Annotated in this window: 188 protein-coding genes, 3 tRNA genes, 3 pseudogenes and 2 riboswitches (2 of these 196 only partly in view); of the genes and pseudogenes, 85 read left to right on the forward strand and 109 right to left on the reverse strand. The window is 58.0% G+C overall.

Features of this window, described 5'->3' with window-relative positions:
* The 3 genes from H7698_RS15815 to H7698_RS15825 form a co-directional block, all read right to left on the reverse strand.
* Window positions 1-265 carry the beginning of an amidohydrolase gene (locus H7698_RS15815; RefSeq protein WP_194692229.1) on the reverse strand. Its footprint begins 1,583 nt before the window's first position, so only the first 265 of its 1,848 coding nucleotides appear in the window; the start codon lies at window positions 263-265; its stop codon lies off the left edge, out of view.
* 293 nt (window positions 266-558) lie between these two features.
* Complete coding sequence (locus H7698_RS15820) at window positions 559-873, reverse strand: SCP2 sterol-binding domain-containing protein (protein ID WP_162439319.1); 315 nt, start codon at window positions 871-873, stop codon at window positions 559-561.
* Window positions 874-937: 64 nt separating this feature from the next.
* Window positions 938-1,648, reverse strand: coding sequence for a histidine phosphatase family protein (locus H7698_RS15825; RefSeq protein ID WP_194692030.1), 711 nt, complete (start codon window positions 1,646-1,648; stop codon window positions 938-940).
* Window positions 1,649-1,851: 203 nt separating this feature from the next.
* Here H7698_RS15825 and sohB point away from each other — a divergent pair, with 203 nt between their 5' ends.
* Both sohB and H7698_RS15835 read left to right on the forward strand, forming a co-directional pair.
* Window positions 1,852-2,874 carry a protease SohB gene (sohB, locus tag H7698_RS15830; RefSeq protein ID WP_162439321.1) on the forward strand — a complete coding sequence of 341 codons (1,023 nt, stop codon included), beginning with the start codon at window positions 1,852-1,854 and terminating at the stop codon, window positions 2,872-2,874.
* Window positions 2,875-3,109: 235 nt separating this feature from the next.
* Entirely contained in the window at window positions 3,110-6,973 is a 3,864-nt protein-coding gene (locus H7698_RS15835; RefSeq protein ID WP_194692031.1) for a dermonecrotic toxin domain-containing protein, read from the forward strand.
* 43 nt (window positions 6,974-7,016) lie between these two features.
* On the opposite strand, the gene H7698_RS15840 is transcribed toward H7698_RS15835, so the two are convergent.
* Both H7698_RS15840 and H7698_RS15845 read right to left on the reverse strand, forming a co-directional pair.
* Complete coding sequence (locus tag H7698_RS15840) at window positions 7,017-7,511, reverse strand: DUF934 domain-containing protein (protein ID WP_162439323.1); 495 nt, start codon at window positions 7,509-7,511, stop codon at window positions 7,017-7,019.
* Window positions 7,495-9,153, reverse strand: a complete 1,659-nt coding sequence (locus tag H7698_RS15845) for a nitrite/sulfite reductase (protein WP_162439324.1) — start codon at window positions 9,151-9,153, stop codon at window positions 7,495-7,497. Before H7698_RS15845 ends, H7698_RS15840 begins: the two co-directional genes overlap by 17 nt.
* Before the next feature lie 522 nt (window positions 9,154-9,675).
* Between H7698_RS15845 and H7698_RS15850 the strand changes: the two genes are divergently transcribed.
* On the forward strand, window positions 9,676-10,749 hold the full coding sequence (locus H7698_RS15850) for an ABC transporter substrate-binding protein (RefSeq protein ID WP_194692032.1): 1,074 nt from the start codon (window positions 9,676-9,678) through the stop codon (window positions 10,747-10,749).
* A 7-nt stretch (window positions 10,750-10,756) separates the two neighbouring features.
* On the opposite strand, the gene H7698_RS15855 is transcribed toward H7698_RS15850, so the two are convergent.
* Window positions 10,757-10,975 carry a DUF2970 domain-containing protein gene (locus H7698_RS15855; RefSeq protein WP_162439339.1) on the reverse strand — a complete coding sequence of 73 codons (219 nt, stop codon included), beginning with the start codon at window positions 10,973-10,975 and terminating at the stop codon, window positions 10,757-10,759.
* A gap of 149 nt (window positions 10,976-11,124) precedes the next feature.
* Here H7698_RS15855 and H7698_RS15860 point away from each other — a divergent pair, with 149 nt between their 5' ends.
* Window positions 11,125-18,354 carry an NEL-type E3 ubiquitin ligase domain-containing protein gene (locus tag H7698_RS15860; RefSeq protein WP_194692033.1) on the forward strand — a complete coding sequence of 2,410 codons (7,230 nt, stop codon included), beginning with the start codon at window positions 11,125-11,127 and terminating at the stop codon, window positions 18,352-18,354.
* A 127-nt stretch (window positions 18,355-18,481) separates the two neighbouring features.
* On the opposite strand, the gene metH is transcribed toward H7698_RS15860, so the two are convergent.
* Window positions 18,482-22,192, reverse strand: a complete 3,711-nt coding sequence (gene metH / locus H7698_RS15865) for a methionine synthase (protein ID WP_194692034.1) — start codon at window positions 22,190-22,192, stop codon at window positions 18,482-18,484.
* A gap of 154 nt (window positions 22,193-22,346) precedes the next feature.
* On the opposite strand from metH, the gene H7698_RS15870 reads away from it, so the two are divergent.
* The 3 genes from H7698_RS15870 (at window position 22,347) to nfuA (ending at window position 26,447) form a co-directional block, all read left to right on the forward strand.
* Window positions 22,347-24,656 (forward strand): fatty acid cis/trans isomerase, encoded by a 2,310-nt coding sequence (locus H7698_RS15870; protein WP_194692035.1) that lies wholly within the window; start codon window positions 22,347-22,349, stop codon window positions 24,654-24,656.
* 114 nt (window positions 24,657-24,770) lie between these two features.
* On the forward strand, window positions 24,771-25,805 hold the full coding sequence (locus tag H7698_RS15875) for an acyltransferase family protein (protein WP_194692036.1): 1,035 nt from the start codon (window positions 24,771-24,773) through the stop codon (window positions 25,803-25,805).
* A 57-nt stretch (window positions 25,806-25,862) separates the two neighbouring features.
* Entirely contained in the window at window positions 25,863-26,447 is a 585-nt protein-coding gene (gene nfuA / locus H7698_RS15880) for a Fe-S biogenesis protein NfuA (protein ID WP_194692037.1), read from the forward strand.
* A 587-nt stretch (window positions 26,448-27,034) separates the two neighbouring features.
* Here the strand turns inward: nfuA and cobM are convergent.
* From cobM to H7698_RS15900, 4 genes are all read right to left on the reverse strand, one after another.
* Window positions 27,035-27,781, reverse strand: coding sequence for a precorrin-4 C(11)-methyltransferase (cobM, locus tag H7698_RS15885; protein WP_194692038.1), 747 nt, complete (start codon window positions 27,779-27,781; stop codon window positions 27,035-27,037).
* Between the two features lie 81 nt (window positions 27,782-27,862).
* A complete protein-coding gene (locus H7698_RS15890) occupies window positions 27,863-28,276 on the reverse strand; it encodes a cobalamin biosynthesis protein (protein WP_194692039.1) in 414 nt (137 codons plus the stop codon).
* Window positions 28,273-28,980, reverse strand: a complete 708-nt coding sequence (locus H7698_RS15895) for a CbtA family protein (RefSeq protein ID WP_194692040.1) — start codon at window positions 28,978-28,980, stop codon at window positions 28,273-28,275. The genes H7698_RS15890 and H7698_RS15895 overlap by 4 nt, the downstream gene beginning before the upstream one ends.
* Window positions 28,981-28,991: 11 nt before the next feature.
* On the reverse strand, window positions 28,992-29,183 hold the full coding sequence (locus tag H7698_RS15900) for a CbtB domain-containing protein (protein ID WP_162439333.1): 192 nt from the start codon (window positions 29,181-29,183) through the stop codon (window positions 28,992-28,994).
* Window positions 29,184-29,302: 119 nt separating this feature from the next.
* Window positions 29,303-29,529, reverse strand: a riboswitch (cobalamin riboswitch).
* A gap of 238 nt (window positions 29,530-29,767) precedes the next feature.
* Window positions 29,768-29,982: riboswitch (cobalamin riboswitch) on the forward strand.
* A 100-nt stretch (window positions 29,983-30,082) separates the two neighbouring features.
* On the opposite strand from H7698_RS15900, the gene cobW reads away from it, so the two are divergent.
* From cobW to H7698_RS15920, 4 genes are all read left to right on the forward strand, one after another.
* On the forward strand, window positions 30,083-31,144 hold the full coding sequence (cobW, locus tag H7698_RS15905) for a cobalamin biosynthesis protein CobW (RefSeq protein WP_194692041.1): 1,062 nt from the start codon (window positions 30,083-30,085) through the stop codon (window positions 31,142-31,144).
* Between the two features lie 3 nt (window positions 31,145-31,147).
* Window positions 31,148-35,062: a cobaltochelatase subunit CobN gene (gene cobN, locus H7698_RS15910; protein ID WP_194692042.1), complete on the forward strand. Its 3,915-nt coding sequence runs from the start codon at window positions 31,148-31,150 to the stop codon at window positions 35,060-35,062.
* A gap of 163 nt (window positions 35,063-35,225) precedes the next feature.
* Entirely contained in the window at window positions 35,226-36,224 is a 999-nt protein-coding gene (locus tag H7698_RS15915) for an ATP-binding protein (protein WP_194692043.1), read from the forward strand.
* Between the two features lie 20 nt (window positions 36,225-36,244).
* The gene (locus H7698_RS15920) at window positions 36,245-36,883 is read left to right on the forward strand and encodes a vWA domain-containing protein (RefSeq protein ID WP_194692044.1); all 639 of its coding nucleotides are present in this window, start codon (window positions 36,245-36,247) and stop codon (window positions 36,881-36,883) included.
* Window positions 36,884-36,948: 65 nt separating this feature from the next.
* On the opposite strand, the gene poxB is transcribed toward H7698_RS15920, so the two are convergent.
* A complete protein-coding gene (poxB, locus tag H7698_RS15925) occupies window positions 36,949-38,673 on the reverse strand; it encodes a ubiquinone-dependent pyruvate dehydrogenase (RefSeq protein ID WP_162436574.1) in 1,725 nt (574 codons plus the stop codon).
* Window positions 38,674-38,750: 77 nt separating this feature from the next.
* A complete protein-coding gene (locus H7698_RS15930) occupies window positions 38,751-40,289 on the reverse strand; it encodes an MFS transporter (RefSeq protein WP_194692045.1) in 1,539 nt (512 codons plus the stop codon).
* A gap of 165 nt (window positions 40,290-40,454) precedes the next feature.
* Between H7698_RS15930 and H7698_RS15935 the strand changes: the two genes are divergently transcribed.
* The 10 genes from H7698_RS15935 to H7698_RS15980 all read left to right on the forward strand — a co-directional run bounded on the left by H7698_RS15935 (window position 40,455) and on the right by H7698_RS15980 (window position 50,392).
* Entirely contained in the window at window positions 40,455-41,321 is an 867-nt protein-coding gene (locus tag H7698_RS15935; RefSeq protein ID WP_194692046.1) for a LysR family transcriptional regulator, read from the forward strand.
* A 380-nt stretch (window positions 41,322-41,701) separates the two neighbouring features.
* The gene (locus tag H7698_RS15940; protein WP_194692047.1) at window positions 41,702-43,261 is read left to right on the forward strand and encodes a TerC family protein; all 1,560 of its coding nucleotides are present in this window, start codon (window positions 41,702-41,704) and stop codon (window positions 43,259-43,261) included.
* A gap of 389 nt (window positions 43,262-43,650) precedes the next feature.
* Complete coding sequence (locus H7698_RS15945) at window positions 43,651-44,499, forward strand: transporter substrate-binding domain-containing protein (protein WP_194692048.1); 849 nt, start codon at window positions 43,651-43,653, stop codon at window positions 44,497-44,499.
* A 51-nt stretch (window positions 44,500-44,550) separates the two neighbouring features.
* A complete protein-coding gene (locus tag H7698_RS15950) occupies window positions 44,551-45,213 on the forward strand; it encodes an amino acid ABC transporter permease (RefSeq protein ID WP_162436569.1) in 663 nt (220 codons plus the stop codon).
* 8 nt (window positions 45,214-45,221) lie between these two features.
* On the forward strand, window positions 45,222-45,884 hold the full coding sequence (locus H7698_RS15955) for an amino acid ABC transporter permease (RefSeq protein WP_194692049.1): 663 nt from the start codon (window positions 45,222-45,224) through the stop codon (window positions 45,882-45,884).
* Window positions 45,881-46,687, forward strand: a complete 807-nt coding sequence (locus H7698_RS15960; protein WP_162436567.1) for an amino acid ABC transporter ATP-binding protein — start codon at window positions 45,881-45,883, stop codon at window positions 46,685-46,687. Before H7698_RS15955 ends, H7698_RS15960 begins: the two co-directional genes overlap by 4 nt.
* A 43-nt stretch (window positions 46,688-46,730) precedes the next feature.
* Window positions 46,731-47,120: a RidA family protein gene (locus tag H7698_RS15965; protein WP_194692050.1), complete on the forward strand. Its 390-nt coding sequence runs from the start codon at window positions 46,731-46,733 to the stop codon at window positions 47,118-47,120.
* A 178-nt stretch (window positions 47,121-47,298) separates the two neighbouring features.
* Window positions 47,299-48,063 (forward strand): IclR family transcriptional regulator, encoded by a 765-nt coding sequence (locus H7698_RS15970; protein WP_194692051.1) that lies wholly within the window; start codon window positions 47,299-47,301, stop codon window positions 48,061-48,063.
* A 40-nt stretch (window positions 48,064-48,103) separates the two neighbouring features.
* Entirely contained in the window at window positions 48,104-49,321 is a 1,218-nt protein-coding gene (locus H7698_RS15975) for an amino acid deaminase (RefSeq protein WP_194692052.1), read from the forward strand.
* Between the two features lie 153 nt (window positions 49,322-49,474).
* Window positions 49,475-50,392, forward strand: a complete 918-nt coding sequence (locus tag H7698_RS15980; protein ID WP_194692053.1) for a sugar kinase — start codon at window positions 49,475-49,477, stop codon at window positions 50,390-50,392.
* 70 nt (window positions 50,393-50,462) lie between these two features.
* Here H7698_RS15980 and H7698_RS15985 read toward each other — a convergent pair whose 3' ends face one another.
* Both H7698_RS15985 and H7698_RS15990 read right to left on the reverse strand, forming a co-directional pair.
* On the reverse strand, window positions 50,463-50,738 hold the full coding sequence (locus H7698_RS15985; RefSeq protein WP_007898282.1) for a peptidylprolyl isomerase: 276 nt from the start codon (window positions 50,736-50,738) through the stop codon (window positions 50,463-50,465).
* A 53-nt stretch (window positions 50,739-50,791) separates the two neighbouring features.
* Window positions 50,792-53,329, reverse strand: coding sequence for a PAS domain-containing hybrid sensor histidine kinase/response regulator (locus H7698_RS15990; RefSeq protein WP_194692054.1), 2,538 nt, complete (start codon window positions 53,327-53,329; stop codon window positions 50,792-50,794).
* A 116-nt stretch (window positions 53,330-53,445) separates the two neighbouring features.
* Between H7698_RS15990 and H7698_RS15995 the strand changes: the two genes are divergently transcribed.
* Complete coding sequence (locus H7698_RS15995; protein WP_194692055.1) at window positions 53,446-54,555, forward strand: PilT/PilU family type 4a pilus ATPase; 1,110 nt, start codon at window positions 53,446-53,448, stop codon at window positions 54,553-54,555.
* A gap of 125 nt (window positions 54,556-54,680) precedes the next feature.
* Here the strand turns inward: H7698_RS15995 and H7698_RS16000 are convergent, their stop codons facing one another.
* The 12 genes from H7698_RS16000 to H7698_RS31655 all read right to left on the reverse strand — a co-directional run bounded on the left by H7698_RS16000 (window position 54,681) and on the right by H7698_RS31655 (window position 69,546).
* Window positions 54,681-56,636: an acetoacetate--CoA ligase gene (locus tag H7698_RS16000; RefSeq protein ID WP_194692056.1), complete on the reverse strand. Its 1,956-nt coding sequence runs from the start codon at window positions 56,634-56,636 to the stop codon at window positions 54,681-54,683.
* A 148-nt stretch (window positions 56,637-56,784) separates the two neighbouring features.
* On the reverse strand, window positions 56,785-57,558 hold the full coding sequence (hbdH, locus tag H7698_RS16005; RefSeq protein ID WP_194692057.1) for a 3-hydroxybutyrate dehydrogenase: 774 nt from the start codon (window positions 57,556-57,558) through the stop codon (window positions 56,785-56,787).
* A 7-nt stretch (window positions 57,559-57,565) separates the two neighbouring features.
* The gene (locus H7698_RS16010; RefSeq protein ID WP_162436558.1) at window positions 57,566-58,957 is read right to left on the reverse strand and encodes a GntP family permease; all 1,392 of its coding nucleotides are present in this window, start codon (window positions 58,955-58,957) and stop codon (window positions 57,566-57,568) included.
* 283 nt (window positions 58,958-59,240) lie between these two features.
* Window positions 59,241-60,656: a sigma-54 interaction domain-containing protein gene (locus tag H7698_RS16015; protein ID WP_194692058.1), complete on the reverse strand. Its 1,416-nt coding sequence runs from the start codon at window positions 60,654-60,656 to the stop codon at window positions 59,241-59,243.
* 145 nt (window positions 60,657-60,801) lie between these two features.
* Window positions 60,802-62,379: an ABC transporter ATP-binding protein gene (locus H7698_RS16020; protein WP_162436556.1), complete on the reverse strand. Its 1,578-nt coding sequence runs from the start codon at window positions 62,377-62,379 to the stop codon at window positions 60,802-60,804.
* Between the two features lie 42 nt (window positions 62,380-62,421).
* Complete coding sequence (locus H7698_RS16025; protein WP_194692059.1) at window positions 62,422-63,444, reverse strand: ABC transporter permease; 1,023 nt, start codon at window positions 63,442-63,444, stop codon at window positions 62,422-62,424.
* Window positions 63,444-64,505, reverse strand: a complete 1,062-nt coding sequence (locus H7698_RS16030; RefSeq protein WP_162436554.1) for a microcin C ABC transporter permease YejB — start codon at window positions 64,503-64,505, stop codon at window positions 63,444-63,446. Before H7698_RS16030 ends, H7698_RS16025 begins: the two co-directional genes overlap by 1 nt.
* A complete protein-coding gene (locus tag H7698_RS16035) occupies window positions 64,505-66,373 on the reverse strand; it encodes an extracellular solute-binding protein (RefSeq protein WP_194692060.1) in 1,869 nt (622 codons plus the stop codon). Before H7698_RS16035 ends, H7698_RS16030 begins: the two co-directional genes overlap by 1 nt.
* 137 nt (window positions 66,374-66,510) lie before the next feature.
* A complete protein-coding gene (locus H7698_RS16040) occupies window positions 66,511-66,792 on the reverse strand; it encodes a peptidylprolyl isomerase (RefSeq protein ID WP_162436552.1) in 282 nt (93 codons plus the stop codon).
* An 84-nt stretch (window positions 66,793-66,876) separates the two neighbouring features.
* Window positions 66,877-67,758 (reverse strand): lipase family alpha/beta hydrolase, encoded by an 882-nt coding sequence (locus H7698_RS16045; RefSeq protein WP_194692061.1) that lies wholly within the window; start codon window positions 67,756-67,758, stop codon window positions 66,877-66,879.
* 242 nt (window positions 67,759-68,000) lie between these two features.
* Window positions 68,001-69,080: a 3-deoxy-7-phosphoheptulonate synthase gene (locus tag H7698_RS16050; protein WP_194692062.1), complete on the reverse strand. Its 1,080-nt coding sequence runs from the start codon at window positions 69,078-69,080 to the stop codon at window positions 68,001-68,003.
* 337 nt (window positions 69,081-69,417) lie between these two features.
* Complete coding sequence (locus tag H7698_RS31655; RefSeq protein WP_268932904.1) at window positions 69,418-69,546, reverse strand: hypothetical protein; 129 nt, start codon at window positions 69,544-69,546, stop codon at window positions 69,418-69,420.
* Window positions 69,547-69,861: 315 nt separating this feature from the next.
* On the opposite strand from H7698_RS31655, the gene gacA reads away from it, so the two are divergent.
* From gacA to H7698_RS16130, 16 genes are all read left to right on the forward strand, one after another.
* Window positions 69,862-70,503, forward strand: coding sequence for a response regulator transcription factor GacA (gene gacA, locus H7698_RS16055; RefSeq protein ID WP_082069126.1), 642 nt, complete (start codon window positions 69,862-69,864; stop codon window positions 70,501-70,503).
* 1 nt (window position 70,504) lies between these two features.
* Window positions 70,505-72,328 (forward strand): excinuclease ABC subunit UvrC, encoded by a 1,824-nt coding sequence (uvrC, locus tag H7698_RS16060; protein WP_162436586.1) that lies wholly within the window; start codon window positions 70,505-70,507, stop codon window positions 72,326-72,328.
* A 32-nt stretch (window positions 72,329-72,360) separates the two neighbouring features.
* Window positions 72,361-72,921: a CDP-diacylglycerol--glycerol-3-phosphate 3-phosphatidyltransferase gene (pgsA, locus tag H7698_RS16065; RefSeq protein ID WP_162436549.1), complete on the forward strand. Its 561-nt coding sequence runs from the start codon at window positions 72,361-72,363 to the stop codon at window positions 72,919-72,921.
* A 63-nt stretch (window positions 72,922-72,984) separates the two neighbouring features.
* Window positions 72,985-73,060: transfer RNA gene (locus tag H7698_RS16070), tRNA-Gly, on the forward strand.
* A 185-nt stretch (window positions 73,061-73,245) separates the two neighbouring features.
* Window positions 73,246-74,277 carry a phosphate ABC transporter substrate-binding protein PstS gene (gene pstS / locus H7698_RS16075; RefSeq protein ID WP_194692063.1) on the forward strand — a complete coding sequence of 344 codons (1,032 nt, stop codon included), beginning with the start codon at window positions 73,246-73,248 and terminating at the stop codon, window positions 74,275-74,277.
* Window positions 74,278-74,350: 73 nt separating this feature from the next.
* Window positions 74,351-75,316, forward strand: coding sequence for a phosphate ABC transporter permease subunit PstC (gene pstC / locus H7698_RS16080; protein WP_162436547.1), 966 nt, complete (start codon window positions 74,351-74,353; stop codon window positions 75,314-75,316).
* Window positions 75,316-76,209, forward strand: coding sequence for a phosphate ABC transporter permease PstA (gene pstA / locus H7698_RS16085; RefSeq protein ID WP_162436546.1), 894 nt, complete (start codon window positions 75,316-75,318; stop codon window positions 76,207-76,209). The genes pstC and pstA overlap by 1 nt, the downstream gene beginning before the upstream one ends.
* A gap of 76 nt (window positions 76,210-76,285) precedes the next feature.
* Window positions 76,286-77,047 carry a phosphate ABC transporter ATP-binding protein PstB gene (pstB, locus tag H7698_RS16090; RefSeq protein WP_218171024.1) on the forward strand — a complete coding sequence of 254 codons (762 nt, stop codon included), beginning with the start codon at window positions 76,286-76,288 and terminating at the stop codon, window positions 77,045-77,047.
* A 52-nt stretch (window positions 77,048-77,099) separates the two neighbouring features.
* Complete coding sequence (locus H7698_RS16095) at window positions 77,100-77,798, forward strand: hypothetical protein (RefSeq protein WP_194692064.1); 699 nt, start codon at window positions 77,100-77,102, stop codon at window positions 77,796-77,798.
* Entirely contained in the window at window positions 77,798-78,415 is a 618-nt protein-coding gene (locus H7698_RS16100; protein WP_235992880.1) for a hypothetical protein, read from the forward strand. Before H7698_RS16095 ends, H7698_RS16100 begins: the two co-directional genes overlap by 1 nt.
* A gap of 248 nt (window positions 78,416-78,663) precedes the next feature.
* Window positions 78,664-79,833 (forward strand): DUF1624 domain-containing protein, encoded by a 1,170-nt coding sequence (locus H7698_RS16105; protein ID WP_194692065.1) that lies wholly within the window; start codon window positions 78,664-78,666, stop codon window positions 79,831-79,833.
* Between the two features lie 352 nt (window positions 79,834-80,185).
* Complete coding sequence (gene nirB / locus H7698_RS16110) at window positions 80,186-82,747, forward strand: nitrite reductase large subunit NirB (protein WP_194692066.1); 2,562 nt, start codon at window positions 80,186-80,188, stop codon at window positions 82,745-82,747.
* Complete coding sequence (gene nirD, locus H7698_RS16115) at window positions 82,747-83,142, forward strand: nitrite reductase small subunit NirD (protein ID WP_194692067.1); 396 nt, start codon at window positions 82,747-82,749, stop codon at window positions 83,140-83,142. Before nirB ends, nirD begins: the two co-directional genes overlap by 1 nt.
* A 211-nt stretch (window positions 83,143-83,353) precedes the next feature.
* Window positions 83,354-83,427, forward strand: a tRNA-Cys gene (locus H7698_RS16120).
* A gap of 195 nt (window positions 83,428-83,622) precedes the next feature.
* Window positions 83,623-83,709, forward strand: a tRNA-Leu gene (locus H7698_RS16125).
* Between the two features lie 197 nt (window positions 83,710-83,906).
* Window positions 83,907-84,215, forward strand: a complete 309-nt coding sequence (locus H7698_RS16130; protein WP_194692068.1) for a hypothetical protein — start codon at window positions 83,907-83,909, stop codon at window positions 84,213-84,215.
* A 169-nt stretch (window positions 84,216-84,384) separates the two neighbouring features.
* Here H7698_RS16130 and H7698_RS16135 read toward each other — a convergent pair whose 3' ends face one another.
* From H7698_RS16135 to H7698_RS16185, 11 genes are all read right to left on the reverse strand, one after another.
* Window positions 84,385-84,573, reverse strand: a complete 189-nt coding sequence (locus H7698_RS16135; RefSeq protein WP_162436508.1) for a hypothetical protein — start codon at window positions 84,571-84,573, stop codon at window positions 84,385-84,387.
* Between the two features lie 240 nt (window positions 84,574-84,813).
* Window positions 84,814-85,242, reverse strand: coding sequence for a hypothetical protein (locus H7698_RS16140; protein ID WP_162436507.1), 429 nt, complete (start codon window positions 85,240-85,242; stop codon window positions 84,814-84,816).
* Window positions 85,243-85,307: 65 nt separating this feature from the next.
* Entirely contained in the window at window positions 85,308-85,592 is a 285-nt protein-coding gene (locus H7698_RS16145; RefSeq protein WP_162436506.1) for a hypothetical protein, read from the reverse strand.
* 304 nt (window positions 85,593-85,896) lie between these two features.
* The gene (locus tag H7698_RS16150; RefSeq protein WP_140671772.1) at window positions 85,897-86,127 is read right to left on the reverse strand and encodes a hypothetical protein; all 231 of its coding nucleotides are present in this window, start codon (window positions 86,125-86,127) and stop codon (window positions 85,897-85,899) included.
* Between the two features lie 111 nt (window positions 86,128-86,238).
* Window positions 86,239-86,460 carry a hypothetical protein gene (locus tag H7698_RS16155; RefSeq protein WP_162436580.1) on the reverse strand — a complete coding sequence of 74 codons (222 nt, stop codon included), beginning with the start codon at window positions 86,458-86,460 and terminating at the stop codon, window positions 86,239-86,241.
* A 71-nt stretch (window positions 86,461-86,531) separates the two neighbouring features.
* The gene (locus H7698_RS16160) at window positions 86,532-88,181 is read right to left on the reverse strand and encodes an ABC-F family ATP-binding cassette domain-containing protein (protein WP_194692069.1); all 1,650 of its coding nucleotides are present in this window, start codon (window positions 88,179-88,181) and stop codon (window positions 86,532-86,534) included.
* Between the two features lie 255 nt (window positions 88,182-88,436).
* Complete coding sequence (locus tag H7698_RS16165; RefSeq protein ID WP_194692070.1) at window positions 88,437-89,483, reverse strand: DNA topoisomerase IB; 1,047 nt, start codon at window positions 89,481-89,483, stop codon at window positions 88,437-88,439.
* Between the two features lie 74 nt (window positions 89,484-89,557).
* A complete protein-coding gene (gene modC / locus H7698_RS16170; protein WP_194692071.1) occupies window positions 89,558-90,637 on the reverse strand; it encodes a molybdenum ABC transporter ATP-binding protein in 1,080 nt (359 codons plus the stop codon).
* 3 nt (window positions 90,638-90,640) lie between these two features.
* Window positions 90,641-91,321 carry a molybdate ABC transporter permease subunit gene (gene modB / locus H7698_RS16175; protein WP_194692072.1) on the reverse strand — a complete coding sequence of 227 codons (681 nt, stop codon included), beginning with the start codon at window positions 91,319-91,321 and terminating at the stop codon, window positions 90,641-90,643.
* The gene (gene modA, locus H7698_RS16180) at window positions 91,322-92,089 is read right to left on the reverse strand and encodes a molybdate ABC transporter substrate-binding protein (RefSeq protein ID WP_235992881.1); all 768 of its coding nucleotides are present in this window, start codon (window positions 92,087-92,089) and stop codon (window positions 91,322-91,324) included. It abuts the gene before it with no gap.
* A 298-nt stretch (window positions 92,090-92,387) separates the two neighbouring features.
* The gene (locus tag H7698_RS16185) at window positions 92,388-93,449 is read right to left on the reverse strand and encodes an NAD(P)H-dependent flavin oxidoreductase (protein ID WP_194692073.1); all 1,062 of its coding nucleotides are present in this window, start codon (window positions 93,447-93,449) and stop codon (window positions 92,388-92,390) included.
* Between the two features lie 192 nt (window positions 93,450-93,641).
* Between H7698_RS16185 and acuI the strand changes: the two genes are divergently transcribed.
* Entirely contained in the window at window positions 93,642-94,625 is a 984-nt protein-coding gene (gene acuI, locus H7698_RS16190; protein ID WP_194692074.1) for an acrylyl-CoA reductase (NADPH), read from the forward strand.
* Window positions 94,626-94,732: 107 nt separating this feature from the next.
* On the opposite strand, the gene ada is transcribed toward acuI, so the two are convergent.
* From ada to H7698_RS16215, 5 genes are all read right to left on the reverse strand, one after another.
* Window positions 94,733-95,797, reverse strand: a complete 1,065-nt coding sequence (ada, locus tag H7698_RS16195; RefSeq protein ID WP_194692075.1) for a bifunctional DNA-binding transcriptional regulator/O6-methylguanine-DNA methyltransferase Ada — start codon at window positions 95,795-95,797, stop codon at window positions 94,733-94,735.
* Window positions 95,798-95,883: 86 nt separating this feature from the next.
* A complete protein-coding gene (gene alkB, locus H7698_RS16200) occupies window positions 95,884-96,549 on the reverse strand; it encodes a DNA oxidative demethylase AlkB (RefSeq protein ID WP_194692076.1) in 666 nt (221 codons plus the stop codon).
* A gap of 3 nt (window positions 96,550-96,552) precedes the next feature.
* Window positions 96,553-97,260 (reverse strand): 2OG-Fe(II) oxygenase, encoded by a 708-nt coding sequence (locus H7698_RS16205; protein ID WP_194692077.1) that lies wholly within the window; start codon window positions 97,258-97,260, stop codon window positions 96,553-96,555.
* A 108-nt stretch (window positions 97,261-97,368) separates the two neighbouring features.
* Window positions 97,369-97,545, reverse strand: coding sequence for a hypothetical protein (locus tag H7698_RS16210; protein WP_178114276.1), 177 nt, complete (start codon window positions 97,543-97,545; stop codon window positions 97,369-97,371).
* 28 nt (window positions 97,546-97,573) lie between these two features.
* Window positions 97,574-97,876 (reverse strand): DUF1883 domain-containing protein, encoded by a 303-nt coding sequence (locus H7698_RS16215; protein WP_162436496.1) that lies wholly within the window; start codon window positions 97,874-97,876, stop codon window positions 97,574-97,576.
* A 211-nt stretch (window positions 97,877-98,087) separates the two neighbouring features.
* Between H7698_RS16215 and H7698_RS16220 the strand changes: the two genes are divergently transcribed.
* Window positions 98,088-98,444 (forward strand): hypothetical protein, encoded by a 357-nt coding sequence (locus tag H7698_RS16220; RefSeq protein ID WP_162436578.1) that lies wholly within the window; start codon window positions 98,088-98,090, stop codon window positions 98,442-98,444.
* A 73-nt stretch (window positions 98,445-98,517) separates the two neighbouring features.
* The gene (locus tag H7698_RS16225) at window positions 98,518-98,748 is read left to right on the forward strand and encodes a hypothetical protein (RefSeq protein WP_162436495.1); all 231 of its coding nucleotides are present in this window, start codon (window positions 98,518-98,520) and stop codon (window positions 98,746-98,748) included.
* Between the two features lie 10 nt (window positions 98,749-98,758).
* Here the strand turns inward: H7698_RS16225 and H7698_RS16230 are convergent, their stop codons facing one another.
* Both H7698_RS16230 and H7698_RS16235 read right to left on the reverse strand, forming a co-directional pair.
* Window positions 98,759-99,040, reverse strand: coding sequence for a hypothetical protein (locus H7698_RS16230; protein ID WP_162436494.1), 282 nt, complete (start codon window positions 99,038-99,040; stop codon window positions 98,759-98,761).
* A gap of 140 nt (window positions 99,041-99,180) precedes the next feature.
* A complete protein-coding gene (locus H7698_RS16235; protein WP_194692078.1) occupies window positions 99,181-99,369 on the reverse strand; it encodes a hypothetical protein in 189 nt (62 codons plus the stop codon).
* A gap of 290 nt (window positions 99,370-99,659) precedes the next feature.
* On the opposite strand from H7698_RS16235, the gene galU reads away from it, so the two are divergent.
* Together galU and gorA are read left to right on the forward strand one after the other, a co-directional pair.
* Entirely contained in the window at window positions 99,660-100,499 is an 840-nt protein-coding gene (gene galU, locus H7698_RS16240) for a UTP--glucose-1-phosphate uridylyltransferase GalU (RefSeq protein WP_010460715.1), read from the forward strand.
* A gap of 342 nt (window positions 100,500-100,841) precedes the next feature.
* Window positions 100,842-102,200, forward strand: coding sequence for a glutathione-disulfide reductase (gene gorA, locus H7698_RS16245; protein WP_162436492.1), 1,359 nt, complete (start codon window positions 100,842-100,844; stop codon window positions 102,198-102,200).
* On the opposite strand, the gene H7698_RS16250 is transcribed toward gorA, so the two are convergent.
* On the reverse strand, window positions 102,197-103,207 hold the full coding sequence (locus H7698_RS16250; protein WP_194692079.1) for a DNA-binding protein: 1,011 nt from the start codon (window positions 103,205-103,207) through the stop codon (window positions 102,197-102,199). The two genes, gorA and H7698_RS16250, sit on opposite strands and share 4 nt — an antisense overlap.
* 181 nt (window positions 103,208-103,388) lie before the next feature.
* On the opposite strand from H7698_RS16250, the gene H7698_RS16255 reads away from it, so the two are divergent.
* The 3 genes from H7698_RS16255 to ahpF all read left to right on the forward strand — a co-directional run bounded on the left by H7698_RS16255 (window position 103,389) and on the right by ahpF (window position 107,060).
* Window positions 103,389-104,360, forward strand: a complete 972-nt coding sequence (locus tag H7698_RS16255; RefSeq protein ID WP_208525729.1) for a site-specific integrase — start codon at window positions 103,389-103,391, stop codon at window positions 104,358-104,360.
* A gap of 451 nt (window positions 104,361-104,811) precedes the next feature.
* Window positions 104,812-105,375: an alkyl hydroperoxide reductase subunit C gene (gene ahpC, locus H7698_RS16260; protein WP_010460707.1), complete on the forward strand. Its 564-nt coding sequence runs from the start codon at window positions 104,812-104,814 to the stop codon at window positions 105,373-105,375.
* A gap of 122 nt (window positions 105,376-105,497) precedes the next feature.
* The gene (ahpF, locus tag H7698_RS16265; protein ID WP_194692080.1) at window positions 105,498-107,060 is read left to right on the forward strand and encodes an alkyl hydroperoxide reductase subunit F; all 1,563 of its coding nucleotides are present in this window, start codon (window positions 105,498-105,500) and stop codon (window positions 107,058-107,060) included.
* A gap of 77 nt (window positions 107,061-107,137) precedes the next feature.
* On the opposite strand, the gene gloA is transcribed toward ahpF, so the two are convergent.
* Window positions 107,138-107,659, reverse strand: coding sequence for a lactoylglutathione lyase (gloA, locus tag H7698_RS16270; protein WP_162436488.1), 522 nt, complete (start codon window positions 107,657-107,659; stop codon window positions 107,138-107,140).
* 145 nt (window positions 107,660-107,804) lie between these two features.
* Here gloA and H7698_RS16275 point away from each other — a divergent pair, with 145 nt between their 5' ends.
* Entirely contained in the window at window positions 107,805-108,329 is a 525-nt protein-coding gene (locus H7698_RS16275; protein ID WP_194692081.1) for a DUF4946 domain-containing protein, read from the forward strand.
* Window positions 108,330-108,493: 164 nt separating this feature from the next.
* Here the strand turns inward: H7698_RS16275 and H7698_RS16280 are convergent, their stop codons facing one another.
* Together H7698_RS16280 and H7698_RS16285 are read right to left on the reverse strand one after the other, a co-directional pair.
* On the reverse strand, window positions 108,494-108,859 hold the full coding sequence (locus H7698_RS16280) for a histone-like nucleoid-structuring protein, MvaT/MvaU family (protein WP_162436486.1): 366 nt from the start codon (window positions 108,857-108,859) through the stop codon (window positions 108,494-108,496).
* Between the two features lie 231 nt (window positions 108,860-109,090).
* A complete protein-coding gene (locus H7698_RS16285; protein ID WP_194692082.1) occupies window positions 109,091-110,626 on the reverse strand; it encodes an EAL domain-containing protein in 1,536 nt (511 codons plus the stop codon).
* A gap of 441 nt (window positions 110,627-111,067) precedes the next feature.
* On the opposite strand from H7698_RS16285, the gene hppD reads away from it, so the two are divergent.
* Window positions 111,068-112,144, forward strand: a complete 1,077-nt coding sequence (hppD, locus tag H7698_RS16290; protein ID WP_194692083.1) for a 4-hydroxyphenylpyruvate dioxygenase — start codon at window positions 111,068-111,070, stop codon at window positions 112,142-112,144.
* A 125-nt stretch (window positions 112,145-112,269) separates the two neighbouring features.
* Here the strand turns inward: hppD and rarD are convergent, their stop codons facing one another.
* Both rarD and H7698_RS16300 read right to left on the reverse strand, forming a co-directional pair.
* A complete protein-coding gene (gene rarD, locus H7698_RS16295) occupies window positions 112,270-113,151 on the reverse strand; it encodes an EamA family transporter RarD (RefSeq protein ID WP_162436484.1) in 882 nt (293 codons plus the stop codon).
* Between the two features lie 338 nt (window positions 113,152-113,489).
* The gene (locus H7698_RS16300; protein ID WP_194692084.1) at window positions 113,490-114,503 is read right to left on the reverse strand and encodes an aldo/keto reductase; all 1,014 of its coding nucleotides are present in this window, start codon (window positions 114,501-114,503) and stop codon (window positions 113,490-113,492) included.
* Window positions 114,504-114,695: 192 nt separating this feature from the next.
* On the opposite strand from H7698_RS16300, the gene H7698_RS16305 reads away from it, so the two are divergent.
* The 4 genes from H7698_RS16305 to H7698_RS16320 all read left to right on the forward strand — a co-directional run bounded on the left by H7698_RS16305 (window position 114,696) and on the right by H7698_RS16320 (window position 122,217).
* Entirely contained in the window at window positions 114,696-115,883 is a 1,188-nt protein-coding gene (locus tag H7698_RS16305) for a pyridoxal phosphate-dependent aminotransferase (RefSeq protein WP_194692085.1), read from the forward strand.
* Between the two features lie 256 nt (window positions 115,884-116,139).
* On the forward strand, window positions 116,140-118,152 hold the full coding sequence (locus H7698_RS16310) for a hypothetical protein (protein ID WP_194692086.1): 2,013 nt from the start codon (window positions 116,140-116,142) through the stop codon (window positions 118,150-118,152).
* Between the two features lie 226 nt (window positions 118,153-118,378).
* Window positions 118,379-120,595: an autotransporter outer membrane beta-barrel domain-containing protein gene (locus H7698_RS16315; RefSeq protein WP_194692087.1), complete on the forward strand. Its 2,217-nt coding sequence runs from the start codon at window positions 118,379-118,381 to the stop codon at window positions 120,593-120,595.
* A 125-nt stretch (window positions 120,596-120,720) separates the two neighbouring features.
* Entirely contained in the window at window positions 120,721-122,217 is a 1,497-nt protein-coding gene (locus tag H7698_RS16320) for a hypothetical protein (RefSeq protein ID WP_194692088.1), read from the forward strand.
* A 48-nt stretch (window positions 122,218-122,265) separates the two neighbouring features.
* On the opposite strand, the gene H7698_RS16325 is transcribed toward H7698_RS16320, so the two are convergent.
* The 7 genes from H7698_RS16325 to H7698_RS16355 all read right to left on the reverse strand — a co-directional run bounded on the left by H7698_RS16325 (window position 122,266) and on the right by H7698_RS16355 (window position 134,299).
* Window positions 122,266-123,363: a fimbrial protein gene (locus tag H7698_RS16325; protein ID WP_194692089.1), complete on the reverse strand. Its 1,098-nt coding sequence runs from the start codon at window positions 123,361-123,363 to the stop codon at window positions 122,266-122,268.
* 73 nt (window positions 123,364-123,436) lie between these two features.
* Window positions 123,437-125,950 (reverse strand): fimbria/pilus outer membrane usher protein, encoded by a 2,514-nt coding sequence (locus H7698_RS16330; protein ID WP_194692090.1) that lies wholly within the window; start codon window positions 125,948-125,950, stop codon window positions 123,437-123,439.
* A 37-nt stretch (window positions 125,951-125,987) separates the two neighbouring features.
* The gene (locus tag H7698_RS16335; protein WP_194692091.1) at window positions 125,988-126,743 is read right to left on the reverse strand and encodes a fimbrial biogenesis chaperone; all 756 of its coding nucleotides are present in this window, start codon (window positions 126,741-126,743) and stop codon (window positions 125,988-125,990) included.
* A gap of 93 nt (window positions 126,744-126,836) precedes the next feature.
* On the reverse strand, window positions 126,837-127,376 hold the full coding sequence (locus tag H7698_RS16340; RefSeq protein ID WP_194692092.1) for a fimbrial protein: 540 nt from the start codon (window positions 127,374-127,376) through the stop codon (window positions 126,837-126,839).
* Window positions 127,377-127,732: 356 nt separating this feature from the next.
* Window positions 127,733-132,814 (reverse strand): RHS repeat domain-containing protein, encoded by a 5,082-nt coding sequence (locus H7698_RS16345; RefSeq protein WP_194692093.1) that lies wholly within the window; start codon window positions 132,812-132,814, stop codon window positions 127,733-127,735.
* A gap of 42 nt (window positions 132,815-132,856) precedes the next feature.
* Window positions 132,857-133,402 (reverse strand): hypothetical protein, encoded by a 546-nt coding sequence (locus tag H7698_RS16350; RefSeq protein WP_194692094.1) that lies wholly within the window; start codon window positions 133,400-133,402, stop codon window positions 132,857-132,859.
* A gap of 420 nt (window positions 133,403-133,822) precedes the next feature.
* Entirely contained in the window at window positions 133,823-134,299 is a 477-nt protein-coding gene (locus H7698_RS16355; protein ID WP_194692095.1) for a hypothetical protein, read from the reverse strand.
* 385 nt (window positions 134,300-134,684) lie between these two features.
* Between H7698_RS16355 and H7698_RS16360 the strand changes: the two genes are divergently transcribed.
* The 6 genes from H7698_RS16360 to H7698_RS16385 all read left to right on the forward strand — a co-directional run bounded on the left by H7698_RS16360 (window position 134,685) and on the right by H7698_RS16385 (window position 147,112).
* The gene (locus H7698_RS16360; RefSeq protein ID WP_194692096.1) at window positions 134,685-136,475 is read left to right on the forward strand and encodes a hypothetical protein; all 1,791 of its coding nucleotides are present in this window, start codon (window positions 134,685-134,687) and stop codon (window positions 136,473-136,475) included.
* Window positions 136,476-136,586: 111 nt separating this feature from the next.
* A complete protein-coding gene (locus H7698_RS16365) occupies window positions 136,587-136,799 on the forward strand; it encodes a hypothetical protein (RefSeq protein ID WP_194692097.1) in 213 nt (70 codons plus the stop codon).
* 156 nt (window positions 136,800-136,955) lie between these two features.
* The gene (locus tag H7698_RS16370) at window positions 136,956-139,334 is read left to right on the forward strand and encodes a hypothetical protein (protein WP_194692098.1); all 2,379 of its coding nucleotides are present in this window, start codon (window positions 136,956-136,958) and stop codon (window positions 139,332-139,334) included.
* Between the two features lie 23 nt (window positions 139,335-139,357).
* Complete coding sequence (locus tag H7698_RS16375; RefSeq protein WP_194692099.1) at window positions 139,358-142,258, forward strand: hypothetical protein; 2,901 nt, start codon at window positions 139,358-139,360, stop codon at window positions 142,256-142,258.
* 172 nt (window positions 142,259-142,430) lie between these two features.
* On the forward strand, window positions 142,431-146,315 hold the full coding sequence (locus tag H7698_RS16380) for an RHS repeat domain-containing protein (RefSeq protein WP_194692100.1): 3,885 nt from the start codon (window positions 142,431-142,433) through the stop codon (window positions 146,313-146,315).
* The gene (locus H7698_RS16385; protein ID WP_194692101.1) at window positions 146,315-147,112 is read left to right on the forward strand and encodes an RHS repeat-associated core domain-containing protein; all 798 of its coding nucleotides are present in this window, start codon (window positions 146,315-146,317) and stop codon (window positions 147,110-147,112) included. The genes H7698_RS16380 and H7698_RS16385 overlap by 1 nt, the downstream gene beginning before the upstream one ends.
* 57 nt (window positions 147,113-147,169) lie before the next feature.
* Here H7698_RS16385 and H7698_RS16390 read toward each other — a convergent pair whose 3' ends face one another.
* From H7698_RS16390 to H7698_RS16430, 9 genes are all read right to left on the reverse strand, one after another.
* Complete coding sequence (locus H7698_RS16390) at window positions 147,170-147,886, reverse strand: response regulator transcription factor (RefSeq protein ID WP_194692102.1); 717 nt, start codon at window positions 147,884-147,886, stop codon at window positions 147,170-147,172.
* Between the two features lie 51 nt (window positions 147,887-147,937).
* Window positions 147,938-148,222, reverse strand: a complete 285-nt coding sequence (locus tag H7698_RS16395) for a helix-turn-helix transcriptional regulator (RefSeq protein WP_194692103.1) — start codon at window positions 148,220-148,222, stop codon at window positions 147,938-147,940.
* A 1,451-nt stretch (window positions 148,223-149,673) separates the two neighbouring features.
* Window positions 149,674-150,651, reverse strand: coding sequence for a 2-hydroxyacid dehydrogenase (locus H7698_RS16400; protein ID WP_194692104.1), 978 nt, complete (start codon window positions 150,649-150,651; stop codon window positions 149,674-149,676).
* Between the two features lie 20 nt (window positions 150,652-150,671).
* Window positions 150,672-151,970, reverse strand: coding sequence for an MFS transporter (locus tag H7698_RS16405; protein ID WP_194692105.1), 1,299 nt, complete (start codon window positions 151,968-151,970; stop codon window positions 150,672-150,674).
* 104 nt (window positions 151,971-152,074) lie between these two features.
* On the reverse strand, window positions 152,075-153,061 hold the full coding sequence (locus tag H7698_RS16410) for a sugar kinase (RefSeq protein ID WP_194692106.1): 987 nt from the start codon (window positions 153,059-153,061) through the stop codon (window positions 152,075-152,077).
* Entirely contained in the window at window positions 153,054-153,836 is a 783-nt protein-coding gene (locus H7698_RS16415) for a sugar phosphate isomerase/epimerase family protein (RefSeq protein WP_194692107.1), read from the reverse strand. Before H7698_RS16415 ends, H7698_RS16410 begins: the two co-directional genes overlap by 8 nt.
* Before the next feature lie 169 nt (window positions 153,837-154,005).
* The gene (locus H7698_RS16420) at window positions 154,006-155,031 is read right to left on the reverse strand and encodes a LacI family DNA-binding transcriptional regulator (RefSeq protein WP_194692108.1); all 1,026 of its coding nucleotides are present in this window, start codon (window positions 155,029-155,031) and stop codon (window positions 154,006-154,008) included.
* A 121-nt stretch (window positions 155,032-155,152) separates the two neighbouring features.
* Window positions 155,153-155,761 (reverse strand): LysE family translocator, encoded by a 609-nt coding sequence (locus tag H7698_RS16425; protein ID WP_194692109.1) that lies wholly within the window; start codon window positions 155,759-155,761, stop codon window positions 155,153-155,155.
* Between the two features lie 52 nt (window positions 155,762-155,813).
* Window positions 155,814-156,653 (reverse strand): AraC family transcriptional regulator, encoded by an 840-nt coding sequence (locus H7698_RS16430; RefSeq protein ID WP_194692110.1) that lies wholly within the window; start codon window positions 156,651-156,653, stop codon window positions 155,814-155,816.
* Between the two features lie 217 nt (window positions 156,654-156,870).
* On the opposite strand from H7698_RS16430, the gene H7698_RS16435 reads away from it, so the two are divergent.
* Window positions 156,871-158,793, forward strand: a complete 1,923-nt coding sequence (locus tag H7698_RS16435; protein WP_194692111.1) for a fibronectin type III domain-containing protein — start codon at window positions 156,871-156,873, stop codon at window positions 158,791-158,793.
* A 21-nt stretch (window positions 158,794-158,814) separates the two neighbouring features.
* Here H7698_RS16435 and H7698_RS16440 read toward each other — a convergent pair whose 3' ends face one another.
* The 3 genes from H7698_RS16440 to H7698_RS16450 form a co-directional block, all read right to left on the reverse strand.
* A complete protein-coding gene (locus H7698_RS16440; RefSeq protein WP_194692112.1) occupies window positions 158,815-159,456 on the reverse strand; it encodes a DUF1345 domain-containing protein in 642 nt (213 codons plus the stop codon).
* 127 nt (window positions 159,457-159,583) lie between these two features.
* Window positions 159,584-162,682, reverse strand: coding sequence for an efflux RND transporter permease subunit (locus H7698_RS16445; protein WP_194692113.1), 3,099 nt, complete (start codon window positions 162,680-162,682; stop codon window positions 159,584-159,586).
* A 15-nt stretch (window positions 162,683-162,697) separates the two neighbouring features.
* Window positions 162,698-163,855: an efflux RND transporter periplasmic adaptor subunit gene (locus tag H7698_RS16450; protein ID WP_194692114.1), complete on the reverse strand. Its 1,158-nt coding sequence runs from the start codon at window positions 163,853-163,855 to the stop codon at window positions 162,698-162,700.
* A gap of 294 nt (window positions 163,856-164,149) precedes the next feature.
* Here H7698_RS16450 and H7698_RS16455 point away from each other — a divergent pair, with 294 nt between their 5' ends.
* Together H7698_RS16455 and H7698_RS16460 are read left to right on the forward strand one after the other, a co-directional pair.
* A complete protein-coding gene (locus tag H7698_RS16455; RefSeq protein WP_162436455.1) occupies window positions 164,150-164,851 on the forward strand; it encodes a response regulator transcription factor in 702 nt (233 codons plus the stop codon).
* Between the two features lie 4 nt (window positions 164,852-164,855).
* On the forward strand, window positions 164,856-166,157 hold the full coding sequence (locus tag H7698_RS16460; protein ID WP_194692115.1) for an ATP-binding protein: 1,302 nt from the start codon (window positions 164,856-164,858) through the stop codon (window positions 166,155-166,157).
* Between the two features lie 108 nt (window positions 166,158-166,265).
* On the opposite strand, the gene H7698_RS16465 is transcribed toward H7698_RS16460, so the two are convergent.
* Window positions 166,266-166,796 (reverse strand): tetratricopeptide repeat protein, encoded by a 531-nt coding sequence (locus H7698_RS16465; protein WP_194692116.1) that lies wholly within the window; start codon window positions 166,794-166,796, stop codon window positions 166,266-166,268.
* Between the two features lie 139 nt (window positions 166,797-166,935).
* Between H7698_RS16465 and H7698_RS16470 the strand changes: the two genes are divergently transcribed.
* Complete coding sequence (locus H7698_RS16470; protein ID WP_194692117.1) at window positions 166,936-167,709, forward strand: class I SAM-dependent methyltransferase; 774 nt, start codon at window positions 166,936-166,938, stop codon at window positions 167,707-167,709.
* 60 nt (window positions 167,710-167,769) lie between these two features.
* Here H7698_RS16470 and H7698_RS16475 read toward each other — a convergent pair whose 3' ends face one another.
* The 4 genes from H7698_RS16475 to H7698_RS16490 form a co-directional block, all read right to left on the reverse strand.
* Window positions 167,770-168,723, reverse strand: a complete 954-nt coding sequence (locus tag H7698_RS16475) for a D-2-hydroxyacid dehydrogenase family protein (protein ID WP_194692118.1) — start codon at window positions 168,721-168,723, stop codon at window positions 167,770-167,772.
* Window positions 168,724-168,736: 13 nt separating this feature from the next.
* Window positions 168,737-169,762: an alpha/beta fold hydrolase gene (locus tag H7698_RS16480; RefSeq protein WP_194692119.1), complete on the reverse strand. Its 1,026-nt coding sequence runs from the start codon at window positions 169,760-169,762 to the stop codon at window positions 168,737-168,739.
* A gap of 85 nt (window positions 169,763-169,847) precedes the next feature.
* Window positions 169,848-170,282: a YqaA family protein gene (locus tag H7698_RS16485; RefSeq protein ID WP_194692120.1), complete on the reverse strand. Its 435-nt coding sequence runs from the start codon at window positions 170,280-170,282 to the stop codon at window positions 169,848-169,850.
* Window positions 170,282-170,728 carry a DUF411 domain-containing protein gene (locus H7698_RS16490; protein ID WP_194692121.1) on the reverse strand — a complete coding sequence of 149 codons (447 nt, stop codon included), beginning with the start codon at window positions 170,726-170,728 and terminating at the stop codon, window positions 170,282-170,284. Before H7698_RS16490 ends, H7698_RS16485 begins: the two co-directional genes overlap by 1 nt.
* Between H7698_RS16490 and H7698_RS16495 the strand changes: the two genes are divergently transcribed.
* Window positions 170,727-170,933 carry a hypothetical protein gene (locus H7698_RS16495; RefSeq protein WP_194692122.1) on the forward strand — a complete coding sequence of 69 codons (207 nt, stop codon included), beginning with the start codon at window positions 170,727-170,729 and terminating at the stop codon, window positions 170,931-170,933. The two genes, H7698_RS16490 and H7698_RS16495, sit on opposite strands and share 2 nt — an antisense overlap.
* A 4-nt stretch (window positions 170,934-170,937) precedes the next feature.
* Here the strand turns inward: H7698_RS16495 and H7698_RS31660 are convergent, their stop codons facing one another.
* Window positions 170,938-171,072 (reverse strand): hypothetical protein, encoded by a 135-nt coding sequence (locus H7698_RS31660; RefSeq protein ID WP_268932905.1) that lies wholly within the window; start codon window positions 171,070-171,072, stop codon window positions 170,938-170,940.
* Window positions 171,073-171,231: 159 nt separating this feature from the next.
* Between H7698_RS31660 and H7698_RS16500 the strand changes: the two genes are divergently transcribed.
* Entirely contained in the window at window positions 171,232-171,420 is a 189-nt protein-coding gene (locus tag H7698_RS16500) for a hypothetical protein (protein ID WP_194692123.1), read from the forward strand.
* 21 nt (window positions 171,421-171,441) lie between these two features.
* Here the strand turns inward: H7698_RS16500 and H7698_RS16505 are convergent, their stop codons facing one another.
* Entirely contained in the window at window positions 171,442-171,813 is a 372-nt protein-coding gene (locus H7698_RS16505; protein WP_194692124.1) for a fe2+ zn2+ uptake regulation protein, read from the reverse strand.
* A gap of 244 nt (window positions 171,814-172,057) precedes the next feature.
* On the opposite strand from H7698_RS16505, the gene pvdQ reads away from it, so the two are divergent.
* Window positions 172,058-174,400, forward strand: coding sequence for a bifunctional acylase PvdQ (gene pvdQ / locus H7698_RS16510; RefSeq protein ID WP_194692125.1), 2,343 nt, complete (start codon window positions 172,058-172,060; stop codon window positions 174,398-174,400).
* A gap of 72 nt (window positions 174,401-174,472) precedes the next feature.
* Here pvdQ and H7698_RS16515 read toward each other — a convergent pair whose 3' ends face one another.
* Window positions 174,473-175,477: a FecR family protein gene (locus H7698_RS16515; protein WP_194692126.1), complete on the reverse strand. Its 1,005-nt coding sequence runs from the start codon at window positions 175,475-175,477 to the stop codon at window positions 174,473-174,475.
* Window positions 175,478-175,574: 97 nt separating this feature from the next.
* On the reverse strand, window positions 175,575-180,398 hold the full coding sequence (locus tag H7698_RS16520; RefSeq protein WP_194692233.1) for a dermonecrotic toxin domain-containing protein: 4,824 nt from the start codon (window positions 180,396-180,398) through the stop codon (window positions 175,575-175,577).
* Between the two features lie 197 nt (window positions 180,399-180,595).
* Here H7698_RS16520 and H7698_RS16525 point away from each other — a divergent pair, with 197 nt between their 5' ends.
* The gene (locus H7698_RS16525; protein WP_162438147.1) at window positions 180,596-181,636 is read left to right on the forward strand and encodes an Ldh family oxidoreductase; all 1,041 of its coding nucleotides are present in this window, start codon (window positions 180,596-180,598) and stop codon (window positions 181,634-181,636) included.
* A 200-nt stretch (window positions 181,637-181,836) separates the two neighbouring features.
* On the opposite strand, the gene H7698_RS16530 is transcribed toward H7698_RS16525, so the two are convergent.
* Complete coding sequence (locus H7698_RS16530) at window positions 181,837-182,154, reverse strand: DUF883 family protein (RefSeq protein WP_162438148.1); 318 nt, start codon at window positions 182,152-182,154, stop codon at window positions 181,837-181,839.
* Window positions 182,155-182,318: 164 nt separating this feature from the next.
* Between H7698_RS16530 and H7698_RS16535 the strand changes: the two genes are divergently transcribed.
* Window positions 182,319-182,570: a hypothetical protein gene (locus tag H7698_RS16535; RefSeq protein WP_162438149.1), complete on the forward strand. Its 252-nt coding sequence runs from the start codon at window positions 182,319-182,321 to the stop codon at window positions 182,568-182,570.
* 61 nt (window positions 182,571-182,631) lie between these two features.
* Here the strand turns inward: H7698_RS16535 and H7698_RS16540 are convergent, their stop codons facing one another.
* Window positions 182,632-183,549 carry a LysR family transcriptional regulator gene (locus H7698_RS16540; RefSeq protein ID WP_194692127.1) on the reverse strand — a complete coding sequence of 306 codons (918 nt, stop codon included), beginning with the start codon at window positions 183,547-183,549 and terminating at the stop codon, window positions 182,632-182,634.
* 85 nt (window positions 183,550-183,634) lie between these two features.
* Here H7698_RS16540 and H7698_RS16545 point away from each other — a divergent pair, with 85 nt between their 5' ends.
* Window positions 183,635-184,558, forward strand: a complete 924-nt coding sequence (locus H7698_RS16545) for a carbon-nitrogen hydrolase family protein (RefSeq protein WP_194692128.1) — start codon at window positions 183,635-183,637, stop codon at window positions 184,556-184,558.
* Window positions 184,559-184,613: 55 nt separating this feature from the next.
* Here the strand turns inward: H7698_RS16545 and H7698_RS16550 are convergent, their stop codons facing one another.
* From H7698_RS16550 to H7698_RS16565, 4 genes and pseudogenes are all read right to left on the reverse strand, one after another.
* Entirely contained in the window at window positions 184,614-185,159 is a 546-nt protein-coding gene (locus H7698_RS16550) for a GNAT family N-acetyltransferase (RefSeq protein WP_194692129.1), read from the reverse strand.
* 25 nt (window positions 185,160-185,184) lie between these two features.
* A complete protein-coding gene (locus tag H7698_RS16555; protein ID WP_162438153.1) occupies window positions 185,185-185,658 on the reverse strand; it encodes an LEA type 2 family protein in 474 nt (157 codons plus the stop codon).
* 58 nt (window positions 185,659-185,716) lie between these two features.
* Window positions 185,717-187,190 (reverse strand): annotated as a pseudogene (locus H7698_RS16560) (nucleobase:cation symporter-2 family protein).
* 201 nt (window positions 187,191-187,391) lie between these two features.
* Window positions 187,392-188,282 (reverse strand): LysR family transcriptional regulator, encoded by an 891-nt coding sequence (locus H7698_RS16565; protein WP_194692131.1) that lies wholly within the window; start codon window positions 188,280-188,282, stop codon window positions 187,392-187,394.
* Window positions 188,283-188,383: 101 nt separating this feature from the next.
* Between H7698_RS16565 and H7698_RS16570 the strand changes: the two genes are divergently transcribed.
* Both H7698_RS16570 and speB read left to right on the forward strand, forming a co-directional pair.
* Window positions 188,384-189,475, forward strand: a complete 1,092-nt coding sequence (locus H7698_RS16570) for a polyamine ABC transporter substrate-binding protein (protein WP_194692132.1) — start codon at window positions 188,384-188,386, stop codon at window positions 189,473-189,475.
* Window positions 189,476-189,496: 21 nt separating this feature from the next.
* A complete protein-coding gene (speB, locus tag H7698_RS16575) occupies window positions 189,497-190,456 on the forward strand; it encodes an agmatinase (RefSeq protein ID WP_194692133.1) in 960 nt (319 codons plus the stop codon).
* A 95-nt stretch (window positions 190,457-190,551) separates the two neighbouring features.
* Here the strand turns inward: speB and H7698_RS16580 are convergent, their stop codons facing one another.
* Window positions 190,552-191,601, reverse strand: coding sequence for an aldo/keto reductase (locus H7698_RS16580; RefSeq protein ID WP_194692134.1), 1,050 nt, complete (start codon window positions 191,599-191,601; stop codon window positions 190,552-190,554).
* 146 nt (window positions 191,602-191,747) lie between these two features.
* Between H7698_RS16580 and zapE the strand changes: the two genes are divergently transcribed.
* The 3 genes from zapE (at window position 191,748) to H7698_RS16595 (ending at window position 194,053) form a co-directional block, all read left to right on the forward strand.
* Window positions 191,748-192,866, forward strand: a complete 1,119-nt coding sequence (zapE, locus tag H7698_RS16585) for a cell division protein ZapE (RefSeq protein WP_194692135.1) — start codon at window positions 191,748-191,750, stop codon at window positions 192,864-192,866.
* A gap of 18 nt (window positions 192,867-192,884) precedes the next feature.
* On the forward strand, window positions 192,885-193,466 hold the full coding sequence (locus tag H7698_RS16590) for a DinB family protein (protein WP_194692136.1): 582 nt from the start codon (window positions 192,885-192,887) through the stop codon (window positions 193,464-193,466).
* Between the two features lie 95 nt (window positions 193,467-193,561).
* Window positions 193,562-194,053, forward strand: a complete 492-nt coding sequence (locus tag H7698_RS16595) for a GNAT family N-acetyltransferase (RefSeq protein ID WP_194692137.1) — start codon at window positions 193,562-193,564, stop codon at window positions 194,051-194,053.
* Window positions 194,054-194,114: 61 nt separating this feature from the next.
* Here H7698_RS16595 and H7698_RS16600 read toward each other — a convergent pair whose 3' ends face one another.
* The 4 genes from H7698_RS16600 to H7698_RS16615 form a co-directional block, all read right to left on the reverse strand.
* Window positions 194,115-194,312 (reverse strand): hypothetical protein, encoded by a 198-nt coding sequence (locus tag H7698_RS16600; protein ID WP_194692138.1) that lies wholly within the window; start codon window positions 194,310-194,312, stop codon window positions 194,115-194,117.
* A 99-nt stretch (window positions 194,313-194,411) separates the two neighbouring features.
* Window positions 194,412-196,655: a TonB-dependent siderophore receptor gene (locus tag H7698_RS16605; RefSeq protein WP_194692139.1), complete on the reverse strand. Its 2,244-nt coding sequence runs from the start codon at window positions 196,653-196,655 to the stop codon at window positions 194,412-194,414.
* Window positions 196,656-196,879: 224 nt separating this feature from the next.
* Window positions 196,880-198,613, reverse strand: a complete 1,734-nt coding sequence (locus tag H7698_RS16610) for a phosphoethanolamine transferase CptA (protein WP_194692140.1) — start codon at window positions 198,611-198,613, stop codon at window positions 196,880-196,882.
* Between the two features lie 219 nt (window positions 198,614-198,832).
* Window positions 198,833-199,024 (reverse strand): DUF6026 family protein, encoded by a 192-nt coding sequence (locus H7698_RS16615; protein ID WP_194692141.1) that lies wholly within the window; start codon window positions 199,022-199,024, stop codon window positions 198,833-198,835.
* 273 nt (window positions 199,025-199,297) lie between these two features.
* Between H7698_RS16615 and gnd the strand changes: the two genes are divergently transcribed.
* Genes gnd through H7698_RS16630 form a run of 3 tightly spaced genes read left to right on the forward strand, consistent with a single transcriptional unit; the run spans window position 199,298 to window position 202,616 of the window.
* Window positions 199,298-200,278 carry a phosphogluconate dehydrogenase (NAD(+)-dependent, decarboxylating) gene (gnd, locus tag H7698_RS16620; protein ID WP_194692142.1) on the forward strand — a complete coding sequence of 327 codons (981 nt, stop codon included), beginning with the start codon at window positions 199,298-199,300 and terminating at the stop codon, window positions 200,276-200,278.
* Window positions 200,275-201,798, forward strand: a complete 1,524-nt coding sequence (gene zwf, locus H7698_RS16625; protein WP_194692143.1) for a glucose-6-phosphate dehydrogenase — start codon at window positions 200,275-200,277, stop codon at window positions 201,796-201,798. The genes gnd and zwf overlap by 4 nt, the downstream gene beginning before the upstream one ends.
* Entirely contained in the window at window positions 201,795-202,616 is an 822-nt protein-coding gene (locus tag H7698_RS16630; protein ID WP_162438168.1) for an HAD family hydrolase, read from the forward strand. Before zwf ends, H7698_RS16630 begins: the two co-directional genes overlap by 4 nt.
* Before the next feature lie 42 nt (window positions 202,617-202,658).
* Here the strand turns inward: H7698_RS16630 and nhaB are convergent, their stop codons facing one another.
* The 3 genes from nhaB to H7698_RS16645 form a co-directional block, all read right to left on the reverse strand.
* A complete protein-coding gene (nhaB, locus tag H7698_RS16635; RefSeq protein ID WP_162438169.1) occupies window positions 202,659-204,161 on the reverse strand; it encodes a sodium/proton antiporter NhaB in 1,503 nt (500 codons plus the stop codon).
* A 78-nt stretch (window positions 204,162-204,239) separates the two neighbouring features.
* Window positions 204,240-205,529, reverse strand: coding sequence for a hypothetical protein (locus tag H7698_RS16640; RefSeq protein ID WP_194692144.1), 1,290 nt, complete (start codon window positions 205,527-205,529; stop codon window positions 204,240-204,242).
* 287 nt (window positions 205,530-205,816) lie between these two features.
* Window positions 205,817-206,083, reverse strand: coding sequence for a hypothetical protein (locus tag H7698_RS16645; RefSeq protein WP_162438171.1), 267 nt, complete (start codon window positions 206,081-206,083; stop codon window positions 205,817-205,819).
* A gap of 342 nt (window positions 206,084-206,425) precedes the next feature.
* On the opposite strand from H7698_RS16645, the gene H7698_RS16650 reads away from it, so the two are divergent.
* The gene (locus tag H7698_RS16650; protein ID WP_194692145.1) at window positions 206,426-207,751 is read left to right on the forward strand and encodes a sigma-54 dependent transcriptional regulator; all 1,326 of its coding nucleotides are present in this window, start codon (window positions 206,426-206,428) and stop codon (window positions 207,749-207,751) included.
* A 502-nt stretch (window positions 207,752-208,253) separates the two neighbouring features.
* Here H7698_RS16650 and H7698_RS16655 read toward each other — a convergent pair.
* The 10 genes and pseudogenes from H7698_RS16655 to H7698_RS31910 all read right to left on the reverse strand — a co-directional run.
* Window positions 208,254-209,537 carry a transporter gene (locus H7698_RS16655; protein WP_162438173.1) on the reverse strand — a complete coding sequence of 428 codons (1,284 nt, stop codon included), beginning with the start codon at window positions 209,535-209,537 and terminating at the stop codon, window positions 208,254-208,256.
* A 46-nt stretch (window positions 209,538-209,583) separates the two neighbouring features.
* A complete protein-coding gene (locus H7698_RS16660) occupies window positions 209,584-210,369 on the reverse strand; it encodes a hypothetical protein (RefSeq protein ID WP_162438174.1) in 786 nt (261 codons plus the stop codon).
* Between the two features lie 33 nt (window positions 210,370-210,402).
* A complete protein-coding gene (locus H7698_RS16665) occupies window positions 210,403-211,083 on the reverse strand; it encodes a C39 family peptidase (RefSeq protein ID WP_194692146.1) in 681 nt (226 codons plus the stop codon).
* A gap of 62 nt (window positions 211,084-211,145) precedes the next feature.
* Complete coding sequence (locus H7698_RS16670) at window positions 211,146-212,510, reverse strand: heme utilization protein (protein WP_194692147.1); 1,365 nt, start codon at window positions 212,508-212,510, stop codon at window positions 211,146-211,148.
* Between the two features lie 55 nt (window positions 212,511-212,565).
* The gene (locus tag H7698_RS16675; RefSeq protein WP_194692148.1) at window positions 212,566-213,138 is read right to left on the reverse strand and encodes an adhesin; all 573 of its coding nucleotides are present in this window, start codon (window positions 213,136-213,138) and stop codon (window positions 212,566-212,568) included.
* Window position 213,139: 1 nt separating this feature from the next.
* Window positions 213,140-213,577: a hypothetical protein gene (locus tag H7698_RS16680; protein WP_194692149.1), complete on the reverse strand. Its 438-nt coding sequence runs from the start codon at window positions 213,575-213,577 to the stop codon at window positions 213,140-213,142.
* Between the two features lie 331 nt (window positions 213,578-213,908).
* The gene (locus H7698_RS16685) at window positions 213,909-214,433 is read right to left on the reverse strand and encodes an AAA family ATPase (protein WP_194692150.1); all 525 of its coding nucleotides are present in this window, start codon (window positions 214,431-214,433) and stop codon (window positions 213,909-213,911) included.
* Entirely contained in the window at window positions 214,430-214,993 is a 564-nt protein-coding gene (pnuC, locus tag H7698_RS16690) for a nicotinamide riboside transporter PnuC (RefSeq protein WP_162438180.1), read from the reverse strand. Before pnuC ends, H7698_RS16685 begins: the two co-directional genes overlap by 4 nt.
* 341 nt (window positions 214,994-215,334) lie before the next feature.
* A complete protein-coding gene (locus tag H7698_RS31905; RefSeq protein ID WP_442966300.1) occupies window positions 215,335-216,069 on the reverse strand; it encodes a methyl-accepting chemotaxis protein in 735 nt (244 codons plus the stop codon).
* A 171-nt stretch (window positions 216,070-216,240) separates the two neighbouring features.
* Window positions 216,241-216,969: pseudogene (locus H7698_RS31910) on the reverse strand (cache domain-containing protein); the annotation flags it as partial.
* 289 nt (window positions 216,970-217,258) lie between these two features.
* On the opposite strand from H7698_RS31910, the gene H7698_RS16700 reads away from it, so the two are divergent.
* On the forward strand, window positions 217,259-218,089 hold the full coding sequence (locus tag H7698_RS16700; protein WP_162438182.1) for an undecaprenyl-diphosphate phosphatase: 831 nt from the start codon (window positions 217,259-217,261) through the stop codon (window positions 218,087-218,089).
* Complete coding sequence (locus H7698_RS16705; protein WP_194692152.1) at window positions 218,086-218,514, forward strand: DUF1294 domain-containing protein; 429 nt, start codon at window positions 218,086-218,088, stop codon at window positions 218,512-218,514. Before H7698_RS16700 ends, H7698_RS16705 begins: the two co-directional genes overlap by 4 nt.
* Before the next feature lie 15 nt (window positions 218,515-218,529).
* Here the strand turns inward: H7698_RS16705 and H7698_RS16710 are convergent, their stop codons facing one another.
* Both H7698_RS16710 and H7698_RS16715 read right to left on the reverse strand, forming a co-directional pair.
* A complete protein-coding gene (locus H7698_RS16710) occupies window positions 218,530-218,889 on the reverse strand; it encodes an MmcQ/YjbR family DNA-binding protein (protein WP_194692153.1) in 360 nt (119 codons plus the stop codon).
* A complete protein-coding gene (locus H7698_RS16715) occupies window positions 218,886-219,794 on the reverse strand; it encodes a LysR substrate-binding domain-containing protein (protein WP_194692154.1) in 909 nt (302 codons plus the stop codon). The genes H7698_RS16710 and H7698_RS16715 overlap by 4 nt, the downstream gene beginning before the upstream one ends.
* Window positions 219,795-219,923: 129 nt before the next feature.
* Here H7698_RS16715 and H7698_RS16720 point away from each other — a divergent pair, with 129 nt between their 5' ends.
* Window positions 219,924-220,535, forward strand: coding sequence for an FMN-dependent NADH-azoreductase (locus tag H7698_RS16720; RefSeq protein ID WP_194692155.1), 612 nt, complete (start codon window positions 219,924-219,926; stop codon window positions 220,533-220,535).
* Window positions 220,536-220,712: 177 nt separating this feature from the next.
* Window positions 220,713-221,750, forward strand: a complete 1,038-nt coding sequence (locus tag H7698_RS16725; protein WP_194692156.1) for an alpha/beta hydrolase family protein — start codon at window positions 220,713-220,715, stop codon at window positions 221,748-221,750.
* Between the two features lie 25 nt (window positions 221,751-221,775).
* On the opposite strand, the gene H7698_RS16730 is transcribed toward H7698_RS16725, so the two are convergent.
* The 3 genes from H7698_RS16730 to H7698_RS16740 all read right to left on the reverse strand — a co-directional run bounded on the left by H7698_RS16730 (window position 221,776) and on the right by H7698_RS16740 (window position 225,453).
* Window positions 221,776-222,210, reverse strand: a complete 435-nt coding sequence (locus H7698_RS16730; protein WP_235992882.1) for a tail fiber domain-containing protein — start codon at window positions 222,208-222,210, stop codon at window positions 221,776-221,778.
* 159 nt (window positions 222,211-222,369) lie between these two features.
* Window positions 222,370-223,566: an MFS transporter gene (locus H7698_RS16735; protein WP_194692157.1), complete on the reverse strand. Its 1,197-nt coding sequence runs from the start codon at window positions 223,564-223,566 to the stop codon at window positions 222,370-222,372.
* Window positions 223,567-223,863: 297 nt separating this feature from the next.
* On the reverse strand, window positions 223,864-225,453 hold the full coding sequence (locus H7698_RS16740; RefSeq protein WP_010460520.1) for an ABC-F family ATPase: 1,590 nt from the start codon (window positions 225,451-225,453) through the stop codon (window positions 223,864-223,866).
* 410 nt (window positions 225,454-225,863) lie between these two features.
* Between H7698_RS16740 and lpxO the strand changes: the two genes are divergently transcribed.
* Window positions 225,864-226,763 (forward strand): lipid A hydroxylase LpxO, encoded by a 900-nt coding sequence (lpxO, locus tag H7698_RS16745; RefSeq protein WP_194692158.1) that lies wholly within the window; start codon window positions 225,864-225,866, stop codon window positions 226,761-226,763.
* Between the two features lie 192 nt (window positions 226,764-226,955).
* Here lpxO and ku read toward each other — a convergent pair whose 3' ends face one another.
* Entirely contained in the window at window positions 226,956-227,828 is an 873-nt protein-coding gene (gene ku, locus H7698_RS16750) for a non-homologous end joining protein Ku (protein WP_162438190.1), read from the reverse strand.
* Between the two features lie 205 nt (window positions 227,829-228,033).
* On the opposite strand from ku, the gene H7698_RS16755 reads away from it, so the two are divergent.
* The 3 genes and pseudogenes from H7698_RS16755 to ilvA form a co-directional block, all read left to right on the forward strand.
* The gene (locus H7698_RS16755) at window positions 228,034-228,387 is read left to right on the forward strand and encodes a hypothetical protein (protein WP_194692159.1); all 354 of its coding nucleotides are present in this window, start codon (window positions 228,034-228,036) and stop codon (window positions 228,385-228,387) included.
* Window positions 228,388-228,437: 50 nt separating this feature from the next.
* Window positions 228,438-229,589, forward strand: coding sequence for a PQQ-dependent sugar dehydrogenase (locus tag H7698_RS16760; RefSeq protein WP_194692160.1), 1,152 nt, complete (start codon window positions 228,438-228,440; stop codon window positions 229,587-229,589).
* Window positions 229,590-230,006: 417 nt separating this feature from the next.
* Window positions 230,007-230,686: pseudogene (gene ilvA / locus H7698_RS16765) on the forward strand (threonine ammonia-lyase, biosynthetic); its annotated part runs 316 nt beyond the window's last position; the annotation flags it as partial.

Below are 230,686 nucleotides of genomic sequence, written 5' to 3' on the forward strand. Positions count from 1 at the left end.
CGCCTTCCCAGCGCAGTTCAAGGTTGTAATTGAGCCCTCCTCGGATCAAGTGCAGGTGCGAGTCGTTGAGACCGGGAATCACCGTGCGACCGTGGAGGTCGACGATTTGTGTACCGGGGCCTTGCAGGGCCATGGCCTGGGCGTCGCTGCCGACCACCACGAAACGTCCGTCCTTGATCGCGACGGCGCTGGCCTGGGGTTTCTTGCGATCGACGGTGTGCAAGCGTCCGTTGTACAGAATGAGGTCGGCCGGGGCATCAGGCATGGTTTTACTCCCTGCGAATAGCGGGCTGATCCAGGCACCGACGGCACCCGCCGACAGGCCTTGCAGTACACGTCGGCGGTTGTAGCCATCGTGATCATCAGGTGGGCTCATGGCAGTGCTCCGCGTAAAACGATCGGGGGCAAGCGGCCGATGTCTGACGCGAGCGGCCAGAAGGAATATAGACGGCAAATCCACAGACAGCGTTTTAACGGGACGAAAAACGACGAATCCCGCCTCGAAGGGCGGGATTCGTTTGCAGCCAGACGTGCCCCCGAAGGTCGGGAGCGGCGTGCTTAGGCCGGGAACAGCTCGGACAGTTTCATGGCCAGCATCATGTCGCCTTCGGCGCGCAGTTTGCCGCCCATGAAGGCTTGCATGCCGTCGGTCGAACCGTCGACGATACCTTGCAGCGTCTCGCCGTCCATCACCAATGTCACCTGGGCGTCAGGGTTTTCGCCTTCTTTCAGTTCGCAGGTGCTGTCTTTGACGATCAGCGAGAAGTTCTTGGTGTCGTCAATGCGGAAACCGAATACCAGGTCCAGGCCGGCTGCAGCGGCTGGGTTGAACTTGGCTTTCATTGCTTGTACGGCGTCAGCTACGGAGGTCATGGTTCGATCCTTTCTTGGGTAATTAGAGCTGGGTGATTACAGCCAGGGTCACAATAGTCCGGACTCAACGAAACGTGATGAGGTCCGGGGCCTTCAACAGTTGCAGGTGTGCATGGTTGTTGAAGGAAGCCAGGGCCACCTCGCGACCACGAAACTTCAAGTGGTTGAGCGAGGTGTTGACGATTTGCCAGTTCAATTCAAAGGCCTGGCGGGCAGGCATTTGCGTAATGAGGTGGAGCAGGGCGGTGATGGTGCCGCCGGAGGTAAACACGGCGATTTTCTGGGTGTTGTCAGCCTGTTCAAGGATGCGCTGCAAACCCGCTTGCACGCGCTCGACGAACCCCAGCCAGCTTTCGAGTCCTGGCGTGTCGTAGGTGCCGGCCAGCCAGCGCTCGATGATCAAAGCGAAGATGCGCTGGAACTCGGCGCGGTTTTGCGCGGCGTTGCGCAGGACATGCAGGGCTTCAGGTTCATCCTCCAACATGGCCGGCAGCAGGGCGCGGATCACCGCATCGGCGTCGAATTCGTTGAATGCGGCATCGGTTTCCAGGGTCGGGACGGGCAAGCCCACGGCAGCGAACTGCTCAAGCGCACTGCTGGCCGTGTGTTGCTGGCGACGCAAGTCGCCCGAGAGGCAGCGATCAAAGCTGATACCGAGCTCCGCCAGGTGTTGGCCGAGGATTTCTGCCTGGCGAATACCGGTCGGCGACAGGACGTCATAGTCGTCTGCACCAAAGGAGGCCTGGCCATGTCGAATCAGATAGATGCTGCCCACGTCCACGTCATCCCGCTACGTTGAAGGTTTGGCGAGGTTATGAGGATGGCGATGAGCTGTCAATGAAAAAACATACGCTTGTTTGAAATGCCCGTTGCAGGCCTGTTGCCAGAGGTTTCGCGGCTGGTCGACAAGCCGGCGCATGGGTATGCTGGACATATCCCGCGCCTGTTTAAGCCGCGCCTAGTATTGAAGGAGTCCCTGTGGAGTTTTTTGCCGAGTACGCCAGTTTTCTGGCCAAGACCGTGACACTGGTGGTCGCCATTCTGGTGGTCATGGCCAGCTTCGCGGCGTTGCGCAGCAAAGGCCGACGCAAATCGGCCGGCCAATTGCAGGTCAGCAAGCTCAATGATTTCTACAAGGGCCTGCGCGACCGCCTGGAGCAGACGTTGCTCGACAAGGACCAGCTCAAGGCCCTGCGCAAATCCCAGGCCAAGACCGAGAAGAAGCAAAAGAAGAAGCCTGAAGTCAAACCCCGGGTGTTTGTGCTCGATTTCGACGGCGACATCAAGGCATCAGCCACTGAAAGCCTGCGCCACGAGATTACCGCGTTGCTGACATTGGCCACGCCCAAGGACGAAGTCGTGCTGCGCCTGGAAAGCGGCGGCGGCATGGTGCACAGCTACGGTCTGGCCTCCTCGCAACTGGCGCGCATCCGTGACGCGGGCGTGCCGCTGACGGTGTGCATCGACAAGGTCGCAGCCAGCGGCGGCTACATGATGGCGTGCATCGGCGAGAAGATTATCAGCGCACCCTTTGCGATCCTGGGTTCCATCGGTGTGGTTGCGCAGCTGCCCAACGTCAATCGCCTGTTGAGAAAGCACGACATCGACTTCGAAGTGCTGACCGCCGGTGAATACAAGCGCACCTTGACCGTGTTCGGCGAGAACACCGATAAGGGTCGCGAGAAGTTCCAGGAAGACCTGGACGTTACCCATCAGTTGTTCAAGAACTTCGTGTCCCGCTACCGTCCTCAGTTGGCCATCGACGAAGTGGCCACGGGCGAAATCTGGCTGGGTATCGCGGCGCTGGACATGCAACTGGTGGACGAACTCAAGACCAGCGATGAATACCTCGCCGAGCGGGCCAAAAAATCCGAGCTGTATCACCTGCACTACGCCGAACGTAAAACGCTGCAAGAGCGCATTGGCATGGCGGCCAGCGGTTCAGTTGACCGTGTCTTGCTGACCTGGTGGAGCCGGTTGACTCAACAACGTTTCTGGTAAATCACACGCTGCAAGGGCCTTGATACCGTGTACGGGTACAAGGCCCTTTGAGTGGTTGCCTGTCTATCCATTGTCTGGAACAACGAAACCGGGGCACACCCGGTTTTTTCGTGTCTGGTAGCCGGTTTCTGTATTCACTGAGGATTTTTCCGAGCGAGTTTTCCGCTCTTTCCTGCTTTTGCACAGTACTCGCTGAAGTAGTGTGAACGCTCTATGAATTGCAATGGAATGCACTATGAGCAAGCTCCCGCATGATGATGTCGCCGGACCCCATCCTTCCCCAACCTGGCAAATGCGCAACGATCTGAAAGGCATCGTTGACCTTGCGTTGCCACAAACCCCTGACCAGTTCGGTGAGCAGCAGATCAAGGAAAAATGGGGGCAGGGCATCGACCCACAGACCACCTTGCTGGTAACACTCGATTACGATTACAACGGGCATCCTGCTCAGGGCGCAATTCATCAGGGGCAGGTCGCAAACTCACAATCGCTTCTTCAGGTACTGCTGCTCAATTACCAGACTGTCGGTGACGGACGCTTCGGCGAAACAGCGTTCGGCCTCTACACTCCTCCGGAGGTTGGCCCGCAGGTTCGGATCGTGGAAAAGGTCGATGAGTTCGCCTACCACGGTAGCGGTAACCACCAAACCTATGAGGGCATCTATCGGCAAACCGTTCCGCAGACCTACGGACCCGAAACGCAGTTGGCCCTGAGGCCGGCTGATTTCAAGAAGTGGGTCTGGGAACTGGAGTTGCAGGACCTGTACAGCGCATACGTTGATCAAGCGTGGCCATCAGACGAGGTGCTGCTGGCGCCTGCGCCTTACGCTTTGAGGACCTCGATCAAGGCCGCTTTTGTGATGAGTGCCTGGCTGCAGCGCGGTGAACGACGGTTGACCAAAAAGGGGCTGGAAATGGCCCTGCAGGCCGCCGGGTTATCGCCTGATCAACTTTGGGAAACATTAACGGTCGATCAGCTGCAGGCACCCACTTTGGCCCGCGGTGCAGTCACGGCGCGTCGCTTGAAGCTCTATCGATATACCGCGCGCGATATCTGGGTCTTGCGCAGCCAGTCCAGCGCCCGGCTCTTGATGTACATCCCCGGCAATTCATCGCCATTGCATGACTTCACCGACGCCGCGCATCTGCGCCAATGGGTGGTGGCGCAGGGCCGCGCTGGCGAAACGAAACAGGCACTGGCGGCGCACTTTACCGATGAAGATCGCATCGACGGTAGCTTCCACGCCGGCGTTCTTACGGCGCTGGAGGGTATGGCGATGTACCCGAAAGAACACCGGCTCAGCAAAGAAGCCGGCTTCTTCAACAATGATGGCTACTGGGACCCTGCCGATTACATCGGCTTTGATGACGCCGACGCAGACACCGATCCGTTTGCGCAGCTGGTGTTGTCCATGAAGCAGGCAGCGTTGGCCAGCATCAAGACCATTCGTGACGATGCCCAGGTCAATAGCGATAATTTGAGCGCTGTGGTCGAGCCGATCGTGCAATGGATCAACCGGTTTGGTCCCCTGGCCTTGTTCGTTCCGGGGGGCGAAGGCCTGCTTGCGTTGGCGGGGCTGATCGATGCTGGCTATGGTCTGGATCAGGCCATCAACGGCGAAACGGCAAGCGAGCGTTCCGAAGGTGTGACGCGCACCGTGTTCGGCTTGCTCAATGCACTGCCGATCGCCGGGGGCGCGGCCTTGGCCAAGGGTGATGGAATTGATATTGAAGTGTTGGCGAAAACCGATCACCGCGCCGGCGAACCTTCTGTCGCCCCGAGTGCGCCGCATATCCCCGCGGGTCCGACTTCCACGATACCGACTCGCCTGGTACTGCTGCGGGGCGTCGGCCCGTCGGTCGCCACCTTCAGTGATGAAATGCTGGCACAGATCGGCAAGGTCAGCGCCGTTGATGATGACATGCTGCGCCTGATGCAAACCGGACGCCCGCCAACTCCGTTGCTGGCGGATACGATCAGCCGTTTTCGGATCGATCAGGACCTGGGGCTGGCAGGACGCCCGGAGCTGTTCAACAGCCGTTATCAAGCACTTCAACAGTCGGAGCATGAATGGGTCCGGTTGTTTCAACGTGAGTACCCGGACCTGCCCAAAAGCGCGATCGAACAAATGCTTGATCGCTATGGTGTGGATGTTCTGGAACCACCCAAGGCTGACGAAGCACTGCTCGTATTCAAGCGACTGGACAGCAAAGCTCGTCAGTATCAGCAGCACGTTCGGCTCAATCGAGCGTACGAGGGCCTGTACCTTCGTTCGATGCTCAACCCTGAGTCGGATACGCTGGCCTTGCACTCGCTCAAAAATCTCCCCGGCTGGCCGGATAATCTTCGGGTCGACGTCCTGGACCAGTCCGCTGTCGGGCGAGTGCTCGATCGTACAGGCCCACTCGATGCTCCGGATGTCCGGCGCCTGATCAAGACAGGAAACCACTACCAGGACAACGCCCTGCAAACGGACTTTTACGGCGCCATTCTCGGGGTGTTGTCTGACAGTGAGCGCGCAGCGATGCGCCTCACATCGCTGGATCAGGCCAGTGAGCTAAGGCTCAAGATAGGTGATCACGCCCTGTCCCGGTCGCAATTCATGCTCGGCAAGGCAAGGATGGACAGTCAACTTCCCTTTGAGGCCCAGGGGCTCAGAGGCGGTGGTTTTCCCGATACGCCTCAGGCCGAGGCTATGACGCATGAAATGATGCGACTGCAGCTCAAGGACATTTACCCTGAATTTTCCACTGCAGAGGTCGATGAAGTGCTGCATCGGGTGGGTACACGCGCCCAGGCGCATATCGATGGATTGCAGCAGCAGTTTCAGCAATTGAACAGCGATTTGACCGGCTGGATCGATGAATCAGCCGACGATGTCGAAGACATGGACCTGGACTTTCTGGAAGTCGGAGATGCAGAGGCGCAGGGAATGACCCCCATGGAGGTTGAGGCGCATAACCTGGCGTTGCTCCAGGACACAGTGCGCTACGAACGAGAAACCAGGGCCGAACTGGCGGATGAATTGATAGCCATCTGGCAAAAGCGCGCGGCGCAAGAACAGGCGCATTATTCAGGCAGCCATTTGACGGGCTTCAAGATCGATCTGGAGTTCGAGGATTTCCATCGTTTACCGGCGCTGAACATTCGACTTGACGATGTGACCGAGCTGTCGATGCGGGGTTTTCACGTGTTCGAGCGCGAGACCTTGAGTGATTTTCTGGAGGCTTTTCCAAACTTGCGCACGTTGAGTCTTGAAAGTGTGGACCTTCGTCTTTTCGGTGAAGGCGGAAATCTTGTCAGCACCTTTCCACCCACACTGTTTAAGTTGCGACAGCTAACGTCGTTGAATCTCAGGTCCACTCATCTGGCATTCACCGAAACAATGGCCTCTCGGCTGAGCGAGCTGAAGCTGTTGCAACGACTGGACTTGAGTGACAACCCGCTGGGGGTTCCGCCCTTGATAGTGGGCATGGAAGACTTGCGCTGGTTGAACCTGAGGAATACCCAGATCACCTCATGCCCGATAGGGATCATGGACCCACCGCATATGGACCTGCTGGACCTGCGACACAATCAGATCGCCAGGGTGCCACCGGCCATCCTGAACCAGGCCATCACACCGGAGCGTGTGTTGTTGCAGGGCAATCCATTGACCGAGGAAGACACCTTGTTGCGCCTGGTGGAGCATCGCCAACAAACCGGCATCAACCTCTGGCTGGGCGAACCGGGGCCCAACTATGGGGACGTCGAGGAGTGGTTGCAGGTCGCCGACGAAGAACAACGCCACGCCAGGCTTTCGATCTGGTTACGGTTGGAAGACAAGCGGTTTGGCTCACGCTTTTTGAGAACCATCAGCGGCCTGAGTTTGACGGCGGACTTTCGGGTGGATTACCTGACGCTCCAGGCACGAGTCTGGCGTTTGCTGGGTGAAGCCGATGCGTCGCAAGCGTTGTGGACTCAGCTGGCTCAGGATGTGGAGGTGAGTGAAGCGGATGCCGATAATCCGTTTGCGATTTTCATCGCGCTGGAAAATCGGGCGAGGCTTTACCGGGACTGGGTGTCCATGGGACGCCCGTTTCCGTTAAACGCGGAATAGGAGAGGGGGCCTTGAACCCCGGGCGGGGTTCAAGGTTTGACGATCAGCGGCGACGGAACAGTGGCAGCGGTTCGTCAGTGGCGGCCTGATAGGTCACCGAGAAGTCCTGGAGGCTTTCCAGTGCTTCGTAAGGGTCTTTATCGGCGCGCAATGCAAAGGCGTCAAAACCGCAGCGACGCAGATAGAACAACTGGTCGCGCAGCACATCGCCAATCGCCCGCAACTCACCTTTGAAACCGTAACGGTCACGCAGGAGGCGCGCATTGGAGTAGTTGCGACCATCGGTGAAGGCAGGGAAGTTCAGGGCGATGACCTGAAAGTTGTCCACGTCTTCACCGATTTCTTCGGCTTCTTCATCGGCATCCAGCCAAACGCCCAGGCCGCCGTCGCGAGCCTTGAGCATCCGGGCGTGTTCGCGCCACAGCGTCAGCGGGACGATCAGGTCGTCGCAGTTGCTGATCTCGTCGATATTGAAATCCTTGGGCAGCAAGTGCCAGGTTTCGTCGACGACTTCGTTGTTCTTAATTATTCGCTGCATAGACGCGTTCCTTGAAGAGGTCGATGCCGATACGTTGATAGGTGTCGATGAAGCGCTCGTCTTCGGTACGTTGTTCCACGTACACGTTGATCAGCTTCTCGATCACATCGGGCATGGCGTCCTGGGCGAAGGACGGGCCGAGGATCTTGCCCAGGCTCGCATCGCGACTGGCGCTGCCACCCAGGGAGACCTGGTAGAACTCTTCGCCTTTCTTGTCCACCCCGAGAATGCCGATGTGGCCCACATGGTGGTGACCACAGGCGTTCATGCAGCCCGAGATGTTCAGGTCCAGTTCGCCGATGTCGAACAGGTAGTCCAGATTGTCGAAACGACGCTGGATCGACTCGGCAATCGGGATCGACTTGGCGTTGGCCAGGGAGCAGAAATCACCGCCCGGGCAGCAGATGATGTCAGTCAGCAAGCCGATGTTTGGTGTGGCGAAACCTTGCTCGCGCAATTCGCCCCACATCGCGAACAGTTGGCTCTGTTCAACGTCGGCCAGAATGATGTTCTGCTCGTGGGACGTACGCAGTTGACCGAAGCTGTAACGATCGGCCAGGTCGGCCACGGCGTCGAGCTGCTTGTCGGTGATATCGCCCGGGGCAACACCGGTCGGCTTCAGGGACAGGGTCACGGCGACATAACCCGGCTTCTTATGGGCCAGGGTGTTGCGCGTGCGCCAGCGAGCGAAGCCAGGGTGCTGCTGGTCGAGTTCGGCCAGTTCGGCGGACAGGTTGTCCAGCGACTTGTAGTCCGGGTCGACGAAGTGTTTGGCGACACGGTGCACTTCGGCGTCGGTCAGCGTGGTCTGGCCACCGCGAAGGTGTTCCATTTCCGCGTCGACTTTTTGCGCGAACACTTCCGGCGTGAGCGCCTTGACCAGAATCTTGATCCGGGCTTTGTACTTGTTGTCGCGACGGCCATAGCGGTTGTACACACGCAGGATGGCGTCGAGATAGCTCAACAGGTCTTGCCACGGCAGGAATTCGTTGATGAACGCGCCCACCACTGGCGTACGGCCCAGGCCACCACCGACCAGAACGCGGAAACCCAGTTCGCCTGCGGCGTTGTGCACCGGCTCAAGGCCGATGTCATGGACTTCGATGGCGGCGCGGTCCGAGGTCGACCCGTTGATGGCGATCTTGAACTTGCGCGGCAGGTAGGCGAATTCCGGGTGGAACGTCGTCCACTGGCGGACGATCTCGCACCAGGGGCGCGGATCGATCAATTCGTCGGCAGCGACACCGGCGAACTGGTCGGTGGTGACGTTGCGCAGGCAGTTGCCGCTGGTCTGGATAGCGTGCATCTGCACCGTGGCCAGTTCAGCCAGGATGTCCGGAATATCTTCCAGTGCTGGCCAGTTGAACTGCACGTTCTGCCGGGTACTGATATGGGCATAGCCCTTGTCGAAGTCACGGGCAATCTTGGCCATCATCCGCGTCTGGCGCGAAGTCAGCTGGCCGTAAGGCACCGCGACCCGCAACATCGGCGCGAAACGCTGGATGTAAAGGCCATTTTGCAGGCGCAGGGGGCGGAATTCTTCTTCGCTCAGCTCGCCTGCCAGATAGCGTCGGGTCTGATCTCGGAACTGCTTGACGCGGTCCTCGATGATCCGCTGATCGTACTCGTCGTATACGTACATATAAGTCCTGTTCTCAGGCTTGGGCCGGTCGGTTCCAGCGGCTTTTAGTGACTTGCTGAAGTCCGATACTGCCTCGGCAATTCTGCGCGCACGGCCGCGCACTCCCAACGGAGCCGGGGCAAGATACCAGTTTGCAGTTATGCGCAAAAGTGATGTTTGAGTATATGTAAAGAACCAAAACGACTAACGAGGATCGTTGTTGATAAACCCGCGTTTGTGGTGTGGGCAATCATCGTCTTAACTGTGATCGAGTCTTCGTGCAATCACCGATAAAACCGACAAGAGGCGATGCAATGAGCAACCCTACAAAAGCTTCGAAACCCGATAGCACAGTGGATGCCTGGGCCATTTTGTTCCTGATTATCCTGGTCGTGGGCACTGCGATTTTCTGGGTCAGTCATCAATAAACGACCTCGTCCGGGCCTTGTTCCGACGATTGTTGGACAAAAACCGTAGTGAGCGCCGTTTTACGGGAGTCCGCCGGCTATAATGCCCGGCGGATTTTCGGGGCCCGGACGATCAATGCTCAAATTTTTCTACACCTTCCTGCTGCTGACCCTTGCAGTCTACGGTCAGGTTGCGCGAGCCGAGTCGGTGCTGTTCCTGAACCCGGGGGCCACTGATGAAACGTTCTGGGTCACCTATACGCAGTTCATGCAGGCGGCCGCCGATGATTTGGGCATCGATCTGCAAACCCTCTATGCCGAACGCATGCCCGAGCGGACGCTGGCGCAAGCCCGCCAAGTACTGCAAGGCCCCGATCGTCCGGACTATCTGGTCTTCGTCAACGAACAATATGTCGCCCCGCAAATCATGCGCATGGCCCAAGGCAGCGGCGTGAAGCTGTTCATGGTCAATGCGTCGTTGACGCCTGATCAGTTGAACCTGGTGGGCCAGCGGCCTGATTTGTTGGGTAGCCTGGTCCCTAACGATGAGGAGGGCGGCTACCTGATGCTCAAAGAGCTGATTCGCCAGCATCCACCCGTGGCGCCTGGCCAGGTGATTGAATTGCTGGCGTTCTCTGGCCTGAAGATCACACCGTCGGCACAACTGCGCGAACGAGGCATGCAGCGTGCCCTGGCCGAACACCCTGAGGTGCGGTTGCGCCAGCTGGTTTACAGCGGTTGGAACCGGGAACGGGCGCATGAACAGGCCAAGCTGCTGTTTCAGCGCTATCCGAAGGTGTCGCTGGTATGGTCGGCCAATGATGAAATGGCGTTTGGCGCCATGCAGGCGTTTTTGGAGGCGGGGGGCGTGCCAGGCAAGGACGCGCTGTTCAGCGCGGTAAACACCTCGCCCGAGGCGTTGCAGGCAAAGATCGACGGGCGGCTGAGCGCGTTGCTGGGGGGGCATTTCACTTTGGGTGGCTGGGCGCTGGTGGAGTTGCATGACCTTGATCAGGGGGTCGACCTGAGCCAGTACGGTGGCCGTGATCGAAAGATCTCGCTGTTACAGGTGATTGACAAGACGCAGGCGCGGCAATTGCTGGCCATGAAGACATCGACAGATTACGGCGTCGATTTCCGCCGCCTGTCCGCGAAAGGTAAGCCGACTTCCTACCGCTATCCATTCACCTTGCAAACGTTGATGCGTTAACGCCGCGTCATACGCCTGCCAGATGCAGAATCAGTTTGACGATGGCAAACAGCGTCAACGCGAACACCGCTGTGAACAAAATTCCCAGAATGACAAAGTGGCTCGGTTTGCCATGGGTGAAGTCGCGGGCGCGATTCTTTCCGCTTTGCACCCCGAACGCCGCGGCCATGACGCTGTGGAGCATCTGCCAGAAGCTGGGCGGTTTATTGTCGACCGGATCGTCCATAAATCCCTCGTTACGAAAGTCACGTTTACAGAGCATAGACAATTCGCCAACGAGTGCCGTCATTGCGCACTTCGCGGACACTATTTATGTACCGCAGTCGGGGTCGCCTTAAGTGATGTGCTGTTGCTCCCTATTAACAGGAGTGACTCATGTCTTCGCAATCGCACGACCCCGCCAAAAACCAAATGCCTTCGGCCACTGACAGTATCCATGGCGATTTTCTTGAAAAGTCCATTCCTCAGTGGCTTGTCGACGCAGCACCGCAAAGAAGGAAGGCGATCAAGGACGCTGGAACGGTTTTGCCGGATTGGTACCTGAATGCCACCCCCGAACAACGACAGGACCTTAATCAGAGCTTCAACGCCAGTGCCACCGCCCAGGCCCGGCTGGATAAAACGATGTCGACCTTCAAAGACATCGACACCTTTGCCGAACCGCTGCTGCTCAAGGCACTGAAGGACCAATACGCGGTGGAAGTGGATGTCAACACGACTCTCATGTGTCTGAGGCGGTCTTTGGAGGTTGGTGTTCTTGCAGTGGAACTTTCGTCGTTCGAATTTTTGAAGCTGACGATGTTGCAAGCCGCGTTGCATAACTTCGAAGCCTGGGAGTGCAAGCCTGGGGCATACCATCAAACATCCGGATTCATGGTGAGTACCGCCACCCCCGGCACGTACGCGCCAGTGGCCGTGAAACTGACCATCAGCCAGTTCACGACCCTGTGTCGACGTCTTGATATCGGGGCGAAATACCAGGCCTATCTGAAGTCATTTTTTCATCCTGCGGACACAAGAGTCGAAGCGACACTTCGACAGGATTTCATCGCCAGCCAAAAAGCAGCCATGCGAGCCGCTGCAGAACAGGCGTTGTTAACCAAGGACATTGAACCCGGGGATTACGCGATGATCCTGTCGGTCATCAGTGGAGAGAACCATCCCTGGATGGGCGACAAGCAAGTCTGGTTTCACGACATGGGTTTGATGAAGCACCGAATGACCGGTTGCGTGGGATTCGTGATCTGTGAAAAGTATCGTTATAACGACGAGGTAATTCTCTATATCCCCAACGATCCGGCGCACCCGCTAAAGCGGTACAGCGGATCGCGAATGAAGCAGGAGTTCAAGCGTCTGTTCCTGGACCGGGACGGCATGGAGCCGGGTGCTACGGGCCCGACCAGCTACCAGCGCTTCTACAGTCAATTCGTACCCTACGATCAGCGGCCCTATTACTTCAGCCAGTTTACTCAAAAGTCAGCCGACTCCCCGAGCGACTTCTTCAGATCGCCCTGGATAACAATCGTCGAATTCATCAGTCCCGCTTCATCCCTGACTTACATCAGGGAGTTGCCGCCAGAGCGTCCCGGCAAAATGGAGCCGGTGCCTGATCCGTACATCGCACCCTCGACCGTCACCCGTAAAGGACGAGGTATCTGGGCTGAGAACGTGGATCTCTGGACGTATCTTTACGAACAGCACCGCGACAAGGTCATCGCCGATGCCCGCAGCCATGCGGTTTCTTCTGATGAAGTTGACGTTAAGGCACGGGAGGCAAAACTGGCCCATCTCCTTCAGGTCGGCTTGCTGGGAGTGAACATGGTGTCGATGTTCGTTCCGGTGCTGGGCGAAGTGATGATGGTGGTGATGGCCGGGCAGTTGTTGTACGAGTCCCTGGAAGGGGCGATTGAATGGAGCGAAGGCGATAAAAGAGCGGCCAAGGCGCATCTGGTCGATGTGGCAGAGAACCTGGCGTTGATCGGGGTGATGGCGGGTGTCGGGGTGGGGGTCGGCAAGCTGACAGCGGTCAAGCCAGAGCCTGTGATTGAAAACCTGCATCCTGTCACGCTGCCCAATGGGCAAATACGTCTGTGGAAGCCGGACTTGAGCGCTTATGAAAGCCGCGTTTCTCTGGACGCGAGTACCGGGCCGAACGCCTTGGGCCACCACGTCGTGGGCGGTAAAACCTACATTCGTCCAGGCGGCAAGGTTTACGAAACGTTCTTTGACAGGTCGATCCAGAAATGGCGCATCCGGCATCCGACCGACACCAATGCCTATCAACCCATTCTCGAAGGCAACGGTCGCGGTGCCTGGCGCCACACGCTTGAGCGCCCGATGCAGTGGGATCGTCTGGATTTGTTGCGACGCATGGGGCATGAAACCGAGGCGTTCTCTGATGAAGCACTGCTGCAGGTCGCCGATGTCAGTGGCGTCACCGACAACGCCCTGAGAAAAATGCACATGGATCATGCCGCGCCTCCGCCCGAGCTGACCGATGCCATGCGCCTGTTTAACGCTGATTCGGGGGCGCTGCAGGTGCTTGAGCAACTGCGCGGGACGAGGTCGATCGACAACCGTTACTTACAGGCATTGCCGTTGGTGACCCGGATGCCGAGATGGCCGGAGGCTCGGGTGCTGGAAGTCTTTGAAGGGCCCGGCCTGTCGGGTAAGTCGATCAAATTCGGCACCGAGCGTGCGTGGCGTGGTGATGGGGGCAAACCGGTGATCAAGGTGAGCCAGGCGGATGTCTTGAAAGGTGAATTGCCCACTCGCATTCTGGCAGCGCTGAATGAATCTGAAATCACCCGCCTGCTGGGTGCAGAGGGTGCACGTGTGCGCGCATCAAGAGCCGAAGAGCTGGGCAAGCAATTTGCCGATTACGCTCAATCCCGTCAGTCAGCGATTTTTGACGCGCTTTACAAGGGCAACGAACCGGTCGATGCCCGGATCAAACAGTTGCAGCGCGAGTGCCCTGGTCTCAGTGAGGCCGCCGCGCAGGAAGTTCTGGCCCATGGCAGTGCCGATGACCTCACTCGTTTTGAAGTGACGAAACGGCCCCCTTTGAAACTGCTCGAAGAAGCTCGATGGTATGCGCGCCAAGGACGGCAGACTCGTGCATACGCAGGTTTGCGCAGTGAGAACATTGCCTCGGCGGACAGTCGACGGCTGGCATTGAATGCCCTGGAAAACCTGCCGGGTTGGCCGGATACATTGCGGTTGGAGGTTCGCGAGGGAAGTGATACGGGGACGTTGCTTGATAGCATCGGCGACGAGAACGCACCCGTCAAAAAGTACCTGGTCAAAAATGGCCCTCGCTACCAGGCCTTCAATGAGCGAGGAGAAACGCTCAACAGCGTTCCCAGGGAAGGCGACAACTTTTACGCCTCCATCATGCACGCCTTGCCCGATGACGCTCGTTCCGCCCTTGACTTGCCCCACGTCAGTCAGGCGAGCGAGTTGCAAAGGACAATCATCGCGTATGCGGACGCTCATCGCAGTCAGGCAGGACGCATGCTCGAGCCACAAGCCGGACGGTTCAAGCCCCCGGTGCGGGTCAACGACCAACTGTTGGGCTATTACGCCAGTGGGCGCGGCAGAGGGCTGGACCCATCCCTGACTTCAAGGGTAGAGGTGCTGTATCCCGCGCAAGCACAGGCCGATGCCTTTATCCGACAGCAGGTGGGTAAGACCAACAAGCAAATCTACAGTGTTCTGGAAACACGTACGCGTGATTGGCAGGCACTGAGCTGGACACTTGATCAATGGACAGGAACTCCCGGGAGTTCCAGTTTTCACCACAGAACTCAAATCGCCCAGGCGCTCAAGACCAGTTGGCGAAACGCACCACTATCAGCCGAGGTGCCCGAAGCGGGCCGCTTAACGCTTTTTTGTGATGAGCCGTTACCAGGGATCGATGCGGATTTTTCCCATGTACATGATTTGACCGTAGCGGGGCGCGGCCTCACAGACGCCAATGCCGATGCCTTTCTGACGCGCTTCCCTAATGTCCGAAAACTCTCGATAGGCGGCGAGGGCCGCTCTTTTGCCAGGCTCGCATCCAGAAGCCAACCGCTCACGTCACTGCCGAGAACCGTCACCGAGATGCAGCAGCTGACGAATTTGACGTTGTCTTCAGGCGCGCACACCTTTGCAGCTGATTTCCCCACGCGCCTGACCGCGTTGACGAATCTGAGAACGTTGTACCTCGACTACACCGGTTTCAATTCGAATGCGCTTAGCGGGCTCGATTTGACAGCGTTGAGCAAATTGAAGTCATTGCGAATCGACGCCTCTTTCGCCGCGATGGAGTGGCCGGAGTACGTGCAGAACCTGAAGCAGCTTGAACGGCTGGACCTCGCAAAGACCTCGATCAATCACGTTCCCGATTGGCTTTATAGCGGGCACGAAAAGCTTTGGTTCGGGTTGTCGCTGGATTGGTCGAGGTTTTCCCATGAGGCCTTTAAACCGGCCTTTGAATACGTACAAAACTATTCGGGACCGCTGGGGCATTTGAGTGATGTGCATCAGATGGTGAGTGAGTACGCACGCGGCGAGCTGACCTTCCTGACGGGCCTTCCAAATTTCACGGATCGTCCATTACAGCCAGAAATCATGGGCCTCTGGAATACACCTCGAACCCGCCTGGCGGCTATTGAAGCCCTGAGCGCGGAACATGCGGGCGTTTTCCGAACCTTCTATCAAGAACCGGTCTCGGGCCTGGGATTGCGTAAGGCGCAGCGGACTATCGAGTCGGTATCGGGTCATAACGCCGGCGTGTTTCATGCGCTTGAGAAAAGCTGGCGCGGTGCAGTGCGCCAACGCTATGGCTTGCCCGCGGATGTATCAGTGTTTGAATTACCGGACATGGGGTTGCAGATGTCTGAAATGCTCCGCGACGGGAAAATCGTTCAGCTTCCACGGTTGCCAGCGGGCAGTTTTTCCCATGTTCAAACCCTGCGTCTGGGATGGCTGGACGCGCCTGTCGAGCAGGTCCGCGGCTTTATCAGTGCGTTCAGCGGCACGCGTACCCTTGAAATTACCAGCAATGGTTTCACGGAACTGCCGATTGCACCCGGGGCCTTGCCTGAGTTAACCCGGCTCGATCTGCACAACAACCATATTGCCGTTACGACAGCCGTCCAGAATCAATTCAATGGATTGTTGAACCTTGAGTACTTGAACCTTGGCAATAATCCGTTGGGCAACCTGGATGTCAGCGCGCTGACTCGGCTAAAGGCACTCAATCTGAGGGGGACGACGTTACAGGCGTGGCCAACCGGCGCCGAAAAATTGCCGAAGTTATCGTGGCTCGACTTGCGTGACAACGAGCTGTCGTCGCTCTCGCAGGAGGCGTTGTCCGACGAAGACGCGCTGATGAAAACCCAGTTGACCGGTAACGAATTCAGCACTACAGGCGCGGCCGCCCTGGAAGCGGCGCGGCGGCGTATTGAAACCGCCAAGGGCCTGCCCGAGGGAACGCTGGAGCGATTTGCCCAGGAAGCAGTACCTGCGCAATTCCCGCCGACGGAGACGGGCTGGTCTATTGCCAGCCACCTGTTGTCACTGCCCGAACGAACGCCTGTCACCCCTGGTGCTGGCGGGTTTGCCGAACGCTTGCAGCGTTTGAACCCGGTCATGACCGGGGAGCAAGCCCTTAAAAGGATCCAGCAACTGCGCAACGATGGAATGAACGATGTCCACATTGATGCGCAGATCAACACCTGGCACCAGACCTGTGAATCACTGACCCGTCAACTCAATGGCTGGTTGTATTCCCGGGAAGTGCCGATGCGCCGAGCGATCGTATCTTCGCAAGCCCGCTCGCTCGCCGCATTGCGCCTTCGCGATGTGTGGCGGGAGCGACTGCTGGATGGCTCCGGTGGAGCAGGAAAAGAGTTGAGCTTTAATGGCCTGGTCACAGGTGATTTGCCTGAACTTGTGGCGCAACTGCCCCAAGTGACCCGCCTGGATTTGTCGGGCGTGAGAATGTCCGCGCAGGGGTCCAATGGCTTTCTAAACGCATTCCCTCAACTGAAGAGCCTGTCGATCAACGGCAATGAGTTATCGGCATTACCCGATGCCATCCAACACATGGACCAGCTTGAACGATTGGAGCTGTCGGGCAATCAGTTCTCCAGTCTTGGACCCTTGTATCAACGTCAGGGCAACGAGCGCCTGCGGTGGATTGATCTGAGGCAAAACATCCTGGCCACTTTCGATTGCCGCCCCTTCTCTCATCTGGAAACACTGGAGCTTGGCTACAACTCACTCACACAATGGCCGCAGGGGGCGCTGGAAGCTCGGCATCTGCGCGCATTGGACCTGACAGGCAACTCGATCACTGACGTCCCAGAAGCACTGTTGAGCGGCAATCATGACGAATTGGTAGCCGGCACGGACATGGGTGACAACCTTGATCTTTCACTTCCAACCCTTGAGCGCATCAGGGGCTACAGCGATGCAAACGGGGGCGGGAGCGTGATGGGGATATCACGAGAGGAGTTGAACAGGAGAATTGAAGACCCGCTAAGCGATGATGGGAGCGGTTCCGAGGATATATCGGATGATAGCGATGATTATGACGATGATTCTGACGGTGACGATCGTCCTGACGCGGATGCCACCGTTCGGCCCGTCGAACCCCTTTATCGTCCTGGGCTCGATACGGCAGCACCGGCATTAGAGCCCTGGCTTGCCAATACAAGCACTGAACTGGCAGCGCTAAGGCGTGATATCTGGAGGCGCCTGGCCCAGGAAGACAATCATGAACGCTTCTTCCAGTTGATTACGCTGTTACGAGATACCGATGAATTCAGATTCGTACGCGCTGACCTGACACGACGGCTGTGGGATGTCATGGATGCCGCCGCCGAAAACACCGAACTGCGGGAATTGCTGTTCCATAACGCCGAGACCCACGGCACCTGTATCGACGGGCGAATTCTAACGTTCAGCGAGCTGGAAGTTCGTGTGTATGTGTACCGCGCCTTGCGTGACATTCCCCCAGGACGCCCCCTGCAGCGAGGCCGGGCCCTGTTGCAGCTGTCACGGCAGCTGTTCAGGCTGGAGAGAGTCGAAACGATAGCGGAGGCAGCCGCACAACGCCGCGATAGAGCCGAGGTGCGCCTGCGTTATCGCATTGGTTTGGCGGGGGGCTGGGAAGACGGGTTGGAGCTGCCGGGGCAGCCCGCGCACATGGCGTTCGACAGACCCATCAGAGGCCAACTGTTGGCGGATACCCGGGCATCGATCCTTGCCGCCGAGCGTTCCGATGCGTTACTGCACAGTATGGTCGCCAGGGATTACTGGACGGAGTACCTGCAGGAGCGCTATCCCGACGAGATCTCTGCCATCGAGGAAGCACTCGGCGAAGAGCGCCTGCAACAACTGAGTGAATTGGAGGACCGTAGAGCGAATGGGGCGATCGCCGATCAGGAGTACGAGAAGGACGTGGTTGAACTGGGCAAGCAAACCCAGACCAGACGCACGCAGAAACTGATCGAATTGTCCCGAAGGGCAATACAGGCGCTTCAGGCTCTGGCCGGTGAGACGGAAGTGCCGGGAACCCTTTCACCCCAGCCAGGACCGTCACGACGTAACTGATCTCGATTGTGCCACCCTGAGTCAGTAGAACCTGTAGCAAGATTCGCCCGCGAAGGCGTCCTCAGATACGCCAGAAACTTCGCGGGCCACGGGTAGGGGCAGACCCCTTCCCGTAATCGATACAGCCTCAGTTGTCGTAACCCAGGTTCGGCGCCAGCCACCGCTCGGTCACACTCAACTCCTGACCCTTGCGCGACGTGTAGCTCTGCACCTGATCCTTGTCGATCTTGCCCACGGCGAAGTACTGCGCCTGCGGGTGAGCGAAGTACCAGCCACTGACCGCTGCCGCCGGGAACATCGCGTAATGCTCGGTGAGGAACACACCGCTGCGCCCGGCCTGCATTTCGCTAGCTTCGGGATCGAGCAGGGTAAACAGCGTGCCTTTCTCGGTGTGATCGGGGCAGGCCGGGTAGCCCGGAGCAGGGCGAATGCCGGTGTATTGCTCTTTGATCAATGCCTCGTTGTCGAGCGTTTCGTCCTTGGCGTAACCCCAATAGTCCTTACGCACCTGCTGGTGCAGCCACTCGGCGCAGGCCTCGGCCAAGCGGTCGGCCAGGGCCTTGACCATGATCGAGTTGTAATCGTCGCCGGCGTCCTGATACGCCTTCGCGACTTCCTCGGCGCCGATGCCGGCGGTGGTGATGAAACCGCCGACGTAGTCGGTGATTTCGCTGTCCTTCGGCGCCACAAAATCGGCCAGGGAAAAGTTCGGCTTGCCGTCGGTCTTGATGATCTGCTGACGCAGGTGATGCAGCTTGGCGATGGGCTTGCCGTCATCACCATAGACTTCAATGTCGTCGTCACGCACCTGATTGGCCGGCCAGAAACCGAACACCGCGCGGGCACTGATGAGCTTCTCGTCGATCAGTTTGGCAAGCATTTCCCGGGCATCGGCGTACAGCGACGTAGCGGCTTCACCGACCACTTCATCGGTGAGGATGCGCGGGAACTTGCCGGCCAGGTCCCAGGAGATGAAAAACGGCGTCCAGTCGATGTATTCGGCGAGGACTTTCAGGTCGATGTTGTCCAGCACCTTGGCGCCGGTGAACGTTGGCTTGACCGGGGTGTAGGTGCTCCAGTCGAACTGCGGTTTCTTGGCGATGGCGGCCGGGTAGCTCAAGCGTTCGGTGCGCGCGCTGCGGTTGGCCGTACGCTCGCGAACCTCGACGTATTCCAGGCGGGTTTTCTCGACAAATGCCGGTTTCAATTCCTTGGACAGCAACTGCGTCGCCACGCCCACCGCGCGGGAAGCGTCGGTCACGTAGATCACCGCATCGTTGCTGTACTTGGGTTCGATCTTCACCGCCGTGTGCGCCTTGGAAGTGGTCGCGCCTCCGATCATCAGCGGCAGGTGGAAATCCTGGCGCTGCATCTCGCGGGCCACGTGGACCATTTCATCCAGCGAAGGCGTGATCAGGCCGGACAGGCCGATGATGTCGCACTTCTGCTCCTTGGCCACTTGCAGGATTTTCTCCGCTGGCACCATCACGCCGAGGTCGACGATGTCGTAGCCGTTGCAACCCAACACCACGCCGACGATGTTCTTGCCGATGTCGTGCACGTCACCCTTGACCGTGGCCATCAGGATCTTGCCCTTGGCTTCGGGTTTGTCGCCTTTTTCCAGTTCGATGAACGGGATCAAGTGGGCTACGGCCTGCTTCATCACCCGGGCGGATTTCACCACTTGCGGGAGGAACATTTTGCCGGCGCCGAACAGGTCGCCAACGATGTTCATGCCGGACATCAACGGGCCTTCGATCACTTCGATCGGGCGGGCAAACGACTGGCGCGACTCTTCGGTGTCTTCAACGATGTGCGTGGTGATGCCTTTGACCAGGGCATGCTCCAGACGCTTGTTGACCGGCCAGCCACGCCATTCTTCGGTCTCGGCTTCCTTGACGCTGCCGTCGCCCTTGTACTTGTCGGCGATGGCGAGGAGGGCGTCGGTGCCTTCCGGGGTGCGGTTCAGTACCACGTCTTCCACGGCGTCACGCAGCTCGGCCGGGATCTGGTCGTAGATCTCCAGCTGGCCGGCGTTGACGATGCCCATGGTCAGGCCGTTGCGGATTGCGTACAGCAGGAACACCGAGTGAATCGCTTCGCGCACCGGATTGTTGCCCCGGAACGAGAACGACACGTTGGACACGCCGCCGGACGTCAGCGCATACGGCAGCTCGTCGCGGATGTAGGCGCAGGCATTGATGAAGTCCACGGCATAGTTGTTGTGTTCTTCGATGCCGGTGGCGACGGCGAAAATGTTCGGGTCGAAGATGATGTCTTCCGGCGGGAAACCCACTTCGTTGACCAGAATGTCGTAGGAGCGTTTGCAGATTTCTTTTTTGCGCGCTTCAGTGTCGGCCTGGCCGGCTTCGTCGAACGCCATCACCACCACGGCGGCGCCGTAGCGCTTGCACAGTTTGGCGTGGTGAATGAACTGCTCGACGCCTTCTTTCATGCTGATCGAGTTGACGATGCCCTTGCCCTGAATGCACTTCAGGCCGGCTTCGATCACTTCCCATTTCGAGGAGTCGATCATGATCGGCACGCGGGAGATGTCCGGTTCACCGGCAATCAGATTGAGGAAGGTCACCATGGCCTTCTTCGAATCGAGCATCCCTTCGTCCATGTTGATGTCGATGATCTGCGCACCGGCTTCAACCTGTTGCAGGGCAACTTCCAGGGCTTCGGTGTAGTTGTCTTCGCGGATCAGGCGGGCAAATTTGGCGGAACCGGTGATGTTGGTCCGCTCGCCGACGTTCACGAACAGCGAACTGCGATCGATGGTGAAAGGTTCCAGGCCCGAGAGGCGGCAGGCCTTGGGAATGTCCGGAATCTCGCGCGGCGCGTAACCGGCAACCGCCTTGGCGATGGCTTCAATGTGGCCCGGCGTGGTGCCGCAGCAACCGCCGACGATGTTCAGGAAGCCGCTTTGCGCGAACTCCTCGATGACTTTGGCGGTTTGCGACGGTAATTCGTCGTACTCACCGAATTCGTTCGGCAGACCGGCGTTCGGGTGCGCCGATACGTGAGTGCCGGCCTTGTTCGACAGTTCTTCCAGGTACGGACGCAGCTCGCTGGCACCCAGGGCGCAGTTCAGGCCGACCGAGATCGGCTTGGCGTGGGCCACGGAGTTCCAGAACGCTTCGGTGGTCTGGCCGGACAGGGTGCGGCCAGAGGCGTCGGTGATGGTGCCGGAAATCATGATTGGCAGTTCGAAGCCCAGTTCTTCGAACACTCCCTGTACGGCGAAGATCGCCGCTTTGGCGTTGAGGGTGTCGAAAATGGTTTCGATCAGAATCAGGTCGGAGCCGCCTTCGATCAGGCCTTTGGCGGCCTCGGTGTAGTTTTCCACCAGCTCATCGAAGGTCACGTTGCGATAGCCGGGGTTGTTCACGTCAGGCGACAGCGAGCAGGTGCGGCTGGTAGGCCCGATCACACCAGCTACAAAGCGCGGCTTGTCCGGGGTTTCCAGGGTCTTGGCGTCGGCGACCTTGCGGGCCAGGCGCGCACCTTCTACGTTTAACTCGTACGCCAGGCCTTGCATGCCGTAGTCGGCCAGGGAAACCTGGGTGGCGTTGAAAGTGTTGGTTTCAAGAATGTCGGCGCCGGCATCCAGGTAAGCCTTTTCAATAGAGCCGATCACGTCCGGACGGGTCAGCACCAGCAGGTCGTTGTTGCCTTTGACGTCGCTCGGCCAGTCGGCGAATCGTTTGCCACGGTAATCCTGCTCCTCGAGCTTGTAGCTCTGGATCATCGTGCCCATGCCGCCGTCGAGAATCAGGATGCGCTCTTTGAGGGCGTGCTTGAGAGCTTGAAGGCGAACACTACGATCGGACATGTGGACTACTCGGAAAGACCATTACGAAGGGCCGGGATCATAGCAAACCTGTGCGCTTTTAGAGCATGCCGTGGATTTGCATGAATATCGCTCATGTTGGTGGTGGGCGCAGCCCGGTAGAATCGCGACGTTTTTCATGATCGGGACCAGGGACATGTCGTATCGCGTCGCCATCAGCATGATTGTGCTGTGTTTAAGCTGGGGCGCCGGGGCGCAAGGTCCAGTCATTGCTCCTGCATCATCCCCGGCCATTTCCTACAGTCGGGACATACAACCGATCTTCACTGAAAAGTGTGTGGCCTGCCACGCCTGCAATGACGCCGCTTGTCAGCTCAACCTGGGCAGCGGCGAGGGCGCAGCACGGGGCGCGTCAAAGGCCCCGGTATACGATGGCGAACGCAGAAGCGCAGCCGCGCCGACCCGACTGTTTTATGACGCCTTTGGTCAACACGCCTGGCAGCAGAAGGGTTTCTATCCGGTACTCGACGGCAAGGCCAGCCAGGCGTCGTTGATGGCGAGGATGCTGGAGCTGGGCCACAACACCCCATTGCAGCCCAATGCCAGGTTGCCGCAAGACATCGTGCTCGGCATGAACCGACAAAACATGTGTGCCATGCCGTCCGAATTCGCTGGTTACGCCAGCGTTCATCCGAAAGAGGGGATGCCGCTGGCTGTCACGGGCCTGACTGACCAGCAATACCAGACCCTGCAACGCTGGCTGGCCTCCGGCGCGCCAATCGATGAGCAAGGCCTGGTGCCGTCGGCGCAGGAAGCGTTACAGGTGGTGCAATGGGAGAACCTGCTCAATGCGCCCGGTGCGCGGGAAAGCCTGGTGGGGCGGTGGTTGTTCGAGCACTGGTTTCTGGCGCACGTTTACTTCAAGGACGGTGAACCGGGGCATTTCTTCCAGTGGGTGCGCTCGCGTACGCCTACCGGACAGCCCATTGACCTGATCCAGACACGCCGTCCCAATGACGATCCAGGGACTCAGGTGTATTACCGCCTGTGGCCTGTGCAGGGCGTCATTGTGCAAAAAACCCACATCACCTACCCGTTGAGTGCGGCGAAGATGGCGCGGGTCAAAAGCCTTTTCTACAGCGGTGACTGGCAGGTCACCGCATTGCCGGGTTACGGGCCGAAACGTCGAGCCAATCCGTTCTCCACTTTCGAAGCGATTCCGGCGCAGGCGCGCTATCAGTTCATGCTCGATAACGCTGAATACTTTGTGCGCACGTTCATTCGTGGGCCGGTTTGTCGTGGCCAGATCGCCACCGACGTGATTCGCGATAACTTTTGGGCATTGTTCCAGGCCCCCGAACACGACCTCTACATCACTGACCCGAATTATCGCGGCCAGGCCACGCCTTTACTGGCAATGCCGGGGCAGAACGATGACGTCGGCAGCGTGTTGACCCTGTGGCATGACTACCGCAACAAGCGTAACGAGTACGAGGCGTTGCGCCGTGACAGCTACGCCGATGCGCCGGCGCCGAGTTGGTCGACCTTGTGGGCCGGAAACGACAATGCATTGCTGAGTATCTTCCGGCATTTCGACAGCGCTTCGGTGAACAAGGGCCTGATCGGCGAAGTGCCTCAGACGATGTGGCTGTTCGACTTCCCGTTGCTGGAGCGCACCTATTATCAGCTGGCGGTTAACTTTGACGTATTCGGCAATGTCAGCCATCAGGCGCAGACGCGGCTGTATTTCGACTTGATTCGTAACGGTGCGGAGCAGAACTTCCTGCGCTTGATGCCGGCCGATTCCCGGGAGGGTTACCTGGATGACTGGTATCAGAACGGCGGCAAAATCAAGATGTGGCTGGATTACGAGTCCATCGACAATGACAAAGACACCGCGCTGAAGCTTGACGCAAAAGACCCCAAGCGCGATTTTTCCATGCAGTTGCTGGCCCGGTACGGCGACCTCAATGCCAGCCCCGATCCGATCAATCGCTGCGACGGTGCGTATTGCTCGCGCCCGAACATCGATCCTGATTTACAGAATGCCGAACAGGCCTTGAGTAACCTGACGTCCCGTCCGGCGGCGGGGTTGAGGGTGATCGATCAATTGCCGGAGGCGACGATGCTGCGTATCGAAACCGCGAGTGGCAAACGTGCGGTTTACAGCCTGCTGCGCAACCGGGCGCACAGCAATGTGGCGTTTCTGCTGGGGGAATCGCTGCGCTATCAGCCGGGGCTCGATACGCTGACTATCTACCCGGGCGTGCTCAGCAGCTATCCGAATTTCATGTTCAACATTCCCGCCGATCAGGTGCCGGCGTTCGTTGCCGCCATGGAAAACGCCAAGGACGCCAATCGCTTCGAGAAAATCGTCGAGCGTTGGGGGATTCGTCGCAGCCATCCGCAGTTCTGGTTCTACTTCCACGATATGAGCCGCTACGTACATGAAACCGACCCGTTGGAGGAGGGCGTGCTGGATATGAATCGATACGAGAATCTTTGATCGACCTTTGAGCGGTGGCGGGTGTCCGATCTATCAAGCACCGCTGATCCCTGCAGGAGCAAGCTTTGCTCCTGCAACAGGGAGGTAGTGGATTTTTAGATCGGAGGGCCATCAATGTTGATTTCAGTGCAGGCATTGCGTGCACTCGCGGCCTGGGCGGTGGTCGGCCACCATTTCATGCAGATTTTCTTCGACTTCCAGGCCCGCGGCCCGGTGGGGCAGTTTTTCATCGACAAGGGCGCCGTGGGCGTGGATGTGTTTTTCGTTATCAGTGGTCTGGTGATTTTTCTGTCCACCGAGGGCAAATCGCTACCGCCAGGTCGATTCCTGCTGTATCGGCTGTTTCGCATTGTTCCGGCGTACTGGCTATACACGGTGCTCATGGCACTGGTGGTGGTGTTCGCGCAGCCTGTGTTGCCGGATCAGACGGTCGACTGGTCGCACTTCCTGCTGTCGCTGTTGTTCATTCCTATCGAAAACCCCGGCGGCTACGGGATTTATCCGACGCTGAATGTCGGCTGGACGCTGAACTTCGAAATGCTCTTTTACGTGGTGTTTGCCTGGGCGTTGTTGTTTCGCTTGCAAGTCAGGTTGGTGATCGTTGCGGCGCTGCTGTTTGCGGTGTGCCAGGCGTGGACGGGGTATGGCTGGATCAGTGAGTTCTATCGTTCAGACATCGTCTATGAGTTTTTGCTGGGGATCGCCATCGGCATGATCTACCGTCGTGGCTGGATCAAACCCGGCTTGTGGTTGCCGCTGTTAAGTATTGGGGGCGCATTGCTGGCGATCTATCACCTGGCACCGCAACCCCGATTGTTGACCTGGGGCCTGCCCAGCGCGGTGCTGGTGATGGCGAGCATGTCGCTGGAACGGTACTTCGAACACAATCGGGTGCTGAAACTGTTGGGCGATTGTTCCTACTCGGTGTACCTGATGCACGTGCTGGTGCTGTCCGCCGGTGGTTTCGTCGCGCAACGTTATGGCGTGAATCCTTATGTGATGTTTGCCGTGTGCGTGCTGGCCATCGGCGTGGGTTCATGGGCCAGTTACGAATGGGTGGAAAAACGCAGCTATCGGTGGCTTAAAGCCCGAGTTGATGACTCGACAGCCACAGAGACGGCCCCGACGCTTTCCCGACAAAAATACTAGGACTTTGTGCGGCGCGTTGATTGGCGTAAACTGCGCCCAAGCCTGCGAGGAGTTTCCATGACCGCTATTACCATCACCGACGCCGCACACGATTACCTGGCCGATCTGCTGTCCAAGCAGAACACCCCGGGTATCGGCATCCGCGTCTTTATCACCCAGCCTGGCACCCAGTACGCCGAAACCTGCATTGCTTACTGCAAGCCGGGCGAAGAAAAGCCTGAAGACACCGCTCTGGGGCTGAAAAGCTTCACGGCCTACATCGATTCGTTCAGCGAAGCCTTCCTGGATGATGCGGTTGTCGACTACGCCACCGACCGTATGGGCGGCCAGCTGACCATCAAGGCGCCAAACGCCAAAGTACTAATGGTTAACGCCGACAGCCCGATCAACGAGCGGATCAACTATTACCTGCAGACCGAGATCAACCCGGGGCTTGCCAGCCACGGCGGTCAGGTCAGCCTGATAGACGTGGTTGACGACGGTATCGCCGTTCTCAAGTTCGGCGGCGGCTGCCAGGGCTGTGGCCAGGCGGATGTCACCCTGCGTGAAGGCATCGAGCGCACCTTGCTCGAGCGCGTTCCCGAGCTCAAGGGTGTGCGGGACGTTACCGACCACACGCAGAAAGAAAACGCCTACTACTAAGGCGTTCGCTGCGAAATGAAAAAACGGCACCCGTGAGTGCCGTTTTTTTATGGGTGTGGTGAGGGGATTTATCCCCGTTCGGCGGCGATGCCGTCGCTAAACCTGCCGGAGATGTACTTCTGAAGAAACGATAGGGGCCGCTTCGCAGCCCAACGGGGATAAATCCCCTCGCCACAATGTTTCAGGGTCTGCCACTAGTTTGTGCCTGGCTCAGGGTCTGCCACTAGTTTGTGCCTGGCTCAGGGTCTGCCACTAGTTTGTGCCTGGCTCAGGGTCTGCTACTAGTTTGTGCCTGGTTCAGGGTCTGCCACTAGTTTGTGCCTGGCTCGGGGTCTGCTACTAGTTTGTGCCTGGTTCAGGGTCTGCCACTAGTTTGTGCCTGGCTCAGGGTCTGCTACTAGTTTGTGCCTGGTTCAGGGTCTGCCACTAGTTTGTGCCTGGCTCAGGGTTAGCCACTAGTTTGTGCCTGGCTCAGGGTCTGCCACTAGTTTGTGCCTGGATCAGGGTTAGCCACTAGCTTGTGCCTGGTTCAGGGTTAGCCACTACTTTGTGCCTGGCTCAGGGTTAGCCACTGAGTTGTGCCCGGTTCAGGGCCTGTAGAGATGCGCATGCCCCGCACGGTATAGCGATGACTCGCTGAACTGATCACTCCCCAGCACCCGACCCACCAGAATCAATGCCGTACGCCTGAACCCCTTCGTCTCAACCTTCCCGGCAATGTCCTCAATCGTCCCCACCACCCAATCCTGATCCGGCCATGTCGCGCGATGGATCACCGCGATCGGGCAGTCGGCGCCGTAATGGGGAAGCAATTCGGCGAGGATTTTTTCAAGGTGATTGACCCCCAAATGGATCGCCATGGTCGCCTTGTGCTGCGCCAGGCTGGCGAGTTCTTCGCCAGCGGGCATCACGGTCTTGTCGGCATAACGGGTCAGAATCACGCTTTGGGAGATATCCGGCAGCGTCAGTTCGGCTCCCAACAGCGCTGCGCAAGCCGCCGTTGCGGTCACGCCGGGAATGATTTCAAACGGGATGTCGAGCTCACGCAAGTAGCGGATCTGTTCGCCAATCGCGCCGTACAGGCTCGGATCACCGGAATGCACCCGCGCCACATCCTTGCCTTCGCTGTGGGCGGTTTTGATCAATTCAATGATCTGTTCCAGATGCAGTTCGGCGCTGTTCACCACCGTTTCGGCGTGATGCCCCTCCAAGACTGCAGCGGGCACCAGAGATCCTGCATAGATGATTACCGGGCAGCTGCGAATCAGCCGCTGGCCTTTGACGGTGATCAGTTCCGGGTCGCCGGGGCCTGCGCCAATGAAGAAGACGGTCATCGTCGTATCCTGTGAAAAAAGGGGCGAGGCACACCTTCAGATGAAGATTGCTCATGATCGGGGTGGGGATTATCGAAGATTTTAAGCGGCACACGCCAATGCGAGGGTCGCCTGAGCGTATTTTTGTCGCGAAATCAGCAGCTTTGCCGGTGCGTCAGCCAGCTGTTCGGCGAGGGCCAGGGCGGCGCTTTCGGCGATGCCATAGCAACCCGTGCGCTCAAAGGCGATGTCTGAATGATGGCTGAGCTGCCCGTGATAACCCGCCAACTGCTCACTGCTGAAGTACACGATCGGTAGCTCCAGCTGTTTGGCGAGTGCGATCAGGCCCGGTTCATCACGTTTCAGGTCGATGCTGGCAAGTGCCTTGATCTGGTGAAATTCAATCTGATGAGCCTGCAGAGCCTGATCGAGCAGCGCCCGCAACGTGCTGACAGGGCAGCCGCGTTGGCAGCCCAGGCCGACCACGAGTGTCTGCGCTGTGCTGGCATGGGTCATGCGCGGTATTGGCCTTCACCTTTGCGGCGGAACAACCAGGCGCTGATCAGGCCCAGGGCCAGCCAGAACGCGACGTTGGTCAACTGCGAAGCGATTTTGAATTGAGCTTCCAGCGCTTCCGGGGCGAGCATCGAGTGCACTTCCGGTTGCGGTGCGCCGATCACGTGGGGAACGGCCAGGATCGCCACGCCCAGGACTTTCATCAGCCAGTGACGGCTGAACACGATCAATGCGATACCGACGGCGGTAGAGGCGGCGGCGCCGATCCACCAGATCTGGCGTTGCGCCAGGTCGGCAGCGGCAGTGCCGGGCAATTCAGGCGGCAGGCCCAGGGTTGGCGCGAGCACGAACGTGGCGTAACCGGCCAGGCCCCACAGCAAGCCTTGCGCGGTGCTATTGGGCGCACGCAGAGTGTAGAGGCCAGCGAGCATCAAGGCGAAACCAACCGCTACAACCAGGTTGCCACCGGTGGTGGACAGCACGCGCTGCCAGCCGTCTTGCGGCTCCCAGGCTTCGGCATCGTGGGCATGAGCGGCCATGGCGGTGCCGGTATGCTCATGGATTTCTACCGCGGCAGGCTCTGATTTTTCGTAGGTCTCGGCCTGCATAATCAGCGGAGCTACCCAGAAGCTCTGCAGCAGGGTCAGCAGCAGGGCGGCCAGCAGCCCGGTGAAACCTGCGGTTTGCGCAATACGCTTGATCATGTCGGCAGGTCTCAATGGCACGGGAATGCGGAGCTGTGACGGGTATCGTGGGCGGCGTTGTGCACCGCTTCGATGTGGGAGAACCCGGCAAAGTACACAAGGCATGCGCCCAGGATCGACGCACACAAGGCGGCGGTCAGGCGTTGAGTCAGGGTCGTTGTGCTGCTGGCGGTGTTGCTGCCGGTGGTGCTGATGGTCGACATGGCGCTTCCCTCTGGTCTGTCAGCGGGTGAATAGAGCGCATGGAAGATCCCTGCGAATCGGGCACGCAGAGATGCAACAGCGCCCGCCCACCGCGGGTTTGTTATTCAGTGAAGGTGAAAATCACTGTGTGTTGCGGGCCGGTCTCCGGGCTCACGAGGGGCTGGGGCTTCGCCTCAACCTGCAAGAATCACCTTCCCATGCCGAACTGCTGGCACAGTGGATTCGATTCTTCACTCGCTTACCGTTGCGGGGGCAGCACCGGACTGACATGGCCTTGAGTAAAGCACATGATTCACCGGTTTCCCGTTTCACCCTGTGAAGGGCACCCGTAACAAGGCGTGTAGGAGAGCATGGGCGGGGGTTTGGCGTCAATTGGCAAGGGTTCTCAACTCGGTATCGAATGAGAGGGGTTTACCTGTGGCGAGGGGATTTATCCCCGTTGGGTCGCGAAGCGGCCCCCAGCATTCTTTCAGGTATTCAACGCAGGCAGGTTTGGCGACGGCTTCGCCGCCGAACGGGGATAAATCCCCTCGCCACAGGGGCCGTGTTGCCTCACGAACATTGACCGGCCCCAAGACCATGCGTAGCCTTGCGCTTTCGAGGTTCTTCGGTATTTACCGAAGCTAAGAAGGGAACGCGGTTCAAGCCGCGGCTGCCCCCGCAACTGTGAACGGTGATGTTCGCTGCCACGCCACTGCAAACCGTGTCCAACGGGTTCGCGGGAAGGCGCAGCGAATGCCAGGCGAAACCGCCAGGCACGCCGTCAGCCAGGAGACCTGCCTCGAAACAGATTCTCACTACAACCGGGCGGGGTGATCCGGTGGCGAACTCTTCCGCGCGCGCACCTGTCGCAGCGATTGTCGTCCCGCATGCCCGCCACCTTGCCAAAGGGCATCCGATGAAAACACTGGCCAAACTCCCCGTCACCATCGTTACCGGCTTCCTCGGCTCGGGCAAGACCACCTTGCTGCGGCACATGCTCGACAACGCTCAGGGCCGGCGCATCGCCGTCATCGTCAACGAGTTTGGCGAGCTGGGCATCGACGGTGAAATTCTCAAGCAGTGCGCCATCGGCTGCACCGAAGAAGAAGCCAACGGCCGCGTCTATGAGCTGGCCAACGGTTGCCTGTGCTGCACCGTCCAGGAAGAATTTTTCCCGGTCATGCGCGAATTGGTTGCCCGTCGTGGTGACCTCGACCACATCCTTATTGAAACCTCCGGCCTGGCACTGCCCAAGCCATTGGTGCAAGCCTTCCAGTGGCCGGAAATCCGCAGCGCCTGCACCGTTGACGCGGTGATTACCGTGGTCGACAGCCCGGCCGTGGCGGCTGGCACCTTTGCCGCTTTCCCGGACCAGGTCGATGCCCAGCGCAAACTCGACCCGAACCTGGATCACGAGTCGCCGCTGCACGAATTGTTCGCCGACCAACTGGCCAGCGCCGACCTGGTGATCCTCAACAAGGCAGACCTGATCAGCCCTGAAGACCTGGCCCGTGTGCGCCTCGAAGTCGCCGAAGAACTGCCGCCCGCAGTCAAGGTCATCGAAGCCAGCAGCGGCCGCGTTCCGCTGGATGTGCTGATCGGCCTAGGCGCCGGTTCCGAAGAACACATCGACAGCCGCCACAGCCACCACGATCACCACCATGATGGTGAAGACGACCACGATCACGACGCTTTCGACTCTATTTCCATTGAACTGCCGCAAGCCGACGAAAGCCTGCTGATGGACGCGTTGACCCAACTGGTGGTCAAGCACGGCATTTTGCGAGTCAAAGGTTTCGCGGCGATTCCGAACAAGCCGATGCGTCTGCTGATTCAGGGCGTGGGCACGCGTTTCGACAAGCACTTCGACCGTCAGTGGGGCGCTGACGAAGCGCGCACCACGCGTCTGGTGTTGATCGGCCAGGCGTTGGACGCTGCTCAACTTGAAGCGCAGTTGCGCGCTGCGCTCAGCGTTTAACCCATGCACCTGCTCAGGACTCAGCCCGGCGGATTCGTCTCGGATGACAACATTGCCGACCTTGGACAAACCCCCGCCGAGCTGGTGATCCTGTGCAGCGGTGACTCCAGCCTGGCGTTGCTCGCCGAAGCGGCGCAGCAGCTGCCCGACGATTACCCGAGCGTACGCCTGGCCAACCCGATGCAGGTGCAGAATCACGCTTCGGTCGACCTGTATGTCGACGAAGTGCTGCGCCATGCCAAGGTGATCCTGATCTCGCTGCACGGCGGCATCGGCTACTGGCGTTATGGCGTCGAGCGGCTGGTGCAGTTGTCCGAGCAAGGGGTGCAGCTGATCCTGGTGCCCGGCGATGATCGCCCCGACCCGGAACTCAGCGACCTGAGCACAGTGGTTGCCGGCGACCGTGACCGGCTCTGGCAGTTTTTGCGTCAGGGCGGTCTGGGCAATGCGCTGGATTTTTTCCACTGCCTGGCCAATCGCTGGCTGGGGCGCGATTACGCCTGGTCCGAGCCGCAAACCCTGCCGCGCACGGCCATCTACCACCCTCATAAAAGCCCCGCCGATCTGAAGGACTGGCAAGCCGATTGGCAAGCCGATCAGCCGGTCGCCGCCGTGCTGTTTTACCGCTCGCATTTACAGGCGGCGAACACCGCGTTTATCGATGTGTTCTGCCAGCGCTTGCAGGCAGCGGGGTTAAACCCGTTGCCGATTGCGCTGGCCAGTTTGAAAGAGCCCGGCTGCCTGACGGCGGTCGAGGATTGGCTGGATGAGGTCGACGCCGGGGTGATTCTCAACACCACCGGTTTCGCCCAGTCCAGCCCTGAAGCACCGCATTTGCGACCGTTTCGCCGCAACATCCCGGTCATTCAGGCGATCTGTGCTCAAGACAACGAGCCGGGTTGGCGTGCCAGTGAACAGGGACTCGGCCCTAGGGATCTGGCGATGCACATTGCGCTGCCGGAACTCGACGGGCGAATCATCAGCCGGCCGATCAGCTTCAAGGACCTGGCCTGGCGCAGCGAACGCAGTCAATCGGACGTGGTGTGTTACCGGGCGCAACCCGAACGCATGGATTTCGTCGCCGAACTGGCGCGGCGCTGGATCGATCTGGCGCGGGTGCCGAACGGCGAAAAACGCATCGCGCTGATTCTGGCCAACTACCCGACCCGGGACGGACGCATCGGCAACGGCGTCGGTCTTGATACACCGGCCGCTGCACTGAACATCCTGCGCGCGTTGCACACAGAAGGTTATCCGTTGCCTGCCGAACTGCCGGACAGCGGCACTGCGCTGATCCAGCAACTGCTTGGCGGCGTCAGCAACGACCTTGACACGATCGACCAGCGTCCGTGCCAGCAAAGCCTGGGGCTGGATGATTATTGGCTGATGTTCAACGCATTGCCCGAGGCCAACCGAGAAGCTGTCCTGGAACGTTGGGGGGCGCCGCAAAACGACCCGATGTTCCGCAGCGGCCGAATGATGATCGCCGGCCTGCGTTTCGGCCTGACGTTCGTCGGTATTCAACCGGCGCGGGGCTATCAGGTTGATCCCAGCGCGGTCTATCACGACCCCGACCTGGTGCCGCCGCACGGTTACCTGGCGTTCTATTTCTGGTTGCGCAACACCTATGGCGCTCATGGGGTTATTCACGTCGGCAAGCATGGCAACCTCGAATGGCTGCCGGGCAAGGGCGTCGGGCTGTCGGAAAACTGCTGGCCGGACGCACTGCTCGGGCCGCTGCCGAACATCTATCCGTTCATTGTCAACGACCCGGGCGAGGGGGCTCAGGCCAAGCGGCGCACTCAAGCGGTGATCATCGATCATTTGATGCCGCCGCTGACCCGCGCCGAAACCTACGGGCCGCTGCGCAACCTCGAATTGCTCGCCGACGAGTATTACGAAGCGCAGTTGCTGGACCCACGCCGGGCGCGGGAGCTGCAGCGCGACATCCTGCAACTGGTGCGCGATACCCACATCGACCGTGAACTGCAACTGGACGAAAAGCTCAACAGCGATGCCGATGCGGCGATCTGGTTGCCGCGGCTGGACACGTATTTGTGCGACTTGAAGGAATCGCAGATCCGCGACGGCCTGCACATCTTCGGCGAGTCGCCGACCGGGCGGTTGCGCATCGACACCTTGCTTGCATTGCTGCGCATACCCCGTGGCGATGGACGAGGTGCGCAATCGAGTCTGCTGCGGGCGCTGGCCAAGGCGTTTGGCTTGGGTTTCGATCCATTGGATTGTGTGCTCGCCGAGCCGTGGATCGGGCCACGTCCGCCTGAGCTGCAAGCCCTCACCGAGGAAGTCTGGCGCACGGCAGGCGATACCCGCGAACGCCTGGAACTGTTTGCAGCAGAGCTGATCTCGCAGACTCTGAATACCGAAGGCGACGCTGAACTCTGCGGGAGCGAGCTTTTGTGGCGAGGGGATTTATCCCCGTTGGATCGCGAAGCGGCCCCAGAAAATGGGACTGCTGCGCAGTCCAACGGGGCGGTGCGACGTTTCGATAAATCCCCTCGCCACAAAAGCGCGTTCCCACAGACTCCCGGCTGGGCTGAAGTAAACGCAATCCTCGATACTCTGCGCGAAGTGGTCGCGCCCCGACTGGATGCCTGCGGCCCCGCAGAAATGCGCGGCTTACTCGACGCCTTGAGCGGCCGCTTCGTTCCGGCAGGCCCCAGCGGCGCGCCAAGTCGAGGTCGTCTGGACGTACTGCCGACCGGGCGCAATTTCTATTCGGTGGATGTGCGCAACCTGCCGACCACCACCGCGTGGCGTATAGGTTTCCAGTCGGCAAACCTGATTCTCGAGCGCCACCGGCAAGACCACGGCGACCATTTGCGTCAGCTTGGCCTGTCGGTCTGGGGCACCGCGACCATGCGTACCGGGGGCGATGACATCGCGCAGGCGATGGCATTGATGGGGGTACGGCCGGTGTGGGCCACGGGCAGCCAGCGAGTCGACGACTTCGAGATTCTACCGCTCAGTCTGCTGGACCGTCCGCGCGTGGACGTGACCTTGCGGGTCTCGGGCTTCTTCCGCGACGCCTTCGCCAACCTGATTCGCCTGTTCGACGCCGCCGTGCAAGCAGTGGCCGCGCTGGACGAACCGGACGACCTTAATCCGCTGGCGGCCAAGGTGCGCGCCGAGCGCGAAGCGTTGCTGCAATCGGGGCTGGACGAAGAGGCTGCTCGACGTCAGGCCGGCTGGCGCATCTTTGGTGCCAAACCCGGTGCTTATGGCGCGGGCGTGCAGGGCGCCATCGACGGTCGCTTGTGGCAAAGCCGCGAGGACCTGGCCGAGGTTTATCTGAATTGGGGCGGCTACGCTTACGGTGGCTCCGACGAGGGCACTGTCGCCCGAGACCAATTCGCCCAGCGCTTGAGCCAGGTGCAGGCAGTGCTGCAGAACCAGGACAACCGCGAGCACGACCTGCTCGATTCCAACGACTATTACCAATTCCAGGGTGGCATGCTGGCGGCCGTCGAGAGCCTCAGCGGTGAATCGGCCGCCAGCTACCACGGCGATCACAGCCAGCCGGACTTGCCGAAGATTCGAACGCTCAAAGAGGAACTGAACCGGGTGATTCGCTCGCGGGCGGCTAATCCGAAGTGGATCGACGGCGTGAAGCGCCATGGCTACAAAGGCGCGTTTGAACTGGCTGCGACGGTGGACAACCTGTTCGCCTTCGACGCCACCACGCAGCTGATCGATGACCATCAGTATGCGTTGCTGGCCGACGCCTATCTGCTCGACCCGAGCACCCGGGATTTTGTTCGTGAGCATAATCCTCATGCGCTACGGGATATGACCGAGCGGATGCTGGAGGCGCAGCAGCGGGGGATGTGGAAGGAACCGGGGGAGTATCGCGAAGCGCTGGAGAGTTTGTTGCTGGATATAGAAGAAGACAGTTAGAACACTAAGGCCCCTGTGGGAGCGGGCTTGCCCGCGAAGGCGTCCTTCGAGTCAATATCAATGCTGAATTTGATGGCCCCATCGCGGGCAAGCCCGCTCCCACAGGAACCGACGCACCTGTGAGATATATTGATCAATGCCCGACCATCACCGAGTAATGAAAATGACCGACACCCCCCATTTCCCGCTCTCCGCCGTGGTCGGCGCTGACGATCTCAAACTCGCGCTCTGCCTTACTGCCATTGACCCGAAAATCGGCGGCGTGCTTATCGAAGGCCCTCGGGGCATGGCCAAATCGACCCTGGCCCGTGGCCTGGCGGACTTGCTGGCCAGCGGTCAATTCGTCACCTTGCCCCTCGGTGCGACCGAAGAACGTCTGGTCGGCACCCTCGACCTCGATGCAGCCCTGAGCGAAGGTCGCGCGCAGTTTTCCCCCGGTGTATTGGCCAAGGCTGACGGCGGCGTGCTCTACGTCGATGAGGTCAACTTGTTGCCTGATCACCTCGTTGACCTGCTGCTCGACGTCGCGGCCAGTGGCACCAACCTGATCGAGCGCGACGGCATTTCCCATCGGCATTCGGCGAAGTTCGTACTGATCGGCACCATGAACCCGGAAGAGGGTGAATTGCGCCCGCAACTGCTTGACCGCTTCGGCCTGAACGTCGCCCTCAGTGGCCACACAGTGCCGACCGAGCGCGGCCAGATCATCCGTCGGCGCCTCGATTTTGATAGCGACCCACAACACTTCTGCGCGCAATGGGAGAGCCAGCAGCAGTCCCTGCGCGAACAGTGCGAGCGGGCGCGCAGCGCGTTGGCTGGTATTCCACTCGACGATCAGGCGCTGGCACAGATTACCAAGCGCTGCTTCGCTGCCGGCGTCGATGGTCTGCGCGCAGACCTGGTCTGGTTGCGCGCTGCGCGTGCCCATGCAGCCTGGCGCGGAGCGAAGGCCATTGCCGAGGAGGATATCGACGCCGTTGCCGAATTCGCCTTGCGCCATCGCCGTCGTGAGCACACCCCACCGGCCCCGCAACATGGCCAGCCACCCTCCGGCGAGAACACGCAGCCGAGCGAAGGCATGGGTCAATGGGGTGAAATGCCTGCTCAGGCGCTGCCGGTCGGCGCCCGACGTGAAGTGCCGAGCTGGCCAAAAAAGCCTTAGGCATTCGCCCTCGATCGGACGTGGGGGCGAATGCCAGACCCCGTGCCGGACGACTCGATAACGGCAAGCAGGGCAAACGTCATGCGGCACGCAGTGGTTCGATCAATTGGCCCGGCACGTTACTCAATGGCCGTCCGCGTCATCGTGAGGACGTCCTGTTCCACCTGCGCACCCGGTCGCCCCATGAGCTGTGGCTGGTGATCGTCGATGCCTCGGCTTCGACGCGTCGCCATCAGGCCTTAAGCGATGCCAAAGGTCTGCTGGCCCAGCTGTTTGATGACGCCTATCGCCAGCGTGCGCGGTTGGCGTTGCTGACCGCCAGTGGTGCGGTGCCGAATTGGCAGGTGCAAGGGTTGAAAGCGTCGAGCGGTCTGCGCACCTGGCTGGATGGGTTAGGTGCCGGAGGAGGAACGCCATTGCTGGCGGCACTGGGTGAAGCGGGGCGTTGGCTGGTTGCCAGGCAAAAACGTTTTCCGGCTGAGCAACAACGGGTATTGGTGCTGACCGATGGGCGCTTGAAGGCGTGGTCGATGTTGCCGACGCTGGCATGCCCGGGGGTGCTGATCGATATCGAGCGAGGGCCGATTCGGTTGGGACGGGCGAAGTTGCTGGCGGCGGAACTGCAAGCGCAATACCGGCACATCGACGATCTGGGTTGAGGCACTGTAGGAGCAAGCTTTGCTCCTACAGATATCTGCATTGTGGATTGGGCGTTACACGATCATCAGCGAAACAGGTTGGTCCGCGCCAACTCGATCACCTCATCCCCACGCCCGCTCATCACCGCTTTGAGCATGTACAAACTGAACCCCTTGGCCTGTTCCAGCTTGATGGTGGGGGGCATCGCCAATTCCTGGGTGGCGGTCACCACATCCACCAGCACCGGCCCGTCATGCGCCAGCGCCCGGCGCAACGCCTGTTCCAGATCCTCTGACTCCTCGACACGAATCCCCAGAATGCCCATCGCATTGGCCATCGCCGCAAAGTCCGGGTTGTGCAGATCAGTGCCGGTATCCAATAGCCCGCTGGACTTCATTTCCATGGCGACGAAGCCCAGTGACGCGTTGTCGTAGACGATGATTTTCACCGGCAACTTCAACTGCGCCAGGGAAATGAAATCCCCCATCAACATGCTGAAACCACCGTCGCCGGACAGGGAAATCACCTGGCGATCAGGGAACGCTGCCTGCGCGCCGATGGCTTGAGGCATGGCGTTGGCCATCGATCCGTGATTGAACGAACCGAGCAGGCGCCGCTTGCCGTTCATTTTCAGATAACGGGCGGCCCACACCGTCGGGGTGCCGACGTCGGCCGTGAAGATCGCATCGTCTTCGGCCAGCTCGCTGAGCAGGCGCGTGAGGTATTGCGGATGAATCGGGCGACCTGGTGCTGAAGGTTGCGCCAGGTCATCAAGGCCCTGGCGCGCTTTTTCGTAATGCTTGAGCGAGGATTCCAGAAAGCTCCGGTCCGCGCGATACGGCAAGCGCGGAAGCAGCGCCGCCAGGGTTTCGCCAACGTCTGCGGCGATTCCGAGATCCAGCGCGGTGCGGCGACCAAGGGCTTGCGGGTCATGGTCGATCTGAATGATGGTGGCGTCGGTCGGGTAAAACTGGCGATAGGGGAAGTCGGTACCGAGCATCACCAGCGTGTCGCAGTTGAGCATCGCGTGATAACCGGAGCTGAAGCCGATCAAACCGGTCATGCCGACATCGAACGGGTTGTCCCACTCGACATGTTCCTTGCCGCGCAATGCGTGAACCACCGGCGCGCCAAGGGCGTCGGCCAGTGCCACCACCTGATCATGCGCGCCTGCGCAACCGGCACCGCACATCAGTGTCACGGCTTTGCCCTGGCTCAACAACTCGACCAGTCGATCAAGGTCGTGAGGCGCTGGCAAGGTGCGCGGTTTGGCGAGGGCTGGCCAGGGCTTGAGGTTGTCTTCGACTTCCTGCAGGGCGACGTCACCGGGAATCACCACTACCGCCACACCACGATTGAGAATTGCACTGCGCATGGCCCGGTGCAGCACATGCGGCATCTGGGCCGGGCTGCTCACCAGCTCGACAAAATGGCTGCATTCCTTGAACAATTCCTGGGGGTGGGTTTCCTGAAAGTAATTCAGGCCGACTTCCGAAGACGGAATCTGCGCAGCAATCGCCAGCACCGGCACATGGTTCCTGTGGCAATCGAACAGCCCGTTGATCAAATGCAAATTGCCCGGTCCGCAACTGCCCGCGCACACCGCCAGTTCCCCGGTCACCGCTGCTTCCGCGCCGGCAGCAAACGCGGCGACTTCTTCATGGCGCACATGCATCCACTCGATGCTGTCCATGGTGCGCAGGGCGTCGGTCAGGCCGTTGAGGCTGTCGCCCGTCAGGCCCCAGATGCGTTTGACGCCGGCCTGTTCAAGGGTGGTGGCCAGTTGCTGGGCAATGGTGATTTTCGCCATGGGAAGGGCTCCAGTGATCAATGAGTTGTCTTCAGGGTTTAGAGAGGACAACTCAACGCAGGCCATGACTCCCTTGTTTATTCCAGGCTCATGGACACGCGAGTCGGCACCGGAATTGGATTGCGCATCAACGTGCCCACCACCAGGGCTCCCAGCAGTGCCAGCAAACCGGCGACCAGCAGCAACAAACTGAAGCCACCGACGAACGCCTGCCGCGCCATAGGCTCGACTGCCGCGCGGGCAACATCAGGCAACAAGCTCATGGCCGCCGTCATGTCACCGGCCACCACGCGAGATGCAATGCCCTGCGTCTGATCGAGCCATTGCCCACCCTGTGTCGCCAGTTGGCCGCGCAGCAAGGCTTCGGTATGGCTCGACAGCAAGGCGCCGTAAACACCGATGGCCAGCACGATGGCGCTGAAACGCATGGTGGTGCTCATGCCCGACGCCATGCCGGTGCGTTCCCGAGGCACGCAGGCCATGATGTTTTTCTGCGTGTCGCCATTGAGTAAGCCCGCGCCGGCCCCCGTCACGGCGATCGCCAGGGCAAAGAGCAGGTAGCCCCCGCTGGAGACGGCCCAGGCACTGATCAGGTTGCCGCTGCCGACCAGTGCCAGTCCTGTCGCCATCAAGGTTGCCGGCGCAAACCGCGTCGCCAGTCGGGCGCCAATCTTCGGGCAGATCAGCATGGTCACGGCAAACGGCAACATCCCCAATCCCGAGGCAATCGCGGAAAAGCCGAGGCCGTTTTGCAGGTAGAACGGCAGCAAGGTCATCATCACCTGGGCACATCCGGCGTAGGCAAACATGCCCAGCAACGCGCCGATAAAGCGTGGATGCCTGAACAATTGCAGGTCGACCATGGGGCGCTGCTGCATCCGTTCGATCACGATGAACGCGCCTAGCAGTAGCGCGCCCCCGACGAGTCTTGCGTAGGTCAGCGGGTTGCTCCAGCCGATCCGGTTGGCCTCGATCAGGCCCCAGATCAGGCACGCCAGACTGGCACTGAACGCCAGGCTGCCCCAAGGATCGAGGCGCGCCGACTGGGTGTCCCGGGACTCTGGAATCGCGCGCCAGACCATCACCATCAGCAACAGACCCACGGGCAGGTTCAGGTAGAAAATCCAGCGCCAGCCGATGTATTCGGTGATCACGCCACCCAGGGTGGGGGCGGCCGTCATCGCCACGCCCATGCACGCACCCCAGAACGCCCACGCCTTGGCTCGCTCCACCTCATCGTGAAAAGCGTGGCCGATGGAGGCCAGCGCCGAGGTCAACAGCAGCGCCGCGCCGACACCTTTGATGGCCCGTGCGATGTCCAGGAATAACGCGTTCGGCGCCGCCCCGCAGCCGATCGACGCCAGGATGAAAATGCTCAGGCCCCAGAGCAGGCTTTTCTTGCGCCCGAAGCGGTCGGCAATACTGCCCGCCGGTAATAGCAGCGCGGCAAATGCCAGCATGTAGGCGCTGACGACCCATTCGATGTCCGCGAAATTCGCGCCCAGGTCTCTGGCGATGGTGGGCAACGTCACGGCGACAATGTTGGTGTCGAGGACAATCAGCGAACAGACGCCTGAGGCCGTCAATAACGTCAGGCGCGGACTGACGCGGCTCATGACGGGATTGCCTTTTGGGCAAGGTCTCTGGTTGCGGAGAAATTACGAAGCTTAGTGGGCATGATTCGGGCTCTTTACTGTGATTGCCCGATGAGCTTATCGTGACCCACCAGGGACTTTGTTAGCCAGGCCCCTGGACTTCATTACCTTTGAGCTAATGCATTCATGGACATACGGCATTTCCGCTATTTTCTGGCCGTTGCCCGGCAAGGCAACTTCACCCGCGCCGCCGAGCAACTGGGTATCGCGCCGCCGACCCTGACGCGACAGATTCAGGACATGGAGAACGAACTCGGTACACGCTTGTTCGTGCGGCAAACCCGTGAAATCAGCCTGACCGAGGCTGGCGCGGCTCTGGTGATCGAAGCCGAAGCGACGGTGCGGCAATTTGAATTCGCCCAGCAAAATGCCCAGCGCGCGGGACGAGGGGAAATTGGTCATATCGAACTCGCCTACGTGGCTTCGGCGGTGTACTCGGGCCTGCTGCAGAAACAAGTGCAGGCCTTCAGCCGTGCATGCCCCGACGTCAGTGTGAACGTGCGCGAATACCCGATGGCGTCATTGCCGGCGATGGTGGACGAGGGTCGATTCGATATCGGTTACGTACGTTCACCCATGACATTGCCTGAAGGCCTGGAAGCGATCCGTCTTGACGCTGAGGGTTTCGTATTGGCACTGCCGAGCGAATCATGGCTATCGCGACTGACGGAGATCGGCCCGGAACACCTGCAGGGCGAGACGTTCATTCTTCCGGAACAGATCAGCGGCACCTTGCAAGTTGCCGCCGCTGGCGGGTTTGCGCCCAGATTGGGGGCTCAACCGGGCGGGCTGGTGGCGGTGCTGGCGCTGGTGTCCTTGGGACAGGGCGTGGCGGTGGTGCCGGAGTCGGTGGTCGGGCATGTCGGGTTGCCGGGTGTGGTGTATCGGTCGATCAAGGGCTGTGAGGCGAGTTCGTGGTTGTCGCTGGTGTATCGGCGGTTCGAGAAGTCGGCGGCGGTGGTCAGGTATATCGAGCTGGTTAAACAACGCTAAAAGCTTCGCGAGCAGGCTCTCTCCAACAGGCGGATTGCGAAACGGCACACATCCAGTGTGGGAGCGGGCTTGCCCGCGATGGCGGCCACCCGAACAGCAACTATCCCGAGGTTCTACAGATTTAGTAATAATTCCAGGCTGTAGGAAAAGAGACTTTCGCCTGTACGCTTCAAGACCTTTTTCCTTTCAGGATTTGCATGAACACCGTTTCGGAGCCTCCCAGTTACCCTTTCCCCACGCGCAACCGCGCGGTCCTGATGCACGCGAAACATCCGGTCTTCCGACTTCAGAACGCCTTTGTCATTGCCACTCCACGGCCCCTGCGCCGTGCCTTGCCGTGTTCGGCATTCTGAATTCACTGAAGAGATCGAGACGTTTTTATGGAATGGATTGCTGACCCTACCGCGTGGCTGGGCTTGTTGACGTTGATCGTGCTGGAGCTGGTGCTCGGCATCGACAACCTGGTGTTTATCGCCATTCTGGCGGACAAACTGCCGCCGGAGCAGCGGGATCGGGCACGTCTCATTGGCTTGTCGCTGGCGTTGTTGATGCGCCTGGGCCTGCTGGCGAGTATTTCCTGGCTCGTCACCCTCACGCAGCCATTGTTCGAAGTGTTCGATAAGAGCTTCTCCGGACGTGACCTGATCATGCTGTTCGGTGGTGTGTTCCTGCTGTTCAAGGCCACCATGGAATTGCACGAGCGACTCGAAGGCCATGTCGGCGAACGCTCGACCAACGCAGCTTATGCGCTGTTCTGGCCGATCGTGGCGCAGATTGTGGTGCTCGATGCGGTGTTTTCCCTGGACGCAGTGATCACCGCCGTGGGCATGGTCGATGAGCTGGCAGTGATGATGATCGCCGTGATCATTTCCATCGGCCTGATGATTGTCGCCAGTAAACCGCTGACCCGTTTCGTCAACGCGCACCCGACAGTGATCATGCTGTGCCTGGGCTTCTTGATGATGATCGGCTTCGCGCTGACCGCTGAAGGCCTGGGTTTCCACATTCCCAAGGGTTACCTGTATGCGGCAATCGGTTTCTCGATCCTGATCGAGGTGTTCAACCAGATCGCCCGGGCGCGTCGTAAACGCTCGATGCAGGGCGTACGTCCAATGCGCGAACGCACGGCACATGCGGTGATGCGTTTGCTCGGTGGCCGCAGGCTGGCGGCTGAAGAGGTCGATGACGAGATTGCCGACCTCCTGGACAACGGCGAGGCGCCGAGTGAAGTGCTGTTCGACCGACGTGAGCGGGTGATGATCAGTGGCGTATTGCAACTGGCCGAACGCCCGATTCGCAGCCTGATGACCGTGCGCGCCGACGTTGATCACATCGACTTGTCTGACGACGCCAGCGCGATTCGCACGCGGCTGATGCATTCGTCCTACTCGCGTTTGCCGCTGATCCGCGATGGTGCGGTCGATGAGCCGCTGGGCTTCGTGCACAAGAAGGAGCTGTTGAAAGAGTACCTGGCCGGCAACGAGCCCGACCTTGAGCATCTGGCGCGCAAGGCCATCAACTTGCTGGAAAGTTATTCGATCCTCAATGCCCTGGAGCAGATGCGCAAAGCCTCGACGCACATCGCGTTTGTGGTCAATGAATTCGGCGACTTCGTGGGTGTGCTGACCATGACCGACATTCTTGAATCCATTGCCGGCGAGTTGCCCGATGCCAGCGAAATCGAAGGCCCGGATGTGGTTGAGGAGCAGGGCGGGTTCATGGTCAGCGGCGCGCTGAACCTGATGCGCGTACGGCAACTAACCGGTTTCGCTGCGGAACCGACCGAGGATTATCAAACCCTGGCCGGTTTGGTGGTGAGCGTGCTCGACCGGCTGCCGATGATCGGGGACAGCCATGAGTGGGAAGGTTGGCGGATGACCGTCATGGCGGTCGAAGAGCGACGGGTGACGCGAGTGTTGCTGGTGCCTGTCGGCTCGTAGTCATTCGCCGATTCTCAGGGCCTCATCGCGAGCAGGCTCACTCCCACCCTGGACTGCGCTCGCCAATGCGGCTCGGTCTCTTGTAGGAGTGAGCCTGCTCGCAATGGCAATCTCCCCGAGAGCTGAAAACTCAGCCCATGTCGCACACATGGGCATCGGCGCACCGATTGTGAACCTCATACCCGCCTGCCGTAGCTAACGGTAGCGCTTGTTGCCCTGTGCCTTTCGTAACACCGTTTTCGCGTTTTCTTGCATCCCTCTGATTCAAAACACTTTCCATTCTCCTCAACATTCCCGTCACGACCTGTGGCACACTTTCTGCTGTCTATTCCGTTGTTACAAACCACTATCCGCTATAGCGGAATAAACAACACCCTGGAGTGCTTGCCATGCATCGCCGACCTTCCTTGTTTAAAACGTGTGTTTTTCTGTTTGTAGCTTCGGCTGCTGCCGTGGGTGTGGCCCAGGCGGCGGACGGTAAGCTCGATAGCGTACTGGCCCGCGGAAAGCTCATTGTGGGTACGGGCAGTACCAATGCGCCGTGGCACTTCCAGGGAGCGGACGGCAAATTACAGGGTTTCGATATCGACATCGGGCACATGATCGCCAAGGGTCTGTTTAACGACCCGAGCAAGGTTGAGTACGTAGTGCAATCGTCCGATGCGCGGATTCCCAATCTGCTGACCGACAAGGTCGACATCAGTTGCCAGTTCATTACCGTCACCGCCAGCCGTGCCCAGCAGGTGGCGTTCACCCTGCCGTACTACCGCGAAGGTGTGGGGCTGCTGCTGCCGGCCAACAGCAAGTACAAGGAAATCGAAGACCTGAACGCCGCGGGCGACAGTGTGACTGTGGCGGTGCTGCAGAACGTGTACGCCGAAGAGTTGGTGCATCAGGCGTTACCCAAGGCCAAGGTCGACCAGTACGACAGCGTGGACCTGATGTACCAGGCGGTGAACTCCGGCCGTGCCGACGCGGCGGCGACCGATCAATCGTCGGTTAAATACCTGATGGTGCAAAACCAGGGTCGCTATCGCAGCCCGGCCTACGCCTGGAGCCCGCAAACCTACGCCTGCGCGGTCAAACGTGGCGATCAGGACTGGCTGAACTTCGTCAACACCACCTTGCATGAAGCCATGACTGGCGTTGAGTTCCCGGCTTACGCGGCGTCGTTCAAGCAGTGGTTCGGTGTGGATCTGCCTACCCCAGCCATCGGTTTCCCCGTCGAATTCAAATGACCCCGTGAGAGTGGGGCGCCCAACAGCGCCCCGCTCAAGGTACTGCTGACCATGAACTATCAGTTGAACTTTGCCGCCGTGTGGCGCGATTTCGACACCTTGCTGGCAGGGCTCGGTCTGGGGCTTGAGCTGGCGCTGGTGTCGATCGCCATCGGTTGTGTGATCGGTCTGATGATGGCGTTTGCCTTGCTGTCCAGGCACCGGGCGCTGCGGGTGATGGCGTCGGTGTATGTGACGGTGATCCGCAATACGCCGATTCTGGTGTTGATTTTGTTGATCTATTTCGCGTTGCCAAGCCTGGGCATTCGTCTGGACAAGATTCCGTCGTTCATCATCACCCTGTCGTTGTATGCCGGGGCCTACCTGACCGAAGTGTTCCGTGGCGGACTGTTGAGCATTCCCAAGGGCCAGCGCGAAGCGGGGTTGGCGATCGGTTTGGGCGAGTGGCAGGTCAAGGCCTACGTCACCGTGCCGGTGATGCTGCGCAATGTGCTGCCAGCCCTGTCGAACAATTTCATTTCGCTGTTCAAGGACACCTCGCTGGCGGCCGCGATTGCGGTGCCGGAGCTGACCTATTACGCGCGCAAGATCAATGTCGAGAGCTACCGGGTGATTGAAACCTGGATGGTCACCACTGCGCTCTATGTCGCGGCCTGTTACCTCATTGCCATGATGCTGCGTTACCTCGAGCAGCGTCTGGCGATTCGCCGATAGGAGGCCCCATGTACGAATCTCCCAGTTGGTTGCATGAGTTATGGGTGGCGCGGGAAGTCCTGTGGCAGGGCTTTCTGACCAGTGTGCAGGTCTCGGCGCTGGCCATTCTGTTGGGCACGCTGGTCGGCATCGTCACCGGGTTGGTGCTGACTTACGGCAAGTTCTGGATGCGTGCACCGTTCCGTTTTTACGTCGACATCATTCGCGGTACACCGGTGTTTGTGCTGGTCCTGGCCTGCTTCTATATGGCGCCGGCGCTGGGCTGGCAAATCAGTGCGTTTCAGGCCGGAGCCCTGGGGCTGACGCTGTTCTGTGGCTCACATGTCGCTGAGATCGTGCGCGGTGCGCTGCAAGCGTTGCCGAGCGGGCAGATGGAAGCGAGCAAGGCCATTGGCCTGACGTTTTACCAATCCCTCGGGTATGTGCTGTTGCCTCAGGCGTTGCGGCAGATCCTGCCGACCTGGGTCAATTCTTCCACCGAAATCGTCAAGGCCTCGACCCTGTTGTCGGTGATTGGCGTGGCGGAACTGTTGCTCAGTACGCAGCAGATCATCGCTCGCACGTTCATGACCCTGGAGTTTTATCTGTTCGCCGGATTTCTGTTTTTCGTCATCAACTACGGCATCGAGTTACTCGGCCGGCACATTGAAATGCGGGTGGCCTTGCCATGACTCAGATCTCAAACGCAAACAACGTCAATCCTCAGAGCGGTCAGCCACTGCTGGATATTCGTGGGCTGCATAAGCAATACGGCAAGCTCGAAGTGCTCAAGGGCGTCGACCTGAGCATGCAGCGTGGCAACGTCGTGACGCTGATCGGCTCCAGTGGCTCGGGCAAGACCACACTGCTGCGCTGCGTGAACATGCTCGAAGAATTCCAGGGTGGGCAGATCGTGCTCGACGGTGAGTCCATCGGTTATGACGAGGTCAACGGCAAGCGCGTGCGGCACCCGGAAAAAACCATCGCGCGGCATCGGGCGATGACCGGGATGGCGTTCCAGCAGTTCAACCTTTTTCCGCACCTCACCGCGCTGCAGAACGTCACCCTCGGTTTGCTCAAGGTCAAGAAGCTGCACAAGGATGAAGCGGTGGCCCTGGCGGAGAAATGGCTGGAGCGGGTCGGCCTGCTGGAGCGTCGCGACCACTTTCCCGGTCAACTGTCCGGCGGCCAGCAGCAGCGCGTCGCGATTGCCCGGGCGATTGCGATGAACCCGAGCCTGATGCTGTTCGACGAAGTCACCTCGGCCCTCGACCCGGAGCTGGTGGGCGAAGTGTTGAACGTGATCAAGGGGCTGGCCGATGAAGGCATGACCATGCTGCTGGTGACCCACGAAATGCGCTTTGCGTTCGAGGTGTCGGACAAGATCGTTTTCATGAATCAGGGGCGAATCGAAGAGCAGGGGCCGCCCAAGGAACTGTTCGAACGCCCGCAATCGCCGCGACTGGCGGAATTTCTCAAGAACACGCGTTTTTGATGTTTACCCAAACATCTTCACTTTCAAATCAGGAGAAACACTCATGAGCATTACTCGTTACGGCACCGGTAGCACCGCCGCTGGCGGTCAGCCTCGCCCTTTCGCCCGCGCCGTTGAAGCCGATGGCTGGCTGCACGTTTCGGGGCAGGTGCCGGCGGTGGACGGTGAGATCATGTCGGGCGGCATTGTCGAGCAGACCCACCAGACGATGAAGAACCTGATCGCAATTCTCGAAGAGGCCGGTTATGGCCTGGAGGACGTGGTGCGTGCCGGCGTATGGCTGGAGGACCCTCGGGATTTCACGAGTTTCAACAAGGTCTTCTCCGAGTACTTCAAGCCCGAGCATGCCCCGGCCCGGGCCTGTGTGCAGGCGCACATGATGGTCGATTGCAAGGTCGAGATCGACTGCATCGCGTACAAGAAAAAGGCCTGAGATTGTTGGTGGTCCTGAAGTCCCCATCGCTGGCAAGCCTGCTCCCCCAGGGTTTAGGTCGGACGCACACTCTGTGTTCGACACATAACCTGGGGGAGCTGGCTTGCCAGCGATGGCGGCCTGACAGTCACTACAACAGTTTGGTTAAACTCCCGGCACTTTTATGGGAATCACTGACATGACCGAAGACACCATCAAACGCCGGGCTCGCGGTTTGGATCGGGCGTTCGATATCCTCGATTTCCTCAAGGAAATCGGCAAACCCCTGCGTCCGAACGAGATCGCCAGCGGTATCGGCAGCCCTAAATCCACGGTCTACGAACTGGTGGCATCCTTGCTCGAACGGCGGATCCTCGAGCTCGTTGGCAAGGACGGTCACGTGTACCTGGGCCGTCAGCTGTACTTCCTCGGGCAGGCGCACCTGCGTCATTTCGACCTGACCCGCGAGGCCGACCACGCCTTGCAGGAAATCGTCACCCAGACCCGTGAAACAGCGCAGATGTGCCTGCTCAACGGGCGTAAATACACGGTTGCCTTGATGAAGGAGGGCGAACGGCATTTCCGTATTTCCTCCGATATCGGAGAAAACGCGCCGATCCCGTGGACCGCCTCCGGGCGCCTGTTGTTGGCGCACCTGAGCGATCAGGAAATCGTCGACCTGATCGACCATGACGACTTCATTCTGCCCGACGGCGAACGCCTGCCACTGGAGCAGTTTCTCAAGGAAATTCGTCAGGCCGACATCGACGGTTTTTTCTCTTTCGACAGCGTTGCCGACACCTTTACCCACTGCTTCGCCGCCCCGGTCAAAGACCCCAGTGGCGTGGCAATCGCGACCCTGTGCATCGTCGCTCCCCGAGCCGATGCCAAAAACAATTACAACGACTATCGCCAGGTGCTGATCGACAGCGCCAACAGCCTGGCCCGTCGCATCAACGAATAACAGCGACTGCCAGCAGCCGCGAAAAGTAAGGAGTTCGACCATGTCTATTGCCCAACGTACTGCCGCCGTCGAAAAGGGCTTCGCCCATACCGGCGCCAACCTGGTACGCGACGTCAGCCTGCCGGCCCTGGTACTGCACCGTGAAGCCCTGGAGCACAACATCCGCTGGATGCAGGCCTTCGTCAGCGACAGCGGCGCCGAGCTCGCGCCCCACGGCAAAACCAGCATGACGCCGGCACTGTTTCGCCGCCAACTGGACGCCGGCGCCTGGGGCATCACCCTGGCCAGCGCCACGCAAACCCGTGCGGCGTATGCCCATGGCGTGCGTCGGGTGTTGATGGCGAACCAACTGGTGGGCACGCCGAACATGGCGCTGATTGCCGACCTGCTGGCGGACTCCGGTTTTGAATTCCATTGCATGGTCGATCACCCGGATAACGTCGCCGACCTGGGGGCGTACTTCGCTTCGCGCGGAGTGCGGTTGAACGTGATGATCGAGTACGGCGTGGTCGGCGGGCGGTGCGGTTGCCGTACGGAAGAGGAAGTGGTCGCACTGGCCAAAGCCATCGCGGCGCAACCGTCCCTGGCGCTGACCGGCATCGAGGGTTACGAAGGGGTGATTCATGGCGATCACGCGGTAACGGGTATCCGCGAGTTTGCCGCTTCACTCGTGCGGCTGGCGGTGCAGTTGCAGAACAGCGGCGCCTTCGCCATTGCCAAACCGATCATTACCGCATCAGGCTCGGCCTGGTATGACCTGATCGCCGAATCCTTCGAAGCACAGAATGCCGGCGGACGCTTCCTCAGCGTTCTGCGTCCCGGTAGCTACGTGGCGCATGACCATGGCATCTACAAAGAAGCGCAATGCTGCGTGCTCGACCGGCGCAGTGATCTGCATGAAGGACTGCGTCCGGCGCTGGAAATCTGGGCGCATGTTCAATCGTTGCCTGAGCCAGGGTTTGCGGTGATTGCCCTGGGCAAACGCGACGTGGCTTATGACGCCGGCTTACCCGTGCCATTGCTGCGTTACAAGGCCGGTGTCGTGCCAGCCGTGGGCGACGATGTGAGTGCCTGCAAGGTGACGGCCGTGATGGACCAGCATGCGTTCATGACCTTGGCGCCGGGGGTCGATTTGCGGGTGGGTGACATCATTTCCTTCGGTACTTCGCATCCTTGCCTGACGTTCGACAAGTGGCGTGTGGGGTGTCTGGTGGATGAGCAGTTGAATGTCATCGAGACCATGGAAACCTGTTTTTAAGGTTTGAAACCGAGGTGCGGCCATCGCGAGCAGGCTCACTCCCACAGTGATCTTCAGTGACCACAACATTTGTGTACGACACGAATCCCTGTGGGAGGGAGCCTGCTCCCGATGGCGTCCAGCCGGACACCCTCGAATCATCAGAGAACAACAATGACCACCCCCAACACCCCACGCATCGCCCTGATCGGCGAATGCATGATCGAACTGCAACAACGCGCCGACGGCAGCCTGCAGCAAAGCTTTGGCGGCGACACCTTGAACACGGCGGTTTATCTGTCCCGGGCACTTGGTGCAGGCGGTTCGGTGGATTACGTCACCGCCCTGGGCGATGACAGTTTCAGCGACGCCATGTGCCGCACCTGGACCGACGAAAACATCGGTCTGGGCATGGTCCAGCGCTTGCCCGGTCGCTTGCCCGGCCTTTACTGCATCCAGACTGATGCCGCAGGCGAGCGGCGCTTTCTCTACTGGCGCAACGAAGCCGCCGTCCGCGATTGCTTCACCACCCCGGCAGCCGCACCGATCCTCGCGGCGTTGCCGGGTTATGACGTGCTGTATTTCAGCGGTATCACCTTGGCGGTGCTTGGCGCGCAAGGCCGGGAAAAGTTGCTGGAAACGCTGATCGAAGCCCGACAGCGGGGCGCTCGGATTGTCTTCGACAACAACTATCGACCGCGATTGTGGGCTTCGGTGGACGAGGCGCGGGCGGCCTATCGCAGCGTGTTGCCGCACGTGGACCTGGCGTTGCTGACCGTCGATGACGAGCAGGCACTGTTTCAGTTTTCCGATTGCGAGGCGGTGTTTGCTGCCTATGAGCAGATCGGAACACCCGAGATCGTGCTCAAGCGTGGCGCCGAAGCGTGTTTGATTCGGTGTGGTGGGGAGTCGTTTGAAGTGCCGGCGCAGAGGGTCGAACGGGTGGTGGACACCACGGCAGCGGGGGATTCATTCAGTGCTGCGTATCTGGCGAGCCGGCTCAAGGGCGGCAGCCCGGAGGAAGCCGCCGAGGCCGGGCATCATTTGGCGAGTCGGGTGATTCAGGTGCCGGGGGCGTTGATTCCCAGGTAAGTGGAGGATGGCCGCTGGCTGCGCCAACGGATCGCCAGCCTGCTGGCGATGGGGCCCTTAAGCCAACCCGTCAATCCCGATAAAACACCTGCACCAGGTGATACCCGAATTTGCTCTTGATCGGCCCATGCACCACCCGCAACGGCTTTTTGAAGATCACCGCATCGATCACCCCGACCATCTGCCCGGGCCGCACTTCACCCAGGTCGCCGCCGCGCTTGCCGGATGGACAGGTGGAGTACTTCTTGGCCAGCACATCAAACGCTTCACCCTTGGCGATGCGTTGTTTGAGTTGCTCGGCTTCTTCCGAGGTTTTCACCAGAATATGGCGGGCTTGAGCTTTCATGGGGCAGGTACCTTGCAACGGTGCTGACAGCGGGGCGGCGATTATGCCTTAACTCACTCGTGTTGGCCGATCATCGTGCGAATCTTGCTGGCCAGCAGGTCAATGGAAAAAGGCTTGGCCACCATGTCCATCCCTTGCTCAAGGAAGCCTTGGCGCTCGGCGGCTTTCTCCGCATAACCGGTCATGAACAGCACTTTAAGATCGGGCCGGTGCTGGCGCGCGATTTCCGCCAGTTGCCGACCGTTCATGCCCGGCAACCCCACGTCGGTCACCAGCAGATCCACGCGTAAATCGGACTCCAGCAGCGGCAGGGCAGCTTTCGCATTTTCCGCTTCATGGATGTGATAACCCAGCTCCCGGAGCAGGTCGAGCACCAGCATGCGCACAGCCGGGTCGTCTTCGACCAGCACCACGGTTTCGCCAGCAATGGCCGCCGGGGCCTCGCCTGTGAAGGGTAGCAACGTGTTTTCCGGCGCGGTGACTCGCAAACGCGGCAAGTACAGGCGTACACAGGTGCCCTGATCGGGCACGCTGTCGAGGTGGACATGGCCGCCGGACTGCTGGGCAAAACCATAAATCATCGACAACCCGAGTCCCGTGCCCTGACCGATGGGTTTGGTGGTGAAGAACGGATCGAACGCTTTCGCCAGAATGGACGGCGTCATGCCAGTGCCGTTATCACTGACGGCAATCATCAAGTAGTCACCGGCCTTGACCGGTTCCAGGGTGATGATGTCGCTGTCGTCGAGGTAAACATTAGCGGTCTCAATCAGCAGCTCACCGCCGTCGGGCATCGCGTCCCGTGCGTTGATCACCAGGTTGAGCAGGGCATTTTCCAGCTGGCTGACGTCGGTGCTGACGGGCCAGACGTTGTCGACCAGTCGCAGTCTGAGCTCGATATGGTCGCCCTTGGTACGGCTGAGCAGGTCTTCCAGGGAGTGGATCAGGTCGTTGGCGTTCAACGGCTTGCGGTCCAGCGACTGCCGTCGGGAAAACGCCAGCAGGCGATGGGTCAGGGCGGCGGCGCGGTTGGCGGAGGACACGGCAGCTTCTGTAAAACGGCCGATCTCGGCGGCGCGTCCATCTGCGATGTAGCGCTGCATCAGGTCGAGGCTGCCGATGATGCCAGTGAGCATGTTGTTGAAGTCATGGGCAATGCCACCGGTGAGCTGGCCGACCGCTTCCATCTTCTGCGCATGGCGCAAGGCGTCCTCGGCGCGTTCACGCTCGATCATCTCGTTTTGCAGCCGCTCGTTGGCTTCCGCAAGCTGCTGGGTTCGCGCAGCGACACGTTCTTCCAGGGTTTCGTTGAGGTTGAGCAGCGCGTCTTCGGTCTTTTTGCGCTCGGTTTCATCGATCACGAAAATATAGAAACCATTCACGGCGCCGTCCGGCCCGTGCCGCGGCAGGTAGTTCATCAACGCGTGGCGGCTGCTGCCGTCGCGGTGTCGGGTCTTGATGCTGAAGCGACAGGTCTTGCCGTTCAACGCCTTGGCGATGTGCTTGGCGCGCAGAGCGTAGGCTTCGTCTCCTATCACTTCGCGGATGGTGCGGCCGTACAGTTCCTGAGGCGTGCGACCGTACCAGTCGAGGTAGGCGGCGTTATTCAGGCGGAAGCGCTCTTCGCTGTCAACGTAACTGATCAGGATCGGCATCGCGTTGATGATCAGCTGCAGTTCGGTCTGGCTCTGGCGCAGCGCCTGTTCGGTGTGTTTGCGTTCGGTCAGGTCGAGTGCGGCACCCAGGAAGCGGATCGGTCGGCCATGATGGTCCTTGTAGCAACGCCCGCGGGCGAACACCCAGCGCACCTGGCCGTCAGGCTGCAGCAGGCGATATTCCTCGGCGTATTCAGTGCCGTGGGTGATGGCGTGCTTGATGCTGCGAGTGACCATCGCGCGGTCTTCGGGATGCACGCCCTGAAGGTACGCGCTGATCGGCAACTGGCTGGCGAGTAGCGGGTCGACCCCGTGCAGTTGGGCAAAGTGGGTGTCGGCAATGAATTGGTCGTCATTGATGTTCCAGTCCCAGGTACCTACCGCATCGGTCGCCGCGAGGGCAAGCTGCAGGCGTTCCTCGGTTTCGCGCTGGGCTTTGAGGCTGGCGGCGGAACGTTGTTCGAGTTCCAGGGCGATGCGCCGGCGTTCGTTGGTTTCAATGGCGGTGATCAGAATGCCGGCGACCTGGGCGTTTTCATCGCGGATCGGGCTGTAAGTCAGGTCAAGCCAGAACTCCGATTCGCCGTCGCCACGCTGCAGCGTGAAGCGCTGCTCACTGTAGGTGCGCACCTGTCCTTGTAGGACGGCGCTGTAAATCGGGTCGGTAAAATCTCTAAGTTCTGGCCATATCTGGTGGGTAGGCTGTCCGAAACCCTGTGGGTGTTTGCTACCGGCCAACAAGGCAAAGCCGTCGTTGTAGATCTGCGTCAACTGCGATCCCCACAACAGCAGCATGGGCATCGGCGAGTGAATCACGATGTCCACGGCGGTTCTCAGGCTCTGCGGCCAGGTGCTGGCGGGGCCCAGCGGGCTGCGGGTCCAGTCCATTCGGGCAATCAAAGCCTGGGCATCGCTGCCGATGGGTGATGCGTTCATCAAAAAATCCTGCACTAAAGTCGCTGAGGCGGCGTCTACTATCCTAGGCGGTAGACGCTGGATGACCCGATTGAGGTCATTTTTTTTACTCGATTGCTTCGCGGGTGCAATGTGCCATGGAAATCGATGCACTGTTAACGCTATTGGCTCAACAGAATGGTTCCGACCTTTATCTGTCCACTGGCGCGCCACCGAGCGCCCGGTTTGATGGGACGCTCAAAGTCCTGACCGACCAGCCATTCAAACCGGGGGAAGTCGCGGCCATTGCCGCCTCCATCATGGACGCCGAGCAACGCCTGGAGTTCGATCGGGAATTGGAGATGAACCTGGCGATTTCCTTGCCGGGTATCGGGCGCTTTCGGGTCAACATTTTCAAGCAGCGCAACGATGTGTCCATTGTGGCGCGCAACATCAAGCTCGATATTCCACGTTTCGAAGACCTTAAGCTGCCGCCGGTGCTGCTCGAAACGGTGATGCTGAAACAAGGCCTGATGCTGTTCGTCGGTGCGACCGACTGTGGCAAGTCGACCTCGCTCGCGGCGTTGATCGACTACCGCAACCGCCACAGCAGTGGCCATATCATCACCATTGAAGACCCGGTCGAATACATCCATCGGCACAAGCGGTCGATCATCAATCAGCGTGAGGTGGGCGTCGATACGCGCAGTTTTCATGCCGCGTTGAAAAACACTCTGCGCCAGGCGCCGGACGTGGTGTTGATCGGCGAAATTCGCGACCGCGAGACCATGGAGCATGCGCTTTCGTTTGCTGATACCGGCCATCTGGTGATTTCCACGTTGCACGCGCACAACGCCAATCAGGCGCTGGATCGCATCATCAACTTCTTCCCCGACGAACGCCGAACCCAACTGCTGCACGACCTGGGCAATAACCTCAAGGCGTTCGTTTCGCAGCGTCTGGTACGCACCCGCGATGGTCAGCGCCGGGCGGCGGTGGAGGTGATGCTGGGCACGCCGACGATTGCGGATTTGATACGGCGCCATGAGTTTGATGAGCTCAAGGGGATCATGGAGAAGTCAGCGAATGTGGGCATGCAGACCTTTGATGGCGCGCTGTTCGCGTTGGTCGCCGAGGGAGCGATTGATGAAGCGCAAGCGTTGAAACATGCGGATTCGGTGAATAATTTGCGCTTACGCTTGAAGTTGCACAGTGAGGCGTCGCCCGGCTCACCGCCAGTCACAGGCGAATGGGGACTGATGGACTGATACATATCCCCCCTGTAGGAGCTGCCGCAGGCTGGGATCTTTTGATCTTGTTCTTTAAAAACAGATCAGAAGATCGTCCGAACGCGGCCCGAGCCTGCGGAAGCTCCTACAGGGGCCAATGTGTTTCAGTTCAGGAGTTCAGCGCGGTTGCGAAACTGTTCCAGTGCCTCCGGATTGGCCAGTGCGTCGGTGTTTTTCACCTTCTGCCCATGCACCACATTCCTCACGGCCAGCTCGACTACTTTGCCGCTGATGGTTCGGGGAATGTCCGTGACCGCGAGAATCTTTGCCGGCACATGCCGGGGTGTGGTGTTGGCGCGAATGACCTGGCGAATCTGCTGCTCAAGCCCTTCGTCCAGTTCGACGCCGTCACACAGTTTCACGAACAGCACCACACGCACATCATCCTGCCATTGCTGACCAATGGCCACGCTGTCGATGACCTGCGGGACTTTCTCCACCTGACGATAGATCTCCGCCGTACCGATGCGCACGCCGCCGGGGTTGAGCACGGCGTCCGAGCGTCCGTGAATCATCATCCCGCCGTGGTGCAGTTCTTCGGCGTAATCACCCTGGGCCCAAACGCCGGGGAACTGGGTGAAGTACGACGCCCGGAGTTTTTCGCCGTCAGGGTCATTCCACAACCCGATGGGCATCGCCGGGAAGTGTCGCGTGCAGACCAGTTCGCCTTTTTCGGCAATGACCGGTTGGCCGTCGTCGTTCCAGACTTCGATGGCCATGCCCAGGCTCTTGCCCTGCATTTCGCCACGGCGAACCGGCAGCAGCGGATTGCCGATGACGAAGCACGAAACGATGTCGGTGCCGCCTGACATCGAGGCCAGGCACAGGTCTGGCTTGATGTCGCGGTAGACGAAGTCGTAGCTCTGGGGCGACAGCGCGGAGCCCGTGCAGAGCAGGGTTTTCAGGCTGTTCAGGTCATGGGTTTGCCGGGGTTTGATGCCACTGTTTTCCAGGGTCGCGAGAAACTTCGGGCTGGTGCCGAACACGCTGATGCGCTCGTCATCGATCAGGTCGATCAAACGCTCGGGCTCCGGGTGAAACGGCGAGCCGTCATACAGCACCACTGCGCTGCCGACCGCCAGGGCCGAGACCAGCCAGTTCCACATCATCCAGCCGCAGGTGGTGTAGTAGAACAGTCGGTCACCGGCGCCGAGATCGGCGTGCAACCCGTGTTCCTTGACGTGTTGCAGCAGCACGCCACCGGTGCTGTGGATGATGCATTTGGGCACGCCGGTGGTGCCGCTGGAGTAGAGGATGTACAGCGGGTGCGCGAAGGGCACTGGGACGAAATCCGGCTCGCCGCCGGCTTCATAAAAATCGTCCCACAGGGTGACATTGGCGGGGGTGTGGAAATCCCTGGCATGGGCCTGTGATCGCGCATAAGGCACAACGATCAATTCCTGCAGGGACGGCAGTCGTTCGATGACTTCGTTGATCTTGGCGGTCTGGTCGATTTCTTTGCCGGCATAGCGGTAACCGGCGCAGGTCACCAGGACTTTCGGTTCGATCTGACTAAAACGGTCGATCACCCCTTGGGTGCCGAAATCCGGCGATGAGCAGGACCAGATGGCGCCCAGGCTGGTCGTACCGAGCATCGCCACCAGGGTTTGCCAGGTATTCGGCATGCACGCGGCTACCCGATCACCGACGCCGACTCCGGCAGCCTTCAGGCTGTTCTGAAAGCCTGCGACGTGTTCGGCCAGTTCGGCCCAGGTCAGCTGTTCGCGCTGGCCGTTTTCAGCAATGGCGATCACCGCCACGGCATCGTCGCGGCGACGCAGCAGGTGATCGGCAAAATTCAATGTGGCGCCCGGAAACCACTGTGCGCTGGGCATCTGTGGGCCTTCCTGCAGTACCGCGTCGGGCTGGTCGTGAAAGCGGATGTCAAAAAAGTCGACGATCGCTTGCCAGAAGTCTTCCCGCTGATCGATGGACCATTGATGCAGGGCGGGGTAGTCGTCGATGTGCAGGTGGTGTCGTTGCGCGATGAAGCGCCGAAAGGCCTCCATGCGAGTCTTGGCGATGCGCTTGGCGTCGGGTTGCCAGAGGATGTCGGACATGGCTTGGCCTCTTGTTCTGCCTTTAGATCCAATCGCGGGCAAGCCGCGCTCCCACAGGTTTTGAGTCGAACTCCAGATTGGATATTTCCCCATAACCTGTGGGAGCGTGGCTTGCCCGCGATGAACGATAACGCGGTCCTGTAGCTTATTACTGCGCCAACCAGCCGCCATCAATGTTCCAGGCCGCGCCACGCACCTGGCTGCCCGCTTCGCTGCACAGGAACAGCACCAGTTCACCCAGTTGCGAAGGCGTAACGAACTCCAGCGATGGCTGCTTTTCGGCCAGCAAATCATGCTGCGCCTGCTGCGGGTCGATCCCTTTGGCCGCGCGATCATCGATCTGCTTCTGTACCAGCGGCGTCAAGACCCAGCCCGGGCAGATGGCGTTACAGGTAACGTGGGTCGTGGCGGTTTCCAGGCCGACGACTTTGGTCAGGCCGATCACCCCATGCTTGGCGGCAACGTACGCGGCCTTGCCGGTTGAACCGACCTGGCCGTGCACCGAGGCGATGTTGATGATTCGGCCCCAGTTCTGCGCGCGCATGTGCGGCAGGCCCAGGCGGGTGCTGTGGAATACCGATGACAGGTTGATCGCGATGATCGCGTCCCAGCGTTCCACCGGAAAATCTTCCACCGCCGCCACGTGCTGAATGCCGGCGTTATTCACCAGAATATCGACGCCGCCGAATTCACGCTCGGCGTAGGCGAACATGTCGGCAATCTGCGCGGGGTCGCTGACGTCGGCGGGATGATGACCGACCTTGCTGCCGAACTGCTGTACCTCTGCGATGACCTTGGACGCATCACCAAACCCGTTGAGAACCACGTTCGCACCCGCCTTGGCCAGGCTCAGGGCGATGCCCAGGCCAATGCCGCTGGTGGAACCGGTGACCAGTGCGGTCTTGCCCGAAAGAGTCGTCATGAATACCTCACACAATGCCAGTGGCGTAGAAAGTACCGATCACCACAAAAACCGCCAGGGTCTTGATCAGCGTAATACAGAAAATGTCTTTGTAAGCTTCACGGTGCGTCAGGCCGGTGACGGCCAGCAGGGTGATCACCGCGCCGTTGTGCGGCAGGGTGTCCATGCCGCCACTCGCCATTGCGGCCACCCGGTGCAGCACTTCCAGAGGGATGTTGGCGGCGTGGGCGGCACTGATGAACTGCTCGGACATCGCCGCCAGGGCGATGCTCATGCCGCCGGACGCGGAGCCGGTGATGCCGGCCAGCAACGTAACGGTAATCGCTTCGTTGACCAATGGATTGGGGATGTTCTTGAGCCAGTCGGCCAACACCAGAAAGCCCGGCAGGGACGCGATCACCGCGCCGAAACCGTATTCCGATGCGGTGTTCATGGCCGCCAGCAATGCACCACTGACCGCGCTCTTGCTGCCTTCGGCCAGTTTGCTGCGAATGGCCGTAAAGCCGAACGCCAACACCATCAGGATGCCGATCAGCAGCGCGGCCTGAACCGCCCAGATCGCGGTGAGCTTGGCAATTTCGGTCGTCACCGGCGTGGTCATTCCCGGCAGCGCGAGGCTGTGGGTCTTGCCGTACCACTGCGGAATCCACTGGGTGAACAGCAGGTTCATGATGCCCACGGCCAGCAGCGGCGACAGGGCGATCCAGGGATTGGGCAGCTTGATGTCTTCAGCGGTTTCCGGTTCGTTGCGCAGTTCCGTGCCATAGCCTTCGCCCGCACGCTGGGCCTTGTTGCGCTGGCGCTGCAGAAACAGCATGCCGGTGCAGAACACGAAGATCGTGCCGATCACACCCAGCCACGGCGCTGCCCACGCGGTGGTGTTAAAGAAGGTGCTGGGGATGATGTTCTGGATTTGCGGGGTGCCGGGCAGGGCGTCCATGGTGAACGAGAAGGCGCCGAGGGCAATGGTGGCCGGGATCAGGCGTTTGGGAATGTTGCTCTGGCGGAACATCTCCGCCGCGAACGGGTAGACGGCAAACACCACCACAAACAATGACACGCCGCCGTAGGTCAGCAACGCGCAGACCAGCACGATCACCAGCATCGCCTGGCGCGTCCCCAGCAGGCTGATCGCCGCTGCAACAATGGAGCGCGAGAAGCCTGACAACTCGATCAGCTTGCCGAAGACGGCGCCGAGCAGGAACACCGGGAAATAGAGTTTGATGAAGCCGACCATTTTCTCCATGAACACGCCGGTAAAGGCAGGCGCGACGGCGGACGGGTCGGTGAGCAGCACGGCGCCGAGGGCGGCAATGGGGGCAAAGAGGATAACGCTGTAGCCACGGTAAGCAGCCAGCATCAGCAGCGCCAGGGCTGCCAAGGCGATGATCACACTCATGGTGTGTCTCCTGGATTGTTATTTTTTTGGGTGAGGCTTGGTCGGAGAGTGTTAGCGAGTTTCGTGCCATCGTTGTAACGTGTTGATAAATAATGATATTTCTTTTTTATTGTGTGGTTTTTTGTTTGTTTGTCTCTTTCTTGAGATATGCGTTGCCATCATGGGCCTCATTGCGGGCAAGCCCGCTCCCACAGGGAACGGCGTTAGCCTAAACAACTTGAGCACTGTGGAAGCGGGCTCGCCCGCGATGAGGCCTGATCTACCAATGGAGATTAGCGTCTCGTTATAGAGATTCTGCAATCCCCAGCGCCACCATCTTCTTGTACAGCGTCGACCGCCCCAGCCCCAATTGCGCGGCTGCTTCAACAACTTTTCCGCCACATTGCGCGAGGGCGGCTTCAATCACTTGCCGATCAGATCGTTCCCGAGCTTCGCTGAACGTCTCCCGGGGAGTCGGTTCCCGGTTAAGCGCCGCCGCGCGCTCCACCGGCGTAAACGTGCCAATCGCCGCCCGTATTTCTGTCGCGTCGAGGATCAGGTCATCGCTGAGCAACGCTGCGCGCTCCAACACGTTGCGCAGTTCACGAATGTTCCCCGGCCAGGCGTGTTGCCCCAACAGCTCCAGCGCTTCGCCATTGAGTTCGTGCTGGCTGCGCAGTTCTTCGAGGATCGCTTCGCTGAGCGCCGGCAGGTCGTCGAGGCGATTACGCAGCGGAGGGACCTGAATGGGCAGTACGTTGAGGCGGTAATACAAGTCCGCGCGAAATTCACCGCGTTTGATCGCCGCTTCCAGGTCCGTGGACGTGGCAGCGATCACGCGTACATCGCTCTGGATCATCTCGTTTGAGCCCACCGGCTCGAATTCCTTTTCCTGCAGTACGCGCAGGAGTTTGCTTTGCAGGGGCAGCGGCATGTCGCCGATTTCATCGAGAAACAACGTACCGCCCTGGGCGAGCTGCAACTTGCCGACACGGCCTTTGCGGTCGGCGCCGGTAAACGCGCCGGGCGCTGTGCCGAAAAACTCGGCCTCCAGCAATGCCTCGGGGATCGCCGCGCTGTTGATGCTGACGAACGCTTTGTGCGCCCGTGGGGAGGCGCCGTGGATGGCCTGCGCGAGCAACTCTTTGCCCGTGCCGGTTTCACCGAGCAGCAACACCGGCGACTCTGCGCTGGCACTGCGTCGGGCGCGACGTTTGACTTCCAGGCTGGCGGCGCTGGTACCGATGAAATGGGCAAAGTTGTACTTGCTTTGCCGGGCCCGCAACAGCGAACGCGTGGACGCGAGTTCTTCCTGCATGCTCATGTAGCGCTTGAGCATCGGCGACAGGCTGCGCAATTCGTCGAACAGCGCAAAACCGATGGCGCCGATCACCTCGCCGGTGTCGTCATGAATCGGCAGGCGCATGACCACCAGCGGTTCTTTCGGGGTGTCCTGCATGTCGAGCAGTATTGGCCGGCCGGTGCGCACCACCTCGCGCAACAGGCTGCCGGGGATCACGCTTTCGCACGGTTTGCCGATAGCCACCTGCGCCGATTCCAGGCCAAACCGCCGGGCATAACGTTCGTTCATCCAGACGATGTTGGCGTCGCGATCGACAATGACCGTGCCTTCGCTGGATTGCTCGATGATCTCGAACAACGAACGGATCGCCAGCAGGCGCACGCGTTGGTAGTCCTTGAGGCTTTCGGTGGGGTTCATGGGGTATTGATCCTGAATATTTTCGCCAGTTAGGGCCTCATCGCGAGCGGGCTCACTCCTACAGGGGATTTGAGTTGCCAGCAAAATCCCTGTGGGAGACAGCTTGCCCGCGATGGGCGCGACGCGGTTTCAAGCCTGCATCGAATCATGTCGCCCCGACATGCGCCGCCGCCAGCAGCTCCTTGGTATAGGGATGTTGCGGCGACTCAAACACCTCATGACTCGCTCCACGCTCAACGACCTTGCCATCCTTGATCACGATCATGTCATGGGCCAGCGCTCGCACCACCGCCAGGTCATGGCTGATGAACAGGTACGTCAGCCCGTGTTTTTCCTGGAGCTGGCGGAGCAGGGCGACCACTTGTTTTTGCACCGTGCGGTCCAGTGCCGAGGTTGGCTCATCGAGCAGGATCAGCGCCGGTTTCAGCACCAGTGCGCGGGCGATGGCGATGCGTTGGCGTTGACCGCCCGAGAACTCGTGGGGATAGCGATCGCGACTTTGCGGATCGAGACCGACTTCCTCAAGGGCCCGTATCACCTCGGCCTTGCACTCCTCAGCCGTCAATTGGCTATGCACTTCGAGGCCTTCGCTGATGATCTGCGCCACCGACATGCGCGGGCTCAGGCTGCCATAGGGGTCCTGGAACACCACCTGCATTTTCTTGCGCCATGGCCGCAGCTGCTTTTGCGTCAGGCCATCCAGCGCTTCGCCCTGAAAGCGAATGCTGCCTTCGGAATCGAGCAGGCGCAGGATCGCCTGGCCCAATGTCGACTTGCCGGAACCGGACTCGCCGACAATACCCAGGGTCTTGCCGCGCTGAATATTCAGGCTGATGCCATCCACCGCGTGCAGCCAGGTCTTGCGCTGAAACAGCCCGCCAGCGAGGGCGAACTTCACGCTGAGGTTGTCCACTTCCAGCACATTCTCGCGTTCGTCCCGAGTTAGTGCTTCGCCCTCCGGCTCAGCGTTAAGCAGCACGCAGCTGTAAGGATGCTTCGGCTCGGTAAACAGTGTTTCGCAGGGCGCTTGCTCGACGATTTCGCCGGCCTTCATCACGCACACCCGCTGGGCGATGCTGCGCACCAGATTAAGGTCATGGCTGATCAGCAACAGCGACATGCCGAGGCGTTGCTGTAGCGATTTGAGCAGCAACAGGATCTTGCGCTGCACGGTGACGTCCAGCGCCGTGGTCGGCTCATCGGCGATCAACAGCTCCGGTTCGCAGGCCAGGGCCATGGCGATCATCACCCGCTGGCGTTGGCCGCCGGACAATTGATGCGGGTAGGCTTTGAGGCGCTCCTTGGGTTTTTGAATACCCACCAGGTGCAGCAATTCAAGGGTTCGCGCCTGTGCCGGTTTACCGGTGAGGCCTTTGTGCAGCAGCAAGGTTTCGCCGATCTGTTTTTCGATGGTGTGCAGCGGGTTCAGCGAGGTCATCGGCTCTTGGAAAATCATCGCGATCCGGTTTCCGCGCAGCTCACGCAGCACTTTCGACGAGGCACCGAGCAGTTCCTTGCCGCGATAACGGATGCTGCCGGTGGACTGAGTGCCGGTTTCGGGCAGCAGTTGCAGGATCGAATGCGCGGTCACCGATTTGCCGGAGCCCGACTCGCCCACCAACGCCAGGCATTCGCCGGGGAGGATGTCCAGGCTCAGATTGCGCACCACGGTTTGCCCGCTGAAGGCCACGCTGAGGTCACGGATTTCGATCAGGTTACTCATATCAACAGTTCGTCTCTAAAGATCGCAGCTCAAGATCGCAGCTCAAGATCGCGGATCAAAGGCATCACGCAGCGCCTCGCCGATAAACACCAGCAAGGACAAAATCAGTGCGAGGGTAAAGAACGCGGTCAATCCCAGCCACGGCGCTTGCAGGTTTTGCTTGCCCTGACCAATCAGCTCGCCCAGCGACGCGCTCCCCGCCGGCATGCCGAAACCGAGGAAATCCAGCGCCGTAAGCGTCGAAATCGCTCCGGTCAGGATGAAGGGCAGATAGCTCAGGGTCGCGTTCATCGCGTTGGGCAGAATGTGCCGCACGATGACTTTACGATCAGTCAGCCCCAGTGCCCGGGCGGCCTTGACGTATTCCAGGTTGCGTCCGCGCAAGAACTCGGCGCGCACCACATCGACCAGGGCCAGCCAGGAAAACAGCGCCATGATCCCCAGGAGCCACCAGAAATTCGGTTCGACAAATCCAGAGAGAATAATCAGCAAATAAAGCACGGGCAGACCGGACCAGACTTCCAGCAAGCGCTGGCCAAGAAGGTCCACCCAGCCGCCGTAATACCCTTGCAGTGCACCGGCGGCGATGCCGATGAGAGCGCTGACAACGGTTAGCATCAGCGCGAACAAAATCGACACCCGAGCGCCGAAAATCACACGGGCCAAGACGTCGCGCGCCTGGTCGTCAGTGCCCAGCCAGTTGACACTTGAGGGTGGGCTGGGCGCCGGTTTGCTCAGGTCGTAGTTGGGCGTGTCATCGCTGAACGGAATCGGCGGGAACAGCATCCAGCCGCCGTCCTTCTCGATCAGTTTTTTCACGTAATCGCTACGGTAATCGGCCTGGAACGGCAGTTGCCCGCCGAACTCCTGTTCGGTGTGTCGTTTGAATGCCGGGAAGTACAGCTCGCCCTGATAGCTCACGACCAGCGGTTTGTCGTTGGCGATCAGTTCACCGCCGAGGGTGAGCAGGAACAGGCCGACGAACAGCCACAGCGACCACCACCCACGACGGTTTTTCTTGAAGCGTTCGAAGCGCCGGCGACCCAGCGGCGAGAGCTTGAGCATCAGGCGTTCCTCGCGGCGAAATCGATACGCGGGTCGACCAGGGTGTAGCAGAGGTCGCCGACCAGTTTTATCAGCAGGCCAAACAGCGTGAAGATGAACAGCGAGCCGAACACCACCGGGTAATCCCGTGAGACGGCTGCTTCGTAACTCATGCGGCCCAGGCCATCGAGGGAGAAAATTACCTCGATCAGCAGCGAGCCGGCGAAGAACACACTGATGAATGCCTGGGGAATGCCCGAAACGACCAGCAGCATGGCATTGCGAAATACATGGCCGTAGAGAACGCGACGTTCGCTCATGCCCTTGGCGCGGGCAGTGACCACGTATTGGCGGGTGATTTCATTGAGGAAAGAGTTTTTGGTCAGGATGGTCAGGGTGGCGAAACCGCCGATGACCAGCGCCGTGACGGGCAGCACCAGGTGCCAGAAGTAGTCGGCGATCTTGCCCACGGTGGACAGTGACTCGAAGTTGTCCGAGACCAGCCCGCGCACCGGAAACCAGTTCAGCGAAGTGCCGCCGGCGAACACCACGATCAGGAACATCGCGAACAGGAAAGCCGGCATGGCATAGCCGATGATGATCGCGGTGCTGCTCCAGATGTCGAAGTGGCTGCCGTGGCGCACGGCCTTGCGGATGCCCAGCGGGATCGACACCAGGTAGGTGATCAGCGTTGCCCAGAGGCCGAGGGAAATCGTCACCGGCATTTTTTCCAGGATCAGGTCGGTGACGGTGGCGCCGCGGAAGAAGCTTTTGCCGAAGTCCAGGCGGGCGTAGCTGGTGAGCATCAGCCACAGGCGTTCGTGGGCGGGCTTGTCGAAGCCGTACTGCTTTTCGATCTCCTTGATCAATTGAGGGTCGAGCCCACGACTGGCCCGTGAGGTGCCGGACAGTGTTTCGCCGGAGCCACCGCTGACACTTGCGCCGCCGATGCCTTGCAGGTGCGCGATGGCTTGTTCCACCGGGCCGCCCGGCGCCGCCTGGACGATGACGAAGTTGACCAGAAGAATGATCACCAGCGTCGGGATGATCAATAGCAGGCGACGCGCTATATAAGCCCACATCAATGCGGTCCTCCGGGTTTGCCCCGGGTAATGCGTTCGGCGGTCATTTGCTGATTGGTCAGCGGCGTGGTGCTCACTTCCCACCAGCTTTCGATGGCCTCGTCATTGCTCGCCTGTTCGTTGGGCATGCCGAAACGGTTCCACCACACGGTGGAAGATCCGGGCGGGTAATAGTTGGGGATCCAGTAGTAATTCCACTGCAACACCCGGTCCAGTGCGTGGGCGTAGCGCAGCATGTCGACCTGGGTGGTAGCGCGGATCAGGCCGTTGATCAGGGTGTCGACCGCAGGGTTTTTCAGCACCATGTAGTTGTTGGCGCCGGGGTCGTTGGCCGAGACCGAGCCGAAATAATTCAGCAGCTCGCCACCGGGCGACGTGGTCACCGGGTAGCCCGTGACGATCATGTCGTAGTCGCGGCTCATCAGGCGGTTGACGTACTGGGACGCGTCGATACGGCGGATGTTCATGTCGATGCCGATCTGCTTCAGCGTACGCTTGTAGGGCAAGAGCAGACGGTCCATGCCGTTTTGGCTGACCAAAAAGGTGAAGTTCAGCGATTTGCCATCTGCGTTGACCAGTTGATCGCCGCCCGGTTTCCATCCGGCCTGTTCGAGCAGCTCCAGAGCTTGCAACTGCTTGTCGCGTATCACGCCGCTGCCATCGGTTTTCGGTGCTTCGAAGACCTTGGTGAACACTTCATCCGGCACTTGCCCGCGCAAGGGCTCAAGAATCGCCAGCTCGCCAGCGTCCGGTAGATGGCGGGCGGCCAGGTCAGTGTTGGAAAAGTAGCTCTGCTGGCGGATGTACAGGTTGCGCATCATCTGCCGGTTGCTCCATTCGAAATCCCAGAGCATGGCCAGCGCCTGGCGCGTGCGGCGATCCTGGAACATCGGGTTTTGCAGATTGAAAACGAAGCCCTGGCTGGGTTGTGGGGCCTGGGTCGCCAAATGCGCTTTCTGCAGTCGACCGTCGCTCAGGGCAGGGCTGTCGTAGCCGATGGAGTAACCCGTGGCGGAGAATTCGCGGTTGTAATCATAAGCGCCGCCGCGCAGCACCTGACGCGCTACGTCGGTGTCGCCGAAATACTCAATGCTGAAATGATCGAAATTGTAGAGCCCACGGCTGACCGGCAGGTCCTTGCCCCACCAGTCGGCATTGCGCTCGAAGGTGATGCTGCGCCCGGAGTCGACTTTGCCGACCCTGTAGGGACCGCTGCCCAGTGGCGCTTCGTATCCACCGCCGCCGGCAAAATCACGGGTCTTCCACCAGTGCTCGGGAAACACCGGCAGGGTCGCGATGTCCAGCGGCAGGGTGCGGTTTTCATTGCTTTTGAAATCGAACCGGACGGTCAGCGGCGATTCGATGTCGACGCCTTTCACGTCGGCGAACTGGGTGCGATAACGCAGGCTGCCCTGGGTCATCAGCAAATCGAAGGTGTAGCGCACGTCTTCAGCGGTGATGGGCTTGCCGTCGGCAAAACGGGCTTTTGGATTGAGGTAGAAGCGCAAGGACAAACCGTCTTCGGCGCGCTCCATTTTCTGTGCCACCAGGCCGTACACGGTGTAAGGCTCGTCCATCGAACGCTGGGCGAGCGGGGAGTAGAGCATGCCGTCGATCTGCGTGACGCCGATGCCTTTGTCGATGTACGGGAGAATGTGGTCGAAGTGACCGATTTCCACCGCCGAACGGCGCATCGTGCCGCCCTTGGGGGCTTGCGCATTGGTGTAGGCAAAATGACTGAATCCGGCCGGATACTTTGCCGGTTCGCCGTAGACGGTCAGCGCATGTTGCGGTGCTGCATTCACACCGGCAGCGCCCAACAGCAGGGCTACGGCAGTGAACAACAAAGTAGGGAAAGCCAGTCGCATTGTCAGCCTTAAAGCCGGGTGGTCGATATCCGCAATTTGTACGCTAGCGGCGCATCCCTCGCCAGCCGTATTACACGTCGCAAACACAACGGCCCACCAAAAAGGCGGGCCGTTGTGAGAAAGACTTCGCGGATTGATCAGTCCTGGCGACTGGTCACTTCCAGCAGGTGGTAGCCAAACTGGGTCTTGACCGGACCTTGCACAACGTTGATGGGTGCGCTGAAAACGACGGTGTCGAATTCCTTGACCATCTGGCCTGGACCGAACGAGCCCAGATCACCGCCCTGGCGGCTCGATGGGCAAGTGGAGTTGGCTTTGGCGACTTCGGCGAAATCAGCGCCGCCTTCGATTTGGGACTTCAGTTCGTTGCACTTGTCTTCGCTGGCAACCAGGATGTGACGGGCAGTAGCTTTAGGCATGGGAAAACTCTCCATTTAATGTTCAGTAAAGTGCTGAGCGTACCGGATTCAGTGGCCTAATTCTTCTCAAAGTTCCTTGCGGTATCACAGACCGGCCTTTCGCAAGCGATCCGCATGCTCCACATACAGCTCCACCGGGTTGACGCTTTTCCAGGTGCGACCGGCAGTCTGGTTAATGGTGCCCAGGTGATCCAGCGGATAGTCGGAGCGGATCACTTTGCCCAGGTGAGAACTGAAGCGCCCAACCAGGCCATCATTCTGATCGGCCTCGTTAATGAAGTAGTGAGAAAAGGCGCGGGACAGGAAATGCAGGGGATCGAGCGCATTCAGCCCGTCGTCGAGAATGCTGCCTTGCAAGGTGCCGCTCCAGGAATAGTAGTGAACCCCGCCAACCTTCTGCTGCCCCATGCCACCCCATTGCGTCGGTAACCCTTGCGGGTATTTCAGATTAAAGGCGCCGACACCTTCGGTGGTCAGGGCATTCAGTGCCGCAATGGCGTTCTGGGGCATTTTTGGTTGGCCACTGAGCAACGACAGGAAGTCGGCGAACAAGGTCGCCACGGTCTCGGCGACCTGTTCTGGCAGGCCACCAGGGGTCAGCGCTTTGCGCAGGAAGTCGGCCAGTTCCGAACCGTGATTAGGGCCGCTGACCGACGTGACCGAGGCGACCATTTGTGGCGCGATCGCCGCGGCATAGCGTGACGCCAGTGCGCCTTGGCTATGCCCGATCAGGTTGACTTTGTCGTGCCCGGTGCCTTCCAGTACCCGTTCGATCTGTGCCAAGAGCTGCTCGCCGCGCGCCTCGTTGCTGTGTGTCGCGGACAGCTGAGGTACGAAGACCCTGGCACCGGCGAATCGCAGGGCCGGCCTGATGTCATGGAAGTGTTCCAGCGTGCCGATCCGATCAAAGCCGAATAGCCCGTGGACCAGCAGGATCGGGTACTGAGTCTGTGCATTCCGTTGCATGTTCATCCCTTTTTCGAGAGTTTCGGGTCGTGTACTGCGCCTCACTCTAATGCACTGTCATGCCGCGGGATGTCTGAAAAAGCCGCTGTCTTGTGGTGAAAACGGAGTAGGGGAGTGAGAAAAATCGCGGGTGGGTGCGGGGTGTTTCGCGGGTGTCGTTATTTCAAGATCGCTATTTCATAGTGGGAAACAACCTTCCAGCCCTCGTTTGAAGACTGGAAGGAGATCGCTGATTACGCGGGCTATCGAGCGCTGTGTTGTTCGCGCAACCGCTGCGCTGACTCGCGCAACAAGTGCTCCGTCCCGCTCCAACCCAGGCAGCCGTCAGTCACGGAAACGCCGTAACGCAGCGAAGCGCTCAGCGGCTGGCAACCTTCGAACAGATGACTCTCGATCATCATGCCGATCAGCGAGCGATTGCCTTGCAGGCGTTGTTCTAGGACGTCGTTGAACACCGCCGGTTGGCGCAGCGGGTCTTTGCCGCTGTTAGCGTGGCTGCAGTCGACCATGATTCGCGCCGGGATCTTGAGTCGGGTCAGGTCGTTGTGTATTTGAGCAACGCTGTCGCGGTCGTAGTTCGGGCCGCGATGACCGCCGCGCAATACCAGATGGGTGTCCGGGTTGCCGGGTGTCTGGATGATTGCGGGGTGCCCTTGGCTGTCGACGCCAAAATGACGATGCGGATGGGCGGCCGAGCGCATGGCGTCGCTGGCGACACCGACTCCACCATCGGTGCCGTTCTTGAAGCCTACCGGCATGTTCAGGCCGCTGGCCATTTCCCGGTGAATTTGCGATTCGGTGGTGCGCGCACCAATGGCAACCCAACTGAGCAGGTCGTCGAAGTAGCCTGCCGCCATGGGCTGCAGCAGTTCAGTGGCAATCGGCAATCCGAGCTGGATCATTTCGCGCATCAGTTCGCGCGACAGGATCAGGCCGCCGGCCATGTCGTCGCTGCCGTCCAGGTGCGGATCGTAGGCCAGGCCTTTCCAGCCGACAGTGGTGCGGGGTTTTTCGACGTAGGCGCGCATGACGAGCAACATCTGATCACTGACGTCGGATGCCAGGCGCGCGAGGTGGGCGGCGTATTCCAGGGCTGACTGAGGGTCGTGAATCGAGCAAGGGCCGACGATGACCAGCAAACGGGAGTCTTCACCGTTGAGAATCGCGCGGATCGCCTGGCGATGGGCGGCGACTTGCTGGGTCAGGGTGTTGCTGAGGGGTAATTGCTGTTTGAGCTGCAACGAGCTGGGCAGACGCAGGGTCAGCGCTTCATTGGCCGGGCTCAAGGTGGACAGTGGCAGAGCAGAGACGGACGAGTTCATGTTCGGGCTTCCTGGGCTGGCGGCGGGTTCGTTCCCGCGCGCTCGGCCCTAGTGGGGTGTTCGACAATTAGCCGGATTGGCTGCGTGTGTGTGCTTGCCACCTTTGGGTGACCGATCGGAGGCGGCAGGCTGTCCCGAGCGGAGGCTGGTAAATCGCCAGGCGGTAAAAAAGTCGTAACGGTAATAAGTGGCGTAGTTCATTTTCTAAATCCTCGAGATGTCTGGTGTGTCGCTAAAAATGTGTGGGGCTGAAAAAACAAAACCCCCGGTCGGGAGGCCGACCGGGGGTTGAGAATTCTCTGGTGGCGACCCGTTTAAAGTGGGCGCCGTGTGGGTATCAGGCGCGCCAGTGGCTAAACCAATACCCAAAATAAAAGCTGACCGGAGCACAAACGTCTTTCACCCGGACAGCCGAAACCGAGCGCAAGGCGCTGGCGGTACGAAGCTGTGAAAGGGTGTTGAACATGGTCTGTCTCCGATGGATGCGCCGAGCTTACTAGAGGCGGGTACGTGGATTCAATCAGAAATTGCTATCGGCAGCCGTTGGCCTTTCCTATCGCTTGAGCGCTGCAAAGAGGTATAGCACGAGCGGTGCCTGTTGATTAGTCACGAGATTTGCCGGTCATTGCTCGCCGTACCGCTGGTTGACCTCTGAAGCACGCATGCGACAAGCCTTACAAGACGTATTGAAACTTTTTATATAGCGCTTGCCGCTAGGTCTGCCAGTCGCTTTTTGCTAAGGTGTCCGGCAACCAACAAGCCCATTGCGCGAGGTGTCTGCTTGATTAGGGTGCTAGTAGTCGATGACCATGATCTCGTTCGTACAGGCATTACACGAATGCTGGCTGACATCGATGGCCTGCAAGTGGTCGGCCAGGCCGAGTCAGGGGAAGAGTCCCTGCTCAAGGCGCGAGAGTTGAAGCCGGACGTGGTCCTGATGGATGTGAAGATGCCCGGTATCGGCGGTCTTGAAGCCACGCGCAAGTTGCTGCGCAGTCATCCCGACATCAAAGTCGTTGCGGTCACCGTGTGCGAGGAAGATCCGTTTCCTACACGACTGTTGCAGGCAGGGGCAGCGGGTTACCTGACCAAAGGAGCCGGTTTGCCCGAAATGGTCCAGGCCATTCGCCTGGTATTTGCCGGCCAGCGCTACATCAGTCCGCAGATCGCCCAGCAACTTGCCATCAAGTCTTTCCAGCCCACTAGCGATTCGCCGTTCGACGCCTTGTCCGAGCGGGAAATCCAGATCGCGCTGATGATCGTCGGCTGCCAGAAAGTCCAGATAATCTCCGATAAATTGTGCCTGTCGCCAAAAACCGTAAACACCTACCGATACCGCATTTTCGAAAAGCTTTCGATCAGCAGCGACGTCGAGTTGACGCTGTTGGCGGTTCGTCACGGCATGGTTGATGCCAGCCTCTGAAATGACTGAAATTTTCGATCCAAGCGCTTTTCTGTCGACGGTCAGTGGGCGTCCCGGTGTGTATCGCATGTTCGACAGCGATGCGCGCCTGCTCTACGTCGGCAAGGCCAAGAATCTCAAGAGTCGCCTGTCCAGTTACTTCCGCAAATCCGGTCTCGCCCCCAAGACTGCAGCACTGGTCGCGCGTATCGCGCAGGTCGAGACGACGATCACGTCTAACGAAACCGAAGCTTTGTTGCTCGAGCAGACGCTGATCAAGGAATGGCGTCCGCCGTACAACATCCTGATGCGGGACGACAAATCCTATCCTTATGTCTTCCTTTCAGATGGTCAATTTCCTCGTCTGAGCATCCATCGCGGTGCGAAGAAGGCCAAGGGCAAATATTTCGGTCCTTACCCCAGCGCTGGTGCGATTCGCGAAAGCCTCAGCTTGCTGCAGAAGACGTTTTTTGTTCGTCAGTGCGAAGACAGCTACTACAAGAACCGCACGCGCCCTTGCCTGCAATACCAGATCAAACGTTGCAAGGCACCCTGCGTCGGACTGGTCGAGCCCGAGGTTTACGCCGAGGACGTCCGGCACTCGGTGATGTTCCTGGAAGGGCGCAGCAATGCGCTGACCGACGAATTGTCCGCCGCCATGGAAGAGGCGGCGATCAACCTCGAGTTCGAGCGGGCGGCCGAGTTGCGGGACCAGATATCGCTGCTGCGCCGGGTTCAGGATCAGCAAAGCATGGAAGGCGGGACTGGTGATGTCGACGTGATCGCCGCGTTCGTCAATCCGGGCGGCGCCTGCGTTCATTTGATCAGCGTGCGGGGCGGCCGGGTTCTGGGCAGCAAGAACTACTTCCCTCAAGTTGGTATCGATGAAGACGTTTCCGAAGTCATGGCGGCTTTTCTTGGGCATTACTTCATCAGCAGCCCGGAACGCGACTTGCCGAGCGAGTTGATCGTCAACGTGGTGCATGAAGACTTTCCTACGCTGATCGCAGCCATTGAGGAATTGCGCGGCCGTGAACTGTCGATCAGTCATCGGGTGCGGGGTACGCGAGCTCGCTGGCAACAATTGGCGGTGACCAATGCCGAACAGGCACTGGGTGCGCGCTTGGCCAACCGGCAGCATGTCGCCGCGCGTTTCGATGCGCTGGCAGAAGTACTGAACCTGGATGAGCCTCCACAGCGCCTCGAGTGCTATGACATCAGTCACTCGAGCGGCGAGGCGACGGTGGCGTCGTGCGTGGTGTTCGGCCCGGAAGGTCCGATCAAATCGGATTACCGTCGTTACAACATTGAAGGCGTTACCCCAGGCGATGATTACGCCGCCATGCACCAGGCGTTGACCCGTCGTTTCAGCAAGCTGAAGGACGGGGAGGGCAAATTACCGGACATTCTGCTGGTGGACGGTGGTAAAGGTCAGCTGTCGATGGCGCGTGATGTACTCAACGAGTTGGCGGTACCCGACCTGATTTTGCTGGGTGTGGCCAAGGGGGCAACCCGAAAGGCCGGCTTCGAAACTTTGTACCTGAATGATGCAGCGCATGAGTTCACGTTGCGTGGGGATTCGCCGGCACTGCATCTAATCCAGCAAATTCGTGATGAAGCTCACCGATTCGCCATTACCGGGCACCGCGCCCGTCGCGGCAAAACCCGCCGTACGTCTACGCTTGAAGGCGTAGCCGGGGTCGGGCCGACACGTCGGCGCGATTTGCTTAAACATTTTGGTGGATTGCAAGAGCTGTCTCGTGCCAGCATCGAAGAGATCGCCAAAGCGCCCGGGATCAGTAAAAAACTCGCAGAGTTGATTTATGCAAATCTGCACAGCGAGTAGAATGCCACCTCACCTCGTAGCCAGTTGTGCCGATGAATATCCCTAATCTGATTACCGTTCTACGCGTCCTGCTCATCCCGATCTTCATACTGTTGTTTTACCTGCCGTACCATTGGAGCTACATGGCGTCCGCTTCGGTGTTTGCATTTGCCGCCGCTACGGACTGGCTGGATGGTTATCTGGCCCGCCGTCTGGAGCAAAGCACGCCGTTCGGGGCTTTTCTCGACCCGGTTGCCGACAAGCTGATGGTCGCCGTTGCGCTGGTGTTGCTGGTGCAAGAACACGGTAACTTGTGGCTTACGCTGCCGGCCGCCGTCATCATCGGTCGTGAAATTGTCGTGTCGGCACTGCGTGAGTGGATGGCCGAACTCGGTGCCCGCGCTCATGTGGCGGTGTCGAACCTGGGTAAATGGAAAACCGCTGCGCAGATGTTGGCACTGGTGATCCTGCTGGCCAATCCGTCAGACTTCACCTTCTGGGTATTGGTGGGTTATGGCTTGCTGTTGGTATCAGCCGGACTGACGTTGTGGTCGATGGTCCAGTACCTGCGGGCTGCGTGGCCGCATCTGAAGACCGACGTTGAAAAGAAATAAAACTTTTTTGAATCAAAGGGTTGACGGGGCTTCTGGATTCTATAGAATGCGCCACACCAAGACGCGGGAATAGCTCAGTTGGTAGAGCACGACCTTGCCAAGGTCGGGGTCGCGAGTTCGAGTCTCGTTTCCCGCTCCAAATACAAAGAAAAAGCCACTCAATAGAGTGGCTTTTTTTTGCCTGGAATTTTAGAAGACGCTTCGGCGTCTTTTTTCGTTTTGTGGCAAAAAGCGGGCTAAACGCACATTGCCATTCAATTTTCATAAAAGCGTAACAATCCTATTGCAGAGTACGGGAGCCCGAAATCACAAGGAGTTCCCTGAATGAAAAGCTTGATGAAGTCTGCTGCACTCGCCGTTGCGGTTTCTCTTTGTGCCAGCTCGATGACTTTTGCTGCGGAAAGCGTTCGTCTGACCGGTTCCGGCGCCAGTTTCCCGGCCCCGATCTACCTCACCTGGTTCAAGGATTTCAGCAAGAAAACCGCAGGTGTCACTGTGGATTATCAATCCAAAGGCAGCGGCGCGGGTGTGCAGGACTTCCTGAATAAAACCGTCGATTTCGCCGCCAGTGATTCGGCCATGAAAGACGAAGACATCGCCAAAGTTGCCGAAGGCGCACAGTTGCTGCCGATGACGGCGGGCGAAATCGTGCTGGCCTATAACCTGCCAGGCAACCCCAAGGGCCTGAAGCTGCCACGGGATGTTTACTCCAATATCTTCCTGGGCAAGATCACCAAGTGGAACGATCCGCAGATCGCTGCCGCCAACCCGGACCTGAAGCTCACTGATACGCCGATCACCGTCGTCGTACGTGCAGACTCCAGCGGTACGACTGCGGTGTTCACCAAGCACCTGTCAACGATCAACCCGGAGTTTCAAAAGGCGCTGGGTGAAGGCAACACGGTCAACTGGCCAGCCAGTGACAAATTCATCAAATCGCCGAAAAACGATGGCGTGACAGCCACCGTACGCCAGACCCCGGGCGCCATTGGCTATATCGAATACGGCTTCGCCAAGCTGGCCAAGGTCGACTTCGCCCAGTTGCAGAACAAGGCCGGTCATTACGTCGTACCGAACGCCGAAAGCGGTGCCGAGGCCCTGGCCGCGGTGAAAATGCCGGAAAGCCTGGTGGCCTGGCTGCCGGATCCGGACGGTGCCAAGTCCTACCCGATCACTTCCTACACCTGGATGATCTTCCGCAAGGACAACGGTAACCCGGCCAAGGCCAAGGCCATGCGCGAAATGGTCGAATACAGCCTGACCGAGGGGCAGAAAATCGCCGATTCGATGGGTTACATCCCGTTGCCGCAATCGGTTGTTGATCAGGTTCGCAAAGCCTCCGCCAACATTCAGTAACGCTCGTGAGGCCTCTCTCGGCGTGCGCGTTCAGCAGGCCGGGGGAGTTTTCCCCCTGTACCGGAATTAGCCAATGAACACACCTTTTGTCGTACCGGTTAACCCGGGTTCGGCCTGCCAGCCGCCTTCCACGAAGGACTTCCTGGTTGATCGCACCTTCCGTGCGCTTGCGCGAATAGGGGTGGTTCTGATTCTGGCGTTGGTCTTCGCCTTGGTCTTCGAGGTGGGACGCAAGGCCCTTCCTGGCATGGAAAAACACGGTTTTGACGTGATCTTTGGCAGCGTCTGGGACGTTAACCAAGGCAAGTACGGCATTCTGCCGGCGATTTGGGGCACGCTCTACAGCGCCCTGATCGCGTTGCTGATCGCAGGCGTTTTCGGCGTCAGCATGGCGATCTTCCTCACCCAGGATTTCCTGCCGGCGAAACTGGCAGCGGTGTTTCGCACTATCGTCGAATTACTCGCGGCCATCCCCAGCGTCGTTTATGGCCTGTGGGGGATTTACGTGGTGATCCCGGCGATCCGCCCCCTTACGGCGTGGTTGAACAGCGAACTGGGTTGGATTCCTTTTTTCAGCACGTCCTTGAGCGGTCCGGGACTGCTGCCTGCGGCGCTGGTACTGGCCATCATGATTCTGCCAACCATCGCTGCCGTTTCGCAGGACGCCCTGACCGGCGTACCGATGAAAACCAAACAGGCGGCCTACGGCATGGGGACCACCCATTGGGAAGCGATTCTCAAGGTGATGGTGCCATCCGCCGCCACCGGCATTTTCGGCTCCCTGGTTCTCGGCCTGGGTCGTGCTCTGGGTGAAACCATGGCGCTGGCCATGCTGGTGGGCAACGCCAACAACATTTCACTTTCTCTGTTTGCGCCGGCCAACACATTGGCTGCCTTGTTGGCGCTGAACTTCCCCGAAGCCGGTCCCAACGAGATCGAGGTGTTGATGTATGCCGCACTGGTGCTGATGTTCATCACGCTGCTGGTGAACGTCCTCGGTTCCATGATCATGCTCTACGCCCAGCGGGGTAACAAATAATGACTGACCTCACGTCCCCTATCACCGCCGTGCCGAGCCTGCAGCGCAAGTTCGAAGGCCGCGCCCTGCGCAGCCTCGTGTTGACCACGCTGGTGTGGACCGGTGCGGTGCTGGCCAGCGTCCCGCTGATTTCCGTGCTGTATATGCTGATCATGCGGGGCGGGGCACGCTTGAGCCTGGAGGTATTCACCGAATTGCCGCCCACCGGTTTCGAGACGGGTGGAGGCTTTGGTAACGCGATGGCAGGCACCTTCGTAATGGTCGGTATCGCCGCCGCCATAGCGGTTCCGGTCGGCATAATGGCCGCCATCTTCCTGGCCGAACTCGGGCCCGACAGCAAGCTGGCAAACACCGCCCGCTTTGCCGCCAAGATGCTTACGGGGCTGCCTTCAATTCTGGCCGGGGTGTTTGCCTACGCCCTGGTGGTGATGACCACCGGTACTTACTCGGCGCCGGCAGGCGGCGTGGCACTGGCGGTACTGATGCTGCCCATCGTTGTGCTGACGGCTGAAGAGTCGATGAGGATGGTGCCCAAGATCATGAAGGATGCGGCGTACGGCATGGGCTGCACGCGCTCGCAGGTGATCTGGAAAATCATCTTGCCGACCGGCATGCCGGCGATCCTCACAGGCGTGATGCTGGCCGTGGCACGCGCAGCAGGCGAAACCGCGCCGCTGTTGTTTACCGCGCTCTTTAGCAACTACTGGATCTACCACGACGGCAGCCTCGCGGTGATGAATCCGACGGCATCGCTTGCCGTGCTGATTTACAACTTCTCCGGCATGCCCTTCGACAACCAGCTGGAGCTCGCATGGGCGGCCTCGCTGGTGCTGGTGATGATCGTGCTGGTCGTGAATATATTGAGCCGTATTTTCGGCAAGCCCAAGTATTGAGAACGGGAGCACCTGAATTTTGAACGTATCAACTGCGCAAATAGCCGCTCCGTTTGTTACCAAGACACCTGTGGTCATGGACTGCAAGCTCGACAAGATTTTCTACGGCAACTTCATGGCGGTACGCGACAGCCATGTGCCGATTGAAAAAAACAAGATCACCGGGTTCATCGGTCCGTCGGGTTGCGGTAAAAGCACCGTGCTGCGCAGCCTTAACCGAATGAATGACCTGGTCAAAGGGTTCCGTTTCGAAGGCCATGTACATTTTCTGGGGCAGGACGTGTACGGCAAGGGCGTAGATCCCGTGGTGGTACGCCGCTACATCGGCATGGTGTTCCAGCAGCCGAATCCGTTCTCGATGAGCATCTTCGACAACGTTGCCTTCGGCCTGCGCCTCAATCGCTATAAAGGAGACCTGGGCGACCGCGTCAAGCACGCCTTGCAGGGCGCCGCGTTATGGGATGAGGTCAAGGACAAGCTCAAGGTCAGCGGCCTGTCGCTCTCTGGCGGTCAGCAGCAACGGCTGTGTATCGCCCGCGCCATTGCCACTGAACCGGAAGTGCTGTTGCTGGATGAGCCGTGTTCAGCGCTTGACCCGATAGCCACTCGCCGGGTTGAAGAGCTGATGGTCGAGTTGAAGAAGGACTACACCATCGCCTTGGTGACTCACAACATGCAGCAGGCCATCCGCGTGGCCGATACGACAGCCTTTTTCTCGGTGGATATTTCCCAGGGCACGCGCACCGGCTACCTGGTAGAGATGGGCCCGACCGCCCAGATCTTCGGCAGCCCGCGTGAGCAAATGACCGAGGATTACATCAGCGGCAAATTCAGCTAAGCGGCACACGTCTCGTTTTAGTTTCTTATTTTACGGATTCGCAGGATCGCCAATGTCTGCAACGCGTCGTCTTGATTTACCCGCGATAGAACGAGCACTGCGCAAAGTGCAGGGCCGTTTTGCCGAGCTCAGCCGGCACTTTACCGAGCCGCGAGATCCCTTGACCGACGAGGTGTTGCAGAACGTGCTCGAAGGCTATGCGCTGATTGATGACTATGTTGCACGTGGCGTCGACCTGTTTGATCTCCAGCAACTGAACCTGATGCTGGAGATCAATGCCACCGTTCTATGCGGCAAAGACCCGGCGCGACGGCAAGAATACGCTCAGCACCTTGCGGCAACCGAGGAGCACTTCTTCAACAACGTCGAGGGAGGAATCAAGGATCTGTACAACTGGTATTGCGCGTATCGCAGCGAGTCGGTGTGGAAGCGCGCGGCCGGTGTTTACGTTCGCATCCTCAGCAAGCCGCAATTGTTCATAGAAGGTAACAACCGCAGCGGGTCGCTGATCGTCAGCTATTTGCTCATGCGTGCAGGCTTGCCGCCGTTCGTGCTGACGCTGGAAAACGCCGAGGGCTACTTCAACCCGTCATCGGTGATTCGCAACTCCGCCAAGCACGGCGTCAAGGCACTGTACGAATTACCCAAGATCAAGAAAAAATATGCAGCCTTCCTGGAAGAACAGGCGCCTGATCCGAAGAAGTTTTTCCTGGACGAAACGCCGCTAGCCATTGTTCAGGGAGGCCGTTGATGAGCGAGTCTCCAGCGCTGTCAAAATGCCGGAACGCTATCGGCCGAGTGTGGCAAGCCATCCCATTGATCTCGGTCCAGCGTCCGCGTATCCGTATTTCGTTCGATATCGATGACACATTGGCTTGTCAGCTCGACCACAGCGCCGTCGAGCACAGCCGGCTGCCGGCCTGCATTCACCGTTGGCTGGGCGAGCCGTTGCGCATGGGAACACGCTCCCTTACGCGTGAGCTGCGCCGTCAGGGTTGCAGTATCTGGGTCTACACCTCGTCCGGTCGAACGCCTTCCTACATTCAGCGTTGGCTCATGCTGTATGGCATCCGCGTAGATGGTGTGGTCAACAGCGTGCTGCATAATCGTGCCCTGACAGCACACGGGCTAACGAACACTCCCTCGAAATATCCTCCCGCATTCGATATCGACCTGCATGTCGATGACTCCGAGGGCGTGCGCATTGAGGGGCATGACCATGGTTTTCGCGTGGTTGTGGTGGATCCGCAGGATGAGAACTGGGCACAAAAAGTCCTGGATGCTGTCGCACACGTCCAGGCGCAACTCGCCTGGCAGCAACCACAACGGTACAAGCAGCCGGCGCGTTCAGAGGCTTTTTCCTCTTGAGTTCTTTACCTCAAATACTGTTGGGATGAGAGCCCCGGGACCGCAGCCAGATGTGAGTCTCATGCTCCCAATCAGCAAATACGCCACTTGTTTAGAGTGGCGTTTTTGCTTGTGCGCTTTGCGCCTGGATTTCATTCAGCGGGTATGCACTCAAATTTCAGCTAGTGATGTTATAGGGTAACAATGTAAGCTTTGCGGCGATCTGCCTGAGGCACACATTTATCAACCCTTGGTATCGCGAAATCTCCATGACGAATACGGCGACTCTCTCCACCGGCCAGGCGAACAGCCGGCTTACGTCCATCGATGCGTTAAGAGGCATGGTGATTGTGCTCATGCTGCTTGACCATGTCCGCGAAACCTTTTTCCTGCATCGGCAAGTGTCCGACCCCATGGACATTGCCACGACCGAACCTGCACTGTTCCTCAGCCGCACACTCGCACATCTGTGCGCTCCCGTATTTGTACTGCTCACCGGTCTATCAGCCTGGTTGTACGGCGAGAAATACGCGGGCAAGGCTGATGTGTGCAGCTTTCTGTTCAAGCGCGGGCTGTTTCTGGTGGTGCTTGAGTTCACCTTGGTGAACTTTGCCTGGACGTTTCAGTTTCCACCCTCGGTGATTTACCTGCAGGTGATCTGGGCCATCGGTTTGAGCATGATTGTGCTCTCGGTGATGGTCTGGCTGCCTCGAGCTTTATTGCTGTTGCTGAGCCTGGTAATCATCGCCGGTCACAACGCATTGGACGCGCTTCATTTTCCGGTGGATTCGGTCATGCACATCCCGTGGGCCATTCTTCATGACCGGGGCTGGATCGAGCTGAGTGAAGGCTTGCGTCTGCGGACTTCTTACCCGGTGCTGCCGTGGATAGGTGTCATCGGTCTTGGCTACGCCATCGGGCCCTGGTTCAGCCGAGCAATGGATGCTCGCAATCGTCAATGGCAACTATTGCTATGCGGCGCCATCGGGCTTTGCGTTTTCATCGCGTTGCGCCTGCTCAATGGTTACGGCGAGAAGCCCTGGTCTGCGGGAGATACGGGCGTGCAGACACTGATGAGCTTTTTCAATATCACCAAGTATCCGCCGTCTTTGCTGTTTGTGACGCTCACCTTGAGTGTGGGGTTGCTGTTGTTGCTGGGTTTCGAGCGCGTGCAGAAAAGCCGCTGGCTGCGTCCTCTGACGGTATTTGGATCGGCTCCGATGTTCTTTTACTTATTGCATCTATACGCCCTGAAGGTGCTGTACATCATGGCGGTCGCGTTGTTTGGATTGAACCAGGGGGCATGGTTCGGTTTTGACTCGGTAGCGTCTGTCTGGCTGGCCGCCGCTGTCATGGCCATTGCGCTGTATCGGCCGGTCAACTGGTTCGCTGAACTGAAAGCACGACGTCGGGATATCGCCTGGCTCAAATACCTGTAAGGACGTGCACTTTTATAAGGCCGCGGGGCGTTCGCTGCACTATGGCATGGCAGTGGACGGGGCTTCCTGAGTGCGTCTGCCCGAGCTTAGGCCCGCGCATAGGGGCGTAGTAACGATCTGGCACAAACGCTGCATTACGTTGAACAGGCCCATTGCGAGAACATTCGAATGGGCAGCCCTCACGGTCAACGACGACCGATTGGCCGCACAGGTCGTGGGCAGCAGCGGTGGATCGGGCAGAGACGTCCGGTTTTAACGCCGCAAACGAACAGGCAAAGACGCCTGGAACCGAAAGGTTTCAGGCGTTTTTTTTTGCTTTTTTTCCGTGACGGGCTTTGGCCGGGTGCTATTTATGAACTCCATTGTTGCCACGTTGAACAAGTTGCAGACGCTGATCGTGATCGGTAATGGCATGGTCGGACATCACTGTGTCGAGCAGTTGATTGAGCGCGGCGCCCTTAATCATTACCGGGTGCACGTCTTCAGCGAGGAGCCCGTACGCGCCTATGATCGCGTGCATCTTTCCGAGTATTTCACCGGTCGGGACGCTGAGGCGCTGGCGCTCAGCGAAGCCGCGCTTTACCAGACTCCGGGTATTACGTTGCATCTGGGCGTGCCGGTGCTAGAGATCGACCGCGCCCGCCATGAGGTGATTACCGCCCAAGGCTCGGTCGCGTACGACAAACTGATCCTGGCAACGGGTTCGTACCCATTTGTGCCATCAATTGAAGGCGCGCAGGACGATTCACGCTTGGTGTACCGCACGCTCGAAGACCTGGACGCTATTCGAGCCGCCGCTGCCAACGCGCGACGTGGTGTGGTCGTGGGAGGAGGGCTTCTCGGGCTTGAGGCAGCCAATGCACTGAAGAGTCTGGGCCTGGAAGCCCATGTCGTCGAATTCGCTCCGCGCTTGATGCCTGTGCAACTGGACGAACACGGCGGCCTGGCGCTCAAGGCGCAAATCGAAAAGCTGGGCGTCGGTGTGCACCTGTCACGCGCGACACAATCGATCAGCGCCGGCGAGCAATACCGGTACCGAATGAATTTTGCCAATGATGAATTCCTCGAAACCGACCTGATCGTGTTCTCCGCCGGCATTCGTGCACAAGACGCACTGGCTCGTCAATGCGCGCTGGCGATCGGGCCACGCGGCGGGGTGGTCATCGACGACGCGTGCCTCAGCAGCGATCCAGACATTTACGCCATTGGCGAATGTGCCTCATGGAACGGCAGCCTGTTCGGCCTGGTGGCGCCGGGGTATCAAATGGCGCGCAGTGTGGCGGCCAGGCTTTGCAAGCAGGTCGCCGAGCCGTTTATGGGCGCCGACATGTCGACCAAGCTCAAGCTATTGGGCGTCGACGTGGGCTCCATTGGCGATGCTCACGGTATTACTCCGGGCGCACGTAGTTTTCAATTTATCGACGAGAGCACCTCCAGCTATCGACGCCTGGTGGTAGATGCCACGGGTAAACAGGTGCTCGGCGCTGTATTGGTCGGTGATAACAGCTACTACGACACGCTGCTGCAATACATGCAGAACGCGATTGCACTGCCAAAGGAACCGGCCGGCCTGATTCTGCCATCGTCCGGGGGCGCACCAACGCTTGGACCAGGCGCATTGCCCCAATCGGCCACGGTGTGTTCGTGTCACAACGTCACCAAGGGCTCGATCTGCTCAGCCATCGATAGCGGCTGCTCCGATCTGGCCCAACTCAAGTCGCAAACCAAGGCCTGTACCGGCTGCGGAGGCTGTGCCGGGTTGCTCAAGCAAGTCTTCGAGCACGAGTTGACCGCGCGTGGCGTCAGTGTCGACAAAAGTCTGTGCGAACACTTTGCCTACACTCGCCAGGAACTCTACGCGCTGGTGCGGGTGGAAGGGGTGATCACCTTCGAAGAACTGCTGGCCAGACACGGTAGCGGTCACACGGGCTGTGATGTGTGCAAGCCGGCGGTGGGCTCGATTCTCGCCTCGTGCTGGAACCAGCCCATCATGGATCCATCGCTGGTGCCACTTCAGGACACCAACGACACCTTCATGGCCAACATGCAGAAAAACGGCACCTATTCAGTCGTGCCGCGAATTGCCGGGGGTGAAATCACAGCCGACAAGCTGATCGCGATTGGGGTGGTCGCAAAAAAATACGAGCTCTACACCAAAATCACCGGTGGCCAGCGAATTGACTTGTTCGGCGCGCAATTGCATCAACTGCCAGACATCTGGGCGGAGTTGATTGAAGCGGGATTCGAAACCGGCCACGCTTACGGTAAATCGACGCGGACAGTCAAGTCATGCGTTGGCAGCACCTGGTGCCGTTACGGCGTTCAGGACAGTGTGAAAATGGCGCTGTTGATTGAGGATCGTTACAAGGGATTGCGCTCGCCACACAAGCTCAAGTTCGCCGTGTCCGGCTGCACCCGCGAATGTGCCGAGGCGCAGAGTAAAGATGTTGGTGTGATCGCTACCGAGAAGGGCTGGAACCTCTACGTATGCGGCAACGGCGGCATGCGTCCGCGCCACGCCGAGCTGTTTGCCACCGACCTCGACGATGCGACCCTGATCCGCTACATCGACCGCTTCCTGATGTTCTACATCCGCACGGCCGACAAACTGCAGCGCACATCGGTCTGGCGTGAAAGCCTGGAGGGCGGCCTGGATTACTTGAAGGAAGTGATCATCAACGACAGCCTCGGGCTTGGTGATGAACTCGAATCGCAGATGCAGCTGGTGGTCAGTCGCTATGAATGCGAATGGGCCAATGCGCTGAAAAGCCCGGATAAGCTCAAGCGCTTCCGCACCTTCGTCAACGATAAGCGTCCGGACCCGGACATCCACTTTGTCGAGGAACGAGGGCAGCGGCGGCCAATCATGGCCAGCGAACTCAACCTTATTCCAGTCCGCGAGGAGATTGTCTGATGAACCCATCAAATACCCTGCGCACCCATGACACTCTGGCGTCTGAACAGGACGCGGTCTGGCAATCGGTGTGCAGCGAGCAGGATCTGGTCATCAACTCCGGGGTCGTGGTGTGGCTCGACGGCGCACAAGTCGCGCTGTTTTACCTCCCAGACGCGCAAGGCAAGATCCTCTACGCTATCGACAACCACGACCCGAAATCCGGGGCCAATGTCATTGGTCGCGGTTTGATCGCCGATATCAAGGGTGAACTGGTGGTGGCGTCGCCTATTTACAAGCAGCACTTCCGTCTTGAGGACGGCACCTGCCTCGAGTATCCGCAACAGCGCCTGCGTGTCTGGCCGGTGAGGTTGAGCAGGGGAGATGTGGAAATCGGCTGCCGGGGTCGTGGTTAATAAGGCAAAAAAGGCCCGGCAGAATAAATGCCGGGCTCGATAATTTTTTTTGAAATCAAGGGGTTGCCAGCCTCCGTAAATCAGTCCATAATTCACGCCATCGAAAGCACTGACCTCTTAAAAAGCTCAATGTTTTCAAGGGCTTAGATCTTGTATCTAAATCCAAGTTTGTATGCGTAGGGTGTTGTGCTACATGACATCAAACGTTTGAGGCCGAGTAGCAAAATGGTTATGCAGTGGATTGCAAATCCACCTACGCCGGTTCGATTCCGACCTCGGCCTCCACTTTAAACAAGCTCCGTAGATCGATGATTTACGGAGCTTTTTTATTTGCACCGCCTGGCAAGATTTAGTCTTGAAAATGCCAGATGCGAACTTGCTTCACCGGGGCGGGATGTATATATTTCCACCTCTGCTGCACAAGCGTCTGAGTGGTGTAAGGGTCGTTGACCCGCCTCCAGACAGCTTTACCGCGCTACCGCCCGAATGGCGAAACTGGTAGACGCATGGGACTTAAAATCCCCCGCTCGTAAGGGCGTGCCGGTTCGATTCCGGCTTCGGGCACCATCTTAAATCAAAGGTTTGCGGGCGAAAGCTGTCGCAAACCTTTGTTTGTTTCTGATCCGCATTCGTCCCTTCATAAGCCCAGCCATCGCGCTGGGTTTTTTGTATCCGCCGTTCGTCCATCGTCTGGCACTTAGGATCCTCGGCCGTCTCTCAATGCTAAGCACGCACAATTCTGCGTTTCACAAGGGAGAGCGAGTATGGACATTGATGAAAATGCGCCCGGGAATATTTCCCAGAAGGGCGTAATGAGTGGCACCGATAACGAAACGGGCCACGACCCTGGAAGAACTGATCCAGAGGTCCCGTTACCGGCGGACGATGAGTCGCCGGTCGATGAAGACATGGCCGACGTTGCTGCCACTGACTCGGTATCGAGTGAGCATCCAGAAGCGGGTACGGCCAGCCGCGTCGCTAACCCGAAGGCCGACCCACAGATGAACGATCAGGACGAAAATGAACAGGAGGCTCGCGGCATGCCTGCTAGCGATCCTGAATCAGGCGCTTGAATGAGTTCGACTGCTCTAGCGTAGTAAAACGCGAAAGCCCGGCACCAGGCCGGGCTTTCTTTTGCACGTGGCCAAATCCTTTTGGCTGATTGCAGTGTGATTGGGCAGTGTGACGAGCACGTGACGGGTAAACAAAAAAAAGGTGACGGATTAGAGATGACTCAAGCAGTCAGCCCGCCATCGCAATTCTCAGCGCTACCGATGCCTCGAGCAATTTGTTGGCCTGATCCGACACGGTCGTTGACAGGACATCATTCCCATCGTCTTTGAGCATCGTGGCTAAATCGAGCAGTTTTCCCACCTCAATCTCTACGACACGAACGGATTCGGTTATCTGGTATTTGAGTGAGTGAGCCATGGGATAAGCCTATTTTCAGATTCGTGGCGGTCATCAATTAAACCTCGCAACCCTGCGACTTCGCCAATTCCGATCCGGTCCAGCGCCCGATTTAAAGAATCCAAAGCCTCATGGTGCACGCTTGATGTCGCTGTCGAGTAAAGCAACTGCCGGCAGTTTACCCGAATGAACAACAACCTGACGGAGTCTCTGCAGGGTTGTCAGCTGCACCTTTGTAATGTTCAGCCAACTACCTGGCCTTTATCTGGTTTTCCAACTACCGCCACCGGTTTCGCAGTCGATCTTTGACTGATTCAACTGCTCGGCCCCGTAGTAGTACGTGGTGATTTGGGCATTGTTAGGGATGTTGACCGACTGGCTGTTTTTGTCCTTGCTGATGGACTGGGGATTTGCCAGGGACTCTTGCGTGAGTGTGGCCAGGCAGGTGGCTTGATAATGATCACCACATTGTTCGACTTTTTTCTTGGTGCTGGTGAGCATCTCTTTGCTTTCATTGCTGCATGACCAGTCGATGGCGTCCACCGGCATGCCTTCGTATTCGTAACAAGTGTGAGATTCAACAACCGGGACCGAAGGGCTCTGGGACCGGGTCATCACGTCACACCCTTGGGCCATGACCAGGTTCGGACTCAGGCTGACGATGACGAGAAGCAGGAATCGACTGTTCATCAGGATTTCCTCTGCAGCAAGGGCGGCTGAGCACCGATGACCGGATCCAGCCGCCGACCATCAAGCTAAACGAAAGGTTGACCGGTAAATCCGCGAGGCAATCGCTGTCGTCCGGCCAGCGCGGTGAGGCGCTCGACCCAAGCCGCGCGCCAGTCATTGGCGGTATGCGTGACTTTGGTTTTGCGTGCAGCCCGGCGTGCCGAGTTGCGTTGATCTTTGCGTGCATCTTTGTACGCGTCGGTGTTTCGGCAGCTTCTGCATTTCACCCGGTTCAGTTCGCGCGTTGAAACCAGGTTTTTGCCTTGGTGACCGCAGGCAAGATGCCCGCTGACGCTGAAGTGAGTAACCATTAGACGTCTCCTTGTGACGTGTATGGTTTTGACCTTCTGTGCTCGACGACGTTCGATGGTCCGAAAAAAGGCAAAAAAATGGCCCGCATGCGGGCGGGCCAAGGGGATTCATCAAAGGAGTGATTCCACCTTAGGGCAAGCAATGTGAAAGCAACGTGAAAGGTATGGGCAAAAAAAATTCCGGCGCGGGGGGCCAGGCGGTATTTGCAAGAGCACTCAGACAAGGACGCACCCGGTAGCGATAACGCCGCCGTTCATGCGTCCTGGATCAGGCCATGTCCGCGAATCGAGTATCCCGATCAGACTATCTGAAACGTGGCAGCGGCCGGTCGACGGGTTTGAGCGAAGACAGGGTGTTGCGGATCAACGGTGTGTCTTTCTCGATATCGTTCAGGCGATCACGGATTCGCAGGGCAGTCGGGTGTCCGCCTTGGTGATCGACCCAGTCGGCGATTTCCTTGCACGCCGCAGCCAAACGCGCCTGGCGTGAATCAAGCAAGGTGAGCAGGGTGGTGATGGACTCTTTTTCGGACATGTAACACCTCCGTTCAAGAAACCTGGCAATGGCAGCAAAAAGCCCGCGAGGTGCGAGCTTTCTGCCGATGGGGACGCTGTTCCTTCAGCTTTTTCAGTATAGACCCGCCTTTCAGCCTTGTCGGGCCGTCACGCGGGACCTGGCATTAAGCAGCTGGCATGCGCGCCGGGCGTCTTCTTCAAGATCGAAGCCGTCACCGATGAAGCCGCGAGTGCGGGAATCGGCAATTCGATACCAGACAGCGGCGTCGGGGGGTTGATGACTGACTTCCCCGGCTCGGCGGCCATGGATGATGATCTTGTTGCAACGCTTAACGACGAAAATGTCTTCCATGGCACCACCGCAGCTGATTTCTGTCACATCAACTATAGAAGCCATTTGCAATCGTGCAAAACCAGGACGGTTCAATTCGTCTGATCGCGCTCATCCATCGTCGATAAATGCCATCCCTGCGACGCCCAGTTGAGGGAATGAGTCGGTGCCAATGCGGCGAGAAAATGCTGATCGTGAGAGACCGCCACGATTGCTCCGGGAAATGCCTGCAACGCTGTTTCAAAGGCTGATATGGATTCCAGATCGAGGTGATTGCTCGGCTCATCGAGCAGCAGCAGTTGCGCGGGTGTTTGCCGCCACAGCGCAATAGCGATCGCAGCCTTCAAGCGTTCGCCGCCGCTGAGTAAACCGCTCGGGCGGGTGACGTGGTTGGCGCCCAGGTGTAGATGTGCCAGGTGGCTACGCAACGTGCCTTCTGTCAGTGGTGTATCCAACAGCGCCAGTTGTTCCAGGATGGAACGTTGATCATCCAGTATCGCCAGTTGCTGATCCAGAAAAGCGCAGGGAACGTGAGTACTGCACTGTCCACTGACTGGCTCGACTTCCCCCGCGAGCATCCGTAACAAAGTCGACTTGCCGCAACCGTTCGGGCCACTCACAACGATGCGCACGGGCCCCGCGAGCGAAAGGCTTAAAGGCGCTGCGTCTGCTGGCTGCCAAGGCAGCTGCACGTCTACCAGCGTCAGTATTTGCCTGGTCGTCGGGATCAGCGTGCCGGGAAAGTACACCATGACGGGCTCATCGAGCAGTGTTCTGGCGTTGGCATCGGATACCCGAACATCGAGCAGGTTTTTGCGGGCCTTATGTGCCCGGTGAATGGGCCCCATCGCATCCATGGCCGCGCCCTTCATTTTTGCGCGTTCGAATCCCGATACGTTGGCGCTTTCAGCCTTTTTACGGGCGCAGGCAGCGTGTCGCTGAACCGTGTCGTGCTCACGCTGCAAACGAACCCGTTCCCGCTTGCGATCAGTGCGTGCCCGATCAAGCGTCGCACGGCTCGCCGCTTGGTCGATCGCTCGTTGGGCCCGGAACACCTCATGGTTGCCGCCAAAGACGTTTGATCCAAGCGGCGTGAGTTCGACGATTCGATCAACCTGATTGAGCAGCTGTCGATCGTGGCTGACAACAATCAACCCGCCGCGCCATTGTGCAAGTTTGCGCTTCAGCCACTGACGTCCTTCCGTGTCCAGATGATTAGTGGGCTCATCCAGCACCAGCAATTGCGCCTGCCCGAGAAACGCGCCGATCAACGCGATCCGCGCTTGTTGTCCGCCGCTCAGGAAGTGAGTCGGGGTGTCGTGCCGAACGTCGAAAAGCCCTGCTTCGTCCAGCTGCGAGCGCAGCCGGTCCGCCACATCCCAGCGTTCAGTCAGGGTCTCGAGATCTTCATTCGAGGCAATTCCCAGACGCACACGCGACAACGCCATCAGCGCGTCTGCGGTGCCCGTCACCTGGGCGACCGTTTGCTCGACGTGTAGCGAAAATGTTTGCGGCACATACCCCACCTCAGCCTGGACATCCAGTGTTCCTGAGGTGGGTTTGAGTTGTCCGGCAATCAAGCGGGCAAGCACGCTTTTGCCAATGCCATTTCGGCCGACGATGGCTGTATGAACGCGGTCGAAGCTCAGGGTCAAGGCGTCGAAAACAGTTTCGCCATTGGCGAACTTGAAACCCAGATGGTTCAGTGAGACGAGTGCAGGCAGACGCGTGACGTGAGTCATAGGCACCTCCGGAAAATGTCGAAAAGACCAACAAGCGCCGTTGGCAGCTTGTCGTGGAAACATTTTTTGGAAGGCTTAGTTGTTCACGTCGAAGGTCATCCTGAAGGGAAGGAGAAGGCGGCTAGCCTAGACGAGGATTCAGCATCGTTCAAGATTCCTGTAGGAGCAAAGCGTGCTCGCGATGGTGGTATGTCAGTTAAAAAGAGTTCATTGATACACCGCTTTCGCGAGCAAGCTTTGCTGCCACAGGGTGTGTTACCGAAGTTCAGCGTTCTGAGCAGCTTCGACCATTTGCTCCAGAAACATCGCCAGCCCGACTTCCTCAGCCCGCAGTCCTTTGCGCGTCCTGGGTTTCGGCAGTTCGGCCAGCGCACCCAGCAGAAATCCGTCCAGCACCGCTGGATGGATGTAGCACTTGCGGCAGACCGCAGGGGTGTTGCCCAGCTGTTTGGCGACGTTCTTCACCATCTCCACCACATGCCGCTTGGCATCCGATTCCGGCTCCCAGTGCAATTCGCGCAACACCGACAACGCCAGCGCGCTGCCGGCCCAGGTGCGGTAATCCTTGGCGGTGAAATCTGCGCCAGTGAGGGATTGCAGATAGGCGTTGATGTCGGAGGAGCTGACGGTATGGCGTTCGCCGTTTTCGTCCAGGTACTGGAACAGATTTTGCCCGGGAATCTCCAGGCAACGCTTGATGATCCGAGCCAGGCGCCGGTCTTTCACCGTGATCTGGTGTTCAACGCCGCTTTTGCCGCGGAATTGAAACAGGATGGCACTGCCATTGACCTCAACGTGACGGCTGCGCAGGGTGGTGAGGCCATACGAACGGTTGTCACGAGCGTATTGGGTATTGCCGACCCTGATCAGAGTGGCGTCAAGCAAGGTAATCACAGTGGCCATGACTTTCTCGCGACTGAAGCCTGGAGCCTCCAGCAACGCCTCTAGCTGTTTGCGCAGTTTCGGCAGGGCCCGTCCGAAATCCCTCAGGCGTGAGTATTTATCTGCGTCGCGTACTTCGCGCCAGCGCGCGTGGTAACGGTATTGCTTACGCCCGCGTGCATCGCGCCCGGTGGCTTGCAGATGGCCACGCGGATCGGCGCAAATCCACACATCAATGTAGGCCGGTGGGACGGCGAGGGCATTGATGCGTTTGATTTCATCCGGGTCAGTGATGCGCTGACCTGAAGGATCGAAATAACAGAACTTGCCGCGCAATTTCTTGCGCGTGATTCCAGGCTGCGTGTCATCGACATAATGCAGGTCCGGTGGCAGCACATCAGGCAACGCGGTATCGGGCATGGCGGTTTTCCTTGGCGCAAATCAGGGGCCGTTACAGCCATTGACCGCGCACTTTTGCAGTCGTGCCAGCGGATTTACGCCAGCACGGCCACCGCCTTGATCTGCGCCCAGAGTTGCTGGCCCGGGTGTATGGCCAGTTGGTCTCGGGAAAAACGCGTAATGCGTGCCAGCAAGGGTGTGCCCGCGGCGTCCAGGCGCACCAGCACGTGAGCGGCGTTGTCCGCACCCATTTCACTGATCACCGTGACGGGCAGGCGATTGAGGATGCTGCTTTGCTCGACACTCTGCAGGCTCAGGCTGACATCCCGTGCGTGAACTTTGCAGCGCAACGCCTGACCTTGGGTCATGGGCGCGTGGGCCACGCGAATGCTCATGTCGGTGTTCGGCAGTTGCAACGTCAGCAGTTGGTAGTCAGCGTCATAGGCACTGACATGGCCTTCGATCACCACGCCGGCGTCACCGCCCATCGCCAGCGGCAGGTCCAGGCGCGCGAGGGTTTCACCAATCGGGCCGCTGGCCAGCGCTTTACCGTCGTTGAGTAAAACGATGTGGTCGGCCAACCGCGCCACTTCATCCTGAGAATGGCTGACGTACAAAACCGGGATGTCCAGCTCATCGTGCAACCGTTGCAAGTAAGGCAGGATTTCGTTTTTTCGCTGACTGTCGAGCGCTGCCAGCGGCTCGTCCATCAGCAACAATTTCGGACTGGTGAGCAGAGCACGAGCGATGCCGATGCGCTGACGTTCGCCGCCTGACAGATGCTGGGGATGCCGGTCCAGCAGATGGCCGATCCCGAGCAGTTCGGTAGCGTGGGCCATGTCGACCCGGCGTTCTGCTTTCGGGATTCGTTTGAGGCCAAACTCCAGATTGGCCAGCACTGACAGGTGAGGAAACAGGCTGGCTTCCTGGAAAACATAGCCCAGCGCGCGTTTATGCGGCGGGACGAAAAGGTGCTTTTCGCTGTCCTGCCAGACTTCATCGTTGACCTGGATAAACCCCAGATCGGCTTTTTCCAGGCCGGCGATGCAGCGCAGGCAGGTGGTCTTGCCGGAGCCGGAGTGCCCATACAGCGCGGTGACGCCACGACCCGGCAACTGCAGGTCCACGTCCAGAGCGAACCCGGAATAACTGAGTTTAAGGCGCGTATGAATCATCGATCAGCTCCAGCCCGTTTTGGTTTTGCGGCTGGAATAGAGCGCCAGCAACACGGCAAAAGAGAAGACCAACATGGCACCGGCCAACCAATGGGCCTGGGCGTATTCCATGGCCTCGACGTGATCGTAAATCTGCACTGAGACCACTCGGGTCTTGTCCGGAATGTTGCCACCGATCATCAGCACCACGCCAAATTCACCCACGGTGTGAGCAAAACCGAGTATCGCCGCCGTGATGAAGCCGGGTCGCGCCAGGGGCAGGATCACGCTGAAAAACGTGTCCCAGGGATTGGCGCGCAACGTTGCAGCGACTTCCAGTGGGCGGGTGCCGATGGCAGAAAAAGCGTTTTGCAGCGGCTGAACCACGAAGGGCATCGAGTAGAGCACTGAGCCGATGACCAACCCTGAAAAACTGAAGGTGAGGGTGCCGAGACCAAGTGACTGGGTGAACTGGCCGATAAACCCGTGTGGGCCGAGTGCCAGTAACAAGTAAAAGCCAATCACCGTGGGCGGCAGGACCAAAGGCAGGGCGACGATCGCCCCGACCGGTCCGCGCAACCAGAACGAGGTGCGCGACAGCCATAACGCGATCGGAGTGCCGATCACCAGCAGGATAACCGTCGTCAGCGACGCGAGTTTCAGGGTCAGCCAGATCGCGGCGAAGTCGGCACTCGATAGCGTCATTTAGAGTTGGTAACCGTAGGACTTGATGAGAGCGGCGGCTTTTGGACCTTTGAGGTATTCAACCAGCGCCTTGGCGGCCGGGTTGTCCTTGCCTTTGTTGAGGATCACCGCGTCCTGCTTGATCGGGTCGTGCATGTCGGCCGGAACAATCCAGGCCGAACCACCCGTGATTTTGCCGTCCTTGTAGATCTGTGAAAGGGCGACGAAGCCCAGTTCGGCGTTGCCGGTGGAGACGAACTGATAGGCCTGAGTGATGTTCTGGCCTTCAACGATCTTGCCTTTAACCTGGTCGGTCAGGCCCAGTCTGGCCAACACCTGGGTGGCCGCCAGTCCGTAAGGCGCCGTTTTCGGGTTAGCGATGGACAGGTGCTGATACTGGTTGTCGCTCAACACTTTGCCTTTGCTGTCGACGTAACCTTCCTTGGCCGACCACAGCGCCAGCGTGCCGATGGCGTAAGTGAAGCGCGAGCCCTTGACCGTATCGCCTTCGGTTTCCAGTTTTTGCGGGGTGGTGTCGTCTGCCGAGAGGAACACCTCGAACGGCGCACCATTCTTGATCTGGGTGTAGAACTGACCCGTCGCACCATAAGCAGCCACTAGTTTGTGCCCGGTGTCCTTTTCGAAATCAGCGGCAATGGCCTGAATCGGCGCGGTGAAGTTGGCCGCGACGGCCACCTGAACTTCGTCAGCCTGGGCAGAGCCGAAGGCGAATACCGCGATCAGGCTGGCAAGGGCTGTGGGGGCAAAACGTGAGGCGCATAGGGTCATGAAACGGCTCCGTAGTTGGCAGGACAGCGAGGTGGGTAAACGCTATGTAGCGAAATATATAGCGAAATGCCTGCAAACGGAACGGGATTGTATACATCTGATTGGCGATAAACCGTATAGCAGCTGGCGAAGCCTGCGTTCGCCTCTGTTGTGGCGAGGGGATTTATCCCCGTTCGGCTGCGCAGCAGTCGTAAAAATTTGGGGCCACTGCGTGACCCAACGGGGATAAATCCCCTCGCCACAACAGAGGCGAACGCAGGCTTCGCCAGCCGCTACACGGGTCGAGGTGTTGCCTGACCTAACGAATCAACTTCGCCAGGCCTTCTTCCGCCAATCGCCGGGTCAGCTCTGCGGTGGTCAACTCCACTCCGAGGGTGAAAGCCTGACCCGCCCACAGGTTACTGAAATCCGCTTCTCCTTTGGCCCGCAACGGCATCAAAGCGCCACCCGCAAGTGGGAAGGCCGGCGCTGTGTTGCTGATCGGCCCGAGTTCGCGCATCACCCTATTGAGAATTCCCCGCGCCGGGCGCCCCGTGAAAATATTGGTGACGGCGGTTTCACTTTCTTTGGCCGTTCGCAGCGCCTTGTGGTGTGACGCGCTGACCTTGGCTTCCGGCGTAAACAAGTATGCGGTGCCGACCTGCACCGCCGACGCGCCCAGCAGAAAAGCCGCCGCGACACCGCGAGCGTCGCTGATGCCGCCTGCTGCAATCACCGGCACAGTCACCGCGTCGACAATCTGTGGCACGAGCGCGAAGGTGCCCACCTGGCTGTTGAGATCATCGCTCAGGAACATCCCGCGATGGCCGCCGGCTTCATAGCCCATGGCGATGATCGCATCACAGCCGTGACGCTCAAGCCATATGGCTTCTTCGACGGTGGTGGCCGAAGACAGCACTTTCGCGCCGGTCGCCTTGACCCGGTCCAGCAAGGATTTTTCGGGTAGGCCGAAATGAAAACTCACCACAGGAGGACGGAGCGCTTCGATCACTTCACAGGTGGCGTTATCGAAGGGCGCGCGATTGGACACCGGCGTCGGTGCGTCGAAGTCGACACCCAACTCGCGATAGTACGGTTCCAGCAGGTTCTTCCAGTCACGGGTACGCTGGTCATCTGGTGCGGGAGGTTGATGGCAGAAGAAGTTGACGCTGAACGGCCGCTGGCTCTGCTGGCGAATGGTCGTCAGTTCCTCACGCAACTGATCGGTACTCAGCATGGCGGCGGGCATCGAGCCCAGGCCACCGGCGTTGCTGGCGGCGATGACCATGGCCGAGCCGGTCGCACCGGCCATGGGGGCCTGAATGATGGGCAGTTCGATCCCTAACAGGTCGAGAATGCGCGTGTCTGGCCATTGACTCATTGGGTGTGCTCTCCGGCGAAATAACAGGACAGGGCAGTGGAGATGAATGTGTATCTTAATGCCTGACGCAAGGCCAGCCCAACCCATCGCCCGCCCCATCAAACCCGGATTGGCTTAAAGTCGGGTAGGGCAACACAGTGCCGAGTGCTATTTGAACGGCACCCACTCTGCAAGTTTTCTCAGGAGGCATCAATGTTCAACGGCATTCTGATCAACAAAGATGACAGCGGTTACCAGGCCACACTGCAAGCGATCAATGAAGATCAATTGCCCGAAGGCAATGTGACGGTGCGCGTGGCGTACAGCACGCTGAACTTCAAGGATGGCCTGGCGATTACCGGTAGCAGCCCGGTGGTGCGAAAATTCCCGATGGTGCCGGGAATCGATCTGGCCGGTACTGTCGAAAGCAGCGAGCATCCGGACTACAAAGTCGGGGATAACGTCTTACTCAATGGTTGGGGTGTGGGTGAAGGGCACTGGGGTGGATTGGCACAAAAAGCGCGCCTGAACGGCGACTGGCTGATTCCGTTGCCCGAGGCGTTCACAGCGGCCCAGGCGATGGCCATTGGCACGGCGGGCTACACGGCGATGTTGAGTATCCTGGCGCTGGAACACAACGGTGTGACGCCGGAACAGGGCGAAGTACTGGTCACGGGTGCCAACGGAGGCGTAGGCAGTTACGCCATCGCATTGCTGAGCAAGCTGGGCTATCGGGTGGTCGCGTCCACGGGCCGGACTTCCGAGCATGAGTACCTCAAGCAATTGGGTGCCAGTGACATCATTGATCGTGGCACATTGTCCGAGCCGGGCAAGCCGTTGGCCAAGGAACGCTGGGCGGCGGTCATCGATTCCGTTGGCAGCCATACCCTGGCCAACGCCTGCGCCGCCACAAAATCCAACGGAACCGTTGCAGCGTGCGGGCTGGCACAAGGGATGGATTTCCCGGCATCTGTTGCCCCTTTCATTTTGCGCGGCGTCACCCTGGCCGGTATCAATAGCGTGACCCAGCCAAAAGCCAGGCGTGTGCTGGCCTGGGATCGCCTGGCGCGGGATCTGGACGTCGCATTGTTGCCGCTGATCAGCCACGAGATCGGATTGAACGAGGTCATCGAGGCCGCTCCACGGTTGCTGGCGGGTCAGTTGCGGGGGAGAGTGGTGGTGGACGTTAATCGCTAAATTTAAAAGATCGCAGCCTCGTTTCACTCGACAGCTCCTTGGTGTACGCATAACCCTTGTAGGAACTGTCGAGTGAAACGAGGCTGCGATCTTTTGATCTTGAAAACCTAACGACCCTCACGCTCCAACAATTGCTGCTTGCGCTCAACCCCCCAGCGATACCCTGAAAGATCGCCATCGCTGCGCACAACCCGGTGGCAAGGAATCGCCACCGCCAGGCTGTTAGCCCCACAGGCTTGAGCCACGGCGCGGTAGGATTTCGGCGCACCGATACGCTGCGCGATTTCGGCATAGCTGGCCGTACTGCCTACAGGAATCTCGCGCAATGCCAGCCAGACCCGCTCCTGAAACGCGGTACCGCGCAGATCCAGCGGCAAGTCCAGGCCCAGCGCCGGGGCCTCGATAAAGCCAACCACCTTGGCGATCAGTTGCTCGAACGCGTGATCAGCGCCAATCAGATTAGCTCTACGGAATTTGTCCTGCAGATCGCAGACCAGTTGATGCGGATCATCGCCCAGCAGGATCGCGCAAACGCCGCGTTCACTTTGCGCCACCAGGATCGCCCCCAGCGAACACTGGCCGACGGCAAACCTGATGTCGTTGTTTTGGCCGGCGGCTCGGTAATCAGCGGGTTTCATGCCCAGCACATGGTCCGCCGCTGCGTAAAACCGGCTATTGGAATTGAAGCCGGCGTCGTACAACGCATCAGTGACCGAGCCGCCATTGCCCAGATGCTCGCGCACTTTGCGAGATCGATGTGCGCGGGCGTACTCCCTGGGCGTCAGCCCGGTCACGGTCTTGAACACCCGGTGGAAGTGAAAGCTGCTGAGCCCTGCCGCTAACGCCAGGTCACTGAGCGCCGGTAGCTCCTCGGCCTCTTCGATCTGCCTGCAGGCAGCGGCGACCGTGGCCGCATGCTGCGCCGCGATCTCACTCTGATCTTTTGCTGCGCGTTTGCTGGGGCGATATCCCGCGGCCTGGGCCAGTTCGGCGGTGTCGAAGAATTCGACATTTTGCGGGTTGGGCAACCGCGCCAGACTGCTGGGCCGGCAATAGACGCCGGTGGTTTTGACCGCGTACACGAATTGCCCGTCCGCACGCGGGTCGCGTGCAACCACGGCGGCCCAGCGCGGGTCGTTCTCGATGGTGATCCTGGTCGAATGAGTGGTCATTGCGTCATTTCCGTTGCGACGTTTCATTCAGACTAAGTCCTGCACCCGTTCACCACACTCCGGTGCTTGCGGTTGAATTCGGATGTTCATCGGGCGGTACGAAACGTGAAGTTGATCCGTTGTTCGCCCAATCGCGGGTGCTGACCTTCCTTGATAGGCAAAACGCCGTGATATCGCAAACGGTCGACACCGCCCCAAACCACAATATCGCCATGCAACAGCGGCACTCGTTGGCATTTATCGCTGCGTTCAAATCCGCCGAACAGGAACATCGCCGGCAACCCCAGGGACACCGAGACAATGGGCGCGTCGTAGGACGTTTCGTTCTTGTCCTGGTGCAATGACATTTTTGCACCGGGAACGTAGCGATTGATCAAGCAGGAATCAGGCACGAACGCTTCGAATCCCGCCTCTCGCGCTGCTGCCTCGGCCAGATGAAAAAACACCTCGGGCATGTCCGGCCAAGGCTCGCCACTTAGCGGGTCTTGTCGGGTATAGCGATAGCCACTGCGGTCGGTCGTCCAGCCCCAGGTGCCGCAACTGCTCATGGCTGCCGACATGGTGAACCCGCCCGGCGTGACCATCTGCCGAAATGGCGCAGCCTTCAGCACCGCCTCGAGTTCAGGCAGTAATCGATCCAGCCAGGGCAGGGCGAAGCCCCTGAGCACGTAGGACTGTTTCCCCATCTGCTCGCGCCTGGGATGTTGCTCGGGTTCGAGGTTGGCGAACATGTCTAAAGTAGTCGGGTTCATGGCTCATAACGCGTCGTGAAAGATGATGCCCAGGGTGTGCCGCTTTCCAGTGTGCAGACGGCTCACGCCATGGCGCAGGGTAACGCGGTAGTAACCGCGGATGCCTTTGACCGGACGTTGATTGACCGCAAAGATGACCCCGTCGCCTTTTTTCAGACCGATGACTTGCGGGCGCGACTGCATTCGTGGGCGCTGTTCAGTCAGCACGAACTCGCCTCCTGTGAAGTCTTCATCCGGTTCTGACAGAAGAATCGCCACTTGCAGCGGGAAAACATGTTCACCGTACAAATCCTGATGCAGGCAGTTGTAGTCTTGAGGACCGTACTGCAGCAATAAGGGTGTCGGACGCTCCTGACCAGCGGCATGGCAGCGCTGAATAAACGCTTCATGTTGATCGGGGAATCGGGTGGGCAGGTCCATGCATTCGTACCAGCGATTGGCGATCGCCACCAGACGAGGGTAGAGCGCGCGACGCAAGCGGCTGACGAGTTCAGGCAGTGGATACTTGAAGTACTTGTACTCGCCACGGCCAAAGCCATGGCGAGCCATCATGACTTGAGAGCGGAATGGCTCGAATTGCGAATACATCGCGCTGATATCCGCGCAATCCTCATCGCTCAACAACGACTTGATGACGGTGCAGCCATCCTGGTCGAGTTGCTGTTGCAGACCGTCCCAGTCGAATCCATCGAGCGAACGCTCATCAAACATGTCCTGACTCCTTAACACAGGGTTAAAGGTGACAGTCTGGGACGGGCCTGCGGCGGAATCACTCCGGCGCTTGCGGTCGAACTCTGGCAGGCGCCGGTCGCATTGCTCCTACAGCGCTTTGCTCACGCTAATTTCGCTGATCACGTCGTCGCCTTGGCCGTGAATCACATCCAGCGCAGCCTTGGCTTCTTCTGTCGTGCCGTTTTCGAGCTGTGCAAACTCGAATCGACGTTCGCCGTTGAGTTTGTATTTGATGACGTATTTGGTCGTTTGGGCCACGGTCATTCCTGCTGTCTTCGTGTAGGAGCGTTACTCAACTCAGTTTCGAGTTGGAGCGGCGGATGATCTTGATCGAATGTGTCAGGGTCGGTTTGCGGGTCACGCTGATGGCCCGGTTGCTGACCGTGTCGATCGTGATGTTCCAGAAACCGGTACTCGGTGCAGTAATTCGCGCTGGGAAAGTGTCAAACGCTCCGCCGTGATACGTATGACGGCCGCCATTTTTGAAGCTGCGAAAGTTGGCGTCGTTCATCAAGCGGATGTTGCAGGTTTGGGAGCATTGAATGACGACGATGTCGTCTTCGTTGAGGTGCTCGCGCTGGTGGATAAATTTCATGAGGCGCCTCCAGAAGGGCTTTTTCTACAAAATCAAAACGATAGCTTGGGCGATGGGCGCAGTTTATCAGCCCGAACAGGTTATTATCCGGCCGCCGTGGTCCACTTTGACAATTAAACCGGTTATTTGGAGATCCATGAGCGATAAACGCAGTGAGCCTCGGAGAAAAACGGCATTTGTGCTGTCGGAGGCTCTTTATCGGAGGTTTTGTATGAAGTGGGGTGTGTTGGTTTTGCCATTGGCGTTGTCGATCGGTGGTTGCGCAAGTGTTTCGGAGATCAATGAAACGTTGCCGACCATGAGCGTGATCTCAGGCAAGAAGCCCCAGGAGTATGCGCAGTGCCTGACCGAGAAGCTGGCCAGTAGCCGGGGCGCTCTGCAAATCGAACCGCACAAGGACGGTGTCCGAGTGATCGTTCCGCAAAAGCTGACCTCTGGGCCGGCCGCGGTGTTTGATATCGAAGATCGCTCAACGGGCAGCAGCATCAAGCTGCACGAGCGCATTTCCAATGTGCCGTTGCGCCCATGGGATGTTCGAAATGCCGCCACGGCCTGCATATCGGGCTGATAAACTACAGTCCGCACGCATAGATGCCGTCAAAGCAACGCTTTGGCGGCATTGTCATTTCTGGAGTCGAGTAATGAAAAGAGAGCAGGTACGGGAACGTCATGCAGAGGGCCTGATTTCTGCCACGCATGTGATTCAGAACCCGGCCAATTCAGGGGAGTGGATCGTTTTTTTCAAGAAAAGCGAGGGGCGTAGCTACTTTCTGGTCGATGAAAACGACGAAGTCGAATCCTTCAGTCGTCTCGACGATTTGATCGAGACCGTTCGAGGTCTCGGAATCAAATTCGCCGAAATCCACATGTAGGGCAGGGGCCTTACTTGCACACCACCACGACACTGCGGTTTTTGAAGTTGCCGACATCGACGCCCAAGGTCTTGTCGCTTTCCTTGAGTGAAGGTGTGCCGTCAGTGCCTACGATTCGATAGCCGGTACCGGCGCACGATGCATCGGCTTTCTCGTAACACGTTGCCCAGGAATTGGCTTCCCCGGAGCAATCGATCGCAAGCCCTTGTTCCCCGTTGTTCAGGTAGGTTGTTTCGGATGTTGCGCAGCCGCCAAGGGCCAATAGTGCGATCAGGGGTAAGAATTTATTCATGTCGTTGTCGTCGTCAGGATAATGGGGCTAAGCCTGTGACAGCGCTGGCATCAAAAGGTTATAGCGAAAGGCCACTTCGTTGCGGATCATCACAAAAAAGCCCTGCACAGTGCAGGGCTTCTGTCACGAATAAGTTCAAATCAGGTCTTGTCTTTACCGCGTCGCTTGGTGGGCGGGTGTTCGAGTTGCAACACTGATGCCACTTCAATCGCGCTGGCTTCGGTCGGGAACGGCCCGGCAATACTCTCGCCAGTAGCGCCAGCCACCCACCATTGTCCGTCCTTCGCCTGATTGATCAGGAACCCGTTGACGCTTTTTGCTTCCGACATCTATCTGCCTCGTTGGCTTGGTTCAATGCGCAATGATAGCGCCAAATGCCCTAAGGTGGTGCCGATCAGCGTATGGTGATCCGACGCCTGCCCGATTGCCGGTACAGGCAGGACGGACGATCTCTGCTATCTATAGGAGCCGGCGCAATCTACGAAACCGGTTTGCGGAACTATCCGACAGAATATTTCTCTATGATGGCATCGGTTAGCCAGCGCGGGGCATTGTAAGGTGCCCGCCGCCTGATTAGACTGCGCCGAAACTCGTACACACAGCCCTTACAAGGACTTTTATGATCAAGAAATGCTTGTTCCCAGCAGCCGGTTACGGTACTCGCTTCCTGCCAGCGACTAAAGCCATGCCCAAAGAAATGCTGCCGGTGGTAAACAAGCCACTGATCCAGTACGGCGTTGAAGAAGCCCTGGACGCTGGGTTGACCGAAATTTCCATCGTGACCGGTCGCGGCAAACGCGCACTGGAAGACCACTTCGATATCAGCTACGAGCTGGAAAACCAGATCAAAGGCACCGACAAGGAAAAATACCTGGTCGGTATCCGCAAACTGCTCGACAACTGCTCGTTCTCCTACACCCGCCAGACCGAAATGAAAGGCCTGGGCCACGCCATCCTGACCGGTCGTCCGCTGATCGGCGACGAACCGTTCGCCGTGGTGCTTGCGGATGACTTGTGCGTCAACCTTGAAGGTGACGGCGTGCTGACCCAGATGGTCAAGCTGTACAAGCAATTCCGCTGCTCGATCGTCGCCATCCAGGAAGTCGATCCGCAAGAGACTCACAAGTACGGTGTGATTGCCGGCGAGATGATCCGCGACGACATCTACCGCGTTCACAGCATGGTTGAAAAACCAAAGCCTGAAGACGCGCCGTCGAACCTGGCCATTATCGGTCGCTACATCCTGACACCGGACATCTTCGACCTGATCGAGCAGACCGAGCCAGGCAAGGGCGGTGAAATCCAGATCACCGACGCGCTGATGAAACAGGCGCAGAACGGCTGTGTGATGGCCTACAAGTTCAAAGGCAAGCGTTTCGACTGTGGTGGTGCTGAAGGCTACATCGACGCGACCAACTTCTGCTTCGAGAACTTCTACAAGACTGGCAAGGCCTACTAATAGCGCCTGACCTGCTTGTATTGAAAAAGCCACCTTCGGGTGGCTTTTTCTTGCCCGGTGGTTACGGTCTTTCCTCAAAGATCACGCTTATTCCTGTAGCAGCTGCCGAGCCTGCGAGGCTGCGTCCGGCTGCGCAGCAGTCGAAAAACCTGCGTGCAAGGTGCATCTGCTGGAACGCGATGTCTGATTTTGCGACTGCTTCGCAGCCGGACGCAGCCTCGCAGGCTCGGCAGCTGCTACAGGGGGCTGTGTTTGGTGGGGTGGGTTCGTTCCAAAATCGTGTATTGCGCTTGCCCGCCCGGCGTCTGCGGGTATGCTGTTGGCCTGCCGAGGAGATTGAAGATGGCCTACGATTTTGACCTTTATGTGATTGGTGCCGGTTCCGGCGGTGTGCGTGCTGCGCGTTTTGCGGCGGGATTTGGCGCGAAAGTGGCAGTGGCTGAAAGCCGCTATCTGGGTGGCACCTGTGTAAACGTCGGCTGTGTGCCGAAGAAATTGCTGGTCTACGGCGCGCATTTTGCCGATGACTTCGAGCAATCGTCCGGATTTGGCTGGACACTGGGCGAGGCTGATTTCGATTGGGCGACGCTGATCGCCAACAAGGATCGCGAGATCAACCGCCTGAACGGGATTTACCGCAACCTGCTGGTAAACAGTGGCGTGACCTTGCATGAAGGCCACGCCAAGATCGTCGATCCCCATACCGTCGAGATCAATGGCGCGCGCCATACCGCAAAAAACATCCTGATTGCCACCGGTGGCTGGCCGCAGATCCCGGAAATCCCAGGGCATGAACATGCGATCAGCTCCAATCAGGCGTTCTTCCTGAAAGAGTTGCCCAAGCGTGTGCTGGTCGTCGGTGGCGGGTACATCGCGGTTGAATTTGCCGGGATTTTCCAGGGGCTGGGCGCCGAGACGACATTGCTCTATCGCGGGGATCTGTTCTTACGCGGTTTCGACGGTTCGGTGCGCAAGCATTTGCAGGAAGAGCTGACCAAGCGCGGCATGAATCTGCAATTCAATGCCGACATCGAGCGTATCGACAAGCAGTCCGACGGCAGCCTGAAAGCGACCCTCAAGGACGGTCGCGAGCTGCACGCCGACTGTATTTTCTACGCTACGGGTCGACGTCCGATGCTGGACAACCTGGGGCTGGAAAACACCGGCGTCAAACTGGACAAGAAAGGCTTTGTCGAAGTCGACGAACAGTATCAGACGGCAGAGCCTTCGATACTGGCGCTGGGCGATGTAATTGGTCGAGTGCAGCTGACCCCCGTCGCGCTTGCGGAAGGCATGGCCGTTGCGCGTCGCCTGTTCAAGCCTGAGCACTATCGTCCGGTGGATTACAAAATGATCCCGACGGCAGTGTTCAGCTTGCCGAACATCGGCACTGTCGGTTTGACCGAGGAAGAGGCGCGGGACGCCGGACACGACGTGGTGATCTACGAAAGCCGTTTCCGTCCGATGAAACTGACCCTGACCGAATGCCAGGAGCGCACCCTGATGAAACTGGTGGTGGATGCCAAGACCGACAAGGTGCTGGGATGTCACATGGTCGGTCCGGACGCGGGTGAAATCGTCCAGGGCCTGGCAATCGCCCTGAAAGCGGGCGCCACCAAGCGTGACTTCGACGACACCATCGGGGTGCACCCGACTGCCGCCGAAGAGTTCGTCACCATGCGAACGCCTGTCGCGGGTTAATCGGCCTCCGCTGTGGCTGGCGCTGTCGCAACGACAGCCGCCAGTCGCACGCGCTCATCGAGACTCGCCTGAGTCTTGAGCAATTCAATCTCCAGCATCTTGTTCGCCTGCGACTGCTCCTCGACGCTCTGTTTGAGTGACTGGCTTTCCAGCAGTGCTGCACGCAAGCGTTCCTGGAGGAGGGTGCGTTCGGTGTCGATCCGGTTGACCTGTTCGAGCAACTGATCCTGCCGGCTGTGCGTTTGCTTGAGCTGTTCCTGCAGCAGGCTCAATTCGCGCAACGTTCCGCGGTTTTCCGTCAGCAGGCGCTCATTGTCGCGATGCAGTTGCGTGATTTCGTCCTGACGTACCAGTGCGCTTTGCTGCGCCTGACGCAACTCCATCTGCACCTGTTGCACCTGTCCTTCGTGGCGTCGCTGCTCCTGCTCGCGTTGCTCTTTGACCGCGTTGCGGTAGTGCTCCAGAGCGTCCCGGGCGTGCAGGTGTTTCTCTTCAAGGGAGCGGATCTGCTCATCCTTGTCTTGCAACCTTAATTCGAAATCGGCCAGTGCCTGGTTCAGCCCGGCATTGCGGGTGTGTTCGGTTTGCAGCAGGGCGACAGTGTTCTGCAGCGTGTCCGATTCCTGTGTCAGTGCGAGCGTCTGAATCTCGTACTGATGATGCAATTCGGTGTTGGCTTCCTGTGCCTGCGCCAACTGCGCATCCAGCGCGGTCTTTTGCTGATCGAACTGGGCACGAGCCTGGTCGATGGGCTCCTGGGCCTGTTCTTTGAGGCGCTGCGCAAGGCGAGAAACCAGCGCAGTCAGCTCATCATCGATGGGTTCGGATGGGGTTTCTGTGGGTTCTAAACCGTCATCCAGCTCTTTCAGATACCGATGAATTGTGGTTTTAGAACCGGTATTGCCCATCTCGATACGTACCGCGTCGATGCTGGGATGCTCGCCCCGGGCAAGGATTGCCAGGCGTGCCGTTTGAACCACTGCTTTATTGATGCCGCCGCGAGCCATGCGCTCTCCTACGATTTCGTACTGTGGTACGTACCACTAAAAACGGCAGTGTACCACGTTGGTTGTAAAGTTAAACAAGGTAACTTTATGATGCGGGATATACTGGTATTATCCCGTGTCAGCGCATTTTTGACGCGTTTTCACCGCTATTTCCGTACACCAACCCCCGTAGGAGCAAGCGATGCTCCCACAGGCTCTGCGCAAGGCCATTTCCATGAGTGATCTCGATCGATACCTGCAAGCCGCCACACGGGACAACACCCGTCGCAGCTATCGCGCGGCCATCGAACACTTTGAGGTCAGTTGGGGCGGCTTCCTGCCTGCGACTGCAGACAGCGTCGCGCGTTATCTGGTGGCGCATGCCGGTGTGTTGTCGATCAATACGTTGAAGCTGCGTTTGTCAGCGCTTGCGCAATGGCACAACAGCCAGGGCTTCGCCGATCCCACCAAGGCGCCTGTCGTGCGCAAAGTGTTCAAGGGCATACGCGCGCTTCATCCGGCTCAGGAGAAACAGGCCGAGCCTTTGCAGTTGCAGCATCTTGAGCAAGTGATTGCCTGGCTGGAGCAGGAAGCGCAGACCGCTAAATCTGAGCACGATCAATCGGCTCTGCTTAGGGCCCGACGCGATACGGCGCTGATCCTGATGGGCTTCTGGCGTGGTTTTCGCAGCGATGAGCTGTGCCGAATCCAGATCGAGCACGTTCAAGCGAGCGCCGGCACCGGCATCAGCCTTTACCTGCCTCGCACCAAGGGTGACCGCGAAAACCTTGGCAAGACGTACCAAACGCCAGCGCTGCAGCGTTTGTGTCCCGTGCAGGCCTATATCGAGTGGATCACCGAAGCCGCGCTGGTGCGGGGGCCGGTGTTTCGGGGGATTGACCGTTGGGGGCATTTGAGCGAGGCGGGCCTGCACCCTAACAGCGTGATCCCGCTGCTGCGTCAGGCGCTGGAGCGCGCAGGCATTTCTGCCGAGCATTACACCAGCCATTCGCTGCGACGCGGATTTGCTACGTGGGCACATCAGAGCGGATGGGATTTGAAGTCGCTGATGAGTTATGTCGGCTGTAAGGACATGAAATCAGCCATGCGTTATGTGGAGGCGAGTCCGTTTCCAGGCATGATGCGACTCACGGAAAAACCGTTGGCACCTTGACGCTGCATATCACCCTGAAGCAGCTGTCGATCCTGGCTCTTGTGGTGAGGGATTCAGCGAAACGTCGCACCGCCTCGTTGATTTGTGAAGCAACCCCGAAATCCGGTTATAAGGTGAATCAGGCATACCGCGCGCACTGGTTTTGCGACGACTACGTCGCCGAACGGGGATAAATCCCCTCGCCACAAGGCTCAGCTCCTGGCACCTGGCTCTTGGCTCTTGGCTCTTGGCTCTTGGCTCCAGGCTCCAGGCTCCAGGCTTCTGGCACCTGGCTCTTGGTTCCTGGCTCTTAGCGCTCACCGAACCTCGCTAGATACCCATTTCTTCTATTAATACAGTCGGCTAATAGCCAAAACCAATCAGCAGCATGAGCTTTGCCAATGAGCCATCGGGGAATTGAATAGGTAGGATTCATTCCATCAACTTTTCAACCCCTGACGGAGAGTCATCGATGCCTATCATCAACAGCCAAGTAAAACCCTTCAAAGCTGACGCCTTCAAAAACGGCGACTTCGTAAAAGTGTCGGACGCTGACCTGAAAGGCAAATGGTCTGTCGTGTTCTTCTACCCAGCCGACTTCACCTTCGTTTGCCCGACCGAGCTGGAAGACCTGGCTGATAACTACGACGCATTCCAGAAACTGGGCGTCGAGATCTACAGCGTTTCCACCGACACCCATTTTGCCCACGCTGCCTGGCACAACACGTCGCCAGCCATTGGCAAAATCCAGTACACCATGATTGGCGACCCGACCCACGCCATCTCCCGCAACTTCGACGTACTGATCGAAGACGCCGGTCTGGCTGACCGTGGCACTTTCGTGATCAACCCTGAAGGCCAGATCAAAATCGTCGAGCTGAACGACGGCGGTGTGGGTCGTGACGCTTCCGAACTGCTGCGCAAAATCAAGGCTGCTCAGTACGTCGCTGCTCACCCAGGCCAGGTTTGCCCAGCCAAGTGGAAAGAAGGCGAGGCCACTTTGGCTCCGTCCCTGGACCTGGTCGGCAAGATCTAAGTCTGTGACACGCACCATCAGGGCGGTCTCCCGCACCTAAGTAAGCTGCACCGCCCTCAAAAACGCCCGGGCGAGATTCGCTCGGGCGTTTTTTTACGAATTCAAAAAAGGAAATCGCCCGTATGTTGGACGCCACTTTAAAAGCCCAGTTGAAGTCATACCTGGAACGGGTCACCCAGCCGATCGAGATCGTTGCCTCCCTCGACGACGGTGCGAAATCCCGTGAAATGCTCGAACTCTTGAAAGACGTTGCCAGTCTTTCCACACACATTACGTTGCTCGACAACGGTGACGATGCGCGCAAACCATCGTTCTCGATCAACCGCCCGGGTGCCGATATCAGCCTGCGTTTCGCCGGCATCCCCATGGGCCACGAATTTACCTCGTTGGTGCTGGCCCTGCTGCAAGTGGGTGGCCACCCATCGAAAGCCAGCGTTGAAGTGATCGAACAGATCCGTTCCATCAAGGGCGAGTTCAGCTTCGAGACCTACTTCTCGCTGTCCTGCCAGAACTGCCCCGACGTGGTCCAGGCGCTGAACTTGATGGCGGTGCTCAATCCGAACATCCGCCACGTGGCCATCGACGGCGCGCTGTTCCAGGCGGAAGTCGATGAGCGCCAGATCATGGCCGTGCCAAGTATCTACCTTAACGGGGTGAACTTCGGTCAGGGTCGCATGGGCCTGGAAGAAATCCTCGCCAAGATCGACACCCGCGGTATCGAGCGTCAGGCCGAAAAAATCAGCGCCAAAGAAGCCTTCGATGTGCTCGTGGTCGGCGGTGGTCCTGCCGGTGCTTCGGCTGCCATCTACGCTGCCCGTAAAGGCATTCGTACCGGTGTTGCGGCGGAGCGTTTTGGTGGGCAGGTGCTGGACACTATGGCGATCGAAAATTTCATTTCCGTCCAGGAAACCGAAGGGCCGAAACTGGCCGTGGCGCTGGAAGAACACGTCAAGCAATACGACGTGGATATCATGAACCTGCAGCGTGCCGACAAGCTGGTGCCGGGCAAGAATGGCGAGCTGCACGAAGTCCACTTCGCCAGCGGTGCGTCGCTGAAAGCGCGGACCGTGATTCTGGCGACTGGTGCGCGGTGGCGTGAAATGAACGTCCCGGGTGAGCAGCAGTACCGCAACAAAGGCGTGGCGTACTGCCCGCACTGTGACGGTCCTCTGTTCAAAGGTAAGCGCGTGGCAGTGATTGGCGGCGGCAACTCCGGCGTCGAAGCGGCCATCGATCTGGCGGGTATTGTCGCTCACGTGACCCTGCTGGAGTTCGACGTGCAACTGCGCGCCGACGCCGTTCTGCAACGCAAATTGCACAGCCTGTCCAACGTGACGGTGATCACCAGTGCGCAAACCACGGAAGTGACGGGCGACGGGCAGAAGGTCAATGGCTTGCGCTACAAGGACCGTCAAACTGACGAGCTGCGCACCGTCGACCTGGAAGGCATCTTCGTGCAGATCGGTCTGTTACCGAACACCGATTGGCTCAAAGGCACCATTGAGCTGTCGCCACGCGGCGAGATCATTGTTGATGCTCGAGGCGAGACATCGATGTCGGGTGTATTCGCCGCTGGAGACGTGACCACGGTGCCGTACAAACAGATTGTGATTGCCGTGGGCGAGGGCGCCAAGGCTTCGCTCAGCGCATTCGATCACTTGATCCGCACGTCCGCCCCGGCATAAACGCCGGCGCTGAAAACACAAAAACCCCATGAGCGATCATGGGGTTTTTTGTGGGAACGATCATCTTTTGATTGTGATTACATCGGCGCTGGCTGAATGATCTCGACCCAGTAAGCATCCGGGTCCTTGATGAACGCCAGGCTCTTCATGCGGCCGTCGTTCAGGCGCTTCTGGAAATCGCAACCCAGCGCTTCAAAACGCTCGCAGGCAGCCACGATATCCGGCACCGAAATGCAGATATGGCCAAACCCACGTGGGTCGGTGTTGCCGTTGTGGTAAGCGAAATCCGCGTCGTTCTCGGTGCCGTGGTTGTGCGTCAGTTCCAGAATGCCAGGAATCGACTTCATCCATTCGGTTCGCGCGGCAGCGTCGGCGGGGATCTGGTTTTTATCGACCAGTGCCAGGAAGTACAGGCTGAATTCGGCGTCCGGGAAGTCGCGCTTTTCAACCAGCGAGAAACCCAGGATGCGGGTGTAGAAATCCAGCGACTTGGTGATGTCCTTGACCCGCAACATGGTGTGGTTGAAGACGAACTTCTGGGTCGCGGAATCAGGTTGGGCGGTGACGCCAGGGAAGGTGTTCAATTCGTGCAGGCTCATGGGCCCTCCGGTAAATAAGTGGGGCTAACGAATGGCAGCAATGATACGCAAGGCTTGGGACATCACCAAACCCAATGCATCCGCTATTGCCTGACGGGCGGGCGCAGCTCAGACTTTACCGCTCAACCCCTGAGTGTTTAGCGCAATGTCCCGATTTCGTGTATCGACCCTCGTCTTGATTGGCTCACTGTCTGCCGTGACCTGTGTTCACGCGCAGACACCGGTGATCACCTGGCCAATCGGTTGGGAAATCGAAGCCATCGTGCCCGACGATGCAACGTCCAAGGTTTCGCGCCAGCGTGCAGTGAAAAACGATCAGGACGGGTCACCGACACTGGTCATGGAGTTGACCATGACGCAGGTGGAAAGCGGGCATCAAGTCAACCTTGAGGGGGTGTTGCTGGAGATGCGCAAAGCCGTCCAGAAAGACTTCTTCCAGAGCGGTTATCAAAGTGTTTGCAACAAGATTCACGAGACGCGCTTGAGCCGTTTAGCGGCACTGGAAACCACCTGCACCATCACACAAAACGGCCGGCATATGCTGTCGCAAACATTGGTTGCCGCGGTGGATGGCGATAAGGCCTATGTACTTTCGTATGCGGGACAGGCGCAGGTTTATAAGGCGAGCCAGGAAGAAATAGCGGCGGCTCGCAACAGTTTGCAACTTTAACCGAAGGGGCAACGCGTGACGCGATCGATGATGTTTGGATGCCCAAAAGGATTAAGCCGAAAGTTAGTCGGGCACTACCGATTTAACATTCTTTAGCCCATGTCTTTTAGTGTGTCCATGAAAAAGCCCTGCAGTGCAGGGCTTTGTTTTATCACGGAGATGCTTTAACCGCGCAGCCAGGCGTCAACGGTGTCGGCACCGTATTGTTCCTTCCATGCTTTCAGGCCGCGGTGGTTGCCGCCCTTGGTCTCGATCAGCTCACCGGTGTGCGGGTTCTGATAAACCTTGACCACGCGAGCGCGGCGGGTTTTAGGTGCCGAGGCCTGTTGCAGGCCGGATCTTGCCGGGTTCGGATCGAGAATGGCGATGATGTCGCGCAGGCTTTTGCCGTAAGTTTTCATCAGGCCCTGGAGCTTCTCTTCGAATTCGATTTCTTTCTTGAGCCCGGCGTCATTCTTCAGGGATTCCAGCTGTTTTAGCTGCTCTTGAAGGGCCTTTTCAGCTGCACGAAATTCAGCGAGTCTGGACAAAATCTTTACTCCAATAGTGTGTTTGGCTAATACCTACCGCAAACAAAGCTATAAGCCAAGAGCCTTGAAGCGACCCGGTGATAGTGGCTCGCCCTGCCAATTTTGCACAGGCAACAAAAAGTGTAGTAGTTAATGCGCCAAGAGTAAATCATGATGTTTTCTTCATGTAACAACAGTGAATGCCTGAAACATTTTGGTGCGTTGTCTCGTCGGGTGTATTTAAGCTGCTAGTTAATGGTCACTTAATTTAATAATGAACTGCTCGCCAGGCATCGGCCGGCCGAACAGATAACCCTGCAAATAGTTCACGCCGTGAGCAGTCAGGTAATCACTTTGCTCCTCGGTTTCCACGCCCTCGGCAACGATGCCCAGGTCGAGCTTGACCGACAGCTCGATAATGCTGTCGAGGATGTGCCGGGACAGGGCATCGGCGCCAATCATGGCGACAAAACTCTGGTCGATTTTCAGAAAGTCCACGTTGAATTCGCGCAGGTAACCGAGGCTTGAGTGGCCGGTACCAAAGTCGTCAATGGCGATCATCACGCCAAGCGCGTGAAGTTGTTCGAACAGTTGATGGGTGATGGCCGTCGGCTCGATCAGTTCTCGTTCGGTCAACTCCAATACCAGGCTGATGGACCCGGGCGCGAAGTTGGCCAGGAACTCGCGACAGTCATCAACCAGCTGCAAGTCCTTGCAGTGCCGGGCGGTGATATTGATGCCGATATGGAACGGCGCCTCGAACGATCCTGACAAAGGCGCCAACAGCGCTGCAGTTTGGCGCATCAGTGAGCGGGTCATCGGCACGATCAGCCCGGAGTGCTCGGCGAACGGGATGAACAAATCGGGTCGTACCAAGCCTTCCTTCGGATGGTTCCAGCGCATCAACACTTCGGCGCCGGACCACTTCTTGTTGTCGCCAAGAACCACCGGTTGAAAATAAGGAATGAACTCCGCGGCTTCCAGCGCGCGTTGCATTTCAACGCTGGGCGACGTCGAGCGCTTTTGCAGAACGTGTCCGATCAACCCGGACACAACGCCGAAAAAAATCAGCAAACTGAACAGCGGCGGGTATTGGGCAAGCATGTATCGCCAGGTTTCACCTTCAGAAAACCCCGCCACCACGGTGAAGGCATAGCGGGAGGAGTTCAGCGTGGTTTGCGCCACCGGTATAACGGGAAGAGGACCTGCATGGACTTTTTCGTCAGCCGATAACCAGTTCGATCCGACCTGCAACAGCAGTATCGTCTTGCGGCCGATCAATCGCAGTACGTTGCTCAGGTGATAGCCGTCCAGGGTGCTCAGTGCACCGCGTTGCCCGTCGCTGAGTCGATACACCAAAAGCGCAGTGCCAGGGGTAACCGGGTTGCCGTTCATGAGCCACAGTTTGCCTTCGGTGTAATCGCCGGGGTCGATTTTTTCGTGGATATCCCCGAACAGCGAACTGCAGTAAAGCGTGTTGTCCTTTACCAGATTGGTCGAGCGCACAAACGGACGGCGGGTGACTTGCTCGCGTAATGCCAGCGTGACGTCTTGGCAAGGTTGGCCAGCCAGCGGCAGCAATACCTGCGCGGCCTGGGCGGTGTTGTCGAGCATCAGATCAAATTGGCGGACGGCTTCTTCGGCCGTCAATGCGGCACTTTGCTCCAGTACGCGCTGCGCCTGCATGTACAGCATGGCGCCTCCCAACAGCACTGGAAGCAGGCCACTGAGCAGGGTTACCGCAATCCGGGCACCGCGTTTACGACGGGTTCTGACAGTTAATGGCATTTGTGAAACCTGGACGATGGAAGAGGGCTCTCAAATGCGGGCAGGACAACGACACACTTCCCAGAAGAGTTCAGCTAAGGCCCATGATAGTTGGCCTTTTCCGCTTGCGCCGGAGAACGTGGTGCCATTTTTCCGGTGCAACAAACCCCTTGCACAGCAGGCGCGAAAGGGGATTTGATAGAGAAGACGGACAAATATGTTTACGCTGTGTAGAATCCGGTTACGCATATAAGAATAATCGTCTTCTGGCAGCAGAAGCCTCGCCCGCATCAGCCTTGGGTCGACAATGAAGAGTTTTGGGTTCCAATTGATCTACGGTGATTTCCTCGCCCGCAGCGTGCGGGGCATCTCCTGCGCGCCACCCGCCGGTCTCAGCATTGCTAGCAACTAACATTTGTTAATTTCAGCTGTTAATTCTAAAAGCATGATGAGGCGCCAACCATGGCAGATTTATACGAAAACCCAATGGGCCTGATGGGCTTCGAGTTCATCGAATTCGCATCGCCAACCCCGAATACCCTGGAGCCGATCTTCGAGATCATGGGCTTCACCAAGGTTGCGACCCACCGCTCCAAGGACGTGCACCTGTACCGCCAGGGCGCGATCAATCTGATCCTCAACAACGAACCTCATAGCGTGGCTTCTTACTTCGCGGCCGAACATGGCCCGTCGGTTTGTGGCATGGCGTTTCGGGTCAAGGATTCGCAAATGGCCTACAGCCGTGCGCTGGAATTGGGCGCGCAGCCGATTCACATCGAGACCGGTCCGATGGAATTGAACCTGCCCGCGATCAAAGGCATCGGCGGTGCGCCGTTGTACCTGATCGACCGTTTCGGCGAAGGCAGTTCGATCTACGACATCGACTTCGTGTTCATCGAAGGCGTTGACCGCAATCCGGAAGGGGCGGGCCTGAAGATCATCGATCACCTGACCCACAACGTGTATCGCGGTCGCATGGCGTACTGGGCGAACTTCTACGAGAAACTGTTCAACTTCCGTGAAATTCGTTACTTCGACATCAAGGGCGAATACACCGGCCTGACCTCCAAGGCCATGACCGCGCCGGATGGCATGATCCGCATCCCGTTGAACGAAGAGTCGTCCAAGGGCGCTGGCCAGATCGAAGAGTTCCTGATGCAGTTCAACGGGGAGGGCATCCAGCACGTGGCGTTCCTCAGCGATAACCTGATCGACACCTGGGATCGCCTGAAGAAGATCGGCATGCGCTTCATGACCGCGCCGCCAGAGACGTATTACGAAATGCTCGAAGGCCGTTTGCCGAATCACGGCGAGCCGGTGGATCAGCTGCAAATGCGCGGGATTCTGCTGGACGGTTCGTCCGAGTCGGGTGACAAGCGTCTGTTGCTGCAGATCTTCTCGGAAACCCTGATGGGCCCGGTGTTCTTCGAATTCATCCAGCGCAAAGGCGATGATGGTTTCGGCGAAGGCAACTTCAAGGCGCTGTTCGAATCGATCGAACGTGATCAGGTTCGTCGTGGTGTGTTGTCCACTGACTAACTGAGCAAACGCTATACCTGTGGGAGCTAGCCTGCTGGCGATTGCGGTCTTTCAGCCAACATCAATGTTGAAACTGAAGATGCCATCGCTAGCAGGCTAGCTCCCACATTTGTTTTCTTTTGGGCCTAAGGCCGCCGCTGCCGCACCATGTGTTTGAACCCTTCAAACATCAGCACCAGCACCGCCATCCAGATCGGAATGTACGTCAACCATTCCCCGCCCTTGATACTCTCCCCGAGCAGCAAGGCGACCCCGAGCAACAGCACCGGCTCCACATAGCTCAGCAACCCGAACAGGCTGAACGGCAACAGCCGGCTGGCGATGATGTAGACCACCAGTGCCGAAGCACTGATCACCCCGAGCATCGGGATCAGCAGTGACAGCCACGGGTATTGATCGAACACGCCGAAGCCTTGTTCACCGCTCTGCACGAACCATAAAGCCACTGGCAGCGTCAGCGTCATGTCCAGCCACAACCCGCCGAGATTGTCCGTCGCCAGGCGTTTGCGCAGTACGAAATAAGTGGGGTAGCCAATCGCGACCAGCAACGTTGCCCAGGAAAAACCACCGACCTGGTAGACCTCATTGACCACCCCGAGGCAGGCAAAAAATACCGCGATCTTCTGCAGGTACGAGAGGCGTTCGCCATAGGCGATGCGGCCTGTCAGGACCATCGTCAGTGGCAACAGGAAATAGCCCAGCGACACATCAAGGCTGTAGCCATTGAGCGGCGCCCACATGAACAGCCAGAGCTGCACACCCACCAGTGCCGAGGAGGCGATCAGGCCGGCAGCCAGTTTTGGTTGTGCGACGAGACGTTTGAGAAGGCCGACCACATGTTTCCATTCGCCGGAGACCACCATGAACACCGTCATGCACGGCACGGTCAGCAGCATGCGCCAGCCAAAAATCTCCACGCCGCTCAAGGGCGTGAGCAGGGACGTGTAGTAGTACATGACGGCAAACAGCACCGAGGCTGTGACCGATAGAGCGATACCTTTAGACAACTTGTCCTCGCGAGGTTGAACGTGAAACTGGGGGGCGGAGGATACGTGGTTTTGGCGCTAATTATTGACCAACTGATCAACAACCATCGACTGTGTGCTCATTCCCTTGCAGGAGCAAAGCTTGCTCGCGATGAGGCCAGCGCGTCCAACATCCATTCAGGCTGACACGCCGCCATCGCGAGCAAGCTCAGTTCCCACAGTAAAACGGTGTCTCAATCCAACCCATGCTTACCACAAATCTTGTGGGAGCCGAGCTTGCTCGCGATAGGGCCATAACATCCACCCTTTCTGTCGCCTGATTCGCTGCGGTCGCGCAAGCTCAAGCTCATACGGTTATCTCAACCCGAGCGCGAACCTCGCCCCGACACAAAATGGCTCACGTCATTAAACCCCGGTGTCGATGCATGCCCCGGCGTCACCAGGGAATCAATAAATGTCTCATCCTCGGCCGTGATCTTCACCGCCTGCGCCTTGGTATACGCGTCCCATTGCTCCTCGGTTCTCGGCCCGACGATGGCCGACGTCACAGCACCATTGTTCAACACCCAGGCAATGGCGAACTCAACAATGCCGACTCCGCGACCCTGAGTGTATTGCTGAATCTGCTGAGCGATGCGCAGCGATTCCACGCGCCATTCGGTTTCCAGAATACGTTTGTCGGCGCGTCCGGCTCGGCTATTGGCGTCGGGAGCAACATTGGGCGTGTATTTGCCACTGAGCACGCCACGGGCCAGCGGACTATAGGGCACCACACCCAACCCATAATTCTGCGCCGCGGCAATCTGCTCGGCCTCAGCCTGACGGTTGACGATGTTGTACAGCGGCTGACTGATCACCGGTCTGTCGACGCCCAGCTTGTCCGCCACGCGAATCACCTCGGCAATGCGCCAGCCCCGATAATTGGACAGGCCCCAATAGCGAACCTTGCCTTGGCGAATCAGGTCGCCAATGGCCGACACCGTCACCTCCAGCGGCGTGTTGTGGTCTTCACGGTGCAGGTAATAGACGTCCACATAATCAGTGCCGAGGCGCGTCAGGCTGGCGTCGATGCCATTGAAAATGTGCTTGCGGCTCAGGCCGCTGCGGTTCGGTACACCGTCCACCGGGCCGAAGCCAACCTTGGTCGCCAATACCCATTCGTGGCGATTGCCGGCGACGGCTTCGCCGACGATCTCCTCGGAACGGCCGTTGGTATAAACGTCGGCAGTGTCGATGAAATTGATGCCCTGGTCCCAGGCCTTGTCGATGATCCGCAGGGAATCTTCGGTGCTGGTCTGTTCGCCGAACATCATGGTGCCCAGGGTCAGGGTGGACACCTGCAGGCCCGAATGACCCAGTGTGCGATAGCTCATGAGCAAATCCTTTTACCAGCGGGAAAGGTTCAATCAGATACCAGAACTGCACTGCGGCGTAAACCCGATGTTTAACGACCAGTTACACGACCTGCATACCGTCGAACCCGGACTGTCAGCAGGCCAGGGTGGCGGGTTTGCCGATTTGAGATAGGGTTGTGCTAGGACTCCGAACGCGACAGGGAAAATCATATGCGTTACTCAGCCTTGACCCAACGTATCGCCGGTGACGGAGCGGCGGCCTGGCGTATTCATGATCGAGCGCTTGAGTTGCGTAAACAGGGTGCTGACGTCCTGCTGCTGTCGATCGGCGATCCGGATTTTGATACCCCTCAACCCATCGTGCGTGCCGCCATCGATAGCTTGTTGGCCGGCGACACTCACTATCCCGCCGTTCGAGGAAGCCAAGGCTTGCGCGACAGCATCGCCCGGCGTCATCGCCAGCTCAGCGGTCAGACAGTGGATGCCGAGCAGGTGATCGTGTTCCCCGGGGCGCAATGCGCGGTGTATTCGGTGGTGCAATGCTTGCTCGATCCGGGCGACGAAGTGCTTGTAGTCGAGCCGATGTACGTCAGCTATGAAGGCGTGTTTGGCGCCTGCGGGGCCAAGGTAGTGCCGGTGCCGGTACGGTCGCAGAACGGCTTTCGGGTCGATCCGGCGGACGTGGCGGCACGCATTACGCCAAATACCCGCGCGCTCTTGTTGAACAGTCCGAACAACCCCTCCGGCGCCAGTCTGCCGCTGGACACCTGGAACGCCTTGACCACGCTGTGCGTGCGCCATGATCTGTGGTTGATCAGCGACGAAGTCTATAGCGAGCTGTTGTACGAGGGCGAACACATCAGTCCGGCGAGCCTGCCTGGCATGGCTGGACGCACCGCAACCATCAATAGCCTGTCCAAGTCCCACGCCATGAGTGGTTGGCGGGTGGGGTGGCTGATCGGGCCGACAACCTTGTGCGAACATTTGGTGAATCTGTCGCTGTGCATGCTGTTTGGCATTCCGGATTTTATTCAGAACGCGGCGCAATTGGCCCTCGACGAACACCTGCCGGAAGTGGCACTGATGCGCGAGGAGTATCGCCAGCGTCGCGACCTGGTGTGCGCCAGTCTGAACCACTGCCCTGGCATCCGGACGATTCGCCCCGATGGAGGCATGTTTGTGATGGTCGACGTGCGCCCCACCGGGGTGTCTGCCCAGCGCTTCGCCGAGCGGCTGCTGGAAGTTTACGGCGTGTCGGTGCTCGCCGGAGAAGCGTTCGGACCCAGTGCGGCAGGGCATATTCGCATCGGTCTGGTGGTGGACAGGCAGACGCTGGCGGACGCCTGCCGACGCATCGCGTTGTGTGCGGTGGACTTGCTTGAGGCGCGGCGGGCCTGAAGGTTTTGCCTGTCTCAGAGCTCGTTGGCATCAGATTAACCCCTGCAGGATTACATCCCCCAGCGCAGTTTTTTTTGCGGTACCTGTCAACTTTGACAGTTACGCTTTTTCTTGCTTCAGCGCCTAATTACTCCCGAGGTCAGTTCGGCTTGCTGTACAGCGCGTTTGCTCGGCTGTAGGCAGAGCCCAATGTGGTTGACCGACGTAAGGCCATAACACGGCCTATGGTTCCAATAGCGTGTCAGGAGAGAAAGACATGGCGAATGAAGCGAGTCGGCTGCAGCGACAAAAGGCAAGCGCGGACTATTTGAAAATGCGCAATGAGTATCGGGCGAACCTTGCCGATCTGGAGATCGTGATCAACGATGAGGATTATGCCGACAAAACAACCGGCCTCCTAGATGGGCCCAGGCTACGTAACGGGCTGCAGGTCTACATCCCGCCTTGGACAAACACGGCTCCGCCGGGGGCCTCTGACAAAGTCGAACTGTTTTTGGATACTGGGTCGGGGGCGGGGTGGGTGCCGGTGGGTGAGCACGAGTTCACGGCAGCGGCGGATGGGTCTTTTCCGGAGGACTTCCCTTATGAAATGACCGTCGACACTAATCATCTTCCGGACGACGCGACGTGCAAGCTGTACTACAAGTTTACCGATTACACGGATTGGGAGACGGACTCATCGGAGACGACGGTCATCTGTGATCGGATGCCGCCTTACAAGCACACGCCACCCGCCGTATTGAAATTGTCTTCCGAGTATCTGGATGATGCCAACCTGCCGGACACGGGCCAACTCACTGTCACGATCCCGGGTTATCCGGACTGGAAAGACAGCGATAAAATTGCCATTTACCTGGTGGATGCCGCATCGATTCCTGATGATCCGACAACCGCTCCGCTGATGTTCTTCGGCTCTGTTCCTTCGCCCGGTACTACCGATACACCGGTGCAAATCCCTGCCGCGAAAATCCGGGACTTTGGAGATGCGGAATGCGTGCTTCTCTATGTGTTGATTGATAAGGCAGAGAACCCCAGTGCCGTCTCGGTAAATAAAAACGTCAGCCTGACCTTCGGACCACTTCCAGATAATTTAACGCCACCGCGAGTGCCTCAAGCGGTGCCGGGCCCGTTGCTAAACGAGCATGTACGAGTGGGTGTGAGTGTCTGGATCGACAAGTACGATAACTGGAAGGCCGGTGATAAAGTTCGTGTGACATGGGGTGCCACTCGCGTAGAACCGGACCTCGACTTTGTCGACATGCCCACCATGGAAGTTCCGGTGTTGCCTGCCCAGCTCATGTTGCTAGAGTACGGGCAGGCCACCACCGGCATTAAACAGACTGCGGTCAGTTATCAGATTTTTCGCAAGGGACGCCCGTTCCCTGCCGCCCCGCTATCTGGCAGTTTCCCGGTGAACTTCCAAGTGCCGATCCCATGGCTGCCCTGGCCGCCCGTCGATTGGCCAATTGGTTTTCATCCGGATCTGATTGCAGGGGTGGTGAAGAACTTCGACGGCTCCAGAACCAATGAATTAACAAGAGCCGACAAGGAGAAAGATGCCAAATTCACCTTCGAATGGTATTCGTCGGCGATAAATGGCGATGTAGTCGATTTTTTCTGGAATGGAATTGAGGCCGTCAAGGCTCAAGTCGTCTTTGACGATACCGCCCATACCCCGGGTGAAGATCTGACTGTCGACATCCTTTGGGAATACATCAAGATGGGCGGTAACGGCGACACGGTGCCTGTGCACTATCAGGTCAGCAGACCCGGTGTGGCAAACAATCTGCCTTCAGAGCCCCAGCCTGTTGACGTCAACGCAATAGCGGTTGAACTGCCTGCTGCAAGCTTCCCGAAAATCGCTAATCCAACCGGTTATCCTGGCTGCGGGTCGCTGGAGCTTGACGGGTCGTTGAAGGTTCGGATACCCGACCTTACCGACATACTCGAGGTTGGCGACACCATCAGTTTCGAGTTCATCCCCATGATAGGCGACGATCTAAACTCCCCCGAAGCTCCAATTCCAGGTGTGAAATTCGAAAAGGTTTGTAAGTTGGGTGACTCTGGGTTCCCCCTCACCGGTTTCGACTTTGAGGTCACGCCTTACAGCACTTATATCAAACCGCTTTATGATCAGAACCCGAGTCGTAGGGGGCGCGCGAAAATCCAGTATTTCTTCAATGACGGAACGGAGAATATCGGGTCCGCTGCGTTAGTTACTCGCACAGCGTTCCATGGGCCGACCGACGAGTGTCCGATTACACCGTAGTTGCGTTTCCTGGGTCGGCACGGGTGGTTTGCATTCGTGCCGACTTCTTGTTCGAGCAATGTTTAAGGATCCGGTCATCCAATAACCAAGGAGAGTTGGCCTGTTCTTTCAGATTAGTCCTACATATCTTTCGCAGGAAGTTTCGTAGGATTCGCGACCTTTTAAAACCACGATCTGAAAGGCGGCAAGAAAGTTGCCTTTAGCCGACAGAATCAGGAGCGACACCATGCACGTCAGCCACACCTTCTCAATTTCACCGCTCGCACGAATGCTCAAGCTTGCCACCTTGGCACCCATGCTGTTGATCAGTCCCTGTGCGCTGGCGTTATCGGTGGTTGAAAATGGCAATTCAAAGACGATTGGTGAAAGTACGGCGCAAGACAGTTGGCTGGTGCGCGGCGGTTCGAGCCTGACGGCTAACAACGCCACTACCGACCAGATTCGTGGGGAGGGTGGATCGACGCTGGTGCTCAACAACGTCAAGGCGACGGCCGCGGGTACAAGCAACGGCGTCGAGGTGTCCAACAGTGATGTCACCATTAGCAATAACAGTCGGGTGGTCAGCGATCGAACAGGCTTGCGTCTGCTGGCGACGGTCAATGGCGGCTCTACCGCGCAGGTCAGCAACAGCGAGATTGCTGGCGGTCAGTTTGGTGTGAGCCTGAGCGCGCAATCGCGGTTGACGCTGAACGCCGGCACCACCGTCATCGGCACAAATGCCAATGGAATTGGTGTGCAGAGTTTTGGTGGTCAGGTTTTGACGACGGACAGCAAGATCGTCGGCGGTCTTAATGGTGTCAGCTTGTTCACCGCCAACAATCTTCCCGCGGACAATGCACTGGTTCTCGATAAGACCGAAGTCGAAGGCCTTACCGGTTCGGCCATCATTGTCAATGGCCTGACCCAGACCAACACCGAGCGGTCTAACATTGAAGTGAACAACGGTTCCACGCTCAAGGGCGGCAATGGCACGTTACTGGAAGTCATCAACCGTTCTTCGGTGAATTTCAACGTTAATAACAGCCATCTGGTGGGTAATGTCATTGTGGAGGATGGCAGCAATGCCGACGTCGCACTTGACCAATCGGCAACGCTGACCGGGCGTCTGGAAAACGTCCAGAACCTGGCGATCAGCAACAATGCACGCTGGGTCATGGTCGGTGACGGTCAAGTGCAGAACCTGACGTTGAACGGCGGTGGTGTCCAGTTCGGCAATCCGGGCCAGTTTTTCAATCTGTCGGTGGAAACGCTCTCGGGGGAGGGCGGGACGTTCTACATGCACAACAACTTCACCACGGGTGAAGTGGATACTTTGACCGTGACAGGCAATGCCAGTGGTAACCATTTTGTCTCGCTCGACAGCCAGGGCACTGAGCCGGTGGAGGTGGGTTCGAAGGCCGTGGTTCATATTGGTTCGGGTGACGCCAACTTTGCTCTGGCCGGTGGCGCCGTGTCTCTGGGCGCATTTTCGTACGACCTGATCAAACAGGGCAGTAACGAGTGGGTTCTGGACAGTGCCAGCCGTGTTATCAGCCCGGGCACTCAATCGGTGATGGCGCTGTTCAATGCCGCACCCACCGTCTGGTACGGCGAACTCAGCACCCTGCGTTCTCGCATGGGCGAAGTGCGTATGGATCACGGCAAGGCCGGTGGCTGGGTCCGTGCCTATGGCAACAAATACGATGTAAGTGAAAGTTCCGGCGTTGCTTACAAGCAAACCCAACAGGGCATTTCATTGGGTGCCGATGCGCCGCTGCCCATGGGGGACGGGCAGTGGCTGGTCGGTCTGTTGGGCGGTTACAGCAAGTCCGATCTGGACATGAGCCGGGGCACCACTGGCGAAGTCGACAGTTACTACCTGGGTGCCTACACCACGTGGCTGGATGCGCAGAGCGGTTACTATTTCGACGGCGTGCTCAAGTACAACCGCTTCCAGAATGAATCTGACGTTCGCCTCAGTGACGGCAAAAAAACCAAAGGCAATTACGACACCAATGGTATCGGTGCCTCGCTGGAGTTTGGGCGCAACATCAAACTGGCGGGTGACTATTTTGTCGAGCCCTACGCTCAACTGTCCGGCGTGATTATCCAGGGCGCGAGTTACGACCTGGACAACGGCCTGGCCGCTGATGGGGATCGTGCGCATTCTTTATTGGGTAAAGCCGGCGCTACTGTCGGTCGCAATTTCACCTGGGCCGAAGGCAAAACGGTACAACCGTATTTACGTGCTGCCTATGTCCACGAGTTCGCGAAAAACAGTGACTTTGAAGTCAACAGCAACCGTTTCAGTACCGACCTGTCGGGTTCTCGCGGCGAGCTGGGTGCAGGTGTGGCCATGACGGTGACTGACAAAGTTGCCATGCACGTCGACCTCGATTACAGCAATGGCGACAAGATTGAACAGCCTTGGGGCATTAATGTGGGGGCCCGTTACAGCTGGTAACTGGCTGGCTTTGTTTCTTAAGTTCCTTGGCGTTCTACCAGCAGATCAATGTTCTTTTCATAACGCCAGTAAGGGAAGCCCAACGTGGGTCTCTCTTACTGGCTTTAGTTCGAGGAGTTCTGTTCATGGTCCAGTTCAAAGATGCCCGTCTTTCCACGACTATCACTATGCCTGCGCCAGAGATTGTCGGTTTGCTCCCGGATGTGGCAGGTGGCGAAACCAATCTGTTACCAGAGGCATTGACCCATGCCGATCTAAAGGTCTGGTTTACAGTGCCGGCACTCTCCAACCCTGACTTGGCAGAGGAAACAGTAGAGCTGATCGTCGATGGCACTGTTTTGCCTGAAGCCACCTGTCGATGGAACACTCCCATCGACGACACGGATCGGTATCTTGAATTACCCCAAGTCTGGTTGCGCAATAATGATGGAGAGCACCGGTTAGAATATAAGGTGACGATCTACAATGGCGAGACAGAAGATTCATTCGAATTGGTGATGACGCTCGACACTCGAGCGCCATTACTGACAGCCAGCAATGAGTTGGTTTTCCCCGCTCCAGTCCTCCATCCCAACAAACTCACCGCCCACTACCTTTCTCAAAACAGCGATCAGGTCACAGCCGCGCTCCCTGCGTACACAACGCCCCAACCCTGGGACCGCATTACCTGGTACTGGGGCCCAACGCCAGGCAACCTGGAGGTGGGCGGCGTCATTGAACTGGACGACAAAAATTACGCTGACCCTGTGGTCGTTACCATTGCGGGTGAGTTGATACGCGACAGGGGCGATGGCTGGCGCTATGTGTGGTATCGGGTGCAGGACCGTGCGGGGAATGAGAGCCAGCGCTCCGAGCCGGTGGAGCTGGATGTGGCCGCCACGCCAATACCACGAAAATTACCGTGGCCTACCGTTGAAAAAGCAGTGGGCGAAAATGAGATGCAGACTCTGGACCCCCTGCTCGCGAATAACGGGGTTGGGGTTGTCGTAGAAGTCCCACAAGACGCAGTTGTCTATCCGGAAGAGCAAGTGTGGGTGCAATGGGGGGTGCCTGGAACCTTGGGCGCTGCTCGGGTCAAGTTGCCGATCCCTGGTCAGCGTCGCTATCAGATTGAGATGAAATCGGTCGCGGCTCATATAGGCAAGAGTTTGCCGGTCTCTTATATCGTCGTCGACGACAAAGAACAGGAGCATCCTTCCACCCCTCGACAACTGACGGTTCAAACCATTCCTTCTAACCGGCTCAAAGCAGTCAAATGCGACGGGCTCACGGGTGGAACCTTGAGCTACAAGGAAGTTGCACAGCAGGGCGCGCGGCTGACGCTGGATGTCTGGCCCTTAATGACGACGGATCACTGGATTATGATTACGATGACCGGTCTTGACGCTGCGGGGCGGGAAACGGTGCACGACGCTGTCCAAAAACGGGCCGTCACCACTCCGGAAGTTTTTGGCGGAATTGGCGGGAGCACTGAGGTTAGGGTAAGCAAAGTCTTTCTGAATACGCTAAGACGCAACGGGCCCTTAACAGGTAAGGTGTATGTAAGTTTTGATGGCGGGCAAACCTGGCCGCACGTAAATGCTCCCAATTTTCCATCGCTTTATTTGACATTCGTGGATTGAGTGACGAGAAGCCATATCCTGGCCCTGTAGGTCAGGGCCAGGATATTGTCATTTATAGGTGATGGTGAAGTTCAGCGTACCTTTTGCCTCCCCGGGCACAATGTCTCGGCTGGCGTCGACCTGATAGTAGCGCGCAGCGAATCTCAACTCGGTTTCACCGCTGGTGATCTGCTTTATCGGGACTTCGGTGTTGAGTTCGATGGGGGTCGATTGGTTTTCCATGAGTATCTGAATACCTACGCCTTTTGCGTCCGATGCCGAATTCAGGGTGAAGACGCCGGGAATCGCCGGAGTGACCGGGACCGAGCCGCCTGCGCCTTCGAAGTTGATGTTGGCGTAGGCGTTGTATTGGTTCGTATCATCCGCAATACAAGACTTCAAGTTGATGGAGAACGGTATGGCGGTTGTGGTGTAACCGGGACCGGTAAACTCCGACTGGTTCCATTCCCCCAGAGGCACAGGGGTAACGCTGACCGTGCTGCTACCGCAGTGTGCCACAGTGACATTACCGTTGAGGCCGGCCCTGAAGGCCTTGCCCGGGATGCCCGCGAAGGTCCCGCTAAACAACTCTTGCCCATTGAAAGTTTGCAGACCAGGAGCAATAGGCCCTGTCTTGATCAGTGTGATGGAGGATTCGAGCAACGCGAAGTTTAAGTTCGACGCTCCCATGGTGCCTCGATGGCTTGCGCTGAAGGGCACAATCGAGCTTCCAAAATCGGAAACAAAGGAGTTCATGGCAGAGCCATTGAACGGAAAGCCCAGTTCGAATTGTGCGGCGACACCGGGAATATTGGTCGGCAACAGTGCGCTGGTTGAACGATAGGCTTTGTTACCGTGAAACGTGTCCTGAAGGGGGGGCACACTGGATTGAGCGTTGAACTTCAAGGTGACAGTGTTATCGCTTTTACTGCAGAGAATGGATCGCCCCTCGGCGTTAGGGGTTCTTCTGAAAACTTTTTTGCTGATCACGCTTCCTACGGGGGCGTCCCGGGGCACATAAACGTCTTCCATTCGTTGAGTGAATGTCATGATTCCGGAACCACCACCGAGCCATTCACACGCATTGTCGGTTGCCAGGGCAACAGGTGCCTGGCCACCCGCTACCAGGCCCAACAGTCCAGTCAAACAGCGTAAAGTTGGTTTCATGTTCGTTCTCCTGGATGGACGGGGCGCGAAGGCAGGGCCGTCCTCTTGCGCAAAGGGTTAGACCGGGCAGCGATCAGCGACATGTCAGATCCTGTAATCGATAACCCTGTGCTTGTTCCATGTCCTGCGGGTTGATGTGCAGTTGGCATCGAGTTGCTGTCTCCTCGCCCCAGCTCACGTCCAATACCTGGGGACCGTCGCTGATCGATAACATGGCCTGGCCAGCCTGGCCGACCATGCCGATGACATTCCCTTCGTCATCGGTCAGCTGTGCCCCGAACGGCAGTATCTGGCCATTGGCGGTTCTGCCCGTAATGACCAGCCGGGTGACGGTCCGTGCGGGGAAAGTGGTCTTGACAATGGCTCCACGCCTTGGAACTACCTGGGCGGTGCCGTTATCGATTTCCACTTCCGGCGCCAGCTGATCGGTTTGCAGCATGACTTGATTGACCCGGTAGGGCCGCAGATAAGGCGCGAAGGCAAAACCGCGGTCGTTGGTCTTGACCCCGACGGCATTCACGACACCGATGCCGGGGATGCCTGGCACCTCTACCAGCGCGGTGGTTTCGCCCAGATACGGGCCGGCCTCGATACCGCCGGCGTGCACCAGCAGTGCGCCGCTGGCATTGGCGGAAATGTTGCGGTAGTCGCTGCCTTGAGTAATGCCGGCACCGACGCCGCCGAAGGAAGCCTGATAGCCGAGCGACAGTGCGCCGGACTGTTGTTGACGGTCGTCATTGCTGACCGAGGCCAGATAATTCAGGCGGCTCTGGTCGGTAGTTCCACTCAGGCTTGCACGCTGGGTTAACGTGTCACCGCTTTTCTGCGTATCGAACGTCGCGTTTGCCGAATGGCCGAAATCCAGCGCCATGCTGATGCTCAGGCCGAACAGTCGGTCATTGGTACGAGTGTCGTTCAACGATTGCGAGGCAAACAGGTTGTAACCCACGCCCCGGTGGTAGGTGTTGAAGTTGAACTGGAACTGACGCTGTACTTCTTCGCTTCGCCAGTAATCCTGTTGCGACAGAGTCAGACTTAACGAACTGCGCTGGCCAATGTTCTGAAACGCTGACGCTTCCAGTCGGTTGCGACGGCTGCCGCGGAAATTTTCGCTCTGGCTGCGTTGCTGTACGGCTTCGTCAAAGTCCCGATAGCCTTCGGTAGAATAACGGTACCCGGCAAAACGCAGATTGGTCCTGGTGGCGAAAGACTTACCGTACTTCAGCGCATAGCTGGAGCCTTGGACATTGCCGGTATCCAGCGTGTCGATATCGGCACTCGACTGCGTGACATCTAACGCCAATGCACCGATTGGCCCCAGGTCCTTGGCCACGCCCAAGGTGCCGGCGCGATAGAAATCACTGGCCATCAAACCACCATAGAGTGTTGAGTTCCACACGGTGCCCATGGCCAGCGTACCTTGCCAGAGCAGTGGCTCCTCAAGGTGGTCAGCGCCGTTGTAGCGCCCGATTGCACCGCTGTAGCGCCACACCCCTTCACGCAACAGATTGCTGATGGTGGAGTAGGGTTGGGTAAAGCGCCGGACCTGGCCGTCAGCCTCGGTCAGGACGACTTCCAGGTCACCACTGCCGCCGCTGATGCTCAAATCGTTGATTTCGTAGGCCCCAGGGCTGACGTAGGTGGAGTAGAGGGGATATCCATTCTGGAACACTTCAAGTTTGGCGCGGGTTTGCGCGACGCCACGGATGATCGGCGCATACCCTTGCAATACGTCAGGCAACATCCCCAGGTCCGAGCTGATGAGTGCGCCTTTGATCGGCTGGCTCTTGAACACATCGCCGCTGGTGAAGGTTTCGCCCAGTGTCAGATTGGCATGGGTGCCGGGTAAATCACGTTGCGCGAAGGTCTGGCTTCTGGTCCATTCACGCTTACCGCTTTCGTCCTGGCGCAGCGACTGGTTGCTGCGCAGCCGCCAGGCGCCCAGGTTGAGGCCGCTATTGAGATACAAGTCATCGCTACTCCGATTTCCGCTCGTACGACTGGAACGCTGTTGCGCCGATACCTGATAACTGACAAACGCCGCATTGATGCCGTAGTCCCAGCGTTCGGGGTCGACCTGGCCGACGACATCGCGACGCATGGCAATCTGCGGGATCGAAATGGACAGCAGCAACTTGCTGCTGTCGAAGTCGAAGTCGGCACCCGGGACCAGTGCTTGCAGATCAACGCAGCGGGTTTGCAACAGGGTGGGGTCGGCCAGGCTGTCAAGACGAACGCCCAATTGCTCCAGCAGGTCGGGCGAAAGGCAGGGCAGCAGGCGGTCGCCTTCGGAACTCAGTATGAACTCGATCTCTCGCGGGACTGAATAGTCGCGGTTGACTTGAATATCGACTCGATAACGTCCCGCCCCCATGTCAAGATTCTTGGATAAAGCGCTCAGGGCTAACGCCCCGGCTTTATTGATATGCTCCGGGCTTTGGCGCATGAACGCCGATTGGAATTCTAGGGTGGGTGCTGCCAGCACGGACTTTGTTTCGAATAGTGCGCTACTGCCGCTGCCGAGCAGGAACAGGTGCACAAGGCGTAGCCGGCGGGGCGTGCGCCGGCATCCGGTTGATAAACTCATGGATGTCTTCCAGACAGTGGATGCACTGGGCATTGCCTCACGGGGTCAGCTGTATCGGCAGCGTCACAGGAGTGCTGTAACCGCCGTAGTCGTTGATGGCCGAGAACTCCACCTGCAAGCCGCTGCCAGGTTTAATGTTTTCGAGGGCATAGGTCTGTGTGGACAGAGGGTCGACCATGCTGGCGCTTTGAAAACGCTGATACTGGCTGCTCCCCTTCACCTCAAGTCGGGCAAAAGACACATGGAAGGGCGTGGGGTTGTTCACAACCAGTTGTGCCTTGCCGTCGAGGGTCTGGATTGACCACTGCAAGTCCTTCAACCGGGCGATGGGGTTGTCCTTGAGTTCGCTTGGGCGATAGAACAGCTTGATCCGTGTGCGCAGGGCGATGTTCAGCACGTTTTCGTGGCCGGCAGTCGCCTGGGGGATTTCCTGCAGATTGAAATAGAACAGGGATTCCCGATCGTTTGGCAGGTCGTTGGGCAAACCGTTGATCTGGACCTGTTGTTGCTTGCCCGGATTGATCCGGAACAGGGGCGGAGTGACAATGAAAGGCACTGCGGTGCTGGTATCGTCGGCGGCAGTGTTGACCCATGTCTGGGCGGCGAACGTACTGTCGCCGGGATTATTGACTCTCAATGCAACGCTGCGCTTGTCGCTGTCGTACACCACGCGGGTGCCGTTGATCGTGAGGGCCGCCTGGCTGACGGGAATGTGGGCGACTAGCATCAACCCGGCCACGCAGGCGTGGAGGATCGGGCGGGCTGTGGCCGCCTGTTTTAACAAACCGAACATAGGTCAGTACCTTTTACCCAGGGAAAAACAGAGGCCTGGACAACATGAAGAGGCCCCTTGCGCAGGCTGCGATCAAGGGGCCAGAAGCGGGTGTTAGTTGATATCGACGACGAATTGGATGTCGGCCGAAGCTGCGCCTGCGGTCACTGATGTTTCTGTCTTGCGGTAAAGCGCATCAAAACGCATGTCGTTGATTACGCCAGGGATAAGAGAGTACTCGGCGGAAGGAGCCCCGGGGGCGAGGTTGTTGGTGGTTCGGTCCTTGAGGGCGATGGACACGCCTGATGCTCCACCTGGTTTCACGGCGAAGTAATTACCCGAGCCATCCGCGCTACCGGTGAAAGTCACTTTGGCCACATCGTCTTTGACAATCGGGCAAGTTGTACCGTCGATGCGCATTATGAACCCTTTGCCCGGCAGTTCCGAACCGATGGCACCAAAGTGGCGGGCATCGACGGTGCCCATGTTGACGTGATTGCCCGATTGTTGATCTTCAGGGTTGATGATTTGAATCGGGCAAGTACTGGTAGTAATTCGGCCTTCGAACAAAATGTTGCCGGTTTTGGCAAATGCCGCAGTACCGGCCAGGCCGGTAGCCAGACCGAGGGAAATAGCGAGCAGAGACTTTTTCACAAGTAAATCCTTTTTATGTAAACAGCGTTCGGCGCTAGAAGATCGAGACGATGCCGTGGTTGTACTGTTAAGTGAGGAGAGTTCGGGTGTAACGGTGTCTCGATGGGGGGCGATTTTAGAAAGGGGGAGGGGGAGGGGATATGAGAGAATTCTCAGTTTGCAGCGATGGGTCTTTTACTACGGGAAGGGGGTGTTACCAGGTGTGTTATTCGACTCCAAGATAAAAATGAGTAACCAGATACCCGTTTGCAACAGGTATCTGGTGTTATTGTTGAATTGTGTTTTTATAGGTGACTTAACGTTCGTTGTTGATCAAGGCTCCAACGTTGTCTTTGGGTTCGATAGAACACTTCGTTTTAGTGAGTGGACCACAACATAGACTGTTTAGTCACTCCTTTGTATTTTCCTATAGTAGTAAATATCCGCCACCTCGCTGGCACTGGCGTTGGCATAGGCATTGGCATTGGCGCACTTGGAGTTTGAGTGGTGAACGCTGGGAGAGCAGTGACCCTATCCGTTCCCTCTTGGCTAGCGATCGAGCCGCGCGGTGTATTACGTGCAGTGGTGCCAGCGTTTGAACCTGCATTCGATTCTCTCCTGATGGAAGATGTCTCAGAGTAGTCCGGAGTCGGGATAGTTGGTTGAGGACTTTTAGGTGCCGCTCCTGCCCCCCCTGCGACGCCTGCCCCCCCTGCGACGCCTGCTCCGGCTGGTGCGACATTCGAGAGAGTTGCGCGCAGACCTTTGCCCGCCGCCGCCGTCGCCGCCGCTGGCGCCGCCTTTTTCGCTGCCACCTTTCCGACCAACTTTGCCGCCGCCCTCGCCGCTAAACGCGCCTTTATCATCCCCGCTAAGGCACCTGCGCCTCCGAACGCGGCCGCGCCATACCCCAGCCATTGTCCAATAACTATTGCTTCGTCATCGTCTTTCACACCACCATAGATGGAGACTGCGACAGCAGCGACAGCGAATGCAGCGCCCACAAGCCCCAAAGCCAAGCCTATAGAAAGACCACCTGTCCAGGGTACGAACAAGGCTGCGAAGAAAAAACCGATTACCGCACCGCCAGCAGGAGCAAATTTTTGCCAAAAGCTCCGCGCTGGTTGTTGTTCGATCGGGTCGATATAGCCAGGATTATCCGGACGTTTAGCCGCTGCTCTATGACCGCTGGGGTCGTGGAAGTAAATTGGGTTACCCAGGCTATACATATAGGGATTGATACCGCCGGCACCGAACGGGCTGAGTGAATCCGGACTGTGAAAGCGCATCAGACTCGGATTGTAAGCCCGATAACCGCGACCCAGCAGGTACCATCCGCTGCCCTCTTCGCGTATTTCTGCGTTGAAGGCGAGCAAGCATTGCAATTGCAGTTCATCATCATTGGCGCCGCGTTCACCATAGGCGCTGTAAACGGCCGTGCGCAGGCCGCCTTGCAGGCTTTCGCCAATGACGTTCGGGCTGGCATCGGTCAACAGGAGCATCGCCTGCTCATGGTCTGCCTCTTGCTGGCCCAAAGGCCGATTATTGTCAAACAGATAGTGCGTGTGCTTGCCGTTCTGGATGGTATGGCTCAGGTTGTAGCCCTGAAAAAACCGCAAGGTTTCACTCTGATCACCCTGACGAATTCCGATCAGTTGGTTGTGCCCGTCGTAGCGGTAGGAGCTGAGGGACTCTTGTTCGAGTGCGTTCTTGACCTCTAACAGACGACCCTGGCTGTCATAGAAGAGACGTTGACCTTTTTCATCATTTAGCATATTGCCATCGGCGTCGTATTTGAACTCCTGGTCGGTATAACCGCCTTCGGTGTAAGTATGGGTGACTTTGGTTAACTGACATGAATCATCGGTTGCATACGTGAAGCTTGCAAGATCGCTTTTACCGTTCGCGAACACCGTTGTGCAGTGCTTAATATTGTCCTGGGCATCAAAGCGGAAAGTCTGTCTGGTAATTTTATTACCGTGGGCATCTTTGGGTAGTGTTTCTCCGTCGCTGGTGTGCACTATCAGCCGGTTGCGCGGGTCGTAGGTAAACCCCTCTTTAAGTAGGGTGCGATCATTCATTTGCAGATGACGACTTTCCAACTGATCATCGACCGTCCACGTTTGGGTAATAGTACGAAGCGGGTGGTCGGTCAGCTTCAGGGTGCGCAAGACTTCCCGGCCCAGACTGTCGTACTCGATGTCGGTTACCAGCGTTTGAACGTCTTTCCCGTTTTTCGTAGTGGTAGTGCGGCTCGGTTGACCCAGCGTGTTGTACTCGAAATCAGCCCGCAGTACGCCTTGGGTGACAGACCTGGTCCGCCCGTAGTCATCGTAGTCGTAGATGGAATCTGGCCCGACAGTATGGCTTTTGTTCAATATACGCCCTTGCAAGGACGTTACATATTCAGTCTCGTAGGTTTTATCCTCAGTGTCGGACCAGATTTCTTTCTGTAGTTGGCCGGCGGTGTTGTATGTGTACTGACGATTTCCCTGATTATTTCCCGAGTCAGTGATATTGGCGCTTGCGTAATCGTAGTCAAAGGACGCGGTGCCGTCGAACGACTTGATGACGACAGGTTGCTCGCTCAGATTCAACGAGTATTCGTAGTCGACTTTTCTATTGGCGGGAGTGATTCGCTGCGAGACCTGCATCTGGCCTCCAGTGTATCGGTACTGCTCGACCCGTGGACCTACCTGGAGCTGGGTCTGACGCAACAGTCCGTCGAATGTCTGCTGGCCGACGGTAACGGCTGGTTCCGCCACGTTTCCTGGAGTGACTTTTAGCGTAACGGGCAGTTCGACGTTGCTGTGCGGCGCAAAGGTACGGTTGATGCGCGTTTTGTCGGGAAGCGTTATGCACAACATCCGATCCCAAACATCGTACTCATAGGCCGTTAAACGTTCCAGTTTACCCATCACCTCGGTTTGTTCAGTGCAACGGCCAAGACCGTCGTAGACGTATCGAACGGACCCGACGGTTGGCAGTTCTTCATTCAGGAGTAAAGCGTCCAGGCACTGGGTGACGCTGGATCGGTCGTTTTTCGCTCGTGCAGCCAAGAGCCGATCATTCAGTAGTTGGGCGTCGAAGCGTTCGACGTTATCCAATTTACCAAAGCGATTGTATGTGCTTACGCTCAAACCAACGACCTTGGGCGTTTCGTCAGTACTTTCCTGCCAGCTGCGCAAAATCGGACCTTCCTTGCCGAATGGCGACGTATCGTTGATGTTCGCGATGCCGTCAGGACCAATTGCACAGCGTTGCTCACCCCAGGCATCGTAACTAAACTGGCTGCACAGTTTCAGCGGTTGGTCTTCAAGCCAGTCGAAGCTGGTTTCCAGGATTAGGTTGCCCTGCGCATCATAATCAGCCGCGTATGTCTGGCGGAAGTCGTCGGCGCGAATGCTGCTATCGGCATCCTGTCGACCCTCATAGATTGTTCGGTTAAGTCCGTCAAACCGGGTCAGAGTCTTCACCTCCTTGACATCGGTGACTACTTGGCTGGCTTGTTGGCCGTCATCGTTGGTCAGGTAATACACGTAGGAACGCGTGGCTTTAAACTGGGCATCATCCGGCGCCACGGTTTCACTTGTCACTCGCCCCAGAGCATCGTAGCGAGTGAGCGTTTGCACGCCGTTTATGTCGGGCGTCAGTACCGGCAGCCCCGTAACCAGTGAATGCTGCTGGATCATTACTGTCTGGACTTCGTTGCTGCCCGGAACATGATCGAAGCCTTTGAAGGTCTCCGTGGTCTGCAACACGGTCTCTCCGGCCAGTGCACTCGTCAGCCTTTCGTATTCGTAGGTGGTCGTGCTGGTCGTGCCATTGAGGATCGTTTGGATACTGACCGGACGGCCATGCAGAAACGCATCTCCAGGCAGCTCGTGGTAGGTGCGCAAGGTTTGTTCCAGTTGCTCCTCTGTCTCCTCTTCGTCCTGTATCAGGACCTGCAGCTCGGTCACGCTCTCAATGGCGAGCCACTGATTCAGACCACTTCCGGCCAACGGCGTCAGCCTGCAATAGCTAAAACGGGTACGCAGTGTCGGCGCACCCGGTTTACCCTCGGGCGGAGGCGGGGGGATGACAGTGGTGTCTATCACGTTGCGCTCGAAACCATCCGGGTCAGTTTCTTTGGCGTAATAAGTGTGGACGGTCCTGATACCACTGGGGTCCACTTCTTCGGTCATATTCCCGTGCTCATTGAAAAAACTTTGAGCGACTTCTTCGCGGTACTGGGTTGGGTCGTTGGCCAGTTCCCAACTGGTGGTGACTTTGAGCGGCAACTGAAATTGCGGGTCCTGCTGTTCGAACGGCACATCCTTCTTGGCGTAGTACTCGGTCTTGACCCGTTTGATGCACTGCTCCTGGGTGGTTATTTCTTCGGTCTGCGAATGAAAATTGTTAAAGGTGCGCTCCACCGTCCGCACGACCTTGGGGTTGACCGTCGCGCCGTCCATCAGGCAAGCGGTGCTGCCGTATTCATAGCCGGTCAGTTTGTACAGCGAGTCCATGCCGTCTTCCCAACTGACGGTAGCTTCTGCACCCAGAAAGTTATGGGTCGTGTAGCTATAGTCCACCTGAATCATCGGCTGGCCGAAACCTGGGTAGCTCTGATGGCGGGTGACCCGCGGCAGGTTGGGTCGGGTGACGCCGCCGGGATAACGGTGGCCGGCGTCGTTGTAGTCGATCATTTCGCGTCCGCCCACCGGCGTCTTGACTTCCCGCAGGCAGAGAATGCCGCGGATCAATCCCTCACCGTAACCAAACCGCCAGGAGGCCTTGTCGGCGGAGGGCAGGACGATACTGGTGACCCAGCCGTCGGTGTTGAGGTTCATTTCATAGCGCGCCAACGGGCCGCCATTAGGGCCGTCGTAGGGACGCACGAGGATTTCCACCTGGGAATCGGTGGGGCGGTTGATGCGCAGCAGTTCGCCTTGGGCATCGCTGATGCTTTCCAGGCGCTGGCCCCCCCTGAAAGACGCATACTCCAACTTCATCATATGCCCGGCCGGCGAGTAAATCTCCTCGGGCAAGGCCACCCGGTCCATGCTGCTGCCGCCCACCTTAAGCACCTCGACCAGCCCGGACTTGTGCACCACGCGGTAGCGCTCATTGCCGAGATCTTCGAAGTGGAAGCTGTCGAGTTTCTTTTCCTTGATCTCCGGAGTCGGGCCGCTGCCGGTAACCTTGTAGGTTTCCCCGGTGTTCAGGGACAGGATGCTGTCGGACGGGGTGAACTGGGTGAGGTTGAGGTTCCAGCCCAGCCCGTAACCGGAGTCCATGGTGTTGATCGGGCTGAAATCCATGCGCAGTGGAAAGACCGGACCGCCGAGCCAGTTGCTCTTGACCTCGGGCACGTCGATGGAAACGGTGTATTGCCCGGTGCGCGGGTCGACACCGCTTTGCAGGGAACTCATGAAGCCGAAGGCTTGGGAGTGTACGGTGTTGGAAGTAGTCATTTCATATGACTCCGTAGTTTAATTGTTTAATTATTTAAAGGGTTAAGGTGTTGCAGTTGAGGAAGATGAAGGAGTCGCTGAGGTTTCGATGCTTACGCATGAGATCTTGTCTCTGATGTCTGTTCCTGGATTTGATCTTACTAATTGCAGGCCCTTCTGAATGATTTGGTTTGCTTGAAAGGTAGCAAGGTATTCGATTTCTATAATCTTCGTGCTGGTGTTTTTATTGATGGCTTGCAAGTGAAGCCAGGGTGCATCAGCTGAAGCACAATTACCGCGATTGGCAAGGATGATAAAGGTGGTTGAAGGCACCTCGGCTAGTTGAATTGAGCGGGCTTTGTTGTTCCAATCTTTACATGCAGAGGGGGCGGGAATAGTGCCGTTTTCAAAGGAGTATAACTTGCGCGTGCCGGGTGGAGGCGCTGGCAAGTTGCAGATTGCATTGTCTTTGTCCCTAAGTATCACATTGCCCGTATTGGCCGACAATGCCGCACCTGAATAGGCAAGGTTGATGGCAGGCGACAGCCCGAAAATACACGATCTAATATGCTTCAAAGCGGAAGTTCTCCCGAAGGTGGGCGTTTTCACAGTGTGAGAATCTGAGCGCTACACTATCATCAGCAGCAACTGTTGAGACCTAGCAGTTCTTCTAGTGGTCAGCCTCACGATTCGGGCGTTATTGTGAGGCTTGGAAGTTCATTGAATTCAAACAGCCAAAGACTCACGCAACAGCGGACATGAACCCCGTCGCTATCAATGAAGTGCTTTAGCCCAACTGGCGCGGGTGTAGCGCAAAGAGGTCTCCGAATTCAGTAACTCCCACGTCACGTGATCGGGCCAGCGAGCCAGTTGCTCCCGAGCACGGGCACGTCGATGGAACGGTGTATTGCCCGGTGTGCGGGTCGACATCGCTTTGCAGAGAACTTACTCATGAAATCGAAGGCCGGGGAGTGTACGGCGTTGGGTGCGGTCATTTCACATTCCTCCGTAGCTTAATTATCGAGTGGTTCAAGGGGTTGGTGAGGTGGTTATTTCTACGCAGGTAAGCTTATCTCTTGGGTTTGTATTCGAATAGCCATATTCAAGTATCAAGCCGGGTTTAATGATTTGCCAATGGGTGAAGGTTTGCAAGTATTCGAATTCGATAATGGGCGTGCTGGTTTGTTTTTTTATGGTTCTTAGTAGGTAGTAGTAAGTAGCCGAGATCCCGCAGTTGAGTGAGTTGTCTGAGAAAACTACAAAAGAGGATGAAGGTAGCTCTGCGAGCTGAAATGACCGGGCCCGGTCATTCCAGTCTTTACATCCCTGTTGTTGGGTGAGGTTGTAAATAACCCTACCGCCAGGCGCCGGCGCCGGTAAATTACAGATTGCATTGTCCTTGTCCCTAAGTATCACGCTGCCCGTAGTGGCCGACAGTGCCGCACCTGAGTAGACAAGGTTGATGGCAAGCGACAGTCCGACAATACACGATTTAATATGTTTCATAACAAAAGCTCTCTCGAGAGTGGGTGTTTTAAAAGAGTGGAGGTCTGAAGGGCTACACTATCATCAGCAGCAACTGTTGAAACCTAGCAGTTCTGCTAGTGGTTGAGCGCGCGAAGAGTGTGTAAGTTTGCGGATGGAATTGTGGGTTGCCGCTTGATCTTGAGCGTTTTGGTAGACTACCAAGGCTGAATGCGGGGCATATCAGTAGGTTATAGGTGCGCGTTAAAGTCGGTTTAAACAAGTTGGCGAGCGCGCAAGGGCGTCAAGTCTATCGGTAAATCCAGTGTTGGCAACCTAGCAGTTCTGCTAGTGGTCAGTCTCATAATTCGGGCGTTATTGTGAGGCTCAGATATTCATTGAATTCAAATAACCAAGGACCCAAACAATGGCGGACGTGAACCCCCGTCCTGTGATCCAGGATCTACAGCCTGGCGACTGGATCGATCTGGACCAACTGGGCAACAGCCCATTGCTGACTTATGTCAAATACCCCGATATCGCTATCAATGACGTGCTCTGGCCCAACTGGCGTGGGTGTAGCGCGCAAGGAGAGGTCCACGATCATGAAACCTCCCGCGTGGATGTGACGGTTGGAGGAGGCTACACCCCAGAGCGCGGAATGCCCGTCCATATTCCCAACGATGTGCTCACGATATTGAACCAAGGCTGGGCATTCTATTCCTACGCAGTGGGTGCGTCTCATGACCCCAGCATCAGAGGGCCAGAATCGCTGCGGGTATTCTGCTATGTGGGCAAGCGTCCAGAAAACAGCGCCAGCGTGCCTGTCCCGCATATAAAAGAATCTCATGAACTTGCACTGGATCCAGACGCTGTCAGCTCGGCAGGGGCCACAGCTGTCGTCCCGCCATATCGGGCTATGAGTGTCGGGGACAAAGTTACATTCACTTGGCAAGGCTATTTTCTAGGTCAACCGGATATTCCGTATCAAGAAGAAAAGGAAATCAAAATCGAGCACATGGGGCAGCCTTTGTTGTTCACGGTGCCATATATTGACGTTCTTTCCGGTGAATACACCGATATCAGTTACCGCATCGAGTATGCCGGCGGAGCGGGCCTGAAAAGTGATTCCGAACCGCAGAGAATTCAACTCATCAAGCCTGTCGCCCCTGTGTTGCCCCCGATTACGGTCAAGGGCTACACAGGCGGCGCGATAAGCCCTGGAAAGTATCCCAATGGACTGACATTACAAGTCAAACCTGTTTATGCGGACATTCGGGAAGGCGATTGGGTGCTGGTGTACTGGACGGGGACCGAAAAGGCCAAGAGTGTCACCAAGGCATTGCGGGTCGATCGCTCGACGCTGGACAGTGGTCTGATCGAATTGCTGATCGAACCTCAATGGCTGACGAGCAATAGTAATAGTCAGGTCACGGTGATTTATCAGTTCGCACGGGCCGGAGTGGCGAAAAGCGCAGAGTCACTGATGCTGGATATCAGCAAACCATTGAACCTGCCGCCACCGATCGTGGAAGGTGCCAATGCCGGCGGGAGCTGGCCCGCGAGCACCGGCGGTGCTTATGTCAACGTGCCCGACACCGCTGAGACCGGAGGCGGCAGGGTGGAGATGCATTGGCAGGGGCACGAAAACGGTGGGCGTCACATTGCATCGACTCCCGTTTCCGGCAAGCGGTTCTTCATTCCATCCACCGCCATCGCCGCCAACATGTCAACGCTCGAAAAGGCACGCTTCCCAGTGTTCTACCGGGTGTTCTCACCCGGTGTATCCGACAGTGAGGACTCTGTTCCTTTTAATCTGCTCATCGGGCCGTTGCCGTTGGCGCGATACCCGTTCACAACCTGTGTTCAAGTCCTGAACAATGAGTTGTCGTTGTTCAATGTGCCCCTTGGCGGCGCCGACTTGGTGATCGGTTCGCCGCCAAGCGACGCATGGCCATTCATGGCCGAAGGGCAACTGTTGACGATGCAACTCAGCGGTGTCGATTGGAATGGCAACCAAACTACCACTGTCCTGCGTAATGCCGTTCCGGTTAGCGAGTTTGAGTTCAAAAACAAGAAAGCGCTTGGCAAATTACCTAAAGAACACTTGCAAAAACTGAAACTCAACGAGTCGTTTACATTGAGCGCGCGTGTCAGCTTTGATGGTGGCGAAACATTTGTCCCCTTTAACGATAGTAGACCGACGCTTGTCGCTTGATCAGCGCGTGGTGAGTTGCATGTACTGTTCATCATTGTAGGAGGCTAATCATGGAAACGAATTCTGTTGAAGTATTATTGAATTGGTTGAAAGTCAAACCCGGACACTCGGTTGGGGCGCCGTCCTATCAATGCCGACACAGGCTTACTTACCGTGAACCTGGCCGGGCCGGACAGGTATGTCGTGGTGACCGTTCTGGCGCCAGCTGAGCGCCCGAACCGACCTGACGATGACGGCTACATCATCCTGCCGCTGCCGTTGTTCAGCGTGCCGGAAACGATCCGCATGCTATGCGCCAATGATCAGCCGATTATCGGGCACTAATTGTTAGTGCTGGGAGAATTGTCGTGTCTGTTAATTCTCCTGGAAATTTTTGAATCAAATGAAAGTCCGCTCTGTCACCCGCGGCTGGGGAACCGTCGTGGCGTGATCAGCGCGTGGTGAGTTGCATTTACTGTTAATAATTGAAGGAAGCTGATCATGGAAACGAATTCTGTTGAAGTCTTATTGAATTGGTTGAAAGTCAAACCCCGGACACGCGATTGGGGCGCCATCCTGGCCTACGGCCGCAGTGAAACCAACAAGGTTTTGCTGCAGGAGTACATTACGCGTTTCGGCACTACCGATTATTTAGAGCCGATTACCGAAGAAGTTTTAGACAATCAATCGCCGACCCAGAAAGACTTTGTGCACAACTACCAGATGGACAGGCCTCGGCTGTCGTTCCTGGGTTCCAACCTGCAAAAGTCGGCGGCCAAGTTGTCGATGCAAGTGGTCGGCGGCTCACACCTGACGTTCACCAAAGCGCAAGGCAGTACCCTGTGGTCAATCAGTAGAATCTCTCAGGAAGATGTTCTGGACGGGCCGTCGTTGAAGTGTGATATCGACCTGATGGCAAGAAAAGGCTCGGTCAACTCAGCCGGTCAGGTGGAGCTCAACATCGCCGAAGGAACCAATTATGAACTGACTTACGTGCAAACCCGGCATTTGCGCAAGGTGGCCGGTGAACGCTTCCAACAAGTTTTCAAGTCATTGCCGGACTATAAGACACGTTTCCCGTTGAGTGATCTGAAATACCAACCGGGTCAGTTGTTGAAGCCGGAGAACTTTGTCATTCGCACGCATAACAAGCAGGGTTCTGGAGCCAAGTTGCTGGCCAATGAAGATGCGGGTGAGGGGGCGGTACTGGTATTTGTCGCCATGGAAGGGGAGGAGAATGGAACAGTTCCGATTGATAACGCGGACTTGAAATATTTGCTGCCGGATGGGCATTCGGCAACGGTACTTCTAAGCCAGAAGACGATGCAGAAACGGGTATTCTCTGAGGGACTGCGTAACGTCAATGAGATGGCCGAGTTTGCATATGAGGACATTGTAGAAGAAGGCAATATTTATGGTGTTCGCGGATTGAAAGGGGGGGTGAAGCTACCAGCTGTTTCGGCAGAAGGAGATGGTTATAAATTTGATGTTCCGGACGCGTTTATAAAGTTTGACTCTTTCAGGTTCGAGTTTTGGGCGCCTCATGTTCACGGCGACGAGGCTTTTGACTACCGATTAATTATGTCTGCTTATGCTGTCAGATTGCCGGCGGAGCTCAGCTACATGGGGGGGGCGGGAGTGTCGGGATTTATTGCGATCGGTCTTGACTTTCAATACGAATTGGAAGCCGTGATAGATAATAATCAGGTGAGTTTTAAGGTTAAGAAGGTATGGTCGGAACAGTTGGCTGTTGTTGAAACATCTTATGGCAATTCGACGATTGTGAAAATATTGTTGGAAGCTGTTAGGGAGGCGCTCGGAGTCAAAATAAAATCAATCTTGCGCACTGCCATGGACGTATTTGTTGAGTCATTGCCCCCCATTAACGCATTCACCCTCAACAGTCTTCTGTTTCGCGGTGATAATGCAGTGTCTATTAAAATGGTGAATCAACCCCTCGACCTGGCCCTCTTCGGCCACGTAGGCCCCCTGCAAACCGCATTCACCATCAAGGAGCTGGAACCAACCGTCGGCCACAGTCAAACGCTGCAGTTCACCACCGAGCCGCCGCGCAACGATCTGACCTGGAAGGTGGAAAACATCATGGGTGAGACGGTGCCCGTGGGAGGTATTTCCTCCTCGACGGGGCTTTATACGGCCCCCACCGCTACCCAGCTTCAAGGCAACTTCGTCCGGGCCAGGGTCACTGCCACCGCAGGTGCCTACACCAGCTCGGCACTGGTTACCGTGATGCGTCGGAACATCACTATCAACCCAATGATCCAGGTTGCAACGGCCGGCGATCCGCTGGCGCTTGATGTATCGGCCGGTACGGTGGATGGCGGTGCGTTGACCTGGTCCATCGAGAATCCTGCTTCGGGGGCGACAATAAAACCGAACCCAGCCGATGACGGTGATCACAGTTATGTGCCGGGGCCGCCGCAAGAAAAAACCCCGCCCAACGTTGACACGATCGTGGTGCACAACCCCCGCAGCAACGTCACCGAAACGACCAAGGTCATGGTCTGTCACCGGCCTGTGTTACTGACGGTGGTGATAGTTCAGAAGCCCGGGTTGCCGGACAACCAGATTCAACTGGCGATCATGGGTGAGGACGGCCCCATCAACCCGGGTGATTGGAATGAGAAATGGACGGTGCTGCTGGGCGGGGGATCGGCACAAATCAATGCCGACACAGGCTTACTTACCGTGAACACGACCGGGCCGGACAGGTATGTCGTGGTGACCGTTCTGGCGCCAGCTGAGCGCCCGAACCGACCTGACGATGACGGCTACATCATCCTGCCGCTGCCGTTGTTCAGCGTGCCGGAAACGATCCGCATGCTATGCGCCGATGATCAGTCGATTATCGGGCACTAATTGTTATTGCTGGGAGATTTGTCATGTCTGTTAATTCTCTTGAAAATTTGTTGAATCAAATGCAAGGCCGCTCTGTCATCCACGGCTGGGGAGCCGTCGTGGCGTTCAGCCGTGCTCAACTCAATCGTTTGCTGGAAGAGCAATACCTCAGCTGGTTGCACGAGGGGCGTATTGTGCCGCCCATCAGTGGTGTTGTTTATATCGATGACCAGACTGAATCCATGCGCCTGGACAAACTGCTTCTGGGTAAGCCGGTGTTGTCATTCGCATCATCCTCGCTGAATCAGTCCATGGTGACGTTGACCATGAACATCGTGGGGGGAAACTATACCGCTATGAGTCGTCCCAGGGGCGGCGCGGAGCGTGTGATTTCAAGCTTCAATATCACTGAAGCGTTGGGCTACAAGATCGAAATGAAGATCAGCCTGCACGGGATAGACGGTGAGGTCGATCAAAGGGGGCGTGTGACGTTTGACATGGCCAGCGATCTTTCGATGACCTGCAATCTGGGCGAGGGCAATGGGGTTCAGCGCAAGGTAGCGGCGTTTATCCAGGGCCAATTGGCGGCACTGCCGGTTGACACGCGCACCTTTGAACTGGGGCTGTTCGATTTCACTGGTCACAACCCATTAAGCCCAACCCGCTTCTACATTCGGACTCAGAAAGCCCCGGCTGGATCCGCCAACCCCGACGATGGTGCCGTGCTGTTGTTTGTCTGTCTGAAAATCAAGGATGAAAATGGCGACGGGTTTCCCGTCGATGGCAGTGGTTTCCCTTATTTGATACCGGACGACCAGGCGGCGGGCAAGGATCTGTATTCGGCTGCAGTGGTGTTGAACCACGAATTTATCGAGCTGCTCGACGACGTGCAGCTCGATGTACTCACGAACCTGCTGCTCCCTGGCGCAAACCTGTTCGTTGAAAGTCCCAAGGGGCGTCATACACCCCATGATTTGCTGGTGCTGGGTAACCTCAAGCCGTCTGTCGAGAACGTGACCATCGAACCGGCTTTTACCAGTGTCAAGGCAGGCAAGACTCAGACGTTCACCGCCCGCAAAAGTGATGGTTCGATCGTCGGCGCTCAATGGAGCGTCAGTAATCCCCTTAGCCCGCTTTCGGTGGGCTCCATCACGCCAACGCGCGGCGAGTATAGGGCGCCGGCTCTATCAAGCATGGGTAATGAGCAACAGCCCGTGGTAGTCACTGCAGCGTACGCAATAGGCGGGAAGCAACGGACGAGTTCTGCTCTGGTGTTTGGGACGTCTGAAAGTATGAGTATTTCTCCACGTGTATGCACCAGTGGAGTGGGGGCCGGTGCAGCCCCTATCAAATTGACGGCGAGTACCTTGGGGGGGGGCAAATTACAGTGGCCCACGCTTGCTCCCTCTGAAGGCACCCTGGAGGTCATCGATGACAATCATGCGATCTACAAACCACCTCTTGACCTCATCAAACCGCTGGATATTCAGAAGATCACGGTCACCGATCCGGTGACCAAAGAGACCATTGAAGCGACTATTGTGTTGATGAGATCTGCTCACACATTGCCGGTTGATCCACCCTATGTCGAGGCGATAACAGCTACGCAACCTATCCAGTTTTATACCGATCTAGACCCGCAGGATGAGCGTTGGGAAGTCATTGGTGAGGGTGAAGTGAAAGAGGGTTTGTTTATCCCTCCGGCACAGCCCACCTCACGAATCAGTGTGGTGAGGTGTTCCTATCTCGTCAACGGAACAGCCAGGGCAAGCGGTTTGAGCATCATCCAGCTTTCCGAACGGGAACAGCCCGTTCCCAACTGGGAGCAACTTGATGGTTTTTCGATCACCACCACTGGAGAAGTGGGTCGATGCGCAAGCAACGGTTATCAACAAATTCCAGTGATGATCAGGATTGAGACCAAACCGGTCACAATCAATGGTCAGCTTGTTTACATTCCGGTCAGCGATGCACAGTTGTCGACGCTCAGGCTGGTCGACAGGGCTTCCAATACGCTCGTTCCTTTTGTGGGCGTAGCCCAGGAAGGCATTGAATATGGCAGCGGGGTCAACTGGGCCACCAATAAAAAAAGGAACCGCTTCAGACTTTATTCATCCACCTCTGTATCCACTGATGAAGAGCATTCGCTGACCCCCCCCGCGCCAAACAACAATGGCGTGCGCTACCGCGAACTCTGGGTACACCTGGCGGTCGAGGGTAGCCGCACCTTTTATGCGCTATTCGATTCGCATCAAGGCACGCAGAGCTCTATTGATAGCTCAGGAGATGGCTCCCAAGTGATAGTAGAGGGCATCAGGCCGCTTCCACCTGCACTGGGTTTTTACGAGTTCAAGCGTCAACGTGTCTGGCAAGATCCGGACGGGCGCGATGAGCCAATTGAAGGTTCAAATGAAATCGATTACTTCAGTTATTATCGGCGGTCCATTGATTATTGGCGTCTAAGCTACAGACGATTGGGGATGTACCCGGTCCTTTTTGCAACATCGGTAATTGAAAATAATCTGTCGACGATTCAATGGGAAAGTGAATTGATCATCGAGAGGTATTTCAGTCATACCGGCTATGCCTTTAACTCTGCCAATTATGAGGACAGGGACAGTCCTGCCCCGAAAGGGCTTTCGTTTGATCCTTATTTTTGGAGGCTAGCGAAGCATTCCAGACGCAAGCTTGATACTTCATTTGCCGCTAATAAACAACCGTCGCCGGGCGAGATGATTGTCAGCTTGCATCGATTGGATAACTTAATGTATTGGTACGACGGGCTGGCCGGTGGCGATGCATACAAACTTTACCGGAAGCACCTGGATCCCGGCATGCGCTTTTTTTTAATTGATGAAGAGGGTAATCGGCACTCGCTGTCGGTTGCCTTTGAATCAGGCACTATAGAAGATAGTCGAAACAAGCTTATTTTAAGTCTGGCGTAATAACGGCCGGGTTATTGCTTGGCGTGCAGTCCATTTGTACGTCGATGGCTTCTTTATAGGTTTGATTGTCATTCCAGACCTCACTTGGCCAGGTGAGGTTTGGGCTGTTTATGCCTTTGTTTAAAGTTAATTAATCTAAGTTCCGCATTCATCATCAACAGGTGGACACAACATGACTACTTCCAACGCAGTGCACTCCCAGGCCTTCGGCTTCATGAGTTACCTGCAAAGCGGTGTCGACCCGCGCACTGGGCAATACACCGTTTCCATCGACCTGCCCGAGGTCAAGAGCAACTGGCTAGCTGGCCCGGCCTTTCCACTGGGCCTGAGTTTTAATCCGATCAACACCCTGGACTCCGGTTACGGGCTGGGCTGGAACCTCAACCTCACCCAGTACACCCCGTCCGACAGCATCCTGTCCCTGAACACCGGGGAAACCTACAAGGTTACCGGCAGCGGCCCGACTCCGGAGATCAAGGAAAAGAAACTCGACAACTTCCACTTCGAAGACCTCGGCAATGAGCGCTACCGCGTGGTGCACAAGTCCGGGCTGGTCGAGGTGCTTAAGGTGGGCGGCAGCAGCATGGACCGGGTGGCCTTGCCCGAGGAGATTTACTCGCCGGCCGGGCACATGATGAAGTTGGAGTATGCGTCTTTCAGGGGGGGCCAGCGCCTGGAAAGCATCAGCGATGCCCAAGGCGAACTGCTGCGCATCAACCGCCCCATCGATTCCCAGGTGGAAATCCTCGTGCGTCCCTACGACGGCCCCAATGGCGGCCCGTTGGCGCGCTATGAAATGAACCTCAACACCGACGGCTGGGTCACCAGTATCGTCCTGCCCACCGCCGACAAGGCCTCCTGGCGGTTTGGTTACGGTGAGGGATTGATTCGCGGCATTCTCTGCCTGCGGGAAGTCAAGACGCCGGTGGGCGGACGCGAAATGATCGACTACGACGACGCCGGCCACCCTTATCCCGGAGGCGTCACCCGACCCAACCTGCCGCGGGTCACCCGCCATCAGAGCCACCCAGGTTTCGGCCAGCCGATGATTCAGGTGGACTATAGCTACACGACCCATAACTTTCTGGGTGCAGAAGCTACCGTCAGTTGGGAAGACGGCATGGACTCGCTGTACAAACTGACCGGCTATGAATACGGCAGCACCGCTTGCCTGATGGACGGCGCGACGGTCAACCCCAAGGTCGTGCGGACGGTCGAGCGCACCTTTAACAATTTTCATTTGCTGACCGAAGAGAAAACTACCCAGGAGCAGTGCATCAAACGGGTCAAGACCGAGTACTACGCCAAGAAGGATGTGCCGTTCGAACAGCAGGACCCGCAATTTCAGTTGCCGCTCAAAGTCACCACCAGTTGGGAACTGGCCAACGACGCGACACAGAACCGCTACGAAGTCGCCACCAGCGCATACGATCGCTACGGCAATCAGACCGAGCAGGTCGAGACCAACGGTATCAAGACCACGTACAGCTATTACCCAATGGACGGTGAAGACGGTTGCCCGCCGGACCAGTTCGTGCGCAACCTGAAAGACACCATCGTCACCCCCAAGCCCCCGAGCAAACCGGGCGAGCCGATCGAACCGGGCTTACCGATCGAACCGGGCGCGCCGACCTTGCGCACCCGATTGCGTTACGCCGCGTACAAACCGCTGACCGGCAGCGGGCTGAAAGACTGGCTGGCCATCGACAGCGAGACCCTGGTCCAGGTCGACGATGATAACGAAGAACAACTGCAACAAACCTTGCGCAGCTACCACGAGCTGCCTGGCGATGCGTTCCTGCACGGCCGCCCGGTCAAGCAGCAAACGACCCTCAATGGCAAGACCAGTACGACCACTTACGAATACGAAAGGTTGACCAGCGCGCTAGCCGGAGAAACCGTGCTGCAGACCACTGAATTGTTCAGGGGGTTTGATGATGTTCCCGGACACATGGAAGTTCGAAAAACCATCATCAGTGAAGACTCACTGCTTCATGGTCAGCCACTACTTACTCGCGATGATAATGACGTAAAAATTCGCTACACCTATGACGCTCTGTTTCGGGTATTGAGTGAAACTGTCGCGCCGGGTGAACCTGAGTTTGAGGCTACGCGCTTTTATGAGTACGACCTGGTATCCGTTGACGGACAACAGGCCATGCAGGTGGTTATTGATGTCAAGGGAGTGAAGACCCGTACGCGTGTCGACGGGCTCAATCGAGCCGTGTACGAAGAGCGCCAGGACGCCGATAACCCGCTTCGCGCCGCAGAGTATCGCCAGATTTACTCGGCGAGTTATGACGCACTGGAACACCTGGTGGAGGAAACCCAATATGACTGGAGAGGGGCACAACAGGTCGCCCAGACCAATAAGCTGGAATACGATGCATGGGGCATGCAGTGCTGTATCACCGGCCCGGATGGTGTAAAGGTCTTTGAGCAAACTGACCCGATTGGTACCACTGAATGGAAAGGGCCAATCCAGAGTGCTTGGCGCGAAGGTCCGGGCAATGCACCGAAGATCAGCGGCAAGACGCTGACGTACATTAATCCGTTCGATAAACCGGGCCATATCGAGCGTTTTGAAATCGACGGAACACGTGTCAGCAACCACCAGTATGGTTATGACGGGCTTGGCCGCACCCTCAGGGAGATCGATGCGCGCGACGCCACGACCCAATACACCTACGATGCCTTTGACCGATTGGTCACCAACATCCTTCCGGGCGGCGCAACGGTTCGGCGTAGTTACGCGCAGCACAGTTCAGAAGACCTGCCGACGCAAATCAGCGTCGACGGTATTGTGCTCGGCGAGCAAGTTTTCGATGGGCTGGATCGCATGAGCGAGTCGATCACCGGCGGACGCCAGCAGTTTTACACCTTTAACCCCGGACAATCTCAGCCGGCAACCGTCACCAACGCCAGAAATCAGGTGATCACCTATGAATATCAACCACAACTGGGCGAAGAACCCAAGGTGAGACGCTTGCCAGATAACACGGAGGCTGAATACACACACGACGGTAAAAACGCCCGTCTTGTCAGCTGTAAGGAAGGCGGTCTGGAACTGATACGCGACTACTATACGACCGGCGAACTGAAACTTGAGAAGCGAGTACAAGACAATAAAACCTATGCCATGCAGTACGACTACAGTCGACAGGGGCTGTTGCTGAATTACACCGACGTACTGGGTCAGACACAGACTTACACCTATGACAATGCCAATCGCCTGGAAGAAACTCGCCTGGGTACAACTTCTTCGCGGTTTACCTATGACGGCCTGGGGCAAACCACCACGATCAGTACAGAGGACAGCAGCAGTAAACAAAGTGTGACCATCAGCCTGGAATACGACGGATTGGGGCGTGAGGTAAAGCGTACCTTTGACCTTGATGGCGTGGAACAACAACTGATTCAGGTCTATAACGCAGTTGATGCTCTGACTCAAAGGACTTTACTTGAGGGCGAGACTGTCTTGCGCGATGAAAAGTATCAGTATGATCCGCGTGGGCGCCTGGTTCTTTACACCTGTACGGGTAGCCAACCACCTGTGGATCCTTACGGTCAGGTCATAAAAAGTCAGCTGTTCAGATTCGATGCAATAGACAATCTGACTCGAGTGACCACTGTCTATCCTGGCCCTGGGGATACGAACAAAACCAACATTGCTGAATACATCTACGGCGGTGTCGACCCTGCACAACTGACCCTGGTAACAAACACAGCCACGGCCGACAATTACCCTGCCGCTATCGAACTGAAATACGATGCTGACGGCCATATGATTCGCGATGAAGAAAACCGTGAATTGAAGTACGACTCTCTGGGTCGATTGACTCAGGTCAGCGCGCTACCGGGCGAAACACCCAGTGGCTATCGCTACGATCCGGTGGATAAGCTGGTCGGCCTTGAAGGCAGTGGCGACCAGGAACAGCGCTATTATCGCAATGGAGATTTGGTGAACCAGATCCAGGGATCCAACAGCAATACCTTCATGAGTGGCAAAGGAGTCGTGCTCGCCGAGCACCAGGTAGGTGATGGCCCAAAGTCCTGATGCTGGCCGGTGATGCCAGCGGTAGCGTTGTCAGTGAGGTTGCAGAGGGTGGTGTGAACCGCATCTCCTACACTGCATACGGCCATCGTGGCGCTGAACAGACGGTCAGTACGCAGCTGGGTTATAACGGCGAAGTCAAAGAAGGTCAGACGGGGTGCTATTTGCTGGGTAATGGCTATCGGGCTTACAACCCGGTACTGATGAAGTTTCATAGCCCGGACAGTTTGAGCCCGTTTGGAAAGGGTGGGGTGAATCCGTATGCGTATTGTGAGGGAGATTCTATTAATAATTTAGATCTGGACGGGCATAGCATTTTCAAGAATTTGCAGGCCCTGTTAACGCCCCGCCGCACTTTCCGAAACTATTCCCCGACGCAGCACAGGTCATCAGTCGCGTCTGTGTCAGGTGGTCCGGCGATTTCGAAAAACGCACCTGTTAACGTTAATCTTTATGGGCCAGGAGTAATGATAGAACGGGATAATCCGTTGCACCCGACAGTCATCGTTGATAAGTCATTTGCTTTTCTAGACCGCTACGACTCTGGGGTTAAATCTGTAAATCAAGGTCCAGCAACCTCAAGCCCATCCGGAAGAAGCAGTGGCATTAGCCAGCGCCCACGGCATCCATTGCCGCACGAAGAACCGGGTCAGCAAAAGGCGCTGCCTAAGAGGCACTTAAGTAAAACTCCAACGAAAAAACCAGAACAGCCAACGATGACACTGCAGGAAATTAGGGATAGAGATTGGAAGAAACGTCGAGAAGCAAAAGAGCGCAGTAAAGATAAATTCTATCAATAAGGCCGGCGAAGATGGCGCATCAGTAAGATGATCTTATGCGCCATCATTCTTGGTTTCTCATCCATTCAATCCATTCAATCCACTCACCCGCGCAAATTCCACCAACCCACCGTCATGGCCAAGTCCCAACTTGTCCATGGCGGTGCGTTTTTGCCGGCTGATGGTTTTTTCACTGCGGTTCAGTTGTGCGGCAATCTGTCGGCCGGACAAACCCTGGACGAACAGTCGTACCACTTCCAGTTCACGCTCCGAAAGATTCACGCCTTGAGTAGCAGCGCTGGAGGGGAGGCATGTCGGGCCATTGAGAATGTGGGCAAAGGAAGGGCTTATGTAGTTTGTCCCTTTTTCTACTACCTGCACCGCCCGTTTCAACTCTATCAAAGGGCTGCGTTTGTCGAACAGGCCACAAACGCCTTGCCTGAGCAAGGCCTGCAACAGGGAGGGGTTGTGCAACATGGTCATCACGATCAGCGGGACATGGCCAAAGTGACGGCGCAAATAACCCATGAGTGCCAAACCGTCCGGAAAGCGTCCATAAGGCATCGAATAGTCACTGATCAGTAAATCGCACGGCGTGTGCTCCATATGAGCGATCAACTCATCGGCATTATGCGCCTGGGCGACAATTGAACAGGTATCCGTTGAGAGGGCCATTGTGGCCCCCATCAGCACCACGGGATGGTCGTCAGCGAGGATGATGCGTTTGAGGGCAGATCTGCTATCGCAATGGTAGATGATAGAACGCGGGGGGGCGGGTTTTTGCTCAGGTTTCATGCAGTGTCTCTACAGGGGCCAATGGCGCGCTGTTCACTGCGGTCGACCGGTTCAAGGCATGTGAATCAAACCTTGCTCCAGCGCCTTGACCACTGCGGTCCAACGCGAGCTCACACCGAATTTCCGGCGGATATTGCAAAAGTGATAGTTCACTCCGGACTCGGTACATTCGATGATCTGGGCAATTTCCCAGGATGATTTGCCAGCTGCGCTCCACTGCAATACTTCCTTTTCTCGGGTCGTAAGTTGTATTAAGGGGTTTTTTTTTATCTCTTGAGGATGAAAACTGGTTTGAGCTGGCGATGATTGAACTGACACGGTGTTGGCGCGGTACATGGTTGAATCTCCCATTCATCATCATTGACGGCGAGGGCGCGGCAGAATCTTCCTACGGCTTAATGGCGTGAATTGCGCGACCGACCTACAGACACCTTTGTCGTGGCTGAAGAAGCGCTTTCCTTATAGCGTGAAATGTTCACCTTGGAACCTGTCACAAATTACAGGTGGTGGACTGTAATAAGACATCAACAGAATGGCTGTCAGGAAACGCGACATGGATTGTAGGAGGAGTCTCTGAGGATTTCCGTCTTACAGTCAGCGCGGTAATTTGCTGATTTGTCGTGTTTTTTTGTCAATGCTGGCGATGGGTGGCGAAAAAATCTTCGGCCAGTCAGGCGTCAGAGACACGAGCATTTCTCTTGACAATGTGTGTGTCCGTCCGTCGCTTTAATCGCCATGATCCCGTTCAGTTATTTGAAAAAGGGTGAGGCTTGTAGCCCGCGCGAGCGCTTGCTATACAGCGCCGGCGTCAGATCCTGGGCGAACGAATGAGCACAAAATCATCTGTGCATCTGTTCGCGTTTGTTGAGGGGGCGTACACGTGTGGAGGTGCCCGCGATCATCAAACGCCAGAGGCGCCACTATCAGATCTGTCAGTAGCGCCGCGGCGTAAAAGAAATCTAATAATGGCTCGGTTTAACCCCTTGAGAAACTTCAACATGACTTCCGACATACAGGCATTGTCCGTCCCGTATTCACCGGTCTACCTGCAGTTGCATCCTCCCACAGCGTCGTCTATTAAAATTACCTGAGGGTTCCTGATCCCCCATAACTCCAATACAGGCGTGCGAGTCAAGTGGGGCCCCAAACCATACGATCATGCCTAATACCAGATACTTTCTCGAACTTCGCGCCGTCAATGCCAGTGGTGTATCTGACGCGATACGTCGCAATTTTGCGACCCGAATCTTTTAACCGCCCCGCGATCTGTCTGCCGTCGAATGGTCTGATGATTCTCATCCCGACTACCAGGTTAAAGTGCGAGCCGTTAACGCTGCGGGCGCATCCGAGCCGAGCATCCTTGCGTTCAAAACGAGAGTGCGAGCGCCCACCCATTTGAGATTCAGTCAGCGCAACGTCGACTTATTGCCCGGCACCCACTCGTTTGAGGTGTGGGCCATGGATCTTTCCGGCAATGCCTCCGATCCGGCAGCCCTGACTGTCTTCATTATTGCTGCTAACGGGGAGTCTCTGCCATTGATGGGTGAGTTCACCACGAAGTAAATAGTTGGAGTGGGGGGGGCTTTCAACCCATCGACCTCGATGGTGAAGGAGCATTACAGGAAGTCTCGTTAATTGGGCGCCGTCAGGTCTTCTGCGAAACGCAATGTCTGGTCACTGCCGACCCTCTCGAACCGTGAGGGTCCGCGTGACCTTCCACCCATTCCCTGGAAGTGCCCCGAGGATTTGAGTGACCCACGTAACGGTCGAAGCAGCAAGATCGTGCATCAAGCCTTCCACGCCTGAGCATTCACCAGATTCTTCGGCCGCTCACCAGCCAATGCTGCCAGCAGATTATCCACCGCACATCGAGCCATTGCTTCACGCGTCTCATGGGTCGCGGAGCCAATGTGCGGCGTTGCTACAACGTTGTTCAGCTGCAACAACGGCGAGTCCGGGTTCAACGGTTCTCGCTCGAACACATCCAGCCCGGCCGCCCGAATCTGCCCGTGACGCAATGCGTCTATCAATGCCGCTTCATCCACCACCTTGCCCCTGGAGATGTTGATGAAGATCGTCTCGGGTCCCATCAGCGCAAATTCTTCAGCGCCAATAAGACCTTCGGTTTCAGCGGTTAGCGGTAACGTCAGGCAGACGAAATCAGCTTCCTTCAACAACTGCGCAAGACTCCGGTACTGCGCATCAAATCGCTGTTCCACCGCCGGCTTCGGCGAGTGGCTGTGATAGATGATCGGCATGCCAAAACCGAAATGCCCACGCTGGGCCAGCGCCTCGCCAATCCGACCCATGCCGATAATACCCAGGGTTTTACCGTGCACATCGGTGCCGAATTGCGCAGGGCCGACATTACGCGTCCACTCGCCAGCACGCACCATATTGGCCAGCTCCACCACGCGCCGAGCCGTCGCCAGTATCAGCGCGAAACCGGTGTCGGCGGTGGTTTCGGTGAGTGCATCTGGCGTGTTGCTCAACAGGATTCGCCGTTCGGTCAGGTAATCGATGTCGTAGTTGTCGACGCCCACGGAGACGCTGGCGATGGCGTGCAGATGGGGCGCCAGGTCCAGCAATTGGGCATCGAGTTTCAGGCTGGCACCGAGCAAACCGTGGGCATGGGGCAGGGCTTCTCGCAGCCTGGCCAGACCTTCGGCATCGAGGCTTTCGATCAAAGTCACTTCGGCTTGCGCTTGAAGACGCGCCATCAGCGACGGTGAGAGTTTCTTGTACAACACAACCTGCTTTTTCATTTCGTCATCTCAACATCAATTTAGGGATGGGCCGCGGTGCGGCGTGTCAGCGCGACCGGGGGCCGCTCCCGGTCACTGGCGCCGGGCTTGAGAAAAATCGTCAGCACCACGGAAAGCATCAGCGCGCCACTCATCAACAGATACGAAGCGCCAGGTGAACCGGTGGAGCTGTTCAGGTAACCGACCAGGTAGGAACCGCCAAACGAACCGAGCGCACCCATGCTGTTGATCAGCGCCATGGCACCGCCAGCCACGTTGGCCGGAAGGATCTCCGGAACAATGGCAAAGAACGGTCCGTAAGGCGCATACATGCATGCACCGGCGATCACCAGCAGGGTGTAGGACCACCAGAAATGCTCGGCACCCAGCGCGTACGAGCCGTAGAACGCAATCGAGGCGATCAGCAACGGCGGCCAAACAAAACGTTTACGTTTTTGCAGTTTGTCCGAGCCCCAGGACACCAGCAGCATGCCGATCACCGCCGCCAGATAAGGCAACGCCGAGAGCCAGCCGGCTTCGATCATGTCCATCTGCGCACCGGCTTTCAGGATCGATGGCAGCCACAGCACAAACCCGTAGACACCAATGCTCCAGCAGAAAAACTGGAGGGCCAGGATGATGACTTTTGGCGAACGAAAGGCTTCGGCGTAGTTCTTCACGGCCTTGATGCCCACCTGTTCGGCGGCGAGGGCGCTTTCCAGATCGTGCTTTTCCTGGTCGGTGAGCCACTTGGCCTGGGCTGGACGATCATCGGCCAGACGCCACCAGATAAACGCCCAGAGCACCGCCGGCAAGCCTTCGATGATGAACATCCAGCGCCAGCTGTAATGCTGCACCAGGTAGCCCGACACCACTGACATCCACAGCATGGTCACCGGGTTGCCGAGGATCAGAAAGGTGTTGGCGCGGGAGCGTTCGGCACGGGTGAACCAGTGGCACAGGTACACCAGCATGGCCGGCATCACCGCAGCTTCGACCACGCCGAGCATGAAGCGGATGACGATCAGCCAGTAGGCGTTGGAAACGATCCCGGTCAAGGTCGCCAGGCCTCCCCAGAGGATCAGGCTGACGAAAATCAGCTTCTTCACGCTGTGTTTTTGCGCGTAGATTGCCCCCGGCACCTGGAAGAAAAAGTAACCGAGGAAGAACAGCGCGCCGAGCATGGAGGACAGGCCCGGTGTGATCATCAGGTCGGCGGCCATGCCGGAGGCGGCGGCGAACCCGTAGTTGGCGCGGTCGAGGTACGCCAGGCTGTAGGTGATGAACACGATGGGCATGATGTACCACCAGCGGCGGGCGGCAAGGGTTGCGGTTTTCATGGGGGTGCTCCTGAGCTTGTTGTTTTTGTCGCAGCAGGTATCGGGTTCAAATCTTCGGTGATTGGGCGGGCCTCATCGCTAGCAAGCTAGCTCCCACACTGGATCTACAGGCGACACAAATCCCCTGTGGGAACCAGCCTGCTGGCGATGGCGTTTTCGAATTCAACGGACATCTCGGACCGGGTCGGCAATCCCTCCATATCCCCGCGACTCTGCACCGCCCGGCTGCCAATCCAGTTGGCGCGTTTAACGGCCTCGGCAAAGCTGTGGTTTTCGAGCAGCGCGCTGATCATCCCGACGGCAAACCCGTCGCCGGCACCGACGGTATCGACCACCGTTGCCACCGGCACGCCGGCGACGAATCCTTGATCCAGATGCGTGCGGTAGTACGCCCCGTGCGGCCCCAGTTTGATGGCTACCGCTTCGGCGCCCTGATCCAGATAAAACGCCGCGATGTCGGCCGGGTCATCGAAACCGGTCAGCAAGCGACCTTCACTCAAACCCGGCAGCACCCAATGGGCGAGGGCGGCGAGGCGGTTGATCTCGGTGATCATCTGCTGTTCGCTGGCCCACAGGCTCGGGCGCAGGTTGGGATCGAAAGACACACTGCGCCCAGCCTCGCGCATGCGGGTCATCAACTCGACAGACATTTCCCGAGCGCTGGCGGACAGCGCCGGAGGAATACCGGTGGCATGAAGATGCCGAGCGTTAAGTAATTCCGGCTTGATCGATAGCGACGACAGGTGACTGGCCGCCGACCCTCGACGAAAGTACTCGACCACCGGATCGCTGCCATCCTCGGCGCGGGATTTGAGCTGAAAACCGGTGGGGTGCAGGTTATCGACAGCGACATGGCTGCAATCCAGGCCTTCCTTTGCCAGGGTATCGATCACGAAACGCCCAAGCGAATCGCCACCGACCCGGCTAAGCCAGGCCACCTTGAACCCCAACCGCGACAAACCAATGGCGACGTTGCTGTCGGCACCGGCAATGCGTTTATGAAAATGGCCAACGTCGGCCAGTTCACCGCTCTGCTCGGCGACGAACATCGCCATGGTTTCACCGAAGGACAGAATATCGATCTCAGACATGAGCGTTCTCCAGTCGGGATTGGCCGAGAAGGGCGAGGGCGGCGACATGCTCGGTGGTCAGTTGAGTCAGGTCATCACCTTGCAGGGGATATTCCGCTGCGCGCATGACGCCGTGGTCCATGTGCCGCAGCAGTTGTTCCCAGGCCTGCAGGTCACTCGCGGCAGGTGGGATGGCGACCAGTTTGCCGTCGGTGCGGCGAGTGACCGCTTTGCAATGCACATAGCCGACGTGGCGACCCAGCAGTCTTGCAGCGCTGGCCGCCGATTGGTCCTGCCAGTGCCAGTTACCAATATCGAAAGTCATCTTGATCGGCAGTTTGTATTGCTCGACATCGGCGAAAAAGCGCTGGAACGGTTCGATGCGACCACCCTGCAGGGTCTGATCGTTTTCCACCAGTAACTGCACGGTGCTTTTGCTCAGCACTTGATTCAGGGACTGGAGGTCGCAGGTGTCGGTGAAGTAACCCAGGGATACCTTCAGCCATTTAGCGCCGAACGCCTGGGCGCGTTGCAGGGCGGTGATCAGCTCCGGATTGGGTCTCGACTGACCGGCCAGCCACAGCTCCATGGGTGAGGAATAGACGCTTTCCAGGCCTTGGGCCTCAGTTGAGTCAGCCAGGAGCGCGGGGTCTTCTACGGTGAGCAATTCTTCACGCCATTCAATGCGCGTGGCGCCGGCGGCGGCCAGTATCTCGATGAAACTGCCCTGGCCGCGTTGGCGGACCAAGTCGGCACCGTAGCTGGAGAGGCTGATGGAAACGTGTGGTTTACTCATTGTTATTGACCTCTGAAACCGGTTTCATTTTTGTTCAAAAAAAAGGGTTGTCGGGTTGAAATGTACTATGACGCTAAGGGCCTCATCGCGGGCAAGCCCGCTCCCACATTTGATTTGCGAATACAGGCCCACTGTGGGAACGGGCTTGCCCGCGATGAGGTCGGAACGTTCACCGAGAATTCCCAACGGTCGACCCCCGCACAATTAATCGCGCCGAAAAATCCAGCGTCCGCACCGGCCCGTCATCCCCCCGCAAACGCTTGAGCAAACACTCAAACGCACTCGCACCGATCTCGGCGGTTGGCTGGGCGAGAGCGGTAATGCCGCTGCCCACCAAGGGGTACCAATCCAGGTCATCAAGGGCGATCAACCCGACGTCCTCAAACAGGTTGCAGTTCAATGCGCGTAACGCATGAGTGCTGGCCAGCGCCGCGATGCCGTTCGCGCAGAACAGTGCTTTCGGGCCAGGACCGGTGGAATCGAGGAAGGTTTTCAGCTGTGCAGTCAGGTCGCTGCCGGTCTCAACGAGGGTGCCGCGAAGCGCCGGGCGCTGGGCAATGTGCGCTTTGAAACTGCTGACCCGTTCTATCCGCGAACTGGTGCCGTCATACGGTTCGGTGACCATCAGCACATCGCGATAGCCACGCGCTTCCAAGTGATCGAGGGCCATTTCGACGGCCGCTGGGTTGTCCAGCCCGACCAGGTCGCTCTCAAGCTGATCGACCTTGCGGTCCACCAATACCAAGGGCATTTCGCGATGCAGCTCATGCAACGCATCGCGGTGATGGCCAAGGGTGTTCACGATCAAGCCTTCGATGTTGTACGAGCGCAGCAGCGCCAGGTGCTGGCGTTCCTGCTCGTCATCGCGGTCGGTGTTGCACACCACCAGGCTGTAGCCGTGCTGACGGCAGGCGGTTTCCACCCCGTGCATCACGGCAATCGAATAAGGGTTGCGGATATCGGCCACCAGCATGCCGATCAGGCGAGTGCGCCCACGTTTCAGACCGCGAGCCATCTGGTTTGGACGGTAGCCCAGTTCGGCAATCGACTGCTCGATACGCAAGGCAATGGCATCGGAGAGCAGGGCACGGTCATCGCCGATGAAGCGCGAAACGCTGGCCTTGGAGACCCTGGCGTGTTTAGCGACATCAAGCATCGTCACGCGGCTGCGCTGGGCGGCGGAGAAGTCATTCACGGTCTGAAACCTTCTTATTGGATTTATACGGTTGAGTGCATGCACTGAAACCGGTTTCAGGAGACACCAATTGCCAATCTGTCGTCAAGCCCCCGTGTCGATAAAGAACGACAAGCGGTGTTCATACCAGCACGCTCAACCCTGCAGAAATCAACAGCAACGCGGCCATGCACCGGTTGAACAACTGAAACGAACGCACGGTGCGCAACCACCGCGTCGAGCCCGCGCCGAGCAATGCCCAAACACCCAGGCAAGGCAGGGAGATCAGAAAAAATGTCAGCGACAACCAGGCCACGTGCAGCATCCTTCGCTCACCGCCGCCAGCGAAAACACTGACCACCGCGAGCGCCATCATCCAGGTCTTCGGGTTGATCAGTTGCAGGCTGGCGGCACCCACCAGACCCAGTCGGGCCTCTGCGCGTTGTGCAGTGAGCGGCGCTGCAGGCGCCATGAAAATCTGCCAGGCCAGGTAACTCAACCACGTCACACCGATCCACTGCATTGCGGTTTGGACCCCCGGCACGGCGACGAGTGTCGAGCCAGCCCCCGTGCCTACCAACAGCACAATCAGCGCAGCGCTGGCGCACGCACCGAAAATGATCGGCAGGGTCGCTGCCAGTCCATAGCGGGCACTGTTGCTCAACACCAGAATATTGGTCGGGCCAGGCGTAATCGACGCCACGAAGGCAAACAGCATAAAGGGTAGAAAGGTCGGGAAAGAGGACAACATCGCAGGCAACTCCGGAGAAGATCATTGAAGTCGATCTTCACAACCGCGCGGGTTATCTGTCTGGAAGATTTGAGCAGCGCTTGCGGTACAACGCTGGAGTCAGCCCATAGGCGCGTACAAACCAGCGACCCAAATGGCTCTGATCGGCAAACCCTAGCGTCATGGCCACGGTGGTCGGTTGCTCGCCAAGGGCCAACATCCGGCGAGCCTGAGCCAGGCGCAATTGCACCAGGTAAGCGTGGGGTGCGAGGCCATAAGCGGCCTTGAACGCACGGGTCAGGCGAAAGCGGTCAACGCCGGTGACCGTCGCGAGGTGCTCCAGGCCAATGTCCTCGTGGGCATTGGCGTGCAGATACTCCCTTGCCTTTTGCGCAACCTGAGGCAAGCGCGGATCTTCACGATAGCGAGCGCGCCAGTGCAGGTGGCGGGTCAAGCGCTCAAGCAAGCCGTCGAGGGTTGTCTGGCGCACGATTTTCAACTCACTTTGATGCAGCGTCTCGAACGCCTGGTTGGTGGCGTGTGCCAGCTGCGGGTCATGGGTAAGCGTATGGGCAAAACTCAATTGACTGTTCAGCGGCGCGTCCTCGAACACACGGCTGATTTCGCGCTCCAGCCACTGCGCTTCGAGGTACAGCATGCGGTAGGTGAAGCCGTCTTCGGTCGGTGCCTCACCATCGTGTATGTCCCCCGGCTCCAGCAAAAACACCTTGCCCGGCGTGCTTTGATGTTTGGCCCGTCGGCAATTGAACTGCTGAACGCCTTGCTCGGTGACGCCGACCAGGTAGCTGTCATGCCAATGCGGATCGTAGGCGTGGCCCTCGAAATGCGCGCGCAGAGTCTCGATACCGGTGTCGGCATCCTGGGCGAGATCGATCCAGTTTTGAGAAGTCATGCGGCACCTGTGGGGTGGTTGGTCGAGCTATTTGACGCCTGGGCCAAGGATGTTAGCTAGAAGGTTTGTGCGATCGACATTCATTGCCGACAGGCAGAGCTGGCTAGCGGTAGCAAAAAAAGAGGCGCCACTAGCAGTTCTGATAGTTATGTTTGCGTCAAAATTCTGGTGAAGTGAAGGGTATGTGAGATTTCTCTTTTTGGTGGAGCACAAAGTGATGTACCTACCTACTCCAGCGGATGCGGATGATCCAGTGGAGCTGTTCTCGGACATACGCATCTGTGCTCCAGGCAACGTCAGAGTCTGGCGAAAATCTGCGACAAATGCTTTGCTGACGTGGGACGAACCCTATGCAACGTGCCATTTGTGCCCGGACGCAATTGGATATGAAGTGTTCGGGGAAGGCATCACCGGGAAAAACGTAAGCCGGCCGCCCTGTGAAATCACCGGCTTGAAAGCCAATGCCGATTACCTGATTTACGTCACGGCAAAAGCCACCGGGAACAATGTTTCGAGCCCCAGTGTTGTTCGTCTTTTGAAAATGGTTCCACCCGGCAAACCGGGCACACCAGTACTGAGTGAGTTGAGTCATGACTCGGTGAACATGAGCTGGGCGCCTTCGCCTCATTTTGGTGAAGATGTCCGCTACAGCGTTTATCTGAATGGTTTTCTGATCAAGGTGGTCAGTTCCCCGAGCGCACGTCTCACCCATCTGAAGTCTCATACCGACTATCTCGTTAAAGTGCGGGCTGCTAATGGGGCGGGTGTATCCGAGCCGAGCATCCTTGCGTTCAAAACGAGAGTGCGTGCGCCCACCAATCTGAGATTCAGTCAGCGCAACGGGATTTGCAGATTGGCATGGGACCCGGTTTTCAAACAGGCCCCCACCCATGAAGTCTCGATCAATGGCCAGGTTTTCACTATTGCCCAAGGCTTCTGGGGTTACAACTTCAGGCTGGCTGATGTGTCGCCGGGACCGGTTCCGCACCACCTGAAATTCGCGGTTCATGCCCGGCAGGATGGGGATACTTCCGACGTCACGCTGCTCGAAAGAACCATCGCTGATGACGTTCCCCCGACTCGACCCGGGGCTCCCGTTGTGAGCGACATCACGGAAAAAGGTGCAACGCTGAGTTGGGAACCCTCAAGTGATGATGTTGGCGTGTCCGGGTATCAAGTTGTCCTGAACGGGTTGCTTGTTTTTCCGACTCTGGGCACGCGCTTCACCTTTACTGGGTTGACCAGCGGCGCCTATCACTGGGTGTACGTGCGTGCCCGAGACAACGAAGGAAACCTGTCGGGGGTTAGCCCAGGAACGGTTTTTCAAACCGCCGGGCAAGCGCCTGCACCCCGCCCGTTACCGCCTGAGGCGAGTATCACTGCCTTGACCTCCAGGTCGGCCCGACTGGAGTGGCAGCACCAAGAAGGCGTCGCCGGCTCTGGCGTAAGAATCCTGATCAATGAAGAACGTTTCATAGACGTGCTTATATTCAACACCATCGTCCTGCCCGATCTGATCCCTAATGCTGAATACTCAATCAGCGTCTCGACGTTCGACATCTTCGGACAGTTGTCCGAGCCGACAACGCTGGTCTATGAGCCCCTGGACGTAACCCCGCCCAGCGCGCCGGGAAACCTGCGCAATGTCGATGTGGGAACTGATTGGGTCAAGCTGATATGGGATGAATCCACGGACGACGTCGGTGTGTGTGAGTATGTGATTTACAGCAACCACGAATATTTCGACAGCACAGCGCTGACGCATTACACCGCTGTCGACTTGTTGCCCGGCACACACTTGTTTGAGGTGTGTGCCATGGACCTTTCCGGCAATGCCTCCGATCCGGCAGCCCTGACTGTCTTCATCAAAGGCCCGCCATCGGATGCTCCCACCAACTTTCGATTTACCCAGACGAATTTGCTCCCGACCCTGGAATGGGATGCGCCAGAGACCTTGGACAAGGTTTTCCGTTATAGCGTTATCTTGACCGGACCCAACGGCGGCACCCTCCATTACGAGTCCATCGACACGGTTTTGAAACCGCTCTTGTTTCCACGCACCCGCTACGAGGCAACGATCACGGCTATTACTGCCAACGGGCAGTCTCTGCCTTTGATGGGGGAGTTCACCACGAAGTAAGCGTTTGCGGTCGAGGTTATTTCAACCAAACAACCCCGCCGCGATATTGATCGAAAAGCCCAATATCGCGGTATTGAACAGGAACCCGATCAACGATTGCGCCAGCACGATCTTGCGCATATTCCGTGTAGCCACACCCACATCGGACGTCTGCACCGCCACGCCGATGGTGAACGAGAAGTAAAGGAAGTCCCAGTAGTTGGGTGTCGTGAGGCCTTCGGCAAAACGCAATGCCTGTTCCTTCCCCTCCCAGGTGTAAAACAGACGGGCGTAGTGCACGCTGAAGATCACCCCGATCAGCAGCCAGGAGCCGATGACGGTCAACGCCGTGAAGCCGTAGTGCATCAGCTTGTGGGTGCTGTCCAGGTCCTTGCTGCCGGCCAGTTCGAAGGTGATGGTCGCCAGGCTCGCGATCGCGGCGATGCACACCACGAACAGCACCAGCCCGGCATTTTCATCTTCGATCTCGGCAATGCGCTTTACATCGGGTGCCTTGGCCCGCGAGGTAAGCCAGAGCATCAGCACCAGATACGTCCAGACACCGGCGTTCCAGCCGAAGAGGATTTTACTGATGATGGAATCGGCCGGTGCCAGGATACCCACGGCGATGCCGAGGGTGGTGGCGGCGGACAGGCGAGGGTGGGTACGGGCGAGGAGGGGCATGTGGGCTCGATCGGCGAGGATGTGCAGACACCTTAGCCCAGCGTGGTCCGGTGTGACCATAACCCTGAAATGGTGCAAACCTTTGTGGGAGCGAGCCTGCTCGCTCCCACAATTGATTTATGTTTGCTCAATGACCTTTATGGCGTTTGCGCACCAGCTTCATCACCACCACAAAAAACACCGGCACGAACAGCACCGCCAATGTCGCTGTGATCATCCCGCCGATGACCCCGGTGCCAATGGCTTGCTGGCTTGCCGAGCTGGCACCGGTGGCAATCGCCAGCGGCACCACGCCGAGGATGAACGCCAGTGACGTCATGACAATCGGTCGCAGACGCAAGCGCGCCGCTTGCAGGGTGGCATCGATCAGGTCGTGGCCTTCGTCATACAGACTCTTGGCGAATTCGATGATCAGGATCGCGTTCTTTGCCGACAGGCCGATGATGGTAATCAGCCCGACCTTGAAGAACACGTCGTTAGGCATCCCGCGCAACGTCACCGCCAGCACCGCGCCCAGCACGCCGAGCGGCACGACCAGCAGTACCGACGTCGGGATCGACCAGCTCTCGTACAACGCCGCCAGGCACAGGAACACGATCAGCAGCGACAGCCCGAGGAGAATCGGCGCCTGACTGCCGGACAGGCGTTCCTGCAGCGACAGACCGGTCCATTCCTGACCCAATCCGGCGGGACCTTGCGCCACGAGGCGTTCGATTTCCGCCATGGCTTCGCCGGTGCTGTGGCCGGGTTTCGGTTCGCCGGAAATACTGATCGCCGGATAGCCGTTGTAGCGTGTCAATTGCGCCGGCCCCTGGGTCCATTTGGCCTGGACGAACGCCGACAGCGGCACCATTTTCCCGGCACTGTTTCGCACATGCATTTTCAGCAAATCAGCCACCTGACTGCGTTGATCGCCTTCAGCTTGCACCACCACCCGCTGCATCCGCCCCTGATTGGGGAAGTCGTTGACGTAGGTCGAACCGACGGCGGTGGACAGCACGTTGCCAATGTCGGCAAACGACACGCCCAGGGCATTGGCCTGCTTGCGATCCACGATCAGTTGCACCTGCGGCGCCTCGGCCAGAGCGCTTTCGCGCACGTTCATCAGGACCGGGCTCTTCTCAGCAGCGGCCAGCAACTCGGTGCGTGCCTGCATCAGCGTGGCATGGCCGAGACCGCCACGGTCCTGCAGACGGAATTCAAAACCGCTGGAGGTCCCGAGACCATCGACCGGAGGCGGCAGGACGGCGAACGCAACGGCATCCTTGATCTGGCTCAGGGCGATGTTGGCCCGGTCAGCAATGGAACTCGCCGAGTCGTCACTGCCACGTTCGGACCAGTCCTTGAGGGTGGTAAACGCCAACGCGGCGTTCTGTCCGCTGCCGGAAAAACTGAAACCCAGAATCACCGTGCTGTCGCCAACGCCTGGCTCGGTGGCGTTGTGCGCCTCGATTTGTTCGACGACCTCGACCGTACGGTTCTTGCTCGCCCCCGGCGGCAATTGCACGTCGGTGATGGTGTAGCCCTGATCCTCAACCGGCAGGAACGAGGAGGGCAGGCGACTGAACATCACTCCCAGACCGATCAACAGCACGCCGTAGATCAACAGGTATCGACCGCTGCGCTTGAGCGCGTAGGCAACCCAGCCTTGATAGCGCTCGGTCAGTTGCTCGAAGCGGCGGTTGAACCAACCAAAGAAACCGCCCTTGGCATGATGCTCGCCTTTGGCGATCGGCTTGAGCAATGTTGCGCAGAGTGCCGGGGTCAAGGTCAGCGCAAGGAACGCCGAGAACAGGATCGAGGTGGCCATCGACAGGGAAAACTGGCGGTAAATCACGCCAACCGAGCCCTGCATGAACGCCATGGGTATGAACACCGCCACCAGCACCAGCGTGATGCCAATGATCGCGCCGGTGATCTGCTTCATCGCCTTGCGCGTCGCCTCCTTGGGCGAGAGGCCCTCGGTGACCATGATTCGTTCGACGTTTTCCACCACCACAATCGCGTCATCCACCAGGATGCCAATGGCCAGCACCATGCCGAACATGGTCAGCACGTTGATCGAAAACCCGAGGGCCAGCATGGTCGCGAAAGTCCCCATCAACGCGACCGGCACCACCAGCGTGGGAATCAGCGTGTAGCGAATGTTCTGCAGGAACAGGAACATCACAGCGAACACCAGCAGCATCGCCTCGCCGAGGGTGTACACCACTTTGGTGATCGAGACTTTGACGAAGGGCGAGGTGTCGTACGGAATCTTGTATTCAACGCCTGCCGGGAAGTAGCGCGAAAGTTCATCCATCTTCGCCCGCACCAGCGTCGCGGTGTTCAGGGCGTTGGCGCTGGGTGCAAGCTGCACGCTGACGGCGGTCGACGGCTTGCCGTTCAGGCGAGTGCCGAACTGGTATTCCTGACTGCCGATTTCCACACGCGCCACATCGGCGATGCGCACCGTAGAGCCGTCGGGATTGGCCTTGAGCACGATGTCGGCGAATTCTTCCGGCGTCGACAGCTGACCTTTGACCAGAATGGTCGCGGTGATTTCCTGGGTGCTGCGGGTCGGCAAATCACCAATGCTGCCGGCGGAAACCTGAGCGTTCTGCGCGACGATGGCCGCGTTGACGTCGGCGGGCGTGAGGTTGAAGCCGATCAGTTTCTGCGGGTCGATCCAGATTCGCATGGCCCGCTCGGCGCCGTACAGTTGCGCCTTGCCGACACCGTCCAGGCGCTTGATTTCGTTCATCACGTTGCGCGCCAGGTAGTCACTGAGCGCCACTTCGTCGAGCTTGCCATCGCTGGAGGTGAGGGTGATCAACAGCAGGAAACCAGAGGAGACTTTCTCTACCTGCAAACCTTGCTGATTCACCGCTTGGGGCAAGCGCGACTCCACCACTTTCAGGCGGTTTTGCACATCGACCTGGGCCAGTTCAGGGTTGGTGCCCGGCTGGAAGGTGGCCTTGATCGTCGCGCTGCCCAGGCTGCTCTGGGACTCGAAATACAGCAGATGATCAGCACCGTTGAGTTCTTCCTCAATCAGGCTGACCACGCTTTCATCAATGGTTTGCGCGGAGGCGCCGGGGTACACGGCATAGATCTCGACCTGCGGCGGCGCAACGTCGGGGTACTGCGCGACCGGCAACTGCGGAATGGCCAAGGCACCGGCCAGCAGGATAAACAGGGCGACCACCCAGGCGAATACCGGGCGGTCGATAAAGAACTGCGGCATAAAAAAGCGTCCTGCTTACTGGCCAGAAACCTGGGCAAGTGGAAGAGGGGTGTCATCGATCTGCACTTTTTCACCGGGACGGGCGTGTTGCAGGCCCTCGATGACGATGCGGTCGCCGGCCTTCAGACCGCCGGTGACGATCCAGCGATCGTTCTGCACCGCACCCAGTTCGACGGGTTGCTGACCGACCCGCAGTTCCGAATCCAGCAACAGCACCTGAGCGATACCCGCGCTGTCTCGCTGAATCGCCCGTTGCGGCACGCTGATGCCTTGCTGATTGACGGCTTGCTCCAGGCGCACCCGAACAAAGCTGCCCGGCAGCAAATCAAGGTCCGGGTTGGGAAACTCGCTGCGCAGGATGATCTGGCCGGTGCCTGGGTCAACGGTGATGTCGGTGAACAGGAGCTTGCCCGGCAACGGATACAGGCTGCCGTCGTCCTGGATCAGCGTGGCTTTGGCCTGGCCTTGACCGACCTGCTGCAACTGGCCGGAGCGGAAAGCACGGCGAAGGTCGTTGAGTTCCCGGGTCGATTGGGTCAGGTCGGCGTGGATCGGGTTCAGCTGTTGAATCAGTGCCAGAGGGGTGGTTTCGTTCTGTCCGACCAAGGCCCCTTCGGTGACCAGGGCCCGTCCGATACGTCCGGAAATCGGCGCTGTGACGGTGGCGTAGCCGAGGTTCAACTTCGCCCGCTCGACCGCGGCCTTGTTGGCGGCGACTTCGGCGGCTGTTTGCCGGCTCGCGGCCCGGGCGTTGTCGTAATCCTGGCCGCTGATGGCGTTGCCTTCGATCAGTTGGGCGTAACGCTGCTCTTGCAGGCGTGCCTGGAAGGCGTTGGCCTCAGCCTTGCGCAGGGACGCCTCGGCGCTGTCCAGGTCGGCTTTGAACGGCGCCGGGTCGATGCGAAACAGTACATCGCCTTTTTTCACGTCGCTGCCTTCACGGTAAACCTGCTGCAGCACGACCCCGGCCACGCGCGCGCGGACTTCGGCGATGCGCGGCGCGACGATCCGCCCGCTGAGTTCACTGCTGATCGACAACGGCCGTGCTTCGATAGTCTCGATGCGAACGGTGGCCAACGGCGCCGCTTCTTCAGCGACCGATGACTTGTCACAGGCGCTGAGCATCACGGCCAGTGCAATCAGGCTGAGCCTGGCGAGCAGATTCTTCGACATGTAATTACCCCAAAAATAACCACCAGCATGCTACTGGCAGGTGGCGAGGGTAGCGGTGAAGCTTTGTAGGTGCTGTGTGAAATTGTGTAAGGGTTTTACTCAGGTGTGTGCGGGGGCGTATATCCTTTGCAGCCTGAGACTTTTTTGCGACTGTAGGGCCGCCATCGCGGGCAAGCCCGCTCCCACAGTGACCGGGGATGTTCACCCAATCCATGTCCACATCCGATCCCTGTGGGAGCGGGCTTGCCCGCGATAGCGGCATAACTGGCGCCACCGTACTTTCTGGAAACACCCATGCCCAACATCCTCCTGGTCGAAGACGACACCGCGCTCGCCGAACTGATTGCCAGCTACCTGGAACGCAATAGCTACTCCGTGAGCGTGATCAGCCGCGGTGACCAGGTGCGCGAACGTGCGCGGCTCAATCCGCCGGACCTGGTCATCCTCGACCTGATGCTGCCGGGCCTCGACGGTCTGCAAGTCTGCCGTCTGCTGCGCGCTGATTCGGCCACGCTGCCGATTCTGATGCTCACCGCCCGCGACGACAGCCACGATCAGGTGCTGGGCCTGGAGATGGGCGCCGACGATTACGTCACCAAGCCCTGCGAACCGCGGGTGTTGCTGGCGCGGGTGCGAACCTTGCTGCGCCGCAGCAGCCTCAGCGAACCGCAGACCGCCAATGACCGTATCCTCATAGGCAACCTGTGCATTGACCTGTCCGAGCGCACTGTGACCTGGCGCGATCAGTTACTCGAGCTCTCCAGCGGCGAGTACAACCTGCTGGTGGTGCTGGCCCGGCATGCCGGCGAAGTACTGAGCCGCGACCAGATTCTGCAACGCTTGCGCGGTATCGAATTCAACGGCACTGACCGCTCGGTGGACGTGGCGATTTCCAAGCTGCGGCGCAAGTTCGACGACAACGCGGGCGAGGCGCGCAAAATCAAGACCGTGTGGGGCAAGGGTTATCTGTTCAGCCGCTCCGAGTGGGAATGCTGACGCCATGTTCAGACTTCTGTTTCGTCTGTACCTGGTAACCATCGTCTCGTACAGCGCGGCGATTTACCTGGTCCCCGACCTGGTGATCAAGCTCTTCCATGAACGCTTCATGGCGTACAACCTGGATTACTCCCGAGGACTGCAGACGCTCATCGCCAAGCAATTTCAAGCGATACCCGAGGCGCAATGGCCGGCCCTGGCCGACGAGATGGACAAGGAATTCCAGCCGCTGCACATCGTCCTGGCGCGCAGTGATTCCGACGATTTCACCCCCGCCGAACAGCAACGTTTGCAGCGTGGCGAGAACGTCGTGCGCATCGGTGACTGGGGATGGCGCACGCTGGCCGTGGCGCCGCTGAACCAGCACATGGCCGTGCAAATGGTGGTGCCGCCGGACCCGCTCGACGTCAACCTGTTGTACTGGAGCATCAACGTGCTGATCGGCGCGACCATGCTCGCTTGCATGTTGCTGTGGCTGCGTGGGCACTGGCGCGATCTGGAGCGTCTCAAGGGGACCGCAGAGCGCTTCGGCAAAGGACAGTTGGGCGAGCGTACGAAGATTTCACCCCGTTCCAACATCGGCAGCCTGGCGAATGTGTTCGACACGATGGCGGGTGATATCGAGAGCTTGCTCAATCAACAGCGCGACTTGCTCAACGCTGTCTCCCACGAATTGCGAACCCCGCTGACCCGCCTGGATTTCGGCCTGGCACTGGCGCTGTCCGACGAGATGCCGGCCGCCAGCCGTGAACGCCTGCAAGGGCTGGTCGCGCACATTCGAGAGCTGGATGAACTGGTGCTGGAATTGCTGTCCTACAGCCGCCTGCAAAACCCGGCGCGGTTGCCGGAGCAGGTCGAGGTTTCGCTGGATGAATTCGTCGACAGCGTGCTGGGCAGCGTCGATGAAGAACTGGAGTCACCGGACATCGTCATCGACGTGCGGCTTCACGGGCAACTCGAACGCTTCAGCCTTGACCCGCGCCTGACCGCCCGGGCGCTGCAGAACCTGCTGCGCAACGCCATGCGCTATTGTGAAAAGCGCATTCAGGTCAGCGTGCAGGTCGTGGCTCAGGGGTGTGAAATCTGGGTCGATGACGATGGAATCGGGATCCCCGACGACGAGGTTGAGCGCATTTTCGAACCCTTTTATCGCCTCGACCGCAGCCGCGACCGCGCCACGGGCGGCTTTGGCCTGGGGCTGGCGATCAGTCGGCGGGCGCTGGAGGCGCAGGGTGGAACGCTGACGGTCGAGGCATCACCGCTCGGTGGCGCGCGATTCAGGCTATGGCTGCCAACGCCTGGCTGATCGTTCTTCAGGAGCACCACAAACCCTTCTCCAGACGCTACACACACGGTGGCGAGCAAGCTCGCTCGTCACAGTTCGTCACTCGACAAGATACTGTGCATTCAGCGATCAGGTTTTCGACGAGCCATTAATGGCCTCCGCCAGATCCTCGTACTCCTCGCACGTATTGCCGCAAATCAATCTGATTTCCTGCAACTGCTCCTGCGCCAGATCCAGCCGACCTTTGATCACATACGCTTCGCCAAGGTATTCGCGCACTTGCGCGTACCGGGGGTCGAGCTTGACCGATCGCAGGTAGTACCCGATGCCTTCGTCGGTGCGACCGAGTTTGCGCGTCGCGTATCCGCGATAGTTCAGCGCTTTGGCGGTGTTCGGCTCCTTGAGCGTATCCAGCAACGCCAGGGCTTCCTCGTAGCGTCCGTCCCTGGCCAGGCGATAGGCGTAATCGGTGCGATCCGCGTCCGGCACCAGGCTGCTGTTTTGCATCAGGCATTTTTGCTGCTTGCTGTCCCAGACCTGGCCTTTGGGGCAATTGGGCTTGGCCGGCTCTTCCTCGTCGCCGTTGGCAAACACAAAGGAACTGCACAGGGCGACGGCCAGCAACAGCGGGGTGCAGCACCAGGCAAGACGAGTATTCATAGGACCAATCCTCAGGGGTGATAGCTATAGAACACCGCAGCGTGAACAATTGTTCATTACTTTCAGGCGATCTCTGTAAGGAAAGCTCAACCCCAGACGCTATGCTCGTTAGCATTCGTTGCCGTTCTGGAGCGCTGCCATGAAAGATCACGTTCACCATACTGCCGCTGCTGGCTACAAAACCGCTGCCGAGACGTACGTACGCGGTCGTCCGGACTATCCACCGCAACTTACTGTTTGGCTGGCGGAGGCGCTCGGTCTGAATGCGCACACCACTGTCATAGACCTGGGGGCCGGAACTGGCAAGTTCACTGGTCGGCTGGTGGCGACCGGGGCACAAGTGATTGCCGTGGAACCGGTGGCGCAGATGCTGGAACTATTGTCAGCCGCCTATCCGCAAGCACTGGCTGTCAGTGGTACGGCCACGGACCTGCCGTTGCCTGATGCTTCGGTGGATGTTGTGGTGTGCGCCCAGGCATTTCACTGGTTCGCCAGCCGTGACGCCCTGGACGAAATCGCTCGGGTGCTCAAGCCCGGTGGCAAGTTGGGCCTGGTGTGGAACCTGCGTGATACCCGCATCGGCTGGGTGCCGAAGCTGGATGCGATCGTCAATGCGCTGGAGGGTGACACGCCACGGTATTACACCGGCGCCTGGCGCGATGCCTTTCCCCATGACGCATTCGGGCCGCTGCAGGAGCAGCAATTCGCCCATGGACACACCGGGGCGCCGGAGGATGTGATTCTCAATCGGGTGCGCTCGACCAGTTTCATCGCTGCACTGCCGGCGATGGAGCGGGCAAAGGTTGATGAACAGCTGCGGGCGCTTATCGCGTCCGAGCCTGAATTGCGTAACAAGGATGTCGTGACAGTGCCCTATATGACTGCAGCCTTCGTGGCCGTGAAAGGTGGTTGAATCGTTGTGGGAGCTGAGCCTGCTCCGGGCGGCGCTCCGACGATGAACGATGACTCGGTTTCAGCTCAGCAGCCGAATCGGCGCTCCGGCAGCCCAGGCTTGAATGTCTTCGATCATCTGCGAGAAAAACAGGTGATAGTTCTGCTGGCTGACGTACCCGACATGCGGCGTCGCCAGTACAGTATCCAGGGTCCTGAACGGATGATGAGCGGGCAGGGGCTCCTGTTCGAAGACGTCCAGTGCCGCGCCGGCAATGCGGTTTTTTTGCAGAGCCTTGATCAGCGCCGACTCATCGACAATCGGCCCACGAGCCGTGTTGACCAGCAGCGCGGTCGGTTTCATCCAGTCCAGTGCCTGAGCGTCGACGATGCCCCGGCTGCGATCGCTGAGTACCAGGTGCACCGATAACACGTCAGCCTGTTCGAACAATTCCTGTTTGCTGACGTAAGTGACATCGGCCTCGGCCGCACGTTCAGCGGTCAGGTTTTCGCTCCAGGCAATGACCCGCATGCCGAACACCTGACCGAAGCGGGCGACCCGTTGACCGATACTCCCCAGCCCCAGAATGCCCAGGGTTTTGCCGTGCAGATCACCGCCCAGACCCTGTTGCCATTTGCCTTGGCGCAGGGCGTTGGCTTCGTTCACCAGGTTGCGGGTCGCGGCCATGATCAACGCCCAGGTCAGCTCCGGCGCCGCGTGCTTGTAGCTGTCAGTGCCGCACACCTGAATACCCAGCGCGCCTGCGGCTTTGATGTCCAGAGAGGCATTGCGCATGCCGCCTGTCACCAGCAGCTTGAGGTTGGGCAAGCGGCGCAGCAGGTCGTCATCGAAGCGGGTGCGTTCGCGCATCACACAGATCACCTGGAACGTTTCCAGGTGTTTGGCCAGGGTGTCATTGTCGGCTGGGTAGTCATGGACAAAGTGCACCTCGCCAATGCCCTCCAGCGCCGACCAATCCACTACGCCGCTCGCGACATCCTGCCAATCATCGATCACCGCTATCTGCACAGCCATCAGCGTTACCTCATCAACGAACGGGGTTGGTTTTGTTCAGCCAGGCGAGCAGGGCCTGGTGGAATTTTGCCGGTTCTTCCATTTGCGGTGCGTGGCCCATGCCGGGGAATTCCACCAGTGTGGAATGGGGAATGAGTTTGGCGACCTGTTTGCCAAGCACATCGTAATGGCCGATTTTCGCTTTGACCTCTGGCGGGGCAATGTCCTTGCCAATCGCTGTGGTGTCCGAGGTGCCAATCAACAACAGTGTCGGCATCTTCAGGTTCTTGAATTCGTAATACACCGGCTGGGTAAAGATCATGTCGTAGATCAGCGCCGAATTCCAAGCCACCAGGACTTTGCCCGGACCTTTGGCCAGTCCCGCGTACATGTCTACCCAGCGGTCGTACTCAGGCTTCCAGCGGCCATCGTAATAGGTGGTGCGCTCGTAGTCGCGGATGCCTTGCGCCGTCACTTTGAGCTCGCGCTCATTCCACTGGTCGACAGTGCGATAAGGGACGCCGAGGGCTTTCCAGTCTTCCAGGCCAATGGGATTGACCATCGCCAGCTGTTCAACCTGCTCAGGATATTGCAGGGCGTAGCGGGTCGCGAGCATGCCGCCGGTGGAGTGGCCCAGCAAGGTGGCTTTCTGGATGCCCAGGGCCTTGAGCAATTGTTGCGTGTTGGTCGCCAGTTGCTGGAACGTGTATTGATAATGCTCTGGCTTGCTGGAAGTGCAAAAACCGATTTGATCCGGTGCGATGACCCGATACCCGGCTTCGCTGAGCGCCTTGATCGATGTGTCCCACGTGGCACCGCAGAAGTTTTTGCCGTGCATCAGCACCACGGTGCGGCCGTTGGTTTTGCCTTCAGCGGCAACGTCCATGTAACCCATTTGCAGGGATTGGCCTTGAGACTCGAAGGCGAAATGCTTGACCGTGTAGGGGTACTCGAACCCTTGCAGCTCGGGTCCGTATTCCGGGCCTTCGGCGTGGGCGAGGGAGGGCAACGCAGCGGTCAACAGAAGGCCGGGCAGCCAGCGCGAGAGGGTGAGAGGCATGAGTAAACTCCAGTGGAAATCGGCCGATGCTGGAACGGCTTGATTAGGGCGACATTAAACACAGGCAATGACCGCGCCAGATCGTTCAACCCATCCAGCCGAGGGTCGCCAGGGCCAACACCCCGTAACGAGCGCCTTTGGCGAGGGTCACGATCAGCAGGAATCGACCCAGGGGCTCGCGCATGACACCGGCCACCAAGGTGAGCGGATCGCCAATGACAGGCAACCAACTGAGCAGCAGCGACCAGTGGCCGTAACGTCGATAGTGAATGCGGGCTTTTTCCAGATGACGGGGGCTGACCGGGAACCAGCGCCGATCGCGAAAGCGTTCAATGCTGCGTCCCAGCCACCAGTTCACCAACGAGCCCAGGACATTGCCCAGGGTCGCAACCGCCAGCAGTGACCATAGCCAATACTTGCCGCTGAGCAACAACCCCACCAGGACCGCTTCCGATTGCAGGGGCAGCAGGGTCGCCGCGCCGAATGCCGCGAAAAACAGCCCGATGTAAGCGCCGAACATCACTGGGCGGGATAGTCCGCCACCACGACATCCGTACCGTCCTTTTTAAGACCGATCACCTGATACGCATCGCTCATACCGTCCATTTCCATGCCGGGCGAACCCATGGGCATACCGGGGGCGGCAACGCCCAGCAGGTCATCGCGCTTGCTCAAGGCCAGAACCTGATCGGCCGGAACATGACCTTCGACGAATTTGCCGTTGATCAGGCCGGTGTGGCAGGACCCCAGGCGCGGGGGCACACCGTGCTGTTGCTTGAATTGGCTCATGTCGGCTTCGACGTGATCCTCGACCTTGAAACCATTGGCTTCCAGATGGCTGATCCACTTTTTGCAGCAGCCGCAGTTGGCATCGCGATGAACTTCAATCGGGATCAAGTCGGCGGCCTGGGCCAGGGAGGAAATGAACAGGGCGCTCAGGGCAGCCAGTCGCAGGTGGGTTCGCATGGGCATCTCGTTTCGAATTGCGGCCAAAAAAATGCATTCTGACCATTTTCAGCGACCAGGCATTCAAGGAGTGTTTCGAATTAATTCAAAGCTCAACGACCTGATGATCGTAGATCAAGGCTGTCAGGCAGATGAAGCGAAGATGACAATGTTGTCAGGTTGGTCACTGAGCACCGGCAAGGGTGCTCAGGGTGAGAAGAAGTGAACGGTTAACGGTGCTGATAGTCACCCGGGCCGCCCCGGTCATAGTGGTCGTGATGCCCGCCGCCGTGTGGGAAAACGATGCAACCGCTCAGGGTTAAAAGGGCCAGCAGGGGAATCAGCCGTGTGATTCGACGGAACATGTGAAAATCCTCATGGTTAGCGCCGTGATAAAGCTAAAACTCTTCATCGGCTGTAACATGAGACCCCGTTTGCAGCGTGCCATCCCCGGAATACGGTAAGGGCTTGGCATGCGACCGGATACAAACCGGATACATTTTCATCAGCTTCAGGAACTCGCAATGACACAGTCGCAACGTTTGAAATATTCGATTCTGATCTCGCTGGTGGTACTGGCGATCATGTTTGGCCTGTCCTATTTGCAGAACACAGGCGTTATCACTGAAAAAATGTCCCAGTACATCGCCATTGCCGTGGCGGTGATCGTGGTGGTGGTGAACGGCGTGATGCGTCGCAAGGTCAAGCCTTGAGCGACGCACCTTGAAAGCCGGTTATTCGCCGTGCAATGCGGCGAATGCCTGGGGGTTCAGGCGGTAGCTTTTGTCGCTGTTCAGTTCGATCACGCCTTCGCTGCACAAGCGTTTCAACACTTCGCGCACGCTGAGAAACGACAGGGGGATGTCCAGGTCCAGCAGCTGGCTGTGCACCCCGCGCACACCCAGGGTGCGGTCGTGTTCGGCGGCGTTGAGTAAGGCGTCGATGACTTTCAGGCGAATCAGGCTGGTGCGCAGGCCGAAGCTCTTGAGCAGCATCCTGATGCGTTCGTTGCCATGGCGATCGGTACGTTGATCGAAAACGCCGGAGCCAATGGTGGTACTCATTGGCGCAGTGCTACCGTCCGTTGGCAGTTGCGAGTTGTGCATGCAAAAACTCCTTTTCAGAGCCTGATCCGGGAAATTATTGGTGCTCTCAATCAATAAGACGCATGAGCCTGGCAAATCATGAAGGCTCGAATGTAGAAATTTTGTCGACGCCGCGTCGACAAGTCGTGAGATGCCTTTGGTACGGGGTTTCATGCGCTAAATTTTTTGTCATTTGTTTCGTTCTTGGGGGATGAAGTGCGCTCCCACAATGGATCGCACCGGACATCTTCGATCAGGAGCGAGCGTGATTATTTCCAGGCAGTTAACCCGGTTGAGCCTTGCCGCCGTTTTGGTGGGTTTGAGCCTTGCAGCGAACGCGCGTAGCCAGTCAGAGCAGACCAGCGCAGACATCCGTCGAACCACGTTTGGTGTGCCGCACATTCGCGCCGATAACGAACGCGGTCTTGGCTACGGTATCGGGTACGCCTACGCGCAGGACAATTTGTGTTTGCTGGCCAACGAAATCACCACCGTCAATGGCGAGCGTTCGCGCTATTTCGGGCCTGAGCAGTTCACGGTCGAGGAACGTGAAAATCAGGTCAGCGACCTGTTTTTCACCTGGCTGAACACCCCCCAGGCCGTTGACGCTTTCTGGCAGGCGCAAACCCCGGCGGTGCGCGACCTCATTGAAGGTTATGTCGCGGGCTACAATCGCTCCCTTAAAGAAACCCGCGCGCAAGGCTTGCCCGCGCAGTGCCAGGGTGAGTGGGTGCGCGATATCACTGCCCAGGACCTGGTCAAACTGACCCGACGTCTGTTGGTCGAAGGCGGCGTCGGGCAATTCGCCGAAGCGCTGGCCGGCGCCACGCCACCCCAGGCCGTCGCAGCCACCGCCGATTCAGGATCATTCCAGCTAGCCGACTCCCGCCTGCAGCGCTTCGCCCTGGACCGAGGCAGCAACGCCGTCGCCGTCGGCAGCGAACGATCCTTCAACGGTCGCGGCATGTTGCTGGCCAACCCGCATTTTCCCTGGGTCGGCGGGATGCGCTTCTATCAGATGCACCTGACCATTCCCGGCAAGCTCGACGTGATGGGCGCCGCGCTGCCTGGTCTGCCGATGATCAACATCGGTTTCAACCAGCACCTGGCCTGGACCCACACAGTGGATTCATCCAAACATTTCACTCTGTATCGCCTGCAACTGGACCCCAAGGACCCGACCCGTTACCTGCTCGACGGCCAGTCATTGCCGATGACAAAACAGACCGTGACGGTAAACGTGAAACAAGCCGATGGTCAGGTCCAGCCGATCTCCCATGTGGTTTACAGCTCGCAGTTCGGCCCGATGGTGCAGTGGCCCGGCAAGCTCGACTGGGACACTCAGTTTGCCTATAGCCTGCGCGACGCCAACCTGGAAAACGACCGGGTATTGCAACAGTGGTATGAGATGAACCGGGCGGACAGCCTTGAGGCGTTGCAAGCGTCGGTGCACAAGATCCAGGGCATCCCGTGGGTCAACACCCTGGCGGCGGACGACAAGGGCCAGACGCTCTATATGAACCTGTCGGTCGTGCCCAATGTGAATGCAGAAAAGCTGGCCAGGTGCAGCGATCCACGCGCCGGCTTGCAGATGATTGTGCTTGACGGGTCCAGGAGCGAATGTGCCTGGGACATCGATCCTCAGGCGGCGCAACAAGGTATCTACGCGTCCGACCAGTTGCCACAGCTGCTGCGCAAGGACTTCGTGCAGCATTCCAACGATTCGGCATGGATGGCTAACCCGGCGCAACCGCTGACGGATTTTTCGCCACTCATCAGCCAGGACAGCCAGCCATTGGGGCTGCGCTCACGCTTTGCGCTTGATCGCCTGGGTGCACTGCACAAGGCTGGCCCTATTGCGGCAGCGGACCTGCAACGCATGGTGATGGACGATCAGGTGTTTCTGGCCGCGCAAGTGATGCCGGACTTGTTGCAATTCTGCACGGCTGATCTGGGCGCAGACGCAAAGGCGCTCGCACCGTTGTGCGCCAGCCTGAAGGCCTGGGACGGCAACGCGAACCTGAACAGTGGCCTGGGTTTTGTTCACTTCCAGAATGTGATGGAAGCGTTGCAGGAAATGCCTGATGTATGGCGAGTGGCGTTCGATCCACAAGACCCTCAGCACACACCCCGAGGTCTGGCGATTGAGCAGCCTGAAGTGGTGAAGGCCGTTCGGCAGGCGATGTTGGCCTCTGTTGAAAACGTCGACAAACAAGGCCTCAACAAAGACAGCCGTTGGGGGGACATTCAGGTGGTGAGCAGCGGGGGGCAGCAGACGCCCATCCATGGTGGACCGGGCACTTTGGGTATTTACAACGCCATACAGAGCGTGCCCAGAACCGACGGAAAACGGGAGGTCGTCAGCGGGACGAGTTACCTGCAAGTGGTGACCTTTGACGACAACGGACCGCGTGCCCAAGGCTTGTTGGCTTTTTCGCTCTCCAGTGATCCGGCCTCGAAGTATTCACGGGACCAGACGCTGGCGTTCTCGAAGAAACAGTTGAGCGTGATGCCGTTTACCGAGCAGCAGATCAAGGCCGATGCGCAGTATCAGGCGCGCACGATCAGTGAGCGGGATGAGGCGGTTGGCAAGGTCGTAAACCAGTAAGATCAAAAGATCACAGCCTCGCTTCGCTCGACAGCTCCTACAAAGGATCGAGTGAAACGAGGCCGCGAGTTTTCAGCTTTTAGGGGTTTGCTGCGGGAGGGCGTTCAATACCGGATTACCGTCCTTGTTGCGCGTCACGTAGACCGGCAATACCTTGGGCAAGGACGCCACCAGGCCGTTGAGTTCCTTGATGTTGTAGATGCCGCCGATGCGGATCGAACCGGTACTGTGATCAGCCACAATCAGCGGTTTGGCCAGGTAGCGGTTGATCAAGGGCAGGGCGTCGGACAGCGTCAGATCATCCAGCACCAGCTTGCCGCTGCGCCAGGCCAATGAGTTGTCATTGTCATAGGTCTGACTGATGCGCGGAATGTAATCGCCGTGTCCGTAGCTCGCCTGCATGGCCGGCCCGAGACGTAGACCATCGCCTGGAAGGTCATCGTTGCTGCTGACCAGCACCGACCCTTCAATCAGGTTCACACGCACCTGATCTTCATACATCCAGACGTTGAATTGGGTGCCCGTCACTCGAATCTTGCCTTGCGCCGCTTTCACTATAAAAGGGTGCGTGGTGTCGTGGCTGACCCTGAAGAATGCTTCGCCTTTTTTCAGGGTCACCCGGCGCTGGTCCTTGTAGTTGCTGAACGTCAGCTCGCTGCCCAGGTTCAATTCCACCTGGCTGCCATCGCCAAGGGTGACATGACGGACCGTATCGCTTGCTTCAATGTGTTGGTAAGCGTTCGGCAGCCACCCCATGTTCCAGCCGCTGACGGCTGCCAATGGCAGCGCCACCGCGCACACGGCGGCAGCGATGCCGAAGGTACGCCAAGGTGTCGCGGGTTTGATGTGCACCACCGGCGCGGCAATGGTCGGCGGACGAGGCAAATCCCCCGCAACGTCCCAGATCTCCAGCATCGCTTCGTACTCGAACGCATGAAGTGGATGCGCATCACGCCATTGTTCGAATGCGATACGCTCTTGCGCCGTACAGTCGTTGGCGTGCAAGCGCATGCACCAATGCGCAGCGGCATCGGTAATGGCGTCGTATTCGGCTTGGGAGAGGGGGCTGTCGGTCATTGACTCATCCTGATTTGCGCCATTCTAACCTTTGAGCTCACTCGTCGAGAACAACCGTCATGGCAATTACCCATCAAACTCGCAAGATTTTAATGATTCAAGGGGTGCTGACGTGCAATTGGCGCCCCAATCGGGTGATTAGCCAGGCAACGCTGTCTGCGTTGGCAAGCAGTACCTTCAGCCTGATCAGTGCATTTTTCTTGAATTGCGTACGGGCGCCGCTCAGGTTTACTGTCTTGGTCAAGGTCAGTACCAGCTTTTTTACATCACCCGTGTCTTCTTCAAACGTGTTACCCAGGTCATCGCGGTCTCCGGTAGCGGGATCGTAAAGCGTGAACAGGTCAGTGTAAGGCGTCTTGACCGAGAGCGCGGTTTCTTGAAGTTTGCTTAATTCTTCTTTCAGCCCGCGGGCCGTTGGGCTGGATGTGTCAATAAGGTCGACAAAAGGTCTACCGGAATCGAGGTAAGTGATGTCCTCCGCGTCCAGCGCAATGTGCGCAACCTCATGCACAAGCGTCGCCGCCCGGGCATGGGTGTTGATCGGGAAATCGGGGTTACTCAGGTAGGGCTGGTAAACGTCGTACGCCGGCTTGAAGAATCTGTTCACCAGGTAAATTTTCCGCTTGATGTCAGACGGGACAGTAAATGCAAAAGTATTTGTTTCGCCCGAAACGGCCCTGCCAACCACAAATCGGCTGGAAGTTTCCTTCGTGAGTGAGGGTTCCAACAGGGTTGCAAATACATTACTTACCGCTTGTTCAAGCAGCTCGACGTGCTCGGGCAGAACGGTGGTGACACCTATGAAATCCTTGATGAGCTGATGCACCGGGGTGACGGTATCGCCAGAATCTTTCAGCATTTGCAGATTACGAAAACTGTTCCAAGCGTAGGTCGTGGCCAGGTCCAGCGCTTCGGTGATCTGACGTGCTTTTTCAGGAAACAGCATCCGGATCTCGGACATTCCGGTAGCGTCGACATTCATCCCGTCCCATACAGTAAACGTGGTCCTTAACCGATCGAAGATACTGAAGCGAGGATGCGTTGTTTTCCTGTCCACTGTCCATTGACCGGACACGTTCCGGTTTACATAAGGTCCCCGTTTTTTATCGCCGCCGATTCTCCAGCGCGTGCCATGTTTTGTGACGGGATACACTTTCCCTTGCGCAGGGCAGTAGTTTTTTTTAGTTGAAGGATGCTCATAAAGCCCAAGCTTGACGTCGTGCGTCAGCGAACCCAAGTCGATGTCGATGCTTTCATGGATGCTCAGGTGCGTGCGTTCGGGCGCGGTGATATTGATGTCTTGCCACTTGAACGGCGTCGTCGAAGGTGTTGATGCCGCCACGACGGGCGCCGAAGACGGTGTCGATTGAACATCCTGTGAGTCGCGTAACGTGGCGAGCTGAGCCATGCCATTGATGAACTCTTTTAATGCCGGTCCCCATCTATGCAACTGCAGATCCTCGGCGGATTGCTTGATGCGCTGATAGCTGCGCCACACGGTGAGCGGGTAGGCCAGTTTTCCCGCAAAGAAGTTGAACGCGGCATGCAGGCCTTCGCCCAGCACGTGCTTGATGGTTGCCCACGCACTTTGCTTTTTGTCATCTGCCTGGAAACCGAGCAAACGGGTCAACGCATCAGCCGTGTCGTTAAATAGCCGTTTAAACAAATGACCCTTGATCGGGTTGAAAGCCAGGGTGACGTCGGCAAGGCGCTTGCCGGTGCTGCCTATTTCTTTTTCGAGCAGCGCTCGATCAGTCTGTGGCAGGTTCATCAATACCCAATCGATCAGCCCACCGCCCGATTTCAGTTCGGTCAGCAGCTGTGCCTCGTTTTGATATTCTTTTATGCCGTGCCCGCTGCTGTGAGGCGCGATGAGTATTTGAGTTGCTGCTTTATCACTTGAAGATCCGATCAGATAGACACCCGGCACGGTCATCGCCGGGGTGTTTTCAACACCGACAAGTTCAAGTGGGCGGATGATTGCATGGGCGCCCACGACTGCTGCACGGGCGATAGCATCTGGCAGGTCGGCGATCTGCTGGATCAGCTCGAATCCGGTTTGACTGAGTTTTCCTTGCAGTTTTTGTTCATGTGCGTAGTGCATCAACTGCCAAGGCACTTGCGTGTAAAACCGCTTGCGGCGATCCGCCGAATCTGCCTGGGTTTGCGCAAAGGCGTCCTTCACTGTTTTTTGCTGATGCTCGCCAAGTTTCAGGTTTTTTATCAGATTTTTTATGTACTGCTCGTTCATACCCGCGGGGACTGCAGTTGAGGTCAGCGACACCAGTTTGAATCGGGTTTTGTCCAGGTCGGTGAAGTGGATCAATGCGAACTCGGTCAGGGTTTGCCTCATGACCTGGGCCGTCTTGGCGTCGTTGATTCGGATCTCTATATCGTCCGGATCGAAGTCGTAAGTGTCCGCCTTGAGTTGTTTTTGCAGGTGTTGCCGTGCGGTGTGTTGCAGCGAGCTGATACCGGATAGGTAGTCCTGGTCGTCAGTGACATTGTTGAGGTATTGCTGAAGCAGTTCGCAATGCAGCTTTTGATCCGCAATGCTTGCTTTGGCCAGCCACGCCGGCAGCTTCTGCCGTGTGTTCAAGCCCTCGGCCATTTGCGTTACGCGCTGCAATCCCGTCTGCGGTGCGCGCAGTGCCACTCGCGCCATAAGCTCGGCGAGTGCTGCAGAGGGAAGCGGTGAAGCCAGTGCGTCAGCGACGCGCGTGGTGTCCAGATGTACAAATGATTGTTGTACGTGCTCAAGAAAGTGCGTATCGATCAATTGCATCGGCGCCAAGGTGCAGGTCTTGCCAGGCAGTCGTTCACTCGCCCCCAGGTTTTCCAGGAGCGTGCTGTGAAGAACCTTGTCCGCGAGGCGTTTTTCGAGCGCTTTCAGTAACGGTGTCAAACCAGTGAATGCTTCAAATCCGGACGCCGGCGTCCAGAGTACGGTTTTGCCCGACTTTGCCGGATCAAGGCCTCCCTTTTCCGTCAGTGCAAAACAACTGGCCAGTTTCAACGGGACCGTGGCGTCGCCGACGTTCAACGCCAGGGAAAATACGTCGGGCACAAAGCCGTTCAGTTTGGCGCGCTGCGAGCGCACCGGTTTATCAAGCACCGCTTTAATGATCGCCTGCTCAGCGGCACCCAGAGTACGCGTGACGGTGCGCAGGTCCAGTTCACTGCGTAATGCGGTCGACAGCGTTTGGGTGAAGCTCGATTTGAGTGTTGCAATTGACGTCGCCACGGCGGCCTCTGCTTCGGCAACCGTGCGGATGGTTGACGCGATAACCGGGTGTGCGTCGAGGTGTTGATCAAGCGTTTTCCTGGCAAGGGCGATTTTTTTCAATTGCGCTTTGGCGGACTCGCCACCCACGGTCGCTGGTTGGGCGTACCAGCGTGAATTCATGTGTTGACTGGCGTGATCTTCAGCGTCCACTGCCAGCAGTCCGTTATCGATTAACCCTCGGACATCCAGCGCCTGATCGAGTAAGACATACGGGTCCAGAGTGCCTTCGCTGTCACGGTAGAGACCCAATGCGTGGGACACGTTATCCCGTTGTTTGCCGAGGATGTCGCTCATCAACTGTTCAAACACCGAACCGGTGATCGGTTGCCCGACAATGTCTCGATCACCCGGCGCCATTGCGATAAAACGACCGCGTTCGGCGAACGACATTAAATTGAGCAGCGCGTCTTCATGCATCTCGCTTTTCAAGCGTTCCAACAGGGTGTTCGTCACAGTGGACACGTCCTTTGTGGGTTCGATGCCCTTGTGCTGCGTGTAGATGAATCCGCGAGAACTGCTGCTACCCAGTATCAGGGTCGACGCCAGGTCTGTGTAGCTATTGGCCGGTGTTGTAACGCGTACAGTTTTTGCGAGAAAGGTGGACTCGGCACTCATATGGCTGGCGCCCGTGAGTGCCTGATACTCCTGTGTCGATAAATCACCATGTTGTCGCTTGAGTAGAAGACGCGTGTAAAAGGTGTCGCGCAAACACTCGGCAAATAGGGCCAAGCGCGATAGCCCATGGCTTGTTGTGGTGTTCCAGTACGTTTCAAGCAGGTTGTCGAGTTGCGACGTCAAGCTGTTGGCGATCTCTTCTACCGCGATCTCCCATGCCTGGTTATCGCCAGAGGTACTGAAGCTGTGTTCGGGGTTGGAGAACACTCGAACGTCGCCTGCTGGCCAACCCTTGAGGTGGTAATGCAAGAGTGCCTGGCTGAGGGACAGTGACGATGTTTCCCGTAACTTGTCTTTTTCAGCCACGGCAGAGCGGTTACGAACGTAGGTTTGTAGACGGGTCAGGCGTTGATCCAGGGTTGGAAATGACTTGAGCAAAATGTGGCTGGCCTTGAGAGCTTCATCCAGCATCGACTGCAAGGTGGGCATTTTGAGCAGTTCGCCCATCAAGGTCGTCAGGTTCTGCGCCTGGTTGCGTTCGAGGACAGTCTCTTGATCCTGAAACACCGAACCCTCTATTTCTTGCGTGGTAATACCAGGCGTAATCGTGGCGGGTAGTCTGCTGCGTTGCTCAATGGAGAGAAAACGCATCAGCTCCTGCCTGCCGGTTTCCTGCCCCAGCCACTCCAGCAGTTTGCTTTTGACTTCGTCCATCTTCTTGAACTTGATCAAGCCTTGCCACGGGGTATAGAGCACGACTTCACCGTCGTCTGGCCGACTCATGGCGAAGGCCCCGGCCAACGGCGTGCCCTTTTCACCGTTTTGCGTCAGAAGCAAGCGATGAACGAGCATCGGCGAGGTATGGTTTTTGCGCGTGGTATGGGTCGCGAGGTAAACCGTGGAAAGCCATTTGAGATCGTCAAGGGAGAAGCTCAGGGCTTTTTCTCGAGCGCCCGTTTGCTTGGCAGTGGAGGCAACTTCTGCCTCCTTGAAAAAATACGGCAGTGCTAATGTCGTCATTGTGTCTCCTCGAAGTGCTGCGAGTGCTGAGTCATCGCAGGTCATTGGGTCGAGGGAAAAACGTAGGGCAGGGGGCGATGTTGAGTGCGGTAGATATTGCTGGCACCGATTTGCATGCCCAAAACTTGACAGCAAGGCCGTATGAAAGCGCTTAATCGTCGTGTCGCGCTTTTCTAACAATAAAACCGGAGCTTCAGATGACCGCATCGCCAGAGTTGGCCGTTAGTTCGGGCAAACAAACGCTCGATTTCGATTCTCTTGTTGTGTTGCTTGAACAGATTTTCGTCCGTCATGGCACCTCCATGGACGTCGCCCGGACCCTGGCGCAAAACTGCGCCGGTGCCGAACGGGACGGCGCCCACAGCCATGGCGTGTTTCGTATTCCAGGCTACGTATCGACGCTGCGAAGCGGCTGGGTCAATGGGCAGGCGGTGCCTGTGGTGGAAGATGTGGCGTCAGGTTTTGTCCGGGTCGATGCCGACAACGGTTTCGCCCAACCGGCGCTTGCGGCTGCGCGAGCCTTGTTGGTAGAGAAGGCCCGCAGCGCGGGTATCGCGGTGCTGGCCATTCGTAACTCCCATCATTTCGCCGCGTTGTGGCCTGACGTGGAGCCTTTCGCGTATGAAGGGCTGGTGGCGCTGAGTGTGGTCAACAGTATGACCTGTGTGGTGCCGCACGGTGCGGATCGCCCCTTGTTTGGTACTAACCCGATAGCCTTTGCCGCACCTCGGGCCGACGGTGATCCGATTGTTTTCGACCTGGCAACCAGCGCCATCGCCCATGGCGACGTGCAGATCGCCGCGCGCAAGGGTGAACGCTTGCCTGCGGGCATGGGAGTCGACAGCCTCGGTCAGCCGACCCAGGACCCGAAAGCCATTCTGGAGGGCGGGGCGTTGCTGCCATTCGGCGGGCACAAAGGTTCGGCGTTGTCGATGATGGTGGAGTTGTTGGCAGCGGCGCTGACCGGCGGGAATTTTTCGTTCGAATTCGATTGGTCGAACCATCCAGGGGCCAAGACGCCCTGGACCGGGCAATTGCTGATTGTGATCGACCCGAGCAAGGCTGCTGGGCAGGGTTTTGCCGAACGCAGCCAGGAACTGGTGCGGCAGATGCACAGTGTGGGGCTCAAGCGGTTGCCGGGAGATCGTCGTCACCATCAGCGGGCGAAATCGGCGGCCAATGGCATTGAACTGGATGTACAGACGTTGAAGGAGTTGCGGGAACTGGCGGGGGGGTGAAGCGTATGGCGCGGGAGTCCGGATCCCACGCCGGTCTCCTGTAGCAGCTGGCGCAGCCTGCGTCCGGCTGCGCAGTGGTCGTAACACCGGTTTGAGAAGATTCCATGAAGCACCGCACCGCTCGGGATGACGACTGCTGCGCAGCCGGACGCAGGCTGCGCCAGCTGCTACAGGGGGAGTGTCACTAAAGGCTGATGCTATTAACGACGGCCCAACAGCAATCCGACCACCAAACCGAAACCGGCGGAGATCGCCACGGTTTGCCATGGGTGACCGCCGATATAGGTTTCGGTGGCATCAACGGCGGGCTTTGTCCGGTCACGAACGTTTGTCACCGAATCCATCGCCTGCTGGAGCTTCTGGGCTATTTGACCACGAAGGGTCTCGGCTTCTTCACCGACCAGTGATGCGCTGCTTTTAAGCAGTTTGTCGGACTCCTCGATCAGCGCCTGCAACTCGCTGAAGGCTTGATCCTTGATTTGGTCTGCGGCGTTTTGTGCGGCGGTTTTCCGAGCCATTGAGGTACTCCTTACTGATTAATGGGCAGTGAACAATGGAGTCTGCTGCGATGGAAAAAGTTGCAGGGATTTTGCGCTAACCCGTGATCCTTCGGAAAATCCAGCGCAGGAGATTTCTGACTACAGTGTAAGATGTCGCCTATTTTACGCAGCAGGTAAATCCCATGAGCTTCAATCTGGCCGACAAACCCCTTGCCGAGCGCGCCGCGCTTGAAGATGAAAAATCCCGTCTGTTCGACCTTTGGCAAAGCAATCTGGGCAAAGCCAAGGGTGAGGCGGCACGGTTGTTCGGGGAGCGCGCCAAGCGCAAAGGCAAGTGGTCCGAGTGGGTCCGTTCCGAACTCGACGCCATGTCGCCTCCGGAATTCGCGAACATGGTGCGCAGTGAAGTGAACCGGCTGATGGCTGCCAAGTAACCGTGCGCCTGACACAACCCCTGTAGGATCGCGGAAGTCCGTCATGGACAGTGCACCTTCATCATGAGCTGCGCGAAAAGCTCGCGACAATCGCCTCGCGCACTTTCAACACGACCGGATCGAGCTGCGTGCTGGTGCGCCAGCCCAGCTCGATCGGGTAACGCGGCAAGGCCAGAGGGCAGGGCAATAGCGCCAGGCCACTGAGCGCTGCGATGCTCTGCGCGGCGTGAGTCGGAATGGTCGCCACCGCCTGACTGCCTTTAAGCAAAAAGGGGAGTGCCGCAAAGTGCGTCGTGGATGCGCACACCCGGCGAGTCAGCTCCAGCGCTGCCAATCCCTCATCCGTGATCCCGATAAAGCCGCCCGACGACACCAGAATGTGCTCACGGGCGACGAACGCCTCAAGACTGAGGTTGTGCTGTCCCTCGGCAAGACTGGCGGGGTCGACCAGGCACGCATAATCCCCTTCACCCAACACCTGACGACTGAGCAGTCGCTCGGCAAATCCGCCGGCAGTAATGGCCAGATCGATGCTGCGGTCCATCAAGGCCTGCGCGACGATCTGGCTATGAGTCTGACGGAAAATCAGCCGCAGCTTTGGTGCACACCGGGCAATGTCCGAGATCAAGCGTCGACCGTAGGCGATTTCAAAATCATCGGACAAGCCGATGGCAACGGAACGACCTTCGTACTCATGGGCCGCAGGGTCGACCATGGCCAGGCTTTGCCGGCATTTGTTCAACGCATCGCTAATGACGGGCTTCAGCTGATTGGCCCGGAGCGTCGGCGCGAGGCCGCGACCGGTGCGGACGAACAAGGGGTCGCCATACACGTCGCGCAGCCGGCGCAGCGCGGCGCTGACGGCCGATTGCGTCACGCCCAGGCGCAGTGCCGCGCGGCTGGCACTGGATTCCTCATGCAACGCTTCGAAGACTTTGAGCAGGTTGAGATCGACAGCAGTGATATTCATGGTGTTCATATCATTCAGCAGTGAGTCGGGCTTTATTCATGATCCTGTCCCGCCGGAGAATGAGCAACACCCCAGCGCTTTTGGAGAGACCGACATGCCCAAGTCAATCGTTGCTGCATTGCAAATCGGCGCTTTGCCCGGTGGCAAAGCCGACACCCTGGAGCAGATTCTTGCCTGGGAAAACGCCATCATCGAAGCCGGCGCGGCGCTGGTGGTCATGCCCGAAGCCTTGCTGGGCGGTTACCCGAAAGGCGAGGGTTTCGGCACGCAACTGGGCTATCGCCTGCCGGAAGGGCGTGAGGCATTTGCCCGCTACTTAACCAATGCCATCGACGTGCCCGGCGCCGAAACGGAGGCGCTGGCGGGCTTGTCGGCGCGCACGGGCGCGAATCTGGTGATCGGCGTGATTGAGCGAGTCGCCAGCACGTTGTATTGCACCGCACTGTATTTCGACCCCATAGGCGGGTTGGTCGCCAGGCACCGCAAACTGATGCCCACCGGCACCGAGCGATTGATCTGGGGCAAGGGCGATGGCTCGACCTTGCCGGTGATCGACAGCCAGGTCGGGCGGATCGGCGCGGTGGTGTGCTGGGAAAACATGATGCCGCTGTTACGCACCGCGATGTATGCCAAAGGCGTGGAAGTCTGGTGTGCACCAACGGTGGACGAACGGGAGATGTGGCAGGTCAGCATGCGTCATATTGCCCACGAGGGGCGCTGCTTCGTTGTCAGCGCCTGCCAGGTTCAGAATTCGCCACAAGCCTTGGGACTGGACATCGCCAACTGGCCGGCGGATCGGCCATTGATCTCGGGTGGAAGCATCATCGTTGGCCCCATGGGTGACATTCTCGCAGGCCCGTTACGGGGTGATGCGGGGTTGCTCACCGCGACGATCGATACCGATGACCTGATTCGTGCCCGATACGATTTCGATGTGGTCGGCCACTACGCGCGCCCGGATGTGTTCGAGTTGACGGTGGATGAGCGGGCGAAACCTGGCGTTCGATTTACCGCATAGCTCCCACATTGGTTTCCACCGGTTCATAAACAACGCGTCGGCCAGCCAGTGAATTTCAACGTCGCTCGAGCCATTCTTCCCGAGTGATTTCCCAGATCTCCTTGGGAAATTCCCCGCCGACAAACCGGCCTGTCCCCGTGTCGATCAACCGCATTCCACCCCGTTCCGATAGCTTGCGCGAGCCAATGTTCGGTGCCGCTTTCGGAACGCGCATCACCGGGCGACCCAGGGTTTCAAACCAATACGCCGTCACGGCGGCGCTGGCTTCAGTCATCAAGCCTTGCCCCTGCCATTGGGGCCCGAGCCAGAAACCGCGGTTGTTGTCCTGCTCGTCCATCAAACTGATGTTCCCGATCAGATGCTCCGGGGCGGATTTCAAGCGAATCGACCAGTGCCACTCTGTTCCTGCGGCAATCGCCGGCAATGCGATGTCACGCAGATAAGTCTGGGCGCCGTCTGCCGGATAGGGCCAAGGCACAAACGCGTTGAGGTAACGAACAACCTCCCAGTGCGCGAAGTGTTGCTGGATGTCCGGCGCATCAGCCATTTCCAGCGGTCGCAGGATCAGGCGTTCGGTGTAGAGCGTGGGTGTCGGTTCCATGATGGATGGGGCTCCTTTGTCGGGCCTACCAGGTGCCGGATGTCGTCCCCGGCAGGCTGAGCTTGCCAGTGTCCACGAATCGCATCGTGCCAAACAAGCCGCCGGCGAGTTTGCCGCGCAACACATAGGGCAGATTGTTCAGCGACTGGGTTTGACTCAAGCCCAGGGTCTGACGCAGCACCGAGAAGGCTGACACGCTCACCGGCACCGTCAGCACGGTTTCCGAAAACCGTGCAATGGAACCCGACTGATCGCTGACGCCCGACGCCAGTGGCTGGCCATTGACCTCCAGATCCAGCGCGACGCCGTTGTAGTCGACAGGATTCTCGTTGGGGTTTTGCACGCGTATTTTCACCGCGAAGCGCACTTCCATGTCCTGGCTTTGCAGGGGTTCCAGGCCGACGACATTGATGTTCAGCGGATCGCGATTGGGGAACAGGGCGCAGGCGCTCAGGGAGAGCAACAGCAAGGAAAGGATGACGGCGTGAACACTGCGCATAAACAAGCTCTCATGAAGAAAAGGGCTGAACCGCCGCCGGCTCAGCCCTCGAGCCTTTTTAGCGGTTCAACTGTGCGACCGCTGCAGGCGGGGCCGGTTCACCTTTGGCAGGGGACCTCCGGGTTTTCCATGACCTGCAGGATCGATGCTTCCGGATCGAAATCATCTTCTTCCAGTTCAAGGAATTCCTCAGGCAGGAAGATATTCAGCACGATAGCGCACAACGCGCCCACGGTGATCGGCGATTCAAAGATGTTGTGCAGCGCCATCGGCAGTTCGCGCAGCACCTCTGGAACGGCCGCAACCCCCAGGCCCATGCCGAGGGAAATCGCCACGATCAGCATGTTGCGCCGATGCAGCCCGGCTTCGGCGAGGATCTTGATTCCGGCCACCGCGACGGTGCCGAACATCACCAGTTCCGCGCCGCCCAGTACTGGTTTCGGCATCAGTTGCAGCACCGCGCCGATCATCGGGAACAGGCCCAGAATTACCAGCAGGCCGGCAATGAAAAATGCCACATAACGGCTGGCGACGCCGGTGAGCTGAATCACCCCATTGTTCTGGGCGAACGTAACCATCGGCATGCTGTTGAACACGGCCGCCATGGCTGAGTTGAGGCCGTCGGCGAGGAGGCCGGACTTGATGCGGCGGATGTAGATCGGGCCTTTGACCGGTTGCCGGGAGATCATCGAGTTGGCCGTCAGGTCGCCAGCAGCTTCCAGCGGCGACACCAGGAAGATCACCGCCACGGGCACGAACGCCACCCAATCGAAGTTGAAACCGTACTTGAACGGCACCGGTACGCTCATCAACGGCACATCGGGCATGCTGGCGAAACTCACGTCACCCATTGCCCAGGCCACGACATAGCCTAGGGTCAGGCCGATGACAATCGCGCCCAGGCGCAGGAACGGCACATCGACCCGGTTCAACACCACAATCGTGCCCAGCACCAATGCTGCGAGTGCCAGGTGATGAGCTCCGCCGAGGTCCGGTGCACCGAAGCCGCCGGCGATATCCGTCATCGCCACCTTGATCAACGACAGGCCCATGAGCGTGATGATGGTGCCGGTCACAACCGGAGTGATGAGCATGCGCAGCTTGCCGATGAACTGGCTCAGCACGACTTCGATGAAGGCGGCGAAAAAGCACACGCCAAAGATCGTCGAGAGGATTTCGTCGGTACCACCACCACGGGCCTTGACCATGAAACCGGCACTGAGAATCACGCTGATGAACGAGAAACTGGTGCCTTGCAGGCACAGAAGCCCTGAGCCCACCGGTCCGAAGCGCCGTGCCTGGACGAACGTCCCCAGGCCCGACACGAACAGCGCCATGCTGATCAGGTAGGGCACTTCACTTTGCAGGCCCAAGGCGCTGCCCATGATCAAAGTCGGGGTGATGATGCCGACGAAACTCGCCAGCACGTGCTGCAGCGCGGCGAAAATGGTCGCGGTGAGATGCGGGCGGTCGTTGAGGCCGTAAATCAGGTCGTTGTTTCGTGCAGGTGGGGCTTTTTCAGAGGCGGTCATGGTTGTATGCGTGCCAACAGGCGGGCCGGGTCAGAAAATGGAGGCGCAGGATGCCAGAAAGCAGCAGAAACAGTAACCAGGCGTTTCAGCATTCCACTTCCCAGCGCAGGCATTTCGACAAGCTCCCTCACCACGGGTTTACTCCTCATCCCGGATAAATCATTTGTCTCAGGTAAAGCCCTTGCCCCAAAAACACTGCACTCAACCAAACGCCGCCACCAAATCCTCCTCAAACGCCTGTTGCGCATCCCCCGGTACCTGGGCGCGGTGGCGGGCCAGTTGAAACGCCACGTCGAAACTCATTTCACCCTCACGCACCGTTCGCAGCAGTCCCTTGTCCTCCCAGCTGCGGGCATAGTGACTCGGCAGGTAACCCACGTGTTTGCCGGAGAGGATGAAGGCGAGGGTGCCTTCCACCTGCTCCGACCGCGCCGAACAGTGCTGGCCCTGGGACGGTTCATCATTGCGCAGGAAGCGGTAGGGGTGGTCCACGTGATCACTGGCCTTCAACACCGCGTCCTCAGCGTCACCGGTAAACAGCGGATGGCCAGGTGCGCAGTACAGGTGCTGGGTTTCGCTGAACAGTTCGCGGTAATCAAACGCGGTTTGTGCCATTGAGAAATAGCCGATAGCAAGGTCCAGCCGCTGTTGCAGCAGCAGTCGCTCCATTTCGCCCGGCATCGCGGTCATCAGTTCGATGCGCACCGATTCGTCACGCTCACGAAAGCGCCGGATGGCCTCTGCCACCTTTTGCAGTACGGATGGGTCAACCGCTTCTGATATTCCCAGGCGGACTTCACCGATCAGGCGCCCGGCCACGCCATTGGATTGATGACGGAACGCCTCGATGGATTGAAAGAGCCCGCGTGTCGCGCTGAGCAGTTGTTCGCCCTTGGGCGTTATCTTGAACCCCCCTTTGCCGCGACTGCACAACCGATAGCCCAAGCGGGTTTCGAGTTTGGCCATTTGCTGGCTAATGCTCGACTGGCTCAAGCCCAGATCACCCTGAGCAGCGCTGAAGCCGCCACATTCGACCACACGAACAAACAGCCGCAGCAGGTGCAGGTCGAGATCATGCAGTTGACCGAGCATTAAACATTACCCCTCGATAATGTCAGGTTAACAAACCTGATATTTCGCCAATGTATCCGACGTTGCATCCTGCGGTCACTTCCTCTGGTCAGGTGTTCGTCATGGCTCCCACGTTCAAGCGCTGTCTACCGGTACTTTTTCTTGCCATGGCTGCCTCGGTGCAGGCGCAGGAACAAGTGGTCAATCTTTACAGTTGGGCGGATTACGTGGCGCCGGAAACGCTGCAGCGGTTCGAAAAAGAAACCGGCATACACGTGCGCTACGACACGTTCGACGCGCCGGAAGTGCTGGAAACCAAATTGCTCACCGGCGGCAGCGGCTATGACGTGGTGGTGCCGTCGTCCAGTGTTCTGGCGCGCGGACTCGCGGCAGGAGCGTTGAAAGTGATTCCTCATGAGGGGCTAAAGGGCTACGCCAATCTTGATCCGGATCTGTTGGAAAAGCTGGCGACGGTCGACCCTGGCAATCAGTACGGCGTTCCCTACACCTGGGGCACGCTGGGACTTGGGATGAATGTCGAAGCTGTGCAGCAGCGCTTGCCGAACGTGCCACTCAACAGCCTGGACCTGCTGTTCAAACCGGAGTACGCCAGCAAATTGAAAGACTGTGGCATTGCCATCATCGACTCGCCCCAGGAAGTGATTGGCCTGGCCTTGCACTACTTGGGTAAAGATCCCTACAGCACTGACAAGTCCGATCTCGACGCGGCCCAGGCGTTGTTGCACACACTGCAGCCTTCGGTGCTGTACGTGGCCAGCGGACGGCAGATCAATGATCTGGCCAACGGCAGCGTCTGCCTGGCGCTGTCGTACAACGGTGACGCCAGCATGGCGGCCGACCAGGCGCGAAAAGCCAACAAACCCTACGAAATCGCCTACCGGATTCCCAAGGAAGGCACCCTCGTGTGGCAGGACAATCTGGCGATCCCCAAGGACGCTCCGCACCCGGAAGCAGCCCGCCTATTTATCGAATTCATGCTGCGCCCGGAGTCCGTCGCGGCGCTGACCAACACGCTGTTCTTCGCCACCGCCAACCAGGCAGCGACGCCATTGGTGGATGAAGCGGTGCGCAACGACCCTGATATCTACCCACCGGCGGATGTCCGTGACCGGCTGTACGCCGACCGGACCATGAGCCTCAAAGACATGCGTCAGCGCACCCGCTTGTGGACCACTTTCCGTAGCCGCCAATAAGCTAATAATAAGGAGCTTTAAATGGACGCCCCCGTGCAAAACGATCAGGCCATGACTCGCGACAGTCTTTATGGCACTGCTGCAGAAAGTACCTACGCCGGCATCACCAGTTTCATGCGTCGTCGCTACAGCCGCGATTTGCGCGGTGTCGACGTGGCCGTGAGCGGTGTGCCTTTCGACACCGCCACCAGTAATCGTCCCGGTGCGCGTTTCGGACCGCGCGGCATTCGTGCTGCCTCTGCCGGGATTGCCTGGGAGCGTCACTGGCCGTGGACCTTCGATCCGTTCGATCATTTGGCGGTGGTCGACTTCGGCGATTGCGACTTCGATTACGGTTCACCGCACTCGGTACCGGAAAGCATCGAGGCGCATGCCAACCATATTCTCGAGTCCGGCAGCGCGATGCTGACGTTTGGGGGCGATCACTTCATCACCTATCCGCTGCTCAAGGCCCATGCCCGCAAACATGGCCCACTGTCGTTAATTCACTTCGACGCCCACAGCGACACCTGGCCAGACGAGGAGGGCAAGCGCGTCGACCACGGCACCATGTTCTGGCACGCCGCCAAGGAAGGCCTGGTCGATCCGTCGCGCTCGGTGCAGATTGGTTTGCGCACCACGAACGACGATCACATGGGCTTTGAAGTGCTGGATGCCCGACAAGTGCATCGCCGCGGCTGTGAAGCCATCGTCGAGGCGATCCGCGCCCGGGTGGGCGATCATCCGGTATACCTGACATTCGACATCGATTGCCTCGATCCGGCCTTTGCGCCGGGCACGGGAACGCCGGTGTGCGGTGGCTTGAGCACGGTGCAGGCGCTGGAAATTCTGGGAGGTTTGCGCGGCATCAACCTGGTGGGGATGGACGTGGTGGAGGTGGCCCCGGCTTATGACAGTGCGGAGATCACATCGCTGGCCGCGGCAACATTGGCGATGGAGATGCTGTGTTTGTATGCGGCCAGGCATAAGGTTGATCGGTAAACCAGTAAGCGGGAGGACAGTAAAGATCCAAATGTGGGAGCGACGGGGCGACGATTCGGCTTGCTCGCACCGTTGCTCCCTCAATTTGATCCGTATCAGGCCACTGGAATCTTCGGCAGGTCCAGAATGTCCCCGCTGAACCGTGAAAACGATCCCGTCAGCGTCTCATGGGGAACCCCTTTGGGCACATCACTGACAGCCTCCAGGCGCGACATCTGATCGGCGCTCAGTTGCACTTTCAATGCGCCCAGCGTCGCATCCAGTTGCTCGCGGGTGCGTGACCCCAGGATAGGAATCAGCGTGGTGGTCGATTGCCGCGCTTTTTCCCGCAGCCAGGCAATGGCCACATGCGTCGGGCTCGCCGACAACTCTTCGGCAACGGCCAGCAGGGTGTCGAGCAGATGGGTTTCGCGGGCGCTTTTCTCGGCGTGGATCAGCATGCCCAGTTTGGCGGCGCGATTGTCGCCGTCGTTGCTGCGGTATTTGCCGGTCAGGAAACCGCCACCCAGTGGCGACCATAACGTGGCGGCCAGGCCCAGTGCTTCGGCCATGGGCAGTTGCTCGCGTTCGGCGGTGCGTTCCGCCAGGCTGTACTCGACCTGGAGGGCGACGATCGGGGCAAAGCCGCGCACTTGCGCCAGCAGATCAGCCCGGGCGATGCGCCACGCCGGGAAGTTCGACAGCCCGGCGTAATGAATCTTGCCGGCGCGTACCAGATCGTCAAAACCGCGCAGTATTTCTTCCATCGGCGTCACGCCGTCGCTCATGTGCGCCCAGAACAGATCAAGGTGATCGGTTTTCAGGCGGGTCAGGCTTTCCTCGACGGCCCGGACCATGTTCTTGCGGTTGTTACCGGTGTAGGAAATGCTCGCCGACGGTGTAGTCCCCAGGGTGAATTTAGTGGCGATGACCAGGTGATCCCGTTCCGCCGCAATAAACTCGCTGAGCATGCCTTCCGACTGGCCACCTTGATACCCGTTGGCGGTGTCGATGAAGTTGCCGCCGGCCTCCAGGTAACCATCGAAAATACGTTTGGCTTCGTCACGTTCTGCCCCGTGCCCCCAACCCGTGCCGAAGTTACCGGCGCCCAGCGCCAATTCCGACACCCGAAGACCGGTTTTGCGGCCGAACACTTTGTAATGCATGGGGAGTACTCCTGAAGAAAAGGCAGGGGAATGCGTTTTAGATGTCCATCAACATGTATTAAATATGATGCCAGTAATATATTTCGTCAAGACACTTTTTCAACGGGATAAAAAACTGGTGGAGTGGTCATGGCATACTGCCGCCCATGAATCCGGACTCCCCCCTCAGCGCCTGGCAACACGCCATAGAACAGAAAGGTTTCGTCCAGGACGAAGCCCAGGAACATGCCGTCTGGGCGCTGCAGAAATGCTACGAAGCCTTGCATGAAGGCCGCTCGCCGATCACCGGTGTTTACCTCTGGGGCCCGGTGGGGCGCGGCAAGACCTGGTTGATGGATCAGTTCTATCAAAGTCTGCGGGTGCCTGCCCGACGCCAACACTTTCATCATTTCATGGGTTGGGTGCATCAGCGGTCATTTCAGCTGAGTGGCACCGCTGACCCGCTGAAAGCACTCGCCCGCGAACTGAGTGAGGAGGTGCGCGTGCTGTGCTTCGATGAGCTGTTCGTCAATGACATCGGTGACGCGATTATTCTCGGTAGGCTGTTCCAGGTGATGTTCGAACAGGGCGTGGTGGTGGTCTGCACCTCCAACCAGCCGCCGGATCAGTTGTACGCGGACGGTTTTAACCGCGATCGGTTTCTGCCAGCCATTGAAGCGATCAAGCAGCACATGCAGGTGATTGCCGTGGACGGCGCGCAAGATCATCGCTTGCACCCGGGCACGGGCCTGCAGCGCTACTGGGTCGCAACGCCCGGCCAGCCCGGCGCTTTGGGCGAAGTGTTCAAACAGTTGAGCAGCGGTCAGCCCGTCTCGAGCGAGCCAGTCCAGGTCGGTTACCGGTCACTCGAGGTGGTTCAGGCCAGCCCGACCGTGCTCTGGGCGCGTTACGCGGACTTGTGTGAACAGCCTTTTGCAGCCATGGATTTCATGATCCTGTGCGACACCTTCAAGGCTATTCTGTTAAGTGATGTGCCGAACCTCAGCGCGCAAAAGCGCGCCGGACGCATCGCGCGCGGCACTGAAGACGGTGTCGAGCGAGTGGAGGCGGGCGACCGTGAACTACCGCAACTGTCGGTGCATGACGACGGTGTCCGGCGTTTCATTGCGCTGGTGGACGAGTGCTACGACCGCAAGGTGCCGCTGTACCTTGAAGCCCAAGTGTCCATGGAGTCGCTGTACACCGAGGGTTATCTGGAGTTTCCGTTCCGCCGTACGCTCAGTCGTCTACAGGAAATGCAGTTGCAACGTTTTGCCGAGGCTTGACAGCCGGGAGGCGTGAGCATGACTCAACCACTGTCCCACCATTTGCTGACCATGGCTTATCAGAACGCCTGGGCGAACCATCGACTGGCCAAGGCATGGGGGCAGCTGAATCCTGCCGAGCTGAGCGCGCCGCGGGTCGGTTGTTTCCCCAGCCTCAGGGCGACCCTCAACCACATCCTGACCTGCGACTGGTTTTACGTTGACGCACTGGAGCGGGAGTTGCGCGGCGATGATCCGCACCTCGATTGTCATGTGTTTTTCAAGGAGGACGAGCCCTGTACGACAGCCGAAAGCCTTATACGCGAGCAAGAGCTGGTGGACCGGCGGCTGATCGCTTACTGCGAGCAAATGCGCGACGCCGAGTTGGGCAAGATTGTGACTATCGCGCGTGAAACGCCTCAACATGAAAGCCGGTTACGCCTGTTGTCGCACCTGTTTGAACATCAGATTCATCATCGTGGGCAGGTGCATGGAATGCTCAGTGGCACCTCGGTTGAGCCGCCGCAACTGGACGAATTTTTCTGCGTGGGCGAGGCGCATTTGCGGGCTGATGATTTCGCCGAACTGGGATGGACCGAGGCTTTGATCTGGGGCCATTGAAGTGAAAGGCCACTCTCCGGTTGCAGCACCGCCGCCGCCCTTGATAGGGTCAGTTTCCGTTGTTTAAGTTGTTTAACGTGTCATCGAGGGTGGAAATGGAATCCGCAGAAATTCTTGTGCTTCAGGCCAGCTATAACAATCCGGTGCATGCCGAGGCGATCCGCCTGGTGCTGAATCACTATGCCGAGGACCCGATGGGAGGAGGCCACTCGTTGCCCGCCGATGTGCTGGCGCAAGTTCCCGCTGAACTGGCCAAACGCCCCCACGCATTCAGCGTGCTGGCCTTCGTCGGTGGCGAGCCGGCCGGACTGGTCAACTGTTTTGAAGGTTTTTCGACGTTCGCCTGTCGGCCGCTGGTCAACGTGCACGATGTCGCCGTGGTGAAGAAGTTTCGCGGGTTGGGGCTGAGTCAGAAGATGCTGCAAAAGGTCGAGGAGATCGCACGCCAGCGTGGCTGCTGCAAGATCACGCTGGAGGTGCTGGAAGGTAACGATATTGCCCAGGCGTCCTATGGCAAGTTCGGTTTTGCTGCAGGTATGTTCGACCCTGCTCATGGTCGGATGCTGTTCTGGACCAAGCCGTTGTAAGACTTCAGAACCTGGTGTGGCGGGGGAGTTGCTCCCTCGCCACAGTTTCAGGTCTCGCCTGTCAGGGCTTGTAGTGTTCCGTGACTTGAGCCGTTTGATCATCAGGCACCACTTGCGTGGTTCGCTGATCCTGATTCGCCTCCTGGCTCAGCCGCAGGCTTTCGTAGTAATAGCGCATGCGTTCTGCGCCACCCTCAGCCAATGCGACCGTCGAGCCCAACATCATCAAACTTGCAACGATCAGGGTTGTACATTTCATGGTGTGCCTCCCACTACAGATTTCGGGTGCCCTTTCATCCATGAAGCAATGTTGAAAGGGCATTATCCGCCGAATCCGTTATTTGGGAATTACCACCCGTTACAACGTCCAGTCCAGACTCAAGGTGACTGTGCGCGGGTCGCCCCAATAGTTGCCGTTATAGAACCCGACGTTCTCGTAGTACTTCTTGTCGAACAGATTGTTGACGTTCAACGAGGCCGACAGGTGCTTGTCGAACTCGTAGCGCGACATCAGGTTGACCAGGGTGTAGGCGTCCTGACGGATATTGGTGCGCTCGGTGATGATGTTGCCCGCAGCGTTACGTCCGACTGGGCGGCTCGCGGCGCGGTAGATGTCGCTCTGCCAATTCACCGCACCGCCTACGGTCAGTGCCTGCCAGTCGCCCGGCAAGTGATAAGCCGTGGAGAGCCGGAACATGTTCAGCGGCGCGGTGGTGTTGGTTCGGTTTTTCTCGCCATTGACCGAGTGGGTGTAGGTGTACCCGGCTGTCATGTTCCAGCCCGTCATGACTTCGCCCGACAGTTCGGCTTCGAAGCCACGGACTTTGGTGCCTTTGCCGCTGGCCTTGAAGAACTCCTCACCGGTCACCGGGTCCGGTGGCACCGAGTCGTCCAGCTCGGCGACGTTGTCCTGATCGCTCCAGAACAGCGCCGTGGCGAGGTTCAATTGCTCCTGGAGTAAACTGCCCTTGAGCCCCAGCTCATAGTTACTGCCGACCACCGGTTCCAGGTATTTGCGGTTGGCGTCTCGATTGGACTGCGGCTTGAAAATATCCGTGTAACTGACGTAGGCGGTGTACTCCGGGGTCAGGTCGTAGAGGAGGCCCGCGTAGGGCGTCCACATGTCATTGTGTTGCTGGCTGGTTTTTTCCGATCCGGTCAGTTGCAGACTGTCGTCGTCATAACTGTTGGCTGTTTTCGAGGATTTCCAGCTGCCATAACGGCTGCCGAGCACCGCGTGCAAATCGTCCGTCAGGCTCAGGCGAGTGGCCAGGTAGCCCGCTTTCTGGCGCGTACTGTCTGTCGAGCCCGTCACGCCCGTGACGGTATCGGGAAATTTCCCGATGTTGCCCATGTACTTCCAGTCGGGCACGTTTTCGTAATCGTCAGCGCGGGGCCCGTCAACGGTGTAGGGGTTTTTTTCACTACGCTCTGCCTCGCCATAGCCAATCATCAGCTCATGTTCACGCCCCAACAATGAATAGGGCCCGGCGACGTTGAAGTCATAGGCTTTCATTTTCTGCGTGCCGATCATGTGGCTGACGTTGGCGATCATGCCGCTGCGATCAGGCTCGGGAAAACCGCCACCGGCGTAGTAGATCTTGCCGTCGGTGTCGCTTTCGCGGTGGGTATACGCGGCTTTGAGGTGCCAGCCGGCACCCAGTTGATGGTCCAGGTTGGCGAACGCCGTCTTGTCCTTGATCGGCCACGAACTCCAGGACGTCGCCATGTTGGTCGACCGTCCGAGGTTGGCCTTGCTGCCATCGGCGTTCCAGTAGGGCACCGTGCCCCAGGACGTGCCCTGGACGTGCTTGTTCTGATAGTCATACCCCACGGCGAGCACCGTGTCGTCGGTCAGGTCCGCTTCGAGAATCCCGTACCCGACTTCCCGTTGCTGCTGGTACTTGTCGCGGAACGAATCACTGTCGCGGTAGGCCAGCACGCTGCGCCCACGCAGGCGACCATCGAACGCCAGCGGACCGCCGACATCCACGTAACTGTAGTAATCGTCATAGCTGCCGGCGCTGACGCCGGTCTTGGCTGCCCATTGTGCCGTCGGCCGTTTGCGCACCATGTTGATGGTTGCAGACGGGTCGCCCGCGCCGGTGGTCAGGCCGGTCGCGCCGCGGACCACTTCGATGCGGTCATAGATGATGGTGTCGGAATCGGACTTCATGTAACTGAAGGTATTCAACATCCCGTCGACCTGGAAATTGGTGATCGAGTAGCCGCGGGAGGAGTAGTTGACCCGGTCGGAGTCGTTGTGCTGAACCACGATGCCGGTGGTCTGGCTCATGGCTTCCGACAGCGTGCCGAGTTTGAAATCGTCCATCTGCTGACGCGTCACCACGGATACCGATTGCGGTGTTTCCTTGATCGACAGGTTCAAGCGGGTGGCACTGCTCATGGCACCGGTGGTGTAGGAATGGGTGTTTTCGGTGGTGTTGCCCAGCCCCTGCGCGGTGATGCTGGTGGAGGTCAATTCGAGGGTGCCGGTGACGGGTTCCTTTTCCGGATCGGTTTCAGCCAGCAGCTCCGGGCTCAGTGCAAGGCTGCACAGGCCGAGGGTAAAAGTCATGGAACGGGTGATGGGCGCGAACATCGCAGCCGACTCCTTGTCGTTGAGGGAAAATTTCCGTTTGCTCAAAGACGAAGGAGGGCGGTGAGATTTAGTCTTAAACGAGAATAAATATCATTTTAAGAGGTCGCTGTAGGATCAAAGCTTGCTCGCGATAGGGGCGGCACATTCAGCAACGTTGTCGGCTGACCCTATGCAATCGCGAGCAAGCGCTGCTCCCACAGGTGTTTTTCACAGGTATTGCTGGGTTATTTCTGCACGACTTCCGCCACTTTGGGCTTCATCAGGCTGAAGTCGATCAAGGCACGCTGTTGACGCTCGTAAGGGTTACCGATCATCAACGGACGAGCCTTGAAGCTGTCGCTGACCAGACTCTTGGTGCGATCCAGTTCATCGAAATTCAAACCAGCCATGTCCGCCCAGGTGTGGATCAGGTGTGAGCTGCTATATGGACGGCTCAAATCCTGGGCAAAGTTCCAGTCGTGGGTTTCGCGCCATTTTGGCGAGGCCCAGGCCATGAACGGGATGGTGTACATCGGCGCCGTCGGTTTGCTTTCGTTACGACCCAAGGTGTTGTGGCCAGCGGAGTCGAATACGTCTTCACCGTGGTCCGAAAGATAAAGCAAGAAGCCGTTCGGATCGGTTTTGGCGTAATCCTTGATCAGGCTCGACACCACGAAATCGTTGTACAGCACCGCGTTGTCGTAGCTGTTGTACGTCGGTACCTGATCATCGCGGACACCGGCCGGGACGCCCTGGCGGTCCTTGAACTTGTCGAAGGTCGACGGATAACGGTACTGGTAGCTCATGTGCGTGCCGAGCAGATGCACGACGATCAGCTTGCGCGGCGCAGTATCGGTCAGTGCCTTGTTGAACGGTGCGATCACATCGCCATCGTACTGCGCAGCATTCTGGTTACGGTTGTTGTTCAGGTACACCTGTTCGTCGGCCTGCTCGGAGAAGGTCGTCAACATGGTGTTGCGCTTGGTCATGGTCTGCTGGTTGGTGATCCAGAAGGTCTTGTAACCCGCCTGTTTCATCATGCTGACCAGCGATGGCGTCGACAGGTAAAGCGCCGGATTTTCTTCGTCGGCGAAGGTCAGTACCTGTTGCAGCGCCTCGATGGTGTACGGGCGCGGGGTAATGACGTTATCGAAAACCGCGAGCTGATCCTTGAGTTTGTCCAGTTCCGGGGTGGTTTCCCGCGGGTAGCCGTACAGGCTCATGCGCTGGCGGTTGGTGGACTCGCCGATGACCAGCACCAGCGTCGAGGGCTGGTTGGCCGACGCGTCGGTGAGGTTTTTCAGCGGCGGGATTTTGCTGGCACTGTGCAACATGTCCTGCATGCCCGCCAGGGTGTCGAGGTAGCGGTGATACGCCACCGCCATTTGCCACGGCACTGCAGGCTCAATGCGGGTTTCGAATTTTTCGAAGCCTTCGGCCAGGCTGCCGGTACGCATCGTCTGCTTGACCAGCGGATACCCGATCACGGCGACAACGATGACGGTTGCGGCGATCCACGCGCGGCCACGGGGCATGTATACCGGGCGCAGACGGGTCCAGAGGAAGTACGCGAACAACGTGTGGGCAAGGAACGCCGCGACCATCCACCAGGCGAAATACTGGGTCATGTACTCGCCAGCTTCAGAAATGTTCGACTCGAACATGATGAAGATGACGCTTTGGGAAAATTCCTGCTGGTAGATGAAGAAGTAACCCAGGCTCGCCATGGAGCAAGCCCACAGCACCACACCGATTACTGCCGCCACTACCCGGGTTTGACGGGGGAACAGCAACATCGGCGCAAGCCAGATCGCACTCATCACAAAGGCCTGACGGAAACCGGTGAAACCGGAAGTGCCCGTTAGTTGGATCAGTAGTTGCGTAATACCGGAGAAGTACCAGAAGAAAACAAACAGCCAGAGAAATCCGGCCCAATCAAAACCTTTCGCAGTCGGGTTGCTGCGTTCAAACGTCGCCATTCAGCGCTCCAGCCTATTAGTTCGGGGTCGCTGGCACACAGTGGCGTCAGCGAATGACGGCCACACAGAACTCAGCGGGCGGCCACAATAAACTGAAGTATCGCTAAAAGGGTGTGAAAAGTTTGTGAGTTAGCTCGATCAGGGACACCAGTGGCGGTGTTCGTGGACCGCACACGCTGGCTTGGCATCCAGTTCGGATGCCTGAAGCCTGGTTCCCGGTTAATTCTGTAACGCTTTCTTGGTAGTCGTTGGCAGGCGATATTCTGTCGGTAGCGCCTGCTGCAAGCGTTCTTGCAGGTGAGCGACTTCGCGCATGAGCAGCTCGCGTTCTTCACGCAGCTGGCGCAGTTCGTCGCGACGAATCGTCACGTAAAGTGTTTGGGGAGGACGTGCGGTCATTACTGTGTCCATTGCTCACCTCGCGAATGGCATGCATCAACTGTGATTTGGCCGTTTCACGAACGGCGCAAAACACTATCGGCAGCAATTTTGATTTCTTTTGCGCGGGAAGGGAACTTTTTTATTTTTTACGGTCGGTGTGTCTTCTCGACGTTTCCCGACGTTATCACTCTGGATCGGGCACAATGCCCGGAAACTTCATGCCATCGCTCTGGACTAAGCTTCATTGGTCGCGTTGGGCTATAACCTTTGACACACATTATTTGCAGTAAGGAGCATCAGCACATGCAACTCGGGATTATTGGACTGGGCCGCATGGGCGGTAATATTGCGCGGCGCCTGATGCTCAATGGGCATACCACCGTTGTTTACGACCGCAATACCGCCTTTGTCGACAACCTGGCGGCCGAGGGCTCCAAGGGCGTCATCGACCTGCCAGCACTGGTGGCGGGTCTGGCCAAGCCGCGAGCGGTCTGGATCATGCTGCCGGCCGGCGCGCCGACCGAAGATACCATCGAGACCCTGAGCAACTTGCTCGAAGCCGGCGACACCATCATTGATGGCGGCAACACCTTCTATAAGGACGATATCCGCCGGGCGAAAACCTTGTCGGAGAAAGGTCTGCACTACATCGACGTCGGTACCTCCGGCGGCGTCTGGGGCCTGGAACGCGGTTACTGCATGATGATCGGCGGTGAAGCCGAGGTGGTTAAACGCCTTGATCCGCTGTTTGAAAGCCTCGCACCTGGCCTGGGCGACATCCCGCGTACCAAGGACCGCAAGTCCGATGACGACCGTGCCGAGCGCGGTTACATCCATGCCGGCCCTGCAGGTTCCGGGCATTTCGTGAAGATGATCCACAACGGCATCGAGTACGGAATGATGCAGGCCTTCGCCGAAGGCTTCGACATTCTCAAGACCAAAGGCAGCGAAAACCTGCCGGAAGACCAGCGTTTCGACCTGAACGTCGCCGATATTGCTGAAGTCTGGCGTCGTGGCAGCGTGGTGTCGTCCTGGTTGCTCGACCTGACTGCCGATGCGCTGGCCAGCGATCCGAAGCTAGACGGCTATTCCGGTTCGGTTGCCGACAGCGGTGAAGGTCGCTGGACCATCGAAGCGGCCATGGAGCAATCGGTGCCCGTGCCGGTGCTGTCGAACTCGCTGTTCTCGCGCTACCGTTCCCGCGGTCAAGGCACTTTTGGCGACAAGATCCTGTCGGCTCAGCGCTTCGGTTTTGGCGGCCACGTAGAGACTTCGAAAAAATGACCCACACGATCCGCAAGAAATCCAAGGCTGAACCAGCACCACCGACCACGCTGTTCCTGTTCGGTGCCCATGGCGATCTGGTCAAGCGTCTGCTGATGCCGGCGCTGTACAACCTGAGTCGCGATGGCCTGCTGGGGGATGGATTGCGGATCATCGGCGTTGACCACAACGCCATCAGTGACGAGGCCTTTGCGCAGAAGCTCGAAGATTTCATTCGAACCGAAGCGGCCACCAAAGTCGGCAAGGGCGATGACGCCCTTGATCCGGCGCTGTGGGCCAAGCTGGCCAAAGGCATCAGCTACGTTCAGGGCGACTTCCTGGACGACAGCACCTATCAAGCCCTGGCGGCGAAAATTGCCGACAGCGGCACCGGCAACGCGGTGTTCTACCTGGCCACCGCGCCACGTTTTTTCAGCGAAGTGGTGCGCAGGCTCGGCGCGGCGAAACTGCTGGAAGAAACCCCCGACGCCTTCCGGCGTGTGGTGATCGAAAAGCCTTTCGGCTCCGACCTGCACACCGCGCAAGCGTTGAACACCTGCCTGCTCAAAGTAATGTCGGAAAACCAGATCTATCGGATCGATCACTACCTGGGCAAGGAAACCGTCCAGAACATTCTGATCAGCCGGTTCTCCAACAGCCTGTTCGAAGCGTTCTGGAACAATCACTACATCGACCACGTACAAATCACCGCCGCCGAGACCGTTGGCGTGGAGACCCGTGGCAGTTTTTATGAACACACCGGCGCCCTGCGTGACATGGTGCCCAATCACCTGTTCCAGTTGTTGGCGATGGTGGCCATGGAGCCGCCGGCGGCGTTCGGAGCCGATGCGGTCCGTGGCGAGAAAGCCAAGGTCGTCGGCGCCATTCGCCCCTGGTCGATGGAAGACGCCCGCGCCAACTCGGTGCGTGGCCAGTACAGCGCGGGCGAGGTCGACGGCAAGCCGTTGCCCGGTTATCGCCAGGAAGGCAATGTTGCGCCTGACAGCACCACCGAAACGTACGTGGCACTCAAGGTCATGATCGACAACTGGCGTTGGGTGGGTGTGCCGTTCTACCTGCGAACCGGCAAGCGCATGAGCGTACGCGACACCGAGATCGTCATTTGCTTCAAGCCTGCGCCTTATGCGCAGTTTCGCGATACCGAAGTCGACGAGCTTCAGCCGACCTACCTGCGCATCCAGATCCAGCCCAATGAAGGCATGTGGTTCGACCTGTTGGCCAAGCGTCCCGGTCAGGCGCTCAACATGGCCAACATCGAGCTGGGTTTTGCCTACAAGGACTTCTTCGAGATGCAGCCGTCGACCGGCTACGAAACGCTGATCTACGATTGCCTGACCGGCGATCAGACCTTGTTCCAGCGTGCGGACAACATCGAAAACGGCTGGCGCGCCGTGCAACCGTTCCTGGATGCCTGGCAACAGGATGCCAGCGTGCAGAGCTACCCTGCAGGTGAAGACGGTCCGCCGGCAGCCGAAGACTTGCTGGTCCGCGACGGTCGCGTCTGGCACAGCCTGGGATGAGTGACGCAACGCAATCTCCCATCCGGTTCCTGCTGTGTGACATGGACGGCACGTTGCTGTTGCCCGATCACAGCTTGAGTCAGCGCACCATTGATGCCGTCCGTTCGTTGCGCGAGGCCGGCATCTATTTCAGTCTCGCCACCGGGCGCCCGCCCAAGGCCATGTTGCAGCAGATCGAAGCCCTGGGCGTCGATCTGCCGACAGCGGCGTTCAATGGCGGCACCCTGGTCAATCCGGACGGCAGTATTCTGGCCGCCTACCATTTGCCGGCGACGGCCGCCTTGACGGCGTTGGCGCTGTTTGCCGATCGGCCGGACATCGAAATCTGGGTGTTCAGTGGCGGTGACTGGTTGTTGAAGGACCCGAACGGACCGATGGTTCCTCACGAGCAAAGCGGATTGGGCTATCCGCCCGTGGTGGTCGACAGTTTTGAACCTTATCTGGAACACATCGACAAGATCGTCGCCACCAGCAACAACACGGATCTGCTGATCGAACTGGAAGCGCTGTTGTTGCCCAAGGTCGAAGGCCAGGCGCAGGTCTCGCGTTCGCAACCGATTTATCTGGACGTGACCGCCATGCAAGCCAACAAGGGCGCAGCATTGGTGACATTGGCCAGGCATTTGGGCGTGCCGCTTGAACAGACAGCGGCGATGGGCGATGGCGGCAATGATCCTGCAATGTTCCAGCGCGCGGGCTTGTCGATCGCCATGGGCCAGGCGCAAGAAACGGTGCAGCGCCAGGCTGATGTCATCACCGGGAGCAACACCGAAGACGGTGCGGCCCAGGCGATCGAGCGCTACATTCTCCTTCGTTGACCCTTGAACCCATGAAGCCCGGAGTTCCCCTGTGAGCGGTGTTTACAACCAGTAACTCACCGCATACCAGCCCAGCGTACCCATCACCACCGTGTACGGCAGCGCCATCCACACCATCCGCCCATACGACAGGCGAATCAGCGGTGCAATCGCTGACGTCAGCAAAAACAGAAACGCCGCCTGACCATTGGGCGTCGCCACGCTTGGCAGGTTGGTGCCGGTGTTGATCGCAATGGCCAATGTCTCGAAATGCTCGCGGGTCATGTGACCGGAAATGAACGCCTGCTTCACTTCGGTGATGTAGATCGTCGCGACGAATACGTTATCGCTGATGGCCGACAGCAAGCCGTTGGCGATAAACAGCATGCCCGGTTGCTGGTCGGCCGGCAGCGCCAGCACCCACTGGATCAGCGGCGTGAACAATTGCTGGTCATGTATCACCGCTACTACGGCGAAGAACACCACCAGCAGCGCCGTGAAGGGCATGGCGTCCTTGAAGGCATTGCCGATGCGGTGCTCGTCGGTGATGCCGGTGAAGGCCGTGATCAGCACGATCACCGCCAAGCCGATCAGGCCGACTTCGGCAATGTGAAACGCCAGGCCGGCGATCAGAATCAGCGCTGCCAATCCCTGAACGATCAGCGCTGCACGCTGGCGTGAGGTGCGTTCGGCATTGTCCTGTGCGGCGTAATCGGCCAGCACCGCCCGCACGTTGTCCGGCAAGAGCGTGCCGTAGCCGAACCAGCGCAGTTTCTCCAGCAGCACACAGGTCACGAGGCCTGCCGCCAGCACCGGCAATGAAACCGGGGCAACCTTCAGAAAGAACTCGGCAAAGTGCCAACCCATTTCGTGGCCGATCAGCAGGTTCTGCGGCTCACCGACCAGCGTGCACACGCCACCCAGCGCAGTGCCCACCGCGCCGTGCATCAGCAGGCTGCGCAAAAACGCGCGGAATTGTTCGAGGTCTTCGTGATGCAGTTTCGGCAGGTGACGGTCGTCACTGTATTCGCTGTCCTGGCGAGGATCATTGCCTGAGGCCACACGGTGATACACCGAGTAAAAACCGACGGCGGCACTGATGATCACCGCCGTCACGGTCAGGGCATCCAGAAATGCCGACAGGAATGCCGACAGAAAACAGAACATCAGCGCCAGCGCGGGCTTGGAGCGAACGCCCAGTAACAACCGTGAGAACAGAAACAGCAGCAGGTCTTTCATGAAGTAGATGCCGGCCACCATGAACATCAGCAGCAGGATCACCGGAAAGTTGTGCACCAGTTCGTCATACAGCGCCTGGGGCGTGGTCATCTTCAGCAGCAGCGCTTCGATGAGCAGCAGGCCGCCGGGCATCAGCGGATAGCACTTGAGCGCCATCGCCAAGGTGAAAATGAACTCCAGCACCAGCAGCCAACCTGCGGCAACCGGGCCCACCGTCCACAACACCAGTGCGTTAAGCACCAGAAAGCCGACAATGCTCGCCTTGTACCAGCGGGGCGAGTGCCCAAGAAAATTGTGCGCGAACGCCTGGGCCATTGAACCGGACATCGGCTGCTCCTTGTTTTAAGAAGCGCGCAACTTGCCGTAAGAAGAACGGAATATCAAGGGTAGGAAAAGTCTATCTCGCTAGTTCAAGTAGCGCGCCACGATGGCCCGGTAGTTTCCGTCCAGGGAATACCCCCCTACGACAATCGAGCCATCAGGCTGCGCGGCCAGTGAAGTGGCGGTGTCGAGGCTACGGCCGAAGCGGGTACGGACCCAGCCCATGCCGTCGCCGAAGCTGTCATCCAGTTGGCCGTCTGGCAGATGCCGAGCCAGAATAAAATCCGCCTCGACCCCGCCGATTGTCGCTCCGACGGTCAACACGCGACCATCGGGAACGGCGTGAGCGGCAATCCATTGGCAACCGCTGTGGCCTATGTCCAGCAATCGAGGGTGGCCGCCATTGCAATGGCTGACCGGGTGGCCATTGCCTTGTAGTTTCATCGACAGACAGCGCATGGGATCGCGCCGGCTACCCACGCAATACAGATCGCCAGTTGCCTGTTGGACGATATGACTGACTTGCGTGCTGCGTCCCTCCGAATTGAAACTCATGAACCCCTCGACGGCAAAAGACTCGTCGAGTCGCCCGTCAGGAAGATAACGGGCAACCAGTCCTTCTTCGGGAAAGTTGATCGCGCCACCCACCAGAATCCGTCCGTCCTGTTGCAGTAGCAGGCTGCTGAGCCAGGTATTCATCAGCAGGTGCCTGACCACCACAAAACCGCGACCGTTGAACGTGGCGTCCAGCGAGCCGTCGGTGTTTAGGCGGATCAGCATGCCGGCGTGATCGGCCAGTTCGAAATGATGATTGGCAACCACCAGGATCCGACCGTCCTCCTGCACCTGCACGTCACAGGCTTCAGCGCCCGGCACTCCCGGCGGCAGCCAGGCGTCGCGCAACCCCACGGAAAGATTGCCCGGCAGTTGCACAATGCAGCGTCCATTGTCACCAAACGCCTGAACTGGCGTGCCGTGCTGATCAAAGAGGGCGAGGGCAGGGAGGGTTCGGTTGGCGTTAAGGTAGTGAAGGCCGGCCAGCAAAACATGCCCATTGGGCAAGACCAGGACTTTGCCGGCCATGGCCTCGAATCCGTACTCGAACTGACCAATGACGCTGCCCTGTTTGCCAAACGTCAGGTCGGCAGACCCGTCCTCAAGCAAGCGCGCCAGACCAAAACGGCTACCGCTGGACATCGTGACTTTCGCGGCGACCAATATTCTGCCGCATGCATCAATCGCGACGCCGTTGGCCATGCTTGAGAGGCTACCGGCAAAGTACACCTGTGTTTTGCCTGCCCCGCCAAAGGATGTATCGAGACTTCCGGCGTCGCTGATGGGGGGTGGGTAGGCAAAAGCGGTCTGGCTTGACATGCACGCGTCTCCTTGCGAGTCGTCAGGGTCCAGTAGTTGGGCGGCGACTTTGTAAGGAAAACATTCAACGCCTGAATGATCCGGCGCACAACTGACAGAACTAACAGGTGGAGGGTCGCTGTGTGCCAGAACAGTGTCTTTTCGAACCAGTGGCAAGCGTGCCAAGTAGTTGAAGTGTTAAAGCACAAGTAAAGAAGTGCGGCGAAGTGCAGGTAAGCGTTTGAGCGTACTAACTAATTACGCAAAAAAAGCGGATTGCTGTAAAGCAATCCGCCTTTTTGTAATGTTTAGTGCGGCATCGACCAGGACTGCAGCGTGTAACCTTCCTGGCTCAACTCTTCACGCGCTTGTTTGAGCACGCGTTCAAGTTGCGCCGGGTCGGTGTAGGCGCTGCTGGGAATCTGCTTGCGACCTATACTGGAATTGGTGCGGTCGATGACGGTCAGGCTGAGTTCGCCGTTACCGTCTTGCAGGGCCCAGGCGACGCATTGAAAAGGCTGGAATGCGCGGTCGGCAATCAAAAGAGCTTCGTTGATACGGAGCGGGGCGGTCATGGGATTCTCTCTCTTATGCCCAATCAAGTGATAGGCCGACGGTTGGGCGTCCCGTGCGGCTGGTTACTTGTACTGATGTCCTCAACCGGGGTATGGGTCACACACAACACGCAGAAATTTCGATTTTCTTTTAAAAAGTCCGATAGTCGACCGTTATTGAAAGCTTAATGAAAGGTTGAACTCGTTAGGTAACTAACAGAGTCGTTACTTATAACTGAATAAGCGAGAACCCTATAGTCAAACGGTACAAGGCCCCGTCAAATTATTGCTAATGTTACAGCCAGGTCCGCCAAATGACTGTTTTTTCTAATAATTCAACAAATTTGGCGTCAAGGAACAGTCATGATCGAAACGCCTGCCTCACGACGTTTGTTAGTAGTAGATCCCTGCGACGATTGCCATCGCCTATTGCCGGGTTTGCGATCTCTGGGCTGGGATGTCGACAGCTGCACGCTGGAGAATGCCGGCGACAAAACCTGTGATGTCGGACTGCTGCGTTTGCAACCTTTTCACCTCGATCATCCCGAGGCTGTTAAAGAGTTGATCAGTCGCAGTGGTGCCGAGTGGATCGCCGTGCTCAATCAAGAGGTCCTGCGTTTACAGAATGTAGGGGACTTCGTCTGTGAGTGGTTTTTCGACTTTCATACGTTGCCGTTTGATGTGTCACGGGTCCAGGTGACCCTGGGACGCGCATTCGGTATGGCGCGGCTTCGTGGACAGGGAACGGTGCACATTGATCAGCCTGAACATGAGTTGTTGGGCGACAGCAAACCTATCCGGGAACTTCGCAAGTTATTGAGCAAGTTGGCGCCTACGGAATCCCCGGTATTGATTCGCGGCGAGAGCGGGACGGGTAAGGAATTGGTTGCCCGGACGCTGCACCGACAATCCCAACGGCATAGCAAACCTTTTGTCGCGATCAATTGCGGCGCGATTCCTGAACATTTGATCCAGTCAGAATTGTTCGGCCATGAGAAGGGCGCGTTCACCGGTGCCCATCAACGCAAGATCGGGCGTATCGAAGCGGCCAACGGTGGCACTTTGTTTCTTGATGAAATCGGTGATCTGCCGCTTGAACTGCAAGCCAACCTGTTGCGCTTCCTGCAGGAAAAACATATCGAGCATGTCGGCGGCAGCCAACAGATTCCAGTCGATGTGCGGGTACTGGCGGCGACTCACGTCGACCTCGAAGCCGCGATCGAAAAGAAACGTTTTCGCGAAGATTTGTATTACCGCCTGAACGTGCTGCAAGTCGTCACTGCGCCCCTGCGTGAGCGCCACGGCGACCTGTCGATGCTGGCCAACCATTTCTCCCACTTCTACAGCCATGAAACCGGCCGTCGTCCTCGCAGCTTCAGCGACGACGCATTGATCGCCATGGGCAAGCACGACTGGCCCGGCAACGTTCGTGAGCTGGCCAACCGTGTCCGCCGCGGCCTGGTATTGGCCGAAGGCCGGCAGATCGAGGCGCGAGACCTGGGGCTGATCAGCCAGCATGCCCAGGTTGTACCCATGGGCACGCTGGAAGACTACAAAACCCGGGCCGAACGCCAGGCGTTGTGTGATGTGCTCAATCGCCATAGCGATAATTTGAGCATCGCCGCCAAAGTTCTGGGGATATCCAGGCCTACGTTCTACCGTTTATTGCACAAGCACCAGATTCGCTAATCACAGCATAAAGATCGCAGCCTCGTTTCACTCGACAGCTACAGGGCGTCCACATTTAAATGTGATTCCCGTGGGAGGGGCCACCACGTCTTCGAAGCACACGCATTCACCTGTGGGAGCCGAGCTTGCTCGCGATGACGGCCTCACAGCCGACTCATATCTCCCAGATATACCCGGATCGAACTGTAGGAGTGAGCCTGCTCGCGATGGCGGCCTGATCGGCGGTGAGATTCTTGCTGGTGTACATGTCCGTTCCTGCGGTAACGGCTTCTATTGGTTTCGCCCTTACGGCGAGTCACTTGTAAAAAACGGAACGCCGCCCGGCGCAAAGTAACCAAACGCTCTTGCCCCTTTCGTACGGTGCCTCGCCGGGGCTCGGCATACCCTCGCTCCGGTCCTGCTCCGTGGGCCCGCCGCAATCTTTTGATCTTTCCTCTTGATCCAAACCCAAAAAAAGCCCCGTTGCCATCTCCATGGCACGGGGCTTTTCTGTCACTGCAGATCAGAAGTAGTAAGGGAATTTCAGGCTGAAGGAAAAGTCCGGAGAGTCCTCGGTCAGGCCAATCGCCAGGTTGGGCACGATCGTCAGTTTATCGGTAGCGGCCAGAGTCATGCCGATGTTGAAGTTGGCTGAGTTGTAATCGCTGTTGCTGATTGACTGCCAATCGCCACCGTCCGGTTTGATCTTGCTCTTGCGGGCGAACTGATCGGTAAACGAGAACGACATACTCATCTTCTCGTTCAAGGCGAATGCAATACCGGCGCCGATTTGCCAGGAATCACCCAGTTTCACATCGCCTTTGACCTTGGAGCCGACCTGCGGGCTGATGTCGCTGAAAGAGTCCTGCATGTTGTAGGTGTACGCCAGGCTGCCGAACAGCACGGCCGGGTCAAAGGTCTTGACCAGCGAGATACCGGGAGTGATCGCCCAGACGCCGTTACCGGTAGGCAAGTCTTCAGGTACCGCGAGGTTGTCGTTGGTCGGATCACTGATCAGCTTGATGCCGTAAGGGTCTTTGCCGGTTGGCGCTTTGATGCGCAGCGTCGCGACCGCGTCGGGCAGGCTGGCCGACTCATCCAGGAACTTGTAAGCCACGCCAACGTTGACATCGCCAATGGTGGGGTCGCGGGTGACGGTTGCGTCCGACGTGACCGGTCCGGCGCCACCTGCGCCTCCCGAGGAGTAAGTCGATTCGCGATAAACCACGGGGACGTTAATGTCGAACTGCCAACGTTGCGCCACGTTGTAACGGGCGGTCAGGTCCAGCGTCCAGTTATCCGCTTTGATGCGGTCGAGGTTGATATTGCCGAGGAAAATCGAGTCCAGAGCCAGGAAGCCGTTGAGCGTTAGTGCCCGGGTATCGTAGTGGGTGTAGGTCAGGCCGGTCTCGACGCTGAACTTGCCGCCACCAAAGAAGCCGCTGGCTTCGTCATACAGGTTGGAAACGCTGGGCGCTGGCTCCGAGTCATCCTTGAGCGATTGGCCATATGAGCTGCCCGTGGTTCCCGGCGCGCCGGCCGCCACCGACTGACCACCCCCCCTGGCCGGATCGGCGGGGGATTTGGTCAGACGTTTGGGCGCCGGGCTGGCAGGTGTTTCTTCGACTTGGCGAACCCGTTGCTCAAGTACCATCAACGCGTTCTGTTGTGCTTCGTAACGCTGTTTCAACTCCATGAGTTCTTGTTTTAGGATTTCGACCTGGGGGTCCGGCGCTGCATACAGCAGTGAGGCTGGAGCCAGGCTACTCAAACAAACAATTGCGTTGAACGTCAACGATCGGTGCATGGGTTAGCCGTCCCTTCTGACTACTTCTGATGAGACTGAGCGTAGATCAGAATCCGGCAGTGCGAAGACCTTTGAGCTGGTCCAGATTGCCGGTCAAAGACCTGCCTGTAGCCACGTTGTCACGCAGTACTACATTGAGGGACGTCAGGTTACGTACCTGATTACTACTGCCGAGCAACGTTGTGTTCTGCAACAGTCCGCCCTGAGCCAGGCGTTGAACGGTACTGCCCTGATTGTTGTTGGCCACAATGTTCATTTGCACACCGGTACCGGTTGAGGAAACGCTCATTGAGCCCGCGCCATTGTTGCCGGTTAACGTAGTGCCCGAGTCCAATACTTGCCCCTGCGGTTGCACCGTCGGCGCCTCGTTCCCCTTGGTGACATTCAGATCGACATTGTTGTAGGCAATATTGTTGTCGCCGGCTGCACGCACTACTTGAGTCACACCTTCGGTGGTATTCAGGCCAGCGCCGCCGGTGACGGTACCGGTACCCGGCGTTGTGCTTGCGCTACTGCCCGTACTGGCAGTGCTGGCAACTTGCGAAGAGTTTGAGTTGGTGCTTTTTTCGTCGATCATCGACACATAAAATTGTGGCTTGATGGTCGAAGCTTTTACTTGCATGGAGGACATTGCCCCGATGACTTCGCCTTTTGCATTTTCCCAAGTACTGGACATGGTGATGCCGAAACTGACAATCCGTCCCGGCATGACATAGCGGCCTCGCAGGTTCGCCAGTTCCTGATCCTTCAATTCAATCGGTTTGAACGTTTGTGCCTGGGTTGGCAGGCTGGCAGCCAGGCAGACGACGGCCAGCCAGATTGACGTATTCATTGGATGCTCCCGGAGCTTCATGCTCCCTTGTTATTAGAAGAAGTCGCTTTTTATAAACCCGAAATCCATCAGGTCTGCGTCTCGCACCGGGCTGAAGGTGTTAATGCGGTTTTTGGCAGTGAGCGGTACGGGGGGATCCAGTAGCGCATTGGACTTGTCATAGCCCTGACCGATAACGGCAAAGATGATGCCGTTCCAGCCTTTGACAAAGTCATCGACTTTGAAACGTTTGTGACCGAGTACCGGATCGCCGATGTATACCCAGCCATCGTGGACACGTTGCATGACCACAAAGTGTTTGTAGCCGCGGATATCCAGGAGGACCACAACCGGAATCTTGATGTCGGTCAGCGTTTCCGGCGCTACACGGTAGCCACGGGCTCGCATGCCAATACTTTCTACGTAACGCTTCATATCAAGCATGGAAAAACCCTGGACCCGAACAAGATTCTGATCGGACTGTGCCAGCATGCCTGTAATGATCTGTTCTTCATCGACGTCCAGCCAATAGGCTTGACGCAAGATGGTAGCTAGCGCAGCTGCGCCGCAACTGAAGTCGGTTTTCTGTTGCACCAGATCCTCGAATTTGCGCTCGCGCACACTCTGGATTGGCTTGTAGATCACAGCGCCTCCAGGCAGAACGGCAAGCGGCATTTGTGCAGCCTCGATCACGCCGGCTACGCAAAGCAGAAATGCCAAGGCGATAATGCGCATGGTAGGACGCCTTCTGGTTGTGTTGAAAAAGGCCCCCAGAAGGGGGCCTCCACAGACAACAATTAGAACGACTGGTTGGAGATGGCCAGCGAGTTGCTTTGTTGGTTGCCCACACCAGCAGCTACGTTGACGCCCAGGTTGCCGCTGCCGCCGTTAACCGAACCACTCAGGGTTGCGGTGTTGGTCACAGGGTTAGCCCAGCCAGTTGGAGTCAGCACTTGATACGAGTAAGTATTGCTCAAATCAAATGAACTGCTTTCGCTGTAGCTTTTTGCTTTTTCGTACTCGGATTGGGCGGCTTTGCTGCCCGATTTTTCGTACGCAGAAGCAGCCGCTTTGTCGTAGGACTTGTCGTACGATTTTTCGAACGAGGAACTGTTCGAGTTCGAGTGCGACGTGTTGACAGAAGCGTCAAGCGTTGCGTCGAGCGATGCATTCAGCGATGCGCTGGATTCAGAGCTGCGGCTGCGTTCGCGGCGGCCTTCAGTCCAGGTAGCGCTTCTGGCCGCTTCTGCAGCTGCGTCCAGCGTGGCGCTCAAGGTAGCGCTCAGAGAAGCGCTTGAAGAGCCGTTCGAGTTACTGTTGTGAGAGCCACTGGCATTTGCGCTGCTGGAACCGCTGGCTGCGAAAGCCTTGGAACCGGCCAGGTCGAAGCTCGAAGACGAGCTTTTGCTGCCGCTGGCGTTGGATGCATAGCCGGCAGAAGAACTACCACTCGCCGAATTGGTGACGGTGATGGTATCCAGACGGTAAGTCCGATCCGCATTGTTGTTCACTGTCAGGCCAGGACCTTGCTGGTCGGCAGTGGCGGTAGCGGTTGCATTGCCCAGTGGAGCATTGGCATTAGCAATGGCCATGGTGTTTTTCTGTTGGTTCAGGTCGCCGCCGGCAATGTTGACACCCATGTTGCCGCTGCCGCCGTTACCCGATGCGCTCATCACAGCTGAGGATTGGCTACCGAAGTTGTTGACGACGTTGTTGTTGCTGGTTTGAGTAACAGTCGATGTTGCGGCGGCAGTGCCGAACACGAAGCTGTTATCGAGGCTGGAGTCCGACGCAGCGTTGGCGATGGCCGCCGCGTTGTCTTGTTGGTTGCCATTACCTGCCGCCACGTTGACGCCGACGTTGCCGCTGGTGCCTGTCGCCGAGCTGTTCATTTCAGCGTTGTTGATGGTCCCTTCGTTGCGGATGCGATTATCGGTGCTGCTTTGGTTATCCCAAGCATTGGCCGTTGCATACACAGGGATCATTGTTGGTGGTGGTGGAGTTTGTGGGCCGCCGCCACCACCGTGGTGATGGCCATTGTTATGGCCGTTGTTGTGACCATTGTTATGGCCATTATTGTCGTTTTGCCCAGCGTGTACAGCAACAGCCATGACCGCAGCAATTGCGAAAACCAGAGGCTTTAGTGCCATCGAAGGTTTCATGGTGATTCTCCGTACTTATATTAAGGTTAAGTGTTGTTTTTTTACCTTTTTTGGGTCAATCCGCGACCCGTATGCTCAGGGTGTTTCCCATTCGATTTCCCACCCCGGCACTCTGATTCAACTGAATAACCCCGCGACTACCGGTGAAGGCCTGGTCACTCGTAGAGACCTGGCGATAGCCTGTTGCAGAGACAGTTGGATCGGAGTTGTTGATCAACGCTACGTTCTGTTGAAGAAGGACGCTGTCGTCGATCGTTTGCGGCTGAGCACTGACGCTGATGCGCAATGCGTTTGCTTGTTGCGTGCCGGCCCCGGCGCTCTGGTTAACGCCCAGCGCGCCGTTGCCGTTACTGAAAGAGTTGCCCCCGATGCTGGACGTCGCATCCATCAAGGGGCTGCTTGGGGTGCCCAGGGCTTGGCGAATCTGGGTGGTGGCGCTAGCACCGTGACCGATAGCGATGGCCCGGGCGTTGGCTTGTTGCTGCTGATCGCCGGCCGCCTGGTTGACGGTGAGGTTGCCTTGATATTGAGAACCCGAGTCGTCGATGTCGGCTTTGTTGATCACCGGAGATTGGGCAAAGGTTGATGCACTGCAAAACATAGCGAGAACGAGCAGTGTGCGATTCATCCTAACGGTCTCCCGTTATGATTTTCAGCGTACCCAAGCCTTGCGCCATGCTTGAGTTGACCATGTTGGCGATACCACCTCCCGAGTTGCCCGAACGTCCGGCGGGTTGGTTCGACAGCTGGTTCTGCGTGGAAATGTTCGCGCCCAGGTTATTGGTGTTCTGCGTGACCATGCGGGAAATGCTGGCGCCACTGGCAACGTTGGCGAAGTCGCCGTCACTCAACTCGTTAGTTTGTTTGAGGATCTGCTGCGACGGGTTGGCGTTGACGGTTGTTGGATTCGGATCGGGAATAAGAGGCGGGGTGACCGCATTACGGGTCTGGACATCACGCTTGATGGTAATGATGCCGTTATCCGCCTGCACTGGCAGGCAGACACTTGAGCCGATTGCGCATCCGATCAACAACAGACCAAAAGCGCGTTTATCAAATATCCCCACGGCGGCAATTCCTTCTGTAAGTGAAACACTGCCCTTATCAGCGTTGCGGGGAAGAGAGCAGAAGGTGTGCCGCTTTTTGTTTTTCTATTAAAAACAGAGGGTTGGGGTTTTTCTTCGGGGTTAGCAGAAATAATTTGTAATATCGGTGAGACAGAGGCACGCGAAAACGCCGTCCATGTTGGCGGGAATGCTTGCTACAGGCGCTGATGAGAAGGTGTATCAGTCACGTAACACTTTCGCCTTGGTGTACCCAAGACGCTTTAGCGCGAGGGTTTGCGCCGAAGGAAGTGTTTCAGGAATGGACACTTTTGACAGGGGCAGACAGCCCCTTTCAGATATCCAGCAGGCGGGTTACTGACTCAAACGCCGCATCCTTGCGCTGTTGCCAGTCACCTTGAAGTATTTGGCAAGGCTGGCGATGCAGTTCAAGCCATTGGAGGCTCGCCTGGAAAAACGCACGGCGTTCGTCCAGCTGTGGTTGGCATCGCTGTCCGTCGTCGTGCCAGTCGACGGTTTCAGGGCTTAACAGCAAATGCAGGTCGTAGCGCCGGGCCAGCAAGGCTTGCTCGATCCAGGCCGGGCAATCGCCAAACAAGGTTCGGCTCCAAAGGATGTTGCTCAACAGATGGGTGTCCAGAATCAACAGGGAAGGGCGCCTGGCGCGCGCCTCATCTTCCCAGGTCAGTTGGCCTTGTGCGATGGGTGTGATGTCGTCGTAGCAGGTATCGCGGGCTTCACGGTCGATGAAATGCCGCACGTATTCACCGACCAACAGCCCGCCAAAGCGCGCCTGGATCTCGCTAGACAGCCAGCTTTTTCCGCTCGATTCAGGTCCGGTCAGGACCAGAACCTTCATGCTCGCAATGCCAGGTCGGCGCGCCATTCGCGCCAGCCTTGAATGGCGATCACAGCGAAAAGACCGTAGAGCCCGGCAGTCAGGTACATGCCTTTGTAGATGAACAGCCCGACGAAAATCACGTCCAGCACGAGCCACAGTGGCCAGCATTGCACGCGTTTCTGTGCCATCCACCATTGGGCCACCAGACTGAAACCAGTCAATGCGGCATCCAGCCAGGGTTGCGCCGCATCGGTCCAGTGCGCCATGGCGGCTCCCAATGCCAGGCTGCCAACAGCGCCCAGCGCCAGACTCAAGGCAATGGTGGAAGCCTCAAGCTGGCTGACCCGCCGTCCCTGCCGCGCCTCACCCCCGCGAGTCCATTGCCACCAGCCATAGAGTTGCAGCGCCGCGTAAATAATCTGCAGCAGCATGTCGGAGTAGAGCTTCACTTCAAAAAATACCCAGCTGTACAGCAACACCATCACCAGGCCGATCGGCCAGCACCAGGGATTCTGTTTGACCGTCAACCAAACGGCGATGACACCGAGGGCGGCGGCAAACAGTTCTAGCCCGGACATGGCGATTCCTTGGGGAGTTGGCGAGGGGAGCGGATTCTACCGGCAGGTGCGGCCAAGTAGAACCGCCCTGCACGTAAGTAAATGCTAACTTTCTCGGATGTACTTTGGTCCCCTGCGCCGAAACCTGGCCCCTGTGGCGAGGGGATTCATCCCCGTTCGGCGACGCAGTCGTCGCAAAACCGGCGCACGCGGTATGCCTGATTTATCTAGGTCGCCTGATTTTGGGGTTGCTTCGCAGCCCAACGGGGATAAATCCCCTCGCCACAGGGGCCGGGTTTTGCCAGCTGCCACAGGAACCAGGCTCGGCAGCTGGAAAAGGTGGGCGGGTGTTGCCCTGAGGCCTACACCCGAAACTGCTTCAACAAGCTGTTCAGTTCGACACTCAACGCCTTCAACCGAACACTCGCCACGCTCGACTGTTCGGCCGCGAGTGCGGTGCTGTGGGACAAGCCGGCCGCCTGGGTCACGTTCTGATTAATGTCTTCCACCACGTGCGCCTGCTGCAAGGTGGCACTGGCAATTGAGGCATTCAGCCCGTTCAGGTTGCGTAACGCCTGACCAATCGCACTCAGACTGGCTCCAGCGAGGCCCGCCTGTTCGATGGTCAGTTGCGAAGCGCGGCTGCTGTCGCCGATCACTTTGACCGCCGCTTCCGAATGATTTTGCAGGCGCTCGATCATCGACTGAATTTCGGCCGTGGATTTTTGCGTGCGCTGAGCCAGCAGCCGCACTTCATCGGCGACCACTGCAAATCCGCGACCTTGCTCTCCCGCTCGCGCTGCCTCAATGGCCGCGTTGAGGGCCAGCAGGTTGGTCTGCTCGGCAATCGAGCGGATCACCTCTAGCACCGAACCGATCTGCGTGCTTTCGGCCGCCAGGGTGCGTATCACGTCCACCGCCTGATCGATGGTGCCCGACAGCTTGTCGATCTGCTGCAGGCTGCTATCGATGTTGATCTGGCCTTGCTGCGCCTGGGACTCGGCATCGCGCATTTCGCTCGCGGCGTGTTCGGCGTTTTTGGCCACGTCCTGAACCCCATAGGTCACTTCATTGATGGCGGTGGCCACCAGTTCCATCTGCTGGGATTGCTGTTGGCTGCGCTGTTGCGCCTGGGCGGCGTCGTTCCCCAGTTCACTTGAGGAGTCGCCCAAGGCGCTTGCAGAGACCTGCAACTGGCTGATCACCAGGCGCAGCTTGGCGGTAAACGCGTTGAAATGCCGCGCCAGTTGCGTGACCTCATCCTGGCCATGCGTGTCGAGGCTGCGGGTCAGGTCGCTCTCGCCGCTGGCGATATTGGCCATGGCGTTGACGGTTTCCTGCAACGGTCGAACGATGCTGCGTGCAATCAGCATCACCAGCGCCGCCATGATCAATGCAATCAACACTCCCAACGCCAAGGCCTTCCAGACTTGTACGTAGAACTCGTCCTGCATGTCATCGATATAGATGCCTGAACCGATCACCCAGCCCCAAGGTTCGAACAACTTGACGTAGGAGGTCTTTTCCACTGGCTCGCTGGCACCCGGTTTAGGCCAGCGATAGTTGATGATGCCGGCTCCCTTGGATTTAGCCACGGCGACCATTTCATTAAACAATGCAAAACCGTCCGGATCGCGGATGGCGGCCAGGTTCTGCCCGTCGAGTTTCGGATTGGCCGGGTGCATGACCATGACCGGGGTCAGGTCGTTGATCCAGAAGTAATCGTTCTGGTCGTAACGCAGACCGCGAACGGCAGTTAGTGCCTGTTTCTGCGCAGCGTCGCGGGTCAGCGTTCCGGCGGTTTCCAGCTCATGGTAATAGCTCAGGATCCCGCTGGCAGTCTGCACCACGTGCTGGGTCTTCTGCGCTTTGGCTTGGTACAGGTCTTCGTGAATCTGCTTGAGCATCAACACGCCTAACGTCATCAACATCATGACGGCCACGATCAGGATCAGCCAAAGACGACGGCTGATCGACATATTGCGCAAGCTGTTCATAACGCTGTCACTCCGGTTTTGTTCTTGTCATGAAGGATCGCCAGCATCCCGTCACGCTTGATGAGTCTTCTGTAGCGGCTCAAGCCCAATACTCGGCAGCGTAAAAGGGACTTGTCTGATAGGATTTCGGCCCCGCGCGGAAAAACCTGAATCCAGCTTGAATTTTCACGAGATTCTCACGGTTTCGTCTGGAGACTTTTGCGCGGGGTCAACAGCCAGGCTGATTGCAAAAACGTTCTGAAAAAATATTAACGGGGCATGCCCGCGTGCATCGCTTCTTGGGGGATTGATGGATCTTTGGACCGCCTTTCAGGCATTGATACTTGGCGTTGTAGAAGGGCTGACGGAGTTTTTGCCCATTTCCAGTACCGGCCACCAGATTATTGTGGCCGACTTGCTCAACTTCGGTGGTGAGCGGGCCATGGCCTTCAACATCATTATTCAGCTCGGGGCAATCCTGGCGGTGGTGTGGGAGTTTCGCCGCAAGATCCTCGACGTGGTCATCGGGCTGCCGACCCAGCCCAGCGCTCGACGGTTTACCGCCAACCTGTTGATTGCGTTCATGCCGGCGGTGGTATTGGGCGTGATCTTCGCTGACATGATCAAAGAATATCTGTTCAACCCGATCACCGTGGCGACGGCACTGGTTATCGGCGGGGTCATCATGTTGTGGGCCGAGCGCCGTGAGCATGAAGTGCACGCCGAGACGGTCGACGAGATCACCTGGAAAGACGCCCTGAAAGTCGGCTTCGCACAGTGCCTGGCGATGATTCCCGGTACTTCGCGCTCCGGCTCGACAATTATCGGTGGCTTGCTGTTCGGGCTGTCCCGCAAGACTGCGACGGAGTTCTCGTTCTTCCTGGCGATGCCGACCATGGTCGGTGCGGCCGTTTACTCGGGGTACAAATACCGGCACTTGTTCGTGCCTGCGGATTTCCCGGTGTTTGCCGTCGGCTTCGTCACTGCGTTCATCTTCGCGATGATTGCCGTGCGTGGCTTGCTCAAGTTCATCGCCAGCCACAGCTATGCGGTGTTCGCCTGGTATCGCATCGCATTCGGTCTGCTGATCCTCGCCACCTGGCAATTCGGCTGGGTTGACTGGAGCGCAGCCAAGCCATGAATGACAGCAGCGCACGCAACCGCCCGGAAGGTAACTCTGGGGGCAAGATCCAGAACCTGCGGCTGAAATGGCTGGTGTTTGCGATCGTGTGCGCGCTGCCGTTGGTGGGCTCACTGTCGATGTGGTTGCAGGGGATCTCGCTGATTCCCCTGTCGGCTTACGGGATCGTCAGCGTGCTGGCGTTCTTCCTTTATTGGAGCGACAAGCGCAAGGCGCGCACCGCCCGTTGGCGCACGCCCGAGAACGTCCTGCACGCGGTAGAGCTGGCAGGCGGTTGGCCGGGCGCTTTGGTGGCGCAGCAAGTGTTTCGCCACAAAACCCGCAAGATTTCCTATCAGGTCCTGTTCTGGACCATCGTGTTGCTGCATCAGGTGTTCTGGATTGACCAGTTGTTCCTCGGCGCTCATGTGTTTGCGCTCTTCTAAGCGTAAGCGCGTGCACTAAAGCAGCAGGCCGATCTGGGTGCGTTTGGGCAACTTGCTCACCACCAGTTGGTGGGAACGTTGCAGCAAGCCTTGCAGCTCATCGGCGCCCAGCGGGTAGGGCGTCTCCATGATGATCCATTGGGCCCGCGCCAGATAAGGTGCCGGGTGTATGCCCGGTCGATCGCAGTGCCCCAGAAACAGATCTTTATCGACCTTGAAGGCCAGCGAGTCTCCTCTCAAGCCCTGCAGGGCAAACATCTTGTTTCCCGCAATCGAAAACACCCGCACGCCACCCCATTTGTAATCCTCCCGCGCACCGGGCAGGGCGAGGCAAAATTGTGCGACATCCTCTTCGCTCATCCGTCGAGCTTTCATATCAGTCGGTCCCCACACGCGTCGAATGATTCGATCAAATGGTCCATCCAGGCGCGAACGGCCGGCATTACACCGCGTCGATGAGGATAGACAGCCTGTAGCCAGCCGCCGGGCAGCGACCAGCCTGGCAGCAGTCGAACCAGCGAGCCCTCTTCGAGTTCCTGTTCGCAAAACATCATCGGTAGAAGGGTAAAGCCCTGGCCCGCGAGGGTGCAGGCCTTGCGCACGATGAAATCGTCGATGCCCAGGCGCGGTTCCAGAGTGAGTTCGTAGCTTTTGCCGTGTTCGTCAAGCAGTCGGATATGCATCATGCGGTCGGCTTCGAGGGCTCCCAGAACTGGCAGGCTTTTCAGATCGTCAGGGTGGTTGATCTCACGTCCCAGCAGGAACTCAGGGCTGGCCACCAGCGCCGTTTGCGCCTGGCGCAGGCGCCGGGTGACCAGCTGCGGGTCTTCATCGCCCAGTTCGCGCACGCGCAAAGCCACGTCAATGCCTTCGGTCACCAGGTCGACGCGGCGGTTCAGCAGCATGACTTCGAGCTGCACCTGAGGAAATCGCTCAAGGAAGCTGCTGATCACCCCGGGCAGGATTTCGTGCGCCAGGCCGACCGGGCACGACACCCGCAGGCGTCCCCGAGGTTCACTGGACATACTGGCCACGGCTTCGTCGGCCATTTCGGCCTCCAGCAACATCGCCTGACAGTGGCGCAGGTAGCGCTCACCCACGGCAGTCAGATTGAGCTGGCGGGTAGTGCGTTGCAGCAATCGCGCGCCCAGGCGTTCTTCGAGCTCGGCTATACGCCGTGACAGCCGCGACTTGGGAATCCCCAGCAAGCGTCCCGCAGCGGCGAAGCCACCGGCTTCGACCACTTTGGCAAAATAGTAGAGATCGTTGAGGTCTTGCATGGCGATATCCGATTGTTCTATCAGTGAGACGAATAATCGCATTATCGACGACTACTGGGCTATTGGTTTCATTGGTAGGATTCTCTCCATCAGGTCGCCCTTGGCGATCCTCACCTTGGAGATCTTCTTATGAAACTTTTGCATATCGATTCGAGCATTCTGGGTGACAACTCGGCTTCCCGTCAGTTGAGCAGCGAAGTCGTCAAAGCCTGGCAAGTGGCCGACCCCAGCGCCGTGGTGACCTACCGTGACCTGGCCGCTGATGCCATCAGCCATTTTTCTTCCACCACACTGGTTGCCGCCGGTACGACTGCCGAATTGCGCAACGCCGCACAACAGCACGAAGCTGACCTGAGCGCGCAGACGCTGGCTGAATTCCTCGCCGCCGATGCTGTGGTCGTTGCTGCACCGATGTACAACTTCACGATTCCGACCCAACTGAAGGCCTGGATCGACCGCATCGCTGTTGCCGGTCAGACCTTTCGTTACACCGAAGCCGGCCCTGAAGGTCTTTGTGGCGGCAAGAAACTGGTCATCGTCTCGACATCCGGTGGTTTGCACGCCGGTCAAGCGAGCGGTGTGGCTCACGAAGAATACTTGAAGCTGGTGTTCGGCTTCCTCGGCATCACCGATATCGAGTTCGTCCGCGCCGAAGGCCTGGCCTACGGTGACGAAGTGCGCACCAAAGCGATGAACGATGCGCACACGCACATCAGCGAGCAGTTGTTCGCGGCCGCGTAAGGCTTGCGTAAAGACGCCAAAACAGCTTGAGGCAACACCCTGAAAACTCTGTATTCTGGTAGCGCAAGCTCCAGGTACGGAGTTTTTTGTTTCCGGCTATGTCGGGTAATTGTCGGACTTGGCCTGGCTTATGCACTCAAGCAGCATCGTCTTTGGTCAAGTAACAGGTGGCGTTCCATGGTGCGTCTTTGTGCAACATTACTGATCTGCCTGCTCAGCAGCCTGAATTCAGTGCACGCCGCGCCTGCGCCTCATCCCCACTGGAGCGTCGGCTTCCACGAGATGAGTTTTCTCGATCCGCTGGACCTGCAACCCATGCGGGCCATTGCGTTCTATCCCTCCAGCGACAAGGAGCACACCAGCAAGCTTGAGGGCTACAGCGTCGAAGCAGGCGAAGATACGCGGGTCGCCATTGGCCGTTTCCCGATGCTGATGCTTTCCCACGGTAATACGGGCACTCCGCTGGCCTTGCATGACCTCATGACTTCATTGGCGCGCAAGGGTTTTGTGGTGGTGGCAGTGATCCATCCCGGTGACAACTCCAAAGATCACAGCCGCCTGGGCACGTTGAGTAACCTTTATGGCCGGCCGATCCAGATATCCGAAGCGATCACCGCAACCCTCGGCGATCCCATGCTGGCGCCGTTCGTCAATGCCGATCAGGTGGGTGTAATTGGCTATTCGGCGGGCGGTGAGACAGCGTTGATCCTCTCCGGTGCAACCCCTGATCTGGATCGCCTGCGCCGTTATTGCCAGGAACGTCCGGACGATCGCGATGCCTGCAACACCAAGGGCGAACTGATTGTTGATCGTGACGATTTGCAACCGGTAGCCGATCCCCGTGTGCATGCCTTGCTGCTGATGGCGCCACTGAGCCTCAAGTTCGGTCGCCATACCCTGGCCGATGTGCACCTGCCGGTGCTGCTTTACAGCGGTGACGGCGACAAACTGGTGGCCTTCGACAAAAATGCCGCAGCGCTGGCGCGCAAACTGCCCATTGCGCCGGACTTCAAGTTGCTGGCAGGGGCAGGGCACTTCGTGTTCATGGCGCCCTGCAATGAAGAACAGATCCAGGCCATGCCGGCACTGTGTACCGATGCTGATGGCGTGGATCGTGAGGACATTCACCGCAATATGATTTCCGAAGCTGGGCGGTTCTTCTCCCATGCGCTGGGCAAATCAACCCGGGCGGGCATGCAAACCGCCGACCAATGAGTGTGTCGACGGTTTATACATTTGCTTACTTGTTAGCCAGAGCGGCTTCCAGTGTTTGAACCCTGGTATTCAACTCGCGAACCGATTCGATTAGAGGTGCTACTAGTTTCTGGTAATCCACTTGCAGGTGACCCCCCTCAGTACGCACTAACTGTGGGTAAACCGTTTGCACATTCTGAGCGATCAAGCCTATATCCGCTTGGTCGTTCTCTTTCCAGTTGAAGGTCACACCGTTCAGTTTGAGCAGGTTCTCGGTCGGATTTTCCAGGCGCTGGACCTTTGTTTTCAGTCGCTCGTCACTGAACGGGCAACATTCACTGCCAATGTCGCCGAGATCCCAACACTTGCCGTTATGGCAGATTTGCTCTTGAACGGAGTTTTCAGCCTGTGCACTAGAGAAAAAGGCGAGTAGCACCATCGGGGAGAGAAGGGTAAGAGACAATATGCGCATTTCTTTCATTTTCCATTTTCGATTGTGTTGAAAATTGCAGCGCGTGGATTCTGTCGAAGTTAATAATTAAAACAACGATGGCACTCTGCATTAATCGATTCGGAATATTGCGCATTGAATGTATTTAAAATTATTTCATTTTCAACAGTCCGTGTAATTAAACAGAATTCAAATAAGCGACCGCGCGGCGTTACGTGACAGCAACAAAGTTAAACCAAGTCCGGTCACCGACAGCAATGCAGCGGTAAAGAAAATCCACGAATACCCCAGATTCAGCGCTACCGCCCCCATCAGCGGCCCGGCAATCGCCAGTGCCAGATCAAAAAACACCGCATACGCACTCAGCCCCGCACCGCGACTGGTGTTCGGCACCTGCTTGATCGCCTCCACGCCCAGCGCCGGGTACACCAGCGACAGGCCGAACCCGGTCAAACCGGCGCCTAACAGGGCATAACCGGTTGAGGGGGCCAGCCACAGCAGCGTCAGACCCGCCGTTTCAATGCACATGCAGGCAATCGCCGAGGTGAACCCGCCAAAACGGTTGATGCTCGAAATAAACAGTATCCGCGCCAGAATGAAACAGACACCAAACACGGTCAGGCAATACGCCGCACCGGCCCAGCCTCGGTTAACGTAATACAGGGCAATAAAGGTCGTCAGCGTGCCGTATCCGATGGACGCCAGGCTCAGGCTCGCACCGTACGGCGCAATTCGCCCGAAGACTGCCCAAAACGGCAGACGCTCGCCACGAATGACGGGCACAGAAGGTTTGTTGCGAATCAGCAACAGTGCGCCCGCGGCCATTAACGACAAGGCGATCCCCAGGCTGGCAAACCCCAGCTCGCTGACCATCACCACGCCCAGCGGTGCGCCAATGGCGATGGCGCCATAGGACGCGATTCCGTTCCAGGAAATCGAACGCGCGGTGTGTTCCGCGCCGACCTGTCCCATGCACCAGCTGATGGTGCCGACGCCGATCAAGCCTTGAGCGATACCCAGCAACAAACGACCGACGATCAGGATCAGCAGGCTCAGGAGCGGCATGCTTTGCAGCAGCGTTGACAGCAGGGTCAGCGCGCCGCTCAACACAATCCCCGACAAGCCGTAGACGATCGCCCGTTTGGTGCCGACGGTGTCCGACATGCGCCCGGCCATGGGCCGGCTGAGGAGGGTGGCGAGGTATTGGCAACCGATGGTCAACCCCGCCACGATGGCGCTGAACCCCAGTTGATCGTGGACATAACCGGGCAACACCGCGATCGGCAGGCCGATGCAGAGGAATGCAATAAAGGTATAGAAAACGATAGAGACGATCTGCAGGGTGATCGCCATGGAGCTTTGTGGTGGCAGTTGCTGCACAGACATGAGGTCTCGTTCGCGGGCGGCGGTGGGAGAACTGCATCATGGCGCGGGCGTAAAATAAAAGAAAGCAGGCTAACTATATTGATCGCATTTCGATAGGCTTTGTGGCGAGAGGATTTATCCCGGTCGGGTCGCACAGCGGCCCTTTGAATCCAGGCCAGCGCTACGCACTGGAACGGGGTGGTGCGGCATTCCGATAAATCCCCTCACCACAACTCTGTGAAGTCTTTAACGCAAAAAGCCCTGTCACCAGGACAGGGCTTTTACTTGCCGCTTGAAGCTTGAAACTAATCGCTGTTCTTAAAACACCACACCCTGGCTACGCAGGTAGTCGTCATACGTCCCGCTGAAGTCGATCACGCCGCTTGGGCTCAACTCGATGATGCGGGTGGCCAGGGACGATACGAACTCACGGTCGTGGCTGACGAAGATCAGCGTGCCCGGGTAGTTCTCCAGCGCCAGGTTCAGTGCCTCGATGGATTCCATGTCCAAGTGGTTGGTCGGTTCATCCATGATCAGCACGTTCGGCTTTTGCAGGATCAGCTTGCCGAACAGCATGCGACCTTGTTCACCACCGGAGATCACTTTGACCGACTTGAGGATCTCGTCGTTGGAGAACAGCATGCGACCGAGGGTGCCACGAACGATTTGCTCGCCGCCCTGGGTCCATTGGCCCATCCAGTCGAACAGGTTGCAGTCGTCTTCGAAGTCGTGTGCGTGGTCCTGGGCGTAGTAGCCCAGTTCCGCGGCGTCGGTCCACTTCACGGTGCCGGCATCCGGGGTCAGTTCGTTGACCAGGGTGCGCAGCAGGGTGGTTTTACCGATACCGTTCGGGCCGATGATCGCCACGCGCTCGCCCGCTTCAACCTGGAAGCTGAAATCCTTGAACAGCGGCTTGCCGTCGAAGCCTTTGGCCATGCGCTCGACGATGACCGCCTGACGGTGCAGCTTCTTGGTTTGTTCGAAACGGATGAACGGGCTCACACGGCTCGAAGGCTTGACCTCGGCCAACTGGATCTTGTCGATCGCCTTGGCGCGGGAGGTCGCTTGCTTGGCTTTCGAGGCGTTGGCCGAGAAACGGCTGACGAACGATTGCAGTTCCGAAATCTGCGCTTTCTTCTTGGCGTTGTCCGACAGCAATTGCTCGCGGGACTGGGTCGCCACGGTCATGTACTCGTCGTAGTTGCCCGGGAACAGACGCAGTTCGCCGTAATCCAGGTCAGCCATGTGGGTGCACACGCTGTTCAGGAAGTGACGGTCGTGGGAGATGATGATCATCAGGCTGGAGCGCTGGGTCAGGATGTTTTCCAGCCAGCGGATGGTGTTGATGTCCAGGTGGTTGGTCGGTTCGTCGAGCAACAGCACTTCAGGATCGGAGAACAGTGCCTGAGCCAGCAATACGCGCAGTTTCCAGCCAGGAGACACTTCGCTCATCGGGCCGAAGTGCTGCTCGATGCCGATACCCAGGCCCAGCAGCAGTTCACCGGCACGGGATTCGGCGGTGTAGCCGTCCATTTCGGCGAACTCGGTTTCAAGCTCAGCTACGGCCATGCCGTCTTCTTCGGTCATTTCCGGCAGCGAGTAGATGCGGTCGCGCTCGGCCTTCACCTTCCACAGCTCTTCGTGACCCATGATCACGGTGTCGATCACGGTGAATTCTTCGTAGGCGAACTGGTCCTGGCGCAATTTACCCAGACGCACGTTCGGCTCGAGCATGACCTGGCCACCGGATGGCTCGAGATCGCCACCGAGGATTTTCATGAAGGTCGACTTGCCGCAACCGTTGGCGCCGATCAGGCCGTAACGGTTGCCCGCGCCGAATTTGACCGAAACGTTTTCGAATAGCGGCTTGGCGCCGAACTGCATCGTGATGTTAGCTGTAGAGATCAAAGGTTTTTCCTGCGAAGCATTCAGAGTAGCTAGGGTTGCGGCAGTACCGATTCAGTACCCGTTTCCGTTATTCAAACCACGGGACATACATCCCGGTCAGAAGCGGAAGGTCCATCTGGCAATAAGTGGACAGCAGCATATGGAGCGCTTGGCCCGAGTCTAAGTGCGCTGAGGCGGGGTTCATTCCCGTCATCAACCAAGGGGGGCGCGTAATGTTTGGCGGCGATTGTACTGGTCTGGCTCTTTAAACGATAGGGCGTTGAGGCCGCACGGGTATTTTGGCGGTATCAGCGGACATATTTTCACATCTCAATGCTAACAACTGGTTACAAGGCGTGGCTAAAATGCCCTGTCAGCCTATGCCGACAGGCATGGACTGCGTTTGTTCACTTCTGGCGTGTGACGATTCCGTGAAACTCATTATTGCTGCCATCTACGTGCTATCGATTGCCTACGTGCATCTGCGCGGGCGGGTGCGCCACAAGTTGGGGCGCCAGCTGAGCGATCATTCAACGTTTCTGGCGCCGGTCAATTGCTTCCTTTACCTGTGTTCGAAAATCCCCAACAAACCTTACCTCAATCCGGCCGATTTCCCTGATCTGAGTCCTTTGCAGGCGCATTGGGAAGAGATTCGCGAAGAAGGGCGCAACCTGATCAAGGCTGGGGAGATCAAGCGCTCCCAACAATACGACGATGTGGGTTTCAACTCGTTCTTCAAGACTGGCTGGAAACGCTTCTACCTCAAATGGTATGGCGACAGTCATCCTTCAGCGATGAAACTGTGTCCCCGCACGACCGAACTGGTACAGAGCATCGGTTCGATCAAGGCTGCGATGTTCGCGGAGCTGCCACCGGGCGCGAAACTGGTTCGCCATCGCGATCCCTACGCCGGGTCGTACCGTTATCACCTGGGACTGGAAACACCCAATGATGCGGGTTGCTACATCAATGTCGACGGTCAGAACTACCACTGGCGCGATGGCGAAGCGGTGATGTTTGACGAGACGTTCATTCATTACGCCGAAAACACCACCCAGCAGAACCGCATTATCTTGTTCTGCGATGTCGAGCGGCCAATGAGGTATCGCTGGGCCGCTGCGTTCAATGGCTGGTTCAGCCGTCATGTGATGTCGGCCGCGGGCGCGCCGAATGATGCGGGCGACAAAACGGGCGGGATCAACCGGTTGTTTGCCCGGATCTACAAGATTCGACTGCGAGGCAAGGCGCTGAAGAAGCGCAACCGCAAGCTGTATTACCTGGAGAAGTGGGCGGTACTGGGTGGGTTGTTGGCGGTGTTTGTCTTGATCTGACTGATGTGTTGCGGCCCTTGACCTCATCGCGAGCAAGTTCGGCTCCCACAGGTGACTGTTTTCTACTATTAAAGCTCGGCTCCCACAGCTGACCGGGTTTTAACAGTAGACACCCGTCACCTGTGGGAGCCGAGCTTGCTCGCGATGGCGTCAGTCACATCACCCACAACCTGATAGCGATGCTTGAATTAATCAGCCACTGGAACGCTTCGTGGCTTTTTTCGCCGTAGCGGTCTTCGCGGCAGGTTTCGATTTCGCGGCAGGCTTGGCCGCCGCTTTCCCACCCAGGCTCCGTTTTAGCAACTCGGTCAAATCGATCACATCCGCTGTCTTGCGCTCTTCCTCGCCCGTCGCCGTTTCCACATCCTCGATCTTGCCTTCATTGGCTTTCTTCTCGACCAACGACATGATCTTGTCCTCGAAGCTGTCGCGATAATCCTCGGGCGACCAGTCACCGCTCATGTCCTGGACCAGGCGCTTGGCCATGTCGAGTTCACCCTTGGCCAGTTTCGGCTCAGTGACCTCGCTGCCTAATTCAAGGGTGTCGAGGCTGCGTACTTCTTCCGGCCAGCGCAACATCACCAACACCATCGCCGATTCAAGCGGCATCAGCGCCGCCAGATGCTGACGGGTGTGCAGGACCACGTGAGCGAGCGCCACTTTGTTGGTTTTGCTGAGGGTCTCGCGCAGCAATGCGTAGACCTTGCCACCGCGTTTATCGGGCGCCAGGTAGTAGGGCGTGTCGATGTTCTGCAGTGGAATCTGGTCGCTGTCGACAAAGGAAAAAATGTCGATGGTCTGCGTGGACAACGGGTGCGCGGACTTGATTTCTTCTTCGCTCAAGACCACATAACGGCCCTTTTCGTATTGCACGCCTTTGACAATGTGCTCCTTGGTCACTTCCTTGCCCGTGACCTTATTAATGCGTTTGTAGCCCACGGGATCCATGCTGCGACTGTCGAGCCAGTCGAAATCCACCCCCTGGGAAGACGTCGCCGAGACCAGCGCTACAGGGATATGCACCAGCCCGAAACTGATTGCGCCTTTCCAGATTGCCCGTGCCATGGTCGTCTACTCATGAGTGATGTTCAGGTGACCCGTGACGCTGAGCAAAAGTTTCAGCGCGTTGAAGCCCGGCCGGTCTACGGATCAATCACACCGTCAACTCGTGTTACATGTTCTGAAAGAGGTTTTAGTTAACAAAACAGAACCCCGGGCGTAGCGTGACATCGAAGACCCTATCTACGAACACGTCGAGAGGTTCACCTCAATGAACACGATTGCGTTTGGCGCCACGTTGCTGTTGTTGAGCGGCGTGCTGGGCAATATGGCCCAGGCCGACGTCGCATTGTCCTCGTCACCGCTGCTGTTGGCCCAAAGCCCTACGGGTACGTCCAGCAATCCTTACAACAGCCCGATTCGACGGGCCAACCCCAATAGCATGCAAGGCACACAGCCTGCCGCACCGGTCATTCGCGGGCCCAACACCGTGCCCGTGCCGCGTCCTCCGACACTGGATAACGGTGGTATCGGTAATGGTTATCCGAATAGAACCGTGCCCGGCAGCCCACCCAAATTCATACCCAACCCACCGTATCGGGATGCCGATACCAGCAATCGCTGAACGGCCGGGCTGAGGTATTGCCAGTTTTTTTACGACATAAGGAATTGTGCATGTTGCGAAAAACCCTCCTGGCGACATTTTGCGCCAGCGCGATACTCACCACCGCATCGCCTGTCATGGCGGCGCCGACCCAGGAACTGAAGAGCGAGCAAGGCACACTCGAAGTCACGACCATCACTCAAGGGCTGGATCATCCCTGGGCACTGGCCTTTCTTCCGGATCGGCAAGGCATGCTGGTGACCGAGCGACCCGGCAACCTGCGGGTCGTCAGCGCCGATGGCAAACTTTCGTCCCCTATTAATGGCGTTCCGAAAGTCTGGGCCAAGGGGCAGGGCGGCTTGCTGGATGTGGTGCTGTCACCTGACTTCAAGCAAGACCGCACGGTCTACCTGTCGTATGCAGAAGGCGGGGGTGAGGGTGACAAGGCCGGGACGGCGGTTGGTCGCGGTCAACTCTCCGAGGACCTGACTACCCTGAAGAACTTCAAAGTGATCTTCCGCCAGGAGCCAAAGCTGTCGGTGGGCAACCACTTTGGTTCGCGACTGGTGTTCGACCGTGACGGTTATTTGTTCATCACCCTGGGTGAGAACAACGACCGGGCAACGGCCCAGGACCTCGATAAGCTGCAAGGCAAAGTGGTGCGAATCTACCCGGATGGCAAGGTGCCGGACGACAACCCCTTTGTCGGGCAATCTGGCGTTCGCCCGGAAATCTGGTCCTATGGCCAGCGCAATCCGCAAGGCGCTGCGCTCAATCCCTGGACGGGCGTCCTGTGGGAGAACGAGCATGGGCCACGGGGCGGTGACGAGATCAACATCATCGAGCGCGGCAAGAATTACGGCTGGCCGATGGCAACCCACGGTATCAACTATTCAGGCCAGCCGATTCCGGAATCCAAGGGCAAGGCCACTGAAGGCACCGTGGCGCCGCACCATGTCTGGGAAAAATCCCCGGGTCTCAGCGGTATGGCGTTCTACGACGCCGACCGTTTCAAGGTCTGGCAGCACAACGTGTTTATCGGAGCGCTGGTGACTCAGGAGCTAATCCGGCTGCAATTCGATGGCGACCGGGTCGTTCACGAAGAACGGTTGATGGGGGAGCTTAACAAGCGCATTCGTGATGTGCGGCAGGGGCCCGACGGTTATCTGTATGTACTGACCGATGAAAGCGATGGAGCGCTGTATAAGGTTGGATTGAAGTAACCCTGCATAACGAACTTTGTAGCAGCAGGCGTCCGGCTGAGGTGTGGCGAGGGGATTTATCCCCGCTGGGTCGCGCAGCGGCCCCAAAACTTTACGACTGCTTCGCAATCGAACGGGGATAAATCCCCTCGCCACAGGCTTCGCCAGCTGCTCCAAGGTTCGGCGTTTAACCGAGATTGAATCGGCCATTGACTTGCCATCAGCGGGCAGCTAATTTCCGTACATGACTTTTACCGTATTGCGTTGCCAGCCAAGCATTATTACCGCCATTCCTTATTTGGCGGGCTAGCTCACGACTGCAGCACCCAACCCGCCCTAGAGGCGGGTTTTTACTGTCTGTCTCCTGGGTTTTGAATCAACACGGTCGGTGTAGGAACTGCCGCTCCTACGCCGGCCTGTGTACCACAGGAGATAACAATGAACAGCACTCCCTGCCAGCAAACCCTGCTTGAGCGCTACGTAAAAAAGATCCTCGCCGCGCCCGTCTACGAGCTGGCTGTGCGAACACCCTTGCAAGTCGCCCCGGCTCTATCCGCAGCGCTGGGCAATCAGGTCCTGCTCAAGCGGGAGGACCTGCAACCGACCTTCTCCTTCAAGATTCGCGGTGCCTATAACAAGCTGGTGCAGTTGAGTGATGAGCAAAAGGCTCGGGGAGTGATCACCGCCTCTGCCGGCAATCATGCTCAGGGCGTTGCACTGGCGGCGCTTGAGCTGGGAATCGCAGCGACCATCGTGATGCCCTGCAAAACCCCGGAGTTAAAGGTGCTTGGCGTGCGCAGTCGAGCAGCGGAGGTGGTGTTACACGGGGAAAGTTTTCCATTTGCCCTGGCCCACGCGTTGCAATTGGCGGAGGAAGCCGGGCGCACCTTCGTTTCACCCTTCGACGACCCGGACGTGATTGCCGGACAGGGCACGGTTGCCATGGAAATCCTTCGCCAGCATCAGGGTCCGCTGGACCCGATATTCGTTCCGGTAGGCGGTGGAGGGTTGATCGCCGGGATCGCGGCGTATGTGAAATACCTGCGACCCGAAGTGCGCATCATCGGTGTCGAATCCGAACATTCTGCGTGTTTGGCCGCGGCATTAAGCGCGGGCAC

Origin of the sequence: Pseudomonas sp. p50(2008) (assembly GCF_015351605.1) — a bacterium.
In the GTDB taxonomy this organism is placed as follows: domain Bacteria; phylum Pseudomonadota; class Gammaproteobacteria; order Pseudomonadales; family Pseudomonadaceae; genus Aquipseudomonas.

Excerpts from the sequence above, each read along its gene's own strand:
- H7698_RS15895 (WP_194692040.1), bottom strand. The coding sequence starts at position 28,980 with ATGATCAAGCGTATTGCGCAAACCGCAGGTTTCACCGGGCTGCTGGCC.
- H7698_RS16135 (WP_162436508.1), bottom strand. The coding sequence starts at position 84,573 with ATGGCTCACTCACTCAAATACCAGATAACCGAATCCGTTCGTGTCGTA.
- H7698_RS16050 (WP_194692062.1), bottom strand. The coding sequence starts at position 69,080 with ATGAACTCGTCCGTCTCTGCTCTGCCACTGTCCACCTTGAGCCCGGCC.
- H7698_RS16760 (WP_194692160.1), top strand. The coding sequence starts at position 228,438 with ATGTTGCGAAAAACCCTCCTGGCGACATTTTGCGCCAGCGCGATACTC.
- H7698_RS16725 (WP_194692156.1), top strand. The coding sequence starts at position 220,713 with ATGGTGCGTCTTTGTGCAACATTACTGATCTGCCTGCTCAGCAGCCTG.
- hbdH (WP_194692057.1), bottom strand. The coding sequence starts at position 57,558 with ATGACGACTCTTTCGGGCAAGACCGCACTGGTCACCGGTTCCACCAGC.
- H7698_RS16460 (WP_194692115.1), top strand. The coding sequence starts at position 164,856 with ATGTTCAGACTTCTGTTTCGTCTGTACCTGGTAACCATCGTCTCGTAC.
- H7698_RS16685 (WP_194692150.1), bottom strand. The coding sequence starts at position 214,433 with ATGAAGGTTCTGGTCCTGACCGGACCTGAATCGAGCGGAAAAAGCTGG.
- H7698_RS16395 (WP_194692103.1), bottom strand. The coding sequence starts at position 148,222 with ATGTACCGCGCCAACACCGTGTCAGTTCAATCATCGCCAGCTCAAACC.
- pstC (WP_162436547.1), top strand. The coding sequence starts at position 74,351 with ATGAACACACCTTTTGTCGTACCGGTTAACCCGGGTTCGGCCTGCCAG.
- H7698_RS16610 (WP_194692140.1), bottom strand. The coding sequence starts at position 198,613 with ATGGCGACGTTTGAACGCAGCAACCCGACTGCGAAAGGTTTTGATTGG.
- H7698_RS16390 (WP_194692102.1), bottom strand. The coding sequence starts at position 147,886 with ATGAAACCTGAGCAAAAACCCGCCCCCCCGCGTTCTATCATCTACCAT.
- H7698_RS16355 (WP_194692095.1), bottom strand. The coding sequence starts at position 134,299 with ATGAAACATATTAAATCGTGTATTGTCGGACTGTCGCTTGCCATCAAC.
- poxB (WP_162436574.1), bottom strand. The coding sequence starts at position 38,673 with ATGGCGAAAATCACCATTGCCCAGCAACTGGCCACCACCCTTGAACAG.
- H7698_RS15915 (WP_194692043.1), top strand. The coding sequence starts at position 35,226 with ATGACCGACACCCCCCATTTCCCGCTCTCCGCCGTGGTCGGCGCTGAC.
- H7698_RS16145 (WP_162436506.1), bottom strand. The coding sequence starts at position 85,592 with ATGGTTACTCACTTCAGCGTCAGCGGGCATCTTGCCTGCGGTCACCAA.
- gloA (WP_162436488.1), bottom strand. The coding sequence starts at position 107,659 with ATGAGCCTGCACGAATTGAACACCTTCCCTGGCGTCACCGCCCAACCT.
- H7698_RS16375 (WP_194692099.1), top strand. The coding sequence starts at position 139,358 with ATGTCTGTTAATTCTCTTGAAAATTTGTTGAATCAAATGCAAGGCCGC.
- H7698_RS16445 (WP_194692113.1), bottom strand. The coding sequence starts at position 162,682 with ATGCCGCAGTTCTTTATCGACCGCCCGGTATTCGCCTGGGTGGTCGCC.
- zwf (WP_194692143.1), top strand. The coding sequence starts at position 200,275 with ATGACCCACACGATCCGCAAGAAATCCAAGGCTGAACCAGCACCACCG.
- H7698_RS16505 (WP_194692124.1), bottom strand. The coding sequence starts at position 171,813 with ATGCACAACTCGCAACTGCCAACGGACGGTAGCACTGCGCCAATGAGT.
- galU (WP_010460715.1), top strand. The coding sequence starts at position 99,660 with ATGATCAAGAAATGCTTGTTCCCAGCAGCCGGTTACGGTACTCGCTTC.
- H7698_RS16000 (WP_194692056.1), bottom strand. The coding sequence starts at position 56,636 with ATGTCCGACATCCTCTGGCAACCCGACGCCAAGCGCATCGCCAAGACT.
- ahpF (WP_194692080.1), top strand. The coding sequence starts at position 105,498 with ATGTTGGACGCCACTTTAAAAGCCCAGTTGAAGTCATACCTGGAACGG.
- pnuC (WP_162438180.1), bottom strand. The coding sequence starts at position 214,993 with ATGTCCGGGCTAGAACTGTTTGCCGCCGCCCTCGGTGTCATCGCCGTT.
- speB (WP_194692133.1), top strand. The coding sequence starts at position 189,497 with ATGGACGCCCCCGTGCAAAACGATCAGGCCATGACTCGCGACAGTCTT.
- H7698_RS16425 (WP_194692109.1), bottom strand. The coding sequence starts at position 155,761 with ATGTTGTCCTCTTTCCCGACCTTTCTACCCTTTATGCTGTTTGCCTTC.
- H7698_RS16605 (WP_194692139.1), bottom strand. The coding sequence starts at position 196,655 with ATGTTCGCGCCCATCACCCGTTCCATGACTTTTACCCTCGGCCTGTGC.
- H7698_RS15945 (WP_194692048.1), top strand. The coding sequence starts at position 43,651 with ATGCATCGCCGACCTTCCTTGTTTAAAACGTGTGTTTTTCTGTTTGTA.
- H7698_RS16150 (WP_140671772.1), bottom strand. The coding sequence starts at position 86,127 with ATGTCCGAAAAAGAGTCCATCACCACCCTGCTCACCTTGCTTGATTCA.
- cobM (WP_194692038.1), bottom strand. The coding sequence starts at position 27,781 with ATGACCGTCTTCTTCATTGGCGCAGGCCCCGGCGACCCGGAACTGATC.
- H7698_RS16455 (WP_162436455.1), top strand. The coding sequence starts at position 164,150 with ATGCCCAACATCCTCCTGGTCGAAGACGACACCGCGCTCGCCGAACTG.
- H7698_RS16515 (WP_194692126.1), bottom strand. The coding sequence starts at position 175,477 with ATGACCGACAGCCCCCTCTCCCAAGCCGAATACGACGCCATTACCGAT.
- H7698_RS16235 (WP_194692078.1), bottom strand. The coding sequence starts at position 99,369 with ATGTCGGAAGCAAAAAGCGTCAACGGGTTCCTGATCAATCAGGCGAAG.
- H7698_RS16705 (WP_194692152.1), top strand. The coding sequence starts at position 218,086 with ATGAATGACAGCAGCGCACGCAACCGCCCGGAAGGTAACTCTGGGGGC.
- H7698_RS16720 (WP_194692155.1), top strand. The coding sequence starts at position 219,924 with ATGAAACTTTTGCATATCGATTCGAGCATTCTGGGTGACAACTCGGCT.
- nirB (WP_194692066.1), top strand. The coding sequence starts at position 80,186 with ATGAACTCCATTGTTGCCACGTTGAACAAGTTGCAGACGCTGATCGTG.
- H7698_RS16665 (WP_194692146.1), bottom strand. The coding sequence starts at position 211,083 with ATGCGCATTATCGCCTTGGCATTTCTGCTTTGCGTAGCCGGCGTGATC.
- H7698_RS15840 (WP_162439323.1), bottom strand. The coding sequence starts at position 7,511 with ATGCAGCGAATAATTAAGAACAACGAAGTCGTCGACGAAACCTGGCAC.
- H7698_RS16385 (WP_194692101.1), top strand. The coding sequence starts at position 146,315 with ATGCTGGCCGGTGATGCCAGCGGTAGCGTTGTCAGTGAGGTTGCAGAG.
- H7698_RS15990 (WP_194692054.1), bottom strand. The coding sequence starts at position 53,329 with ATGAACGCATCACCCATCGGCAGCGATGCCCAGGCTTTGATTGCCCGA.
- H7698_RS16650 (WP_194692145.1), top strand. The coding sequence starts at position 206,426 with ATGATCGAAACGCCTGCCTCACGACGTTTGTTAGTAGTAGATCCCTGC.
- H7698_RS15960 (WP_162436567.1), top strand. The coding sequence starts at position 45,881 with ATGACTCAGATCTCAAACGCAAACAACGTCAATCCTCAGAGCGGTCAG.
- H7698_RS16735 (WP_194692157.1), bottom strand. The coding sequence starts at position 223,566 with ATGTCTGTGCAGCAACTGCCACCACAAAGCTCCATGGCGATCACCCTG.
- modC (WP_194692071.1), bottom strand. The coding sequence starts at position 90,637 with ATGATTCATACGCGCCTTAAACTCAGTTATTCCGGGTTCGCTCTGGAC.
- H7698_RS16020 (WP_162436556.1), bottom strand. The coding sequence starts at position 62,379 with ATGAGTAACCTGATCGAAATCCGTGACCTCAGCGTGGCCTTCAGCGGG.
- H7698_RS15950 (WP_162436569.1), top strand. The coding sequence starts at position 44,551 with ATGAACTATCAGTTGAACTTTGCCGCCGTGTGGCGCGATTTCGACACC.
- H7698_RS16405 (WP_194692105.1), bottom strand. The coding sequence starts at position 151,970 with ATGAAAACCGCAACCCTTGCCGCCCGCCGCTGGTGGTACATCATGCCC.
- H7698_RS15845 (WP_162439324.1), bottom strand. The coding sequence starts at position 9,153 with ATGTACGTATACGACGAGTACGATCAGCGGATCATCGAGGACCGCGTC.
- H7698_RS16255 (WP_208525729.1), top strand. The coding sequence starts at position 103,389 with ATGCTCCCACAGGCTCTGCGCAAGGCCATTTCCATGAGTGATCTCGAT.
- H7698_RS16225 (WP_162436495.1), top strand. The coding sequence starts at position 98,518 with ATGAAAAGAGAGCAGGTACGGGAACGTCATGCAGAGGGCCTGATTTCT.
- H7698_RS16370 (WP_194692098.1), top strand. The coding sequence starts at position 136,956 with ATGGAAACGAATTCTGTTGAAGTCTTATTGAATTGGTTGAAAGTCAAA.
- H7698_RS16130 (WP_194692068.1), top strand. The coding sequence starts at position 83,907 with ATGGACATTGATGAAAATGCGCCCGGGAATATTTCCCAGAAGGGCGTA.
- hppD (WP_194692083.1), top strand. The coding sequence starts at position 111,068 with ATGGCAGATTTATACGAAAACCCAATGGGCCTGATGGGCTTCGAGTTC.
- H7698_RS16500 (WP_194692123.1), top strand. The coding sequence starts at position 171,232 with ATGACACAGTCGCAACGTTTGAAATATTCGATTCTGATCTCGCTGGTG.
- H7698_RS16580 (WP_194692134.1), bottom strand. The coding sequence starts at position 191,601 with ATGCATTACAAAGTGTTCGGCCGCAAAACCGGTCTTCGGGTGTCGGAA.
- H7698_RS15875 (WP_194692036.1), top strand. The coding sequence starts at position 24,771 with ATGTTGATTTCAGTGCAGGCATTGCGTGCACTCGCGGCCTGGGCGGTG.
- H7698_RS16480 (WP_194692119.1), bottom strand. The coding sequence starts at position 169,762 with ATGCCTCTCACCCTCTCGCGCTGGCTGCCCGGCCTTCTGTTGACCGCT.
- H7698_RS16040 (WP_162436552.1), bottom strand. The coding sequence starts at position 66,792 with ATGCCTAAAGCTACTGCCCGTCACATCCTGGTTGCCAGCGAAGACAAG.
- H7698_RS16345 (WP_194692093.1), bottom strand. The coding sequence starts at position 132,814 with ATGACTACTTCCAACACCGTACACTCCCAAGCCTTCGGCTTCATGAGT.
- H7698_RS16570 (WP_194692132.1), top strand. The coding sequence starts at position 188,384 with ATGGCTCCCACGTTCAAGCGCTGTCTACCGGTACTTTTTCTTGCCATG.
- H7698_RS16595 (WP_194692137.1), top strand. The coding sequence starts at position 193,562 with ATGGAATCCGCAGAAATTCTTGTGCTTCAGGCCAGCTATAACAATCCG.
- H7698_RS16600 (WP_194692138.1), bottom strand. The coding sequence starts at position 194,312 with ATGAAATGTACAACCCTGATCGTTGCAAGTTTGATGATGTTGGGCTCG.
- cobN (WP_194692042.1), top strand. The coding sequence starts at position 31,148 with ATGCACCTGCTCAGGACTCAGCCCGGCGGATTCGTCTCGGATGACAAC.
- H7698_RS16450 (WP_194692114.1), bottom strand. The coding sequence starts at position 163,855 with ATGTCGAAGAATCTGCTCGCCAGGCTCAGCCTGATTGCACTGGCCGTG.
- H7698_RS15970 (WP_194692051.1), top strand. The coding sequence starts at position 47,299 with ATGACCGAAGACACCATCAAACGCCGGGCTCGCGGTTTGGATCGGGCG.
- H7698_RS16165 (WP_194692070.1), bottom strand. The coding sequence starts at position 89,483 with ATGCCCGATACCGCGTTGCCTGATGTGCTGCCACCGGACCTGCATTAT.
- H7698_RS16380 (WP_194692100.1), top strand. The coding sequence starts at position 142,431 with ATGACTACTTCCAACGCAGTGCACTCCCAGGCCTTCGGCTTCATGAGT.
- H7698_RS16335 (WP_194692091.1), bottom strand. The coding sequence starts at position 126,743 with ATGTTCGGTTTGTTAAAACAGGCGGCCACAGCCCGCCCGATCCTCCAC.
- H7698_RS15940 (WP_194692047.1), top strand. The coding sequence starts at position 41,702 with ATGGAATGGATTGCTGACCCTACCGCGTGGCTGGGCTTGTTGACGTTG.
- H7698_RS16655 (WP_162438173.1), bottom strand. The coding sequence starts at position 209,537 with ATGCACCGATCGTTGACGTTCAACGCAATTGTTTGTTTGAGTAGCCTG.
- H7698_RS16305 (WP_194692085.1), top strand. The coding sequence starts at position 114,696 with ATGCGTTACTCAGCCTTGACCCAACGTATCGCCGGTGACGGAGCGGCG.
- H7698_RS16400 (WP_194692104.1), bottom strand. The coding sequence starts at position 150,651 with ATGAAAAAGCAGGTTGTGTTGTACAAGAAACTCTCACCGTCGCTGATG.
- H7698_RS15890 (WP_194692039.1), bottom strand. The coding sequence starts at position 28,276 with ATGACCCATGCCAGCACAGCGCAGACACTCGTGGTCGGCCTGGGCTGC.
- H7698_RS31660 (WP_268932905.1), bottom strand. The coding sequence starts at position 171,072 with ATGTTCCGTCGAATCACACGGCTGATTCCCCTGCTGGCCCTTTTAACC.
- H7698_RS16545 (WP_194692128.1), top strand. The coding sequence starts at position 183,635 with ATGCCCAAGTCAATCGTTGCTGCATTGCAAATCGGCGCTTTGCCCGGT.
- H7698_RS16185 (WP_194692073.1), bottom strand. The coding sequence starts at position 93,449 with ATGAGTCAATGGCCAGACACGCGCATTCTCGACCTGTTAGGGATCGAA.
- H7698_RS16325 (WP_194692089.1), bottom strand. The coding sequence starts at position 123,363 with ATGAAACCAACTTTACGCTGTTTGACTGGACTGTTGGGCCTGGTAGCG.
- H7698_RS16330 (WP_194692090.1), bottom strand. The coding sequence starts at position 125,950 with ATGAGTTTATCAACCGGATGCCGGCGCACGCCCCGCCGGCTACGCCTT.
- H7698_RS15835 (WP_194692031.1), top strand. The coding sequence starts at position 3,110 with ATGAGCAAGCTCCCGCATGATGATGTCGCCGGACCCCATCCTTCCCCA.
- H7698_RS16540 (WP_194692127.1), bottom strand. The coding sequence starts at position 183,549 with ATGAACACCATGAATATCACTGCTGTCGATCTCAACCTGCTCAAAGTC.
- pstA (WP_162436546.1), top strand. The coding sequence starts at position 75,316 with ATGACTGACCTCACGTCCCCTATCACCGCCGTGCCGAGCCTGCAGCGC.
- H7698_RS16095 (WP_194692064.1), top strand. The coding sequence starts at position 77,100 with ATGTCTGCAACGCGTCGTCTTGATTTACCCGCGATAGAACGAGCACTG.
- H7698_RS16530 (WP_162438148.1), bottom strand. The coding sequence starts at position 182,154 with ATGGCTCGGAAAACCGCCGCACAAAACGCCGCAGACCAAATCAAGGAT.
- H7698_RS16525 (WP_162438147.1), top strand. The coding sequence starts at position 180,596 with ATGACCGCATCGCCAGAGTTGGCCGTTAGTTCGGGCAAACAAACGCTC.
- H7698_RS16315 (WP_194692087.1), top strand. The coding sequence starts at position 118,379 with ATGCACGTCAGCCACACCTTCTCAATTTCACCGCTCGCACGAATGCTC.
- H7698_RS15935 (WP_194692046.1), top strand. The coding sequence starts at position 40,455 with ATGGACATACGGCATTTCCGCTATTTTCTGGCCGTTGCCCGGCAAGGC.
- uvrC (WP_162436586.1), top strand. The coding sequence starts at position 70,505 with ATGACTGAAATTTTCGATCCAAGCGCTTTTCTGTCGACGGTCAGTGGG.
- H7698_RS16710 (WP_194692153.1), bottom strand. The coding sequence starts at position 218,889 with ATGAAAGCTCGACGGATGAGCGAAGAGGATGTCGCACAATTTTGCCTC.
- H7698_RS16045 (WP_194692061.1), bottom strand. The coding sequence starts at position 67,758 with ATGCAACGGAATGCACAGACTCAGTACCCGATCCTGCTGGTCCACGGG.
- H7698_RS16030 (WP_162436554.1), bottom strand. The coding sequence starts at position 64,505 with ATGTGGGCTTATATAGCGCGTCGCCTGCTATTGATCATCCCGACGCTG.
- ahpC (WP_010460707.1), top strand. The coding sequence starts at position 104,812 with ATGCCTATCATCAACAGCCAAGTAAAACCCTTCAAAGCTGACGCCTTC.
- H7698_RS16025 (WP_194692059.1), bottom strand. The coding sequence starts at position 63,444 with ATGCTCAAGCTCTCGCCGCTGGGTCGCCGGCGCTTCGAACGCTTCAAG.
- H7698_RS16555 (WP_162438153.1), bottom strand. The coding sequence starts at position 185,658 with ATGCGCAGTGTTCACGCCGTCATCCTTTCCTTGCTGTTGCTCTCCCTG.
- H7698_RS16215 (WP_162436496.1), bottom strand. The coding sequence starts at position 97,876 with ATGAAATTTATCCACCAGCGCGAGCACCTCAACGAAGACGACATCGTC.
- H7698_RS15870 (WP_194692035.1), top strand. The coding sequence starts at position 22,347 with ATGTCGTATCGCGTCGCCATCAGCATGATTGTGCTGTGTTTAAGCTGG.
- H7698_RS16470 (WP_194692117.1), top strand. The coding sequence starts at position 166,936 with ATGAAAGATCACGTTCACCATACTGCCGCTGCTGGCTACAAAACCGCT.
- H7698_RS15820 (WP_162439319.1), bottom strand. The coding sequence starts at position 873 with ATGACCTCCGTAGCTGACGCCGTACAAGCAATGAAAGCCAAGTTCAAC.
- zapE (WP_194692135.1), top strand. The coding sequence starts at position 191,748 with ATGAATCCGGACTCCCCCCTCAGCGCCTGGCAACACGCCATAGAACAG.
- H7698_RS16670 (WP_194692147.1), bottom strand. The coding sequence starts at position 212,510 with ATGAAACCTTCGATGGCACTAAAGCCTCTGGTTTTCGCAATTGCTGCG.
- H7698_RS16630 (WP_162438168.1), top strand. The coding sequence starts at position 201,795 with ATGAGTGACGCAACGCAATCTCCCATCCGGTTCCTGCTGTGTGACATG.
- alkB (WP_194692076.1), bottom strand. The coding sequence starts at position 96,549 with ATGAACCCGACTACTTTAGACATGTTCGCCAACCTCGAACCCGAGCAA.
- H7698_RS16660 (WP_162438174.1), bottom strand. The coding sequence starts at position 210,369 with ATGAATACGTCAATCTGGCTGGCCGTCGTCTGCCTGGCTGCCAGCCTG.
- H7698_RS16155 (WP_162436580.1), bottom strand. The coding sequence starts at position 86,460 with ATGGAAGACATTTTCGTCGTTAAGCGTTGCAACAAGATCATCATCCAT.
- gnd (WP_194692142.1), top strand. The coding sequence starts at position 199,298 with ATGCAACTCGGGATTATTGGACTGGGCCGCATGGGCGGTAATATTGCG.
- modB (WP_194692072.1), bottom strand. The coding sequence starts at position 91,321 with ATGACGCTATCGAGTGCCGACTTCGCCGCGATCTGGCTGACCCTGAAA.
- H7698_RS16230 (WP_162436494.1), bottom strand. The coding sequence starts at position 99,040 with ATGAATAAATTCTTACCCCTGATCGCACTATTGGCCCTTGGCGGCTGC.
- H7698_RS15955 (WP_194692049.1), top strand. The coding sequence starts at position 45,222 with ATGTACGAATCTCCCAGTTGGTTGCATGAGTTATGGGTGGCGCGGGAA.
- pstB (WP_218171024.1), top strand. The coding sequence starts at position 76,286 with ATGGACTGCAAGCTCGACAAGATTTTCTACGGCAACTTCATGGCGGTA.
- H7698_RS16440 (WP_194692112.1), bottom strand. The coding sequence starts at position 159,456 with ATGCCCCTCCTCGCCCGTACCCACCCTCGCCTGTCCGCCGCCACCACC.
- H7698_RS16465 (WP_194692116.1), bottom strand. The coding sequence starts at position 166,796 with ATGAATACTCGTCTTGCCTGGTGCTGCACCCCGCTGTTGCTGGCCGTC.
- H7698_RS16590 (WP_194692136.1), top strand. The coding sequence starts at position 192,885 with ATGACTCAACCACTGTCCCACCATTTGCTGACCATGGCTTATCAGAAC.
- metH (WP_194692034.1), bottom strand. The coding sequence starts at position 22,192 with ATGTCCGATCGTAGTGTTCGCCTTCAAGCTCTCAAGCACGCCCTCAAA.
- H7698_RS31655 (WP_268932904.1), bottom strand. The coding sequence starts at position 69,546 with ATGTTCAACACCCTTTCACAGCTTCGTACCGCCAGCGCCTTGCGCTCG.
- H7698_RS16435 (WP_194692111.1), top strand. The coding sequence starts at position 156,871 with ATGTACCTACCTACTCCAGCGGATGCGGATGATCCAGTGGAGCTGTTC.
- ku (WP_162438190.1), bottom strand. The coding sequence starts at position 227,828 with ATGGCACGGGCAATCTGGAAAGGCGCAATCAGTTTCGGGCTGGTGCAT.
- H7698_RS16220 (WP_162436578.1), top strand. The coding sequence starts at position 98,088 with ATGAAGTGGGGTGTGTTGGTTTTGCCATTGGCGTTGTCGATCGGTGGT.
- H7698_RS16520 (WP_194692233.1), bottom strand. The coding sequence starts at position 180,398 with ATGACGACATTAGCACTGCCGTATTTTTTCAAGGAGGCAGAAGTTGCC.
- H7698_RS16250 (WP_194692079.1), bottom strand. The coding sequence starts at position 103,207 with ATGGCTCGCGGCGGCATCAATAAAGCAGTGGTTCAAACGGCACGCCTG.
- H7698_RS16730 (WP_235992882.1), bottom strand. The coding sequence starts at position 222,210 with ATGAAAGAAATGCGCATATTGTCTCTTACCCTTCTCTCCCCGATGGTG.
- modA (WP_235992881.1), bottom strand. The coding sequence starts at position 92,089 with ATGACCCTATGCGCCTCACGTTTTGCCCCCACAGCCCTTGCCAGCCTG.
- H7698_RS15930 (WP_194692045.1), bottom strand. The coding sequence starts at position 40,289 with ATGAGCCGCGTCAGTCCGCGCCTGACGTTATTGACGGCCTCAGGCGTC.
- nhaB (WP_162438169.1), bottom strand. The coding sequence starts at position 204,161 with ATGTCCGGTTCAATGGCCCAGGCGTTCGCGCACAATTTTCTTGGGCAC.
- H7698_RS15900 (WP_162439333.1), bottom strand. The coding sequence starts at position 29,183 with ATGTCGACCATCAGCACCACCGGCAGCAACACCGCCAGCAGCACAACG.
- H7698_RS16675 (WP_194692148.1), bottom strand. The coding sequence starts at position 213,138 with ATGAATCGCACACTGCTCGTTCTCGCTATGTTTTGCAGTGCATCAACC.
- H7698_RS16100 (WP_235992880.1), top strand. The coding sequence starts at position 77,798 with ATGAGCGAGTCTCCAGCGCTGTCAAAATGCCGGAACGCTATCGGCCGA.
- H7698_RS15855 (WP_162439339.1), bottom strand. The coding sequence starts at position 10,975 with ATGGACGATCCGGTCGACAATAAACCGCCCAGCTTCTGGCAGATGCTC.
- H7698_RS16430 (WP_194692110.1), bottom strand. The coding sequence starts at position 156,653 with ATGACTTCTCAAAACTGGATCGATCTCGCCCAGGATGCCGACACCGGT.
- H7698_RS16300 (WP_194692084.1), bottom strand. The coding sequence starts at position 114,503 with ATGAGCTATCGCACACTGGGTCATTCGGGCCTGCAGGTGTCCACCCTG.
- H7698_RS16140 (WP_162436507.1), bottom strand. The coding sequence starts at position 85,242 with ATGAACAGTCGATTCCTGCTTCTCGTCATCGTCAGCCTGAGTCCGAAC.
- H7698_RS16015 (WP_194692058.1), bottom strand. The coding sequence starts at position 60,656 with ATGAACCCCACCGAAAGCCTCAAGGACTACCAACGCGTGCGCCTGCTG.
- pgsA (WP_162436549.1), top strand. The coding sequence starts at position 72,361 with ATGAATATCCCTAATCTGATTACCGTTCTACGCGTCCTGCTCATCCCG.
- H7698_RS16615 (WP_194692141.1), bottom strand. The coding sequence starts at position 199,024 with ATGGACACAGTAATGACCGCACGTCCTCCCCAAACACTTTACGTGACG.
- H7698_RS16495 (WP_194692122.1), top strand. The coding sequence starts at position 170,727 with ATGGGCATCTCGTTTCGAATTGCGGCCAAAAAAATGCATTCTGACCAT.
- H7698_RS15995 (WP_194692055.1), top strand. The coding sequence starts at position 53,446 with ATGGAAATCGATGCACTGTTAACGCTATTGGCTCAACAGAATGGTTCC.
- nfuA (WP_194692037.1), top strand. The coding sequence starts at position 25,863 with ATGACCGCTATTACCATCACCGACGCCGCACACGATTACCTGGCCGAT.
- ada (WP_194692075.1), bottom strand. The coding sequence starts at position 95,797 with ATGACCACTCATTCGACCAGGATCACCATCGAGAACGACCCGCGCTGG.
- H7698_RS16415 (WP_194692107.1), bottom strand. The coding sequence starts at position 153,836 with ATGAGTAAACCACACGTTTCCATCAGCCTCTCCAGCTACGGTGCCGAC.
- nirD (WP_194692067.1), top strand. The coding sequence starts at position 82,747 with ATGAACCCATCAAATACCCTGCGCACCCATGACACTCTGGCGTCTGAA.
- H7698_RS15965 (WP_194692050.1), top strand. The coding sequence starts at position 46,731 with ATGAGCATTACTCGTTACGGCACCGGTAGCACCGCCGCTGGCGGTCAG.
- H7698_RS16360 (WP_194692096.1), top strand. The coding sequence starts at position 134,685 with ATGGCGGACGTGAACCCCCGTCCTGTGATCCAGGATCTACAGCCTGGC.
- H7698_RS15860 (WP_194692033.1), top strand. The coding sequence starts at position 11,125 with ATGTCTTCGCAATCGCACGACCCCGCCAAAAACCAAATGCCTTCGGCC.
- H7698_RS16320 (WP_194692088.1), top strand. The coding sequence starts at position 120,721 with ATGGTCCAGTTCAAAGATGCCCGTCTTTCCACGACTATCACTATGCCT.
- pstS (WP_194692063.1), top strand. The coding sequence starts at position 73,246 with ATGAAAAGCTTGATGAAGTCTGCTGCACTCGCCGTTGCGGTTTCTCTT.
- H7698_RS16310 (WP_194692086.1), top strand. The coding sequence starts at position 116,140 with ATGGCGAATGAAGCGAGTCGGCTGCAGCGACAAAAGGCAAGCGCGGAC.
- H7698_RS16700 (WP_162438182.1), top strand. The coding sequence starts at position 217,259 with ATGGATCTTTGGACCGCCTTTCAGGCATTGATACTTGGCGTTGTAGAA.
- H7698_RS16410 (WP_194692106.1), bottom strand. The coding sequence starts at position 153,061 with ATGTCTGAGATCGATATTCTGTCCTTCGGTGAAACCATGGCGATGTTC.
- H7698_RS15985 (WP_007898282.1), bottom strand. The coding sequence starts at position 50,738 with ATGAAAGCTCAAGCCCGCCATATTCTGGTGAAAACCTCGGAAGAAGCC.
- H7698_RS15975 (WP_194692052.1), top strand. The coding sequence starts at position 48,104 with ATGTCTATTGCCCAACGTACTGCCGCCGTCGAAAAGGGCTTCGCCCAT.
- H7698_RS16565 (WP_194692131.1), bottom strand. The coding sequence starts at position 188,282 with ATGCTCGGTCAACTGCATGATCTCGACCTGCACCTGCTGCGGCTGTTT.
- H7698_RS16640 (WP_194692144.1), bottom strand. The coding sequence starts at position 205,529 with ATGTCAAGCCAGACCGCTTTTGCCTACCCACCCCCCATCAGCGACGCC.
- H7698_RS31905 (WP_442966300.1), bottom strand. The coding sequence starts at position 216,069 with ATGGAACTGGTGGCCACCGCCATCAATGAAGTGACCTATGGGGTTCAG.
- H7698_RS16535 (WP_162438149.1), top strand. The coding sequence starts at position 182,319 with ATGAGCTTCAATCTGGCCGACAAACCCCTTGCCGAGCGCGCCGCGCTT.
- H7698_RS16210 (WP_178114276.1), bottom strand. The coding sequence starts at position 97,545 with ATGACCGTGGCCCAAACGACCAAATACGTCATCAAATACAAACTCAAC.
- H7698_RS16475 (WP_194692118.1), bottom strand. The coding sequence starts at position 168,723 with ATGGCTGTGCAGATAGCGGTGATCGATGATTGGCAGGATGTCGCGAGC.
- gorA (WP_162436492.1), top strand. The coding sequence starts at position 100,842 with ATGGCCTACGATTTTGACCTTTATGTGATTGGTGCCGGTTCCGGCGGT.
- H7698_RS16275 (WP_194692081.1), top strand. The coding sequence starts at position 107,805 with ATGTCCCGATTTCGTGTATCGACCCTCGTCTTGATTGGCTCACTGTCT.
- cobW (WP_194692041.1), top strand. The coding sequence starts at position 30,083 with ATGAAAACACTGGCCAAACTCCCCGTCACCATCGTTACCGGCTTCCTC.
- H7698_RS16035 (WP_194692060.1), bottom strand. The coding sequence starts at position 66,373 with ATGCGACTGGCTTTCCCTACTTTGTTGTTCACTGCCGTAGCCCTGCTG.
- H7698_RS16645 (WP_162438171.1), bottom strand. The coding sequence starts at position 206,083 with ATGACCGCCCCGCTCCGTATCAACGAAGCTCTTTTGATTGCCGACCGC.
- H7698_RS15850 (WP_194692032.1), top strand. The coding sequence starts at position 9,676 with ATGCTCAAATTTTTCTACACCTTCCTGCTGCTGACCCTTGCAGTCTAC.
- H7698_RS16105 (WP_194692065.1), top strand. The coding sequence starts at position 78,664 with ATGACGAATACGGCGACTCTCTCCACCGGCCAGGCGAACAGCCGGCTT.
- H7698_RS16205 (WP_194692077.1), bottom strand. The coding sequence starts at position 97,260 with ATGTTTGATGAGCGTTCGCTCGATGGATTCGACTGGGACGGTCTGCAA.
- H7698_RS16285 (WP_194692082.1), bottom strand. The coding sequence starts at position 110,626 with ATGCCATTAACTGTCAGAACCCGTCGTAAACGCGGTGCCCGGATTGCG.
- acuI (WP_194692074.1), top strand. The coding sequence starts at position 93,642 with ATGTTCAACGGCATTCTGATCAACAAAGATGACAGCGGTTACCAGGCC.
- H7698_RS16485 (WP_194692120.1), bottom strand. The coding sequence starts at position 170,282 with ATGTTCGGCGCTTACATCGGGCTGTTTTTCGCGGCATTCGGCGCGGCG.
- H7698_RS16550 (WP_194692129.1), bottom strand. The coding sequence starts at position 185,159 with ATGGAACCGACACCCACGCTCTACACCGAACGCCTGATCCTGCGACCG.
- H7698_RS16715 (WP_194692154.1), bottom strand. The coding sequence starts at position 219,794 with ATGCAAGACCTCAACGATCTCTACTATTTTGCCAAAGTGGTCGAAGCC.
- H7698_RS15980 (WP_194692053.1), top strand. The coding sequence starts at position 49,475 with ATGACCACCCCCAACACCCCACGCATCGCCCTGATCGGCGAATGCATG.
- H7698_RS16755 (WP_194692159.1), top strand. The coding sequence starts at position 228,034 with ATGAACACGATTGCGTTTGGCGCCACGTTGCTGTTGTTGAGCGGCGTG.
- H7698_RS16490 (WP_194692121.1), bottom strand. The coding sequence starts at position 170,728 with ATGCGAACCCACCTGCGACTGGCTGCCCTGAGCGCCCTGTTCATTTCC.
- H7698_RS16160 (WP_194692069.1), bottom strand. The coding sequence starts at position 88,181 with ATGACTCACGTCACGCGTCTGCCTGCACTCGTCTCACTGAACCATCTG.
- H7698_RS16010 (WP_162436558.1), bottom strand. The coding sequence starts at position 58,957 with ATGAGTGTGATCATCGCCTTGGCAGCCCTGGCGCTGCTGATGCTGGCT.